Annotated in this window: 213 protein-coding genes, 3 pseudogenes and 1 riboswitch (1 of these 217 running past the window's edge); of the genes and pseudogenes, 100 read left to right on the plus strand and 116 right to left on the minus strand. The window is 54.2% G+C overall.

Features of this window, described 5'->3' with window-relative positions; all coding sequences use genetic code 11:
- Both Q3Y66_RS03810 and Q3Y66_RS03815 read left to right on the plus strand, forming a co-directional pair.
- On the plus strand, window positions 1-177 hold the 3' end of the coding sequence (locus tag Q3Y66_RS03810) for a hypothetical protein (protein WP_008959011.1). Its footprint begins 483 nt before the window's first position; the window shows 177 of its 660 coding nt (coding positions 484-660); the start codon falls outside the window, past its left edge; its stop codon occupies window positions 175-177.
- A 287-nt stretch (window positions 178-464) separates the two neighbouring features.
- Window positions 465-605, plus strand: coding sequence for a LysR family transcriptional regulator (locus Q3Y66_RS03815; RefSeq protein WP_008959010.1), 141 nt, complete (start codon window positions 465-467; stop codon window positions 603-605).
- Between the two features lie 264 nt (window positions 606-869).
- Here Q3Y66_RS03815 and Q3Y66_RS03820 read toward each other — a convergent pair whose 3' ends face one another.
- Together Q3Y66_RS03820 and Q3Y66_RS03825 are read right to left on the minus strand one after the other, a co-directional pair.
- Complete coding sequence (locus tag Q3Y66_RS03820; protein WP_008959009.1) at window positions 870-2,561, minus strand: hypothetical protein; 1,692 nt, start codon at window positions 2,559-2,561, stop codon at window positions 870-872.
- 142 nt (window positions 2,562-2,703) lie between these two features.
- On the minus strand, window positions 2,704-3,573 hold the full coding sequence (locus Q3Y66_RS03825) for a LysR family transcriptional regulator (protein WP_008959008.1): 870 nt from the start codon (window positions 3,571-3,573) through the stop codon (window positions 2,704-2,706).
- A gap of 89 nt (window positions 3,574-3,662) precedes the next feature.
- On the opposite strand from Q3Y66_RS03825, the gene Q3Y66_RS03830 reads away from it, so the two are divergent.
- Window positions 3,663-4,901 (plus strand): MFS transporter, encoded by a 1,239-nt coding sequence (locus tag Q3Y66_RS03830; protein ID WP_008959007.1) that lies wholly within the window; start codon window positions 3,663-3,665, stop codon window positions 4,899-4,901.
- Between the two features lie 107 nt (window positions 4,902-5,008).
- Here the strand turns inward: Q3Y66_RS03830 and Q3Y66_RS03835 are convergent, their stop codons facing one another.
- A complete protein-coding gene (locus Q3Y66_RS03835; RefSeq protein WP_139041582.1) occupies window positions 5,009-5,323 on the minus strand; it encodes a hypothetical protein in 315 nt (104 codons plus the stop codon).
- Between the two features lie 92 nt (window positions 5,324-5,415).
- Here Q3Y66_RS03835 and Q3Y66_RS03840 point away from each other — a divergent pair, with 92 nt between their 5' ends.
- Genes Q3Y66_RS03840 through Q3Y66_RS03855 form a run of 4 tightly spaced genes read left to right on the plus strand, consistent with a single transcriptional unit; the run spans window position 5,416 to window position 8,872 of the window.
- Entirely contained in the window at window positions 5,416-6,711 is a 1,296-nt protein-coding gene (locus Q3Y66_RS03840; RefSeq protein ID WP_008959006.1) for a diaminopimelate decarboxylase, read from the plus strand.
- 4 nt (window positions 6,712-6,715) lie between these two features.
- Window positions 6,716-7,057: a 4'-phosphopantetheinyl transferase superfamily protein gene (locus Q3Y66_RS03845; protein WP_161598810.1), complete on the plus strand. Its 342-nt coding sequence runs from the start codon at window positions 6,716-6,718 to the stop codon at window positions 7,055-7,057.
- A 15-nt stretch (window positions 7,058-7,072) separates the two neighbouring features.
- Window positions 7,073-7,438, plus strand: a complete 366-nt coding sequence (locus Q3Y66_RS03850; RefSeq protein WP_008959005.1) for a hotdog fold domain-containing protein — start codon at window positions 7,073-7,075, stop codon at window positions 7,436-7,438.
- Between the two features lie 3 nt (window positions 7,439-7,441).
- The gene (locus Q3Y66_RS03855; RefSeq protein ID WP_303319526.1) at window positions 7,442-8,872 is read left to right on the plus strand and encodes a class I adenylate-forming enzyme family protein; all 1,431 of its coding nucleotides are present in this window, start codon (window positions 7,442-7,444) and stop codon (window positions 8,870-8,872) included.
- Here the strand turns inward: Q3Y66_RS03855 and Q3Y66_RS03860 are convergent.
- Window positions 8,839-9,853, minus strand: a protein-coding gene (locus tag Q3Y66_RS03860) for an IS630 family transposase (RefSeq protein WP_303319527.1) whose coding sequence is annotated in 2 segments (ribosomal slippage) — window positions 8,839-9,456 and window positions 9,458-9,853 — 1,014 coding nt in all. Because the reading frame shifts where the segments join, the coding sequence is not laid out codon by codon here. The genes Q3Y66_RS03855 and Q3Y66_RS03860 overlap by 34 nt on opposite strands.
- A 138-nt stretch (window positions 9,854-9,991) precedes the next feature.
- On the opposite strand from Q3Y66_RS03860, the gene Q3Y66_RS03865 reads away from it, so the two are divergent.
- A complete protein-coding gene (locus Q3Y66_RS03865) occupies window positions 9,992-10,258 on the plus strand; it encodes a phosphopantetheine-binding protein (RefSeq protein WP_008957867.1) in 267 nt (88 codons plus the stop codon).
- A 326-nt stretch (window positions 10,259-10,584) separates the two neighbouring features.
- Window positions 10,585-11,535, plus strand: a complete 951-nt coding sequence (locus Q3Y66_RS03870; protein WP_008957866.1) for a DUF808 domain-containing protein — start codon at window positions 10,585-10,587, stop codon at window positions 11,533-11,535.
- A 90-nt stretch (window positions 11,536-11,625) separates the two neighbouring features.
- Here Q3Y66_RS03870 and Q3Y66_RS03875 read toward each other — a convergent pair whose 3' ends face one another.
- Window positions 11,626-12,798 (minus strand): MFS transporter, encoded by a 1,173-nt coding sequence (locus Q3Y66_RS03875; protein WP_008957865.1) that lies wholly within the window; start codon window positions 12,796-12,798, stop codon window positions 11,626-11,628.
- A gap of 16 nt (window positions 12,799-12,814) precedes the next feature.
- Here Q3Y66_RS03875 and Q3Y66_RS03880 point away from each other — a divergent pair, with 16 nt between their 5' ends.
- Window positions 12,815-13,387 (plus strand): Lrp/AsnC family transcriptional regulator, encoded by a 573-nt coding sequence (locus tag Q3Y66_RS03880; protein ID WP_303319528.1) that lies wholly within the window; start codon window positions 12,815-12,817, stop codon window positions 13,385-13,387.
- Between the two features lie 149 nt (window positions 13,388-13,536).
- On the opposite strand, the gene Q3Y66_RS03885 is transcribed toward Q3Y66_RS03880, so the two are convergent.
- The 4 genes from Q3Y66_RS03885 to Q3Y66_RS03900 all read right to left on the minus strand — a co-directional run bounded on the left by Q3Y66_RS03885 (window position 13,537) and on the right by Q3Y66_RS03900 (window position 17,103).
- Window positions 13,537-14,031: a hypothetical protein gene (locus tag Q3Y66_RS03885; RefSeq protein ID WP_008957863.1), complete on the minus strand. Its 495-nt coding sequence runs from the start codon at window positions 14,029-14,031 to the stop codon at window positions 13,537-13,539.
- Window positions 14,032-14,191: 160 nt separating this feature from the next.
- Window positions 14,192-15,094: a flagellar hook capping FlgD N-terminal domain-containing protein gene (locus tag Q3Y66_RS03890; RefSeq protein WP_083832239.1), complete on the minus strand. Its 903-nt coding sequence runs from the start codon at window positions 15,092-15,094 to the stop codon at window positions 14,192-14,194.
- A 456-nt stretch (window positions 15,095-15,550) separates the two neighbouring features.
- Window positions 15,551-16,141 (minus strand): TetR/AcrR family transcriptional regulator, encoded by a 591-nt coding sequence (locus Q3Y66_RS03895; protein ID WP_008957860.1) that lies wholly within the window; start codon window positions 16,139-16,141, stop codon window positions 15,551-15,553.
- Between the two features lie 74 nt (window positions 16,142-16,215).
- Window positions 16,216-17,103 (minus strand): AraC family transcriptional regulator, encoded by an 888-nt coding sequence (locus Q3Y66_RS03900; RefSeq protein ID WP_008957859.1) that lies wholly within the window; start codon window positions 17,101-17,103, stop codon window positions 16,216-16,218.
- A 227-nt stretch (window positions 17,104-17,330) separates the two neighbouring features.
- Here Q3Y66_RS03900 and Q3Y66_RS03905 point away from each other — a divergent pair, with 227 nt between their 5' ends.
- Both Q3Y66_RS03905 and Q3Y66_RS03910 read left to right on the plus strand, forming a co-directional pair.
- Window positions 17,331-17,726, plus strand: coding sequence for a VOC family protein (locus tag Q3Y66_RS03905; RefSeq protein WP_008957857.1), 396 nt, complete (start codon window positions 17,331-17,333; stop codon window positions 17,724-17,726).
- A gap of 2 nt (window positions 17,727-17,728) precedes the next feature.
- Window positions 17,729-18,739: a saccharopine dehydrogenase NADP-binding domain-containing protein gene (locus Q3Y66_RS03910; protein ID WP_035586747.1), complete on the plus strand. Its 1,011-nt coding sequence runs from the start codon at window positions 17,729-17,731 to the stop codon at window positions 18,737-18,739.
- A gap of 2 nt (window positions 18,740-18,741) precedes the next feature.
- Here the strand turns inward: Q3Y66_RS03910 and Q3Y66_RS03915 are convergent, their stop codons facing one another.
- A complete protein-coding gene (locus Q3Y66_RS03915) occupies window positions 18,742-19,347 on the minus strand; it encodes a TetR/AcrR family transcriptional regulator (RefSeq protein WP_008957855.1) in 606 nt (201 codons plus the stop codon).
- Window positions 19,348-19,488: 141 nt separating this feature from the next.
- On the opposite strand from Q3Y66_RS03915, the gene Q3Y66_RS03920 reads away from it, so the two are divergent.
- On the plus strand, window positions 19,489-20,232 hold the full coding sequence (locus Q3Y66_RS03920) for an SDR family NAD(P)-dependent oxidoreductase (RefSeq protein WP_008957854.1): 744 nt from the start codon (window positions 19,489-19,491) through the stop codon (window positions 20,230-20,232).
- A 129-nt stretch (window positions 20,233-20,361) separates the two neighbouring features.
- Here the strand turns inward: Q3Y66_RS03920 and Q3Y66_RS03925 are convergent, their stop codons facing one another.
- From Q3Y66_RS03925 to Q3Y66_RS03940, 4 genes are all read right to left on the minus strand, one after another.
- Window positions 20,362-21,090 (minus strand): SDR family NAD(P)-dependent oxidoreductase, encoded by a 729-nt coding sequence (locus tag Q3Y66_RS03925; RefSeq protein WP_008957853.1) that lies wholly within the window; start codon window positions 21,088-21,090, stop codon window positions 20,362-20,364.
- A complete protein-coding gene (locus Q3Y66_RS03930) occupies window positions 21,090-21,572 on the minus strand; it encodes a nuclear transport factor 2 family protein (RefSeq protein WP_008957852.1) in 483 nt (160 codons plus the stop codon). Before Q3Y66_RS03930 ends, Q3Y66_RS03925 begins: the two co-directional genes overlap by 1 nt.
- A gap of 65 nt (window positions 21,573-21,637) precedes the next feature.
- Window positions 21,638-22,039, minus strand: coding sequence for a VOC family protein (locus Q3Y66_RS03935; protein WP_008957851.1), 402 nt, complete (start codon window positions 22,037-22,039; stop codon window positions 21,638-21,640).
- Window positions 22,036-22,671, minus strand: coding sequence for a TetR/AcrR family transcriptional regulator (locus tag Q3Y66_RS03940; RefSeq protein ID WP_008957850.1), 636 nt, complete (start codon window positions 22,669-22,671; stop codon window positions 22,036-22,038). The genes Q3Y66_RS03935 and Q3Y66_RS03940 overlap by 4 nt, the downstream gene beginning before the upstream one ends.
- An 84-nt stretch (window positions 22,672-22,755) precedes the next feature.
- Here Q3Y66_RS03940 and Q3Y66_RS03945 point away from each other — a divergent pair, with 84 nt between their 5' ends.
- Window positions 22,756-23,502 carry an SDR family NAD(P)-dependent oxidoreductase gene (locus tag Q3Y66_RS03945; protein WP_008957849.1) on the plus strand — a complete coding sequence of 249 codons (747 nt, stop codon included), beginning with the start codon at window positions 22,756-22,758 and terminating at the stop codon, window positions 23,500-23,502.
- A gap of 193 nt (window positions 23,503-23,695) precedes the next feature.
- On the opposite strand, the gene Q3Y66_RS03950 is transcribed toward Q3Y66_RS03945, so the two are convergent.
- Complete coding sequence (locus tag Q3Y66_RS03950) at window positions 23,696-24,694, minus strand: DMT family transporter (protein ID WP_083832238.1); 999 nt, start codon at window positions 24,692-24,694, stop codon at window positions 23,696-23,698.
- A gap of 15 nt (window positions 24,695-24,709) precedes the next feature.
- Between Q3Y66_RS03950 and Q3Y66_RS03955 the strand changes: the two genes are divergently transcribed.
- On the plus strand, window positions 24,710-25,639 hold the full coding sequence (locus Q3Y66_RS03955; protein ID WP_008957847.1) for a LysR substrate-binding domain-containing protein: 930 nt from the start codon (window positions 24,710-24,712) through the stop codon (window positions 25,637-25,639).
- A gap of 189 nt (window positions 25,640-25,828) precedes the next feature.
- On the opposite strand, the gene Q3Y66_RS03960 is transcribed toward Q3Y66_RS03955, so the two are convergent.
- Window positions 25,829-27,061, minus strand: a complete 1,233-nt coding sequence (locus tag Q3Y66_RS03960) for an MFS transporter (protein WP_008957846.1) — start codon at window positions 27,059-27,061, stop codon at window positions 25,829-25,831.
- A gap of 26 nt (window positions 27,062-27,087) precedes the next feature.
- Here Q3Y66_RS03960 and Q3Y66_RS03965 point away from each other — a divergent pair, with 26 nt between their 5' ends.
- Window positions 27,088-28,155 (plus strand): AraC family transcriptional regulator, encoded by a 1,068-nt coding sequence (locus tag Q3Y66_RS03965; RefSeq protein ID WP_238528512.1) that lies wholly within the window; start codon window positions 27,088-27,090, stop codon window positions 28,153-28,155.
- A 158-nt stretch (window positions 28,156-28,313) separates the two neighbouring features.
- Here the strand turns inward: Q3Y66_RS03965 and Q3Y66_RS03970 are convergent, their stop codons facing one another.
- The gene (locus Q3Y66_RS03970) at window positions 28,314-28,688 is read right to left on the minus strand and encodes a GFA family protein (RefSeq protein ID WP_008957844.1); all 375 of its coding nucleotides are present in this window, start codon (window positions 28,686-28,688) and stop codon (window positions 28,314-28,316) included.
- A 253-nt stretch (window positions 28,689-28,941) separates the two neighbouring features.
- On the opposite strand from Q3Y66_RS03970, the pseudogene Q3Y66_RS03975 reads away from it, so the two are divergent.
- Window positions 28,942-29,037 (plus strand): annotated as a pseudogene (locus Q3Y66_RS03975) (AbiEi antitoxin N-terminal domain-containing protein); the annotation flags it as partial.
- A gap of 191 nt (window positions 29,038-29,228) precedes the next feature.
- Here Q3Y66_RS03975 and Q3Y66_RS03980 read toward each other — a convergent pair.
- Window positions 29,229-30,068 (minus strand): DMT family transporter, encoded by an 840-nt coding sequence (locus Q3Y66_RS03980; protein ID WP_008957843.1) that lies wholly within the window; start codon window positions 30,066-30,068, stop codon window positions 29,229-29,231.
- 99 nt (window positions 30,069-30,167) lie between these two features.
- Between Q3Y66_RS03980 and Q3Y66_RS03985 the strand changes: the two genes are divergently transcribed.
- The 6 genes from Q3Y66_RS03985 (at window position 30,168) to Q3Y66_RS04010 (ending at window position 34,851) form a co-directional block, all read left to right on the plus strand.
- Entirely contained in the window at window positions 30,168-31,082 is a 915-nt protein-coding gene (locus tag Q3Y66_RS03985) for a LysR family transcriptional regulator (protein WP_008957842.1), read from the plus strand.
- A 295-nt stretch (window positions 31,083-31,377) separates the two neighbouring features.
- The gene (locus Q3Y66_RS03990) at window positions 31,378-31,491 is read left to right on the plus strand and encodes a hypothetical protein (protein WP_008957841.1); all 114 of its coding nucleotides are present in this window, start codon (window positions 31,378-31,380) and stop codon (window positions 31,489-31,491) included.
- Complete coding sequence (locus tag Q3Y66_RS03995; RefSeq protein WP_008957840.1) at window positions 31,488-31,883, plus strand: PIN domain-containing protein; 396 nt, start codon at window positions 31,488-31,490, stop codon at window positions 31,881-31,883. Before Q3Y66_RS03990 ends, Q3Y66_RS03995 begins: the two co-directional genes overlap by 4 nt.
- 182 nt (window positions 31,884-32,065) lie before the next feature.
- The gene (locus Q3Y66_RS04000) at window positions 32,066-32,971 is read left to right on the plus strand and encodes a LysR family transcriptional regulator (protein WP_008957839.1); all 906 of its coding nucleotides are present in this window, start codon (window positions 32,066-32,068) and stop codon (window positions 32,969-32,971) included.
- A gap of 143 nt (window positions 32,972-33,114) precedes the next feature.
- Entirely contained in the window at window positions 33,115-34,275 is a 1,161-nt protein-coding gene (locus Q3Y66_RS04005) for an MFS transporter (protein ID WP_008957838.1), read from the plus strand.
- Window positions 34,276-34,557: 282 nt separating this feature from the next.
- Window positions 34,558-34,851, plus strand: a complete 294-nt coding sequence (locus Q3Y66_RS04010; protein WP_008957836.1) for a hypothetical protein — start codon at window positions 34,558-34,560, stop codon at window positions 34,849-34,851.
- A gap of 40 nt (window positions 34,852-34,891) precedes the next feature.
- On the opposite strand, the gene Q3Y66_RS04015 is transcribed toward Q3Y66_RS04010, so the two are convergent.
- Entirely contained in the window at window positions 34,892-35,266 is a 375-nt protein-coding gene (locus Q3Y66_RS04015; protein WP_008957835.1) for a GFA family protein, read from the minus strand.
- A 302-nt stretch (window positions 35,267-35,568) separates the two neighbouring features.
- Between Q3Y66_RS04015 and Q3Y66_RS04020 the strand changes: the two genes are divergently transcribed.
- Both Q3Y66_RS04020 and Q3Y66_RS04025 read left to right on the plus strand, forming a co-directional pair.
- On the plus strand, window positions 35,569-35,931 hold the full coding sequence (locus Q3Y66_RS04020) for a hypothetical protein (RefSeq protein WP_008957834.1): 363 nt from the start codon (window positions 35,569-35,571) through the stop codon (window positions 35,929-35,931).
- 11 nt (window positions 35,932-35,942) lie between these two features.
- Window positions 35,943-38,033, plus strand: a complete 2,091-nt coding sequence (locus tag Q3Y66_RS04025; protein ID WP_008957833.1) for a pyrroloquinoline quinone-dependent dehydrogenase — start codon at window positions 35,943-35,945, stop codon at window positions 38,031-38,033.
- 360 nt (window positions 38,034-38,393) lie between these two features.
- Here the strand turns inward: Q3Y66_RS04025 and Q3Y66_RS04030 are convergent, their stop codons facing one another.
- Window positions 38,394-39,320, minus strand: a complete 927-nt coding sequence (locus tag Q3Y66_RS04030; protein WP_008957832.1) for a helix-turn-helix domain-containing protein — start codon at window positions 39,318-39,320, stop codon at window positions 38,394-38,396.
- A 92-nt stretch (window positions 39,321-39,412) separates the two neighbouring features.
- Window positions 39,413-40,396 carry an NADPH:quinone reductase gene (locus tag Q3Y66_RS04035; protein WP_008957831.1) on the minus strand — a complete coding sequence of 328 codons (984 nt, stop codon included), beginning with the start codon at window positions 40,394-40,396 and terminating at the stop codon, window positions 39,413-39,415.
- Between the two features lie 153 nt (window positions 40,397-40,549).
- Here Q3Y66_RS04035 and Q3Y66_RS04040 point away from each other — a divergent pair, with 153 nt between their 5' ends.
- Window positions 40,550-40,906, plus strand: a complete 357-nt coding sequence (locus Q3Y66_RS04040; RefSeq protein ID WP_008957830.1) for a helix-turn-helix domain-containing protein — start codon at window positions 40,550-40,552, stop codon at window positions 40,904-40,906.
- 221 nt (window positions 40,907-41,127) lie between these two features.
- A complete protein-coding gene (locus tag Q3Y66_RS04045; RefSeq protein ID WP_008957829.1) occupies window positions 41,128-41,937 on the plus strand; it encodes a sulfite exporter TauE/SafE family protein in 810 nt (269 codons plus the stop codon).
- A gap of 115 nt (window positions 41,938-42,052) precedes the next feature.
- Here the strand turns inward: Q3Y66_RS04045 and Q3Y66_RS04050 are convergent, their stop codons facing one another.
- The gene (locus Q3Y66_RS04050; protein WP_368411721.1) at window positions 42,053-42,988 is read right to left on the minus strand and encodes a LysR family transcriptional regulator; all 936 of its coding nucleotides are present in this window, start codon (window positions 42,986-42,988) and stop codon (window positions 42,053-42,055) included.
- A gap of 102 nt (window positions 42,989-43,090) precedes the next feature.
- Here Q3Y66_RS04050 and Q3Y66_RS04055 point away from each other — a divergent pair, with 102 nt between their 5' ends.
- The gene (locus Q3Y66_RS04055) at window positions 43,091-44,119 is read left to right on the plus strand and encodes an NAD(P)-dependent alcohol dehydrogenase (RefSeq protein WP_139041546.1); all 1,029 of its coding nucleotides are present in this window, start codon (window positions 43,091-43,093) and stop codon (window positions 44,117-44,119) included.
- 383 nt (window positions 44,120-44,502) lie between these two features.
- Complete coding sequence (locus Q3Y66_RS04060; protein ID WP_238528508.1) at window positions 44,503-44,643, plus strand: hypothetical protein; 141 nt, start codon at window positions 44,503-44,505, stop codon at window positions 44,641-44,643.
- A 148-nt stretch (window positions 44,644-44,791) separates the two neighbouring features.
- Here Q3Y66_RS04060 and Q3Y66_RS04065 read toward each other — a convergent pair whose 3' ends face one another.
- Window positions 44,792-45,871, minus strand: a complete 1,080-nt coding sequence (locus tag Q3Y66_RS04065; protein WP_008957825.1) for an ATP-binding protein — start codon at window positions 45,869-45,871, stop codon at window positions 44,792-44,794.
- Window positions 45,868-46,602, minus strand: a complete 735-nt coding sequence (locus Q3Y66_RS04070; protein ID WP_008957824.1) for a response regulator — start codon at window positions 46,600-46,602, stop codon at window positions 45,868-45,870. Before Q3Y66_RS04070 ends, Q3Y66_RS04065 begins: the two co-directional genes overlap by 4 nt.
- Window positions 46,603-46,741: 139 nt before the next feature.
- Here Q3Y66_RS04070 and Q3Y66_RS04075 point away from each other — a divergent pair, with 139 nt between their 5' ends.
- Both Q3Y66_RS04075 and Q3Y66_RS04080 read left to right on the plus strand, forming a co-directional pair.
- Window positions 46,742-47,902: an efflux RND transporter periplasmic adaptor subunit gene (locus Q3Y66_RS04075; protein ID WP_008957823.1), complete on the plus strand. Its 1,161-nt coding sequence runs from the start codon at window positions 46,742-46,744 to the stop codon at window positions 47,900-47,902.
- Between the two features lie 18 nt (window positions 47,903-47,920).
- Window positions 47,921-51,067, plus strand: a complete 3,147-nt coding sequence (locus Q3Y66_RS04080; protein WP_008957822.1) for a multidrug efflux RND transporter permease subunit — start codon at window positions 47,921-47,923, stop codon at window positions 51,065-51,067.
- Between the two features lie 160 nt (window positions 51,068-51,227).
- On the opposite strand, the gene Q3Y66_RS04085 is transcribed toward Q3Y66_RS04080, so the two are convergent.
- Window positions 51,228-51,737: a hypothetical protein gene (locus tag Q3Y66_RS04085; protein ID WP_008957821.1), complete on the minus strand. Its 510-nt coding sequence runs from the start codon at window positions 51,735-51,737 to the stop codon at window positions 51,228-51,230.
- A 212-nt stretch (window positions 51,738-51,949) separates the two neighbouring features.
- Between Q3Y66_RS04085 and Q3Y66_RS04090 the strand changes: the two genes are divergently transcribed.
- Window positions 51,950-53,149 (plus strand): multidrug effflux MFS transporter, encoded by a 1,200-nt coding sequence (locus Q3Y66_RS04090; RefSeq protein WP_035586742.1) that lies wholly within the window; start codon window positions 51,950-51,952, stop codon window positions 53,147-53,149.
- A 33-nt stretch (window positions 53,150-53,182) separates the two neighbouring features.
- Here the strand turns inward: Q3Y66_RS04090 and Q3Y66_RS04095 are convergent, their stop codons facing one another.
- Genes Q3Y66_RS04095 through Q3Y66_RS04110 form a run of 4 tightly spaced genes read right to left on the minus strand, consistent with a single transcriptional unit; the run spans window position 53,183 to window position 57,111 of the window.
- Window positions 53,183-54,031 (minus strand): ABC transporter ATP-binding protein, encoded by an 849-nt coding sequence (locus tag Q3Y66_RS04095; protein ID WP_008957818.1) that lies wholly within the window; start codon window positions 54,029-54,031, stop codon window positions 53,183-53,185.
- Window positions 54,028-55,071 (minus strand): iron chelate uptake ABC transporter family permease subunit, encoded by a 1,044-nt coding sequence (locus Q3Y66_RS04100; RefSeq protein WP_008957817.1) that lies wholly within the window; start codon window positions 55,069-55,071, stop codon window positions 54,028-54,030. The genes Q3Y66_RS04095 and Q3Y66_RS04100 overlap by 4 nt, the downstream gene beginning before the upstream one ends.
- Window positions 55,068-56,159 (minus strand): iron ABC transporter permease, encoded by a 1,092-nt coding sequence (locus Q3Y66_RS04105; RefSeq protein WP_083832237.1) that lies wholly within the window; start codon window positions 56,157-56,159, stop codon window positions 55,068-55,070. The genes Q3Y66_RS04100 and Q3Y66_RS04105 overlap by 4 nt, the downstream gene beginning before the upstream one ends.
- Complete coding sequence (locus Q3Y66_RS04110) at window positions 56,116-57,111, minus strand: iron-siderophore ABC transporter substrate-binding protein (protein ID WP_008957815.1); 996 nt, start codon at window positions 57,109-57,111, stop codon at window positions 56,116-56,118. The genes Q3Y66_RS04105 and Q3Y66_RS04110 overlap by 44 nt, the downstream gene beginning before the upstream one ends.
- 307 nt (window positions 57,112-57,418) lie before the next feature.
- On the opposite strand from Q3Y66_RS04110, the gene Q3Y66_RS04115 reads away from it, so the two are divergent.
- Window positions 57,419-59,545: a TonB-dependent siderophore receptor gene (locus Q3Y66_RS04115; RefSeq protein WP_008957814.1), complete on the plus strand. Its 2,127-nt coding sequence runs from the start codon at window positions 57,419-57,421 to the stop codon at window positions 59,543-59,545.
- A 37-nt stretch (window positions 59,546-59,582) separates the two neighbouring features.
- Here the strand turns inward: Q3Y66_RS04115 and Q3Y66_RS04120 are convergent, their stop codons facing one another.
- From Q3Y66_RS04120 to Q3Y66_RS04140, 5 genes are all read right to left on the minus strand, one after another.
- Window positions 59,583-59,879, minus strand: a complete 297-nt coding sequence (locus Q3Y66_RS04120; protein ID WP_008957813.1) for a DUF1330 domain-containing protein — start codon at window positions 59,877-59,879, stop codon at window positions 59,583-59,585.
- A gap of 79 nt (window positions 59,880-59,958) precedes the next feature.
- Entirely contained in the window at window positions 59,959-60,504 is a 546-nt protein-coding gene (locus Q3Y66_RS04125; protein WP_008957812.1) for a hypothetical protein, read from the minus strand.
- Between the two features lie 80 nt (window positions 60,505-60,584).
- Entirely contained in the window at window positions 60,585-61,877 is a 1,293-nt protein-coding gene (locus Q3Y66_RS04130; RefSeq protein ID WP_008957811.1) for a sorbosone dehydrogenase family protein, read from the minus strand.
- Entirely contained in the window at window positions 61,874-62,302 is a 429-nt protein-coding gene (locus Q3Y66_RS04135; RefSeq protein WP_008957810.1) for a DUF2231 domain-containing protein, read from the minus strand. Before Q3Y66_RS04135 ends, Q3Y66_RS04130 begins: the two co-directional genes overlap by 4 nt.
- Window positions 62,303-62,539: 237 nt before the next feature.
- A complete protein-coding gene (locus Q3Y66_RS04140; RefSeq protein ID WP_035586739.1) occupies window positions 62,540-63,283 on the minus strand; it encodes an SDR family oxidoreductase in 744 nt (247 codons plus the stop codon).
- 170 nt (window positions 63,284-63,453) lie between these two features.
- Here Q3Y66_RS04140 and Q3Y66_RS04145 point away from each other — a divergent pair, with 170 nt between their 5' ends.
- Complete coding sequence (locus Q3Y66_RS04145) at window positions 63,454-64,386, plus strand: AraC family transcriptional regulator (protein WP_035586738.1); 933 nt, start codon at window positions 63,454-63,456, stop codon at window positions 64,384-64,386.
- Window positions 64,387-64,462: 76 nt separating this feature from the next.
- Here Q3Y66_RS04145 and Q3Y66_RS04150 read toward each other — a convergent pair whose 3' ends face one another.
- The 4 genes from Q3Y66_RS04150 to Q3Y66_RS04165 all read right to left on the minus strand — a co-directional run bounded on the left by Q3Y66_RS04150 (window position 64,463) and on the right by Q3Y66_RS04165 (window position 69,042).
- Window positions 64,463-66,538 carry an FUSC family protein gene (locus Q3Y66_RS04150; protein ID WP_008957807.1) on the minus strand — a complete coding sequence of 692 codons (2,076 nt, stop codon included), beginning with the start codon at window positions 66,536-66,538 and terminating at the stop codon, window positions 64,463-64,465.
- A 3-nt stretch (window positions 66,539-66,541) separates the two neighbouring features.
- Window positions 66,542-67,438, minus strand: coding sequence for an HlyD family secretion protein (locus tag Q3Y66_RS04155; protein ID WP_008957806.1), 897 nt, complete (start codon window positions 67,436-67,438; stop codon window positions 66,542-66,544).
- A 35-nt stretch (window positions 67,439-67,473) separates the two neighbouring features.
- Complete coding sequence (locus tag Q3Y66_RS04160) at window positions 67,474-67,692, minus strand: DUF1656 domain-containing protein (RefSeq protein WP_008957805.1); 219 nt, start codon at window positions 67,690-67,692, stop codon at window positions 67,474-67,476.
- Between the two features lie 183 nt (window positions 67,693-67,875).
- The gene (locus Q3Y66_RS04165; RefSeq protein ID WP_008957804.1) at window positions 67,876-69,042 is read right to left on the minus strand and encodes an MFS transporter; all 1,167 of its coding nucleotides are present in this window, start codon (window positions 69,040-69,042) and stop codon (window positions 67,876-67,878) included.
- 143 nt (window positions 69,043-69,185) lie between these two features.
- Between Q3Y66_RS04165 and Q3Y66_RS04170 the strand changes: the two genes are divergently transcribed.
- Window positions 69,186-70,040, plus strand: a complete 855-nt coding sequence (locus Q3Y66_RS04170; protein WP_008957803.1) for a helix-turn-helix transcriptional regulator — start codon at window positions 69,186-69,188, stop codon at window positions 70,038-70,040.
- A gap of 9 nt (window positions 70,041-70,049) precedes the next feature.
- Here the strand turns inward: Q3Y66_RS04170 and Q3Y66_RS04175 are convergent, their stop codons facing one another.
- Window positions 70,050-70,943, minus strand: coding sequence for a LysR family transcriptional regulator (locus Q3Y66_RS04175; RefSeq protein WP_008957802.1), 894 nt, complete (start codon window positions 70,941-70,943; stop codon window positions 70,050-70,052).
- A gap of 100 nt (window positions 70,944-71,043) precedes the next feature.
- Between Q3Y66_RS04175 and Q3Y66_RS04180 the strand changes: the two genes are divergently transcribed.
- The 3 genes from Q3Y66_RS04180 (at window position 71,044) to Q3Y66_RS04190 (ending at window position 72,713) form a co-directional block, all read left to right on the plus strand.
- Window positions 71,044-71,703 carry an NADPH-dependent F420 reductase gene (locus Q3Y66_RS04180; RefSeq protein ID WP_008957801.1) on the plus strand — a complete coding sequence of 220 codons (660 nt, stop codon included), beginning with the start codon at window positions 71,044-71,046 and terminating at the stop codon, window positions 71,701-71,703.
- A 385-nt stretch (window positions 71,704-72,088) separates the two neighbouring features.
- Window positions 72,089-72,355, plus strand: coding sequence for a LysE family transporter (locus tag Q3Y66_RS04185; RefSeq protein ID WP_008957800.1), 267 nt, complete (start codon window positions 72,089-72,091; stop codon window positions 72,353-72,355).
- Window positions 72,309-72,713 (plus strand): LysE family translocator, encoded by a 405-nt coding sequence (locus Q3Y66_RS04190; RefSeq protein ID WP_238528513.1) that lies wholly within the window; start codon window positions 72,309-72,311, stop codon window positions 72,711-72,713. Before Q3Y66_RS04185 ends, Q3Y66_RS04190 begins: the two co-directional genes overlap by 47 nt.
- Window positions 72,714-72,722: 9 nt before the next feature.
- Here Q3Y66_RS04190 and Q3Y66_RS04195 read toward each other — a convergent pair whose 3' ends face one another.
- Window positions 72,723-73,625 carry a LysR substrate-binding domain-containing protein gene (locus tag Q3Y66_RS04195; RefSeq protein WP_008957799.1) on the minus strand — a complete coding sequence of 301 codons (903 nt, stop codon included), beginning with the start codon at window positions 73,623-73,625 and terminating at the stop codon, window positions 72,723-72,725.
- A 200-nt stretch (window positions 73,626-73,825) separates the two neighbouring features.
- Between Q3Y66_RS04195 and Q3Y66_RS04200 the strand changes: the two genes are divergently transcribed.
- On the plus strand, window positions 73,826-74,404 hold the full coding sequence (locus Q3Y66_RS04200; protein ID WP_008957798.1) for an NAD(P)H-dependent oxidoreductase: 579 nt from the start codon (window positions 73,826-73,828) through the stop codon (window positions 74,402-74,404).
- A gap of 74 nt (window positions 74,405-74,478) precedes the next feature.
- On the opposite strand, the gene Q3Y66_RS04205 is transcribed toward Q3Y66_RS04200, so the two are convergent.
- The 6 genes from Q3Y66_RS04205 to Q3Y66_RS04230 all read right to left on the minus strand — a co-directional run bounded on the left by Q3Y66_RS04205 (window position 74,479) and on the right by Q3Y66_RS04230 (window position 80,622).
- Window positions 74,479-76,245 carry a S8/S53 family peptidase gene (locus Q3Y66_RS04205; RefSeq protein WP_008957796.1) on the minus strand — a complete coding sequence of 589 codons (1,767 nt, stop codon included), beginning with the start codon at window positions 76,243-76,245 and terminating at the stop codon, window positions 74,479-74,481.
- 99 nt (window positions 76,246-76,344) lie between these two features.
- Window positions 76,345-76,962, minus strand: coding sequence for a protein-methionine-sulfoxide reductase heme-binding subunit MsrQ (msrQ, locus tag Q3Y66_RS04210; RefSeq protein WP_008957795.1), 618 nt, complete (start codon window positions 76,960-76,962; stop codon window positions 76,345-76,347).
- Window positions 76,962-77,978, minus strand: coding sequence for a protein-methionine-sulfoxide reductase catalytic subunit MsrP (gene msrP / locus Q3Y66_RS04215; RefSeq protein WP_008957794.1), 1,017 nt, complete (start codon window positions 77,976-77,978; stop codon window positions 76,962-76,964). Before msrP ends, msrQ begins: the two co-directional genes overlap by 1 nt.
- A 71-nt stretch (window positions 77,979-78,049) precedes the next feature.
- Window positions 78,050-79,582: an ATP-binding protein gene (locus Q3Y66_RS04220; protein ID WP_008957793.1), complete on the minus strand. Its 1,533-nt coding sequence runs from the start codon at window positions 79,580-79,582 to the stop codon at window positions 78,050-78,052.
- Between the two features lie 17 nt (window positions 79,583-79,599).
- Window positions 79,600-80,301 (minus strand): response regulator transcription factor, encoded by a 702-nt coding sequence (locus tag Q3Y66_RS04225; protein ID WP_008957792.1) that lies wholly within the window; start codon window positions 80,299-80,301, stop codon window positions 79,600-79,602.
- Window positions 80,302-80,346: 45 nt separating this feature from the next.
- Window positions 80,347-80,622, minus strand: a complete 276-nt coding sequence (locus Q3Y66_RS04230; protein ID WP_008957791.1) for a hypothetical protein — start codon at window positions 80,620-80,622, stop codon at window positions 80,347-80,349.
- 212 nt (window positions 80,623-80,834) lie between these two features.
- On the opposite strand from Q3Y66_RS04230, the gene Q3Y66_RS04235 reads away from it, so the two are divergent.
- From Q3Y66_RS04235 to Q3Y66_RS04255, 5 genes are all read left to right on the plus strand, one after another.
- The gene (locus Q3Y66_RS04235) at window positions 80,835-81,806 is read left to right on the plus strand and encodes a DUF2157 domain-containing protein (RefSeq protein ID WP_008957790.1); all 972 of its coding nucleotides are present in this window, start codon (window positions 80,835-80,837) and stop codon (window positions 81,804-81,806) included.
- Window positions 81,803-82,903, plus strand: a complete 1,101-nt coding sequence (locus tag Q3Y66_RS04240) for a DUF4401 domain-containing protein (RefSeq protein ID WP_008957789.1) — start codon at window positions 81,803-81,805, stop codon at window positions 82,901-82,903. Before Q3Y66_RS04235 ends, Q3Y66_RS04240 begins: the two co-directional genes overlap by 4 nt.
- Window positions 82,887-83,420, plus strand: a complete 534-nt coding sequence (locus Q3Y66_RS04245) for a GDYXXLXY domain-containing protein (protein ID WP_008957788.1) — start codon at window positions 82,887-82,889, stop codon at window positions 83,418-83,420. Before Q3Y66_RS04240 ends, Q3Y66_RS04245 begins: the two co-directional genes overlap by 17 nt.
- Before the next feature lie 204 nt (window positions 83,421-83,624).
- On the plus strand, window positions 83,625-85,352 hold the full coding sequence (locus tag Q3Y66_RS04250) for a mechanosensitive ion channel family protein (RefSeq protein ID WP_008957787.1): 1,728 nt from the start codon (window positions 83,625-83,627) through the stop codon (window positions 85,350-85,352).
- 79 nt (window positions 85,353-85,431) lie between these two features.
- Window positions 85,432-86,187 (plus strand): S9 family peptidase, encoded by a 756-nt coding sequence (locus Q3Y66_RS04255; RefSeq protein ID WP_008957786.1) that lies wholly within the window; start codon window positions 85,432-85,434, stop codon window positions 86,185-86,187.
- 133 nt (window positions 86,188-86,320) lie between these two features.
- On the opposite strand, the gene Q3Y66_RS04260 is transcribed toward Q3Y66_RS04255, so the two are convergent.
- Together Q3Y66_RS04260 and Q3Y66_RS04265 are read right to left on the minus strand one after the other, a co-directional pair.
- The gene (locus Q3Y66_RS04260) at window positions 86,321-89,479 is read right to left on the minus strand and encodes an acyl-[ACP]--phospholipid O-acyltransferase (RefSeq protein WP_008957785.1); all 3,159 of its coding nucleotides are present in this window, start codon (window positions 89,477-89,479) and stop codon (window positions 86,321-86,323) included.
- Between the two features lie 105 nt (window positions 89,480-89,584).
- Window positions 89,585-90,520 carry a LysR substrate-binding domain-containing protein gene (locus Q3Y66_RS04265; protein WP_008957784.1) on the minus strand — a complete coding sequence of 312 codons (936 nt, stop codon included), beginning with the start codon at window positions 90,518-90,520 and terminating at the stop codon, window positions 89,585-89,587.
- A 97-nt stretch (window positions 90,521-90,617) separates the two neighbouring features.
- On the opposite strand from Q3Y66_RS04265, the gene Q3Y66_RS04270 reads away from it, so the two are divergent.
- Together Q3Y66_RS04270 and Q3Y66_RS04275 are read left to right on the plus strand one after the other, a co-directional pair.
- A complete protein-coding gene (locus Q3Y66_RS04270; protein WP_008957783.1) occupies window positions 90,618-91,511 on the plus strand; it encodes a DMT family transporter in 894 nt (297 codons plus the stop codon).
- A gap of 75 nt (window positions 91,512-91,586) precedes the next feature.
- Window positions 91,587-92,456 (plus strand): putative RNA methyltransferase, encoded by an 870-nt coding sequence (locus Q3Y66_RS04275; RefSeq protein WP_008957782.1) that lies wholly within the window; start codon window positions 91,587-91,589, stop codon window positions 92,454-92,456.
- A gap of 186 nt (window positions 92,457-92,642) precedes the next feature.
- Here the strand turns inward: Q3Y66_RS04275 and Q3Y66_RS04280 are convergent, their stop codons facing one another.
- The 5 genes from Q3Y66_RS04280 to Q3Y66_RS04300 form a co-directional block, all read right to left on the minus strand.
- Window positions 92,643-92,849, minus strand: a complete 207-nt coding sequence (locus tag Q3Y66_RS04280; protein ID WP_007111402.1) for a cold-shock protein — start codon at window positions 92,847-92,849, stop codon at window positions 92,643-92,645.
- Window positions 92,850-93,104: 255 nt separating this feature from the next.
- A complete protein-coding gene (locus Q3Y66_RS04285) occupies window positions 93,105-93,320 on the minus strand; it encodes a TIGR02450 family Trp-rich protein (protein ID WP_008957781.1) in 216 nt (71 codons plus the stop codon).
- A 65-nt stretch (window positions 93,321-93,385) separates the two neighbouring features.
- On the minus strand, window positions 93,386-93,874 hold the full coding sequence (locus Q3Y66_RS04290; protein ID WP_008957780.1) for a DUF6438 domain-containing protein: 489 nt from the start codon (window positions 93,872-93,874) through the stop codon (window positions 93,386-93,388).
- A gap of 317 nt (window positions 93,875-94,191) precedes the next feature.
- Entirely contained in the window at window positions 94,192-94,548 is a 357-nt protein-coding gene (locus Q3Y66_RS04295; RefSeq protein ID WP_008957779.1) for an Atu4866 domain-containing protein, read from the minus strand.
- Window positions 94,549-94,609: 61 nt separating this feature from the next.
- The gene (locus Q3Y66_RS04300; protein WP_008957778.1) at window positions 94,610-95,380 is read right to left on the minus strand and encodes an SDR family oxidoreductase; all 771 of its coding nucleotides are present in this window, start codon (window positions 95,378-95,380) and stop codon (window positions 94,610-94,612) included.
- Window positions 95,381-95,563: 183 nt separating this feature from the next.
- On the opposite strand from Q3Y66_RS04300, the gene Q3Y66_RS04305 reads away from it, so the two are divergent.
- Window positions 95,564-96,826, plus strand: a complete 1,263-nt coding sequence (locus tag Q3Y66_RS04305) for a dicarboxylate/amino acid:cation symporter (RefSeq protein WP_008957777.1) — start codon at window positions 95,564-95,566, stop codon at window positions 96,824-96,826.
- 44 nt (window positions 96,827-96,870) lie between these two features.
- Here Q3Y66_RS04305 and Q3Y66_RS04310 read toward each other — a convergent pair whose 3' ends face one another.
- From Q3Y66_RS04310 to Q3Y66_RS04335, 6 genes and pseudogenes are all read right to left on the minus strand, one after another.
- A complete protein-coding gene (locus tag Q3Y66_RS04310) occupies window positions 96,871-97,887 on the minus strand; it encodes a proline racemase family protein (protein WP_008957776.1) in 1,017 nt (338 codons plus the stop codon).
- 46 nt (window positions 97,888-97,933) lie between these two features.
- Window positions 97,934-99,214, minus strand: coding sequence for a TRAP transporter large permease (locus tag Q3Y66_RS04315; protein WP_008957775.1), 1,281 nt, complete (start codon window positions 99,212-99,214; stop codon window positions 97,934-97,936).
- Window positions 99,211-99,708: a TRAP transporter small permease gene (locus tag Q3Y66_RS04320; protein WP_008957774.1), complete on the minus strand. Its 498-nt coding sequence runs from the start codon at window positions 99,706-99,708 to the stop codon at window positions 99,211-99,213. The genes Q3Y66_RS04315 and Q3Y66_RS04320 overlap by 4 nt, the downstream gene beginning before the upstream one ends.
- Window positions 99,709-99,768: 60 nt before the next feature.
- Window positions 99,769-100,755: pseudogene (locus Q3Y66_RS04325) on the minus strand (TRAP transporter substrate-binding protein).
- 171 nt (window positions 100,756-100,926) lie between these two features.
- The gene (locus Q3Y66_RS04330; protein WP_303319532.1) at window positions 100,927-101,856 is read right to left on the minus strand and encodes a GlxA family transcriptional regulator; all 930 of its coding nucleotides are present in this window, start codon (window positions 101,854-101,856) and stop codon (window positions 100,927-100,929) included.
- Window positions 101,857-102,107: 251 nt separating this feature from the next.
- The gene (locus Q3Y66_RS04335) at window positions 102,108-102,281 is read right to left on the minus strand and encodes a YqaE/Pmp3 family membrane protein (RefSeq protein ID WP_035538925.1); all 174 of its coding nucleotides are present in this window, start codon (window positions 102,279-102,281) and stop codon (window positions 102,108-102,110) included.
- A gap of 153 nt (window positions 102,282-102,434) precedes the next feature.
- Between Q3Y66_RS04335 and Q3Y66_RS04340 the strand changes: the two genes are divergently transcribed.
- Window positions 102,435-104,501, plus strand: a complete 2,067-nt coding sequence (locus Q3Y66_RS04340) for a TonB-dependent receptor (RefSeq protein WP_008957769.1) — start codon at window positions 102,435-102,437, stop codon at window positions 104,499-104,501.
- An 81-nt stretch (window positions 104,502-104,582) separates the two neighbouring features.
- Here Q3Y66_RS04340 and Q3Y66_RS04345 read toward each other — a convergent pair whose 3' ends face one another.
- From Q3Y66_RS04345 to Q3Y66_RS04355, 3 genes are all read right to left on the minus strand, one after another.
- The gene (locus Q3Y66_RS04345; RefSeq protein ID WP_008957768.1) at window positions 104,583-107,144 is read right to left on the minus strand and encodes a glucose/quinate/shikimate family membrane-bound PQQ-dependent dehydrogenase; all 2,562 of its coding nucleotides are present in this window, start codon (window positions 107,142-107,144) and stop codon (window positions 104,583-104,585) included.
- Between the two features lie 269 nt (window positions 107,145-107,413).
- On the minus strand, window positions 107,414-108,418 hold the full coding sequence (locus Q3Y66_RS04350) for an NADP-dependent oxidoreductase (protein ID WP_008957767.1): 1,005 nt from the start codon (window positions 108,416-108,418) through the stop codon (window positions 107,414-107,416).
- A 281-nt stretch (window positions 108,419-108,699) separates the two neighbouring features.
- Window positions 108,700-109,080 carry a septal ring lytic transglycosylase RlpA family protein gene (locus tag Q3Y66_RS04355; protein ID WP_008957765.1) on the minus strand — a complete coding sequence of 127 codons (381 nt, stop codon included), beginning with the start codon at window positions 109,078-109,080 and terminating at the stop codon, window positions 108,700-108,702.
- A gap of 326 nt (window positions 109,081-109,406) precedes the next feature.
- Here Q3Y66_RS04355 and Q3Y66_RS04360 point away from each other — a divergent pair, with 326 nt between their 5' ends.
- Window positions 109,407-110,477 (plus strand): hypothetical protein, encoded by a 1,071-nt coding sequence (locus Q3Y66_RS04360; protein ID WP_008957764.1) that lies wholly within the window; start codon window positions 109,407-109,409, stop codon window positions 110,475-110,477.
- A 125-nt stretch (window positions 110,478-110,602) separates the two neighbouring features.
- Window positions 110,603-111,094, plus strand: a complete 492-nt coding sequence (locus Q3Y66_RS04365) for an NUDIX hydrolase (protein WP_008957763.1) — start codon at window positions 110,603-110,605, stop codon at window positions 111,092-111,094.
- A 2-nt stretch (window positions 111,095-111,096) separates the two neighbouring features.
- Here Q3Y66_RS04365 and Q3Y66_RS04370 read toward each other — a convergent pair whose 3' ends face one another.
- Window positions 111,097-111,975 (minus strand): DMT family transporter, encoded by an 879-nt coding sequence (locus Q3Y66_RS04370; RefSeq protein WP_008957762.1) that lies wholly within the window; start codon window positions 111,973-111,975, stop codon window positions 111,097-111,099.
- 101 nt (window positions 111,976-112,076) lie between these two features.
- Here Q3Y66_RS04370 and Q3Y66_RS04375 point away from each other — a divergent pair, with 101 nt between their 5' ends.
- Both Q3Y66_RS04375 and Q3Y66_RS04380 read left to right on the plus strand, forming a co-directional pair.
- Entirely contained in the window at window positions 112,077-112,940 is an 864-nt protein-coding gene (locus Q3Y66_RS04375) for a LysR substrate-binding domain-containing protein (RefSeq protein ID WP_008957761.1), read from the plus strand.
- A gap of 170 nt (window positions 112,941-113,110) precedes the next feature.
- A complete protein-coding gene (locus Q3Y66_RS04380; RefSeq protein ID WP_008957760.1) occupies window positions 113,111-113,668 on the plus strand; it encodes a cytochrome b in 558 nt (185 codons plus the stop codon).
- A 2-nt stretch (window positions 113,669-113,670) separates the two neighbouring features.
- On the opposite strand, the gene Q3Y66_RS04385 is transcribed toward Q3Y66_RS04380, so the two are convergent.
- Together Q3Y66_RS04385 and Q3Y66_RS04390 are read right to left on the minus strand one after the other, a co-directional pair.
- Window positions 113,671-115,479: a diguanylate cyclase gene (locus Q3Y66_RS04385; protein ID WP_008957759.1), complete on the minus strand. Its 1,809-nt coding sequence runs from the start codon at window positions 115,477-115,479 to the stop codon at window positions 113,671-113,673.
- Window positions 115,480-115,709: 230 nt separating this feature from the next.
- Window positions 115,710-116,576 carry a LysR family transcriptional regulator ArgP gene (locus Q3Y66_RS04390; RefSeq protein ID WP_008957758.1) on the minus strand — a complete coding sequence of 289 codons (867 nt, stop codon included), beginning with the start codon at window positions 116,574-116,576 and terminating at the stop codon, window positions 115,710-115,712.
- A 207-nt stretch (window positions 116,577-116,783) separates the two neighbouring features.
- Between Q3Y66_RS04390 and Q3Y66_RS04395 the strand changes: the two genes are divergently transcribed.
- The 5 genes from Q3Y66_RS04395 to Q3Y66_RS04415 all read left to right on the plus strand — a co-directional run bounded on the left by Q3Y66_RS04395 (window position 116,784) and on the right by Q3Y66_RS04415 (window position 123,585).
- Window positions 116,784-118,079, plus strand: a complete 1,296-nt coding sequence (locus Q3Y66_RS04395) for an imelysin family protein (RefSeq protein WP_008957757.1) — start codon at window positions 116,784-116,786, stop codon at window positions 118,077-118,079.
- 107 nt (window positions 118,080-118,186) lie between these two features.
- Entirely contained in the window at window positions 118,187-119,653 is a 1,467-nt protein-coding gene (locus Q3Y66_RS04400) for a di-heme oxidoredictase family protein (RefSeq protein ID WP_008957756.1), read from the plus strand.
- A 23-nt stretch (window positions 119,654-119,676) separates the two neighbouring features.
- Window positions 119,677-120,702, plus strand: coding sequence for an imelysin family protein (locus Q3Y66_RS04405; protein ID WP_008957755.1), 1,026 nt, complete (start codon window positions 119,677-119,679; stop codon window positions 120,700-120,702).
- A 3-nt stretch (window positions 120,703-120,705) separates the two neighbouring features.
- Window positions 120,706-121,794, plus strand: coding sequence for a DUF1513 domain-containing protein (locus tag Q3Y66_RS04410; protein WP_008957754.1), 1,089 nt, complete (start codon window positions 120,706-120,708; stop codon window positions 121,792-121,794).
- Between the two features lie 138 nt (window positions 121,795-121,932).
- Window positions 121,933-123,585 carry a multidrug ABC transporter permease/ATP-binding protein gene (locus Q3Y66_RS04415; protein ID WP_008957753.1) on the plus strand — a complete coding sequence of 551 codons (1,653 nt, stop codon included), beginning with the start codon at window positions 121,933-121,935 and terminating at the stop codon, window positions 123,583-123,585.
- 6 nt (window positions 123,586-123,591) lie between these two features.
- On the opposite strand, the gene fhuF is transcribed toward Q3Y66_RS04415, so the two are convergent.
- The 8 genes from fhuF to Q3Y66_RS04455 all read right to left on the minus strand — a co-directional run bounded on the left by fhuF (window position 123,592) and on the right by Q3Y66_RS04455 (window position 129,290).
- Window positions 123,592-124,380 carry a siderophore-iron reductase FhuF gene (gene fhuF / locus Q3Y66_RS04420; RefSeq protein WP_008957752.1) on the minus strand — a complete coding sequence of 263 codons (789 nt, stop codon included), beginning with the start codon at window positions 124,378-124,380 and terminating at the stop codon, window positions 123,592-123,594.
- 149 nt (window positions 124,381-124,529) lie between these two features.
- Window positions 124,530-125,297: an ABC transporter ATP-binding protein gene (locus tag Q3Y66_RS04425; protein WP_008957751.1), complete on the minus strand. Its 768-nt coding sequence runs from the start codon at window positions 125,295-125,297 to the stop codon at window positions 124,530-124,532.
- A 198-nt stretch (window positions 125,298-125,495) separates the two neighbouring features.
- Window positions 125,496-126,293, minus strand: coding sequence for an inositol monophosphatase family protein (locus Q3Y66_RS04430; RefSeq protein ID WP_008957750.1), 798 nt, complete (start codon window positions 126,291-126,293; stop codon window positions 125,496-125,498).
- 121 nt (window positions 126,294-126,414) lie between these two features.
- Window positions 126,415-127,044, minus strand: coding sequence for a PD-(D/E)XK nuclease domain-containing protein (locus tag Q3Y66_RS04435; RefSeq protein ID WP_008957749.1), 630 nt, complete (start codon window positions 127,042-127,044; stop codon window positions 126,415-126,417).
- A gap of 20 nt (window positions 127,045-127,064) precedes the next feature.
- Complete coding sequence (locus Q3Y66_RS04440) at window positions 127,065-127,406, minus strand: AAA family ATPase (RefSeq protein WP_008957748.1); 342 nt, start codon at window positions 127,404-127,406, stop codon at window positions 127,065-127,067.
- On the minus strand, window positions 127,306-127,539 hold the full coding sequence (locus Q3Y66_RS04445; protein ID WP_238528506.1) for a hypothetical protein: 234 nt from the start codon (window positions 127,537-127,539) through the stop codon (window positions 127,306-127,308). The genes Q3Y66_RS04440 and Q3Y66_RS04445 overlap by 101 nt, the downstream gene beginning before the upstream one ends.
- Before the next feature lie 178 nt (window positions 127,540-127,717).
- A complete protein-coding gene (locus Q3Y66_RS04450) occupies window positions 127,718-128,278 on the minus strand; it encodes a cytochrome b (RefSeq protein WP_238528504.1) in 561 nt (186 codons plus the stop codon).
- A gap of 55 nt (window positions 128,279-128,333) precedes the next feature.
- On the minus strand, window positions 128,334-129,290 hold the full coding sequence (locus Q3Y66_RS04455) for a siderophore-interacting protein (protein ID WP_008957745.1): 957 nt from the start codon (window positions 129,288-129,290) through the stop codon (window positions 128,334-128,336).
- Window positions 129,291-129,477: 187 nt separating this feature from the next.
- On the opposite strand from Q3Y66_RS04455, the gene fhuB reads away from it, so the two are divergent.
- Complete coding sequence (fhuB, locus tag Q3Y66_RS04460) at window positions 129,478-131,478, plus strand: Fe(3+)-hydroxamate ABC transporter permease FhuB (protein ID WP_008957744.1); 2,001 nt, start codon at window positions 129,478-129,480, stop codon at window positions 131,476-131,478.
- 166 nt (window positions 131,479-131,644) lie between these two features.
- The gene (locus Q3Y66_RS04465; RefSeq protein ID WP_008957743.1) at window positions 131,645-132,259 is read left to right on the plus strand and encodes a LysE/ArgO family amino acid transporter; all 615 of its coding nucleotides are present in this window, start codon (window positions 131,645-131,647) and stop codon (window positions 132,257-132,259) included.
- Window positions 132,260-132,287: 28 nt separating this feature from the next.
- Here Q3Y66_RS04465 and ltaE read toward each other — a convergent pair whose 3' ends face one another.
- Entirely contained in the window at window positions 132,288-133,295 is a 1,008-nt protein-coding gene (gene ltaE / locus Q3Y66_RS04470) for a low-specificity L-threonine aldolase (protein WP_008957742.1), read from the minus strand.
- Window positions 133,296-133,410: 115 nt separating this feature from the next.
- On the opposite strand from ltaE, the pseudogene Q3Y66_RS04475 reads away from it, so the two are divergent.
- The 5 genes and pseudogenes from Q3Y66_RS04475 to Q3Y66_RS04490 form a co-directional block, all read left to right on the plus strand.
- Window positions 133,411-134,343: pseudogene (locus Q3Y66_RS04475) on the plus strand (NAD(P)/FAD-dependent oxidoreductase); the annotation flags it as partial.
- 110 nt (window positions 134,344-134,453) lie between these two features.
- Window positions 134,454-134,633 (plus strand): hypothetical protein, encoded by a 180-nt coding sequence (locus Q3Y66_RS20920; RefSeq protein ID WP_337998521.1) that lies wholly within the window; start codon window positions 134,454-134,456, stop codon window positions 134,631-134,633.
- Between the two features lie 148 nt (window positions 134,634-134,781).
- Window positions 134,782-135,333 carry a spermidine N1-acetyltransferase gene (gene speG, locus Q3Y66_RS04480; RefSeq protein ID WP_008957741.1) on the plus strand — a complete coding sequence of 184 codons (552 nt, stop codon included), beginning with the start codon at window positions 134,782-134,784 and terminating at the stop codon, window positions 135,331-135,333.
- 1,081 nt (window positions 135,334-136,414) lie between these two features.
- Window positions 136,415-137,176, plus strand: coding sequence for a metallophosphoesterase (locus Q3Y66_RS04485; protein WP_008957738.1), 762 nt, complete (start codon window positions 136,415-136,417; stop codon window positions 137,174-137,176).
- Window positions 137,177-137,504: 328 nt separating this feature from the next.
- Window positions 137,505-138,995 carry a sodium:alanine symporter family protein gene (locus tag Q3Y66_RS04490; RefSeq protein ID WP_008957737.1) on the plus strand — a complete coding sequence of 497 codons (1,491 nt, stop codon included), beginning with the start codon at window positions 137,505-137,507 and terminating at the stop codon, window positions 138,993-138,995.
- 3 nt (window positions 138,996-138,998) lie between these two features.
- On the opposite strand, the gene Q3Y66_RS04495 is transcribed toward Q3Y66_RS04490, so the two are convergent.
- Window positions 138,999-140,387 carry a PLP-dependent aminotransferase family protein gene (locus Q3Y66_RS04495; protein WP_008957736.1) on the minus strand — a complete coding sequence of 463 codons (1,389 nt, stop codon included), beginning with the start codon at window positions 140,385-140,387 and terminating at the stop codon, window positions 138,999-139,001.
- A gap of 137 nt (window positions 140,388-140,524) precedes the next feature.
- On the opposite strand from Q3Y66_RS04495, the gene Q3Y66_RS04500 reads away from it, so the two are divergent.
- Window positions 140,525-141,685 (plus strand): MFS transporter, encoded by a 1,161-nt coding sequence (locus Q3Y66_RS04500; protein ID WP_008957735.1) that lies wholly within the window; start codon window positions 140,525-140,527, stop codon window positions 141,683-141,685.
- 16 nt (window positions 141,686-141,701) lie between these two features.
- Here the strand turns inward: Q3Y66_RS04500 and Q3Y66_RS04505 are convergent, their stop codons facing one another.
- Window positions 141,702-142,631 (minus strand): cation diffusion facilitator family transporter, encoded by a 930-nt coding sequence (locus Q3Y66_RS04505; RefSeq protein ID WP_035586759.1) that lies wholly within the window; start codon window positions 142,629-142,631, stop codon window positions 141,702-141,704.
- 209 nt (window positions 142,632-142,840) lie between these two features.
- Here Q3Y66_RS04505 and Q3Y66_RS04510 point away from each other — a divergent pair, with 209 nt between their 5' ends.
- On the plus strand, window positions 142,841-143,677 hold the full coding sequence (locus tag Q3Y66_RS04510; RefSeq protein ID WP_008957733.1) for an alpha/beta fold hydrolase: 837 nt from the start codon (window positions 142,841-142,843) through the stop codon (window positions 143,675-143,677).
- 109 nt (window positions 143,678-143,786) lie between these two features.
- Here Q3Y66_RS04510 and nirD read toward each other — a convergent pair whose 3' ends face one another.
- Genes nirD through Q3Y66_RS04525 form a run of 3 tightly spaced genes read right to left on the minus strand, consistent with a single transcriptional unit; the run spans window position 143,787 to window position 148,097 of the window.
- The gene (gene nirD, locus Q3Y66_RS04515; RefSeq protein ID WP_008957732.1) at window positions 143,787-144,188 is read right to left on the minus strand and encodes a nitrite reductase small subunit NirD; all 402 of its coding nucleotides are present in this window, start codon (window positions 144,186-144,188) and stop codon (window positions 143,787-143,789) included.
- 31 nt (window positions 144,189-144,219) lie between these two features.
- On the minus strand, window positions 144,220-146,742 hold the full coding sequence (gene nirB / locus Q3Y66_RS04520; protein ID WP_035586756.1) for a nitrite reductase large subunit NirB: 2,523 nt from the start codon (window positions 146,740-146,742) through the stop codon (window positions 144,220-144,222).
- Window positions 146,743-146,783: 41 nt separating this feature from the next.
- On the minus strand, window positions 146,784-148,097 hold the full coding sequence (locus Q3Y66_RS04525) for an NAD(P)/FAD-dependent oxidoreductase (protein WP_008957730.1): 1,314 nt from the start codon (window positions 148,095-148,097) through the stop codon (window positions 146,784-146,786).
- A 750-nt stretch (window positions 148,098-148,847) separates the two neighbouring features.
- On the opposite strand from Q3Y66_RS04525, the gene Q3Y66_RS04530 reads away from it, so the two are divergent.
- The 6 genes from Q3Y66_RS04530 (at window position 148,848) to arfA (ending at window position 156,291) form a co-directional block, all read left to right on the plus strand.
- Complete coding sequence (locus tag Q3Y66_RS04530; RefSeq protein WP_008957729.1) at window positions 148,848-151,589, plus strand: nitrate reductase; 2,742 nt, start codon at window positions 148,848-148,850, stop codon at window positions 151,587-151,589.
- The gene (cobA, locus tag Q3Y66_RS04535; RefSeq protein ID WP_008957728.1) at window positions 151,549-152,448 is read left to right on the plus strand and encodes a uroporphyrinogen-III C-methyltransferase; all 900 of its coding nucleotides are present in this window, start codon (window positions 151,549-151,551) and stop codon (window positions 152,446-152,448) included. The genes Q3Y66_RS04530 and cobA overlap by 41 nt, the downstream gene beginning before the upstream one ends.
- Before the next feature lie 77 nt (window positions 152,449-152,525).
- Entirely contained in the window at window positions 152,526-153,335 is an 810-nt protein-coding gene (locus tag Q3Y66_RS04540) for a formate/nitrite transporter family protein (protein WP_008957727.1), read from the plus strand.
- Between the two features lie 68 nt (window positions 153,336-153,403).
- A complete protein-coding gene (locus Q3Y66_RS04545; RefSeq protein WP_008957726.1) occupies window positions 153,404-155,119 on the plus strand; it encodes a bifunctional protein-serine/threonine kinase/phosphatase in 1,716 nt (571 codons plus the stop codon).
- Between the two features lie 102 nt (window positions 155,120-155,221).
- Complete coding sequence (dkgB, locus tag Q3Y66_RS04550; protein ID WP_008957725.1) at window positions 155,222-156,031, plus strand: 2,5-didehydrogluconate reductase DkgB; 810 nt, start codon at window positions 155,222-155,224, stop codon at window positions 156,029-156,031.
- Between the two features lie 110 nt (window positions 156,032-156,141).
- Window positions 156,142-156,291 carry an alternative ribosome rescue factor ArfA gene (gene arfA / locus Q3Y66_RS04555; protein ID WP_008957724.1) on the plus strand — a complete coding sequence of 50 codons (150 nt, stop codon included), beginning with the start codon at window positions 156,142-156,144 and terminating at the stop codon, window positions 156,289-156,291.
- 166 nt (window positions 156,292-156,457) lie between these two features.
- Here the strand turns inward: arfA and Q3Y66_RS04560 are convergent, their stop codons facing one another.
- The 8 genes from Q3Y66_RS04560 to Q3Y66_RS04595 form a co-directional block, all read right to left on the minus strand.
- On the minus strand, window positions 156,458-156,706 hold the full coding sequence (locus Q3Y66_RS04560; RefSeq protein ID WP_008957723.1) for a hypothetical protein: 249 nt from the start codon (window positions 156,704-156,706) through the stop codon (window positions 156,458-156,460).
- Between the two features lie 300 nt (window positions 156,707-157,006).
- On the minus strand, window positions 157,007-158,869 hold the full coding sequence (locus tag Q3Y66_RS04565; RefSeq protein WP_008957722.1) for an ABC transporter ATP-binding protein: 1,863 nt from the start codon (window positions 158,867-158,869) through the stop codon (window positions 157,007-157,009).
- Between the two features lie 144 nt (window positions 158,870-159,013).
- The gene (locus Q3Y66_RS04570; RefSeq protein ID WP_008957721.1) at window positions 159,014-160,621 is read right to left on the minus strand and encodes a gamma-glutamyltransferase family protein; all 1,608 of its coding nucleotides are present in this window, start codon (window positions 160,619-160,621) and stop codon (window positions 159,014-159,016) included.
- A gap of 46 nt (window positions 160,622-160,667) precedes the next feature.
- Entirely contained in the window at window positions 160,668-162,182 is a 1,515-nt protein-coding gene (locus Q3Y66_RS04575; RefSeq protein WP_008957720.1) for a tripartite tricarboxylate transporter permease, read from the minus strand.
- Between the two features lie 13 nt (window positions 162,183-162,195).
- On the minus strand, window positions 162,196-162,666 hold the full coding sequence (locus tag Q3Y66_RS04580) for a tripartite tricarboxylate transporter TctB family protein (RefSeq protein ID WP_008957719.1): 471 nt from the start codon (window positions 162,664-162,666) through the stop codon (window positions 162,196-162,198).
- A 67-nt stretch (window positions 162,667-162,733) separates the two neighbouring features.
- A complete protein-coding gene (locus Q3Y66_RS04585) occupies window positions 162,734-163,726 on the minus strand; it encodes a tripartite tricarboxylate transporter substrate binding protein (protein ID WP_193365455.1) in 993 nt (330 codons plus the stop codon).
- Window positions 163,727-163,867: 141 nt separating this feature from the next.
- On the minus strand, window positions 163,868-164,398 hold the full coding sequence (locus Q3Y66_RS04590) for a chromate transporter (protein WP_008957717.1): 531 nt from the start codon (window positions 164,396-164,398) through the stop codon (window positions 163,868-163,870).
- The gene (locus tag Q3Y66_RS04595) at window positions 164,395-164,964 is read right to left on the minus strand and encodes a chromate transporter (protein WP_008957716.1); all 570 of its coding nucleotides are present in this window, start codon (window positions 164,962-164,964) and stop codon (window positions 164,395-164,397) included. Before Q3Y66_RS04595 ends, Q3Y66_RS04590 begins: the two co-directional genes overlap by 4 nt.
- Window positions 164,965-165,143: 179 nt before the next feature.
- On the opposite strand from Q3Y66_RS04595, the gene Q3Y66_RS04600 reads away from it, so the two are divergent.
- Both Q3Y66_RS04600 and Q3Y66_RS04605 read left to right on the plus strand, forming a co-directional pair.
- The gene (locus Q3Y66_RS04600; protein WP_008957715.1) at window positions 165,144-165,830 is read left to right on the plus strand and encodes a GntR family transcriptional regulator; all 687 of its coding nucleotides are present in this window, start codon (window positions 165,144-165,146) and stop codon (window positions 165,828-165,830) included.
- Window positions 165,831-165,934: 104 nt separating this feature from the next.
- Complete coding sequence (locus Q3Y66_RS04605; protein WP_008957714.1) at window positions 165,935-166,489, plus strand: DUF1415 domain-containing protein; 555 nt, start codon at window positions 165,935-165,937, stop codon at window positions 166,487-166,489.
- Window positions 166,490-166,599: 110 nt separating this feature from the next.
- Here the strand turns inward: Q3Y66_RS04605 and Q3Y66_RS04610 are convergent, their stop codons facing one another.
- The 7 genes from Q3Y66_RS04610 to Q3Y66_RS04640 form a co-directional block, all read right to left on the minus strand.
- Window positions 166,600-168,264, minus strand: a complete 1,665-nt coding sequence (locus tag Q3Y66_RS04610; RefSeq protein WP_008957713.1) for a methyl-accepting chemotaxis protein — start codon at window positions 168,262-168,264, stop codon at window positions 166,600-166,602.
- A 240-nt stretch (window positions 168,265-168,504) separates the two neighbouring features.
- Window positions 168,505-168,999: a GNAT family N-acetyltransferase gene (locus Q3Y66_RS04615; RefSeq protein ID WP_008957712.1), complete on the minus strand. Its 495-nt coding sequence runs from the start codon at window positions 168,997-168,999 to the stop codon at window positions 168,505-168,507.
- Window positions 169,000-169,013: 14 nt separating this feature from the next.
- A complete protein-coding gene (locus Q3Y66_RS04620; protein ID WP_008957711.1) occupies window positions 169,014-170,006 on the minus strand; it encodes an LLM class flavin-dependent oxidoreductase in 993 nt (330 codons plus the stop codon).
- A 167-nt stretch (window positions 170,007-170,173) separates the two neighbouring features.
- Entirely contained in the window at window positions 170,174-170,860 is a 687-nt protein-coding gene (locus Q3Y66_RS04625) for an SDR family oxidoreductase (protein ID WP_008957710.1), read from the minus strand.
- 110 nt (window positions 170,861-170,970) lie between these two features.
- Window positions 170,971-172,254: a nitrate regulatory protein gene (locus Q3Y66_RS04630; RefSeq protein WP_008957709.1), complete on the minus strand. Its 1,284-nt coding sequence runs from the start codon at window positions 172,252-172,254 to the stop codon at window positions 170,971-170,973.
- Window positions 172,255-172,357: 103 nt separating this feature from the next.
- Window positions 172,358-173,710 (minus strand): MFS transporter, encoded by a 1,353-nt coding sequence (locus Q3Y66_RS04635; protein WP_008957708.1) that lies wholly within the window; start codon window positions 173,708-173,710, stop codon window positions 172,358-172,360.
- 372 nt (window positions 173,711-174,082) lie between these two features.
- On the minus strand, window positions 174,083-175,102 hold the full coding sequence (locus Q3Y66_RS04640; RefSeq protein ID WP_008957707.1) for a patatin-like phospholipase family protein: 1,020 nt from the start codon (window positions 175,100-175,102) through the stop codon (window positions 174,083-174,085).
- A 246-nt stretch (window positions 175,103-175,348) separates the two neighbouring features.
- On the opposite strand from Q3Y66_RS04640, the gene Q3Y66_RS04645 reads away from it, so the two are divergent.
- A complete protein-coding gene (locus Q3Y66_RS04645) occupies window positions 175,349-176,347 on the plus strand; it encodes a cache domain-containing protein (RefSeq protein ID WP_008957706.1) in 999 nt (332 codons plus the stop codon).
- Between the two features lie 25 nt (window positions 176,348-176,372).
- Here the strand turns inward: Q3Y66_RS04645 and Q3Y66_RS04650 are convergent, their stop codons facing one another.
- Both Q3Y66_RS04650 and Q3Y66_RS04655 read right to left on the minus strand, forming a co-directional pair.
- The gene (locus Q3Y66_RS04650) at window positions 176,373-177,500 is read right to left on the minus strand and encodes a CZB domain-containing protein (protein ID WP_008957705.1); all 1,128 of its coding nucleotides are present in this window, start codon (window positions 177,498-177,500) and stop codon (window positions 176,373-176,375) included.
- Between the two features lie 234 nt (window positions 177,501-177,734).
- A complete protein-coding gene (locus Q3Y66_RS04655) occupies window positions 177,735-178,457 on the minus strand; it encodes a murein L,D-transpeptidase catalytic domain family protein (protein WP_008957704.1) in 723 nt (240 codons plus the stop codon).
- Between the two features lie 105 nt (window positions 178,458-178,562).
- Here Q3Y66_RS04655 and Q3Y66_RS04660 point away from each other — a divergent pair, with 105 nt between their 5' ends.
- The gene (locus tag Q3Y66_RS04660; RefSeq protein ID WP_035586734.1) at window positions 178,563-180,203 is read left to right on the plus strand and encodes a murein L,D-transpeptidase; all 1,641 of its coding nucleotides are present in this window, start codon (window positions 178,563-178,565) and stop codon (window positions 180,201-180,203) included.
- 93 nt (window positions 180,204-180,296) lie between these two features.
- Here the strand turns inward: Q3Y66_RS04660 and Q3Y66_RS04665 are convergent, their stop codons facing one another.
- Entirely contained in the window at window positions 180,297-182,024 is a 1,728-nt protein-coding gene (locus tag Q3Y66_RS04665) for a peptidoglycan DD-metalloendopeptidase family protein (RefSeq protein ID WP_008957702.1), read from the minus strand.
- A gap of 436 nt (window positions 182,025-182,460) precedes the next feature.
- On the opposite strand from Q3Y66_RS04665, the gene Q3Y66_RS04670 reads away from it, so the two are divergent.
- Both Q3Y66_RS04670 and Q3Y66_RS04675 read left to right on the plus strand, forming a co-directional pair.
- Complete coding sequence (locus Q3Y66_RS04670) at window positions 182,461-183,384, plus strand: LysR family transcriptional regulator (RefSeq protein WP_008957701.1); 924 nt, start codon at window positions 182,461-182,463, stop codon at window positions 183,382-183,384.
- A 92-nt stretch (window positions 183,385-183,476) separates the two neighbouring features.
- Window positions 183,477-184,469, plus strand: coding sequence for a glutathione S-transferase family protein (locus Q3Y66_RS04675; RefSeq protein WP_008957700.1), 993 nt, complete (start codon window positions 183,477-183,479; stop codon window positions 184,467-184,469).
- A 93-nt stretch (window positions 184,470-184,562) separates the two neighbouring features.
- Here the strand turns inward: Q3Y66_RS04675 and Q3Y66_RS04680 are convergent, their stop codons facing one another.
- Together Q3Y66_RS04680 and Q3Y66_RS04685 are read right to left on the minus strand one after the other, a co-directional pair.
- Window positions 184,563-185,045, minus strand: a complete 483-nt coding sequence (locus Q3Y66_RS04680) for a PRC-barrel domain-containing protein (protein WP_035586732.1) — start codon at window positions 185,043-185,045, stop codon at window positions 184,563-184,565.
- Window positions 185,046-185,132: 87 nt separating this feature from the next.
- A complete protein-coding gene (locus Q3Y66_RS04685; RefSeq protein WP_008957698.1) occupies window positions 185,133-185,330 on the minus strand; it encodes a CsbD family protein in 198 nt (65 codons plus the stop codon).
- A 252-nt stretch (window positions 185,331-185,582) separates the two neighbouring features.
- Between Q3Y66_RS04685 and Q3Y66_RS04690 the strand changes: the two genes are divergently transcribed.
- From Q3Y66_RS04690 to nfi, 3 genes are all read left to right on the plus strand, one after another.
- Window positions 185,583-185,768: a hypothetical protein gene (locus Q3Y66_RS04690; RefSeq protein WP_008957697.1), complete on the plus strand. Its 186-nt coding sequence runs from the start codon at window positions 185,583-185,585 to the stop codon at window positions 185,766-185,768.
- A gap of 93 nt (window positions 185,769-185,861) precedes the next feature.
- Window positions 185,862-187,577 carry a DEAD/DEAH box helicase gene (locus Q3Y66_RS04695; RefSeq protein WP_008957696.1) on the plus strand — a complete coding sequence of 572 codons (1,716 nt, stop codon included), beginning with the start codon at window positions 185,862-185,864 and terminating at the stop codon, window positions 187,575-187,577.
- Window positions 187,578-187,720: 143 nt separating this feature from the next.
- On the plus strand, window positions 187,721-188,404 hold the full coding sequence (gene nfi / locus Q3Y66_RS04700) for a deoxyribonuclease V (protein WP_008957695.1): 684 nt from the start codon (window positions 187,721-187,723) through the stop codon (window positions 188,402-188,404).
- 6 nt (window positions 188,405-188,410) lie between these two features.
- Here the strand turns inward: nfi and Q3Y66_RS04705 are convergent, their stop codons facing one another.
- Window positions 188,411-189,127, minus strand: a complete 717-nt coding sequence (locus Q3Y66_RS04705; protein ID WP_008957694.1) for a glutamine amidotransferase — start codon at window positions 189,125-189,127, stop codon at window positions 188,411-188,413.
- Between the two features lie 136 nt (window positions 189,128-189,263).
- Here Q3Y66_RS04705 and tpx point away from each other — a divergent pair, with 136 nt between their 5' ends.
- Entirely contained in the window at window positions 189,264-189,764 is a 501-nt protein-coding gene (gene tpx / locus Q3Y66_RS04710) for a thiol peroxidase (protein ID WP_008957693.1), read from the plus strand.
- Here tpx and Q3Y66_RS04715 read toward each other — a convergent pair.
- Both Q3Y66_RS04715 and Q3Y66_RS04720 read right to left on the minus strand, forming a co-directional pair.
- Window positions 189,747-190,445, minus strand: a complete 699-nt coding sequence (locus Q3Y66_RS04715) for a gamma-glutamyl-gamma-aminobutyrate hydrolase family protein (protein WP_008957692.1) — start codon at window positions 190,443-190,445, stop codon at window positions 189,747-189,749. The genes tpx and Q3Y66_RS04715 overlap by 18 nt on opposite strands.
- Before the next feature lie 70 nt (window positions 190,446-190,515).
- Window positions 190,516-191,526, minus strand: a complete 1,011-nt coding sequence (locus Q3Y66_RS04720) for an amidoligase family protein (RefSeq protein WP_008957691.1) — start codon at window positions 191,524-191,526, stop codon at window positions 190,516-190,518.
- Between the two features lie 143 nt (window positions 191,527-191,669).
- On the opposite strand from Q3Y66_RS04720, the gene Q3Y66_RS04725 reads away from it, so the two are divergent.
- Window positions 191,670-194,174 carry a mechanosensitive ion channel family protein gene (locus tag Q3Y66_RS04725; protein WP_008957690.1) on the plus strand — a complete coding sequence of 835 codons (2,505 nt, stop codon included), beginning with the start codon at window positions 191,670-191,672 and terminating at the stop codon, window positions 194,172-194,174.
- On the opposite strand, the gene Q3Y66_RS04730 is transcribed toward Q3Y66_RS04725, so the two are convergent.
- Window positions 194,091-194,522 (minus strand): hypothetical protein, encoded by a 432-nt coding sequence (locus tag Q3Y66_RS04730; protein ID WP_008957689.1) that lies wholly within the window; start codon window positions 194,520-194,522, stop codon window positions 194,091-194,093. The two genes, Q3Y66_RS04725 and Q3Y66_RS04730, sit on opposite strands and share 84 nt — an antisense overlap.
- 39 nt (window positions 194,523-194,561) lie before the next feature.
- Window positions 194,562-195,572: a DnaJ domain-containing protein gene (locus Q3Y66_RS04735; protein WP_008957688.1), complete on the minus strand. Its 1,011-nt coding sequence runs from the start codon at window positions 195,570-195,572 to the stop codon at window positions 194,562-194,564.
- A 106-nt stretch (window positions 195,573-195,678) separates the two neighbouring features.
- Between Q3Y66_RS04735 and Q3Y66_RS04740 the strand changes: the two genes are divergently transcribed.
- Window positions 195,679-197,109, plus strand: coding sequence for a hypothetical protein (locus Q3Y66_RS04740; protein WP_008957687.1), 1,431 nt, complete (start codon window positions 195,679-195,681; stop codon window positions 197,107-197,109).
- Window positions 197,110-197,315: 206 nt separating this feature from the next.
- Window positions 197,316-198,005 carry a CBS domain-containing protein gene (locus tag Q3Y66_RS04745; RefSeq protein WP_008957686.1) on the plus strand — a complete coding sequence of 230 codons (690 nt, stop codon included), beginning with the start codon at window positions 197,316-197,318 and terminating at the stop codon, window positions 198,003-198,005.
- Between the two features lie 66 nt (window positions 198,006-198,071).
- Here the strand turns inward: Q3Y66_RS04745 and Q3Y66_RS04750 are convergent, their stop codons facing one another.
- From Q3Y66_RS04750 to Q3Y66_RS04785, 8 genes are all read right to left on the minus strand, one after another.
- Window positions 198,072-199,196, minus strand: a complete 1,125-nt coding sequence (locus tag Q3Y66_RS04750; protein WP_008957685.1) for an aminotransferase class V-fold PLP-dependent enzyme — start codon at window positions 199,194-199,196, stop codon at window positions 198,072-198,074.
- Between the two features lie 136 nt (window positions 199,197-199,332).
- Window positions 199,333-199,740 carry a cytidine deaminase gene (gene cdd, locus Q3Y66_RS04755; RefSeq protein WP_008957684.1) on the minus strand — a complete coding sequence of 136 codons (408 nt, stop codon included), beginning with the start codon at window positions 199,738-199,740 and terminating at the stop codon, window positions 199,333-199,335.
- A gap of 56 nt (window positions 199,741-199,796) precedes the next feature.
- Window positions 199,797-200,522, minus strand: a complete 726-nt coding sequence (deoD, locus tag Q3Y66_RS04760) for a purine-nucleoside phosphorylase (protein WP_008957683.1) — start codon at window positions 200,520-200,522, stop codon at window positions 199,797-199,799.
- 11 nt (window positions 200,523-200,533) lie between these two features.
- The gene (locus Q3Y66_RS04765; RefSeq protein WP_008957682.1) at window positions 200,534-201,778 is read right to left on the minus strand and encodes a phosphopentomutase; all 1,245 of its coding nucleotides are present in this window, start codon (window positions 201,776-201,778) and stop codon (window positions 200,534-200,536) included.
- A complete protein-coding gene (gene deoA, locus Q3Y66_RS04770) occupies window positions 201,775-203,130 on the minus strand; it encodes a thymidine phosphorylase (protein ID WP_008957681.1) in 1,356 nt (451 codons plus the stop codon). Before deoA ends, Q3Y66_RS04765 begins: the two co-directional genes overlap by 4 nt.
- Window positions 203,130-203,927 carry a deoxyribose-phosphate aldolase gene (gene deoC, locus Q3Y66_RS04775; RefSeq protein ID WP_008957680.1) on the minus strand — a complete coding sequence of 266 codons (798 nt, stop codon included), beginning with the start codon at window positions 203,925-203,927 and terminating at the stop codon, window positions 203,130-203,132. The genes deoA and deoC overlap by 1 nt, the downstream gene beginning before the upstream one ends.
- A gap of 110 nt (window positions 203,928-204,037) precedes the next feature.
- Window positions 204,038-205,321: a NupC/NupG family nucleoside CNT transporter gene (locus Q3Y66_RS04780; protein WP_008957679.1), complete on the minus strand. Its 1,284-nt coding sequence runs from the start codon at window positions 205,319-205,321 to the stop codon at window positions 204,038-204,040.
- 183 nt (window positions 205,322-205,504) lie between these two features.
- The gene (locus tag Q3Y66_RS04785; RefSeq protein ID WP_008957678.1) at window positions 205,505-206,356 is read right to left on the minus strand and encodes an outer membrane protein OmpK; all 852 of its coding nucleotides are present in this window, start codon (window positions 206,354-206,356) and stop codon (window positions 205,505-205,507) included.
- Between the two features lie 311 nt (window positions 206,357-206,667).
- Between Q3Y66_RS04785 and Q3Y66_RS04790 the strand changes: the two genes are divergently transcribed.
- The 11 genes from Q3Y66_RS04790 to Q3Y66_RS04840 all read left to right on the plus strand — a co-directional run bounded on the left by Q3Y66_RS04790 (window position 206,668) and on the right by Q3Y66_RS04840 (window position 217,038).
- Window positions 206,668-207,435 carry a DeoR/GlpR family DNA-binding transcription regulator gene (locus tag Q3Y66_RS04790; RefSeq protein WP_008957677.1) on the plus strand — a complete coding sequence of 256 codons (768 nt, stop codon included), beginning with the start codon at window positions 206,668-206,670 and terminating at the stop codon, window positions 207,433-207,435.
- 307 nt (window positions 207,436-207,742) lie between these two features.
- Window positions 207,743-208,768, plus strand: a complete 1,026-nt coding sequence (gene cyoA / locus Q3Y66_RS04795; RefSeq protein ID WP_008957676.1) for a ubiquinol oxidase subunit II — start codon at window positions 207,743-207,745, stop codon at window positions 208,766-208,768.
- 3 nt (window positions 208,769-208,771) lie between these two features.
- Window positions 208,772-210,814, plus strand: a complete 2,043-nt coding sequence (gene cyoB / locus Q3Y66_RS04800) for a cytochrome o ubiquinol oxidase subunit I (RefSeq protein WP_008957675.1) — start codon at window positions 208,772-208,774, stop codon at window positions 210,812-210,814.
- Window positions 210,814-211,425, plus strand: a complete 612-nt coding sequence (cyoC, locus tag Q3Y66_RS04805) for a cytochrome o ubiquinol oxidase subunit III (protein WP_008957674.1) — start codon at window positions 210,814-210,816, stop codon at window positions 211,423-211,425. The genes cyoB and cyoC overlap by 1 nt, the downstream gene beginning before the upstream one ends.
- Window position 211,426: 1 nt before the next feature.
- Window positions 211,427-211,756: a cytochrome o ubiquinol oxidase subunit IV gene (gene cyoD, locus Q3Y66_RS04810; protein WP_008957673.1), complete on the plus strand. Its 330-nt coding sequence runs from the start codon at window positions 211,427-211,429 to the stop codon at window positions 211,754-211,756.
- Entirely contained in the window at window positions 211,714-212,637 is a 924-nt protein-coding gene (gene cyoE / locus Q3Y66_RS04815) for a heme o synthase (RefSeq protein WP_008957672.1), read from the plus strand. Before cyoD ends, cyoE begins: the two co-directional genes overlap by 43 nt.
- Window positions 212,638-212,905: 268 nt before the next feature.
- On the plus strand, window positions 212,906-213,826 hold the full coding sequence (locus Q3Y66_RS04820) for an EamA family transporter (protein WP_008957671.1): 921 nt from the start codon (window positions 212,906-212,908) through the stop codon (window positions 213,824-213,826).
- A 76-nt stretch (window positions 213,827-213,902) separates the two neighbouring features.
- Window positions 213,903-214,412: a porin family protein gene (locus Q3Y66_RS04825; RefSeq protein ID WP_008957670.1), complete on the plus strand. Its 510-nt coding sequence runs from the start codon at window positions 213,903-213,905 to the stop codon at window positions 214,410-214,412.
- Window positions 214,413-214,637: 225 nt separating this feature from the next.
- Window positions 214,638-215,699, plus strand: coding sequence for an HlyD family secretion protein (locus Q3Y66_RS04830; protein WP_008957668.1), 1,062 nt, complete (start codon window positions 214,638-214,640; stop codon window positions 215,697-215,699).
- Window positions 215,689-216,714, plus strand: coding sequence for a DUF2955 domain-containing protein (locus Q3Y66_RS04835; RefSeq protein ID WP_008957667.1), 1,026 nt, complete (start codon window positions 215,689-215,691; stop codon window positions 216,712-216,714). The genes Q3Y66_RS04830 and Q3Y66_RS04835 overlap by 11 nt, the downstream gene beginning before the upstream one ends.
- A gap of 138 nt (window positions 216,715-216,852) precedes the next feature.
- Complete coding sequence (locus Q3Y66_RS04840; RefSeq protein WP_008957666.1) at window positions 216,853-217,038, plus strand: CsbD family protein; 186 nt, start codon at window positions 216,853-216,855, stop codon at window positions 217,036-217,038.
- A 59-nt stretch (window positions 217,039-217,097) separates the two neighbouring features.
- On the opposite strand, the gene Q3Y66_RS04845 is transcribed toward Q3Y66_RS04840, so the two are convergent.
- Window positions 217,098-218,564: a DASS family sodium-coupled anion symporter gene (locus Q3Y66_RS04845; protein WP_008957665.1), complete on the minus strand. Its 1,467-nt coding sequence runs from the start codon at window positions 218,562-218,564 to the stop codon at window positions 217,098-217,100.
- A 334-nt stretch (window positions 218,565-218,898) separates the two neighbouring features.
- Here Q3Y66_RS04845 and Q3Y66_RS04850 point away from each other — a divergent pair, with 334 nt between their 5' ends.
- Window positions 218,899-219,978, plus strand: coding sequence for an NAD(P)-dependent alcohol dehydrogenase (locus Q3Y66_RS04850; protein WP_008957664.1), 1,080 nt, complete (start codon window positions 218,899-218,901; stop codon window positions 219,976-219,978).
- A gap of 31 nt (window positions 219,979-220,009) precedes the next feature.
- Here Q3Y66_RS04850 and thiC read toward each other — a convergent pair whose 3' ends face one another.
- Both thiC and tenA read right to left on the minus strand, forming a co-directional pair.
- Complete coding sequence (gene thiC / locus Q3Y66_RS04855; RefSeq protein WP_008957663.1) at window positions 220,010-221,911, minus strand: phosphomethylpyrimidine synthase ThiC; 1,902 nt, start codon at window positions 221,909-221,911, stop codon at window positions 220,010-220,012.
- A gap of 27 nt (window positions 221,912-221,938) precedes the next feature.
- Window positions 221,939-222,622: a thiaminase II gene (tenA, locus tag Q3Y66_RS04860; RefSeq protein ID WP_008957662.1), complete on the minus strand. Its 684-nt coding sequence runs from the start codon at window positions 222,620-222,622 to the stop codon at window positions 221,939-221,941.
- Between the two features lie 79 nt (window positions 222,623-222,701).
- Window positions 222,702-222,860, minus strand: a riboswitch (TPP riboswitch).
- 187 nt (window positions 222,861-223,047) lie between these two features.
- Here tenA and Q3Y66_RS04865 point away from each other — a divergent pair.
- Window positions 223,048-223,758, plus strand: coding sequence for a hypothetical protein (locus Q3Y66_RS04865; protein ID WP_303319538.1), 711 nt, complete (start codon window positions 223,048-223,050; stop codon window positions 223,756-223,758).
- Here the strand turns inward: Q3Y66_RS04865 and Q3Y66_RS04870 are convergent.
- Complete coding sequence (locus Q3Y66_RS04870) at window positions 223,654-224,625, minus strand: IS30 family transposase (RefSeq protein WP_303319550.1); 972 nt, start codon at window positions 224,623-224,625, stop codon at window positions 223,654-223,656. The two genes, Q3Y66_RS04865 and Q3Y66_RS04870, sit on opposite strands and share 105 nt — an antisense overlap.
- 99 nt (window positions 224,626-224,724) lie before the next feature.
- Between Q3Y66_RS04870 and Q3Y66_RS20925 the strand changes: the two genes are divergently transcribed.
- Both Q3Y66_RS20925 and Q3Y66_RS04875 read left to right on the plus strand, forming a co-directional pair.
- Window positions 224,725-224,967, plus strand: coding sequence for an abortive infection family protein (locus Q3Y66_RS20925; RefSeq protein WP_368411724.1), 243 nt, complete (start codon window positions 224,725-224,727; stop codon window positions 224,965-224,967).
- A gap of 111 nt (window positions 224,968-225,078) precedes the next feature.
- Entirely contained in the window at window positions 225,079-226,212 is a 1,134-nt protein-coding gene (locus Q3Y66_RS04875; protein ID WP_008958285.1) for a hypothetical protein, read from the plus strand.
- Window positions 226,213-226,725: the final 513 nt, after the last annotated feature.

Consider the following 226,725-nt stretch of genomic DNA (forward strand, 5'->3'; position numbering starts at 1 on the left):
GAGCCGGATTGCTTGATTTTCGTTTCCTCGAAAGCGAAAAGACACTTGGCAAAGCACCTTGAAGTTGAGTCAAGAGGGGTGCCCCATCCAGCTTGCGCTTGGTGGTATAGGGCTTCGAAACATGAGACGGGCAAGGAGCGCTTTATTCATTATCTTTCAGAAAACCGAAGCCATTAGTCTTTTTTGTGGGCAGTAACCGGTTGGCTTCATGATTTTGAGTTGCTGGCCCACTGCTGCGGCATTTTCCGACAATTGCCTAACAGCCTCTGCTTGAGTCGCTCTAATAATATTTGCTCGGTTCCTTTATTGAGCTACAGGTCTCAGCGCGGTGATAGTAGTGTCGATGATTGCACCACCACGCTAATCCAGCGGATTGGCTGGAGTGGGATGGCTGATTTCGTGCCATAGGGCACTTTGAGCTCTTATTATCGAAGAGGGCTATTTTCGACAGCTATCCATTGCTAATGCAAGCGGCTCTCGCGGGGCACGATATCGCCTTGGGTTGGCGGCGCACAACACAACGCTTAATTGAAAATGGCGAACTGATCTGCCCGGTGGCTGAGAGCTTGCCCGAGCACAATGCCATCGCCCTCTACACGCACTAAGGCGCGCCCTAACGTCCAGGCAGCGAAGCGTTATTGGGCTAGCGTCGACTCAAGGATTCAGCTGTAGCGCTGTTCAATCTGGGGATGATGTCGACGGCGGACTATATGCGCGAGCAGCGACAGCTTCTAAAGTGCTCAGTGTGCTAGTCCCGATGCACTGTGAAGGTGAAATTATCGGTTGCTGCCAAATTCTCTATCAAATTCAGAGCCTTAAATATTTCTGAATTAGTTGTCGCCAACTTGGCATTGCTACTGTGTTTAAGGCTACATACCTAACTCTGGTCCATCGTAGTTCCGTTGTTTGCGGTGGCTTTTGTTAATAGCTTTCTGGCGTTCCTTGTCCGGCATGCTGTGGTAGTACTCACGTAGCTTTTTCTTTAATTCAAGCACGTAGGGTTCGTTCTCAATGGCGACCACATAAACATATTGGGGGAGATGGCCGGTTGAGCCGCTACCGAGGATGCTTAGTGCGTCCTCGAACGTATCGAATGTCTCGCCTATTTCAGACTGCGCATCACATAATCCAAAACTAAAAAAACTAGCCCAGTCCCAGCCACTGGTCCGAACATCGAGTGGAAGGTTGCATGCTTCAGGTGATTTTTGCATATCAAGTATGTGTTGTTGCAGAAGCTCCGCTGAACTTACGGTTGGTACGGGGCAAAATGGTGTGGTCGGAGACTCGTGATAGAACAGGTAGTAGCCAGCGCGTGGAAGTTTGGAAAGCTTTGGGAGCTGGCCCTTGGTACTACCCACATTAGCAATACCTTGTTTCGCTCTCTTGGCCTGCAATAGCACTGCTTTTCGACACCTCAAGCCACCCACGTTTAATGCAATGATCACACCGATATCGGCGCCAGTGCGGGTTTCTTCGGTTGTGTTAGCTAGCTGAAGAGTTCCTAGGTAAGAATAGGAAGATGGGTAACCGTAATCCTGAATTCGTTTGGCTGCCCATCCAGTAAGCCAGTTTTCAACATTGGCACTGAAGCGGCCATTTAGTATGTCCTCATGTGCTTTGGTATCAGCAAGAAGCTCAGCCATCTGCTGCTCACACTGCAACATAGCCCAGTAGATAGTCCAGAGCACATCGACGTTGAAGTTCAGAGGCGATGCAGCCTGTAAAGGAAGCAATTGCCACTGGTCTGCAGGGTGGGAGCAGGAAGCTATTTTCTCGGCGGAAGCGCTACACATACTAGTCATGGCAAGCTTGGCTGATGCCCTAACAATTTCGCTGAAGCCACCTGTGACGAGTAAGCCATTATGGCTACGATATACTGCATTAAGTATACCTTCTGCTTCTTGCTGCCAACCTACGTATGTATCCTTTGAGGGGCGTGCTTGGAAGACGAGCTTTGGGAGTAGTCTCGTAGCATCTGCGATGTAGCCCTTTTGTACTAACGCAGCAATGTTCTCGAAATACTCGGCAAAATCACCAGCTAGCCAACCTTCGCCGCCTGCGGCTGCCATCGGTGAAGCTGCAGCCTTTTGAAAATCAGTAAGAGCTTTATATTGGGAGCGATAGGACTTAAGTGCCGCACTCTGTTCGGACCGCTTGCTGCGTTCTACTTCTACCTTATGATTATGCGAATGAATGGCAGCAGCTCGCAGTGTTTGGGTCGAAGGAGCGTCGAACTTGCACGCTGCTTGGGCATGCTCCTTTTGAGCGTGTTTCCATTCGCGCCAATTGCGGAAAGTGCTCACTGGTGTGAATAAATAACCTAATCCACTCTTGCGTTTGGCGTTAAGGAAGCGCTTTCTGCATATTTCCATTTGAGAATAAGTAGGCTTGAGAGTGTCTTCGCGCTCTTGAGCCTCTTTACGTAAGGCCAAGCTATCAATTTCGCGGATTACTTGCTCAGTCGCCCGTATTTTTTGCTCAAGGTTCTGGGTGGCGCTACCAAGAAATGATGTGAGTCTATGGCTGGTGGCTTTAAGCATTTTGCGTTCTGGGGCGTCCATGGATGGTGTGCTCTGCTTATTGTTCAAAAAGTTAACTTGCGTGATTGCTAATAAGTATTAGTTGACAAAAGTGCTTTCAACATTAAAGCCAAGTGCCACCCAAATAGAGTTCATAAATCACCTCTGATATAACATGCTAAATTTATTCGGTACCATCCTGGCAGTTTGTACGCACATAGTTAAGAAGTTCAGTAACTGCTTGAGATGTCCTTAAATCGGTATGCATCAACCCCCACATATAAGTGCTTAATTCAGGGATAATGGGGCTTATTCTTTTAATTCCAGCTCCTTTTTTCTCAAGATAAGTTGGTAAAACTGCAGCATAATCATAATTGGATACCATGAAGAAATCCATAAGTATAGAGTTGCTTTTTAATAGTCTATTGTTTAATAAATTGTTTTTGTCAAACCATTCACTGAGCAGTGGATATTGCATTTCTGCATTAGGTGCAATCCAAGGGATGTCTTTCTCTAACCAATCCGTATGCTTACTTTCTTGTGAAACATATACAGCTTGATTAATTGAAAATATCTTTTTACCGATGAGTGTCTCATTAGGGCTAACCACCGGGCGAAAAGCTATATCAGCGTCTCGAGCCTCAAGGCTCATAAGTTCATTGCTTACAATAATGCTTATATTTAGCTCTTTATACTTACAATTAAAATCATGAATAATGTTTCCTAGTAAGCCATATAATAATGTATCTGTGGTGGTTACGGTTAAACTCCCAGAAAAACTTTCATTAGCGGAGTAGAGTTTGCGCTGGGCATAAAGAACTTGTTTCTCTATTTCTTTCGCGCTTCTAACTAACTCTAGACCAGCTAAGGTAGGTACATATGAGTTGTTTTCTCGATGAAATAGCTTTACACCACATTTTTTCTCAATCTCCGCTAAACGTCTATATATTGTTGGATAGCTAAAGCTCAGCTTAAGAGCTGATTTTTTCAATACCTTTTCTTCAGCGATTGCCAGTATAACCTTGAAGTCATCCCATTTAAGATTTTCAATCATGATAACCTCATTTTCATTAATGATAATTTACATATTAGACATGATGAGCTAATGTTTCAATAAATTCATCAAAAGAAACTAATGCAAATATGAGTGAAGTCAATAGAGTTGCTCCTGTTATATCTAAAAAACAGCAATTTAACGCTGTGTTTGTTGCCGCTTTATGCGTTATAACTGCTGGTAGTTATGCGACGTTATCAGGTCTGTTAACTTCACAGTTAATTAAAGAATTAGGGTGGACAACACTTAATACAACATTTGGCATCACCATAAATATGATTCTTTATGGTGCAACAGCACCATTTGCGATTCATCTCATGGAAAAATATGGGATCAAAAAAATTGTCATACTCAGCCTTAGTACCCTTTGTATAGGTGCATTGTTTTGCACGATAAATTCGAAAATTATTTTCAATCTTGCATGGGGTATTTTAGTTGGACTTGGGTGTGGCTCTCTTACGATGTCATTTGGTGCGCTATTTGCTCGTTCGTGGTTTAAGAAAACTGGGCTTCCGACTGGAATCTTGACGGCTTCGTCTGTTACTGGGCAATTTGTTTTACTACCTCTATGGGCTAAATTAGCAAATGAATTTAGCTGGCGAGCACCTTTGATTGGCTGCATTGCTCTTACATTAGTTACATTATTAATCATATATTTAGTTTTTAATGAAAAAATGTCTGCGATTAAAACAGTCACAGAGTACAACATTAAGCCAGATAGCACTTTTGCAGATGTATTTATTGATTTGAAAAAATTCATGAAAAATAAGAAGTTTTGGGTGATAGCGCTAGCATTTGGAATGTGTGGTGCCACTACAAATGGTCTTATGTGGAGTAGTTTTACTCCTGCAGCATCTTTAGAAGGAATATCAGTAGCCGACTCTTCTTATTTGCTATTGATAATAGGTCTGTTAAATATTCCAGGTACTATTGGAGCAGGATGGCTTTCAGATAAAATAAATAAACAGAAACTACTATCAGTTATTTTTATTTTACGAGGCGCTAGTTTGATTTGTCTGCCCTTTATATTATCACAACCAGTAGGTTGGGAACTGATAGTCTTTGCCGTCGTGTTTGGCGTATTTGATGTTGCAACTGTTCCTCCTGTCATTAATTTATGCAACCAAATATTTGGAGATCGAGGGCCTTTTGCTTTTAGCTGGATAAATGTGGCTCATCAAATAGGGGCTGGTCTGGTTGCTTTTTTAGGGGGGGTGATTGCATTTATGACTGGATCGTATTTTACACTGTGGTTTATTGCAGGAGGTATTTTTTTCACAGCCGCTATTATAGTTCTTACTCCTTATCATAGCGAAAAGGCAATATAGCCTTTGGAGGTAAAATGGAAAATGTAATATTCACTAGACCTGAAGCATGTCATGCTCAAGAGGTTAAGACACTTGTCGACGAAAATGAACAGTTAGATAGTAACAGCTTATATATATACCTTATATGGTGCTCTTTTTTTTTCGCAAAATTCTGCAATAGCAATAAAGGACAATAAAGTTATTTCATTTGTAACGGGGTTTAGAAAACCTGATGATCCCGAAACATATTTTTTATGGCAAACAGCTGCAAAGAAAAGGCATGGAGTAGCTAATCTTGGTTTAAATCTAATTTTATATGCGGTCGAAAAAGAAATAGAAAATGGAATTACAGCTATTGAGGCATCTGTAAACAAAAAAAATACACCCATAGTAATGTTAATGAAAACACTGAATAAAAGGATAGAAGGTGATTTGTCTACCACATCACTATTTTCCTCGGAACAACTTAGCCATGAGGGCATGCAACACCACGAAGAAACGTTAATGAGAATCGAAATCAACTAATGGAGGATTTATGTCTTCTTATTGGATTCCTGATGAAAATTGCATAAGTAATGTGGCTGATAAATTTGGAACGCCTACATACTTATACTCTGAAAAAGATATAATAAATAATATTCTTACTTTAAAAAGTAATTTAGGTGGTTGTGCTAAAATACTTTATTCTTTGAAGGCCAATCCAAATGTGCAAATAGTTAATATCATGAAAAAATATGATATTGGCAGTGAGGTTTCTTCTTATGGTGAGCTTGTTATTGCCAAAGAAGCTGGAATGTCTCCTGAGGATATAATTTTTGTAGGGCCAGGTAAGTCTGATGTTGAGCTGAGAGCATGCATAGAATTTAAAATACAGGCGATAGTTTGTGAATCTGAAAGTGAAATAATTAGAATTATTGAATTGTGTGATAATTGCTCTAATGGTCCGGTCAATATAATAGTAAGATTAAATCCATCGTTTAAAGGAGGTAGTGAAACACTGAAAATGTCAGGAAAGCCTCGTCAGTTTGGTGTAGATGATACTGAAGCTGCCAATTTAATTAAAAAATACAAATCTTATAGCTGTATTAATATTGTTGGTTTTCATGCATATATGGGTACTAGGATATTAAGTGAGTCTGATATTGTTAATAACACACTACGTAAGTTATCCTTATTTGATAAGCTAGCTGAAGAAAATAAGATTCAGCTTAGTATGGTTGATGTCGGAGGTGGATTTGGAGTTCCTTACTATGATGGTGAGAAAGAGTTAGATATTGAAGTTATAGGGAAAGAGTTGTCACAAGCATTTCATGTTTTCAAAAGACAACACCCAGGATGTGAGATAGTTATGGAGATCGGAAGATATTTAGTTGCTAACAGTGGAGTGCTAATAACTAAAGTCATTGATGTAAAAGAATCTAAGGGTGAAACTTTTGCAATCACTAATGGCGGTATGAATATCCATTTGCTAGCGTCAGGTCTTGGAAGTTTTTCAAAGAAAAATTTACCTTATTCTGTTTTTAAAAAAACACCAGTAAAGGAAAATAATGGACTCACTACCATTACTGGGCCTTTATGTACACCAACAGATATACTTATAAAAAAAACAAATATGTCAGAACCTAGCATTTCTGATCAAGTGATTGTGTATCAGTCAGGTGCATATGGCCCAACTGCATCTCCAGTTTATTTTCTTAGCCATGGTTATCCTGCAGAGGTAATGCATACTGGAAATGGCGTCAATTTAATAAGAGAACGTGATTGTATAGAAGATTCTTTAAAAAAGCAGTTTCTTAATAATAAGAGGCTATGTTCGAATGATAGGAATTGATGTCGTGTCAACTAAAGAAGTTGAAAGTATGTGTTTTAAACGATGGTTTGTTTTGTATGCTTATACTTATGAGGAATTCCTGAAAAGTGAAACATTTAGTCGTTCTAGAAAGATTGAATATCTTTCTTCGCGATTTTGTGCAAAAGAGGCTGTTTTTAAATGCTTGTGTTCTTATACAGGCGAAAAGCTTAAATTTAAACCTAAAAGCATTGAGGTTTTAAATAACGTAAATAATGTGCCAGTTGTTAAGTTGGACTTTCCCTACGATATTAGTTTTACAGGTGGTTTAACCGTATCAATTTCCCATAAGAAAAATATATGTGTGGCAATAGCATTAATAAAGTAGTTGTAAGGAGGTTTTATGGATAAAGAGTTTAGCTTGACTACTAGGGTTTCTTTTAAAGACATACATTATGATGGAAAAGTAGTAGCAGGGGCTCACGTGCTAGAGTTGTTTGGCGACGCTATAACTGGCCTGGCGTTAATGAATGACAATGACGAAGGTCTTTTATCAAAGTGGGAGAATGTTAATTTTTATCAAAAAGTAAACCCGGGAGACTTTCTAAAGGTTTACGCTAGAATAGTAAGCTCTAGCAGATTAAAAAGAAATGTTGAAGTAAATGCTTGGAGGGTAACCGGGTTAAAAGAATATAATGGTAATAATGATCTAGTTGCTGATGCGAAAGGTACCTTTGTTATACCTTTTGTCAAAGCGAAAGGAGTTTGATCTATGTCTACGTTAATAACATTCTTGAAGTTAGCTGTTGAAAAAAGTCCCGACAAAACAGCTATTGAGGATAAGGATGGTACTATAAGCTTTAGAGATCTAGACTCATACTCTGACAGTGCAGCTTTGTATTTTAGTGATTTTATTGTATCTCCAGGTGATAGAGTTGTTGTAAGAGGTGTTAACTCTATAAGCTATGTGATTGTTATATTAGGTTTATTGAAGGCTAGAGCAGGTTTTTGCCCTGTGTTCTCTAGCGCCCCACCTGACCAAGTAAATTATATTATTGACGACTCTCAAGCTACAGCTTTTATTGAAATATTAGAGAGTGAGGTTTTAGTTAATAATAAAGTAGTTTCTCACGGAAATCTCTTTTACTACCAATGTGATAGTGGTAACTTGTGTCAAAGTTATCCTCTTCCAGAAGACCTTGCGTGTCTAATATATACATCTGGGTCAACAGGTAAGCCCAAGGGTATAGCAACATTGCATAAACAATCATTTTTTGTAATTAATGCAATTTTAGAAAAGATTGATTACTATCCTAGTGATGTGGTTTTAACTTTATCTCCCTTCTCTTTTGATTATGGTTTGTATCAAGTATTTATCTGTTTTGCATCACAGTCAAAATTATTTTTGTCTTCAGAAAAAGATTCAGGCGTTTTTATTTTAAAAACTATTTCAAGCACAAACGCTAATGTGTTAGCGGCAGTTCCATCAATGATTGATAATATGGCTTTGTTGCTAAAAAAGGCAGATGGATTTAAATGTAGCTTGCGTACTATAACTTCAACTGGTGCGTCTGTAAACCAAAGTTCTATAGATATTATTCGTCAGGAGATGCCTGATGTTAGTTTTCAGTTGATGTATGGCCTTACTGAGTGTAAACGTGTTTCTATTGCACCTTTAGATGCGGATATTAGTAGACCTGGAACTTGTGGCCTGCCATTGAGTGGCTCTGAGGTGAAAATCGTTAACGAAGATGGAGTAGAATTAAAAGCAAATGAGATGGGGTATATTGTCGTTATCGGGCCACATTTAATGAGTGGTTACTGGGGAGCTAAAGAGCTTACTGAGAAAACTTTCAAAACAAAATTTGATGTGCTGAGAGAGTTGCATACTGGTGATTTAGGTTGGCTTGATGAAGAGGGTTACTTGTTTTGTGCTGGCAGAAATAAAGACATTTTTAAACAAGGTGGTTACAGAGTTTCTTGTGTAGAGGTTGAAGCGGCTGCCATGAGTGCTAGCTGCGTTGAGGCCGCAGCTCTTATACCACCCACAAAAAATAAAAAAAGTAAGCTATTTGTTCTCTCATCGGATAAGAATTTTGACTTAAAAGATTACTTAAGAACTAAAATTGAAGAATATAAAATTCCAAGTAAAGTGATTGTGTTAAGTACTTATACAAAAATAATCCGGTATTCGTTGCCGTAGCCTGACAACACCTTATGGACATAGTCTTTCAAGGACGAGAAGCTTTCATAAGCCGTCAACGGCAGCCACTCATACTTGACCTTGCGCCAAAGAATCTCGATGAGATTTAGCTCCGGCGAATAAGCAGATAGATAGACGAGGTACACACGGTGCGACATCCATTCCAACTCCTTATGTCGGAAAGCCTTTGAGCGATGGACACTGGCATTATCCAGCACCACGATGGCAAAAGCGTCCGGCGACTTCTGGGCAATCAGGCGGTCAAAAGCCTCAATGACCACCTCGGTGGTGATGGTCGTCATGGTCGAGTGGTAAATCAGCGAGCCCTGACGACTCAAGAAGCCCAGTACGTTCAGGCGCTGACTATGCGAGTAGCCCGGCATTTCCTGAGGATGGCCGATAGGGCTCCAGGCGTAAGGCAAGACGGAGGACAGGGCAAAGCCTGACTCATCGAAATAGTACAGTTCCGTCTCGCCCCGATCTTCCCAACGCTGAAGCTCAGCCAGCAGGCCTTGTGTATGGCGGAAGTCAGTCTCGTTACGCTGGCTTTTCAGGGATCGCCGGGTGCGCTTAAAGCTATACCCCAGATTTTTTTAATGCTCGCTTGAGCGTCATGGTACAGGCACCTTTTCCGGTTTCCTGCTGGAGTCGTGCCTGGACGGCCTTCAGCTGATGAGGTTGCTCTTGTACGAGTTCAAGTAACCGCTCCCGCTCCGCATCACTATAGATGGCGGGTCGCCCGGCGCGAGGCTTGTCCCGGAGCCCATCGAGGCCCTGTGCCTCCCAAGCATCGAACCAGAGCGAAACTGTTTCGCGGGTAACGGACAGAATCTTGCAGATCTGATCGATGGTATGACCTTGGTGACTCAGCACGATGGCATGAGCCCGACGACGCAAGGCGGGTTTCACGCCATAGGTATAGGTTGCCATCAATGTATGAAGGTCTGTGTCGGATAGGGAAGGCACAAAGCGGAATGTCATGCGCATCGTCCTGGATCAACGGGTCAGGTTTATAAGCATAGCGGAAAATATGTGTTTTGGTACTTAGATAGCATGCCGGTTAATCAAAACGGAAAAATTGACAAGGTCGAGTTGGAAAAATACTAAAGGAGGAATGTTATGTTTGATAAAGAATCCGCGAAGGAAGCTCTCAAAGAGGCGTTGGAAAATGTTCTTGGAGAGTCAGTTGGTAAACTAAATTTCGATATACGCATGTTTGAGGACTTACATATGGACTCAACAACCATGCTTGAGTCTCTGCTAGAATTAGAGGAAAAGCTTGGTTTTGATATTGATCCAGAAGAATTAGACATGGAAGATTTTTTAACTGTAAATGCCTATACTGAGTTTTTAGTTCAGGCGGTTAGAGAAAAAGAACAAGATTAAGTGTAGAGGTTTGCGAGGAGTAACTCTCCTCGCACCAATTATTCATATTTAATTTTTAATATGATGGACCATTTTAGGCTTAAATACCCGTGCCAACCGAGCGACATCACCATCGGTTTACCGGTGGCTGGGCCTGACCTTGCCCCTAGATTAGTAGCACTCGCTCAATGAGATACTCCACCTGATGCTGGCCTTTAAGCATGCTCAACAGGTCAGATAATTGAGGGTTAGACTGAAACAACACTGCCCTTGGTGCAAAAGAGGGCATCCGCCCCAGCCGCTATGTGATTTACTATCAGCAACTGTTATTCACGGAGGAAGCATCCATGGCCATAGGCGGCTTGATAGGATTACTGGACGACATTGCCGCACTGGCGAAGTTGTCCGCAGCATCACTGGACGATGTGAGTGCCGCCGCTGGGCGAGCGACGGCGAAGGCGGCCGGGGTGGTGGTGGATGATACGGCTGTGACGCCGCAATATTTGCAGGGGGTGGCAGCGGAGCGTGAACTGTCGCTTGTGAAGCAGATCGCGCTGGGGTCGATCCGCAACAAGCTGATTTTTATCCTGCCGGTGGCGCTGCTGCTGAATCACTTTTTGCCCGCGCTATTGCCGATCATCCTGATGATAGGCGGCACCTACCTGGCTTTTGAGGGCGCGGAGAAAGTCTGGCACAAGCTTTCCGGCAAGCATGACGAGGAAAAGCCAGCGGTAGAGCAGGGGCCGGAAGCCGAGAAAAAGATCGTGAGTGGCGCCATTCGTACCGACCTGATTTTGTCGGCTGAAATCATGGTGATCGCGCTGGCCACGGTCTCCCATCAAGGCTTCTGGTCACAGCTGGCGAGCCTGGTAGTGGTCGCGTTTTTCATCACCATTCTGGTGTATGGCGTGGTCGCGCTGTTGATCAGGATGGATGATATGGGCCTGAAGCTCGCCCAGCGGGATAGTACGAGCATGCAGACCCTGGGCCGTGGGCTGGTGACGGCCATGCCCAAGGTGCTAGCGACCATCTCGGTCGTGGGCACCGTCGCTATGCTCTGGGTGGGTGGGCATATCCTGATGGTCAATCTGGGTGCCGATGGCACGGGGTGGTTCAACGCGCCCTATGAGTGGGTACACCATATTGAGCTAGGCATTAGCGAGGCCACCGGTGCCTTGGGCGGCACGCTGGGCTGGAGCTTCAATACGCTGTGCTCTGCAGTGATTGGCTTTTTGGTGGGCTCGGTGGTGGTGGGGGTGTTGCACCTCATTCCCACCAAGAAGGCGCATGCCGAGTAGGTGCGCGCCGCGAGGTAAGTATCAGGCATCTAAATGCCCGCCATCAAGGCGGGCATTTTTGTGAGATAGGGGAGGGTATGTCCCGTGACCTTACTCTGCCACCGCCGCTGAATACTGCTGACCGGCGCTCGCCCAGGCAATAACGGCCAAGCCTAAAGCGATCAGCGAAAGGATGGCGCCCGCCCAGTTTGGAGAGGCCAAACCGAACCCGGCGGCAATCGTCGCGCCACCCACCCATGCGCCGATAGCATTACCCAGGTTGAACATACCGATGTTCACCGACGCTGCCATGGTGGGTGCGCCTGCTTGGCTGGCACGGTCCATCACCAGTTTCTGGATCGGGGATACGGTGGCGAAGCCAAAGGCGGCCATGAGGAAGACCGAGGCCGAGGCCACAACGCTGTTCCCAACGCCGAGCCAGAAGACGAAAAGTACCGCAGCCTGCGCGGCAAGGGTCACAAACAGCGTTCCGAAAAGTGAACGGTCAGCAAATCGACCGCCTATCCAGTTACCAACCGCCAGACCCAGTCCGAACAGAACCATCAGTTTTGCCACACCGGTGTCGGTAAATCCTGCCTCTTCGACCATCATCGGGGCGATGTAGGTAATAGAGGTAAAGAAAGCGGCAGGGCCGAAGACGGTAATGCCCATGGCGAGCAGCACCTGGGGGTCTGCGAAGGCACGTAGTTCACTCTTCAAGGCGATGGCCTTGCCCGCTTTGATGGGGGGCACTAGCAGCGCGATGCTGATGACGGTGATAAGACCGATCCCGGCGATCAACCAAAACACTAGCCGCCAGCTGTAGGCTTGCGCGAGCCAGGTGCCAGCAGGAACGCCGAATAGGTTGGCCATCGTTAGCCCCGAGAACATGAAAGCGATGGCACTTGCTTGACGGTCTTTCGCGACCAGCGAGGCGGCGATGATGGAGCCCATACCGAAGAAAGTGCCGTGGTTGAACGCCGTTAAAATACGGCCCGCCAGCGCGATGGGGAGCGTCGGCGCCACTGCCGTGATCACGTTACCTAGCGTGAAGATGAGAGCGAGGCTAATAAGCATCGTTTTACGTGGCACCTTGGCGCCTAGAATCGTCAGGATGGGCGCACCTACGAACACGCCTAATGCGTAGGTGGTGGCCATTAAACCTGACGTGGGTATATCGACGCCGAAATCCCTGGCGATCTGGGGAAGGATGCCAGCGACGACGAATTCCGTCATTCCGATACCGAATGCGCCAATCGCTAACGCGAAAAGTGCTAATGGCATAATAGTGTCTCCGTAAATGATATTTTCAATCGAATGTGGTTCGGTTATATTTATTTTATTGAAAATAATATTCGGAGGTAAAACGATAATGGTGCCGTCAGATAAAGAAACAGATGCTATTCGGCAGATAAAGCATCATCCGGCTGAACTTGATTCAATTGACCGAAAAATATTAGGCGCGCTCGCCGAAGATGCGTCGCGTAGCTACGCTGAACTCAGCAAAATCGTGCATCTATCCGCTCCCGCTGTGCATGACCGCGTAAAAAGACTTAAGCGTGATGGGGTCATCAAGGGCACCGTCGCCATACTGGACGGCTGCAAGCTTGGCCGAACGCTGCTGACTTTCCTGCTGGTTGATACCAGTAGCTACAGCGCCACGCGCAAACTACTGGCCTTTGCCGACAGACCCGAAGTAGAAGAGCTGCACACCGTGGCAGGAGATGGCTGTGTGTTCATTAAGGTACGTGCTGCTAACACTGAATCGCTTGAGGACTTCCTGATGGAGATTCAGAGCCTTGAAGGGGTCAGGTCTGTCCGCAGCTATATTGCACTTTCCACCTTCCTGGAAAGAGGCCCATCGCCAGATTAGGTAGCCCGCTCGATAGCATGATGGAAGGGGGACGGCGAGCCAGAAGAGTATCTTTGAGGTGGTGCCCTTGGCAGGACACTGATCTACCCCTCGCCTTGAACGATACAGCCGAGGGAGTCGGTAACCACGCAACTTAGAACTTATTTACCTTAGTTGTTCAGCCTATTTTGAAGCGCTTGTTGTTTGTAGAGCGCCCGCAGCTGCAACGGAATACCAAGAATGAGTGCAATCAACAGTACGCTTTGTACGCCGAGCAATAGCGGGTCATCCAGATTAGTCACGAGTGGATCTCCGACAGGTAGCCGCCTCAAACTTTCACTGACGGTGGGGATCATTAACATGAAAATGCTGATGCTCAGTAAAACAGTTTCGACATATTTGCCGAATCGCTTCGTTTTGGGCCACCTGGCGATACCATATCCCAATAAAACCACCCCGAGCGTGATGGTGGCAACGATCGAGCTTATGGGCTGATGCGCAATAGGATAGACCGTGAGCGCGCCTAGCAACATGAACCAGAAATAAGCGCGACCTGCCTTGGTGTTGGGGGCAACTCGACCATGTTTAACAAGCATATAGATAGCGAGAGGAATGGCCGGAAGGCTTCCCATAGTGTGTAACCAACCAAGAGGTGAAATGTCCATAAAGGGTTCCTTATGATAATTTAAAATACTCTATACCTATCTTCTAGTAGGTAGCGTGTAGTGGATAGTGTGTAGCAGGTAGTTAGTAAGACGCAGCTTTGCTGCGAGGTAGTGCGTGTTTCTGTTTTAGGAGAAGGTGCTGTTGGCCATCTTATTTATTTCATTGAGCAGCAAGCCCAGCAGGCAGCTCGTCTTGCTCCAGGCTGTTGTGTCTACTTGATATCCAATGCTCAGTTAGGCGGGAAGGCGATGACCGGCGTTTCGATTTGGCGCCTGTTCGTTTGGGTAGGGCGGGGTTGTAGAACGGAATCCACACGCCAATGGCCCAGGCGTGGCTCAAATTTATAGAGATACTCACCGGGTCAGGATAATAAACGTCATCCATGAAGGCTTCCCAAGCGAGCGCTTGATCGAGTGCTGCAGGCGCCTGAAGAGGGGGCGTATGTAGGTCGGTTTTTTCAGCCGCTAGGAAAATAACGTCAGCATCCCATTTGCCGCCCTTCAGAAACTGCTCAGCATATCTTTCCTCTAGAGGTGGTGTGGTGGCCTGAAGCCCAATAGTGTCGCAATTGAGCCAACTGGCATCAAAGATGCCGCTGCCTGGATGGGAATGGCACTGTCTCGGCGCTCTGCCCGTATCGTGATATATAGACAACCTTGAGAGGGTGACCAGTTGCGACACTGAGTCGAAGGAGCCTTTTGATTCAAGAAGCTGCTGGTGTTTTATCTGCTCGTTCAGGAAGGCGAGAAACTGTCCACTTTCCGCTGAGGGCGGGATTCTGTCGCTGCGTTCCTGTGTGCTATCAGTCTCTTGAAACGCAGCCAACTCCGATAGGGCGGAGGGCTGCGACACTGCGTTGGAGGAATCCACGGGCTTAAGAGCATCTTGGTGTTTTATCTGCGCAGCCAGCAGGGGGAAGAACGGCTCCTCTGATACTTTAATCCCTCTTTGCCCATGGGCGCTGGTTCTTGTTGTCCCCGTGTGGGAAGTTCTCATTGTTGCTACGGGTGAGCTGCTAATTGGGTACATCATGCGATCCACCTCCTGGCACTGATGAGACATGCTGCTAGCAAAACGGAAATCAGCAAGATAGCTACCGCGAGGGGCAGGCTTAAGCCGCTGCCGTATGGCATTTCCTTTGCTGGCAAGAGGAAAGTCGTATCGTTATATCCAGTCATAATCGTCATCTCGCTCCTATTGCTAAATTAATGGCTCGTTCGTGGTGTACCCATAGCCTCAACGAAGCGAAGTGCCATACCATCTAGTCCACGCTGTTCATTTCGTCATAGCGGCCGCTTCCGTCGACCCTCCTCTCTAGCTCATCCCCACAGTGGCGCCGAGAATGATTCGGATAGAATTCTTCGCATATTTTTCACATTAGCTTCCTACTAGAAGGTAGGGTTAAAGGACGAATTGAAGTTTCCCTGGATGCGATATATTGGGAGAACCCATCGGAGTGTGGTTAGTGATATTTACCTTCTAGTAGGTAGGCTAAGTCGATAAATGAAAACTGCCTTTTTACTTACCCTGATCATTGATAAGTCGTTCGATTAAGGGTTCGGTAACAACGCTAAATACTTTTTCGTCGCCGTAGACTCTTGCCGACAGCATGGCGCCATGCACGGCCGCCATGAAGCTTTCCGCTTCAGATTGCGCGGTCCCGGTAAGTAAAAAGGCATTTTGCATCGCCCCTTCCTCTATTACAGAGGCCAGCCACGTCGATAGCGTTCGGAAATGAGCCCTCACCTCAACCACAATCTCTGGAGGTAACACCGGGATTTGGCTCGCGAGTAATGCGCACACACAAAAGCTGCTCGTGGGATCGCCAATACACGCCGCCCAGTAGTTGATATAGGCGCGCAGTTGGTCTGCTGGGTCGGTATTATAGCTTTTCACTGTAGCCAACCCCGCTTTCGCCTCTTCACGATAAAGCTGCAATAGCGTTCGGACTAAATCGACTTTGCTGGGAAAATGATGGTGAATGCTTGCCTTTCGAATACCGACAACGTCGGCAATATCAGCATAACTGAAACCGTTATATCCGCCCGCAATGATCAAGGTGCGCGCGCAGCGGATGATTTCGTCAGAAGTGTTAGTCAGTTTAGTCATGCGCCAAACCTACCTTCTAGTAGGTTTGCTGTCAAGAAGCCCGACGTAAAATTGAGAGGATGTGGCGCGCTAAGTTACCTCGACTTCATCTGCTCAACAATCCGCGCAGCATCTTTCGCCGGAGGCCGGCCGAAAGTGCGGGCATATTCCCGGCCAAACTGCGTGGAGCTTTCGTATCCCACTTCGTGAGCTGCCTCCGTGACACTGTAACCAGTGGAAATCAGTAGTGTCCGAGCCTTAAGTAGCCGCACCTGCTTCTGATACTGCAAGGGGCTGAGCGCCGTCACGGCTTTGAAATGACGGTGGAACGCAGAGACGCTCATGGCTGCTTCCTTGGCCAGTGCCTCCATCCGTAAGGGCCGTGCATAGTCGTTACGAAGTCGCTGAATGACCTGGTGCACCCGTGCCAGGGCGGTGTCTGGTGTGGCGATGTCGCGCAGCATCCAGCCCATTGGCCCCTGAAGCACGCGATAAAGAATCTCGCGCTCGTAGGCGGGTGCAAGCGCCGCACTGTCGGCAGGCTGCTCCATCAAGCGCAACATGCGCACCCAGGCATCGAGCAGTTCCGGTGTCACGGCTGCCACGGAAAACCCCGTTGCATGCCCGGCGCTGCTGGCAGCATTGGGCAGTTCCGAGAGCAGGCCTGCCAGATGAGCAGCGTCTAGGGTTAGGCTCACCGCGAGGTAGGGTTCTCCCGAGTTGCTACTGCGTACAACCCCCGCTGCAGGCAGATCAACTGACATCACAAAATAGGTCGCGGGGTCGTAGTGCAGGGTGCGCCCGCCCACGGTCATGGATTTGCTGCCCTGCAGGATCAGGTTGACCATGGGGTCGTACACGGCGGCAAGCTCGTGTTCCAGAATGGTACCTTGCACCATCGCCACCCGGGGAATACCGGTTTCGGTACGTCGGTTATGTGCATGGGCAGCCAGACGGCGAAGTTCGTTGAGTTGTTCTTCCATGACGCTATTGAATGTCAAACCAGGAGCAGGGACAAGAGAAAAGCAGAAATAGGCAGGATTGCGGTAGGAACAGGCGGGCCGTTAGGTGAGCGGGTACCTATCATGGGAAGACTAAATCTCACAGGAGCGTCACATGAGCACTATCGTCATTACCGGAGGTAGCCAGGGGATCGGCGCAAGCACGGCACTGCGCTTACCGGTGGCTATGCCATCTAAAGGGGTGACCCATGCTTGATCATATTTTCCTCACGGTGAGCGATACCGAGCGCTCCATCGTTTTTTACGAGCGGGTGCTACCCCTTTTGGGAATTACCAACCGGCATGACTTTGACGGCCATGATGGCCCGCCTGGCCACCCTGATCTGAAGGGGTTCGGTGCCAAGGGACGTGTGTTTTTCTGGCTAAAGCAGGGAGAGGCGGCGCCCGGCGCGGTGCATGTGGGCTTCGTTGCAGCGTCCGAAGAGGAGGTCAATGCCGCCTATGCCGAAGCCTTGGCAGCGGGCGCCACAGCGATCCACCCGCCTGGGCCTCAGCTCCACTATGATCCCCGCTATTACGCCGCGCAGGTCAGGGATCTTGACGGCTACACCCTAGAGTTTGTCTACAAAAGCTGGCAGCACTGACCATGAAAACATTGATGATCTATGGCGCCGCCGGTTACACCGGTGGCATGGCGGCGGAGCACGCTGCATCCGCAGGTATTCACCTAGTTGTCGCAGGGCGTGCGAAGGATCGTGAGTCTCTGGACATATTGGCAGGGCGTTTAGGCGCTGATATTCGGCTCTTTTCGCTCGATGATCCGGAGGCAATCGCAAGGGGCCTTGAAGGCATCTTTGTTCTGCTCAACGCCGCCGGGCCTTTTATGAACACGGCCAAGCCGCTGATGTCGGCCGCCATTCGTGCTGGCGTGCACTACCTCGATTTCTCGGCCGAACTCGATACCTACCGGCAGGCGTTGGCGCTCGACGGGCAGGCGCGTGCTGCGGGTGTGATGCTGCTGCCGGGAAGCGGTGGTAGCGTCGCGATGCTGGGAAGCTTGGCGGGGCATGCCGTGGCGCGGGTCACCCATCCCCGCACGATCAGTATCGCCTTGCAGGTGGCGGGGGGAATGTCGAGAGGGTCGGTGACCAGCGCGAGCCAGAACATCACGACGGAGACGCTTCATCTGGTTGGCGGCGAACTCGTTGCACGCAGCCCAGAGGAGGTGCGTGATTTCGATTTTGGCGAGGGCCCGCTATCGTCGTTCCCTGTCACGCTGCCCGATCTCGTGACACTTCACCAGGCGACAGGCGTGCGTGATATCGAAACCTTCGTGCACGTGGCGGCGGGTGCGTTCCCCGATGGAGACGCCAACGAACTCCCAGCGGGGCCCAGTTCCGATGAGCGGGCGGCGAACCGCTACCATGCGGTTGTCGAAGTGACCGATATGGACGGTTCGGTGGCGCGCTCGGTGCTTGATACGGTGAACGGTTACACCTTCACGGCCATGGCGGCGGCAGAGGCAGCCCGGCGAGTACTTGCAGGTGAGGTGCAGCCTGGCTTCCAGACCCCTGCGGGCCTGTTCGGCAACGGCTTTGCCGAGAGCATCGCCGATACACGGATTATCGACGTTACGCCCAGCGAGGATGGGGATTGACGTTAGCTGGAAGCGAACTCAACGTCCAAAGCGCGCCCGGCGACCTCTGCGCACCCAACGAGCTTTTGCTGAGGCAGCCCAAGACAGGCATAGGAAGAGAGGCCGCGCAGCGTGAGTAGGACATAGTCGGTGATTTGGTCGACATCTCCCGAGCGGCAGGAGTTGGCGATGTAGCCATGAATGTCTCCGCTAATGGGTTTGGCCAGCGTGGCAGCCAACGCCGCGGCTTGCGGGTCGTCCGCCCGCATTGCCTCTGTCACCATGCACCCGCGCAACACCGGGTCGCGCGTGTAATGTTTCGCTGCGGCAACGAACAGGCCGGTAAGCGCCTCAGCGGGGGAAGCATCCGAGGAAAGGATCTTATCCAGCGGCAGCATTTGCTTCGCAATATAACTCTGCAAAGTACGCTCGAACAGTGCCAACTTGCTTCCGTAGGCGGCATAGAGACTTGGCGGCACGATATCCAGTGCCTGCGTAAGCTCTGCGATCCCGACCGCATCATATCCTCGTGCATGAAAGAGCGCCCGCGCGGTCTCGATACCTTGTTCACGGTCGAACGCAGGCCTGCGCGTGCGGGCGGTCTTGATTTTTATGGACTGATTGGCCATGGCAACGGCTACCTAAAATGAAGAGCAAAGCAAGAGTTCTGTTACCGATCGCTACGTTCTGCTATCGATCACTACATAGTACTTGCGCGCCGTTTTAATGCCAAATATAGTGACCACTATATTCAATCAGAGGGAATATCCATGCACTTCGAAAACAAAGTAGCTTTGGTGACAGGCGGCTCTTCAGGTATCGGCCTTGGCATCGCCACGCATCTCGCCCAGTTGGGTGCCCACGTCATCATCACCGGTCGCGACCCTGCGAAGCTGGCGCAAGCAGCTCAAAGTATTGGACCAAACGTCTCTTCTGTCGTTCTGGACGTCACGAATGTCGCGGAAATCGACGCGCTCTACGAAACTGTGCGGCGCGATCATGGTCGCCTCGATATTCTCGTGGCCAATGCAGGTAGCGGGCAGATCATTCCTCTTGGATCACTCACCGAAGAGTATGTCGACAGGACGTTCGATACCAACGTCAAGGGTGTCATTTTCACGGTGCAGTCGGCACTCCCGCTGATGACTTCCGGCGGCTCGATCGTGATCGTGGGCTCCACCTCGTCGATCAATCCCGCGCCTGGTCTAAGCGTCTACGGTGCATCGAAAGCCGCAGTGCGCACTCTTGTTCGAGCCTGGATCCAAGACATTAAAGGCTCCGGCGTTCGTATCAACGTGGTCAGTCCTGGCCCGGTTCACACGGAAAGCCTTGAGAACTTCTTCCCGCCAGAGCAGGCTGAAGCGGCTTTCGAATATATGAAGGGGCAGAGCATGGTCGGCCGGATCGGCACGCCGAAAGACATTGCGCATGCAGTCGCCTACCTCGCAAGCGACGAGGCGGCCTACACCAACGGCATAGAGTTATTCGTAGACGGCGGCGCCTCTCAAGTGTGACCGCATGGGCCAAGCCTTTTGCTATCGCCTCGATCTGCAGATGGATCAGCAGATCGGTGGCCCGTTCCTGAAGTGGCGATAGAAAGCTGACACGCTTATGTCTGCCAACGCTCTATCCGAATCGTGCAATTACCAGGGCTGGCGGCCGTGGCTTCCGAAGAAGCCACCGGTGGGGCCGTCATCGCCTATTAATGACATCCTAATCGCAGTCACTGCTCCTTCATCCGGCGTGAGCGCACCGACGTTGCCATTGAGGTCGGTCTGGACATTGCCGGGCTCGACCACGTTGACCTTGATGCCGAGCGGCTCAAGTTCCTTCGCGAATGCAACCGTGACGGCGCTCAACGCGACCTTCGACGTCGTGTAGTCCATGAAATTGACGCTAGAGTAAATGGACGTCGGATCGGTGATCAGGGCGAGCGAACCCACTCCGCTGCCCATCATGACGATCCGCGCTCCACCCGCCGCCTTGAGTAGCGGAAGGAACTTTTGCGTGACCCGGATCGGACCGTAGAGGTTCACCTCGAAAGTGGCCTTGATGTCCTCCATCCGGGCCTCGCTCGGCGGCAGTTTCGGGTCGATGATGATGCCCGCATTGTTCACGAGAACGTGCAGGGCGCTGGCTTCAAGCGCGACTGTATCCGCCGCGCGGTGAACGCTGCTTTCGTCGGCAACGTCAATATCGAGGAACCGGACGTCTAGTCCCTCATCGAGAAGGGTTTTGACCGCCGCTTCTCCACGGGTGCGGTCGCGCGCCCCCATCCAGACCGACATGCCTGCCTGCGCGAGCCCCCTGGCGATGGCTAAGCCGATGCCTTTGTTGGCACCGGTGACCAGGGCTTGCCGCTTTCCAGACATCACTTGGCCGCCTGTTCGACCGGGACGGCGACGTGGCGGCTGATGTCACCGAACAGGCGCGGGTCGACTTCGCGCGAAGCGTAACGCCATGCGCCGTCGTGAAGCTCGAACGTGTCAACATACCGGCCAGTCACGATCGGCTGCAGCGGAAAGCCGGGAAGTTCCTGGTGGACAGTGAAATAGCTGACCGTGCTGACGCTCGTGGCGCTCTTGATATCGATAAGAACGTTCGAGACGGAGTGCCAGGTCCGCGGGGTGTCGTCCACATGATACTGGAGATTCGTGCGGAGAAAATTCGCGATGTCGTCGCGACCTGTGACATAGGTATCGATGACCTTGAACTGGGCGTGCGCGAGCAGCTCGGCGTTCGCGTCGACCTTCCCGATATCCAGGTTGTGGACATAGGCGGCGAGCAGGCGGCGAACCTCGCTCTCTATCACTAGGCGGTCGAGAGCAGTAAGCGTGGTTTCGGGAGTGGTCATAGTCTTCCTTCACAGAGTTAAAGAGATTACGTATATAGCGTGGTTGTCCTCAAGAGGCTGAAGAGTCAACGCTCGGATGGCTGCTGACAGACGACCTCAACATTGACGCCATCGGGATCCAGGACATAGGCGGCGTAGTAGTGGTCGTGATAGTGGGTGCGAATGCCCGGTGCGCCGTTATCCTCCCCACCCGCTGCCAGCGCGGCGCGATAAAACGCATCGACAATGGACCATTTTGCTGCGGCGAAGGCGATATGGAGGCCTTCGCCCGGTAGTTCGTTGTCGTGTATCCATAGCCTTGGGTAGCCCTCCATCCCAAAACCGTGCCGTGTGCCGCCGCTGCGTGTGCGGTCTGGCCCTACGGTGATGATGCGGGTGAACCCCAGCGGGGCAAGCGCCTGTTCGTAGAAGCATCGCGATACTTCCGCATCACGTACGGCGAACTCGACATGGTCAAGAATACTCATGCGTTTTTGCTCTCATCAGGTGTGTGAAGAAAGGTCTCGAAGGCCTGGCCAGACAGTTCGGCTACGGCAAGCAGGCGAGCCCTGGAGCGGCCAGCGCGCGCGCCTGCTGAGAGACCTTGCAGTGTCGTCACGACGTAATCGGCTAGTTGTTGTGCCTGGTGCGGCTGACTTCTCTTGATGTAGCCCTCGATAAAGTCCGCCGCTGCATCGCCATAGGCGTTCGCCAGTTGGCGGGCCTGAGGATCATCGGCGCGCATGCCTTCAGCCACCATGCAGCCACGCTTGGCTTTCGACTTGGTGTAGAGCCGGACGGCTTGCCGCAGTAAATCATCGATTGCTGCTGATAAGGGCCGGTCGGGCGTCAGGATCTTGTCGGCCGGCAGGTTGGCTTCTGCCACGTAGATCGCCAGGCAGCGTTCGTACAGCCCCGCCTTGTTGCCATAGGCGGCGTAGAGGCTAGGCGGGTTGATGCCCAGTGCACGGGTGAGCTCGGCAACTCCTACCGCGTCGTAGCCGCGTTCGTGAAATAGATCTTTTGCAACGGCAACGCCCGCCTCTCTGTCGAAGGGGCGTCGAGGTGAGCGTTCTGCCACACGTTCGCCAGTACCTGTATTGGATGGTTTGCTTTTCATGTTGACGATACCGATTGACTCTTTGGTTTGTAGTGGTCACTATAGCATTGCTTTAGTGACTACTACAAACCGAAAGGTGATACTGTGAAACAAGATATGAACCGTAACGTTGCTGTTGTGACCGGTGGCAGTAGTGGTATCGGGTTTGCCATCGCCAAGCGCTTGATCGATGACGGAGCCGATGTCGTGATAACGGGAAGGCGGCAGGCGGTATTGGATGAGGCCGTACACAGGCTGGGCAGCAGCGCTACGGGGATAGTGGCTGATGTCGCCAGTGCTGCGAGCTTGGCGTCTTTCTATGAGTCTGTGAAAAACCGCTTCGGACGTATCGATACCCTGGTGGCCAATGCCGGTGGCGGTAGTCATGCACCGCTTGGGCAAATCACGGAGGAACAGATCGACCAGCAGTTCTCAACCAACGTTAAAGGCGTGGTGCTGACCGTCCAGGGAGCGATGGGATTAATGGGCTCCGGTGCCAGCATCGTGATCGTTGGTTCCTCGTCCTCAATAGACCCAGGGCCAACCATGAGCATTTACGGTGGCACCAAGGCAGCCGTGCGCAACATGGTGCGCAGTTGGGTGGCGGAACTGAAGGGAACGGGTATTCGCATCAATATCCTGAGCCCTGGGCCCACCAACACGGCTTCATTGCGCGAGGCATTCGGCGAGCACGCTGAGGAAGGCATGGCGTTTCTGACAGCTAAAAGCCCGCTGGGGCGTATCGGTGAACCCGAGGAGATTGCCTCGGTCGCGGCCTTTCTGGCCAGCGATGCCGCCAGCTATGTCAACGGGGTGGAGTTGTTTGCTGATGGTGGCGCTTCACAGACATAGTGAGGCACCAGCACCGTCGGATAGAGCCATACAGTTCCTTGCTATCCTTATCTGCCATTGACTGATCTATGAGCCGAATATAAACCATAATCGGCTCAAGATATGATTTGAATAACTGAGGTGGTAAGGGAATTTGTTGATGCTGGTTAAGCAACTACCGAAGGCTTTTCGGTAGTTCATCAAGAAATAGGCGTCAGACCCGCCGTTGCCGTAACACCATCACCCCCGCCATTAAGATCATGCCCATACCCAGCCACGTCATGGCATCGGGCACTTCGCTGAATAGCAGGTAGCCCCAAAGGCTGGCAAAGATGAGGTAGGCGTAATCAAAGGTGCCGATCAACGCCGAAGGGGCAATTTGATAAGCCCTTGCCACCCCGGTATTCACAATGATCAGCAGTAGGGCGTAGGCGCCCACGATCAATAACGCTTTGGCGTCTAGCGGTTGCCAACCGGCGAACAGGAATGGCGCGCGTTCAGCGAGTGTTTCTGTGCTGTTGATTGCTACCAGCACACTGAAGAGAGTGCCTGCTGCCAGGAAGGCTAGATTCAATCCCAGGGTGAGAAGTAAGGGGTGCTCCCGTTGGCAGTGGTGGCGAGTGACCAGCATGGCTAGCGCATAAAAGAGGGCGGCAAGCACGGGTAGAAGTGTGGCAGGTGTGAAGGTGTCGCCGCCAGGGCGCAACACTACCACCACGCCCAGGAAACCGCAGAGGATGCCCAGCCAGGCCTGGCGTGAAAGATGCTCGCCTGCACCAAAAGCAGCCAGCACGGCAATAAACAGCGGTGTGGTGTAAATGGCGACCGCTGCCACTGAGAGCGGAATCAGCGGCAGTGCTGCGTAGTAGGCGATCCACATCAGCAACAGAAGCAGGCTTCTTATCGCCACCCAGCGGCGTGACTTTACCCTGGGGCGAGGGCCTGGATGGCCAATGATCAATCCAAACAGTATCGGCAGCGATAGTGTTGAGGCGATGACATAGAGTTGCCATAGCGACATACTGGCGCTCAGATACTTAACCAGAGCGTCGGTCAACGCCAGGAGAAAGACAGCCCCCACGATAAGGCTTATGCCCTGTAGGATATTATCTTGTGGTTCAGCGGTGGCCTTCATTGCAGCATTCCAAGTATGAATTCCGCTCGAGAATGCCGCTGCCTTTAGCAGTGCTTCAAACGACTTCTGCGTCACCATGCATGAGCTCAGATTATGGATAACTTCATCAAGTCTCTTCCACCGCTGGCTTCGCTGCGCCCCTTTGAGGCAGCCGCCAGGCTCGAAAGCTTTTCGCGTGCGGCGGATGAGCTCCACCTGACCCAGGCGGCTATCAGCCGGCAGATCCGTGCGCTGGAGGAAGACCTTGGCGTGATGCTTTTCGAGCGCCGTCATCGCCGTGTGTTTCTTACCCGTGAAGGGCGTGAGTTTGGCCGTACGGTCTCCCAGGCGCTGGAAAGTATTGCTACGGGGGCTCAGGCGCTGCGCGGCGACCCAAATGATAAGCGCGTCTTGTTGTTCTGCCAGTTATGTGAAGCGTTCTATTGGCTGATGCCAAAGCTGGCTGACTTCAATCGTCGCTATCCTGACATTGAGATTCAGCTGGCGACGTCGACACGGCCGATTACCGAATTTAGTGGTAGCTTCGACATTGCGCTGCAAACCAACGGAAGGCCTAGCGGGAGCCATCGATTGGTGTTTACCGCCGAGGACGAGATATTTCCGGTCTGCAGCCCTGCTTACCTGAAAGGGGGCACTACGCCGTTGAGTCTCAACGCGTTGCTGAACCAGCGGCTACTGCATCATCACGCTGACCCGGCGGATTGGTTGGAGTGGGATGACTGGTTGCGTGCCATGGGGCACTTTGAACTCTCAGCAGCGGAGAGTGCTGTTTTCGATAGTTATCCGCTGCTACTGCAAGCGGCTGTCGCGGGGCACGGTATCGCCTTGGGATGGCGGCGCACGACGCAACGCTTAATTGAAAGTGGCGAACTGATCCGCCCGGTGGCAGAGAGCTTGCCCCAGCACGATGCCATCGCCCTATACACACGCCAAGGTGCACCGCAACGCGCAGGCAGCGAGGCGTTATTGGGCTGGCTGCGTGAGGTGTTGGGTGATGAGCAGATTGCTGAAACGGCAGGCTAGGCGCTAGATGAAGTGGCTGAACTGCGTATTGTATTGAAGGTAAGCGCTGATCCTTGCTTTCATTTCCGTATGCCCGCTTCACACATAAAACGAAAGGGCAGTCCAAGTGACTGCCCTCTCCTGCTTGATGGCGCTTGGGGTGGCCATCGACCGTGGCTGTTTTTCACGGCTGGCGAGAGTTTCCCTTCTTTACTGACAGGCCTCCGCGACGGCATCGCCATCGGTAGAGACAGTAGGCCGCGTTCTCACGCCGACGAGCACCAGGGCGGCAGCGGCCAGCAACAGCGTGCCGGCGGTTGCAAACACGCCCAGCACGCCGCTGATATCGAACATCACGCCACCGATGGCGGCCCCCAGGGCGATTGCCAGTTGTATCGAAGCGACGATGAGACCACCGCCGCTTTCGGCTTCGTCCGGCACGACACGGGTGATCCAGGTCGACCAGGCGACTGGCACGGCGCCGAAGGCTAAGCCCCACAGCGCCACCATGACGATATCGGTGCCCATTGAGAAACCGCCCAGTGTGGCCAGCAACCAGCCCAGCACCCCCATGATCAGCGGCATCAGCAGCAGCGTCAGGCGCAGGCTACGCTCCAGCAGGTAACCCGCGGCCAGCGTGCCTACGAAGTTAGCGACTCCGAACGCCAGCAGGGTCGAGGAGAGCTCGTTGATACCCATCTGGGATATGCCTTCGAGAAACGGACGTACATAGGTAAAGAAGGCGAAATGGCCGCAGAACACAAGCAGAAGGGCGACGATGCCGGCCGCCATGCCCGGCCGCTTGATGACGCTCACCAGCGTGCCGAGCGGCGTCGGGCGTCCGGGTGCCATCCGCGGCAGAGTGAAGTACTGCAGCACCAGCGTCAGCACCGAGAGTGCCGTCGTCAGCAGAAAAACATTGCGCCAGCCGATCATGTCGCCGAGATAGCTGCCCAACGCTGCGGCGCTGATAGTGGCAATGGGCACGCCAGCGAACAGCAACGACAGCGCGCGCGGCACGTCATGTTCCGACACCAGCCGCATGACTGTGGCGACAGAGAGCGCCCAGAACCCGCCCAGCGCTACCCCGAGTAGTACCCGCCCGACCAGCAACCAGGCTAGATGCGGCGCGAATGCGACGATCAGGTTAGCGGCGATCATCAGCACGGAGAACGCCAGCAGCACGTGGCGACGGTCGAGTCGCTGTGTGACGGAGGTCACCAGTAGGCCGGCAAGCAGCGCCACCACCGCGGTGACCGTGACAGCCTGTCCGGCCTGCCCTGCGCTGATCATCAGCGAATCTGCCATCGGCGTCAGCAGGCTGGCCGGCAGAAATTCAGCCATCACTAGGCTGAACACGCCCATCGTTAGCGAAAACACGGCGGTCCAGCGCGATGGGGTCTGCGACTCGTGTGTCGAGTGTTGAGATTCGTATGCCGTCATTTCGATACTTCCGATTAAGACTTGGGATGACGCGTAGGTTAAAGTATTACCTCAAGACCCTCTATCACTATGAGTACGGTATGTTTGATAAAACGTCCGAAAATTTCGCCACTGTCGGCTCTGAGATCAGCTCCAGCGAATGGATCAACGAATTGATGCTTGGCATGCGCTTGTCCGGGTTGAGCTATCGGCATGTTCAGGTAGCGCCGCCCTTTGGCATTCGTTTCGATACTGATGCCAACTGCGCGCAATTTCACTTTATTGCCCGGGGGGCCGTCATCCTGCGGCTCGGCGGTGAGGAGCAGATTCTGGAGACCGGCGATGCCATACTCCTGCCTCGCGGCGGCGAGCACTGCCTGCTTTCTTCGCCCGGTGTGATGAGTCGCGACATCGAACAGATCGACTCACTGCCGGTGTGTGATAACTTCAGTTGCGTCAACGAGTGCCCGGACACTGCTGATGTCGCTCCATCGGTGCGTCTATTCAGCGGCTGCATGCAGTTCGATCTCGGTGGTATGCAACCGCTGGTCTCGATGATGCCTGACGTCATGCATGTGGGGACGCTGCTGTCGCGCTATCCGGAGGTGTTGCCGATGCTGGAAGCGATGGCGCGCGAAGCGAGTCTCAAACGGGCCGGTTCTGCTGGCATTCTCTCCCGGTTGGCGGATGTGGTAGCCGCCAGCATCGTGCGAGGCTGGGTTGAGTGTGGCTGCGGTGATATCGGTGGCTGGGTCGAGGCGCTGCGCGATCCGCGTCTGGGCAAAGTCATCGCCGCTGTCCACCGCGAGCCTGGACGTGACTGGACAGTGGCCACCATGGCAGCGGAGGCGGGCAGCTCGCGCTCGGTGTTCGCCGACCGCTTCCGCAGCTCACTGGGTATCTCGCCGCTCGGCTATGTCACCCAACTGCGTATGCGCTTGGCCACGCGATGGATTGCCGAGCGGCAGCTATCCAATGATCAGATCGCCTGGCGCCTGGGCTACGGCTCTCAGGCCGCCTTTAGTCGCGCTTTCAAGCGGTCGACTGGGCAGACACCGGGAAGGTTGAAACACGGCCAAGCGCCCGGTTCAAGCGTGGCACGCCTAGGCCAGTAGTAGTTTTGGCGGGTGATCGTGGTGTCGCTCGACGGTCCATCAGCTCAACAGTTTGGTGGAGGATAAAGACATGTTGGCAGAAAATTTGGAAAACTGGGCTCAGCAAGAACGTCAGGAAGGCGAAAAGCTGGGTATTGAGAAAACAGCTCGTAATCTGCTCAAGCTTCCCGGTCCCGGTCATATCGCTCCATTGCAGGGAAAGGCGGCAGCCAATGTTCGCGGCGAATGTTCCAAAGTTCATACGTCGGTTTCAGTTGATTCGGAGCATCAAGGGCACCAAGGTGTATTTCGATTTCTTCCTCGCTTACCGCAAAAACCGACGAACCACATGTCGAACAGAAGTAACGCCCCTCATAACTGTGCGGTTTGCCTTCGATAATGACAGCTTGCTTGGGATAATCAGCAGCCGCATAGAAAAGCGCCCCATGATGCTTGCGACAATCCATACAGTGGCAAATACCTACCCGAAGCGGCTCGCCATTAGCCACGATTTTGATCTTACCGCAGAGACAGCCGCCTGTTAGTTGCACCATTGCCAATCTCCAGAAAATTCATATCTTCTGAATTCAAAGTAGGTGGCACTTTCGGTTTTGTCTTGCTGCCATCTCGTTGGTATTTCGTTTACAAGCAGGCGCGGATAGTAAGCTGGTAAATCGCCTTTCTGTGGTTCTTTAAAAAATAGATAATTTGTGAACCATGAGTACACATAAAGAAGAAATACTAAAGAGAGTGCTTGAGGCCATCCCTTCAGGGACCATGGTCGACACCGCATGACTCGAATACCACGGTGTCAGCCGTTTCCTTGCTCGCAAATACGTCGATAACGGCTGGCTGGAGCGCGTTAACCGCGGCGTCTTCAGCGTGTCTGGTACCTTGGGCTAGATGCGTACTTAGCGCCTCGAGGTTGCTTTTGCGTTTTTCCAAGCTAAGAGTTGTTGACGTCGATTAGGTCTGCTGTTTGAAGCGCTCAAAGTGGTGAGTTTGGGCAACGTATTAACGCCCACAAGTAGCAATCGTTGGTCAAGGTGAATAAAGCCACCGCATACGCGGGATTTGGCAGAGCTGAGTGATGTTTAACCACTCCCCGCCACAATCAACATCGTCGCTACAATAGACAATGCGATCCCTATCATACTGGTACCGCTAACTGCCTCCTTGCGAACTAGTGAGCCGAAAACGACCGGTATTAGCGGGTACATCGACACAATCACAATGCTGATAATGGTGAGTTGTCCTTGGCGTGATAGCGCATAGAGCGTAAGCCCTAGCGCGCTGATACCGCCCGCCATCGTTGCGAAAAGTGGAAAGCGGTTTTGTGCTGGCTTTGCGCGTTGGTAAAACGGCAGTAAACACAGGCCTCCGCTTAGCATGCATAGGGCGATGCCATACAGCGCCGCATAGTCGGGCACCAGCCCAAGAAAGTGCAATTGCAGAGCAAACCCCAAGCCTGCACCTAACCCGAAAAGTAGGCCCGTTTTGGTTATGCTGCTCATCTGCCCTTTAGTTATTCGACCTCCGCCCGCCGTTAACCAGATAGCGGGCAGGGCGAGCATAACGCCGAGCCATACCCAGGCGTTGGGCCGCTCGCCAAGAAATACCAAAGAGAGCCCAAGGGCGATCGTCACCATCGAGACAGCGCTAACAGGCACTACGATAGCAAAGGGAGCCTGCGATAAGCCTTTATAAAGGAGCAACGCGCCCAGAGCCGAGCCAAGGCCAGCGACCGCGCCCCATCTCCAGGCATCTGGCTCCCATGTGAAAAAGAGCAGCGCACCTGCAAGGCTGATAAGCGCCCCGCCCAAATGGGTGTAAAAACCAATATTAAGCGGCGGATAAAAACGGGCGAGCAAGCCATTGATAAAGTGTGTACTGCCGAGCAACAGCATGGCGCTTAGTGCCAGAATGATGGACATGGGATTTCCAGGTCAGGATGATAAATGAAAGGCCACCATAGAAGGCGCTAGTGCGCGGCTGGAAACTCGGTTCGCTCATGGTCGTTATGAGGGGGAGTGATGATAAGAGGTGCCGATATATCTATTGCTCAGCTGCGTGTGCTGCTTGCGGTAGCGGAAGAGCAATCCTATACCCGCGCGGCGGCGCGTCTTGGTGTTAGCCAATCTGGCGTAAGTCACTCAATGAAGGCATTGGAAAAGCTGGCGGGTGGCCCGCTCATCACAAAAGCGGCGGAAAGGTGGGATATGACTGCTTTAGGCGAGTTAGCGCTTACTAGTGCCAGAAAGGTTGTGGGAGAGCTTGAGGTATTGAGCCAGCAAGTGGCCCAGTTCCATAATAAAGTGGATGAAACGCTGAAAATAGGCGTTATTCCAAGTGTGCTAACGGGCTGGTTATCGCCATACCTTTCTAGCTTAACGAGCCGCTATCCTGATGCCATTAGCCTTGTGCTTGAAGGCATGGAAGAAGAGATAAAGGAATGGGTGGAAGGCGGTGTGGTTGATATGGGCATAACCACCGATGTGACGCAGCTTAATCTCACCTACTGGTGTGAGCACTTCGATTGGCAGCTATTAAAGAAGGATGAAATCGTTGCCGTTCTACCCGAGAACTATCCACTCAGCAAACAAGCTAGCGTTACGGTAGCGGAGCTTGCCGATCATCCGCTGATTATGTCGTCAGGGGGTTGTGAGGCGCTTATTCAGCAGATATTTGCTCACTCGTTGGAGGAGATAGATACCTTTCAGGTCGATTTCTGGGTACGCGATACGCGGACGCTGTTACAGATGGTTGCTGGCGATGTCGGTGTTAGCCTAGTGCCCACACTGGCCTTGAAAAGTAAGCCAACGCCCGGCGTGGTAATGCGTCCTTTATCGCCGAGGCGGGACCGGAACTTGATTGCGTTTTGGCCAAAAAAACAGCCTCTTGGCCAAATAGGTCAGCAATTGCTGAGTGAGTATTCTCCACGGGATTAGTTATGCAGGCATCGCTTTGCGGTTTCAAAGTATCCTCAAAGTACACGTTATTCCTGAAAACAACGTTTAAATGCCTGCTTTTTGCATTCAATATACTATTTTGAATGCAATGGAAGCGTAGTTGCGCATACCACATGCAATAGGAGTTTGGGCTATGGGCATGATGACTGTCAGGATCATTCCTGACGAAGTGCACAATGCACTGAAAGCGCGCGCCAAGTGAAACCACCGCAGCGCCGAGGCTGAGGTGCGGGCTATCCTGGAAGTGGCCACACGGCCAGGAAATCGTCTCAAAATGGGCGATGCCCTGGCTGATTTGGGTCGCAAGGTCGGAGTGACCCATGAAGACGTTGCGGTCTTTGAAAAGGTGCGTGACAAGACACCGGCTGAACCGATGAGGTTTGAATGATCGTACTGGGTACCCATGTCATTTTAGAGGCAATGAAACCCGAAACTAATCCGGCCGTCAGAGCTTGGCTTAATGAGCAGTCGGCTGAAACGTTATACCTGTCTAGTGTCACACTTGCAGCGTTGTTATTTGGTATTGCGGCGCTGCCCAACGGGAAGCGCGAGGACATGTTGAACGAGGCCTTGGGCGGTCTTACTGAGCTGTTCAGAGGGCGGATTTTGTCTTTCGACGCTGACGCCGCTCACAAGTATGCCGAGCTGGCTGTGACGGCTAGAACCGCCGGGCGGGGTTTTCCTGTGCCGGATGGCTACATTGCCGTATCACAAGGCTATCAAGTCGCCTCTCGAGATATGGCTTCCAATGTTGAGGTCATTAATCCCTGGGAAACCTAACGGTTCCCTAGGAGTTTGAAATCGATGCTTATCAAAGAGTTGGCCGCTCGTTTTAACAATGTCCCGTAGACCGGATGCTGGGATGATAGTTTTCAGTAGAAGTAGAGGTTTAAAGCGTCCCTTGTTACTGGGAAAAACCCTATATTACGAAGCAGCCGCGGTGCTGAACGGGAATATATCGCATGAAAAACCTAGATGATCTTGAAGCTTTTGTACGTGTGGTCGACAGTGGTGATTTTTCAAGTGCGGCTCGCTCCCTAAATCTTACTGCTGGTGCTATTAGTAAACAGATAAAAAGACTTGAAGGTTCTCTGGGAGTTACTTTGTTTGACCGCAGTACCAGGCGAATACGTGTTACAGAAGAGGGGCTGAAAATTTATGAATGCATTAAAAGGGGGCTAGGCAGTATTCATGAAGCTTTTAATATTGCTGAGCAAGGTCGTGAATATCTCACTGGCAATATTGCGATCAGTAGTCCTTCTACTTTTAATGACCATTTTCTGATAGAGGCTATTGGAGAATTTAAAAAATATCACCCTAGTATTAGTTTTTATTTAGACAGCTCCAATAGAATGGTAGACCTATATTCTGATGGCATAGATATCGCAATCCGATCAGGCCAGCTCTCAGATTCACAGTTAGTTGCAAGAAGGGCCTTTGAGCAAAACCGCATTTTGGTTTGCTCTCCAGATTATCTGAAAAAAATTACTTTACCTTCAAATGCGCAGGACATTTATATGCTTAATAGCCTAGTTTTTGGCTATCCTGGCTTTAATTCAACATACTGGACGTTAGAAAATATCAATAATGGCGAAGTGCACAAGGTCCCTATAAAAAAAGAAATGGTTTCAGATGATGGCAGGGCGTTGCTGAATTGGGCTCTTCAAGGGCATGGTGTCGCTTTGCGAGAATCATGGGGCATAAAAAAATATCTCATCTCAGGGGAGCTGGTTAATATACTTCCAGAATGGCAAGAACCCGCCACCCCCATTCAAGTTGTCCGCACTATGCGTAATCCTGTACCAATGCGTGTCTCCATGTTTTCCAATTTTCTTATAGAGTTCTGCCAGGATAAATTGAAGGCATAGCTAACGGATTTTTAAATTCAGGATTTCAAAGATCACATTTAATGTGACAGACGTTCACAAGTGTTGTTCCAAGTAACGTATAGCCCGGTGTGAAATGGTCATGCATTATTGCCCCGTAAATTTCTATTCTCGGGGAGCAAGATATGCCGCTTGCATTATTGGCGTTGGCTATTAGTGCTTTTGCTATAGGCACAACAGAATTCGTCACCACAGGATTGCTGCAAGATGTTGCCAGTGACCTAAACGTCACTATTCCACAAGCTGGGTATTTAACTTCTGGCTACGCGATGGGGGTTGTTGTAAGTGCTCCAATATTAACTATTTTGCTATCGCGATTTAATCGAAAACACACATTATTGTTTCTCATCTTATTGTTCATCATTGGCAGTGTTGTGTCTGCTTTGGCTGCGAACTTTCAGCAATTACTGGTTGGCCGAGTGCTCTCTGCATTTTGCCATGGCGCATTCTTCGGAATCGGTGCAGTCGTAGCGACCACAGTGGCTGCTCCTAACAAAAAAGCGAGTGCCATGGCGTTAATGTTTACTGGTCTGACGCTCGCAAATGTAATCGGTGTTCCTTTGGGTACATATTTTGGTCAACACTTCGGCTGGCGAGCAGCCTTTTGGGTGATAGCAGCACTGGGGGGTGTCGGATTCATCGGTTTGTTGGCGTTGGTGCCAAAACAGGTAACCGAACGCAGCAATATTCTAAATGAAATTGCCGTTTTTAGGCGGCCTCAAGTCTGGCTGGCATTGCTTGTCACTGCAATTGGCTTCAGTGGATTGCTGGCTTCTTTCGCCTACATCTCGCCCATGATGACTGAAATTGCCGGTTTTGCTCCAGAAACACTCGCTTGGATACTATCCATCTATGGTATTGGGTTGGTCGTAGGCAACTTAGTAGCGGCAAGGTTTGCTGACAAAGCGTTGGCTCCTACCATTTTAACGCTGTTGGCATTATTAGTACTTACGCTTTTGTTGTTCACCTATACCATTCACATTAAGCCGCTGGCTTTAATCAACGTATTCCTTTTGGGTGCTATTGGTTTCGGTACGATACCTCCGCTACAGATGTATGTCATGGAGAAAGCAACAGGTGCGCCAGCGCTAGCTTCTGCTGCGAATATTTCGGCATTCAACTTGGGTGCTGCAGGTGGCGTCTGGTTGGGGGGCGCAGCTATTGAGGCAGGGTATGGCTTGGTTTCTCCGAACTGGATTGGAGCAATCACGACAGGTGCTGGTTTGTTAGTAGCGATTTACGCAGTGCGTCAAAAACGTAACTTGGTTCTGGGAACCGGTTGTTAATTTTCTCTCAGCGATTAACTTTCGACTGACGAATTACACAACGCACTAATAGCGCGAGCCAAGCAGGACCACTGCAGCGCTGAGTCTGAGGTACTTATCCTGGAAGAGGTGCCATGGCTAAAAACGCACCTCAAGATAGGGGATGCCCTGATGTGTTTGGGCCGCAAGGTTGGGTTGAACAATGAAGGCGTCGCGTTCTTTAAACTGGCTCAAGGCAAGACACCGGCTGAACTGATGAGGTTCGATTAATCGTACCTGGATACCAATGTCGTTGCCTAGGCGATGAAATCTGAATCTGATCTGGCCGTTAGAGATTGGCTTAAACGCCACTTGCAGCGGCTCGGGGCTGAGGTCGACCTCAATCAGCTCAACAGTTTGGTGGAGGATAAAGACATGTTGGCAGAAAATTTGGAAAACTGGGCTCAGCAAGAACGTCAGGAAGGCGAAAAGCTGGGTATTGAGAAAACAGCTCGTAATCTGCTCAAGCTGGGGGTGCTTAGTGACGAGCAAATTGCTGAAGTGACCGGCTTGGCGTTAGAGGATGTGGTTAAGTTGCGTATTGAAGGTAAGCGCTGATCGATTGCCTTCTGACCTAAGCGGCAGCCCTTAAACCTGCTCAATCTTGCCGATCCCGGTCATATCGCTCTATGGCAGGGAAAGTCGGCAGCCAGTGTTCGCGGCGAATGTTCCAAAGCTCATACGTCGGTTTCAGTTGATTCGGAGCATCAAGGGCACCAAGGTGTATTTCGATTTCTTCCTCGCTTACCGAAAAAACCGACGAACCGCATGTCGAACAGAAGTAACGCCCCTGATAACTCTGCGGCTCACCTTCGATAATGACAGCTTGCTTGGGATAATCAGCAGCCGCATAGAAAAGCGCCCCATGATGCTTGCGACAATCCATACAGTGGCAAATACCTACCCGAAGCGGCTCGCCATTAGCCACGATTCTGATCTTACCGCAGAGACAGCCACCTGTTAGTTGAGCCATTGCCAATCTCCAGAAGATTCATACCTCCTGAATTCAAAGTAGGTGGCACTTTTGGTTTTGTCTTGCTGCCATCTTGTTGGTATTTAATGGCCGTCAATTTAATGGCCGTAAACTGACATAAATCGAGAATGACAGGCTTTAACACATAAGTTAATCAAGTGATCCTTTACAGGGTAGAGAATCTCTACTTGGATTAAGGAGGACGGCGCTTCATTTTATAAAGGCATTTTGTAAAGGCATTGTTAGTGGGTTTGCCAAGCGCTCTTGATAGCAATAAACCACGATCAACGGAGGTATCTGGTTTGGCTACCGATAAAGCATCTCGGGGTGTGGGCGGTTGGTTTCTGCTCGTGTTCGCCATCATTCTGGTCATCCTCGGCCTGATTCTTGCAGCCGGCGGGCTCTGGCTGGTGACGCTGGGAGGCTCCTGGTATTACCTCATTGCCGGTCTGGGGCTGATCATTTCGGGTGGCTTAATGGCCAGGGATTTGCTCACGGGAGTCTGGGTCTATTTCTTGGTTCTGTTAGGCACGCTGATTTGGGCCTTATGGGAGGTTGGCTTGTCGCCATGGGAGCTGCTGCCCCGGGTATTCGGTTACATCGTCCTGGGTGTCATCGTCTTGGCGCTCCTGCCCACTCTCAAACGCCGCCAGGCCACTATATGAGGAGCGCTGCCATGTTCACGTCACTGCGAGTGCTGGCCTATGTCGTCAGCCTGTCACTGGCGACGCATGCCGTTGCCCAGAATGCCGAGGGTGAAACCGAAGCCCCTGAGGAGCCCACCTCAAGCGAGGTTCAGACACCGACCTTCTCGGCGACGCCGCAGCCCAGCGATGACCCAGCGCCCGGCGATTGGGCCGCCTGGGGGCGAGAGAGCGGCGCCTCACGTCATTCGCCGCTGGATGAAATCACGCCCGACAATGTCAGCCAGTTGGAGGTTGCCTGGACCTATCGCACTGGCGATATGCCGGAAGAAGGGGAGGGCAAATACGCGCCCGAAACTACACCGCTCAAGGTTGGCGACAATCTGTATCTCTGCTCGGCCATGAACGTCATGGTCTCCCTTGATGCACGGACCGGCGAGGAGCAGTGGCGCCATGATCCCCAGGTCGATCCAGGTGCCATTCCCTATAGCGCCAGCTGCCGCGGCGTGACCTATTACGAAGTTCCGGATGCCGCCGATGACCAGCTCTGCGCAACCCGCATTATTGAGGGGACGTTGGACGCCCGATTGATTGCCGTCGATGCGCAAACGGGCGAGCTGTGCCAGGAGTTTGGTGACGGCGGTACGGTAGATCTATGGGCAGGCATCGGCGAGAAGGTGCCCGGTTGGTACTCCGTCACCGCGCCACCGGTCGTCGTCCAGGGCGTCCTGGTGACCGGTGCCCAGGTCAAGGACGGACAAGCGGAGGATGCGCCATCTGGCGTGATTCGCGGCTACGATGCCGTTACCGGCGAACTGGAGTGGGCCTGGGACATGGGCAAGCCCAATCTGGATGGGCTGCCACCCGAGGGCGAGACCTATACCCGAGGCACACCCAACATGTGGACCACTGCTTCCTCCGATGAGGCGTTGGGTTACGTCTACCTGCCGATGGGCAACTCCTCGGTCGATTACTGGGGCGGGAACCGCAGCGAGGAAGAAAATGAATTCTCGACCTCGCTCGTCGCCATCGACGTCAACACCGGCGAACCGGTCTGGCACTTCCAGACCGTCCATTACGATGTCTGGGATTATGACCTCGGTTCGCAACCGACCCTGGTCGATTTCCCACGAGATGACGGCAGCACGGTGCCGGCGATCATTCTGCCCTCCAAACAGGGCGATATTTACGTTCTCAACCGTGAAACCGGCGAATCGCTATTTCCCGTGGAAGAGGTCGAGACGCCCACTGGCGGTGTTGAGCCAGATAACCTCTCGCCCACACAACCTAGTTCAGGTTATCACTCCCTCGCTTTCCCGAACCTAGAAGAGAAGGATATGTGGGGGATGACGCCCATTGACCAGTTGTGGTGTCGTATTCAATTCCGCCGAGCCTCCTATAAAGGCATGTACACGCCGCCGACCGTGGGTCAGCGCTTCATTCAGTACCCCGGATACAATGGCGGCAACGACTGGGGCAGTACAGCGGTGGACGCCGAGCGCGGCATCATCATTGCCAATTACAATGACATTCCCAACTTCAACCGTCTCGTCCCCCGTGAAGAAGCCGAGGAACGTAATCTTCGACCCATCTATGCAGGAGGTGACAACACCGATAGCGAGTCGGATGGGCCCGCCGAAGGTGCCGGCGATCCACAAGTAGGTGCGCCTTATGCAATCGACGTCAATGCTGGCTGGCGAGCGCCGGTTACCGGCATGCCCTGTACCGCGCCTCCTTATGGCGGCATTCGCGCCATCGATCTCGCGAGCGGTGAAACGCTCTGGGATGAGCCATTGGGCACGGCACGCAAGAATGGCCCCTTCGGGATACCTTCATATATGCCTTTCAAGATCGGCACACCCAACAACGGTGGCCCTCTGCTGACGGCCAGCGGTCTGATATTCATCGCTGCCGCCACCGATGATCTGATTCGCGCTATCGACACGGAAACCGGTGAGGTGCTTTGGAACGATGTACTGCCGGCCGGTGGGCAGGCCAACCCCATAACCTATGAGGCGAATGGTCGCCAATATGTAGTCATCGGGGCCGGCGGGCATCACTTCATGGAAACACCGATAGGCGATTATGTAATCGCCTATGCGCTACCGGAAGACGGGAACTAAGATCGCTGTCTTGGCTGAGCCAGTATTCGACTGGCTCAGCTACCAGCCTGTGAGGATGAATATGGGAAGGGCTGACAAGAAAGACAAGCGTCCTAACAAGCCCTCTGAATGCCCATGAGCCGAATATAAACCTTAATCGGCTCATAAAATGATCCGAATAGATGGTGCAATCAGCTCATTTATATTTGGGAATAGCTCCACTGGCCGTCTTTTTAACCGAGTAACTGTGCACCTGCTTCATCGCCGTCCCGTTCATTTGAGTCATTTAAGGCCCATGAGGGTTTTTGTGGGCCTTTAAATGCTCACTGTGGGTCAGGCTGGGCGAGGCCGTGACTATCTAACGTCTGTACCAACTACTTTTTACGCTTCCTGCTGACGATTAGCCGCCCGAACAAAAGCGCTGGGAGATTGGCCGAGCACCTTGCGAAACATGCTGGAGAAAGCGGCAGGGCTGTCGTAGCCGAGTTCCAGCGCGGTTCGGGTAACAGAGTTGCCGGAGAGCAGCCTGGGAATCGCCGCCATTAGGCAGGCCTGCTGGCGCCATACGCCAAAGGAGAGCCCGGTCTGCTGACGGAACAGACGATTGAAGGTGCGTTGACTGCAATGCAACTGCCGGGCCCACTCTTCGGGAAGAGTGTGAATGCTCGGTTGGCCGAGAAACGCCCTGCACAGGCTAGCGAGTGGAAGGTCATGGGGCTGGGGCGCAAACAGTGGCAGGGCCTGAGCCTGTTCCAGTTCGCATAGGAGTAGTTGAGCCAGGGCTCCGTCGCGGCCTTTTTCATCATAGAGTGCGGGAATGTGGGCGGAAGCCAGCAGTAAATGATGCAGGAGAGGCGTCACGACCAGCACCTCACAGCTGCTCGAAGTGCGTGGCGCGACGTGGGGTTCGATATACAGGCTTCGGGTGCTCACCCCGTTCATGCGCACTTGGTGCCGCTTGCCCGCAGGTAGCCAGACGCCGCTATAGGGCGGCACCATCCAGGTGCCGTCATCCGTGTTCACCTCCATCACGCCGGTCATGCCATAGAGAAACTGGGCACGGCGATGGGTATGAAAGTCCAGAAGGGTGCCGGGGCGGTAATCAGTGCCGATGGCCACCACGGGCCGTGCTACATGATCCACATCTGAAAGAGGCGTATTGAGCATTAGCGTTAACCTGGCTGAAACGCGGTGATGGTCTGTGCTGCTTTCCTGTCCACATGGCGCCACCACCAACGGCAGACCGTGCAATGGCACGGTGGGCTCATGGCTTGGTATCCGCTTGGCGTCGTGATGGATCGGGCGCATTCTTGATCGCATTCATACTAGGGCGTACCTGTTACTGCTGACGGTAGTGCTGGTGGTGATAGTCGTCATGCGTGATTTCAAGTAATCTCAGCTCACATGTGTACAAGAACCTTGCCTATAACGCTGGACGATTCCAATGCCTCGTGAGCATCCGCTACGTTCCGCAAAGGCATGTTTAAACCAATTTTTGGCGAGTAGTATCCGGCCTCAAGGCACGAGTTGATATCCGCTATAGCAGCTTGTTTCAACTCATCGGGTACATTGTAGATATACACGAAACGGAAGACACAGCCATGCATCATGGCCTTCAATAATGGAATGGAAAGCTCATCCATCGCATTGGCGGTTGCATAGGCGCTTATAACCCCTCCTTGGGACAAACAGGCCAAGTTGATGTCAAGATTGGGCTTCAAAGCGACATCGACAATATGGTCAACGCCGAGTCCTTCTGTGGCTTCTAAAACAATACTCGCAACATCTGCCGACTTTCGGTCGATCACTAGATCTGCGCCATTTTCTTCGGCTACGGTGGCTTGTTCAGTGCTCATCACCGTTGTTGAAACCCATGCGCCGGCCCACTTTGCCAATAGAATTGCTGCTGTTCCGACCACTCCGGCTCCGCCATGAATCAGCACTCGTCGGCCTTTAAGACTGCCATCAGAAAACAGGCAGCGGTGAGCTGTTAGCGCCGGAATCCCAAGCGAAGCACCTACTTCAAATGAGGTCGTATCCGGCAAGTGAACCGCCTGACGCGCAGGAACCACAACGAACTCTGCTGCCGTGCCTGTCGCTCGACCGTATTGTGCTTCGTATACCCAAACCCGCTCGCCGAGCCTATCCGGTGGCACGTTCGCGCCAACGGCATCAATAACCCCTGCGCCATCTTGATGGGGAATGATGCGCGGATAAGGCATTTCTGCGGAGAAACCAGTTCGCGCCTTGACATCGGTTGGGTTGAGTCCGGAAACATGAATGCGGACGCGCACCTCGTCTGACCCTGGTTCTGGTGTCGGCAATTCACCGACTTTCAGCACATCACGAGCGCTGCCTTGGGCTTCATAGTAAGCTGCTTTCATCAGGGTGCTCCATCAAGCTTTTCAGGTAAAAGGGTGCAGCACAGCACTAGCCGCTGCGGAAGAGATATTCTAGATACTAGGGGTGAAATTGAAAAGTAGGCACTGATTTGATATATAGGGATATATTTTATACTAATGGCGGGTGTATAACGGATGAAGAAGCAAGAAGCTCGTGAGTATCGGTGCACTGTTGAAGCGACCGTTGCTGTTGCTGGCGGCAAATGGAAACCGCTGATCATTTACTATCTACTCAGCGGAACCAAACGATTCGGAGAGCTTCGCAAGCTTATCGGTGGCGTCACGCAACGGTCGTTGACATTGCAACTTCGAGAGCTTGAATCGCACGGTATTATCTCTCGAGAAGTGTTTGCCGAAGTTCCCCCACGTGTCGAATATTCGCTTACCGAGCTTGGGCTGACTCTGGCCCCTGTGCTCAACGCCATGAAAGAGTGGGGAGATAGCTATCTCTCTTGGCAAGACACCAACAGCAATAATACTCATATTAACTAACAGCCTCTTTTAAGCTTGGTAATTGATATGGTCAATCTGTGCTCCTTAATCAGTGCCGATGGCCACCACGGGCCGTGCGACATGATCCACATCTGAAAGAGGCGTATTGAGCATTAGCGTTAACCTGGCTGAAACGCGTTGATGGTTGTCCGAATGACGAATGTCGGCCAAGCCTCGCCAGCATATAGTGCCTGCTGTTTCGTTTCATCAGGAGAGTGCCGGTGTATAGCGTATTGCTTCTTTGTGGCGGGGTGGCGGGAGTGACCACCGTATTGTTCGGTTTCGGTGGCGGGTTCGTGGTGGTTCCCTTGCTGTATACCCTGCTGATTGCCGTCCATGGGTCGGATAGTGGTATTGGCCAAGCGGCCATGCATATCGCGGTGGCTACCTCGACGGCGTTGATGATATTTGCTGCTTCCCTGTCCACGTGGCGCCACCACCAACGGCAGACTGTGCCATGGCACTTGGTGCGTCCGCTGGTGGGCTATATCGCCGTGGGCGCTGTGCTGGGCGCAGCGGCGGCCGTGTCGTTAAGTGGCGAGTGGGTGCGCTGGGCGTTCATTGGTTATTTAGCCCTCACGATTGCGGATGCCATTTTGCGGCCCGGTTTTCTGCATCAGTCAGGGAGTGATGTGCGTCCTATGGGGCGTGGAGTAACGGCGATGACGGGGACATTGATTGGTGCGGTGGCCGCCCTGCTGGGCGTTGGCGGCAGCGTGATGACCGTACCGCTTATGCGTCGGAGAGGCGCGAGCATGACGGCAGGCACTGCCATGGCCAATCCGTTGTCGTTGCCCATGGCGGTGAGTGGCACCGCGACGTATGTGTTGCTGTCGGCAAATCACCCAGCGTTGGGGGACTGGTATGCCGGTTATGTGGATCTGCGCGCCTTGTTGGTACTCGCAGTGGGCTCATGGCTCGGTATTCGCCTAGCGTCGACCTGGATCGGGCGCATCCCTGACCGTATTCATGCCAGGGTGTACTTGCTATTGCTGACCATGGTGCTGGTGGTGATGGTCGTCATGCATTAACACCGGACATAGTCCAGAGATGAGTGAAGGTGGGGCGCTGCATCACGTGCGCTTCGAAGTAAATGTAGGTATTTCCTCACAGGTATTTCCACCATGACGCATGCTTGCGCCTCCTTTATAGAGGTTGTGAGTGTGGTGGCTGGCTCATAGGCCCTGTCATGAAGTCGACGAAGGCTCTCAACGCGCTGGACATGTGCTCGCGATGAGGATAGTAGAGATAGAACCCTGGGATCGATGGCATCCATGAGGACAGGACTCGCACCAACTCACCGCTGTCAAAATGGGCTTGCAGGTGATTCTCGGGCAAATAGGCGAGTCCGGTGCCTTCCAGAACCGCCGTGGCAATCAGGCTGGTGTCATTGATGGTCAATACGTGGCGCACCTGTAGATCGAAACATCTATCGTCCTCCTGAAAAGTCCAAGCGTACAAGGCATTCGAGGCGCTCCAGCGGTAGTTGATGCAGACGTGGTCGTGAAGATCGGCCGGCACTTCCGGTGGCGGGCGCCGAGCAAAGTAGCTTGGTGAACCCACTACGGCCATATCAAGGGCCAGCGTCAGTTGTCTGGCGACCATATCCTGTTGCAAGCGCTCGCCCGAGCGAATACCCGCGTCGAAGCCTTGCGAGACGATATCGGTCAGTGTGTCATCGATGACGAGATCTACATTGATATCAGGATAGTGCTCCAGGAAGGCATGAAGTTGTGGCATTAGCACCAGCTGTGCTGCGATGCGGGGCAAATTGATCCTGATCGTGCCTTGCGGTGAGGCCTGAAACGCTGCCGACTCATGAACGGCCTGCCGGATGTCCATGATGGCTGGCTCCACACGCTGTAGTAGACGTTCACCCGCCTGAGTGAGCGATACGCTACGGGTGGTTCGACTCAAGACTCGTACGCCCAGACGCGTCTCCAGCGAGCGGATGGTGTGACTCACTGCCGATGGCGACATTCCCAGGCGTAACGCAGCACGACGGAAACTCTGCGATCTGGCCACCTCCATGAACGCGATGAGCTCGGCAATCTCCTTTCCATTCATATTGATGTCTCTCATTCATCACTACGTGTTGATTGGTGCGTATTATAGTACACGCGCCGTCGTGGGATAGTTCCGACACGCTGTCGACATCCGTCGGCACGACTCGATGGAGCTAACATGATGAAAGAGATAAGGCGTTGGGAGATGGACGCGATCGGTCGTGGAAGACTGAAAATGGCCACCCGCGAGAAGCCGCGTCCCGCGGCGGGGGAGGTGCTGGTCAGGGTGGCAGCCGTCTCGCTCAACTACCGCGACAAGATGGTAATCGAAAGCGGCAGAGGACTGTCGTTGACTTACCCCTTCACTCCCGGTTCCGACATGGCTGGCACCATCGTCGAACTGGGGGAGCAAGTGGATGGGTTTGACGAAGGAGATCGTGTCATCTCCGTGTTCACGCCTGACTGGATCGATGGACGTCGACCTGGTAACGCGCGAACACCGGCTTACCGCACCTTGGGAGGTTTCTATCCCGGTGTGCTGAGCGAATACGTTGCCATTCCTGCCGCATGGGTGGTTCATGCGCCGCGCTCTCTGAATGATCTCCAGGCAAGTACATTGCCCTGCGCTGGACTCACCGCCTGGTTCGCGCTCGTCGAGAGATCCGGTGTCAAAGCTGGCGATCGGGTGCTGATTCCGGGGACAGGCGGGGTGGCGCTATTCGGTTTGCTCATTGCGAAGATGAGCGGGGCAGAGGTGATCGTTGCCACCCAACCGTCTAAAGGCGAGCGAGTGCTGGCGCTGGGTGCTGATCACTGGGTGGATCGTTCCCGCGACGACTGGATGGAAGCCGTGTACGCGCTGACTGACAATGAGGGCGTGGATCACGTGCTCGACGTGGTCGGTGGCGATAATCTCGGCGTTTCAGTCCAACTGGCCGCCGTCGGTGGGCACGTATGCCAGATCGGGGCGTTGGCAGGATTCGATATCGCATCCCCGGCCATGCCTTTGATGCTAAAGGACGTCACGATTCACGGTATTGGCACAGGCAGTCGACGAGCGCTGGAACGCTTCGTGCGGGCGGTAGATCAAGCTCGGCTTGAGCCGGTCATTGATGCACGTTATTCCCTCGCCGAGCTGCCTCAGGCACTGGATCATCTGGATCAAAGGCCATTTGGCAAGATCGTGATCGACGTGCATGACGATTGAGATCAGTGCGGTGGAGCGCTGGTCTATGAAGCCGATGCGATCATGTGGTTCGAATGACGAATGTCGGCCAAACCTCGCCAAGATATAGTGCCTTCTGTTTCGCTTCATCAGGATTGTGTCGGTGTATAGCCTATTGCTTCTTTGTGGAGGAGTGGCAGAAGTAACCACCGCGTTGTTCGGTTTCGGTTGTGGGTTTGTAGAAGTTGCTTTACTGCTTCCCTGTCGGCATGGAGCATCACTAACGACAGATCGTGCAATGGTACCTAGTGCGTCCGCTGGGCGTTGTCGGCAGCGTGATGACCACACAGCTTATGCAACGTATGTGTGACTAACGGAAAATCACCCATGGGGACTGGTATGCCGGTTATGTGGATCTGCGCGCCTTGCTGTTACTCGCAGTGGGCTCATGGCTCGGTATTCGCCTGGCGTCGACCTGGATTGGGCGCATTCCTGACCGTATTCATGCCAGGGTGTACCTGCTATTGCTGACCATGGTGCTGGTGGTGATGGTTTTTGTGCGTTGAGCGTTGCTTGCTTGGGAGATGCCTGTTTTGTAGAGCGGCTCTTTATGGGGTGCAGGGTTGAAAGACGTAAAGTTGATTCATTCAGCAATCACGCGCTATGTGATCACGCGCTATGTGATCACGTACTATGTGATCACGTACTATGTCATCACGCCATATGTGATGGAGTAGGCCAGCGCAACTCAAAACAAGAGCCACCCTCATCAGAGGGGTAACATCTGGCCTCGCCACGGTGGGCTCTCGCAATCGCCGCGACTACCGCCAATCCGAGCCCACTTCCTCGCTTGTCTCCTGGCATACCATTTTCGGCGTCCCGCGCATGGCGGAATGCCGTGAAAATATGAGCGGCATCTTCCTGCGGTATGCCTGGGCCAGCATCGCTAACACGCAAAACACACCAGCCGTCGTTCTGGCGCGTTTGGATGATGAGTGTCCCTGGGGATGCATGCTGGCGAGCGTTTTCCAGCAACGCAAGCAATGCCTGACGTATACGGAAGGGGTCGCAATACGCAGTGCCAGACTGCAGATCAAGGGTTGGATAATGTTTTGATGCATTTAGGGCATGCTTACAAAACTCAACGACGGATTCAATTTCAGCAGAAAGATCACATTCCTTGATCTCAAGATTCAGATGACCGCTTTCGGCCAAGCTCACGGCGCGAAGGTCTTCAATCAGTTGTGCCATGCCGTCGATTTGGGTAAGGAGACTTTGAAACTGGGGTTGTTCAGGAGGGAAGACGCCTTCTGCCAAGCCTTGCAGACGTCCGCGTAAAATAGTGACCGGCGTACGCAGCTCATGGGCAATAGCGGCATTCCAGAACGTCATTTCCTTGGACATACGCTGTAATTGGTCTGCTAGCGCATTGAAGTCGTTGGCTAACACGGCGGCCTCGCCTAAAGAGCGATCACCCGTTGTGGCGCGTGCGTCCAGGTCGCCTTGCGCGACGCGACGCATGCTTTCTGTGACGGAGTTTAGGGGTACCAGAATGCGACGTGCCAAGTGAACGCCCACTATCACGGCGAACGCCAGCCCAACCAACGTTGTGCTAACGAGCCAAGCCCACTCTAGCCCCGACGGGAACATGTTGGGTTCGTTAATCGACCCCTGCCAAAAATGGAAGGTAATGAAATAGAACACATAAGAGGTCACCACGACTAACAGTGTGATGCCAAACGCCATCGCTGCCATTGTTAACGCGATGGTGCGGCTTAGCCCAATGAGCTTCATTCTGTTCCCCATAGCCGGTACCCAACGCCGCGTATGCCAACGGGTATGCCTCTCACATCGACATCTTCCAGTTTTTTACGCAGCTTGCTGATATGGCTGTCGACAGTGCGCTCAAGCGCCTCGCCCTCGGGTAGGCAGGCGGCCAACAACTCTGCGCGGGTGCAAACTTTTTTGGGCGCGCGTGCAAGGTGCGTCAACAATCTGAATTCAGTGAGCGTTAACGCAAGGCTGTGCGAGTCTCCTCCTACCTGAACAAAGGCTTCGTGTTGTTCAAGGTCGATCTCAAAGGGCGGCACCCGGAGGACACGGGGTTGGTGGCTTGCATCAGCCATGGTGCGTCTTAACACTGCCTGAATGCGTGCGACGACCTCGGCAGGGTTAAACGGCTTGACGACGTAGTCGTCGGCACCAAAACGTAAACCCATGAGTTTATCGATATCCTGATCCATCGCGGTCAACATGATGACGGGTGTCTTACCACGGTGGCGAACCTCTGACAGCACCTGCCAGCCATCCATTTTAGGCATCTTTACATCAAGTAAGACGAGATCGGGTTTCATCGACATATGCATGTCCAATGCTTTGCGTCCATCTTCTGCGTAGATGGTTCGGAGCCCCGCCCGTTTCAGATAAGCCTGCAGAATATCAGCGATCTCAGGCTCGTCTTCGGCGATGAGAACCAGTGCTTGCTGGCCAGAATAAGAACTTGGCGACTGATGAGTCGTGGACATGAAAGCGCCTAATGAAACATTAATTGTGTTCTCCATCATATCTACACATACCGTCGACGTTAATACCACGCTACAGCGATATAGTCCCCTTCAATTTTATGGCTAGGCAAATGTTTGCCTATGTCTGAAGGGACGATACATGACGATCCGACATATCTATCGAAATGGTGGCTTCTGTGCCTTGCTGCTAATCGTGCTAACTGCTTGCGGTTCAGTTGAGCAAGAAGTAGCGCCGCCTCCTGCTCGAGTGACGGTTGTTACCTTGGAACCCGTTAAATTGGAGCTGACTGAAGACTTGTCGGCCCGGGTCGTTCCTTTTCAAATGGCGGAAATTCATCCGCAGGTCAGCGGGATTGTTCAACGTCGCCTGTTCGAACAGGGAACCGACGTGAGTGCGGGGCAGCCATTATTCGAAATCAACCCAGCGCCGTTTCGAGCGGAAGTAGAAACAGCAGAAGCCGCTTTGCAGAAAGCCGAATCCGAACTCGCTCATGCCCGTGCGCAGTCAGCCCGGTTGGAGCCGCTTGTCCGGGCACAGTCGGTGAGCCGTCAGGCCTACGATGACACCGTCTCCAAAAGTCAGCAGGCCGCTGCTGATGTGGCCCAAGCGCGTGCCACGCTGTCGCGCCGCCGCCTTGACCTGGAATTCTCCACGGTGGTGTCCCCCATTGCAGGCCGAATTGATCAGGCGTTGGTAACGGAGGGAGCGCTGGTGGCCAGCAGCGATAGCACGCCCATGGCCCGTGTTCAGCAGATCGATAAGGTCTATGTCGACGTTCGGCGCTCGGCTTCCGCGCTCGAATCGCTTCAAGATGCGATGGCGGCGCAACCCTCCCTCGACAATGGCTTACCGGTCACCATCCTGGGCAGCAACGGTACACCCTACGATGTCACCGGACGCATTCTTTTTTCGGGAATCAATGTGGACACCAGCACGGGTGACCTTTTGCTGCGAGTTCTCGTAGACAATCCCCATCGACGCCTGCTGCCCGGCATGTTTGTGCGTGCCCGCGTGCCGTATGCACGCTATGACGATGCGTTGACGGTACCGCAACAGTCTGTGGTACGCATTGGCGGTAAGCCCTACGTTTGGTTGATTGGTGCTGACGACAAGGCGGTGATGGTTTCAGTGGAGCTTGGTGAATTGGCGAACGGCAATTATCGGGTGCAAACAGGAGTGACAGAGGGGCAGAAAGTCGTCGTCGAGGGTATAGAGCGACTGACTGATGGTATCGACGTCAGCGCGACTGATTGGAAGATGCCTATGCCACTCAACGCCTCAGCGGCATCCTCTCACTAAGTTTCAGGAGTATCCGCAATGCCCCAGTTCTTCATCCAGCGCCCAGTCTTCGCGTGGGTGGTCGCGCTGTTTATCATCCTGTCGGGTGTGATCGCCATCCCTAAGCTGCCGGTCGCTCACTACCCTTCGGTAGCGCCGCCTTCGGTGACCATCACCGCGACGTATCCCGGCGCCACGCCGCAGACCATGAACGACGCCGTGCTCAGCCTCATTGAACGAGAGCTCTCCAGCGTCAAGAACCTGCTGTACTTCGAATCGACCGCCGATGCTTCGGGGTCGGCCTCTGTCACCGCCACCTTCAAGCCTGGGACAAACCCGGAACTGGCACAGGTGGATGTGCAGAATCGGCTCAAGGCCGTCGAACCCCGGTTACCCCAGGCGGTTCGTCAGGATGGGCTGAGCGTAGAGTCAGCGTCATCCAGTTTTCTGATGATTGTGGGCCTGAATTCCGATGATGGGCGCTTTGATGAGATCGCCCTGAACGACTATATGGCGCGCAATATCGTGGAGGAGCTACGCCGCATTGATGGCGTCGGGCGTGTGCAGCTGTTCGGCGCTGAGCAGGCAATGCGCATCTGGATAGACCCTGCAAAGCTGATTTCTTTCGGCTTGTCAGTGAATGATCTCTCGACTGCGATCACAGAGCAGAACGCACCGATTGTGCCGGGCAGCATCGGCGCGTCTCCCTCCGTGCCAGGACAAAAAGTCACCTCGCTATTGACCGCGCAGGGGCAATTGAGCACGCCGGAAGCGTTCGCCGCTATCGTACTTCGCGCTAATGTCGACGGCTCAAAAGTGGTGTTGGGCGATGTGGCGCGCGTCGAGTTGGGCGCCCAATCCTACGGCTTCTCCAATCGTGAGAATGGCCAGCCAGCGACGGCGGCTGCCATACAACTGGCACCCGGTGCCAATGCGGTGCGCACGGCGGAAGGCGTGCAGGCGCGTTTGGCTGAGTTAAACCAGGCGCTGCCTGCGGGCATGAGCTCATCGATCCCCTTTAATACGGCCCCGTTCGTTAAGGTGTCTATCAAGAAGGTCATCCATGCCCTCATCGAGGCGATGGTACTTGTCTTCCTGGTGATGTTGCTGTTTCTACAGAACATCCGTTACACGCTGATTCCCGCACTGGTCGCGCCGATTGCACTGTTGGGAACCTTCACGGTGATGCTGCTGGCAGGTTTCTCAATCAACGTGCTGACGATGTTCGGCATGGTGTTGGCGATTGGCATCATCGTCGATGACGCTATCGTGGTGGTCGAGAATGTTGAGCGCATCATGGCCAAAGAGGGATTGTCGCCAAAGGACGCCACCATCAAGGCGATGAAGGAAATCACTGGCGCGGTGGTGGGGATCACCTTGGTATTGACGGTGGTGTTTATCCCGATGGCTTTCTCGAGTGGCTCGGTCGGGGTGATCTACCAGCAATTCGCGCTGGCGATGGTGGTCTCGATTCTGTTCTCGGCGTTTCTGGCGCTGTCGCTGACGCCAGCGCTATGCGCCACCCTTCTCAAACCCATTAAGCCGGGGCACCACGACAAAGGCGGTTTCTTCGGCTGGTTTAACCGGGCGCTTACCCGTATGACCGCCCGTTACGAATCGCGCGTTGGGAGGCTAGTCGCCCGCAGCGGTCGGGTCATGGTGGTGTTTGTGGTCATCGCGGGTGTGCTGCTGCTCGCCTTCCGCCAGTTGCCTTCGGCTTTTCTGCCGGAAGAGGATCAAGGCTATTTTATGACCAGTATCCAGTTGCCCGCTAATGCGACCACCGAGCGTACCTTGGATGTGGTCAAGGCGTATGAGGAGTACGTCATGGCGCGCCCTGCCGTAGACGGCAATATGTCTATTTTGGGCTTCGGATTCTCGGGATCCGGCGCGAATACGGCACTGACGTTCACCACGCTAAAGGATTGGGGGCAGCGCGACGGTGCCACGGCGGCGAGTGAAGTGGAAGGGGTTCAGGAAGCCATGAGTCAACTGAACGAAGGGACGGTAATGAGTATGTTACCGCCGGCCATTGATGAATTGGGCACCAAGTCCGGCTTTACGATGTTCTTGCAGGATCAACGCAATCAGGGGCCGGCCGCCCTTAAGGCTGCCGAGACGACGCTGCTAGAACTGGCGGCGCAGAGCAAGGTGGTCAGCGACGTCTATTCCGACGGCCTGCCAGCAGGTGCGAGCATTCGTCTTGATATTGATCGTCAAAAGGCCGAAGCGCTCGGGGTGTCGTTCGCCAATATTAGCGACATCCTGTCGACCGCAATGGGGTCGTCTTACATCAACGATTTCCCGAATGAGGGCCGGATGCAGCAGGTGATTATGCAAGCGGATGCGTCGGCACGCATGCAGGTCGACGACGTGCTCAAGCTGCATGTGCGAAATAGCAGGGGTGGCATGGTGTCCCTGTCAGAGGTGGTGACTCCGGTGTGGGACGAAACACCGCTACAAATGGTGCGCTACCTGGGCTATCCCGCCACCAGCATTTCCGGCAGTGCGGCGAAGGGGGCTTCCACTGGTGACGCCATGGCTGAAATGGAGCGTCTGGCGCAGCAACTTCCGCCCGGTTTCGCCGTGGCCTGGACGGGGCAGTCCCTTCAGGAACGCCAGTCGGCAGCCCAGGCGCCAATGCTGGTGGCGCTATCCATCCTGGCGGTGTTCCTGGTGTTAGCCGCGCTCTACGAGAGCTGGACGATTCCGCTGTCGGTCATCCTGGTTGTGCCGCTGGGGTTGCTGGGTGCGGTGGCCGCCATGTTGCTGCGTGACCTGCCGAACGATGTTTTCTTCAAAGTCGGTATGGTCACCGTGATCGGACTGTCGGCGAAAAACGCGATCCTGATCGTTGAGTTCGCAAAACAGTTGCGTGAGCAAGGTAAAGGGCTGATGGAGGCCGCGGTGGAAGCCGCCAGCCTGCGCCTGCGCCCGATTCTGATGACCTCACTCGCTTTCGGCTTGGGAGTGGTGCCATTGATGGTTGCGTTTGGCGCCAGTGCCAAAACCCAGCATGCGATAGGCACGGGCGTTTTCGGCGGCATGGTTAGCGGAACGCTTCTGGTGATTCTCTTCGTCCCGGTGTTCTTCGTTTTCGTGATAGGTCTTCAGGAGCGCGTTAGTGGCTGGCGTACGGCTCGTCGCCCCTCATCATTACAACCCGATAACGATATAGCGCATTAATGCCATGCGATGACTGATGCTGCCAACTTTGAGCATCGGCCTGACTGCTTCCTCGATTGTAATTATGGGGGCAGCAGGTGCCAGTAGAGGAGGGGCTGCAGGCTCTTTGGAAGCCACCGGCTACCTGACCCGTCCATCGAACAGTTGATCAACAGTCGCCTTAGCGCCACAGCCCTGTAAGTGGCCCGCCTACCGGGGAATCCTTGGGTAATGTCACGGCAGCGACTCGCGATTGTGCTGCTGCAAACTGTGCGGGGTCGCCGCGCTCTATTTCCGGCTCTTGCCCTGGTGGGTAGGCGCCTACCATGCAGAAATCATCGTTCGCCTCCAGGCTGGCATGCCCAACGCCCGCTGGCAGCACTAGCACATCGCCTGCGTAAAGCATCAGTTCCTGGCCGTTAGGGCCTCCCAGCCGTGCCCGGGCCTGCCCGCGGAAGATGCCCAGTGCTTCATGGGCAGTGGAGTGAAAGTGGTCAAAGTCATACAGGTGGTAGCGCCACGCCGGCGGCCAGCCGTGGCGTTTGAACATGGCTTCGAACGACTCGGCCCGTTCCTCGGCATTGCTGAGGTCGAGAACTTGACGATAAACCAGCACCGGCAGCGGCGAGTTGGGGTAGCCGGTCGTTTCATCGCTGTCGAGATGGAGTCGTTCGGGCTGGGGGATCGGCATCCTGGTCTCCTCGTTGGGGGGTGTGTTTTTAGAATAGCTTTGAGCACACTCTTTTGCATAGCCGAGCTAACCGATAACGGGCTGGCTGCGTGTTTAGTCGATTACCGCCAAGCAGCGTATCCCTCGTTTTCTGTTCGATTGCCTTGATAGCATCAGTCGGTATCATATCCTTGATGTTGTCCATCATTACGTCCTTATTACCGCGAGCTTCTATGACCCAATCTAAAACGCCCTTCATTGTGGTACTGAGCTTGGCATTGACCATGATGCTGGGCCCGTTTTCCATGGACACGTACCTGCCGGCTTTTCCGGTTATCGGCGAATCGCTGGGGGTTTCTCAGCAGGCGGTATCGTTGAGTGTTTCGGTGTATGTATTCGCGATGGCGTTGGGGCAGTTAATCGGCGGTGCGCTTTCAGACCGCTTCGGGCGCCAGCGTGTTTTGATGAGCGGGCTGGCGATTTTTGCGCTTTCAAGCGTTGTTATTGGTGTGGCGGATTCTTTAAACATGCTACTCGGCGGGCGGGCCGTTCAAGCCCTTGGTGCCGGTTTTACTCTGGTATCTGTACCGGCGCTGGTACGCGACCGAGTGGCGGGCCGCGACGCCGCGAAACTGTTTTCGATGATGGGCTTTATCATGGTGCTGGCACCTGGCATTGCTCCGAGCGTAGGCAGCGCGATTCTGGCGCTGGGTTCCTGGCACACTATCTTTTTCGCCTTGGCGGTATACGCGTTATTGCTGGTGCCGTTGTTGGTGCGGGTGATCTTTACCGGTACGGGCAAGGTGTCTCGAGCGAAAAGCCCTAAGATGAGCCTGCTGGCGCGTTACAAACTGGTACTGTCGACCAAGCCGGCCCTGCCGTTCATCGTTTGGCAGGCCGCTTCTTTTTCTACCCTGATGATGTTCATCACCTATGCGTCATTTATCTATCAGGGGCATTTCGGCCAGTCGCCTTCGGCCTTTTCGATGCTGTTTGCGGCGAATATCGTCGCTATGCTTATCTTCAATATTCTCAATCGGGCGATGCTTTCCAGGCTGTCTTCGCTGCGTATCCTGCAGTTGGCAACGGGCTGTCAGGCAGTTGGCGTAGTATTGCTGGTGATGGCTGCCTTTATGGATTGGCCGATGTATGCCTTCCTGCCCCCCATGATGCTGACCATCGGCTCGATAGGGGCGATCTCGCCGAATATTCAGGCCTGTTTTTTGGAGTTTTTTCCCACCAGTGGCGGGACGGCCGCAGCGCTTCTGGGCGCAGCCCAGTTCGGTGTCGCCGGGCTGCTGAGCGCATTGTCCGCCATGGTGCCGCATACGCTTGAAACGGTCATTCTGGCCATGGCCGCCTGTGGCTCAGTAGCGTATCTGATGCTTGCCCGCTCTATCATCAAAGGGCGTGCCGCTGTCGAGGCGCTCTAGGTCAGACGGCGCGCTCTTGCTAAAAGCCTTGTGTTAACCAAAACATGGGGCTTTTTTAGTTCGTGAACATGTGTCGTTGGCGGTGTGGTGCCCGCTATGTCGCCCGAGCGGTATCATCATCGGTTTGCCGGTGACGGGGTCTTCGATCACCCGGCTCTCCAGGCCAAATACCTCCCGGACCATCTGCTCGGTCAGAATCTTTTCTGGTGGGCCTACTGCGTACACCTGGCCGTTAGCCATGGCGACCAGTTGGTCGGCGTAGCGGGCGGCCAGGTTGAGTTCGTGGAGCACCATGACGATGGTGGTGCCGCGCTGTCGGTTTAGGTCGGTGAGAAGATCCAGCACGTCGACCTGATGATTGATATCCAGAAAGGTGGTGGGCTCATCCAGCAGCAACACCTTGGTTTGCTGGGCCAGCGCCATGGCGATCCACACCCGCTGGCGCTGCCCGCCGGAAAGCTCGTCCACGTGGCGTTCGGCCAGCTCGCTCATATGGGTGGCGGCCAGGGCGTCGGCGACGGCAGTCTCATCGGCCGCGCTCCAGCGTTTGAATAGCCCCTGGTGCGGGTGGCGGCCTCGGCTGACCAGCTCGAGCACGCTAATGCCTTCCGGGGCGATGGGCGATTGCGGCAGAAACCCAAGTTGCTGCGCCAGACGGCGGGTGGGTAGCTGGTGGATGTCGTTACCCTCCAGCAGCACACTGCCCTGCGTGGGTGTCAGTAATCGTGAAAGCACGCGCAAAAGCGTCGATTTTCCACAGGCGTTGGCACCCACAATGGCGGTGGTCTGACCTGTGGGTACGGTCAGGCTAACGTCATGCAGAATGGTGCGTTCCCCATAGTCTGCCACCAGGCCTTGGGCGAGTAGTGAGCAAGCGCTCATAGGGAGCCTCGGGTTTTGTTGTCGCGAAGTATTAAGTAGAGAAGATAAGGCGCACCTAATACGCCAGTCACGATGCCGACCGGATAGCGGGCGGGCAGCAGGAACTGTCCGGCGTAATCCCCGAGCAGCACCAACAGAGCACCTACCAGAGCGGCGGGCACCAGCAGCGAGCCATTGCGGCCCATCAGCCGCGCCGCAATGGGGCCGGAAAGGAACGCTACAAAGGCCACCGGGCCGGAAACGGCGGTGGCAAACGCCACCAGTGCCACCGCGGTGATGATCACGATCACCCGCGATACCGCTAAGCGAACCCCCAGCCCGGCAGCAAGGTCGTCACCCATGCGCAGGGTTTCAAGATCGCGGCGGCGGCTTAGCAATAGTCCGCCGAACAGGAGCAGGGCAACCAACAGCGGCAGCGCTTGATCCAACTGCGCGCCGTTGACGCTACCGGTGAGCCAGCGCAGGGCTTCTTGCAGTGTCCAGCTGGGTGCGCGCATCAGCAGATAGGCGGTTACGCTTTGCAGCATCGCGGCCAATCCGATACCAATCAGAATCAACCGCCCGCCGGTCACGCCCTGTCGCCAGGAGAGCGTGTAGATCAACAGCGCCACGCCCAGCCCTGCAGCAATCGCCACCATTGAAACCGCCGGGCCGCTCAGCGATAGCACCACGATGGCAAACACGGCGCCGGTACTGGCGCCGGTGCTGATGCCAATGATGTCCGGGCTTGCCAGCGGGTTGCGCAGCATGGTCTGAAAGGCGATGCCGCCCAGGCCAAAGCAGGCGCCTACCAACACTGAAACGACAGCCCTGGGCAGGCGCAGCTCACGCACGGTGAAACCAGCGCCAGGCACTTCCGCACCGCCAAGTATGCGTAGCACCGTGGTTAGCGGGGTGAAGGACTGTCCCAGCATCAGGGTTAATAGCACGCCTGCTAAAAGACAGGCAACAAGCACCGCCATGATGCGTGCGCGGTGCCTGGCGTTCGTCCGGCGGATGTGTCGGAAGTGGCTGATGGCGTTGAGGGGCGGCTGGCTCATAGCGAGCCTACCTTGCGGTTGCGCACGATCCAGATAAACACCGGCGCACCGATAAAGGCGGTCACAATGCCAACGTCCAGCTCCGATGGGTGGGCCACCAGCCGCCCGGCCACGTCTGAAAACGTCAGTAGTACTGCACCACCCAAAGCAGAGAAGGGCAGCAGCCAGCGGTAATCGCCGCCCGCAAGCAGGCGGCAGGCGTGGGGTACCACCAGTCCTACAAAACCAATCGGGCCACACACGGCGGTAATCGAACCGCATAGCAGTACCGCGGCTATCGCTGATATAGCCCGCGCCACGGCCACCTTTTCACCCAACCCGGCGGCGGTTTCATCGCCCAATGCCAGCATATTGAGTTTGCGCGCGGCAAGCAGGGTAATCACAAATCCCGTTGTCAGAAAAGGCAATATGGGCAGAAGCTGGCCATAAGTTGCGCCGCCCACGCCGCCAACTAACCAGGATTGCACCAGCCCACCGATATCGCCACGCGGCAACACTACGGCGGTCGTCAGCGAGCTAAGTGCCGCGGTGATGGCGGCCCCTGCCAGTGCCAGCCTGAGCGGCGTGGCACCGCCCTGGCCGAGGCTGGCAATCGCGTAAACCGCACAGGCTGCGATACCGGCGCCAGCAATGGCTGTCCAGATGTAGCTGGTCGTCTCATCGATACCGAACCAGGCAATGCCAATCACCACCGCCAGCGCCGCTCCGGCGTTGACGCCCAGAAGGCCGGGGTCGGCCAGTGGGTTACGGGTCAGGCCCTGCATGACTCCACCAGAAACGCCTAGCGCGGCTCCCGCCAGCATGGCAAGTAACGTGCGTGGCAGGCGGCTGGCCACGGCGGCATCGCCCATGGTTTCTACTTGGCCGCTCAGCGCGGCGACGATTTCCGACCAGCCTACTTCTCGGGCGCCAAACGCGACAGAGAGCGTGGCGGCAAGGCCGAGCAGAACAAGCAGCGCTACGCCACCGGACAACCGTTGGGCAGCATTGCGTTTGATGCGAAGAGCGACAGCGCGATTAACGCTTGAGCCAGACGCCGGGACGCTACTGCTGTGACTTGCGTGCGGCTTCTGAGAGCAGGTCTGCATAATCGTCCAATAGCCATGAAATCGACATGGGGGTCGGGTTGGCCGCCGTGCCCAGCGGCGTGTTGCCGAGCATGACAATGGCGCCGTTTTCTACTACTGGCAGGCGGGAGGTGAGCGGGTGCGCGTTGAGCTGATCGATCAGCGGCTGACCACCGTAAGTGACGAGAATATCCACGTCGTTGAACTCGTCGATCAGTTCAGAGCTGATTTCGCCAGCGAATTTACCGGGGGTGGAGTTCTGTTTGACGACTTCAGGCGAGACTAGCCCGAGGTCGTGAAAAAACCGCACCCGTGCGTCGTTGTCGGTGTAGAACGAAATGCGCCCCAGGTTGGTGGGGTCAAGGTGGGTTACGAACATGGCTGTCTTGCCCGATAGCTCTGGGTGGTTGTCGGCGGTGTCGGCAATCTGTGCCTCGATTTGCTCCATGAGCGCCTGGCCTTCCTCCGCCATGCCTAGCCCTGCGCTGTTCAGTTGAATCATATCCCGCCAGTCGGTTGCCCAGGGGCCTTGGGGGTAGGCCACCACCGGGGCAATCTGGCTCAAGGTCGTGTAGTCCGCCTGGCTCAACCCTGAGTAGGCCGCCAGAATCACATCGGGCTGGCTGGCAGCCACGGCTTCAAAATCAATCCCATCGCCTTCATCGAACAGGGGCGGGGGCGCGCTACCCAGCTCTTCAAGCCGGGCTTCCACCCAGGGCAGCAGCCCGTTGCCGTTGTCGTCGCCAAAGTTGGCAGCGGCAAAGCCGACCGGTATCACGCCAAGCGCCAGCGGCACTTCGTGATTGGCCCAGGCCACGGTCGCTACCCGTTCGGGCTTCTCAGAAAGCACGGTTGTGCCCAGAGCATGTTCGATTTCAAGGGGATATTGCTGCGCGCCAACGGGAGCAGCGCCAAGGCTGCACGCAGTGAGAAGGACCACACAGGCGGCCAGACGTTGATGGAGCGATGCCATCGCTTCCTCCGAAAGCTTGAGTCTTTGAAATAGCTCTTTGCTAAAGCCCTTTGCTAAAGCCCTTTGAAACCGATCTTTGCAATAGCGTGATATCCGAGAGGTAAGTTCGCGGTGTCAGTGGGCTTGGCAAGTGGCTCCAATAACGTATGGCGTGTTGCCAGTGTGGTCGCTATTTTTAAAACAAATGATTATGATTGACATTAGCACTATTGACTCGGTGATGCTAGCTTCGGATACTCTCCCGGCTTTTCAAAAGAAAACTATAAGGCGAGCAGGGCCGGTTTAATTATTTCAAGGGATCTTCAACATGACTGATAGCAAAGGCACCGTCCGGCTTAACTCAAGCCGCTTGCGGTGGCAGCAGACCACGACAGCCATTCTGTGCGGCACGACGCTGGTCACACTTCCCATGATTGGGAACGCACAGGAAACCGGCGATGGCAGTGACGATAGTGAGGGATATCGCCTCGCTCCCATTATCGTCAACGCCCAGGCCTACGCTGATGATGATGCCAATTCAATCGTTGCCCAAGAGCTGTGGGTAGGCGGTAAGGTGGCCACCAGTATTCTCGATACGCCGGCCTCTGTGTCAGTCATCACTGAGAAGGAGATCGAGCAGCGCAACGCCTCAACCACAGAGGAAGTGCTGCAATATACGCCAGGCGTTCTCACCGATTATTACGGCACCGATGACCGTAATGACTATTTCCAAATCCGGGGGTTTCAGGCCACCACCTACCGTGACGGGCTGACGCTAGGCTCAATGCGGGGTGTACGTGAGGAGCCTTACGCCTATGAGCGCGTCGAGGTGTTGCGTGGGGCCAACTCCACTCTATTCGGTCCCGCGGATCCAGGCGGTTCGGTCAACTTTGTAAGCAAGCGGCCACGGTTTGAGCGTTTTGGAGAGGGCTATCTCTCCTACGGTTCATTTGACGCAAAAGAGGCCGGTGTTGACGTAGGTGACACGCTGAACGCTGACGAGACCGTGGCCTACCGGTTTACCGGCACCATCCGAGACAGCGACCGCGAATACGATCACTCCAAAGACAATAATGGTTTCTTGATGGGCGGCCTGACCTGGGAGCCAACGGATGCCACATCAGCGAGCGTTATCTTCGATTACCTGAAGCGCGACGACACCCCTAATAGCGGTGGTTATCCGCTTGACCGGGAGTACGATCGCAGCGAGTTCTTTGGTGAGCCAGGCTTTAATTATCACGATGTCGAGCGTACCAGCCTTACCGGACAGCTCACCCATGATTTCAATAACGGCCTGACGTTGCGGGGTAACCTGCGTTACAGCGACCTGACCGACGACTTCGGCTACGTCTACATCACTGACTCGGCAGCGCGAGTTGGAAGCGTGGTGGATCGCGACTACTTTGGTACCGACAACGAAGCACAGGAGCTAATCGGCAACGCTATCCTGCAATACGACGCCCGCTTTGATCAGGTCGATAGCAGCACGCTCGTGGGTGTCGAGTATCGCGATGCCTCAACCGAAGACAGTTCGTTTTACGGGGATGCGACCTCCATTGATATCGCCAATCCTGTCTTTAGCGGTGCTCCGAGTAGCCTGAACGTCTATAGCAGCAACAAGCAGGACTTCACCACTGAGTCGGTCTTCCTGACCCAGAACTTGTCCTTTTATGATCGATTCATCGTGACCGCGGGTGCGCGCAACGATGGTTTGGATATCTCCAGTACCAACATGGCTGGCGTCACCGAGTCCGCCGACTATTCGGAAAACTCCGTTCGTGGCGCGCTGACCTATCGCGTCACCGACGAAGTTTCCGCTTATGTCAGCATGGTGGAGTCTGTCGCACCGCCCTCAGTTGGTGTCGAGCCCGAGCGGGGCGAGCAGTATGAGATTGGCGCGAAATACGCTCCATTCGGTACCAATGCGCTGTTTTCGGCGTCCATTTATGACCTGACCAGAGATGATGTCACTATCTCGGTGGTACAGGACAATGGCGTTATCGAGCGGGAAACCGTGGGTGAGTCCCGCGTGCGGGGTATTGATATTGAGGCCAAGGCTGAATTGACCGATAGCCTTAGCCTAGCGGGTGGTTACTCCTATATGGAGTCGGAAGTGGTGCGCGACAGCAATGCAGCCAGAGAAGGGAACGAGTTTACTGCGGCACCCAAACATACGGCGTCGTTGTGGGGCTACTATACCTTGCCACGCCAGGACATGAGTGTTGGCCTTGGCGCCCGTTATGTCGGCTCCTACTACTTTGACGCCGCCAATACGTCCAAGAGCAGTGCGGCCACGCTCTTCGATGCAGCCTTCAGCTACCAGCTCACCCAAGATGCCGACCTGGCCGTCAATGTCAGCAACTTGCTCGATGAGCAGCACGTGGTCGGTTCCAGCACGGCTGATTACTATAATCCGGGGCGCGAAATCAGCGCTAAAGTGAGCTATCGCTGGTGATGTACTTCCCCCGCTTTTAAAGGCGGGGGGAGGCGCTTTACGCTTCTTGAACACCGTCAACGATAAAGACGCGGTAGTCGGCGCCCTGGAAGCGGTGCTTGCGAGCTTCCTGGTAGGCGGGGCTTTCATACCAGGCGCGGGCGGCAGCCATATCGGGGAAGCGCAGAATCACGGCCCCTTCCATGGCGCTGCCTTCCAGCACTTCAAAATCACCGTAGAAGGCGAGCGGCTGCGGGTCGTGGCCTTCACGAGCGGCTTTCGCCTTCTCGCCGTAGCGCTCCATCTCCTGAGCATCGTGGGTGTGTTCGCGGGTCAGTACGACATAAGCGGGCATTCAGTTCTCCTGATGTCATCGTTAATCAATCCGCTAGAGCATATCACCGCCTAACAGCGGAGCCACATTAGAAAGATCGTTATTCAGCTTTACTGGAAATATCGGCTGTCAGGGGCGGCACTGGTTCAGGCGCTGACGCTATCAACGCCACGGGCTCCAGTTGGTCGTTTTCCAGCGTTGCCAGGATTATCTCGTAACAGTCGTCGATATGGCTGTTGCCCAAATACTTCATGGTGGCGAAGCTGATCCCGCCCGCAATGGCGCTGCCCAGGAATGGTACATACTTAGACGCACTTTTTGCCGATATCCTGCCAGTCATCCTTTTGAACGTCATCATGAGTAGTTTACGGGTGATGTATTTGCCCGCCATCTTGCTGCCGGTCGTTGAAATGGAGTTCATGACAAATAGCCGGGTCTCTGTATCCAGGCTCTCGATCTGTTCAGGCGATAAGCCAAATTTTTCGTTAATCTTGGGAATTAACCGCAGCAATATGGCGACATCCGAGCCGATGTTCACGCCTGGGATGGGAATGATGGCGGTGCCCGCGGAAAGGCCCGAGCTCTTCGTAACCATCGAGCGGCACGATTGCTTGATGGCCTCGAGCTCTTCAAGTGACTCGATCATATAAGGTCCTTTTTAGATCAAACGGAAAAGGCGGCAGCCCAAGCGGCTGCCGCCTTGCTCACGCTGTTGATTTAAGCGTCTTATTCGTCACCTTCATAGGTAACACGCCAAACGGCGTTCGTCAGGTCATCGGCGATGATAAGGGCGCCTTCGGGGTCGATGGTGACGCCGACCGGGCGACCGCGGGTTTGACCATCTTCAGTCAGAAAACCGGAGACGAAATCAATGGGGTCGCCAGAAGGGCTGCCATCGCTGAAGGGCACAAAGACGACCTTATAGCCAACGGGGTCGGCGCGATTCCAACTGCCGTGCTCGCCGATAAACACACCTTCAGCGAACTCATCGCCCATTTCGGGTATGGAGAAGGCGAGGCCAAGCGGCGCTACGTGCGAACCCAGGCTGTAGTCGGGCACCACGGCTGACTCCACTTTTTCAGGCGCTTGTGGACGGACGCGCGGGTCGACATGCTGCCCCCAATAGCTATAGGGCCAGCCATAGAAGCTGCCTTCCTGCACGGTGGTGAGGTAGTCAGGAACGAGGTTGGGGCCAAGCTCATCACGCTCGTTGACCACGGCCCATAGCTGATCAGTCTCTGGTTGAATGGTCAGCGCGGTGGGGTTGCGTAGGCCCGTGGCATAAGGCCGATGCATGCCCGTTTCGGTATCAATTTCCCACACCTCGGCGCGGTTAACCTCCGCTGCCATGCCGCGTTCGGTGATATTGCTGTTGGAGCCAATACCCACGTACAAGAATTCACCGTCGGCGCTAGCGGTCATCGCTTTCGTCCAGTGGTGATTGATCTCAGCGGGTAGCTTGGTAAGCTCCTCCGGCGGGCCGCTGGCCTCGGTTTGGCCTTCCTCGTAGTCAAAGCGAACGACCGCATCCTGGTTGGCCACATAGAGATTGTTATCAACTAACGCCAGCCCGTAGGGCGCGTTGAGGTCTTCGGCAAACACCGACTGCTCGTAGTTGCCATCGCCATTTTCATCGCGCAGCAGGGTTAAGCGATTGCCGCTCTCAACAGTGGTGGTGCCCTGGCTTTTGATATATCCGGCAATGAAATCTTTCGGCTTCAACTGAGGCGCGTTGCCGCCGCTCCCTTCGGCCACCAGAATATCGCCGTTGGGTAGCACCAACGTTTGGCGCGGTATCTGAAGATCCGTCGCAATGGCGGTAATGGTGTAGCCGTCGGGAACGGTGGGTGACTGGCCCCCCCATTCAGCGGGCTCGGGAATTGTCATGTCGGGCAAAAGCCCGCGTTGCGGTTCAGCTAGGTCAGGGTTTGGGCCGTACTGTTGTGCGTCTTGGGCGCTGGCGCTACCTGCCACCAAAAGCACCGAGAGAGGTGCAGCGTAGAGGCTGGGAAGCTTCATGATTTATCTCCGGTGCCTAGGCGAGAAAAACCGACCCACGTGGCTGTGCCGGCCAATAAAACAACAACGATGGAGAGGGCAAAGCCAGCAGGCATCATGGCCCAGGCATCCCGCGCATGCGCCAGCGCATTAACAAAGGCCAGTATCCCGGTCAGCAGTAGTAGCGCTGGGTAAATCATGAGCGCCAGGCCGCGGTGCGAAGCGCGAAAGAAGCCAATAATGGCACATAAAAATGCAAGCCCTGTGAATACAAGCCCACCCACGTTTAACCAGGAAGCAAAGGTAGCCCATTGAATATGGTAGGTCGTTGAGTAGGCGTAATCACTTAGCGTGGCGCCCAAAAAGAGAGGGATAGTGCCAGCAAGCAGTGTGGCGTGAAGCGGATTCAGCCCGCTTCGATAAGTGCGATTGTCAGTGGCTGTCACGGCAAACTCCTTATGCTGTTCAAGCTAATTAATTTACCTAGATTGACCGACGCTAAACGCCAAGCCATCCCAGGCAACGACATCATGTTCGTCAGGGGGGAGTATAGTTGACGATCAAAAACTTGCCCAAAGCGAAGCGGGCAGGTGGTTAGCCGCACGTGATGCTCATGAATGCTTACCATAAGAACTCTTTAATGCTGCCACCAGACCGCTTTTTGTGAGGAGATGCGGGGGAAGTCACATCTTACTGAGCATCTCCACCGCTTGATCGAAGTGTCCATCCCGCTCTGCCCAGCGCAGGAACTTCACTTTCTCCACCAGAATTTCCTTGGGTGTCGGTTGTTGGCTAAACAGCGTCATGACTTCTTCGATGTAGTCATTGAGCGGCATATAGCCTTCCCGGGTCGACTGGCCTGGCGTCAGCTCTGTCTGTACGGCGGGAGGCGCAAGCTCGATGAGCTCGACCTTACCCTTGAGCTGTTCGCGCAGGGAGATTGTGTAGGAGTGGATAGCTGCCTTGGTGGCGTTATAGGTGGGCGTACCGCTTAACGGTACAAACGCTAACCCGGATGAGACGTTCACGATTGCCGCGTCTGGCTGGCTTACCAGATGGTCAGTTAGGGCGTTCGTTAGCCGGATTGGCCCGAGCAGATTGGCAGTGACCGTCTGCTCGGCATCGCTCAAATCGCGGGTGCAGGACACGTCTTCGCGCCGCATAATGCCCGCATTGTTGATCAGTACATTGAGGTTGGGGTGCTCAGCGACGACCCGCTCTGCAAAGGCGGTAATGGCTTTTGGATCCTCGACATCGACGACCATCGCGTACATGTTTTGCTGACCAGTAATGGTCTCTTCCAGCGTTTCCATGCGCCGACCGGCGACGATGACGGTGTTGCCAAGAGCATTGAAGCGTAAGGCAAGTTCACGGCCAATCCCGGAGCCGCCACCGGTGATAAGCATAGTATTTCCTGATGTTTTCATGGTTTCACTCTCCGTCTATTTGTAGGACTCGATGCCACTAATGTTTTAACAATTCGGTGGCGGCGGGGCTTGCCAACACCTGCGCAAAACTTGCCTGATCCTGCAGGTGTGGAGAAACACCTTATCGGCCATGCTAAATTTGAGTCGAGAGGCTGGCTTGAGGAAAGCAGATGAACTCACTTATACAAGCGGTTCAGACATATGCCACGCAACATGCTAATAGCGATGGTTTGGTGTTATCCCGTGTGCCGGGGCTTAGTATGATGTGTGTAGAAACCCCCGCTGGTGACTTGCAATCGATATATAAACCGCTGGTTTGCCTAGTGTTACAAGGGGCAAAGCGGATGATGGTCGGGCGCCAGAATAGAGTGGTAACTGCGGGGGAGTCCGCGATCGTGAGCGCGGATATGCCTGTCGTCGGGCGGATAGTCCAGGCGAATCCGAGCGAGCCCTATCTGGCGGTCGCGGTCGAACTGGACATGGTTATCTTGCGCGAACTTGCCGCTCACTTAGGGACGCCGCGGCCACAGCGGCCATCTGAGATGCAGACACTATTTGCTGAAGATACCGAAGCCGAGGTGATTGACTGCGTATCACGGCTGATGAAGCTGCTGGATCGCCCTGACTCAGCACCGCTTCTACGCCCGGGTATCATGCAGGAGTTGCACTATTGGCTGCTATCGGGCCCTCATGGCATCGCTTTGCGGGGTATTGCCGACCCTGATAGCTACGCGAGCCGTCTTGCCGCTGCCATTGACATCTTGAGAGCCGAGTACACATCGCGCGTGCCGGTGGAGCAATTGGCGACAAAGGCAGGCATGAGCCTCACCTCGTTTCATAAGCACTTCAAACACATGACGTCGCTTACGCCGGGGCAGTACCAGCAACGGCTGCGCTTGATCGAAGCGCGCCGCCTAATGCTCCATGAAGGGTGTTCCGCGAGCCATGCTGCCTTCGAGGTGGGGTACGAAAGTGTTTCTCAGTTCACTCGCGAATACGGTCGCCTTTTCCAGCTGCCGCCAAAGCGTGATGCGCTGCGCTTTCAAAAATCCAGCGAGGCTGCCAGCAGTCATGCAGTGGCGTCGCAACGACTAGGTGCCTGAGCCTTCTGCAGGCACGTCAGTGCCAAGCTGCGCGTGTTTATCGATTGGATTGTGGCGTTGATGGCGCAGCACGCACCTACGGTTGATCGACGGGGAATAGACGTTTGAGAGGTGAGCGGGGACGCGTTGGCTGATTCGCCATGATGCGCGCCAGGCGCTCCAGGGCCAGTTCGAGCCGCTCAATCAAGCCCTCCAACAATACCCGGCGGTCGGCGGGTACGTCGCCGTAAGCCTTTATCGCCTCATCCAACTGCTGGCCTGCTTCACGAATTCCTTGGGGTGGCCGCCCGTTGGCGCTCGCTTCAAACCCCTCTGCCAGCGTGCGCAACAGGTGGTGGTGGGCGTCGCGAATGAACGGGTGCGGGGCGTCATCCAGCCGATCACGTAGACGCAGCGTGGCGGTGCCCAAGTCGAGCCCGGTCAAACCAAGAATAAACAGGTGGCGCTGGTCTTCTGGCAGCATGTCGTCGTGCTGGGCCAACTGCAGCAGGCGGTCTGCCATGTGACCGCTGAAACGGGTCTCGGCGTCGCGAATCGAGCGTCGTCCAAGCTCGTGTATATCCCGGGATATGGCCTTGATCAGACGCCGCCGCCTGAGCCTTGCGCCGAGGCCTGGCAGCAGCCGAAAGCCCATGACCACAGCGCTCAGCCCGATCACCACCGCCACCACCCGGTTGGCGAAACTGTCGAACGAGAAGTCCATGCCGTTGCCGGGCATGGTGAGCAGAATGTTGAAAATGGTAAATGCCAGGCAGTAACCCATGGTCGCCGGGTTGGTGGCGCCCAGCAGGCCTAGGAACAGCGGCGTGCCAAACAGCATGGCCAGCATCGGAAAGCCATTGGCCTGTGAGAGCAACACATGGCCGAACAGAAAGGCGCTGGGGATTGCCGCCAGCATGCCTTTGTAGAACATCATAGTGATCGCCAGGGGATTGTCACGGCTGGCGAAGAAGGCGGAGAAGAGCGTGCCCAGCATCATCGCGATCATGGCGCTTTGCCAAGCAGTGACAATCCAGAAGGTTGCCAGCAACGAAAATAGCAGCCCCGAGCGTAGGGCGTTGATACTGGCGGCGAGGTGGTCACGGTGCCAGGCCAGTGGCGACGAACGAAGCTTGTGGCTCGCCGGTGAGGCTATCGCCTCGCGGGCGTCGAGCATGATCATGGCGTGACCGATGGATTCACGTAGCCCCAACCGGAGACGACGATCGAGAGGGGCTAAGCTGGCCTCTTCCTCACTTTCATGAACCCGATGACGTAACGCCTGAAGGGCTTTTCTGGCCTCAACGACTCCTTTGACGTGCTCAGCATCGCGAAAGCCTTTTGCGACCTCGCCCGCGAGTTCGATACTTTGTTGAGCGAGCCGGTCGGCGTGGTCGTGCATCAATTGATGAAGCGCCTGCAGGTTGGCGAAAAAGCGCAATGTGCGTCGTGTCAGAACATGGGTGGCACGCACTCGTCCGGGACCCACCGGGCCTTCAAAACGGGCGGCCTGGCTATCTGTTTCAAGCAGCGTTAACGGCCCGAGACTGCTGCGCAGGGCCTTCTGCATGGCTGGAATATCGTCACTGGCTTCTAAGCGCAGGGCAGCATGCTCGAAGGCTTCATTGATGACGCTGTCAGCCTGGGTGGCAAGGTGGGTGCCTACATGGGAAGGCCAAAGCAGTGAGCTGACCAGCATGGCGCACACTGCGCCAAGCCCCAGTTCTGAAAGGCGTGCCACGGCGATGTCGAAGATGCCAGCCGGGGTGCTGCCACTGGAGATCACCACGATCAGCATCGCGGTCACGGCGGCCATCAGGCAACCATAGGTGTAGTTGTTACGCCACAGCGAACCGACATAAGTGCACAGCATGATCCAGCCGGTCAGCACGATAAGCGCAGGTATTCTGGCCTGGGCAAAGAGTGCCATGATCGTGATACCCGCCACTGCGCCGATAAAAGTACCGACAAGCTGGCAGATGCCTTTTTCGACCACCATGCCACTCATGGGTCGGATCTGGAGAAATGCTGCCGAGATCAGTGCCCAGTAAGGGCGCTCCAGGTCGAACAGCAGCGCGATGTAAAGCGCGAGCATCATGGCCAGGGTCGTCTTGATGGCGAATTTGACCGCCGTGGCGTTGGGTGTCAGGTAAGTACTAAGAAACGGTGACATGGGTCACTCGGGCTGTTGGGTCGAGAGTTCGTCGGTAGACTCGGCTGGCTCGACGCGTACCGTGGCCGTCATGCCAACGCTCAGCAGCGTGTCATTGGGCACCTCGTCTAGTGCGATGCGCACCGGTATACGCTGCGCCAGTCGCACCCAGCTAAAGGTGGGCTCCACCTGCGGTAGCAATTGCTGGTTGAGGGTCGTGTTGCTATCGGCAATGCCGCGGCCAATACCGACGACGCGTCCTTCCAGGTGTGTATCGCCATTCATCAGCACGACCTCGACCGGCGCGCCAACCTGGATAGAGGGCATTTTAGTCTCTTCAAAGTAGCCCACGACATAGAAAGAGTTTTCGGCAATCAGCGCCATGACCGGGGAGCCGCGATTGACGTAAGTCCCCGTGCTGAGTTGCACATTGAGTATGTGGCCACTGACGGGAGCACTTATCTGGGTGCGCGCCAAATCAAGCTGGGCGCTGGCCAGTTTCGCTTGGGCCTGTTGCAAATCGGCTTCGGCAATCCGCGAGTTGATCTGGGCGATCTGCTGGTTCTCTGCGCTAATCGCTCGATTGTTGCTCAACTGGTTGCGACGGCTCTCTTCGGCACGGCTTAGTTCCAGCGTTGCCTGGCGATGATCGACCGTGGCCTGGGCGCTATTCGCCGCTGCCTGGTAACGCGTGTCATCGATCTCAAACAGCGTATCGCCCTGGGTTACATGGTCGGTGTCAGCGACATTTAGGCTGCGCACCCAGCCGGAGACATCCGGTGCAATAGTGACGACCTCGGCGTGAACGCGAGCGTCGCGGGTCCATGGGGTATAGAGATAGTACCGCCATAGCCAGGCACCGGCGGCGATGGCAATGGCAACGATGATCAAGGTGAGCAAAATACGAAGCGAAGGGCGCATCAACGGTTCTCTCAAGGGCTGTCACAAGGACTGTATTAAAGGCGTTCAAGCAAGACGGTAAACAGGAAGGTGGTCGCCGCCATTAAGATGACAAAAAGCGAGATATCGAACCAGGCTTCATACCAGAGTGCGTACTCGCCAACCATCCAGTGCAGCAGTGAGCGAATGACCAGTGTGCCGATAAAAGCAATCAGCGCGTAGATCAGCAGTGGACTGAGATAGATGCCGCCAACGGCAATTTCTTGAAGACCCATAACATCCTTACGTGGCCTGGAAGTAACGAAAATGGGAAGGTGGGTTGGTATATCTGACAACGAGTCAGATGCTTAATTGCCACCTGCAAATAAGCCAGCCATCAGTATAGAGAGTGAAAGTACCTCTTGTCCCATAATCGCTAAGCGGCGTAAAGAGTACCCCTTGACGTGCTACGAATAGAGCTAGCGCTTAGTGTGCATGACGATGATTAGCTGTGTTGCCGCACCTACAGCGGCGATAACCCCCGCGCCAATGGCTAATGTCGAAACGGGAAGGTGGAAAGTCAGCAAAACGCCCCCGAACGACGCGCCTATCGCACTGCCTAAATAGAGCGATGATTCATTGAGTGCGACCGCCAAGTTACCGTCGCCGTGGGCTTGGCGTGCACGAACGAGTTCATTGTTTTGTGGCACTTGCAGCGCCCAGCCCACAGCACCCCAAAGCGCAATAGGCAGTAACGTCAGCAGTGGGTGAACCGACGCCGTGAAAGGCAGAGCAATGAGCGCCAAAAAGAGCAGCGACATAATCGCCAGGGTAATCACAGGGCCGATAAACCTGTCCACCAGAGGCCCAATCAGAAAACTGCCCACGACGCCGCCAATCCCCCACACCCATAAATAGCTGGTAATCGACTGAACAGCGCCTGACTCGGTGGCCGCCATAAACGGGGCGATAAAGGTATACATGCCCAAACTGGCAATGGCGCCCAATAAGGAAACCGCCAGTATGGCCATGGCATGAGGGCTTCGTAAAATAGCGAGTTTGCGAACAAGTGAAAGCGTTGGTGCGGATGGAAGCGCAGGTAGTTTTACCTGTAGCCCCGCGTAGGCGATTAACCCAAGTGCTGAAATAAGCCACATCGCTGACTCCCAGCCGAAACGCTCTGCCAGCAACAGACTAATAGGCACCCCCAGTACCGTGCCGCTCGCCATACCACCCATAATGATGGCAATCGCTTTACCGCGGTGGGCCTCAGCCGTTATGGCGGCTGAGGCAGCAATTCCCATGGCAAGGTAAACCCCTGCGCCAAAGCCAGCGACCGCCCGCCATATCGTGAGTGATACAAAACTGGTGGCGAGGGCGCTGGCGATATTAGCCACAATAAAAACGGCTAACGCCAGTAGTAATCCCAGGCGTTGGTGCTTGCCAGGTAGTAGCGCAACGACGACAGGCGAGCCTAAGCCATAGGCTAAGGTGAATGCCGTGACTAACTGAGCAGCCGTGGCCGCAGAGACATTAAAGGCGTCTTCGATCAGGGGAATTAGCCCCGCAGTGACATAAGAGGCCATCCCAAGTGCAAACGCACCCAGTGCCACGAGATATACCGATAAACGAGATTGGTCAGCCATAACGCACTCCAGGCATAAGCATTAGAAAAGAATCCGCCAGCGCTGTTTTGCCAGCGAAGGGCTATTCTGGAGAGGCTTTAAAGGGGGTACAATTTAACTGTTTATGCTATTACTAAAACTGATAAGTTATTCAAGGTAATAAAATGACCGCTCCACGGACGCTGACTCGAACGCGGGAAGACTTGGCTGAGTTTCTACGCATGCACCGAGAGAAAATCGCACCAGAAGAGGTGGGACTTCCTCGTGGCCGCCGAAGGCGTACGCCGGGGTTAAGGCGTGAAGAAGTCGCCGCTTTAGCAGGCGTGGGGCTGACTTGGTATACTTGGTTGGAGCAGGGTCGCGAGATCGGCGTATCGGCCACTTTTCTGGACAATCTATCCAAAGCGCTCAAGCTGGATGCGGCTGAGCGCCGACATCTATTCTTGCTTACCCATCAGCGCTTACCCTCTGAGCTAGGCAAAACCTGGTGCAGCGTGCCGCCGCTGGTTCAAACATTAATGGACGACCTGCCTACACGACCTGCGTATATCCTGAACTTGCGCTGGGATGTGTTAGCGTGGAACAGTGCGGCCAATAAGTTGTTCAACTTTTCTTGCCATGCGCCAGAGCGCCGCAACATGCTGTGGTTGTTATTTACCGACCCTGCCATGCGTCAGCGCTTGTCACCCTGGGAAGCGCAGGTTAGCCAAATGCTATCCAGCTTTCGGCGCGACTTTGCCCGCGCGGCGCAAGACCCCACCATCGATGAGCTTGTCGAAGAGTTAACCAAGGTATCGCCTGAGTTTAAGCAGTTGTGGAAAATCCAAGAGGTCAACGCTCCTTGCCAGGGAGTACGTCATCTTCACCTTGAGGAGTTGGGCGAGGTAGCGTTCGAGCACACGACGTTAACCGTTGATGAAGAGCGCCATCTACGGTTGGTTTATTATGCCGTAAAGGAGGCGGATCCTCAGGTCGCTGCTTTTACCCGCTGGGTGAGTGGCGACAAAGGCGCGAGATAACGGTGGGATTTAAACGAACGTGGTCACAACGTCGTCTATGAAATAGCGTAGCTTCGGCGTCATGTGCTGATCGGCGGCGTAGAGTAGGTGCATTGGTCTTGATGGCCCATCATAGTCTGGCAAAATGCGCACCAGCCGCCCGGCGGATAACGTCTCCGCCAATGCGGCTTCGTAGCCCAATGTAATGCCGAATCCTTCTAGTGCTGCGCGAAGCAGTCCTTTCCAGTCGTTGACTTGTAGTCGCCCGTTCACGGAAGCGTCGAAGGTGCAGTTGTCGCGACTGAAGCACCACTTCCTGCCCAAGGTGCCGAACCAATAGGCGAATCCCAGACATTCATGCTCAACCAGATCCGCAGGCGTCTCCGGCTCTCCATGCTTCGCTAAGTAGGTAGGCGAGGCGCAGGCGATGAGCTGATAGGGGGCAAGCTGACGCGCCACCAGTGTGGTGCTGTCGCTGATGGGCCCGAGGCGAATGACGGCTTCGTAACCTTCCTCGATAGGATCGACCAGACGGTCCGACAAAGTGAGGTCGACCTCCACCTCTGGGTACTTACGAAGGTAGCGGGTAACAAGAGGTACCAGGCTTTGACTGCCAAATGTGACGGGTGCGTTGATTCTGAGGCGGCCCCGTGGAACGGCCCGGACCTGTTCCGTCAGCGCTTCGGCCGCCTCGACTTCCGCAAGGATAGCCTGACATCGTTCGTGATAGAGATGCCCGATCTCGGTCAGGCTCTGTTTGCGCGTGGTGCGGTGCAATAGCCGCGACCCAACGCGCTGCTCCAGGGCCATGATGTGTTTGGAAACCATCTGCGACGATAGGCCGAATTCTGCGGCGGCGGCCGTGAAAGAGCCAAGATCGGCAACCCTCACAAAAATAGCCATGCTCGTTAACCGATCCAGCATTATCAACTCTCAGTGGATTATTAAGTCAATAAAGATCTGTTTATCACGTTTGAGTAACGCAATAAAGTACTGCTTATCTTAAAACGGTCGGGAGAAAGACATGCGGATTGGAGTTATTGGTGCGGGCTTTATCGGACAAGCCTTTGCACGCCAGGCGATTACGGCAGGCCATGACGTCATGATCAGTAACTCGCGGGGGCCGCAGACACTCAGCAGCATTCCGCCGAAAATTGGCGCACAGATTGGCACCCTGCATGAAGCCATAGGCTTCGGCGAAATTATACTGATCGCCATTCCTTTTCATCAATATGCCACTCTTCCGGTTGAGCCACTGCGTGACAAGATAGTGCTGGACGCCAATAACTACTATCCAGATCGAGATGGATCGATCCTCGAACTGGATGAGCGCAGGGCGACGACAAGTGGACTGCTGATGCAGCATTTGACAGGTTCCTGTCTCGTGAAGGCATTCAACGCGATTCTGGCCTCCGATCTGGAGAAGGGCGGGCAGACGCTGCCTTCGGGAAACCGGCGCGCCCTACCGATAGCGGGGGACGACGATGCGGCTAAGGAAAGCGTCGCAAGGTTGGTGAGACAGTTCGGCTTCGACGTTGTCGATGCTGGGTCGCTGGCGGAAAGCTGGCGTTTTGAGCGCGCCAAACCAGCTTACTGTATACCTTTTGATCGGCAGGGGTTGCGTCAGGCGCTTGATGAGGCTCAACGCGACACTGATATGCCGGAAGGATCATGGCGTCGATAAAAGGCAAATAAAGAGAAAATTGGCTTTATAATGAAATCCAAAGATTGGAGGTGAAAATTTCATGGCTTAGGTTTGTGGTTCAACATAGCTAGGTAATGCTTTGACCAGCATACCTTTTGGGCGTGTAAGAACACCTTCTCCGCCGCCCGCGCGCTCTATTAGCGGGTGGCTTGGTCTAAGATGCTCATAAGGGAAGCGATTCTGAGGCGTCAGCCTTTAATGAGTGGGTGTTGAGCTGATATATACTGAAAGCTGCCAGAAACTCCATCTATAGTTCCGCTTTTATAAAGCTAAAGAAGTGAATGACCATAGCGATTTAATGGCAGTATTATGTTTTCTACACCATGCTTAATCTATCGCATACTAAATAAAATCTGAAGGTTTTATGGAATTGGTGGGGTTTATTGCAGTGGTGCTTCTGGCTTATCTAATTCCAGGGCCAGATTTTTTGTTAGTGAGCCGCTATGCCGTGCAGCATAAACAACTAGGTTTCACCGCTGCTCTGGGTGCCCAGAGTGGGCTTTGCTTGCATATGTTAATGGCAGCTATGGGGCTTTCAGCTATCGCTGCGCAATCTGCAGAATTATTTTTTAATAATACGCTGGATAGGTGCCGCATATCTGTTATGGCTAGGTATTACCGTCCTGCGTAAAAGCGAACAACCTCAAATTGCACAAGACAAGCTTCAATGGGAAGATGCTTGCACAGGCCATCGCCGAGCCTTCGTTAGTGGTTTTCTGACTAATGTGTTTAACCCCAAGGCCATTGTCTTTTTTCTTAGCGTGTTACCTCAGTTTATGGATCCAACCGCTGATGTCGTGCGTCAGATTTTGATCCTCGGTGTACTCGATGTGATTATTGGTGTTATTTGGTGGTGGGGCGTTGTCTGGCTAATGCAGCGAGTCGCAGAGACATTGCGCAAGCCAAATATTCGCCAATGGTGGGATCGAGTGACAGGGGGATTAATGCTCGGTGCAGGAGCTCTTTTGGCACGCAATGGAGTAGGGTAGGCTCGCCCTTTATCCTTGCAAATACTTCCCTGGTAACCGTTCGGCCAGATACTCCATAAATAAGCGAGTGCGCTGAGAAAGCGTGGCTTGTCGGTAGTAAACGGCGTTGACCGCTTGAGTCTGCAGCTCGGTGTGGTCGGGCAATACGTCGATCAGTGACCCCTTCTGGCGGGGAGCGATGGTCATAAAGTCGGCCAGGCAAACAATGCCTTCTCCGGCGATGGCCAGCTCTATTAGCGTGCTGCCACTGGAGGCCGACAGGGTAGGTGTGATGTGTAAACGCTTGCCGTCGGCGCCGGTGAGCGGCCACTGATTAAGGTGTTCTAATTGACTAAAACCCATCAGGCTGTGTTGCGTTAATTCATCAATATTTTGCGGAGCACCGTGGCGTTCAATATAGGTGGGGCTGGCGAGAAGTCGCAGCGGACTATGGCCCAGCAGGCGGGCGTGAAGGGATGAGTCTTCCAAATCGCCGATGCGAATGGCTAAATCGACCCGCTGTTCCAGCAGGTCGACAAACCGGTCGTGGGTATCCAGTTCCAACGTAATATCGGGGTAGCGGGCGCGGAACTCGCCAATCACCGGCACAATCACGAACTGCATAAAACTAGGAGCGGCGTTGACCCGGAGCCTGCCTTGAGGCTGGTTGTGGCGATCCAGCATGGCTTCTTCGGCTTCTTCCACGGCGGCCAGAATACGGCGGCAGTGGTTCAGAAATGTTTCGCCCTCTTCCGTCAGTTCCAAACGACGCGTGGTGCGACGCAGTAGTGTGGCACCGAGTTTCTGCTCTAGACGATTGAGTGAGCGGCTCACCCCGGAAACAGTGATGCCCAGCCGTTCGGCGGCGCCGGTGATTGAGCCGCTATCCACTACTGTCACAAAGGCTTGCTGCTCTTCAAGGGTGCTTTTCATGACGTCCGTCTCATAAAGTGTTTTTCACAGCGTTCTCAAATGCCTTAATGGTCAGTGATGAGCATTGTTGATTTTAAATCAAAAGTGTCTTGCCGCAGCATCGCTTCTTTTTTTCGCCATAACTCCCACAATACGCGCCATTAACATCATGTCTACTTTCGTTAGCGATGATGGTGAACCTCTTTGGGAGAAATTGCTAAATGAAGATCCTGCTGATTAATGGTGGTAAAGCCTTTGCACACTCTGGCGGTGAGCTCAACAATACGCTACACGGCGTGGCGGTGAGTACGCTGACGGAGATGGGCTACGAAATTCGTGAGACGGTCATTGATCAAGGCTACGATCTTGAAACCGAGGTGCAAAACTATCTATGGGCAGACACGATCGTGTACCAGATGCCTGGCTGGTGGATGGGCGCGCCCTGGATCGTGAAGCGTTACATTGATGAAGTGTTCACCGAGGGTCACGGTTCGCTTTACGCCAGTGATGGCCGCAGCCGCCAAGACCCAACCAAGCAGTATGGCAGCGGTGGTTTGCTACAGGGCCGTCGTTATATGTTGTCGCTGACCTGGAACGCCCCCTTGGAAGCGTTCGAAGAGCCGGATAATTTCTTTGAAGGGCGTGGCGTGGATGGTGTTTATTTCCCGTTCCATAAATCTCAGGAATTTATCGGTCTAGAGTCGCTGCCGACGTTTATTGCCAACGATGTGATGAAAGTACCGCAGGTAGACCGCAACCAAGCCGATTACCGCGACCATCTGCGTAAAGTGCTTGGCTAAAGTCACTAGCTTAAGCCCGTGTTCAGGAAGCGCCCACCTCGTTAGGTGGGCGTTTTCGTCTGCTTGTGGTGAACTTAGCGATCCCGGCTCAGGCTTTGCACGGTCAGATCCAGCGCCTTGTACATATCCAAGCGGGCGGAAAGACCGATATCCGGATGATTCAGTTCATTGGCTCGTTCGGAGGGCAATATAGGGGCGGTCAGGTCATCTGCGTCCGTCGGCTCGAAATCGTACTCTTCACCGATGGTCATGGCGCTACGCCGCAGCAGCATACGTAGTTGCGCGGGCGTAAGCTCGGGGTCAATCGACATCATAGCCGCCAACAGGCCCGCCACCAGTGGCGTCGCATAGGAAGTGCCGCAGTGGGCCTCGCCTTGTTCATCTTCTACCGCGGTTGACCCTCGAACGCAGGCGGCGGCCATAATGTCCACGCGCATATCGATATTCGAGGCGTTACGTTTCACCACGTAGCGGGGATCAGCGATCTGTACATCTTCATCGCTGCGCTGATGGCCACCCACCACGAACAGCTGGTCGGTCACAAAAGAGGAGGGCAGACGATACTCGTCACTTCCCGAAAAGGAGGACGCGTTGCCCGCTGAATTGACGACCACTACATCGGGGTGCTCCTCGCGTAGCCATAGGAAGAACTCTTCAAGCAGTTCCTCGTAACCGCTCATTGCGATACCCGAACGCACCAGCGAATCGACTTCCTTCCCGTTAATGTCGATTGCTCCGACACGGTGGATGCCCCAGCTCCAGTTGAGCACGCGCACACCGTCTTCGACCAGGTTTACTGAGGCGGCAACATTGGCGGTGATGCCCGCATCTGAATTGCGATCCACAATCACATCGAAGCCTGGGCCGACATCGTCGAGCCCACGTAGAAAGCCACTGTTGCCACCTTCATTCCAGGCCGCCGCAAACACACCGGCGACCGTTGTGCCATGCCCGTCGGGCTTGGCGGCATCGCGGGCATAAACGCAGGTCCTTTGTGAGTCGGCGCGACATTCACCCAGGTAATCCGCAAAATCGGGTGTGTCGAAATCGACCTCTCGCTCGATAACGCCAATACGGATTGGCTGTGTCTCGATATCACCGCCCGTGTGCAGGCGTCGTTGGTAATAATTCACGGCATCCAGAAAGCGGTTAGACGCCCACTCCTGATCATCCGCATCGGGCGGCCTGCTTGTCTCGCTCTCGATGCTTTCCTCTGCCCCCGACTCTTCGGTCACCACGGCATCCACACTGACTTCGTTACCCAGCCTGAGCACCAGTGCGTCGCGCTCATCCAGGTTATTGGCGGGCAAGCGCAGCTGGTAGGTGTTGAGTGGCGGAATCATGCCGACTACTTCGGCGTCATACTTTTCTGCCAGGCGCTGAGCCTCTGCAGCACCGTTGTGACTCTCTTCAATAATCAGGCTGATCAGGTCCACATAGGTGGTGATGCCATCCATGTTCTTGGCCACTTCTTGATCGGTGGCCGCTACCACATTGCTGCCCTTAAGGCTGACCCAGACTGGGTTGCTGGTCTGTTCATGCTGTTCAAGCCACAACGGGCCGCTTTGCGACTCAGCGCTATTGATGCTTATACGTAGCCGGTCGCCATCGCGTTCGAGTGCTTCTGCTGGGAGTGGTGTGCCGTTCAGCGACACTTGAAAGCCGGCGTCATCGAGACCGCTGATCTGGAGGCAAAACGCTTGAACATCCAACTGGAGTAGATCGCCGCAGCGCTGAAGTTGTTCGACGCGTAAAGGTTGTTCAGCCGACGCGGCAGTCGTTATTACCATTAGCACCAATGCCGACAACCGCCGGAAGGTGCTTAAATACGTTACTGCCATTATCACTACTCCAAACGATACGATTAATTGCACGCAGCATAAACGCATTAACTGAACGGAACATGAATCCATTCTGTGCTAGCGAGTAACGTTTACGTTTTAGCGGCTAAACCGGTAACGAATTTTAGGTAGCGTACGAGCGACAGAGGGAAGGCGGGTGACCATCACCAGCGCCGCAATAGCGGCATACATCGCCCACTCCTGCATATCGGCGCGTACTACCCAGAAGAAGTGCAGCAGTACCAGACCCAAAATGGCGTAGGAAAACTTGTGTAGCGGTTTCCAGCGTTTGCCTAAGCGCTTCATCGCCCAGCGGTTGGACGTAGCGCCCAGTACGGCAAGGCCGATCAGCGCGATCATGCCGACAATAATGTAGGGGAGTTTGACGATTTCGCTGCCTAGCAGCGTCCAGTTAAGCCCCAGAATAAACAGCGCGTAGCTGAGCATATGCAGGGTGGCGTAGGCGAGTGTCCAGAGACCGAGCTGGCGCCGGATCAGCGCAAAGCCTTTCCAGCGGGTAAGCTTGGTAAGTGGGGTAAGGCTAAGGGTGAGCAGCAACATCCACAGCCCGCCGATACCGATATTCAGCAGTAGGTAGCGTCCAGGCTCGGGGCCGGCAGCGTTAGTCGCTACCTGCCAACTCCAGAACAGCAGCGGTGCTAGCGCGGCCAGAAACACGCCCACGCGCCATGCTAACCATATACGTGGGCTGGCCATTAGTAATTTTCCTTCAAGTTCATACCCGCATAGAGCTCGGCGACTTCGTCGGCATAACCATTAAACATTAGGGTATCGATGGTGTTGGGGTTGAAGAGGCTGTTGGGCAAACGACGCTCGGTGGCTTGGCTCCAGCGAGGATGGTCAACCTCGGGGTTAACGTTGGCGTAAAAGCCGTACTCATCAGCGGCGATCTTCTGCCAGGAATTCACCGGCTGCTCTTCTACCAGCGATATCCGCACAATCGACTTGATGCTCTTGAAGCCGTATTTCCACGGCACGACCAGCCGCAGAGGGGCGCCGTTTTGGTTGGGCAGTTCCCGGCCGTACATGCCCATGGCCAGTAGCGTTAGCGGGTTCATGGCTTCATCCAGGCGTAAGCCTTCCACGTAGGGCCAATCAATGATCGAAAACGAGGAGCGCTGCCCGCGCATTTGCTCAGGATCGACGAGGGTTTCAAAGCGTACGTATTTGGCTTTGCTGGTAGGGTCGGCGCGTTTGATGATTTCGGCCAGTGGAATACCCAGCCAGGGAATTACCATCGACCACGCCTCCACGCAACGCAGGCGGTAAATACGCTCTTCAAACTGTGACGGTTTGGCGAAGTCCTCTAGGGCAAAGCGACCGCCGTTGTTAACTTCGCCATCGACCACCACGCTCCAAGGTTCCGTCTTCAGACTGCCCGCATGGCGGGCAGGGTCGCCCTTGTCGGTGCCGAATTCGAAAAAATTGTTGTAGCCGCTGGCATCATCAAAGGGGGCGATCTTGTCTTTTTTGGGGTCGCTGGGCGTAATCGCTTCCCACTGAGTCTCGCTGATTTTTTCCTTCAACCACGCTGGCGCATTGCCATCAGGAACATCCGAATAATCGGCATTAGCTTGAGCGTGGCCGGAAAGGGCCAGCCCCGCACCCAAGCCCGCCATACCCCCCATGAAGCGTCGGCGGGAGAGGTAAATAGATTCCGGCGTGACATCGGATTCGTGTAAGTCACTCGGTTTGGCAATCTTTATTAGCATGGGGTGTCTCCACTAGCGATGGATAAGGTGTGTGTTACTACTGTGACCAGTTTGTACAAGATTTATCACAGTTAACTCTCCAAATTATTACGTTTTTTAAACGTCGGCTCAGTGGGGGTGTATACCGGCAAGCGTATGCAGAAGGACGCTCCCCCAGGGGCGCGGTTTTCCACACGGATATCACCTCCCTGAAGGGTCATGATTCTGCGCGCAATTGCCAGCCCGAGCCCTGCATGGCCAGAGCCGCTCGAGGCTTCACCTCGATAGAAGGGATCAAAAATATGCGGCAGATCCTGTTCTGCAATGCCCGGGCCACTGTCTTGCACGTAAACCTCCGGTTTGCCGCCCGTCTGACCAACCACGACGTCAATACGGCCGCCAGGGGGACTGTAGGTAATGGCGTTGCTGATCAGGTTGTCCAACACTCGTTCGGTCATGGCGAGGTCGGCATAGGCAGTGGGCAGTGCCGGATCGCCGCTTAGGCTTAGCGTTAACTGACTCTCCTGCGCGGCTTGACCGTGCTTCTGAACCACATCGTGCACCAGCTCTGCGAGTGGGAAGGGTTCCGGCACCGGCTGTTTTTCCCTCGCCTCAAGCGCAGCAAGCTCGAAGAGCTCATCCACCAAACGGCTTAAGTTGCGACCCTCTTTGAGGGCGATATCGAGAAAGCGATCCTGCTCCTGGGGGCTGAGTCGGTCGCGTCTTAATTTGAGGCTTTCGATATAGCCTTGCATGGAAGCCAGCGGCGTTCTCAGGTCATGGGATACCTGGGCAACCAAGCGGCGACGCTGGGCGTCCTTTTCCTTCAACTGTTCAATCTGATAGGCAATCCGGTTGGCCATATCGTCGAAGGATGCCCCTAGGTAATCGATTTCGTCGCGTACCACGGGCCGCTTGTCGCGCCATCTTGTCGTGTTTAAACCAGCGCTGGGCGAGTTCTGATTCATATTGCTGTTTTCAAATTCTGCTACCAGCCGCGTCAACGATCTCAATCGGCGGGTTAGTAGGTGGAAAATAGTCAGTCCCGCAACCATTGCTACCACCAGGCTAACCAGCAACGCCCAGGCGCTCATTGCGAGTATTTTGCCGCCACGGGCCATGGTTTCCGCCGCATCGTATTCCTCACCCCGCAACACCACATAAAGATACCCTTCCGGCTTATTGGCGGAGGGCACCGGGGTAACGGAAAAGACTTTCTGCCGATCATGGCTGCGAGGGTCATCGCCGAGTAGCGGGTAAAGGCTCATGTCATCCATTAGCCTGCTGATGGGCGCCAGGGAGACCTGATTGCGTTTGATTTTCGCCGGGTCTGCCGAATAGGAGAGGATAGTGCCATCGAGATCCAGCAGGTAGATTTCGATGCTGGGGTTGATGGCCATGTAGAGGGCGAAAAGTTCTTCCATGGCGCTACGGTCAAGTTCACCGTCGCGGACTAGGTTCCTGTCAGACACTAAGTTCTGTGCCAGATCCTGATGCAGTGCCTGATTGACTGACGCACTGTATTCACGCAGCGAATACAGGCTAATAAAGGTGTACAGCAGGCCGACGGCCAGCAACAGCAAAAACAGGCCGAGGGCGAGCCGGGTGTAGAGTGTTTTCAGCATGGTTTTTTCAGCATGTTTTATTCGCGGAAGCGATACCCCACCCCCCAAACCGTCTGGATAAATGTCGGGTGAGCGGGGTCCGTTTCGATCTTGCCGCGCAGCCGGTTGATGTGGGTATTGACGGTGTGCTCGTAGCCTTCGTGGCTGTAGCCCCACACAGCGTCGAGTAGTTGAACACGACTAAATACCCGCCCGGGATGGTTGGCAAAGTGCCAGAGCAGATCAAACTCCCGCGCGGTGAGTTCGACGGCTTGCTCGTGTATAAACACCCGCCGCCGAACGGGATCAATACGTAGTCCATCGGTGATTAACGCTTCACTGCAGGTTTCCGCGACGGGCGTGGATGCCATGGCATCCACGCGTCGGAATAAGGCCTTCACCCTGGCAGAGAGTTCGGCCACGCTAAAGGGCTTGGTGAGGTAATCATCTGCCCCGATTTCCAGGCCCAGTACACGATCCAATTCAGTACTTTTAGCCGTGAGCATCAGTACCGGAACGTAGCCTGGGCCAGCGCGGATTTCGCGGCAAACTGACAGCCCATCGATGCCAGGTAACATCAGATCAAGAACCACCAGGTCGATTCCCCCTTCACGAAAACGTGCAAGCCCGGTATCACCCCGCTCATAAAGAACGGGGTTCATGCCGAGTTCGGCGACGTGTATACGGAGGAGCTCACCAATACCCGGGTTATCCTCGATAATCAGTACGTTTCGTGTCATAGGCGCCTGGCATTTAAATGCCCTAGATAAGTGTGTAGCCGAGGCTTACATGCCTTCGCTTTCCATGTCCTCTTCCATTTCCATATCGCCCTCGGACATGCTGTCATCTTGCATATCACTGTCTATGGAATCGCCCATGGAATCGCTCATGGCGTCACCCATTGAGTCGGCCATATCGTCCGAATTCATGTCGCTATTTTCCATCGACTCATGCATGTTGTCTTCCATCATGCCCTCGTCAGACATTTTCTCATCGGCATGGCTGGTCGTTGCTATCAGGCTGAGTAGACAGATGGCAGCGAAGGTAGTGAACTTGTTCATCGTGAGTTCCCCAGGGTTTTAAGTCTGCCATGCTGGCAGGCTTAAAATCATTTTCGATACTCACCATCACAGTAGAATCACGCAGTGTTAAAGAGTGTATCGCGCAAATCTCACAAAAGTGTCACGGGCGGCCAAATCATAGTGCGATAACAACACCAACTCCTCTATTTCCAAAGCTGGTTACAACAAGTTAGTTTCAATAAGGAGTCCCCATGGCATCTACCCGCCGTGAACTGACATCACTGATAGAGCAGGGCGTGATACCACCTGGACAGGTGACACGCGCGCTGCAAGCCTCTGGGCTGTACCCATCAAATCGTGCCTGGGCCGGGTTTGTTGATCGATTGCTACTGTGGCTAGGCGGGCTGGCGCTGGCCTTCGCGGTGCTGTTTTTTATTGCCTACAACTGGGCCGAAATGGGTCGTTGGCTGCGCTTTGGTATGGTGCAGGCAGCGATGGCGCTGGCGGTAGGTCTCGCCATTTGGCCCAAGGCCAGCCCGATGGTGCAGCGTGTGGCGCTAACGTCGGCCATTTTATTGGTTGGCGTGCTGTTGTCGCTGTTCGGGCAGGTGTACCAGACCGGTGCCGACCCGTGGCAGCTATTTTTTACCTGGGCAGTGCTGACGCTGCCCTGGGTCTGGGTGGCGCGTTACGAGCTGCTGTGGGTGCTGTGGCTGGGGTTAATGAATCTGGCTATCGGGCTCTATTTCCGCACCTGGGGCGGGCCGTTTGGCGTTTTGGCCAGTAGCGATGCCGCACTTTGGGGGCTGTTTGGGGTTAACACCCTGGTATTAATCATCTGGGAGTGGGGTGCTTGTTACCGGGGCTGGCCACGTCAGTGGGCACCACGCTTGCTCGCGGTGGGCAGTGGGGCGCCCATGACGCTGTTAGTGGTGACGTTGATCGCCGATGTCGGACTCGTATGGTCGCCAGTGCTAGCGATTTATCCGCTCTGGCTGGCGGCGCTGTATAGCATTTACCGCTATTGGCGGCCTGAGCTGTTTATGATCGCGGGCGGCTGTATCTCGGCGTTAACGGTGACCACGCTGTTACTTGCGAGGCTGTTGCTCTGGGAAGGTGATTGGCAGGAGGGCAGTCTGCTGCTGATCACCATAGCGGTACTGGCGATGGGCGCCGGGGCCGTGATATGGCTGAAGCGACTACATCGGGAGCTTGCCGAGTGACGAACAACGTTAATGATTTAAGCGTTAGGCTCAGTCAAGCGGGTATTCCGTTAAACCACCCCACTTCCCCAGCGCAGCTGCAAACGCCTTGGTTCGTGCGGGCATTGCAGGCCTTTTCAGGCTGGTTGGCGGCGCTGTTTCTGCTCGGCTTTATCGCCATGGGCGTGGTGTTCGTGGTGGAGAGCCCCGGGGCGTCAATGGGCTTGGGTCTTGCGATGATTGGTACGGCTTATGGGCTGTTTCGCCGGGCTCGCAGCGATGTACTGGAACACTTGGCGCTGGCCATTAGCTTGGCTGGGCAACTGCTGGTCGCCTGGGCATTGGTGGAGTGGTGGGAAGCCTCCTTTTACTCGCCTTGGGCGCTGCTGGGGTGGTCTCTCTTTGGCTTGCAGTGCGTGCTGGCGCTGATAATGCCAAGCCAAGTGCATCGTAGCTTTTCTGCCTTTGTCGCTAGCTTGGCCCTCTATATGGCCTTGGCAACAAGTGCTATGGCGGTGGTGACGAGCGGGCTTGTGCTGCTCGCGATCACGCTGCTTTGGCTGAATGAGTTTCGGTGGCCTGGGCGTTTTAAGGATGTGCAAGCGTGGGGGTACGGCTTGCTGTTGGGCCTGTTGGTCATTCAATGGCTGGCTCATAGCGGGCAAGCGTTACCGCTTCTAAATGACATGACGGATAGCGCTTGGGCGGGGTTAACGCCGTGGTTAAGTGTTGCATTGTTAGCGCTGGCGTTGCTGCTGGTTTTTCTTAGCTTGTTTCAGCGCTTTTCTTCATCCAGGGGGCGCTGGGCGGCCTACCCTTGCGCGGCCGCACTGCTCATCGTGTCATTTTATGTGCCGAGTGTCGGGCAGGGCGTGGTGGTGATGTCATTAGGCTTTGCCATTGGTCATCGTGTGCTGGTGGGCGCTGGTGTGCTGTCGCTACTGTTGGGGATTGGCAGTTATTACTACTGGCTGGAGTCCACGCTGTTGCTGAAGTCACTCACGCTATTGGTAATAGGAGGACTGCTACTGTTATTGCGCTGGGCGTTACGCCAGTGGTTAAGCACACCGGTTGCCACGCCAGACGATGGGAGTTTAGACCATGATGCTGAGCGTTAAGTGGTACCGGGCTCTTGTCATTGCGACTACATTGCTGATCCTGACAGTGGTGAACGGGTCAATCTGGCAGAAAGAGCGCCACTTAGCAGAAGGCGAAGTCGTTTATCTGGAGCTGGCGCCAGTCGACCCGCGCTCGTTAATGCAGGGCGACTACATGGCCCTCAACTTTGCACTTAGCAACGATATTCAGCGCGCGCTGCAAAGCCACCATGGCAGCGACACTCCAAAAGCGCATGATGGCTACGCTATCGTGCGCTTGGACGAACAGCGCATTGGCCATTTTCAGCGATTGGCAGACGGCGAGGGCACGCTGGGTAACGACGAACGGCAACTACAGTATCGGCTGCGCAATGGTCAGGTGCGCTTGGCCACCGATGCATTCTTTTTTCAGGAAGGCGATGCTGAACACTATGAGACTGCTCATTACGGCCAGTTTCGTGTGAATACCAAGGGCGAGCCATTGCTGGTTGCTTTGCATGATGATGAGCTGGATCGACTGGGTGAAATAGCTAAGTAATGACTAGCCAGCAAGGCTTTTTGCTTGTTCTTAATGGCTTGCTCTAGTAGCCGGGTGACCATGCTACGCCTTGCACCATGCAGAAAGGTAGGCTGTAATTCGTCCTCCCGCTGACAAGGATGGCCCTGTGATGCAGGTTGGGCTGGCTAGTCATTAGCCTGTCGGCGGTCGGCAACGTGGCCCACCTACTTCACTAAGGTATTTATGAAAGTAAAAAGCTCGTGGTTCGCATGGTGTTTGTTGGTGGTAGCACTAACTTTTTCCAGCCTATGCGCAGCGCAAACTCAAGGAGGAGAGAGCGAGAGCAGTCGATGGTTTACCGTCGACGCCTTGAACTCGGGGCTCGGCGAGCCGCCCGAAGAAGCGAATCGGGTGACGCCCCGTGAGTCAATCAGGAGTTTCCTGGAGCTGACGGATCAAGAGGAGTATGAAGCCGCTGCCCATATACTCAATCTTGCCGAATTCTCGGAAGCAGAGCAGCCAGAGCAGGGGCGTGAACTGGCCCGGCAATTGGCCGAGATTTTCCAACGTGGTGAATGGCTGACTGTTTCTGATCTGCCGGGGCGGGAAGACGCTGTTATTGAAGACTCTTCGGGCCAAAACCCGCGTGTCGGTGAGGCGCGCCGCAATATCGAAGTCTCCTCTATGCAGGCCAGTGGAGAAACTTACGATATTCGTCTAGGTAGGTATCGGGTCGGTGATCAAGAGCCCGTCTGGCTGATCATGCCCATTAGCGTGTCATATATTCCGGTGCTGTATGAGCAGTACGGTCCGTCAATGCTGGAAGGCTACATCCCAGAGCGCTTCCAGGCGTCGTTTGGCCTTTTGCGGATTTGGGAATGGATCGCCATTCCGCTCTTTTTGCTGTTCGTCGGCATGGTGGGGTGGGGCGTTCATCATCTGATAGGGGTGATGTCGAAATGGCTGCCTTCGGGCGTGTCGAGCATTTTTGCCAGCCAGATTGGCATGCCCGCAGCGCTGATTGTGATGTCATTGGTCACCCAGGTACTGCTGGATTATGTCGTGTCATTTTCGGCGGTCGCCACGACGACCTTTCGAGTGCTGTTAATCAGTATTCTTGCCTGGGGAGCTGGCACGATTGCGTTGCGCTTGGTAGATACGATTATGCTGCGTTTAACGCGGCGATTAGTGGGCGAAATTGATGACACGAAACCTCGAGACGAGCGCAGGCTGCTAACCTCTCTCTACGCGCTGCGCCGTATTATTATTCTGATCACCGTGACCGGTGTATCGATTTATATACTGGGACAGATTCAGCTCTTTGAATCCCTCGGCCTTTCTATTCTGGCCTCTGCCAGTGTGTTAGCGGTACTGGTGGGTGTCGCGGGTCAAACGGTGCTGGGTAATATCCTGTCGTCGTTTCAGCTGTCGTTTGCCAAGCCTATTCGTATTGGCGATCTGGTGATTTTTGAAGGCCAGTGGTGTTATGTAGAAGGCATTTTTTACACCTTTATTCGCTTAAGGTCATGGGACGAGCGGCGTTTGATTGTGCCCGTCACCTATTTTACGTCTAAGCCTTTCGATAATTTGTCGGTGAAGAGCACCAAGATGTATCGGACGCTAGAGCTGACACTCCACCTCAGTGCCGATATAGGGTTGTTAAGAGATAAATTCCTCGAAGTAGCCAAAGAGGAAAATAGTGTTATCGAACACCATAAATTGCTGTGTTACGTGACCGCTCAAACAGGAACGGCACAAACTGTCACCTGTTACCTTATGACGTCAGACCCGCTAGCGGGCTGGACGGCAGAAATGAATGTGCGAGAGAAGCTATTGGCGTATATCCGAGATAACCATCCAGAGTGGTGGCCACGTGAAATTGTGGTGATTAGTCACAACGATATTGCTCGTGGGGCGCAAGGAAAAAGCTCGGGGGGAGTGGATAGTGTTGAGGTAAAACCATCTGAATAAAGGGTGTTTGTGCAGCGGCAGATGAGGCTTTCGCGCAGATGATAAATAGACCGCCTAAGAAGTCAGGGATTGTTTTTAGATGCCTTTAGATATCGTGCAGCGTTTGATACCCGGCTGGGGCGTTACTTATGGCCCACCGGGCGATGGCCCTTTTCCAGCCCTCATGTTGCTGCATGGTTCTGAAGGCGCATGGGCGGGGTGGAGCCATCGTGACGCGATGCTATTCGCAGCCCATGGCTTCTTGGCGTTCCCTTATGGTTACTCAAGCGGCGGTAATGCATGGAACGCGGGGCATATTATCGATTACCCACTGGATCGCAGCGTGGAGGCATTTAAAGCCCTACGAGAACTCCAGTTCGTTGATAAGCGGGTAGGGCTGTATGGCATCTCACGCGGCGCCGAGCATGCGTTATTGCTCGCCTCCCTAATGGCAAGAGATAAGATCGAAGGCGCACCTGATGCTATCGCCGCCCACAGCCCACCAGATGTTGTGTGCGGGGCCTTTGATGCACGTAATTTTCGCGATGGAGGGGATCCAGGCTGGCAAGCCTGGGATGTCAGTAAACGCGCCTGGACATGGCGTAATAGTCACGAAGACTTACTGCCGACCACGCCGATCGAAATCGAACGCTACCCTGGGCCGCTGCTGCTTTCCCATGGCACCAAAGACCGAATGTGGTCGGTGGAGATGACCAAGCGCCTGGAAGAACGCCTGCACGAGCATGGCCGTTCCCCAGAAGTGCACTACTACGAAGGTGAAGATCATATACCGAGTAGCTCAGGGCAGAATAAGCATCACGAGTTGCTCCTGGGTTTCTTTTCAAAACACCTGTAAGTCACCGTTCATTATTTTCCCATTCAAAAAGCCCATCTCTGTAGTTAAGAGGCGTAACTGTGATGATGGCTGCCTTTGGGCTTTAAGCAAAGATCCTACTCATTGACAGGGTACAGTGACTATCGAAGATAAATCACTGAGTGCTGTCATAACGCTCTACAAGTGTTAAAAAACCGTCTTCGTCAATGAACCCTTTGTCCCCTGTGATATACCAGCGTTGGCCATCCATTTCGTGGATAGCCTGGGCGGTGCGCTGTGGTTCGTTGAGGTAGCCTTGCATTATCTGGGGGCCGCTAATTAACACCATGCCTGCTTCCCCGGTAGGAAGTTCCTCAAAGCTTTCTGGCTTGACGATTTTAAAACTGGTGCCGGGCAGCGGCATACCCACGGTACCTGGTTTGCTGCCGCGCTGTACCTGCTGGTAATTAACGCCCAGAGCGTCGGGTAGATTCACGGAGGCCACGGGGGCAACTTCGGTAGCGCCGTAGCCTTCATAAACGGGCTTGTGAAACTTCAGCTCAAAACGGGCGCGCGCATCCTCGTCGAGCTTTTCGGCTCCGGTAACTACCACCCGTAGGCTTTCTAGCATCATCGGATGCACGGCTGAATTGCTGACAAACATCGATAGGAAGCTGGACATGCTGAACAAGAGGGTGGCTTTGTGCTTGGCAACGGCGCCAGCAATGCCGGGAGCATCGGCGGGGTTGGCATGGCAGATCAGCGGCAACCCTTCGATTAACGGCAGCAACTGGGTCACCGTGAAGCCAAAGACGTGAAACAGTGGCAGCGACCCCATAACTACATCGTCGCTCTGGGTATTGAGCACATCAGAGGTCTGTTTGATATTGGCCATCAGATTGCGATGGCTCAACATTACGCCCTTGGGAGAGCCGTCGCTGCCACTTGTGAACACGATGGCAGCGGTGGCATCAGCATCGTGACTATGGCAGAAACCATGCTGTATCAGCCATGTCGGTAATAAGCGAACGGCTAGCCAGGTACCCAAGCGCTCGGTGGTGCCAATGTCGCTTTGCAGGTGCTCCAGATAGATCACCTGCTTTCCGGTTAGTAATTGGCTGATGTTTAGCCCGCTCTTTTCTAGTTTCTTCACAAACCGTTGTGAGGTGAAGACGACTGCAATTTCCGCCTGGGAAAGCGCAGACGCGAGCACTTCCTGGGGGGCGGTGTAGTTGAGGTTCACCACCGTTTTACCGGCCAGCAGTGTGGCCATGTTGGCAATGCCGCCGGTGCTGCTGGTAGGAAGCAGCAGGCCGACGTTTTGGCCGGGATTGAGTTTGCGAAGACGTTTCGCCAGTAACAGACTGGCGCTTAACGCCTGGCTGCCATTAAGCGGGCTGCCCAGGGTATCCGCCAAGGCAAGGTCGCTAGGCCGACGTTTGACGGTCTGAATCCAGGCGTTGGGTAGCGTCGGCAGTTCGTCCATGGCTCGCTGCCAGGAGCGCGTTGCCTGTTCAAAAATACGCCGTTTAAGCACATCGGCAGGGGTATCTTTGGGTAGCGGCTTGCCAAACGCGACGATCACCGAACGGTGCAATGGTGCGTTACGCATCTCTTTTAATTTGCTGGAGGAGCGGGAGAACTGGCTGCCCCATAGGCCACGCAGGTAGAACGGTACGATTTTGACGTCTGGATTTGCCATGTCACAGGCGCGCTCGTAACCACGACGGAATTCGCCCAGTTGACCAGTGCGGCTGATGGCCCCTTCAGGAAACAGACACACCACTTCTCCCGCATTGAGCTGTGAGGCCACATCGGCGAGCGCTTGTTCGGCACCGCTGCCGCGCTCGATGGGAATACAGCCTAGGGCTTTGAAGAACCAGCGGAGGTACCAGCGCTGGTAAACCGATTTCAGCATCACAAAGCGCACTGGGCGAGGGCTGGCGATCTGCACCATGGCCCAGTCCACCCAGCTGATATGATTGCCCAGTAGCAGTACGCCACCCTGGGCGGGCAGGTTCTGCAAGCCATGCACGTCTACGCGATAGCGGCGGGTCAGCAGGAAGCTCAACAAAAAGCGCACCAGACTTTGGGGCAGTTTGAAGATCGTATAACCGCCGCCCAACATCGCCACGCTAGCGATCAGTAACAGCAGATAGTGGCTATCCACACCCGCCAGCGCGAACAGTGCCGTGAGTACCAAAAAGCCCAGCATGGCGATGTTCTGGATCCAATTGTTGGCGGCCAGTACGGTGCCTAATTCCTTGTCGGCAGCGTGAAACTGAATCAGTGCATTGAGGGGGACGATAAACAGACCGCCCATGATGCCAATAAAAACAAAATTCACTGCCTGGCTAGCGGGCGTGGTTAACAGCGGCAGGCACCATAAGCCGACGGCCACGCCGATAGCGCCCACGGGGATTAAGCCGGTTTCAATACGGTTGTGAGATAACTTGCTGGCCAACAGTGAGCCCAGCGCAATGCCGATACCGCTGGCGGCTAGAATGCCTTGTAGCACCAGTGTGTTATCGACGTTGAGGGCATCCTTGGCGTAGGCGGGGAAGGCCGCGAGTAGCACTTGGCCCACTGACCAAAAGGTGGCAAGGCCGATAATGGAGAGCCTGAGGACTGGCTGGCGGGCGATAATCCCCAGGTTATCTTTAAGCGCCGTACCCTTGAGGTAGCGTTGCCAGGTTAGCGGCGTATCGGAGCGGGTGGTTTCATCCAATGGCAGGCGATACAGCGTGATGACTTGGATAGCGCTATTGAGCACTAATAGCCAACCCAGCGGGGCTATTTGGCGTAACAGCTGCGCTGGCGTTTGCTTATCAGACGAGACCCAGGTTTCAAATAGCGCCGTAAAAACCACTGTTCCTGCCAGGATGGCAGCAATGGTGATGGCCTGAATGAGTCCGTTGGCTTCCGCTAGGCGAGGTTTGCCGAACAAGCCTTTTACCAAGCCATATTTGGCCGGAGAGTAGAACGCCGACTGGATGGCGAGAAGTAGCGTCATGGCAAACGCCAACCAAAACCAACCCTGATAGTAAGCAGCGGTAATGCCCAGCGATACCGCTACAGCGATCCAGGCAGAGACCCGTAGAATACGCACTTTGGGGTAGCTATCGGCTACGTGGCCAGCCGGACTGAACAGCAAAATGAACGGCAGTAGAATCAGCCCATTCACCAGCGCGGTGAGTACTACCTGAGTTTCGCCATCGTAACTTTTGAAAATCGTGTTCTGGATCACGATTTTGTGACCCAGATCCACAAAGGCATTGAGAAAGATAGCGATCAGGTAGGGCCAGGCGCCTGTTACGCGCAGCAGTCGATGCATGAGGTGTCGCCTTGTCATTGCTTGAAAGTCGTGCGGTGCCAGCAGTATACCGCCAATACGCGTATCGGCTTGCGTGAGTTGCTACCCGCTTAGTAAGCCGTCTGGCTACAGCGGATCGTCACGAAAGTGAGCGGCTTCTTGCGCTAGCCACTCGACAAAGCGTGCCACCGCCGCTGGCATTTCACCCTCATCAGGTAGAAGCAGGTCATAGGCGAACGGAGAAGCGAGTGGATACTGCTCCGCAAAAGGGCGTGCCAGAACACCGCTCGCCAGCCGGTCAGCCACCAGCGGGTAGCTGGCGAGTACTACACCTTGCCCGGCAATGGCCTGATCGAGCGCCAGGCTATAAAGCGAATAATGGCGTTGATTGGGCGTCTTCTTTATGGCTACTCCGGCGCTTTTAAACCAATCGCTCCAGCTTGGAATGGGGTGGCCTGCGTGACTGCACCACTCCACGGTGAGCAGCGTCTGTGCCAGCAAATCGTTGGGGGTCTGTATGCTTGCCTGCGCTAATAGGGAGGGCGAGCAAACTGGAAACAGCGTGTCTTCAAACAGCCGCAGGCTGGTGACACCGGGCCAAGGGCCCTGGCCGTAGCGCAGTGATAAGCGCGCCCTGTTGGACAACCATAGCGGTGGCGTTAAGCGCGCCTCGGCATCTAGCGAGATTTCTATTTCCCGTTCATTAACTTCAAAGTGAGGTAAGCGGGGGAGTAGCCAGAGTTGTAGGAATGAGGGCGGTGCGCTAAGAAGCAATCGAAAAATCTCTTCTGAGTGCTCGGTGACGTTCTGGACGCCGCTGGCGATACGCGAAAGGCCAGCCTGCACATCTTCAGCCAGCATCCGGCCGGCGTCAGTGACATAAACGCCATTGGCGTATCTTTCAAATAGCACTACCCCTAAGTGAGCTTCCAACTGTTTAACTTGTCGACTAACCGCGCCAGGTGTAACCCCTAAGCGATAAGCGGCAGCTTTGAAGCTATTTTCTCGCGCGGCCTCAGTAAATGCGCGTAATGCATTAAGCGGCAGCCTTTCAATTTTCATAGCATGAGCTTTCCTAGGCCTAGGTATATCAAGTAATCGTTTGTAGGCAGTAGCGCTTCCTGATGCAATAGGCGTCTTGATCTTACCGGAGTGCACAATGAATCATCAAAGGATAGCTGAGCGAAAGCCCGTGGACACCACGGCAGCTTCGCTAATGCTGCTGTTTTGTTTGATATTGGGTTTTCAGCAGGTGGCGATTAAAGGGGTGGCTGAGGATATCTCACCCATCGTGCAGATCGCACTGCGCTCCGCTATCGCAGGTTGCTTGGTGGGATTGCTCGCCTACTGTCGGGGCATACACTGGAAGGAGATCAGGCGCCATTGGGGCCCCGGTGTGCTGGTTGGCCTTGGGTTTGCCGCCGAGTTTGCTTTTGTCGCTTGGGGGTTAACGTACACACTGGCCTCGCATATGTCGGTCTTTCTCTATACAGCGCCCATCTTTGCAGCGCTTGGATTGCACCTTTGGGTTCCCGGTGAGCAGCTCTCCACCCGCCAATGGTGGGGCGTTGGCTTGGCTTTTGTAGGCATGGTCATAGCGATGGCACCAAGCGGCACTTACGGCATCGATATTATCATTGGTGACGCGCTAGGCTTGCTCGCAGGACTCTCGTGGGCTGCCACTACTATCGTCATCCGCAGGACATCGCTTTCTGAAGCACCAGCAGAGCTCACCCTTAGTTATCAATTAAGCATAACGGCGCTGTTATTACTGCCGTTCGCGGCTCTTTCGGGGCAATTGTTGAGCGCGAAGTTTACTTCCATAGCTGTCGCTAGCCTTGGCTTTCAGGCACTGATTATCTCATTTGCGGCTCTGATGCTGTGGTTCACGTTGCTGCGCCGTTATCGTGCGTCGCAGTTGGGCGTGTTCTCTTTTCTAGGCCCGCTTTTTGGCGTCCTTTTTGGTACCCTATTGCTCAACGAGCCGCTCAGTATCAATTTTCTATTGGGGGGTGGTGTTATTCTAGTTGGCATTATCCTGGTGACGCGCTGATTCGTGCGTTGATCACGGCTGTCTTCTCTCCTTTTTTGATTGGCAGTGAACTTCCCTTATGAAGCTGAGCGTCTTATGAGTACCGCCCCTTTTCATGCACTGGCATGCCCGCTGGATGGTGAACCGCTTCGGCTTTCGGACAATGTATGGCGTTGTGCGGCTGGGCACAGCTTTGATATTGCCAAGCAGGGGTACGTTAACCTTCTGCCTGTGCAGCAGAAGCGCTCCCATGACCCCGGCGATAGTAAAAACATGGTGGCAGCCCGGCAGCGCTTTTTAAACGCGGGCCACTACCAGCCCATTGCAGATGCGGTCAGTAACGCCGTACTGCGACATGTTGAGGAGCCGCATACGTCAGGCACCTCGCCGCTAAGTTGTTTAGACGCAGGCTGTGGGGAGGGCTATTACCTGCGTCAACTGGCCCGCGCCGCACCAGCCCAGGCATCACTGGCGCTGATGGGGTTAGATATCTCGAAATGGGCAGTGCTCGCCGCGGCGAAGCAGGATAATAAGCAGACGCCGACAAGTCGTTGGGTGGTGGGTAGCAACGCACACTTACCCGTAGAGGCGGGAACACTAAATAGCGTTCTGTGTATGTTTGGCTTTCCTGTATATAGCGAATTTTCCAGGGTGTTAAAAGCCGGTGGAGTGCTGCTCCAAGTTGAGGCGGGGCCAGATCATCTGCGAGAGCTACGGGAAATTATCTATCCCGCATTAAAGCCTGAGCGTTCAAATGAGGGGGGAGTGCCGGAAGGTTTTGTCTACCAAAGCAGCGACAACGTGCGTTACACGCTAACGCTAAAGGGAGCTGAGGAGATCGCCGATTTATTGGCGATGACACCGCATCTTTATCGGGCCAGTGCGGAAGGGCGTGCGCGGGCAGCGGCGCTGGAGACATTAGTCACTACGGTGGATGTGCGAGTAGTACAGTGGCTTCGAGTTTAGCCGTTACTTAAAGCAGAGGCTGTTGATGCTCTGTCGTACTTCTCACATTAGCGTACTTGTCACATTAGCGTATTTGTCACGTTAACAGTGCCCAAACGCAACAAGGCCCGCATAAGCGGGCCTTGTCGTTCGAACCTCGGAAGGTTCGAGCAAATTCTAAAGCGCTATCTCTTGAGAGACTTAGGCTTAGGAAATTTGCTTGATGTTTGAAGCCTGAAGGCCTTTCTTACCCTGGGTAACGTCAAAAGAAACGTTAGCGCCTTCTTGCAGGGTTTTGAAGCCGTCTGCTTGAATTTCAGAGAAATGGGCAAACAGGTCATCGCCGCCGTCAGAAGGAGCAATGAAACCGAAGCCTTTAGTATCGTTAAACCACTTAACTGTGCCAGTAGACATAGTAAAAATCCTTTCGCGCAATGCGCTTTGTAAAGTTCCTGGTATCACCCAGATTAATAGCGGATAAAACAAGGAATACAATTACAGTCTTGCCGAAAGATTTTGTACACGTCTATCTCGTACATTTCTAAATCTTTTTCGTACACTTCTGAAACCATGCTTGCTTGCTAACCAACTGGCGCTACAGTGTCATGAAATGTAGCTCGTGTCAAACCCTTTGCTGATTATCTTACCTTTGCGCTCACTAAACAGCCTCTATTGCCAGCCCACTTTCCACACGCTGTCATCTTTTAAGCTTTGCCAAGGCACAATGAGCTCGCGATGAGAGTACACAGCCTCAATCACGACCTCTACTACGTTCTCTTCTTCATCGCGCAGCAGCTGGGTAACTATAAAGTGCTTCTCTTTATTGCTTGGCTGGGCAGCCGTCCATTTGCTGTGATGTAGCTTGCTCGGATTGATCGTATGCATTGACGTTCCTTGGCAAAGATATCGCGTGTTAGCTGCCATCAGTGATTATGCACTGACTATTGCACTTACTGTTGTACCCAGTTTTCAATGCCAAGCTCTGCATTGAGGCTTCTTAGGGTCTCGGTGCGTTCGCGACCGTTTTCAGAGTGACAGCCAGTATCGTGTTCAAGCACCGCTTGGGCGCCATCCTGGTTAACCCAGGTCACTGTATAGTTAGGCAGGTCGGTGGCACGGGGTTCGCAATCACGGGTTTGCTGCGTTGTTCCCATGTCGGGTTGCATTGCAGCTAGTCGCTCTTGCAGCGAACGAAAAACAGTCGCGTTGCCTGCCTGAGTGCGCTCACCTTCCACGGCCGTGTGGCGTTCACCTGTGTAGCGGGTCGTACCATCCGCCTCAACCGCAACGCGATAGACAGGGCAGGTGCCGTAGCAAGGGCCTACTTCATAACGGATTTCAGCCAGGCTGTTTTCGCTGGTCGTGGCGGAATGCTGCGCGCAGCCCGCTGTCATTAGCGCCAATGTGGATACCGTTAAACAGGTGAGAGAAAAACGCATGCGAAAACTCCTTTTCTTGTAAAGATAATCTGACTTGATACGTTAGTTGCAAAGGGCTTCATTAGTGCCAGCAATACCTCAATGCTTGAATTAGGGTTTGTACGAAAAGTCGGCGAGCGCAGGCAGTTTTCGTACAAAGCCTAGAGCATTTGGCTTTGCAGTGTATGTTAACGCCATCCGTTTCCATAAAGTAATCGCTAAATTAACAAACATGCACAAGGCTGTGCATGTTTGATGCGTCTGAGCTACATAAAAACCACCGGGATAAAAAGCCACCGGGCTTTCATCATCGATGAAAGCCGGGCGGCTTTGACAGATTACTCTTGGCGATATAGCACCATGCCGCCGTGATAGAGCACGTCATTGATGAATTCTCCATCAGCGGTGAAGCCGGTGTCATCCCAGTATTCGATGTAGTTATCCGTTACCCGGTAGCGGCCCTGGTAAGCGCTTTCGCGTTCGCCCCGTGCCTCGTCGTAACGATTGTTGGGTAAAAGCTCATGTCGAATTCGGCCATCTTCGGTTACCCACATACCAACATAGGGATGGTCTGCCATGTCGGTTTCTCCTGTGTCATGGGATGTTTGCGCCGTTGTCAGTGCTGGCATAATAGTGATAATGCCAGCGACGACCAGGGCGCGTTTCCAGTAAATGGGAAGCTTGGTGTCTTGCATGTGAAATCACTCTTTCTAGGCACCGCACCCGGTAAGTCGCTCGGGTGTGACGTATGCGGTGTTATAGGCTAGCGGTGGGGCGCACGACGATGTCGCTGGTATCGACATCGTCCGGTTGATTAATCGCATGGGCGATCGCTGAGGCAATGGCGTCGGGTTTAAGTGCAATCTGTCGATAAGTCACCATGGCTTCAGCCGCCTCGGGATCCGTAATGGTATTCACCAGTTCGGATTCAACGACGCCGGGGTAAACACAGGTAACGCGGATTTTATCGGTTTCTTGGCGTAACCCATCGGAAATAGCGCGAACCGCGTATTTAGTGGCGCAGTAGACCGCCGCCGTTGGAACGACCGTGAATCCGCCTATAGAAGTAACGTTGATGACCTGGCCGCTCTCTTGTGCTTGCAGTGTAGGCAGAGTGGCGGCGATGCCATTGAGGACGCCACGAATGTTGACGTCGATCATTTGGTTCCACTCATCGACTTTGAGCGATGCCAATGGCGAGAGCGGCATAATTCCAGCGTTATTGACGATGACATCGATGCGGCCATGCAACGTAAGAGCGTAATCTGCGAAGGCCTGCATATCTTCCAGGCTGGTTACATCCAACGCCCGATAGTCGACTATGCCACCCTCGGTGCGAATGGACTCGGACAGAGCTTTCAAGCGATCGCCCCGGCGTGCGCCGACCACGAGGCGGTGGCCTTGACCCGCTAGCCAGCGAGCGGTGGCTTCACCGATACCGCTGCTAGCACCGGTCAGTAAGACAACTTTTGAAGGATGAGTCGTTGATGATTGGCTAGTGATTGAAGGGTTAGTTGCCGTCGTCATTTAATGATCCTCTCGTTTATTTACTACCGGGAGCAGATTAACGAGCGGCAGCAAAAGCCAATAGAGGCGATCCTATTGCATGCTTGCCTAATCCTATGACATGCAGATAAAGGCAGGCTGAGAGGGCTGTGCCAAACTACCATGATAGCAACCTAAGTTTTCAATCGACCCGTAGGGATTTAAATGACACGTATATGGAAGGCCTATTGTCAGGCGTCGCTGATTTTACGCGTCACCATCGCACTGGTGCTGGGCGTTGTGGTCGGGCTGGTGGGCGGTGAGCCGGTAGCGGTTTGGTTAGCCCCGTTAGGCGATTTGCTGCTTCGGCTGCTCACTTTTCTGATCGTTCCGATTGTGCTGTTTACGCTAATGGTCGGGGTGAATCAGTCACGGGAAGGCAGTGCAGGACGTATTGGCGGCAAGGTATTTGGTTACTATTTAGCGTCATCAGCATTAGCGATCATGGTGGGTTTAACCATCGCTACCCTGTTTAACCCAGGTAGCGGAATGAGGCTGGACGAGCAGGCTAGTTTCTCGGTGCCCGACAACCCAGGTGTGGTCGATACGCTACTTAATATTGTGCCCAATAACATCATTGGTGCGTTTGCCGATCTCAACATGCTGGGCATTATTTTCACAGCACTCGTGTTTGGCATCGCCTTGCTGAAAATGCGTCAGTCGGAAAGTCAGCATGCCATTGGCGAGCGGTTATACGGGGTGATTGAAGCGTTAAACGAGGTCACTTTAAAAGTGATGTCGGGGGTACTGCACTATGTGCCCATCGGCGTGTTTGCGATTGTCGCTGAAACGGTGAGCCAGCAGGGGTTGGAGACGTTGCTATCGTTGGGCGATATGGTGGTGGTGCTGTATATCGCACTGGCCGCTCATTTGCTGATTTATTGCGGCATCATGCGGCTGTTTGGTGTGAAGTTACGTACTTTCTTTCGTGAGGCCCGCACGCCGATGGCGACGGCGTTTGCGACCCAAAGTAGCTCGGGAACATTACCACTCACCATTAATGCGGCCCACCGGTTAGGGATTTCCAAAAGTATCTATGGCTTCAGTCTGCCATTAGGCGCTACGTTAAATATGGATGGCGCGGCGATTCGTATCGCCATTTCGGCGGTCTTTGCGGCCAATGTGATTGGTGCGCCGCTGGATTTCATTAGCATGGTGCAGATAGTGCTGATTGGTACGTTGGTGTCGGTGGGTACCGCAGGCGTGCCAGGCGCGGGTATCATTATGATCGCCACGGTGTTTGCTCAAGTGGGGCTGCCAATAGAGACGGTTGCGCTGCTCACCGCCATTGATGCATTGGTAGGTATGGGGGCTACGGCGCTTAACGTGACAGGCGATTTAGTGGGTACCTCCGTTATTGCCCGCAGCGAAGGCGAAGAGTTGCAGGAGGAGTCCGGAGAGAACGAGGCGTTAGAAGCAAGAGGGTAGTGCGCTTATCTCCCCCCTGAGAAAGACTCAGGGGGGAGATTGCGTTAGCGAATCATAAAGCCGCGACCTACAGGATCTCTCTCATCAATCAGCCATTTGGCATAACCGATCAGCTCTGCAGTGCCTTGCACGCTTGGTCGAATGGCAGAGTAACCACCAATTTCGGTCTTGCCCAATATTTTGCCAGTGAACCGGCCGCTTCCCAGCAGGCCTTCCGAGTAAATTTCCTTGTTCTCTTCCAGTTCATTTCGTGCGTGAAACATGGCCATCATGGCGCTGGTTCCAGTGCCGCCAGGCGAGCGATCCAGCTTGCCGCCTGAGAACACATGGACGTTGCGGTAGAGTGAATCTGGTTGCGTTCCCTCATGCCAGAATGTAACGAAATTCAGACCATTGATGTGAGCATGGACGGGGTGACGAATCGACATGCGTTTATTCAGTTCTGCCTTGACCGCCTCTCCCGCCATTGAAAAATAACTGCCATTTTCGGGGCAAATGGGTTGCTTGTCAGATGGAATACGAATGATAGCGAAGAAGTTGCCACCAAATACCAGGTCAGCCTTTAGTGTACCCAGCCCTGGAACGTCAACTGGAATGTCCTGTTCCATCACGAAGGCGGGCACATTTTCAAAGCGAGTCCAATGCACTTTGTCGGCATCGGCTTTGACCTCCGATACGACAGTGCCAGCGGTAGTTTCAAAACGGATGCGTGTCATGCCGTCTTCTTGTACTGGTGGCGCCAAGCGGTGAGAAACCATCGCCATTGAAAGGGCTATGGTGCCGTGACCACACATATCGACGAACTGTTCGCCATCCATCCAAAGCATGCCAGCGTCATGATGCTCATCGGAAGGTGGGGTTAGAAAAACACCAAACATGTGCTGGTGACCGCGGGGCTCACGCATCAGGCTCGTGCGGACATGGTCGTGATGCTCTTTCAAATAAGCGCGTTTGGATAGAATGTTGCTGCCATAAGGGTAAGGGATACCAGCATGCACAATGCAGGTTGGCTCGCCTTCCGTATGGGTATAGATAACATCAAGGAACTGTTGATTTTTCATGGTTGCTTCTTCCTGTGGGCTGTGCGGTTGGGTTATTAGTATTGGGTTAAAGGCCAAACCAGCGGGGTACGCTCATGACCATGCCAGCAGGCCAGACAATCACGGCGACTAGCACCGCCAGCATCACGCCAATGAACGGCAGGTTGGCGTAGGTAATGCGGATGACATCGACTCGGGAAATTACGCTCGTAATAAATAAAGCGGCTCCTACCGGTAGAGTCTGCTGGCCAATACCCCAGCAAAGGATGACCACCATGGCGAACTGGAGAGGATCTATGCCGAGCAGCTGAACACTGGGCAGAAACAGCGGCACCACTATGAACATCATTGCGATGCCATCAAGAAAGGTGCCAGCAATGATCAGTACGAGGCTCAAAATCAGCAAGAAGCCGATGGGGCCCATATCCAGGGCTGCGATTGGCCCGAGAACTAGCTGTCCAAGGCTTTGGTAGGTGAAGGTATAGCCGAGTGTATGTGCCGCAGCCGTTACAAACATGACCGCACCGGTTAACACGGCACTCTCGACCAGGGCACGATACAGCGCGCGTAGTGAAAGCGAGCGATAAAGCACCATGCCAGCGAAAATGCCATAAGCGACTGCCACGGCGGAGGCTTCTGTCGGTGTGAAAATGCCACCGAGGATGCCACCGAGGATGATGACTGGCATCAGCAGGGCCGGGAATGCACTGGCCAAGCTGCTCCCCAGCTGTCTGAGCGAAAATGCAGCTTCGATAGGGTATTGGCGCTTCACTGATATCCACCACGCCATCAAAATGAGTCCTATGGCGATGAATAGCCCTGAGACCAGACCGGCCGCAAATAACGCACCTGTTGAAAGCCCCATATAAGCGCTCAGTAACACCATGGGAACGCTGGGAGGAATGATGATGCCAATCGTGGAAGAGGAAGCGGTCACGGCGGCTGTAAAGGGCGCTGAATAGCCTCGCTTAACCATTTGGGGAATCATTACGCCGCCAACGGCAGCCGTATCTGACATGGAGGTGCCGCTCATGCCTGCAAAGAACATGGAGGTCAAAATATTGACCGCCGCCAGCCCACCTCGTATAGCTCCCACCATGGAGCGAGCCAGATCTACGAGTCGAGCTGAAATACCGCTGTGGTTCATTATCTGTCCCGCTAGAATGAACAGAGGGACGGCCAATAGCGGAAAGGACTCGGTCCCTCTATATAAGCGCTGTACCAGTACGAGCATATCCACACCGGCAAAAGCGAGTACACCGATAGAGACAAGTGTCAAAGCGAAGGCGATTGGCATGGCCAGCCCAATCAGGGTCAGGAGTGCAAGTAGTATGATGAGTAGAATCATAGCTCTGGCTCCTCCAGGGCGGCTCTTCGCGCAGCTTCATAGGGCGGTATCTTTGCTTGGGCGGCAACGACACACTGGCGAAGTAGTTCTAGCAACATGCCTGCGCCTGAGATAGGCACAGCGGAATAGAAAAGCCACTGAGGTGCCCCTAGCATGAGCGTTGTGCGGTTTGAAAAGGTGAGTGTTTGTTCCAAGCCCCATACGATCATGATGACGCAGACCAACCCGATAAGTGCCTGGTTAATAAAAAAAAGTATCCATTGGCCGCGGTAGGGAAGTAAGGCTGCGATAACATCAATACGTAGATGTGCGCCTTGCCTGAGTGCTAGATAACCGCAGAAAAAGGTAACGTAGACCAGCAGACCCACTAAAACTTCGGCGCTCCACGATAGCGAGGCATTAAGAATGTAGCGCGCAGCCACTGCCGCTATTGCCAGGAGAGTAATGGCAGCCAACAGCAGTGCCGCGACCGCTTCAAAAAAACGATCAAGCATGGTAGTGCTCCCAGGAGTAGCGACGGGCAGGAAGTGCCCGCCGGGAAGTGTGCTCTGCCGTTAGGGGAGGTCGGCGATTCGTTGCACCATGTCGCGTGCCTCTTGCGACAGTCCTTCGGTAAAGGACTCCCATAGAGGTTGCGAGGCTGCAATAAAGGCGTCAGTGTCTACATCGTTAACTTCCATGCCGTTCTCTTTTACAAGCTCCACGACGCTCTGATCTGCTTGTTCTCCAAAGTTAACCGTTGCCTCGAAGGCTTGTTCGCCGCCCTCGAGAAGAGCTCGCTGAACGCTGGAATCAAGGTCCTGAAAACGTGACTCGTTCATCAGCAGGAAGCCGACGGTGTAAACATGCCCAGAGAGTGAGAGCTAATCTTGTACTTCGTAAAAGCGACTGGCCTCTACTTCGACGAGAGGGTTTTCTTGACCATCGAAGACGCCGGTCTGAAGGGCAGAGTAAAGTTCTGGATAAGGCAGTGGAGAAGCGTTAGCGCCATAGGCATTAAACATTTCGACGCGCTGACGGCTGCCTGGGGTACGAATTCTTAATCCGTCAAGATCTTCGGGTTTTTCGATGGCATGTCTATTGTTGGTAATATGACGAAAACCTCCTTCATAAAAACCGATAACACGGTAGCCCTGCTGTTGAAGCTTGTCTTTTAATTCTTTACCGATTTCACCGTTCAGGGTATTGCTTACGTGCTCTCGGTCTCTAAATAGATAGGGAAGTGAAAGAATCCCCATGTCTTCATCAATGGTAGTAATCGGCGTTTCAATAGTGGCGATATCCAATAAACGTGTATCTATTGCTTCGATATTGCTGACTTGATCGCCTAGTGAGCCGGAGTGAAAACGTTTGATGTCTACATTGTTATTGGTTGCTTCTGCCACATGTTCAGCGAGGGCATTCAACCCCGCCATCTGAATACCTTGCTGGCTACCAATGGTCGCCGCTCGAAGTTCTAGTTCGGCAGCAGCAACATGGCCTGCTAGGCCGAGCCCTAAGGCGAAAGAAGCGATGTATCGTACGGGGAGAAGTGCTTTCATGGTGACGCTCTGGAGGTTGTTTTTGCGGGAGTCATGTCACGGATCTTTAAGATCACGTGTGTCTAGAGTAGGTCCGCGCTACCATGATTTATAGAATGAAAAAGACAATAAATTGAATTTTTTGGACAAAACTCGCACGTGGTAGCTGCTTGAAAGTCACGTTTGAAAGCGTTATTGAAGAGCCTTAACCGTTTTTTCCTGACGTCTTGATTGGCCAGGGCTGCACGCGAAATGCGCATGAAAGTCTCGTGCGAGATGTGCTGCATCGGAGAAACCGCAATCAGCGGCAATATCGGCAATTGAGCTGTCGGTATGATGGAGCAGCCAGTCTGCATAGCGTAGCCGCATGATTTTAAAGTAGCGCATTGGTGTGATACCCAATTCTTGACGAAAGAGTCGATCAAGCTGCCTGGGGCTTAAATTGATGCGTTTGGCCAAGTCACACGTATTTAGACGGGTATTCAGTGATTGCTCCATCGTTAGTACGGCTACCCGGACTCGCTCATCACGAATTTCATGGATGGCTTCAAAAAAGTGAGTTTGTGGAGAGTTGGAGGTACGCATTCCGTTTAAAACCATGTGACGGATAGCCTGCTGGGCCTTTTCGGAGCCGCATGTGCGATGGATCAGATGCAAGGCCATGTCCGTGGCGCCTGACGAGCCCGCACAAGTAATTACCCTTGCGGATTCCAGGAATATTCGATCGGGAGTAGCGTCGATTTTGGGAAACTGTTGGCGAAAATCATTGATTACGTTCCAGTGCACACACACACGTTGACCTCTCAGCAGGCCAGCACGGGCGATGGCAAACGTGCCAGTGCATACATCGACAAGTTTCACTCCTTTTCGGTGCGCTTCCTTGAGGTATTGACTGAGTGCTTGATCTTCATGTGGATTGAGGTAGTTGTTACCCCCACAAACGGCAATATGAGTGAATTCACTCGGTTCACGATATGGCGTTTGTGGGTGAGCCTCCAAGCCGCAGCTGGAGGTGACTGGGCCAGGCCCCATGATCTGCCAGCTACAGTGGATTTGTCGACTTCGGCCACCTTTGTCGGCAGCCAGACGCAATGAATCGATGAAGCCTGCAAAGGCATTCATGGTAAACAGAGGGAGTAGGATAAATCCGACGCGCAGAGGCGGTTGATGGCCTAATGGCATAGGGACGAGGCTCTTGATGGTGAACAGGGACGACTCCTTAAAGTATGCCCTGAGCTGGTCTATAGTGCTATGTACAGTCTGTGCACATGATAATGTACATATTAATAATCGGTGGAGAGCCCGTTAAAGCTAAGCGGGCGCCCATTACAAGGGCGCCCGCTTAGTTCAAATCATCTACAGCTTTACTATTATCAGTGCTTCAATATCACATAAAACGCATGAATGATGCCCGGAATGAAGCCAAATAGCGTTAGGATAATGTTCAGCCAGAAATGCCCTTTAAAACCGACCTCAAAAAATACGCCGAGTGGGGGAAGTATAACGGCAAAAATCATCTTAATCGGATCAGTCGCTGTAAACGCCATGAAGCCTCCTTTGCTTTCAGGGGTGTAACTTGTACAAGTGTAGGCACTGTCGGAAGTTTTATCCAGGCCTTGGTGAATAAGCTGAGACTGACCCAATAGAAAATCGTTCATTTACACTTTCAATTTCCACTAACACTATCTGGGAGGGACCCCATGCCCAACATAACATTAAAAGTCACCACCGCGTCTTTAGGGGTGTTGAGTTGCTTTGTAGCAAGTCAAAGCTTGGCTCAAGAGAGCCCAACGAATAACACTAACCTGGCCACCGTAGAGGTAACCGCGCCCCGTTTGGCGCGTGAGCTATATGATACGCCTGCGGCGGTTTCCACCATTGACCGCGAAGCCATTGCGCAAGGCCAGCAGCGCGCGCGATTGGATGAGTCGCTGGTGCGCGTGCCAGGGGTGTTCCTGCAGAACCGCGATAACTTCGCCCAGGGCCAGCGCATTTCCATCCGCGGTTTTGGTGCTCGCGCGCCGTTTGGCGTGCGCGGTATTACCGTGATGGTCGATGGTATTCCCTACACGCTGCCAGACGGTCAGGCGCAGTTAGATGCCATTGACCTGGACAGCGCTGAGCGTATTGAAGTCATCCGTGGGCCTTCTTCGGTGCTTTATGGCAATGCGGCGGGCGGGGTGATTGATATCACCACAGCGGATGGGCGCGATAACCCTGGTTCAAGCGTGCGTACCGAGGTGGGGAGCGATGGCTACCGTAAGGCGGTCGTGCAAACCGGTGGCGCCCAAGGGGATTGGTCGCACCATGTGAGCTTTTCAGCGCTTAATGTCGATGGCTATCGAGAGCAGAGCTCCACGGAAAAGTACCTGCTGAATGCCAAACTCCGCCGCGAGTTAGGCAGCGACCGTGCGTTAACCGCGATTATCAATTTGCTCGATAACCCCCGCTCTGAAGATCCTGGTGCTTTAAACGCTAGAGAAGTAGCCGCAGGGCGTGATCAAGCCGCGCCTAACTCGCTCGCCCTAGACGCTGGGCAGAATGTCGATCAACAGCTCCTCGGCTTACAGTACGAAGATTTGTCCGCAGGCCCTGGCGAGTTCTACTTAAAAGGCTTTATTTCCCAGCGCGATTTTGAGCAGCAGTTGCCTTACGTGGGTGACAGTCGCATCGGCTACCAGCGTGATTACCTGGGCGCGAGCGCCGAGTATCACCATGAGGTCAGCCTGGGCAGCTTACCGCTGAGCTATATCACCGGTGTGGATGTGGCTCGCCAAGACGACGAACGCTTTAGAAACGATGTCAATCCGCAGGGTGTTGTTGGTGAGCAGCTGGCGGAAGAGACCCAAACGGCAACCTCGGCTGGGGTGTTTGCTCAAGGTGATTTGGCTTTAACCGAGCAGGTCACGCTTTCGCTGGGTGCGCGCTTTGATCGGGTGGAGTTGGAAGTGGATGATCGCTATCAAAGCGATGGTGATCAAAGCGGCGAGCAAACCTTTAATGAGTGGAGCGGCTCGGCGGGGCTGAGCTACCGCTATCGCCCACAGCATCAGGCGTATATCAACACCGGCACCGCCTTTGAAACCCCAACGTTCTCAGAGTTTGCAAACCCAGCGGGCGGCGGTTTTAACCCGGCGGTTGAGCCACAAAAAGCGTGGAACCGCGAGGTGGGGTTGCGTGGCTATGTGGAGCCACTCGCAATGGACTATGACTTGGCACTGTTTTCAGTACGCGTGCGCGATGAGCTAGTCCCTTACGAAGAGGAAAATGGAGGGCGCACGCTCTACCAGAACGCGGGTGATACTGATCGTGACGGCATCGAACTGGCGCTCGGTTGGCAGTTAGCCGACCAGTGGCGGTTGGATAGTGCTCTGACGCTGGCGCGCTATGAGTTTGATCAATTTGCCACACCAACGGAAAGCTTTGGTGGCAACCGTATCCCCGGCTTACCTGAACAGACCTGGGTCAATCAGCTAACCTGGGAAGGAATTGATGAGCGCTTTGCGACCCTTGAAACCCAATACGTGGGTGACTTGGTGGCTGACAATGCCAATGAAGCCGAAGTCGATAGCTACTGGCTGGTCAATCTGCGGGTGGGAGATGGCTGGCAGTTGGGCAGCGATACGCAGCTAAATGCCTATGTGGGCGTGCGCAACCTATTGGATGAAGAGCATTATTCCAATGTGCGCTTGAACGGCACCTTTGGCCGCTTTTACGAGCCTGCGCCAGGACGCAGTGTTTATGGCGGGTTAGAAGTACGTTTCTAAACGCTACATGAAGAAAATAAAAACGGGCGGCCCATCATTTGGGTCGCCCGTTCTCGTTGGTGAGTCTACTAGGTCGATCGGTTACTCAGGCAGCGCGTAGCCAATCACATAGTCACCCATTTTGGTGCCAAAGGTGCCGTGCCCCCCCGCCGTGACGACCACGTACTGGCGACCATCTTCGCCGGTGTAGGTCATGGGTGTGGCTTGGCCACCTGCCGGTAGGCGCGCTTTATACACTTCCTCGCCAGTGGTGATGTCGTAGCCGCGCAGGTACTGATCTAGGGTGCCGCTCAAGAACGATACACCGCCCGCGGTGGTGAGCGGGCCGCCGAGCGCCGGAACGCCGACATTCAAACCAATCGGCAGATCGAACGGCATGCTGTCGCGTGTCGTGCCATTACGGTGCTTCCATACCACTTCTGCGCTTTGTAGATCGATACCGGCCACATCGCCCCAGGAAGGCGCTTGGCAGGGCAGCCCTAGCACGGAAAGCAGTGGGCCAAGCTCAACGGCATAGGGGGCGCCTGCATTAGGCTGCAAACCCTGCTCGCTAGCCGAGCCTTGTCCTTCTTCTACCTCTTCGCGAGGTATCAGCGTGGAAACAAATGCCAAGTATTTGGCACCAGTGAATAGCGCTTGGCGTTCAGGGTCAACGGCGACCCCACCCCAGTTCATGACCCCGACATTACCCGGATAAACAATACTGCCTTCCAGCGAAGGCGGCGTGTACTGTCCTTCATAACGCAACGAGTTGAACTGAATGCGGCACATCATTTGGTCAAACGGTGAGGCGCCCCACATATCGCGCTCGGTGAGCGGGGGAGGGAGCAGGTTTAGCGCTGAGCGTGGCTGTGTTTCCGCCGTCCAGTCGCCTTCAACGGCGCCTTGCGGAGCAGGTATCTCTTCGATGGGCACAATCGGCTCACCGGTTTCGCGGTTCAAGACGTAAAGACTGCCTTGCTTGGTTGGCTGAATCACCGCGGGCTGGGTACCTTCATCGGTGGCAAGGTCAATCAGCACCGGCTGCGCGGGTGTGTCCATATCCCACAGGTCGTGATGAACGAACTGGTAAACCCATTCAACTTGGCCATCTTCCAGGTTAAGTGCCACTAAACCTGCGCTATAGGTTTCATCGTTCTCAGTGCGGTCGGCGCCATACTGATCTGGTGTGGCGTTACCCATGGGCAGGTAAACCATGCCGAGTTCTTCATCTACGCTGATCGGCGCCCATACGTTAGGCGAGTTACGTGTGTAGGTTTCGCCATCCGCTAATGGTTCGGTGTCATCGGGGTTACCGCTATCCCAGTTCCACACCAACTCGCCGGTGTGCACGTCGAAGGCACGGATGACACCAGAAGGCTCATCAGTGGAGCTGTTGTCGGTAACGTGCCCGCCAAGAATAACCAGGTTTTCCGTTACTGTCGCAGGCGATGTGGAGTAGTAACCACCAGGGTCGAAGTCGCCAATATTGTTGGTCAAGTCGACTTCACCATTGTCGCCAAAGTTGGCGCATCGCTCACCGGTATCGGCATTCAGCGCAATTAAACGCGCATCTGCGGTAGGCAGGTAAAGCCTGCGTGGGCACATGACGTCGGTTTCGCTGAGCATGGGCTGCGTATCACTCTCATCTTCAACGCTAAACAGCAGTGACAAGAAAGAGAGGTCGAGGCTGAAAATATCACTGTTATCGAAGATGTCGAAAGAGAGCGCTGTGTCGCTGTTCGGTGCATCGTTGTTGCTAGCCGCGGTGTCTGTGGGCGCGCTGTTATCCGCTGATCCGTTGGCGTCTGGGGCCGCGGAGTAGTTAGCCGCATCATAGTAGGCGAGGCCGCGGCAGGTCATATGGGCCCAGAGCGAGAAATCCTCGGCACCCAGCGTGCTCACCTCTGGGTCAAACTCCCACAATGTTTCCCCTGTTTCAGGGGAGAGCGCCATCGCGCGGCTGTGCGAGGTACAAATATATAGACTGTCGTTTACTTTAAGCGGGGTGTTTTGATTGGTGATTTCGGACGGCGCGCTGGGCCCTGCCACATCACCGGTTTGAATGCGCCATACCTCTTCCAGTTCGCCGATGTTGTCAGGCGTAATCTGTTCAAGTGAGGAGTAGTGAGTGCCCGCATTGGTGCCGCCATAGGCAGGCCAGTCGTCTCCCGCTACTTGCGCGGGGTTAACGGCGTTGGCCTCTTCGCTGGCGTTGGAAATCGTCCCTTCGGTTCTGCCTGGGTCGCTTAACTGACTAGCAATAGCCACCAGAATGGCAGCAACAATGCTACCTACCAATGCCAAGCTGCCGCCTCGTGAATGTAACGGTTTACGCCACCAGGGAAGCAGTAAAATAATCCCGATTAGGCAGAGGATCGCAACGCGTGGCACCAACTGCCACCAGTCTAAGCCGACTTCCCATAACGCCCATACAAGCGTCGCAAACAAGATAAGCGCATACAGCCAGAGCGCTGCGCCCCGGCGCATTGCCAGTAAAACACCGCTGGCGATAACGCCTATGCCGGTAATTAAGTAATAAGCACTGCCGCCTACACTAAGCAGCTTGCCGCCGCCAATGGCCAAGGCAAGTCCCGCCGCCACTAGCAAAAGGCCAAGCAGTAATAGCGGCCATCTGCTGTGCGTACGTGAGTGTTCATCCATGAGGTAACCCCTATTTAACAACGAGTTAATGCCGCTTAGCAGTGGCTGCTAAGCGGCGATTCAGCAGTGTGCCCTAACCCATCAGCAAAGCCGATGGGTTAAAACACATCTCAATAGCTAATCGATTTTAATAATCAATTCGCTTTTGGTCTAATGATTTCTGGTAGGTAAGCATAAACAGTGATAAATAAAAAAGCCGCACTATCAACGTAGCGCGGCTTTCGGGGTGTGGGATAGGTAACTCCAGCAAGTTTAATCTAGCGCAACGATTAGCTGCCTAGTTTGACCAGCATCTTACCGGTATTGCCGCCTTCAAATAACGCCAAGAAAGCCTCTGGCATATTCTCTAAACCCTCTTTCACGGTTTCTTTATAAGCCAGTTTTCCAGCGGCGACTTGCGGGGCCACTTCGTTTAGGAAGTAGGGATAGCTTGACCAGTGATCCGCCACGATAAAGCCCTGCATTTTGGCTTTACGGATGACCAGTTGCGAAAGGTTGCTGGGGCCTGGAGTGGGCTCTGCGGCGTTGTAATCGTCGATCATACCGCACACTGCGATTCTGGCGCCTTCATTTAACTGGCTGAGGGCAGCTTCCAGGCAAATGCCACCCACATTTTCATAATACACATCAATACCGTTGGGGCTTGCGAGCTTAATGGCGTCGCTTAGTTCATGCGCATTGCGATCGCGATAGCTGACCGGTTCGACACCCAGTGATTCAAGCCAAGCGAGCTTATGAGCAGCACCCGCAATGCCCACTACATGACATCCTTTTGCTTTGGCTAACTGAACCGCCAACGAACCAACCGCACCGCTGGCCGCACTGACCAGAACGTTATCGCCCGGTTTGCACTCTGCAATCAAATTAAGACCGGTCCAGGCGGTCATGCCCGGCATGCCTAACACACCCAGGTAAGCCTGTTCAGGAACATCAAGGTCGGGTAATGGCGTCACCCCTTGGGCAGGCAGTTGGGCAATATCACGCCAGCCGCCCATGTGGCTGACGTTGTCACCTACTTTTAAGCTTGGATCATTGGACTCGATCACTTCACCAATGGCACCGCCTTCCATGGGTTTGCCGAGTTCAAAGGGGTCTACATAAGTGCGAACGCCATTCATGCGGCCCCGCATATAAGGATCCACAGAGAGCCAGCGATTACGAATTCGCACTTCTCCGTCGGCTAGCTCAGGCAGCGTTTGCGTCTCCAGTTTAAACAGAGAGCGATCGGGTAGGCCCTGGGGGTAATCAGTAAGCGTATAAAACTGTGACTGCATAAATGCCTCCTGCGAATAAATGGCGCCTTGAGCTATCTGTTTCAGCTACGCGCGTTGAACTCCTTGCAGCATAGAGACCATTAGCTTGCTTGCAAGTTCGCCATGCATGAGAAATCGGTAGGCGATAAAGCACCCCAAAAGAAACAGGGCGACCATTGCTGGTCGCCCTGTATGTATAGAGTGGCACTATTTATGAGTGGCACTATTTTAACGTTGACTGGTTTACTGTCGCATTAATTAGGCTAAGGGGTATCACACACCAACCAAGAATGTGTTATCCGTTAATCCAACAGCGTTACCATAACCGGTGCTGTACCGCGGCGTAGCATGCCAAGCTTCACTGCCGCGCGTTTGGATAAATCAATAATGCGCCCTTTAACGAAGGGGCCGCGGTCATTGATCAATACTTCTACCTCTTGCCCCGTGTCCGGGCGCGTCACCAACACCTTCGTGCCAAACGGCAAACTCGGGTGGGCGGCTGTCAGTGCCTGCTGGTCAAAGGGCTCTCCACTGGCTGTGGTGGCTCCTTGAAAGCGGTCACTGTAAAAGGAGGCGACGCCTTCCTGTGTATCTGTTTCGTGTGCGAAAGCACTATTGGCAGCGCTACCAGCTACTACCGCTGCCAAACAAATCGTTCGGATCAGTCGTTTTTGGGCTCCCATAGGAGTACCTCAGTTTTGCGTATTACGGATCCCGCATTCTTTGATGAGGTGCCGAGTAGGCCTTGCGATAGTACCCTTGTCGTTGCGGGTCAGCAAGCTTTGAGAAGATCGACGCAATTAGGTTCATTTTCAAGATTTTTTTAATCGCAGTGTTCGTGCCCTTGAGTTTCAGTGACTTATCAACGCAAGGGTTAAGTTAGTAAAAAATCAGATTTGTGCAATGCAGTATTTTTTATCAAACGCTCACTTTATTTCGCTAAGCATCTTATAATCACGTTTGCTTAATTTATTAATGATTGTCATTACAACTTAACAAGGGAACGTTCATGGCTAAATCGGCTTCGCTAGCGTTTGTGTTGGTGGCGTTGGGCGGCGCTGCCGTCGGTTTTCTGGCTGCTCAGGTTATTCCCTTGCAACTGCAAACTGCTGAGGATAAGCCCGCCAAGAGGCTCATGCTTGCAGAGCCTTTACGCGGGGAAATAACCTTGGCGAGCGAACTTAACGGGAACGATGGCAGCCGCTTTGTGCGCTATGCAATCTCGCTAGAAGAAGATGAAATCGTTGAAATCGCTCTTGATGGTGCCTTGGAAGGCGTTGTGGCCCTTTACGATGATCAGCTTCAGCTACTCGATAATGCACCCGTTGTGCGCCACCGTATCGAAGAAAGCGGTGACTATGTCGTGGTGGTAAGCGGGGCCGATGCCTATAGCTATGGCCCATTTACCATTGATAGCCGCAGCGTAGAGCTCACCGATGCCGACACGGTAATAATAGGCGAATCATTTGACAGCTGGTTGCAGGGCGATGCCGATGAAATAGCGCTAAACATAGAAGAGGCGGGTCTTTACCAGCTTGAAATGCGCTCTGATGATTTTGACCCCTATTTAGCCATAGAAGGACCCAACGGCTATACCCGTGAAGATGATGACAGCGCCGGTGATTTAGACGCCCGGATTGCCGATTTCTTTGAGCCCGGTGAATACACGTTGACCGCGCGCAGTGCTTATGACGATGGTAATGGGGTTTATACCCTTTTAGTGGCGCCTCACGAACTACCGGGCGATGGCGAGCTGCGCAACGATGGGTCACTCACTGCCGAAGGATCGCTAAGTGGTTGGTACAGCGGTGAACCACTGATCTATCAGTTGGAGCTGGCAGAGAGCTCGTTGGTTACCATAGAAATGCGCTCCGCTGATTTCGATACGTTGATTGAAATTAGTGGACAAGGCGTTGCAGCCAGCGACGACGACGGCGCAGGGGGCACCGATTCCCGTCTTCAAGAGCAATTGCTGCCTGGTACTTATACGGTAAGCGCAAGCGGTTTTAGCGCTACCGGTAGTGGTTTGTTCGAATTAAATATTGAAATGGAACCGACGGAAATTCCTCCTCAACTTTAATTACTACCTCACTTATCCCGGTAAATTTATTTAAACCAGCTAGGCTGAAAAGGCATTGCCAAAAGCACGCATTGTGTCTGCTTTAGCACTGTTTACTGTCATTCAATAATAGGCATGGATCGCTTATGAACCAACAAATCAAAACACGCCGTTCAGCACATTTAATGGTGGTTGACCCGCAAGGTCAGCTACTGCTTTTTCGCCATCATGATGAGCATCAAGCGCCTTTTTGGACCACTGTAGGCGGCGAATTGCTTGAGGGAGAGGATTACCCCAGCACGGCAATGCGCGAGCTGAAGGAAAAAACGGGGTTGACCTGCCCACTCGGCCCGCTATTGCGCGAACGAGATAATATTGACGCCGTGGGAGGCTCTCCGCCAGCCCGCTGGCTTGAACGCTACTTTCTGGTGCGCTGCCCGCCAATGGCTGAAATTACCACTGCCCATTGGAGCGATGAAGAACCTTCTACTATTCAGGCCAGTCACTGGTGGGCTCGGGAAGAGATGCGCGAGGCCGACCCCGCGCTTTTTAAACCCAGGTGGATACCTGAATTGCTGGATGACATTCTATCTAGCGAGCCAGCGATTAAAGTAGCCGAGGTGAATCTGTTTAAGTAAGCCTAGCGGCCAGCTTTAAGGCAGCCAACCACCACCAGCACTGCCGCTGTGGGTAAGCGCCAGTCGAGCACACTCATGCCTGCTAGAACCAGTAGCAGGGCGGCCAGAATCGGCACGCCATACGCTAAGCTGCCCACTAGGCTGGTGTGCCCCCAGCGCAGTGCTTTGTCCCAAGCCACCATGGCCACGCCGTAAGGGCCTAACCCCAGTGCAATGCCTGCTAGCAACGCTTCCCCGCTGGGTAAAGGGAGTTGTCCTTCAAGTAGCAGGCTAGCGGCCACGGCAATAGCACAAGCGATCAGCAGCAGTCGTGGCAGTAGCGGTGTCAACGCCACTGGGGCTGCCTGGCTGAGCCATGAATAAAACGCCCAACAGCAGGCAGCCAGCAGTGCTAATGCGTAGCCAGTGGTAGCGCCCCCTAATCCGCCGCTGATGGCTTGAGGAACCAGCAGTAACGCTGCGCCTGAAAACGCAATCAGCGCACCGACAACGCCTGCGATGCGCAGACGGCCAAAGCGGCTCCACTGACTAAGCAGCACAAAGAGCACGGGCCAGGTATAAGTAATCAGCGCCGCTTCAGCGGCGGGCGCTAGCCGCATACCTATAAAGTAAGTACTCACCGCGCCAAAAATAAGTAACGGAATGCCCACCCAGACACTTAACTGCCAAACCGCGCCGCTGGCAGCAACATTAACCCGGCGGCTCAGCGGCAGCGTTGCCATCGCCCCCGCAAGCAGTGTTACGGCGGTTAGCTGTAAAGGCGGTGTCGACTTGGCAAACTCTGACAGCAGCGGCGCGGCGCTCCAAAGCATCACGGCCACCAGTGCCGCACCAACACTGTACCAACGTGGAAAAAGGGCGGGGGAGTGAGCGCGATGCATCGGAAGTCTCCTTGATTTGAGCATGTGCCGAGCAGCATACTCATCATCAATGCATCACAATATCGATCTTTTATGATCATTTTAATCAAGAACGGTGATATATGCGCGCGCCCACCTTAGACCTAACCCTGCTTCGTACCCTGGTGGCAATTTCGGATACCGGCAGTGTGACCGCCGCCGCCAAACGCTTGGCTTACACGCAGTCTACGGTGAGTATGCAGCTGCAGAGGCTGGAGGCGCAGTTATCGCTAACACTGCACGAGCGGGAAGGGCGGCGAATACGCTTTACATCAGAAGGCGAGCGCCTACTTAATCATGCTCGGCGGCTGCTGGCGCTTAATGATGAAGCATGGAGTGATATGCAGGCGCGCCAAGTTACCGGTGACCTCACGTTAGGCATACCGGAAGATTACGCCTCGCTGCTGCCCTCGGTGTTTGCTTACTTTAATCAGCTCTATCCGGCGGTGGGACTCAAGGTGATCTGCGGTACCAGCGCCCATCTCGTAGAGCAGGTAAAAGCCAAAGAGCTTGATCTGGCACTGGTGACACGTCAACGCAACTCGCCAGGGGGCGATGTGATCCGTCGAGAGCCTTTGCTGTGGGCCGTTGGAATGTACCAGCAGCCGCTGCTAAGTGATCCACTGCCGTTAGCGCTTTATTCGCCGGGGGCTGACGTGTTTCGTGAAGTCGCCGAGCAGGCGCTGCAGTCGGCAGGGCGCAGTTGGCGTGTTGCCTATACCAGCCAATCAATGGCCGGGCTGGCGCCGATTGTGACCGCGGGGCTCGCGATAGTGGTGGTGACGCGCAGCATGCTGACGCCGGCGCTAAGGCCACTGGATGAGAGCAGTGGCCTGCCTGCGCTGCCAATGATCGAGCTGGCGCTTCACCGCGCACCCCACCGGCCCTCAGAGCCAGCGCGGCGCTTGGGTGAGTTAATACGTGAGCAATTAGCCGTGCCTGACTAGGCTATATAAACACCGATCGTAGCGATTCAACCGTTCCCAGCAGGCAGTAGAGGAAAAGCATTGGGTAAAAGTAACACTTAACGTTGAGGGCAGCGAAGTGCTTTAATCAGCGAAAGGGAACGTTACTGACTAGACTAAAAAGCAAATAAATTTGCTGTTAGGAGCACTACATGCACGAACTGGATCGTTATATCTACCCGCACCGGGTGCTGCACTGGCTAGTGGCGGGTGCCGTGTTACTCTCGTTGGCTAGCGGTTTGACGCTAGGCTTTCTGGGGTTTGAGCGCACCGTTGCGTTGGTAGGCAATACGCTCACGAACTTGCTGTATACCAGTCATAAAACACTCGGCGTGTTGATATTACTGCTGATGACGCTGCGTATTATCACCCGACTGGCATTCGTAGTGCCTGACCACGAGCCCCCGTTAAATGCATTCGAGCGTATCGTCAGCACCAGCGTGCACCATCTACTCTACTTAGCGCTTATTATTATGCCGCTATTGGGCTGGGCCGCCACTGCTAGCGGCGGCTTTCCAGTAGAGTTTTTCCACTGGCATTTGCCCGGTTTACTTGCTGAGCGTGAGCAGCTCTCTGAACAACTTTTCATGTGGCATGGGCGGTTAGGCTGGATCATTTTAGGCTTAGTGGTATTACACGTTGCTGGCGCAATATTCCATTGGAAAATCAAGCGTGACAACGTTATGAAGCGCATGAGCCTGTTTGACTAGAATTAAGAACTCGCCGAGCCGTAGCGATAGTAAGCGGCGGCTTGGCTTGATTTAACTGCATACATATTGCTATCAGCTTCACTCAGCAAGCTTTCAAGCGTGGCATCCTCTGCGCCGTGACAGGTGCTTACCCCAATACTGACGCTAACACTGACTTGCTCACCGCCGGGAAGGTTGATCGGCGAACAGATGGCTTGGTCAATACGCGCCAGAATAGGCGCTAACGTATCGCCGGTGCCTATATTCTCCATGATAATAATGAACTCATCGCCTCCATACCGGGCACAGTGATCATTGGTGCGCGCTAAGTGGACGATGCGTTTGGCTATTTGCTGTAAAACAAAGTCGCCTGCTTCATGGCCATAATTATCATTAATAGGCTTAAAGCGATCCAGGTCGAGCATTAATAGCGCCAAACGATGACCATGCTGACGATTACGCTGTAGCGCACCTTCGGCAGAACGCATCAGTCCATGGCGATTCAGCAGGCTAGTGAGTACATCATGATTGGCCAAATGCTCCAATGCTTTGGTGCGGGCAGCGACTCTTCGTTCCAATAGGGTTTCCTGTTTCTTGAGTGCTGCCAACATCGCGCTTTGAGTTCTCTCTTTTTGCCGTTTAAGTTTATTGAAGCGCGATGCTAAGGCAAACGAGAGCAATAACATTTCCAGCGCTGAGCCAATTTGAATACCGTGCAGAGTAATAAAGTTGGCTGGAAGTAGGCTCAGGTTACGCAGCGCAAAGACACCCGTACCTAGTAAAAATAGTGACCAAGCAAATACAAACAGCCGAGCACTGGGTACGCGTTGTAAACTACAGTAGCTGCCGCATAGCAGAAGCAGTAAAGCTGCCATAAAGCCCGTCACATCCATGAGGTGAAGTGCCGAGGGAGTGGGTAATAACAGTGTGGCAATCACTGTCAACCAGCAGTAACTGCGAAAGGTACTCAATACGTTGTGCCAGCGGGGACAATAGATCTTCGTGTTAAGAAAACTTTGCGCAAACAGTGTGGCCATGGTGGAAGCGAAGGTAAAACCGAGTGCCACGAGACGAGCCGTGTTGTCACCCAGAAAGCTCCAAAACATCAGTGTGCCGATGCCGTTAAAGGTCAGAATAGCGAGAGCAAAGCCGCCGACAAAGAGCGAATAGTGAAGAAAAACCCGTTCCTTTAAGCCAAAAAATAGCAATAAGTTATATAAACCCATTGCCAGCAGCATGCCGAAGTAGGTAGCCAGCCAAAAATTATGGCGATCGTTTTGGGTATAAAACGCCTCGGGCGTTATTAGCTTGTAGTTGAGCATTTTGCTGCCTGAGGCAGCCACATGGGTATACAGAGTTACTTGCTCATGGGCAGCAAGCTCCAGTGAAAAAACCGCCTGACGATGGGCTAGGGCGCGCTGTTCAACCGGGACTGCACTACCGCTGCGCTGCGCCTCAATGCCTTGTTGGCGCAGTGTGTAAAGTGTGACGTAATCCAAGAATGGGTACTCAAACTGTACCATCCAGCGCTGGGTTTCCGGCGAGTCATTACGCACTTGTGTTCTAAGCCACACATCATGACGGGTATAGCCGAAGTTTAAATTTTCTTCGTGATGGGAGTGCTTAAAATTAGGCGGGTGAGAGAGTAAGTTATTAAGCGTGATTGATTTATCAGTTGCATGCCAAAATTCACTGTAAGGAGCAAGCGAGTAGCTCGCCTGGTTTGGCGCTGCTGATAAGAGGGTATTTGCATGTGCCCAAGGTATCCAACATCCAGCCAACAGCAACAGTAGGCCGATATAAACACCTGCCTTTAAACGTCGAACATGCATATCACATCGCTTTTTTTAGTTTTTATTCCGCTCTTTGTTCCCTGGGTTCCCTTACCCATACCAGGGGCCGCCCATCGTTATATTATAGCGCTTAGGTAAACGTGCAATTTACTCGCCGTTTGGCACTAATGCAGCAGGAGAAAATATCATCACCAAATTTTTCTGTGCTGTTTGATGGGCACTTTCAGTGTAGACAAGTTTGTAAAATTAACTGTTTAAAACTTCCATACTTAATAAAAGATATGACCTAAATGTTGGGTAAGTCGTTGAATTAATTCTCCGCTGTGACGCCAAAAATGCCAGTAGAGCGGCACCGATAAAGAGTGGCCTGGCGCCACGCTGACCAGTTGACCACTTTGCATTAATTCTCTCGTCTGTAATTGCGGCATCATGCCATAGCCAATCCCTGCCGCGGCTAAACGAACAAAGCCCTCCGAAGAGGGGCAGAGGTGATAAGGAAAGTGGCTGTGGAAACCAAACAGCGCCATAAACCGATGCTGCAACTGATCGTGGGGGCCGAAAACGATGGCTGGTGCACGCTGAAAGTTCTCTGTTGTCGGGCCATCTGAAAAATAGCGCTCAACGTAAGCGGGTGTCGCCAACGGGTGATAGCGCATTTCTCCCAGCGCTACGCAACGCGCACCCGCAATCGGTTGCGGTGTGGCGCATAGGCAGGCCGCTACATCTCCATCGCGCAACCGCTTGAGTCCGACATCTTGATCTTCAATCACAAGGTCCAGTAACACGCCTTCTTGTTGACAAATAGTGGCAACAGCCTCGGCCCACCAGGTGACTAGGCTGTCCGCATTAATCGCAATACGCAGGCGCGGCGCCTGATCATCTAAGGTGGGTAGTGAGCCACGCAGGTCACGCTCTAATAGCTGTACCTGCTGGTAGTGGGTTAACAGCCGCTGGCCAGCAGGGGTTGGAGCTAAATGCGGGTGCCGAACCAACACTGGCTGACCAAGGCGAATTTCTAGTGCTTTTATACGTTGGGACACGGCAGATTGTGACAGTCCCAATTCATCCCCCGCGCGCTCAAAGCCGCCGCACTCCACCACGGTCGCCAAAGCATGAAGTAATTTGTAATCGAGCATGACGGTTTCCCACGGTAGCACTAAGTGACATAAGGCAAAAAATGGCGATAAAACGGTGTAGCGCTTTTTATTTAGATTCAAATAGGATTGAATCTCATAAGCTAATGAATTACATTTCAGGCAGGGCTAGAGCATCAGAATCCTCACGGGTTGCCTAGCACTTTATGTGAGTAGTTTCTGTAATGCCACAGCCTAAAGGACACCGTAATGCCCGCCATCATGCTCCGTCGCCCTCTTGCTGGCATCGTTGCGCTTAGCGCGCTGATGCCTTTTGCCCCAGTTGCTATCGACACCGCTGCTGCCGACACCGTTAGCGCTGACGCCGTGGTTAATCACTACGCCGATTTGGCGCATGCCAATTACGCCGATGCACTGAAGGCTGCCCAAGCATTGAACGAGCGTATCGACGAATTGCTCGCCAATCCCACGGCTGAAACACTGAGCGCAGCCAAGCAAGCCTGGCTGCAGGCGCGGGTGCCTTATCAGCAGAGCGAAGTGTTTCGTTTCGGTAATGCGGTGGTGGACGACTGGGAAGGGCAGCTCAACGCCTGGCCTCTGGACGAAGGCATGATCGATTATGTCGAAGGCGACGACTACCAGCATGAACTGGGTAACGAGGGCGCCACCGCCAATATTATTGCCAACGAGCAAATCACTGTCGGCGGCGAAACTCTGGACGTTAGCGATATTACCCCGGAACTCCTTGCTGACCTGAACGAAATAGGCGGCTCGGAGGCCAACGTCGCCAGCGGCTATCACGCCATCGAGTTTCTGCTCTGGGGGCAGGATCTGCATGGCTTTGAGGCAGGCAACGGCGAACGACCGGTAAGCGATTACCAAATCGGCGACGAGTGCACTCATGGCTACTGCGATCGCCGCGGTAGCTACCTGGATGCGGTGTCCGACCTGCTCGTTGACGACCTTGAGTGGATGGTGGCCCAGTGGGCGCCGGAAACTGAGGGTAACTACCGCCAGGAGTTGCTTGCCGAAAGCGATCAGGAGGGCCTGCGCCGTATGCTGTTCGGCATGGGTTCGCTCTCTCTGGGCGAGCTGGCGGGTGAGCGATTAAAGGTCGCCCTTGAAGCCAACTCTTTTGAGGATGAGCACGACTGCTTCAGCGATAATACCCACAACTCCCACTACTACAACGGCCAGGGTATCCAGAATATCTACACCGGCAGCTATCAGCGCCTTGATGGCAGTGTGGTAGAGGGACCTTCGCTGCAAGACCTGTTATCTCAGCAAAATGCTGAGCTGGCCGATACACTCCATGAGCAGCTAGAAGCCACGATGGCGCGGCTTGATGCTATCAAGGAGGCGGCTGAAGCGGAAAGCTCGCCGATGGCCTTCGATATGATGATCGCCCCGGGTAACGAGCGGGGCAGTGAACTGATCAACGAGGCGATCCTTACCCTAGTGGCGCAAACAGGGTCTATCGAACAGGCCGCAGGCGATCTGGGCGTGGCCTCCCTGCAGCCTGATGATGCCGGTCACCGGTTCTAGGCTGGACTAGCGTCTACCATGAGCCGCCGATAGTGTTGCTATCGAGCGGCTCTGTTGGTTTTTGTCGAATGGCTCGTATTCAGTATCATCCCTCGCAAGGTATCACCATGTACCGCTTACTCCGGTTTATTGTCTTAGCCAAGTGGGTGCCCAGCACATTAGCCCACAGCAGTTTATTACTGTTCTTGCTGGCCACGCCCCTGCAGGGAGCCGAATCACTTATCCAGGATTACCCCATTCAGTTGCCGCCTATACAGACCTCGCCCATGAGTGGCGGCGATGGCTCGGTAGAGCAGTTTGACCATAACGCCTATTCATTGCCGCTGAGTAATATGTCGATGACCAAGCGGCTGGATTTCAGCGTTGGCAACAGCTTCTTTCGCAACCCTTGGGTGGCGGCGCCCGCCAGCACCGAGGCCCGGGATGGCCTGGGGCCACTGCTCAATACCAATAGCTGCCAGGGTTGCCACCTTAAAGATGGTCGGGGGCACCCACCCTCGGGCGACGAAAACCCCATCGCGCTGTTTTTGCGCCTCTCGCTACCCGCTAGCCAAGCGGATCCAGAAACACTGGAACAGCGGGGGGCACTTCCGGTACCTAACTACGGTTTGCAGCTACAAACCGCTGCGATTAGTGGTGCTAAGCCCGAAGCCAAACTAGTGATTGAGTATCGCCCTCGGGAAGTGAGCTTCACCGATGGCTCCAGCGTCACCTTGCAAGAGCCGATCTACTCGATTGCCGAGCCCGCCTACGGAGAGCTGCCCGAGTTGCTGCAAACCTCACCGCGGCTGGCGCCGCCCATGATCGGCTTGGGCCTGCTTGAAGCGATCCCCGAAGTCGACCTGCTGGCGGCTGCCGACCCTGACGACACCGATGGTGACGGTATTTCCGGTCGTGCCAACCGCGTGTGGGATGCGCGCAGTGGCACTACGGTTATGGGGCGCTTTGGCTGGAAAGCGGGCGAGCCCAGCATCGAGCAACAAGGCCTGCACGCTTTCGCTGGGGATATGGGGTTGACCTCCAGCTTGGTGCCACATACCGATTGTATGGAGAGCCAGGGTTGCGATGCTTTTCCCAACGGTGGCACGCCTGAAGTCAGCGATGACGTGGCCGACTTCGTTACCTTTTACGCCTCTAGCCTTGCGGTACCGATGCGCCGCGATATGGATGATCCAGCAGTGAAGCAGGGCGCTGAGAGATTTAACGCGCTGGGCTGCGCGAGCTGCCATACGCCGCGCCATCGCACCGACGCGAACGCCGCCCGTCCAGCGCTGGCTGGACAGGAAATATGGCCCTATAGTGATCTGCTGCTTCATGACCTGGGGGACGCCCTGGCCGATCACCGCAGCGAGTTCCAGGCCGATGGCCGCGAATGGCGCACGCCGCCCCTATGGGGTATCGGCTTGGCGCAAACGGTGAACCCTCGGGCTGGCTTTCTCCACGATGGTCGCGCTCGTACCCTGGAAGAGGCAATACTTTGGCACGGTGGCGAGGCAGAAAGCGCTACCCAGGGCTATCGTGCATTGCCCACCGACCAGCGAGCGGAACTTATCCGTTTTCTTGAGTCTCTGTAAGTTTTTGTTGTTAAGGAGTTAATGTGATCGTTTCCCTTCGCCGACTGAGTTTGTTGGCCTGTACATTACTGGCCGCGCCGCTCTCCTTTGGCACGGACACTCCCACGCCCCGGGAAATGTGGCATGGCGCGGTGGAATTGCAGTATGCCGAATTGAACACTGCCTCTGAGCGTTTGGAAACCACTGCCGCGCGCTTTTGTCAGGGCTCTGATGAGGCGCTCAGGCTGCGCCTGGAAAATGACTGGCTGAGCGCCTATCAAGCCTGGCAGGCGGTGCGCTTTATCCAGTTTGGTCCCATTGAGCAGAACAGCCGAGGCTGGCAGCTGCAGTTCTGGCCGGATCGTAAAAATCTGGTGGGCAGTAAGGTGCGCGGCTGGCTGGAGGCAGCCAAAGCCCCGGATGCTCAGGATATCGCCAGTGACAGCGTGGCGGTCCAAGGCTTTCCCGCCCTTGAATACTTGCTTTATGACGACGCCATGGACGCACAGGTCCTGAGCGCCCCTGGAGCCTGCTCGCTGATGCAGGCCATCACCACGCATCTTGCGGATACCACGAGCGCGCTGCATCGCGACTGGCAGGCCTTTGGCGAGCACTATCTTAATACTGCCGACTACACGGAGGCCACGCTGGCGAGCGCCATCCAAGCCCTTGAAATACTCGAAGATAAACGGCTCGGTGAGCCCATGGGCCTCAAAGGCGCACCTGCCAACGGCTACTTAGCCGAAACGTGGCGTAGCGGACAAACGGTTCGTTTGGTAGAGAGTAGCCTGGAAGGCCTGCGTACCGGCTTTTTGCCGGGCCTTACCGCGCTGTTGCGCGAGGCCGGTGCGCTGCCGCTTGCCGAGGCGTTTCGTGATCAGTTGGATAAGACACTCGTTCAGGCCAGCGAGCTGCCGCCGGGCTTGGTGCCTTCCCTTGAAGACGAAGAGGCGTTTCGTGGTCTGCAGTCGCTCTACCTCGACATCAGCCAGCTACGCCATCTGCTGGGTAACGAGATTGCTGGTGAGCTGGGGTTGGTGCGCGGCTTTAACTCTAGCGATGGGGATTGAACTATGCATAGACGACAGGTACTCAAAGTCGGGTTGGGCAGCTTCGCCATGGCGCTGACCCCGCTGAGCTGGGCGCTGCCCGCACGAGAGGAAGCCGCTTGGTTGTTTAGCGCGGTGGATGACCCCAGCGGTGCGCATTGCATCGCCGGGGTAGCGCTGGATGGTCAGACCCGCTTTATGATCGAAGTGCCCGAGCGCTGCCACGGCGGCTGTTTACGGCCCGATTCCCGCCAGGCGGTATTGTTTGCACGCCGTCCTGGTACACGGATGCATGTGATCGATGGCGACAGCCGTCAGTTAGCTCACACCATTGCAGCCGGTGAGGGCCACCACTTCTATGGTCATGGCGTGTTCGATCTAAGCGGACGCTACCTTTATGTCACCGCCAATCGTTTGGAGGATAGTGAGGGGCTCGTACGCGTTTACGATGCCGCCAACGACTACACCCATGTGCGCGATATGCCGCTGGACGGTATTGGCCCCCATGAGCTTAGATTGATGCCGGATGGTGACACCCTGGTGATCGGTTTGGGGGGCATTCAGACGCACCCTGACTACGGTCGGGTAAAGCTTAACCTAGACACCATGGCACCGGCGCTGATTCTGCTGGATCGCCACAGCGGTGATGTCCTGGCCCGTCACAAACCTTCCCATCACCAGCTAAGCTGCCGTCATCTTGATGTGGCGGCGGACGGCACGGTGATCGCCGGTTATCAGTTCGAAGGCCCCGAGTGGGAAACCCACCCACTGATCTGCCGACTGGATGCCCAGGGACACTTTTCTGAACTGTCGCTGGCCGATGAAGTCACCGCCAGTCTGAAGCACTACACTGCCAGCGTGGCGTTTAGCCGTGTGTCTGGCAATGTTCTGGTGACTGCCCCTCGCGGAAACCGGGTGCTGCTGCTGGATGCCGCGCAAGGCAAACTTGTTGCCAGCTTCGCATTATCCGACGCCGCTGGCGCCCGGTGCGATGGCAACGGCGGCTTTCTGGTTTCCTCCGGCCAAGGCGGGCTCTACCGTGTTACGCCTGACTTAGCGATGCCCGAGCTTCTCGCCAGCCTGGAACTGCGCTGGGATAACCATCTGACATGATTTTCAGAAAAGCGGCTTGGGATAGCATTCCGCACCAGTGACCGGTTGCCACATAATCCTCCAATGTTAATGACTCCTTCTTGGTGAGCGGCGCTGCTGTTAGACTTCAGCGCTCTTTACAGGAAGGCAAGGAGTCCCATGGAACTGCTGCGCTTAGTATTTCATCACTACCGCTGGCCTTTTTTAGGCGCCATTGCTTTGAGCCTATTGAGCGCTGGCTTAGGGGTCGGGGTGATTGCTTTTATCAACCAGCGGCTTATTGAGGTAGGCAGCATGGCGGCGCTGCCGCAATTTCTAGGCCTGCTGGCGGTGCTGCTGGCAGTCACGCTAAGTACGCAATTGGCGCTGACGGTACTGGGGCACCACTTTGTGTTTGACCTGCGCTCGCGACTGGTGAAGCGGATTCTCGACACCGATATTGAGCGCTTGGAGCAGCTGGGCAACGCCACCTTGCTTGCTAGCCTGTCCAGCGATGTGCGCAACATCACCATTGGTTTTGTGCGCCTTCCGGAGCTGATTCAGGGCGTGGTGCTTACACTTGCCTCGGTGGCCTATTTGGCCTGGCTCTCGCCGCAAATGGTGGTGATTACCGTTGTGTGGATCGCGTTCACCATGGGCGTGGGCTGGGTGCTGGTGTCGCGGGTGTATCGCCACTTTCGCCTGGTGCGTGAAAGTGAAGACAGTCTCTATAAAGATTTCCAGGCGGCCATTGAAGGGCGCAAAGAGCTGGCGCTGAACCGCGACCGTGCTCGGCGCTTTTATGATGAGCGTTATACCGCCAATGCCCGCGACTACCGTCACCACATTATCCGCGCTGATACCTACCACTTAAGCGCTAACAACTGGTCTAACATTATGATGTTGGGCGCCATCGGGGTGGTGTTTTTCCTCTCTAATGGATTGGGCTGGGCGAGTACCACGGTGGCTTCCACCTTTGCGTTGACGCTGCTGTTTCTGCGTACGCCGCTGATTCAGGCGGTGGGCGCTTGGCCAACGCTGATCAGTGCCCAAGTGGCTTTTGATAAATTGAGCAGTCTGGAGCTAGCCGAGTACCAATCAAGCTTTGCCGTCGACGATACGCTGGCTGATTGGCAGCGTCTGGAGCTGGAGGAAGTCACTTATCACTACCCGGACACTGCCCAGGGCGAGGGCTTCCAGGTGGGGCCTCTCAATATGACCCTTGCGCGCGGTGAGCAGGTGTTTTTGATCGGCGGCAACGGCAGCGGTAAGTCGACCCTGGCAAGGCTACTCTCTGGGTTATACCGCCCCCAAAGCGGCACCATTAAGATTGATGGGCAGGTGGTCACTGCTGCTCAGTGGGAAGCGTTCCGTGCTCGCTTTGCCAGCGTGTTTACCGATTTCCATCAGTTTGATCAGACCATGGGCCCTGAAGGGCTACCTGCTGACCCGCAGGTCGTTGATACTTGGCTTGAGAGACTGCAGATGCAGCACAAACTGCAGTGGGAGGGTGATCGCGTTATCAACACGCAGCTCTCACAAGGGCAGCGTAAGCGCCTGGCACTTCTGCTGGCGATTGCCGAAAAGCGCGATATCTTGCTCCTCGACGAGTGGGCGGCGGATCAAGACCCGCAGTTCCGACGGCTGTTCTACCGCGAGCTATTACCGCACTTAAAAGCGATGGGTAAAACCGTGTTCGCCATCAGCCATGACGACAGTTACTTTGTGCATGCTGACCGCTTGCTGGAAATGTCAAAGGGGCAATTAAGCGAGCTGAAGGGCGAAGAGCGCGCGAGAGCAAGCGAGGATGCGGTAACGCAAATTAATCTGTAAAGACGATCATTTAGCGACTTGCTTGGCATGCTTGCGCGCTTGTAGGTCGCAACCTTCTAGTGGACAGTTGCCGCAGGTATCGAACTCGTCCAGTAAATAGCGCAGGCAGCAGAGCTTGCGCACCCGCTTAACTTCCTCGCTACCCTTGGGCGTAAAGTGCCGCACTGGCTGAAACAGCGGGTTACGTTTGCCGTTGGGTAGGTTGCGCGCTTCCAGCAACGCCTTGGCGGCCTCAAACGCCTGCCGATTAGCAAGCGGATGCTCGCCTAGTGCGTTGACGTAAAAGTCCAGGTAGCCACCGGCATTGCTCCAGAACACCCGCTGTGCAGCGCCGGAGATAGCTGCTAATTGCTCAATCAACGGTGCCCAGTGCTGCTCAATCAGGGTAGCAAAACGCTCAAACGGATCTTGAGTGGATATCGGCGTACCTTCGTGGGGCAACCACAGCCGAGAGGTGGCACCCTTATCGTTAAAGATAACCTGCATGTCGTCCAGCCCCACCGGCAGGTCACGGTTAAGCAGCAGGTTGGCTGTGAGTGTGGGAACGGTTAGTGCGCTTAAGTGCCATTTCGACCAGATCGATACCACTGCCCGCTGGTCTCCGCCTGGGTATTGTTCAGCGAAGCGGGAGAGGTCCTCTTTGAGCCAACCGGCATCCCGCCAACGAGCTGTTTTGAACGCTTCCAGCGGTGGCGTTCCACCTATTAACGGCGGCGTAAAGTTCGCCAACGGCTCGGTGTAGCAGGCGGCCAATGAAGGCTCGAACAGTTGCGGCTGACGCAGAGCAGAGGGCATCGCGAGGCTCCATCACAGGGATTTAGCGCAGGGTTTTGAAACAGCACACAGGGGAAATACGGTATCCAGCTTAATCGATAATGCGTATCAGTTGAAGCGTTTGGTTGCGAATGAGTGCTTTTAAAAGCCTTTGGCCTCGGAGAATAACGTTATTGAGCCACGGCGATATTGTGCTCTCCGTTGGGATGCTTCATGACCTGCATCGGTAGGCCATAAATCGCCTCTAAGGTGCTGCAGCTCATCAAATCACCTGGGCTGCCATGGGCCAGTAAGCGACCGCTGTGCAGTGCCATCAGTTCGTCACAGTAGCGCGAAGCCATGTTGATATCGTGCAGTACAATAATCACCCCAAGGTTTAGCTCATCGCACAGCTTACGGATTAGCGCCAGTACTTCGATTTGGTGGGCGATATCCAGCGCCGCTAGCGGCTCGTCCAGCAGCAGGAATCGGCTGCCCTGGGCGAGTAGCATCGCCAACCATACCCTTTGACGTTCACCACCAGAGAGTGTGTCGACCAAGCGGTCGGCAAAGGCCTCTGTGTGGGTCAGGGCAATGGCGCGATCAATGGCATCTTTGTCTTTCTGGGTGTGGCGGCCCAGCAACCCGTGCCATGGGTAGCGGCCAAAGGCGACTAGCTCGCGTCCGGTAAGATTTTCTGCACTCGGTAAATGCTGGGGCAGGTAAGCCACCTGACGGGCGAACTCACGATTTCCCCAGTCACTCAGTGGGCGCTGATCAAAGTGAATTTCCCCCTGGCTTACCGGCTGTTGCTGGGCCATGAGCTTGATCAGCGTCGACTTGCCCGAGCCGTTATGGCCAATCAGGCCGTAAACCTTGCCCTCATGAAAGCTGTGATCAATGGGATTTAGAATCTGCTTACCATTGATTTCAAAGGTGGCACCTTTGACCTCGAACATGAATGACTCCTGGCGATAGGGTTGATGATAATGCCTCCATTCTAGTGCTAATGGTTCTCATTTTTAACAAAAAAATGAAAAGATTTACGTGATAGAGGGCAAACGCGCTTGGGGAAAGCAGGCAAGGGGTAGGCCTCAGGCGGTTAGCCTCTGCTTGATTGGCTAACCGATGCGATTAGAGATGATGCTGATCGTTCATCAGCAAGACGCTAAACACGCTAGCAGTTGGCTATGTTGTTCGGGGTGTGCCGCAAGTAAACTGTTCCATTGAGCAGGGTTCGGCTCGCCAGTGAGATCCGTGACGGTGTAGCCAGCCTCTCGGGCAATCACAATACCGGCGGCGATATCCCAAAAGTCCAGCTTAGCGCCTTGAGACCAAAACGCATCAAACCGGCCCAGGCTGGTGTAGGCGATCTCCAACGCCGCTGAGCCCGGGCTGCGGATACCCGCCACCTGGGGCATTAGCACGTCGAGTTGATTTATGGCCGTCGTGCAGTCGCCTTTAGCGTGGTAGGGCAGGCAGGTGCTTACCAGCATCTCGTTCAGTGGGCGCGGTTCAGGCGTCGTGAGCGGCGTGTCGTTGAGGAAGACGCCGGAGCCAAGGCTGGCCCAAAGCATTTCATCAAGCAGCGGTTGATAGACAACGCCGATGATCAGCTCATCGCGTTTAGTAACTGCGATGGAGACCGAGAAGTGAGGCACCCCATGCAGAAAGTTGCTGGTGCCATCGAGAGGGTCAATGATGACGGTATAGTCACTATCGGTGGGCGTAAGCCCGCTCTCTTCACCTAGGAAAGCGATATCGGGAAAAGCGCTGTTGATACAGTCGATAATGATGTTCTCGGCGGCTGTATCGTAGTAGCTGACAAAGTCTGACGCCCCCTTTTGCTCAAAGGCAATTCTTCCCTTTAGCGAATATCCCTCGCGTAATAGCGCACCCGCCTCGTATGCCGCCTGCTTCACCGTTTCGAGTAGGTCATTACTGCTATCGAGCATTGTATTTCCCCTGGGCATTCATCGTGTATTAGTGAATGGCAAAACTGTATTCATTCAATGTAACTAGCCATTCATGACGCGGAGATGACAGTGGCGGATAGATTGGTAGCTAAGCCAAGGTCTACGCCACAATCAGGCGCTCAACGCTGGAAAACTCCACGCCGATCAGGTGTATCGGTTTGCCAGAGGCGTGGTGCTTATCGGCATAGCCTTTGTGTTTGATCTGCTCTAGTGCTCTACCTTCCGGCAGTTGCTCGACCACCTTGAACTCGAACAGATAGATAAGCCCGCCAACATCCACGCTCATATCCACCCTGCTGTGGTGGCTGGCGTCTCCCACTGCCACGCCCAGCTCTAAGGCCACGAAGTGGCTGCAAAAGACGCTGGCATAATGCCCTTCGTATTTGGCGATTGGCTGGTTTTTGAGATCGTTGCGGTACCAGTCGTGAGGGAGCCCCGCGTGTAGCGCCATAAGATGCGCTTCTAATCCGCCGAGATCGTGCTGGTTTAAATGACGAAACAGCATTCGGCGCTCACGTGGGGCGTTCTCGACCCCCAGTGAAGGCAGCAGCGCATGGTCGAGGCTGGTTTCATCTTCGCGATTAGGAAAGCCGAGTAGAGACTCTTCCTCCTTCTGAATGGTCAAGTAGCCGGTTTGAAACAGCAGGCCTTCGGTGCTGATCTGGTCAACATCAAACTGGCTGAGCAGTTCATACTCGGTTTCCCAATGACCCAGTGAGGGGGTGGGCATCCCGCATTGCTTGAGAAGATCTACCAAAAATGCGGGCGTGGCGGGCTCAAGCCAGTAAGGGTCAACTCTCGCTCCTGAAACAACAGTAATACATCGAAGGGGTTATAGACAGACGTTGTCTCACCGCCACCCCAGCGGTAGCCGTTATACCACTGTTTGATTTCCTGATGATCTAACCCAGAAAGTTCAGGTTTAAATACGGTATCGATGTCGTTATTGGTATAGCCACAAAGGGTCGTATAGTCGGACGACAGTGTGATATCACGAAGGTTGTTTAGTCCCGAAAACAGGCTGACCTTGCTGAATTTGGAAACGCCAGTAAGCAGCACGAATTGCAAGTGCTGGTCGGCGTCTTTGAGCACGCTCCAGTACTAAGATGTTATCCAGAATCGGCTTGTCGTACTCATCAATCAGAATGACCACTATATCCAGTAAGAGACTTTTTCCGAAGCGACGCCGCCGTGAGAGAAAATAGTATTTATTCTGGTTAACCAAACGTTCAATGTGCGAAGTTTTACCGACGTAGAAATAGTGGCCCTCGCGGATATCTGAGAACGTCTAAATCCCGACGGGCAACTTGCGGCGGTGTGCATCTGGCACGGCGGCCTCCAGCAAACAATGCATCGATAATCAACAGTCTATCATGCCTATTGCAAATGCCGACCTAGACTCTTCACCTGCCACTTGACCCCACCATACGAGCCAGTACCCGGTCTTTGAGCCAGAAACGGTGAATCAGCGCCATCATGATGTGGCCGATGACTAATCCACATAACAGCCACGAAAGCGGGCCGTGAAGGAGCTCGGCGGGGGCGACCATCCAGGTGATGTCGCGTTCCGCTTCGGGTAGCAGCTCAATGCCATAAAAGCGTAGCGCTCCACCGCGGCCGATCTGGCGCAAAATAGCGAAAGCGGGCAGCCACAGCAGCAGCCCATAAAAGGTGATATGGACGAAGCGCGCCAAGCGCCCACCTAGCCCTGGCGTGTGGGGCGGGCGTTGTTTGCGATTTATCCATGCCCAGCCAAGGCGAGCCAGCGTCACGATCAGAATCATAAAACCTAGCGAGCCGTGAGGCCCGATGCTCGCCAAGAACAGCGTGATAGCGTTTTCGCCCATTCCTCTCCAGGCCAGCAACACGGTAAATTGCAGCGTGACCAGCGCGGCGGTCAACCAGTGAAGTGTACGGCTGACCCGCCCATAGCCGTTGGGGCTGTCTCGCCAGCCAATAGGCATTTGAGCTGGCTTGCTTGTGAGATCACTGTTTAACGCCGTGTTGTTTGCCGTTCCTTTAACCATTGGCCTTGCCCTGGCGCCAGTAGCCCATGCTGGTAACGTACTGCTTGGGTAGCCCGCACTCGTTGACCAAATAGCGACGCAGCTTCATGGCGACCTTGGTTTCAGCGGCGATCCAAGCATAGAAGGGCGCGCTGTCGTCCAGGGTAGCGGGTTCCCAGAGTGGGGCGTTCTCATCCTGGTCTAGTTCATCCTGATTTAGATCATCACTACTGCCATTGTCTGCGGTCGAATGGTTACCTCCCAGTGCAACAATCTCTTGCTGTAAATCGATATCACGCAGTGCCCTTATTAGCAGTTCACCGTGTTGGCAGCCAGGTTCGGCATCACGTGCCAGCCAGCGCAGTTTGGCGGCCTGGGGCAGCGGCTGAACGTCGTCGCCACGAGGCACTTCGAACAGCGCTTCGACCTTGGGTTTGAGCGGCAAATCATCAAGGGTTTCTAGAATGCCAGCAGCAGCGGGTAGGGCGGTTTCATCGGCGATGATCAGGATACGGCGCACACCTTGGGGCGGCTTCCACTCGTAGCCCAGCTTTGGGCCTTCCGCACTGGCGTCGGGGGCTGTCATGGCTAGCCGGTCACCAGGGCGGGCGTGCATTGCCCAGCGCGAGGCGGGGCCATTGTCGCCGTGGAGTACAAATTCAACGTCCACCTCGACTTGCTCTGGACGCAGGGCACGGATGGTGTAAGTACGCGCGGAGGGGCGCTGGGCATCCGGCAGTGCGCGGTAGGCGCCGTACCAGTCGTGCTCTTCCAGCCTGGCGATTTCAAACAATGGGTCCAGAGTACCGCCTCCTTCCGGAAAAAACAGTTTGACGCGCTGATCCGGTGCGTAGGTCGCCATTTGGCTGACTTCTGGGCCAGTGAAAGTGAACCTAACTAATGAGGCGCTGACTTGGGTGCGTCGGGCGAGGGTGATATCAAAAAGCCGGTAGCTCGGTTTGGCTGCCATAGTGATGTTTCCTTTATATAAGGAGTCAATTGTAGTGCTAATCGTTATCATTTAGAATCGTTGTTAGTTATTCAATCGCTAATTTCCATAAACTCGTTTGCATAAATAGTAAGGCTACGAAAATGACGCTGCTGCCTATCACGTCTCTTTTGGCGAACTGTCCGGTTATCACAAAAGGGTGTTCGCTATGCTAGGCGCCGCGCAATTTGCCCAGCGAATGGGGGGAATGTCGCCTGCTAAAGCCTGCCTATTGCTTAGCCTGCCGATGGTGGTGCTGTTTTGGGTGGGCCTCGAGGGCCAAGGCGGTTTCGCGCTGGGTCTGCAGGCATTAGTGGCCCCCTCTTTTGAGAATGTTGACGAGCTGCTGCTTTACTACGCTTGGTGGCCGCGCTTCTCTATCGCCCTGCTCGCCGGGGGCGGCCTGGGGTTGGCAGGCGTGCTCATGCAGCAGGTGCTGCGTAACCCGCTGGCTTCGCCCACCACCCTAGGGGTGGCATCGGGCGCTAACCTGGCGCTGATGACTGCCACCTTGCTGGCGCCGGGGCTGCTTGTCGCCGGGCGCGAGTGGGTCGCCTTATTGGGCGGGGCGCTGGCGGTTGGGCTAGTTTTCCTACTCTCGTGGCGGCGTGGGTTAGCGCCAATTGTGGTCGTGCTAGCGGGGTTGGTGGTCAATCTGTACTTGGGGGCGCTGTCTACGGCGCTGCTACTGTTTAACCACGAGGCGCTCTCGGGGTTGCTGATTTGGGGTGCCGGTTCGCTGGCGCAAAACGGCTGGGACGGCGTTGCAATCCTCTGGCCTCGGCTGGCGATTAGCTGCGTGGCCGCGTGGTTTTTGCTGCGCCCCTTGGCGGTGCTGGAGCTGGATGATGCCAGTGCCAAGAGCCTCGGTGTATCGCTTGCCTATCTACGTTTTGGGGGCATGGGACTGGCGGTGTTTATTACCGGCAGCATCGTTAGCGTGGTGGGCATTATTGGTTTTATCGGTTTAGCGGCACCCAATATTGTACGTATGGCTGGCGCGCGCCGGTTAGGGCCACGGTTACTCTGGTCGACGCTATTGGGGGCCGTACTGTTGGCAACAACGGATCTGTTGTTACAGCAGTTCTCTGGCATGGCAGCAACGTTGATTCCCACCGGGGCGATTACCGGTGCCTTAGGTGCGCCACTATTAATGTGGCTAATTCCGCGTTTAAAACTACAGGGCGATCGGCCACCGAAAAGCGCGGGTGTCTTCATGCACCGGCATCCTGCACCCTCGCGGTTAGCCGTTGGCTTACTGCTCGCGCTGCTCGCCGCAACAGTGGTGGGTCTACTATTTGGCCAGGGGGTGGACGGGTGGTATTGGCTTGCGCCTAATAACTGGGACGTGATGCAGTGGCGCCTGCCCCGCGTAATGGCAGCCGCGGCCAGCGGCTTGATGTTGGCCATTGCAGGTACGATTCTCCAACGCCTATCTGCCAACCCTATGGCCAGCCCTGAAGTGTTGGGTATCAGCGGTGGCTGTGCTATTGCGCTGATTCTCGGCATTTTCTTACTGCCCGCACCCACCAATATGATGCTGATTGGCGTAGGCACGCTAGGGGCGTTTGCAACGCTATTGGTACTGGTTGGAATCAACCGCAAGAGTGGCTTTCTCCCTGAGCGTTTGCTGCTCACCGGGGTGGCGATCAGTGCGCTGTTTGATGCGGTTCGCAGCGTAATGCTGGCAGGTGGCGATCCTCGTGGCCAGCAGGTGATTGCTTGGCTGGCGGGATCCACCTACTACGTGGATATCACCAATGCGGTGGTGGTAGGGGGCATTGCCGCCGTGCTGGCGCTGATCACGCTACCCTTCACCCGCTGGCTGGATATCTTGCCCTTAGGCGCGCCGACGGCCAAGGCGCTTGGGGTAACCCTCAACCGCGCCCGTTTGGCGTTGCTGCTACTGGTGGCCCTGCTAACCGCCTGCGCTACCCTGGTGGTAGGGCCGCTTTCGTTTATCGGCCTGCTGGCGCCGCATATGGCGCGCTTGGTGGGTTTCTCCCGAGCGGGACAGCATCTGCTGGGAGCTGCATTGATCGGCATGCTGTTGATGGTGTTGGCCGATTGGGTAGGACGTCAGATTATTTTCCCCTACGAGATACCGGCGGGCTTGGTCGCTTCACTGATTGGCGGCGCCTACTTTATGTGGGGGCTGCGGCGGCTTTAATTCTCTATAAGAAACCCTCTATAAGTAAAACTGATACCCCATTAGCAGGATGATTATTAGTTATTCAATTTGTCCGTTAATTTAGCGCCATGTTTTAAGGGTGCAATGTTGTAAGAGTGCAATGTTTCATTAACGCGACACTTATTCTGATAATGGGAATTGGGCAATGTGGGAAAGCTACTTCACCGGGCTGCTGGTATGCGGCGGTATTATCATGGCGATTGGGGCGCAGAACGCCTACATTCTAGGGCTGGCCATTCGTCGTGAGTACCACTGGTGGTCGGCGGGGCTATGCATGAGCGCGGATATTATCCTGCTCACGGCGGGTATGTTTGGGGTGAGTGCTTTTCTGCTGACCATGCCCAGTGCGCTGGAGACAATGCGCTGGGTGGGGGTGGTGTTTTTAAGCTGGTTGGCGGCCCAAGCGTTATTTAGAGCCGTCAGTGGACGGCAAGGATTGAGCGCCGCAGCGGGCAAAGCGCCCAGCTTAACGGAAGTGATTTTCGCGACCCTTGCCGTCACCGTGCTCAACCCCCAGGTGTATCTGGATACGCTGCTGTTGATACCCGCCATTGGCGCTCAGCAGGAGAGCTCCGGTGTTTTTGTGGCGGGGGCATCTACCGCTTCCATCCTCTGGTTTAGTCTGCTGGCCTGGGGTGGCGCTGCACTTTCACCTTGGCTGTCAAAGCCTATCGCTTGGCGCATTATCGATGGTCTGATTGGGCTAATGATGGCAGGTATCGCCGTTCATCTTGCTCTGGGAGCATCCTCACTTAGCTAAACCGCTTAGTGAGCAAGTTAGTTAGCAATTAGTGACGGCTGAAATAGGCCTCCATCACCGCTACTACTTTATCAATATCGGCATCATTGATATCGCGATGGACCACAAAACGGGTGGCGTACAGTAACTCAATTAATATGCCGTGCTCTTTTAGCCACGCGGACAGCGGCTGGACATGGGCGTCGGGAAAACGTGCAAATACCATATTGGTGGCTTGCGAGGTGATCTCTACCCCTGGCAGCTTCTCCAACCCTTCCGCCAATCGAGCGGCACGGCGGTGATCTTCTCTTAGATCGGTAACGTGGTGATCCAGGGCGTACTGACAGGCCGCAGCGATAATGCCCACTTGACGCATACCACCGCCAACCATTTTGCGTAAACGGCGAGCCTTATCAATCAGCGCTTGAGAACCCACCAACGCCGATCCCATCGGTGTCCCTAGGCCTTTTGAAAAACAAAGGGAAACGCTATCGAAGGGCAGACAAAGCTGTTTAAGCGATGTATCGGTAGCGATGGCGGCATTAAATAGACGTGCGCCGTCTAAGTGTGTTGCCAGCCCGCGTTCGCGAGCAAGATCGGTCGCTTTTAGCACATAGTCTGCCGGGAGTACCTTGCCGCCAATCGTGTTTTCCAACGCCAACAGTTTACTGCGGGCAAAGTGAAAATCGTCGGCTTTAATCGCGGCGCTTATTTTTTCCAAAGGTAGCGAGCCATCAGCGGCATTCTCAATGGGCTGGGGTTGGATGCTCCCCAAGACCGCCGCGCCACCACCTTCATAGCGATAAGTGTGGGCTGACTGCCCAACAATGTACTCATCACCGCGTTCACAGTGAGCCATTAGCGCCACTAGGTTGCTTTGTGTGCCGCTAGGAAATAGCAGCGCGGCTTCCTTGCCTGCCTGCTCGGCCAGGTTGGCTTGAAACGCATTCACCGTTGGGTCATCGCCCCACACATCATCACCTACCGGCGCTGCCATCATGGCTTCCAGCATGGCGGGAGTGGGGCGGGTCACCGTATCACTGCGTAAATCAATCATGCAGATCTCCTTTTTTGTGTAAGCGCAACAACTTAGATTAAATTTTTTGAGCAAGTTTATAAGAACCATCTATGGTTAACAGCATACTGCAAGTCTCTCCAGCATAGGCAACCCGATGGATCTAAAAAGTGGCTACCCCTTTTGGGCTGTAAAAAACGGCCTGCTGAAAGCGTATCCCCCGCTTGCTCGCGATCACCAATGCGATATTGTCGTCATCGGTGGTGGTATTACGGGGGCGTTAATTGCGGACGAGTTAAGCCGCCATGGTCATTATGTCGTGGTGCTTGAACGGCGTGATATTGGCTGGGGCAGTTCCGCCGCCAGCACTGCTTTATTGCAATATGAAATTGATACCCATATGACGGAGCTCGCGAAGCTTTATGGAGAAGCGAATGCTGTGCTCGCTTACCGTGCCTGTGCTGAGGCGATTAGAGAGCTCGAAACGTTAGCGGCAGGGTTGGGTGATGTGGATTTTGCGCGTCAACAAAGCCTTTATTATGCCAGTGATGAAGAGGATGTTGCGTCACTCAAAGAAGAGCTAGCGCTGCGCCAAAAGCATGGTTTCGACGCCTCTTGGCTTGAGCGCGACACTATTTTAGCCGATTACGGTTTTGCAGCACCGGGCGCTATTCTTACCCAATTGGCCGCCAGTATTGACCCCTACCGAATGGCTTATCAGCTGTTTGCCAGGGTGGTTGAGCGTGGTGGTGAGGTATATGACCGAACACAAATGGAGACGATGACGCCGGATGACCAGGGTGTCACGCTGACACTGACCAATGGCTCCAACCTGCGCTGCCAGCACGTGGTGTTGGCGGCCGGCTATGAATCGCAAGCCTGGTTGCCAGAAAGCGTGGCGATCAACCGCAGTAGCTACGCGCTAATCACCGACCCGCTATCACCAGAGGCACTTGGTAAGTTATGCCACACCATGGTGTGGGAGTCAGCGCGGCCCTATCTCTATTTACGTACGACCAGCGATGGCCGCTTGCTCGTAGGGGGCGACGATGATGATGAAGATATCCCCAGGCGGCGCGATGCCCGGGTTGAAGAGAAAGCCCAAGGGTTGGCGCGCAAAGTAGAGGCGCTATGGCCTAAGCTGGATATTATAACCCAACGTTCTCTTGGGCTGGCACGTTTGCTGAAACCAAGGATGGGCTGCCTTTTTTCGGCCCCCATGATGCCCATGGGCCACGCGTACATTTCGCCATGGCTTACGGCGGCAATGGCATCAGCTATAGCATGATCGGTGCAAAACTACTTCGCGCGCTTATCGAAGGAGAGGAGCATCCGTTGGCAGAGCTATTTTCATTCAAGCGGATAGCTACAACCACCTGACCATCAAAAACCACCTAATCGTCACAAAACATCTAATCATCACAAAACACCTAAGCACTCAAAACGGAGTTCATGGCGCCCTTAAAATTTAGCAGCGAGCCAAGGAGAAACGGGTATTCTTATGGGATACCCACCAGAGTAGAGGACAATGAGCCACACACTATTTTTAAGGGCACTGGAGCGCAATGATTTGCGCTTTGTCCACGAGCTCAATAATAACCAGAGCATCATGTCGTACTGGTTTGAGGAACCTTACGAGTCATTTGATGAGTTGGAAGAGCTATATAACAAGCACATCCATGACAATGCCGAACGGCGCTTTGTCGCGGAAAATAGCCATGGTAACGCGATTGGTTTGGTGGAGCTGATTGAGATCGACTACATCCACCGCAGCGCTGAGTTTCAAATCATCATTGCTCCCGATCATCAGGGCAAAGGGTTTGCTCGTTCGTTGATCCACCAAGCGTTGCACTACTCGTTCACGATCTTAAACCTGCACAAGGTGTATCTCATTGTGGCGGTGGAAAACGTCAAAGCGATCCATCTTTACGAGGAGAGCGGTTTTATTGAGGAAGGGCACCTAGTGCAGGAGTTCTTTATCAATGGCAAATATAGGGATGTGAAGCGTATGTATATCCTGCAGGACGCCTATCTCGACCAGCTAGATAGCGTCGATGCGCCTGAATCTAACTGGCTATAAAGCGTTCCAGCAAAACGCCTCGTTGATACGAGGCGTTTGGATAGTATTAACTACCTATTTCTTTAGCCTAAGTAGGCCTTGATCGCGTCAAACGCCGCACGCTGCTGCCGTGCGCGGTGTGCCCATACTTCCATAATATCGGCATCCCTTGTCTGTCCTTGATTCACTGAGTGTTGCATAGCTCCGCTCCTTTTTCAGATTTCAGAGGTTAAGTGAAAGCCTTTTTCATAGTTTTTTTATACACGAATTGATTTGTGCGACGCAGCATTTTAGTTCTGGGTATGATAATAAGTGCTTTTGCGGGCTTCGGATAGTCCAAGTGATGTAGGTAATTTGCCATTTTGTGTAAGCATCTGCTTACAATTAGTCTACTGATACCGCTATCCATTTGAATGAAAAAGTTTTTCATAGCCATAAAAAAGCCGGGAATTAACCCGGCTTCGGTGATTATTTTTTAGTCTTAAATGACAAAAGCAGCTGAATTAACCTAAATAGGCTTTCAGCGCTTCGGCTGCGGCACGATGCCACTGGGCATTCAAGCTCCAGAACTCCAGAACTTCATTATCGCGTGCAGGGGAGGGTATTAGAAACATCATAGTGTGGTCCTCCTAGTGGGACTACATCAAGAGTATAGCTGTTTTTTGCTGCGATGCAGCAAAAAAGTTGTTAAAAATACCCTTGGGCATTGAGGAGCAGGCTTAAAATAAAACATGTTATTGTTAATAAACGACTAAAAATAACCATAGTATTTGATAATGACTTATCTCTCTTCCGCCTCGGTTGTACACCATGACAGCATGATAAATGCTCCAGATGGGCGACTATTTACACGTGCCTGGCAACCAGCCAGTGCCGCGTCCCTTGAGCAAAGCCCTATCGTGCTGCTGCACGACTCACTAGGTTGCGTTGAACTATGGCGTAGCTTTCCTGCTGCGCTGTGTGCAGCCACACAGCATTGGAGCAGGTGACATGTCTCAGCTTATTTATTCATGGTGATAAGGACGAGTATGGCTCGCACCGTCAGCCGGTTTGTTGAATGTCGTTCACGCTAGCTACCGTGATGAAAGCCACAAGGAGCCTTATGCGCCTGCGTATTTTGTCTGATCTACACTTGGAGTTTTTCGACGGCAACCGCGCACTGCCAGCAGTGGACGCCGACGTGGTGATTCTAGCTGGCGATATCCATCGCGAGACCGAAGGGCTTGCCTGGGCGCGTCACCGCTTCCCGGACAGGCCCATTATTTATGTACCTGGCAACCATGAATTTTACGGAACGTGCATGCCGCAGCTGCGTGAAGAGTTGGCGCGCGAAGCCGAGCGCCTCAATATCGAGCTTTTGGATAATCGCGCGGTAACCCTCGACGGCGTGCGCTTTTACGGCACAACACTGTGGACGGACTTCGCGCTCTATGCCAATGACCCGACCCAAAACCCTGCCCATACTGAGTCAAAAGCACTGCGTTATATGCCCGATTTCAAAATCGTCCAAGCCTCTCCCGGCATAACGTTCACCCCGCTGGCGAGCCGCCAGCTACATGCTGAAGCGCTAGCATGGCTTGAAAGCCAACTGGCCCAACCGTTTGACGGCCCCAAGGTGGTGATCAGCCATCATGCACCGCTGCATGAGTGTATTCCTGGCCAATACCTAGGCGACGCGTTATCCCCCGCGTTTGCCTCCAACCTACCGCACCTAATGGGCAAGATGAATGTGTGGGTGCATGGGCATGTTCATGAACCAGTAGATATTTTGCGCAACGGTACGCGCGTTATCGCCAACCCCGGTGGTTATCCTTATGAGTTCACGCCTGAGTTGTTTAAGCCAGATTTTGTGATTGATGTATGAAAAATGTTTTATTTCATTGGGTTGTGCTTATCAGATGGCTATTTTGGCACCCAGAAAAGCTGCTAAGTACCTATAAAAAAGTAATCCGGTATTCGCTGCCGTAACATGAAGATCGTCAGCGGCTTGAAGCGCAGCACGCTGCGTTGAACACGCTAAGCGGCCTGCGGGCCGCTTTTTTATGCGCGTTTTTTGGGGCTGCTACAAAAACTGGCTAGAATCGGGGGGTGGCGTCGTGTTTTCGGCGGCCATTTCAACACCTCGGGCTAGGGTACTTCCTGGATTTTCTGGGAACCCGGGTGTGAACAAACGCTAACTGGAGAGCATTCCCATGGAGACCCTCGAATTACTCATTGCCCCGCTGCGCGATGGTCTCTATACCATCATGATGCCTGTCAGTAACTTTATCTGGAGCTACATTCTTGTCTATCTACTGCTAGGCGCTGGCCTGCTGTTTACCATCATGACCAAAGGTATGCAGTTTCGTTTGTTTAGGCACATGGCGTATGTGACATTCACTGCCCGCGGAGCTGGGGATGGTATCAGTGGCTTTCAGGCCTTTGCGACGTCGATGGCGGCGCGGGTCGGTACCGGTAATCTAGCCGGTGTGGCTCTGGCGCTCTGGATTGGCGGGCCGGGGGCGATTTTCTGGATGTGGGTGACCGCGCTGCTGGGTTTTGCCACCGCGTTTATCGAGTCGACCTTGGCCCAGGTCTATAAGCATCGCAACGAGGATGGCGTATTCCGCGGTGGGCCAGCTTACTATATCGAACGCTGCCTGGGGTGGCGCTGGTTAGGCGCGCTGTTCGCAGTGTTTCTGATTATTGCGTATGGCTTGGCGTTTAATGCGGCGCAATCCAATACCATCGCGCAAGGGATGAATGGCGCTTTTGGCATTCCCAATTGGCTGACGGGCGTAGTGATTGCCATCTTGGCAGGCTTTGTCATTTATGGCGGCCTCAAGTCGGTAGCGCGTACCGCTGAGAAAATTGTGCCAGCAATGGCGATTGCTTATCTGCTCGTGGCGCTATGGATACTGTTCACTAACCTTTCTGCCGTGCCCGATATGCTCTCGCTGATTGTGATGAGTGCTTTTGGGTTGGGCCCAGCGGTGGGTGGCGCGGCTGGCTATGCGATCAAAGCGGCAATGGAAAACGGTGTCAAGCGTGGCCTGTTTTCTAATGAAGCGGGCATGGGTTCCACCCCAAATGCGGCGGCCCAGGCGACCGTCAAGCACCCGGCGGCCCAAGGCTTAGTACAATCTTTCGGTGTATTCGTCGATACCATCGTGATTTGTAGCTGCACAGCAGTAGTGATTTTGCTTTCAGGCGTTTATGAGCGGCTGATGTCGGAGTCGCCGGGCGATAGTATTGAAGGTATTCAACTGACCCAGGATGCCATGGTGGATCATCTAGGCGGGTTTGGTGAGATATTCATCGCGCTGGCGATTCTGTTTTTTGCCTTTACCTCAATCTTGGCCAACTTCTCGTTCTCAGCGGTGAATATCGAATTCCTGTTCCGCCGTCACGCCGCAAAAGCGGTGAGTGTGTTCAAGGTGATTGTGATCGTTATGGTGCTGCTCGGGTCGGTGGCTGAGCTGAGTGTCGTCTGGGACTTTGCCGATCTTGCGATGGGGCTGATGGCGACTACCAACCTGTTTGCGATACTAATCATGGGGCCAATTGCCGTCGCCGTGCTGAAAGACTATGAGCGCCAGCGCCGCGAGGGTATTAAAGAACCGATATTTGACCCTGCCATACTGAAGCGCCCAGAGCTTGTGGATGCGGATGTATGGCCAGTGAAAGAGGTCAAGGAAGGGTAGGGTTCAACGGACTACTTCAATAAACGCCTTCGCCCTGGGATCCTGCATATAGGCAACGTTTAGCCGGAGCCAGGGGGTTGGTTGATGATCCGCAAAGAATAGATGTCCTGGTGACAGCATTACCTCGCACCGGTCAGCCAGCTCAGACAGCGCCTCTGGCGTGATGGCGGCCGGTGGCTTGGCCCACACAAACATCCCCCCTGTCGGTTCGGTATAAACCTCCCAGTTTGCCTTTTTGAGAATACCTAGCGCCAACGCCATTTGATTGGCGAGCTTGGTGCGCAGCCGCTCGGTCAGCTTTCGATAGCTGCCGTTCTGCAGCATGGTAGTGACCACTTGCTCCGCAAAGCGCGACGAAGAAATGCTGGTCAGCATCTTAATATCGACCAAGCGCTGCACCAGAGAGGGTGGGGAGGCGATAAAGCCTACCCGCAGCGAAGAGGAGAGGCTTTTTGAAAAGCTGCCAAGATAGAACACTCGATTCAAACCGTCCAAGGCCGCTAGGCGAGTCGTCGGTGCGTGCTGAAAATCCGCGTAGATATCGTCTTCGATAATCTGAAAATCGTGCTGCTCGGCGAGCTGCAGCACCCGGTGAGCCACCGCTGGGGTGAGGGTGCTGCCGGTGGGGTTATGAAACACGCTGTTAATATAAAAAAGCTTGGGTTGGTATTGCGCCAGTAACGCCTCCAGGCGCTCGATATCTGGCCCATCTGCCAATCGCGGTACGCCAATCACGCGGATGTGCTGCAGGTGCAGTAGGCCGAACAGGTTGTAATAACCCGGTGATTCCACGAACACCACATCGCCCGGTTCAAGCAGCATTCTTACCAGCAAATCCAGCGAGTGGCTGCCACCGCCGGTCATCACAATCTGCTCGGCATTAGCGGTAATCGATAGGGGGCGCAGGCGTTCCTGGATCAAGCCGCGCAATTCCTCTGGCCCCTGGGGCGTGCTGTACTCGAAAATTCCCGAGCGGCTTTTACGCGCGACCTGGCGGATGGCGTGGGTCAGGTCGTCGCCCTCGCGCCAATCACTGGGCAGCCAGCCGCAGCCCAGCTTGAGCGTGTGCTCGTTGGCACTGAAAAGCCCCCACAGGCCATTGGTGACCTCTTCCAATCTGCTCGTAGCTGCTGGTTGCGATACCAGTGCTGCTGCGCTATCCGCCACATAAAAACCTGACCCAGGCCGTGAGCGCACCAAACCGGCAGCCACCAAGCGCTCGTAGGCGTCAATCACCGCGTTACGGCTAATGTGATGGGTCGCGGCTAAGCGGCGAATAGAGGGTAAACGGCGGCCACCACCGGCACCGTGCGCTGCAATCCAGGTGCGAATACCGGCTTCAATCTGCTGTGCAATGGGCGTGGGGGCGTCGCGGTTAACCTTAAGCTTCATAGCTGACCCTGTGGCTCACAACTGTTCTTGAAAAGGGCGGAACAGTGTCTTGAAAGTGGTGGTTAAGTGTACCTTACCGGTAATCGGCAAGCGTGGGAGCTTAGTGGTTCAAATACTGGCTTATTTAGGATGACGCTATGAACCGCGCTTTAAATCGAACCATCGCCCAGCGTAGCGCTGTTGGCCTGGCCTTTGCGCTGTGCATGATTACCACAGCAGTTAATTTACAGGCGCCACTCTACGATGCACTGGCGGCGCGCGATGGCTTGGGGGTAGGGGCAACCACGCTCGCCTTTGCTTGCTATGTGGCGGGTGTCTTACCGGTACTGCTGGGCTTAAACGGCTTGGCAGATCGGGTGGGGCGCAAGCCATTAATCATTGCCGCGCTACTGTTAAGCCTGTTGGCGACGGCGATGATCTTGATAGCTCCCAACCTGGTGGCACTGGGGATTGCCCGCTTCCTGTTGGGCATCAGCATGGGATTAACGTCGGCAGTGGCGCCTGCGTATATGCAACTGCTAGTGAATAGGGATGATAATCGCGTCGCCACCAACGTCGTGACGGCCAGCACCTCGCTTGGGTTTGGCCTGGGAGCAGCGGTCACCAGCCTGTTTCTTTTTCATACCCCCAGTGTGTCGCCGCCCAGCCTATGGATTTACCTGGTCGCCGCGGCGCTGGCACTAGTGGTGGTCACTACATTGGAGGATAGCCCGCCGAGTGCCACCAAGCGCTCGCTACTGCGTCTGCCCAGCTACCCTCGGGGCGCTTTTGCCTTTGGATTGGCTATTTTGCTGGCCTGGGCGACGGTGGGGTTAGTGATTGCGATACTCCCTTCCGCCCTGCAGCGACACGGTTTAGCCACCTGGAGCGGCTTCGCCACGTTCGGTATTTGCAGCTGCGGGGTGCTGTTTCAGCCTTGGGCAAGAAGGTTCACACCACGAAGCGCGACGCTACTGGGGCTGGCGATTTTACCGATGGCCTATGCGCTAATCGTCTGGGGAGCCGTTCAAGGCTACCTAGCAGCGGTGCTGCTGGGCACGGTGGCTGCCAGCAGCGCCTGCTATGGGTTTATCTACCTGGGTGGGTTGAGTGGCGTGTTGGCAGCGGCCGATGCCTCCGCGCCTCAGGCCAGCGCAGGCTATTTTTTGATGGCGTATATTGGCTTCAGCCTCCCGGTGATCACGACCGGAGTGCTCATTGATGCAGTGGGGCATACCCTGGCGCTAACGCTGTTTGGTTTTGCGCTATTAGGCGGTGTGATCACGGCGTTCGCTTTGCTGCGCAGAGCGCTCACGTGATCGACGACCACTTAAGCTACCCTTTTTCGACCAACAGCCCGCAAGAGGGCGCGGCCCAGCGGGTGTTGGCGGTAAACACCACATCACACACCACCAGCGAATAGTAACGGCGCACTTCTTCATCGACCCGTGCGCGCAGCGCATCTTGATGAACGATGGTCAGATTGGGTTCCTCTGGCAATACCACATGCACCATCACATACAGCAGGCGGCCAGGGCTAACCATACGCACGCGTACCTCTTGCGTGTCAGTGCCCGCCAGGGCATTCGCAACGGCGCGGCGGACGGGGGCTGCGATGGCCTCTTCCGGGGTCTTGTTAAGCAGTTCCTGCAGCGCTTGGGAAGCCATGCGCACCGGCACGCCCAAACACAGTACCACCACCGCAATCACCAATACCGCATCCACGTAGGGCAGAATGGCCTGCCAGCCCAGATGTTCAAACAGCATCACCAGACAAAACGCCGCAAGTACGGCGGCAGAAATGACGCTGTTGACCAACCAATTGAGTTTGTCTGCCGCCACCAGAGGGCTACTCACATGGCGCTGGCTGCGGTGCATCACCCAGGCAGTAAGCGAGCAGGCCGCAGTGGCAAAAAGGGCGTAGATAACGGCAAGCCCAGCGGCAATGTCACGACCGCCTGTTAGTAGCGCAGCGACAGCATCCACTAGCGCAAAAATGGAAACGCCTAAAATCAGCAGCCCTTTGCAAAGATTGACCAGCGACTCGAAGTAGCTATAGCCAAAAGGGTAGGATTCGCTGTCCGGGCGGCTGGCAAGCTTGCTGACTTTAATGGTTACGAGGGCAACGCTGAAATAGATCAGATTAAATAGCCCATCCAGCAGGATCGCTTGGGAGTTAGAGGCCAGCGTGGCCACGATGCCTGCACAGCCAATGAGCAGCGCCATAAAAGCGGAGAAGGCCAAGGTACTCGATTCTGTCTTCACGAACGTTTCTGCTCCAGAGTGCACACCGTATAAATAGCCGCTAAGCATAGCAATTTTGTTAGCAACTTATCGACGGCGCCGTGCCGATGTCTTCCGTCCTGTTTTCTGACCAGACTGCCCAACGCCTTCTTTTGGACAGCACCGCTAGTTCTACTAACCTTAGAGCACATTTGATTGATTCACGTTAAGCCAAACAGGAGGGTGAGACGATGCCAATGCTGAGCGTAGGAACGGAGCAGGGCACGCCGGTAGAGCTTTATTACGAAGTACGTGGGGCAGGTAAGCCCGTGGTACTCATTCATGGCTGGCCACTCAGTGGCCGTTCATGGGAAAAACAGGTGCCAGCGCTCGTTGAGGCGGGCTATAAAGTTGTGACCTATGACCGCCGGGGATTTGGCTGGTCGACGCAGGCCGATGGCGGCTACGACTACGATACGCTCGCATCAGACCTTAAAAAGCTGATCGACAAGCTGGATCTACACGATGCCACTCTAGTGGGCTTTTCCATGGGCGGCGGCGAAGTGGCCCGCTACCTCTCAAGCTACGGCACTGGCCGGGTGAGTAAAGCCGTGTTTGCCGCTGCTGTGCCGCCTTACCTGTATAAAGCTGACGACAATCCCGAAGGTGGCCTGGACGATGCGACGATCAATCAGTTCCTAGAGGGAGTAAAAGGCGACCGCATCGCCTTCCTGGAAGAGTTTACCAAGAACTTCTTTGCTGCCGGTGAGCGCAGCGATTTAATCAGCGAACCGAATCGCCAGTACCATCGTGATATTGCCGCCTTTGCATCACCCCAAGCGACCTACGACTGCATCAAAGCCTTCAGCTACACCGATTTCCGCAAAGACTTGCCTAAGATCGATATTCCCACGCTAGTGCTGCACGGTGATGCAGACGGCATCGTGCCCTTTGAGGTAAGCGGCAAGCGGACCCAGGAGCTACTGCCCAACGCGAAGACGGAAGTGATCAAGGGTGGCCCGCATGGCCTGAATGCCACGCACCCAGATGCGTTTAATCAGGCGCTGATTCAGTTTATGAATGATTAGGGGTTGGATGAATAAGCATCTGGATGAATAACGTTTGAGAGTTACCGCCTGCTAACGACAACGCCGCCCTGAAGGCGGCGTTGTCGTTTTATCGGGCTAAATAACCCCTTTACCCCTCAACCCACACCTCATTACCTTTAAATTCGATCTTCCAGGTGCGCAGTTTGACGCTTTCATCCTCCAGACACTGGCCATCTTCAAGACGGAAGTGCTGCTTGTAGATAGGCGAGGCGACTACTGGGGCGCCTTTAAGGTCGCCGACAATGCCTCGGGCGATTACGTTGGCGTTCGAGAAAGGGTCATGATGATCGAGAGCATAGAGTTCATCGCTCTGCCCTCGCAGCCCGGGCAAGTAGAAAATAGCGACCTGGGCGGGACCGTCGGCGGTTTCCAGCCAAGCGGCGACGCCGGAGAACGCGACTAGCTCGGCTTTGGTGCAGGCTTTTTGCCATGCCTTACTGTTTGGAACATCCGCCATATCCATCTCTTTTTTCAGTGCCGTTGCGGTCATGGGTTGCCTCATCTATAGCTATTCAAAAGCGTCAGTGAGAAGTAGTCTGGGCTGGCCGTGGCTGGCCGCGCTCGGAGGTCATAATGATTGACGGATCCGGGCGGTCGTCGTTGACGAAACTGCGGAAACGCTTGAGCTTTTCCGGGTCGCTAATGGCGTCTGCCCATTCGCACTGGTAAGTATCCACCACGGTTTGCATCTGACGCTCTAGCTCGTCGTTGATACCCAGACTGTCTTCGAGAATCACCTCTTTGAGATACTCCAGACCGCCGTCGAGATTTTCACGCCATACCGAGGTGCGCTGCAGCCGGTCAGCGGTGCGCACGTAAAACATCAAGAAGCGATCAATGGTGCGGTAGAGCTGCTCATCGTCGAGATCCGTGGCGAACAGTTCGGCGTGGCGGGGGCGCATGCCGCCGTTACCGCACACGTAGAGGTTCCAGCCGTTTTCGGTGGCAATAATGCCAATGTCTTTGCTCTGGGCCTCGGCACACTCGCGGGTGCAGCCGGAAACGCCGAATTTGATCTTGTGAGGGGAACGCAGGCCTTTGTATCGGTTCTCCAGTTGGATCGCCATGCCAACGCTGTCCTGCACGCCGTAGCGGCACCAAGTGCTGCCCACACAAGATTTCACCGTGCGCAACGATTTACCATAGGCGTGACCAGTCTCGAAGCCTGCGGCAATCAGCTCGCTCCAGATATCCGGCAGGTCTTCCAGCCGCGCGCCGAACAAGTCGATACGCTGGCCGCCGGTCACCTTGGAGTAGAGGCTATATTTGTTGGCCACTTCGCCCAGGGCGATCAGTTTATCGGGCGTAATCTCACCACCAGCCACACGCGGCACCACCGAGTAGGTGCCGTTCTTCTGCATGTTGGCCATGAAGGTGTCGTTGGTATCCTGCAACGGGATATGCGCCGCATCGGTGATCGGCTCGTTAAAGCAGGAGGCCAGAATGGACGCCACGGCGGGTTTGCAAATGTCGCAGCCCAGGCGGTGGGTGTCGGCGTTGCCGTGTTTTTCAATCAAGTCGGTGAAGGTTTTAATGCCCTCGACACGAACGATATCGTAAAGCCCCTGGCGGGTATGGGCGAAGTGCTCGCAAATCGATTTATCGACTTCAACGCCGCGGGCTTCCAGCTCATGATCCACCACACTTTTAAGCAGTGCGGTGCAGCCGCCGCAGCCGGTGCTGGCCTTGGTGGCGCCTTTGACGCCACCAAGATCAACCGCGCCGTCGTCAATGGTGGCGCAAATATCGCCCTTGGTGACGTTATGGCATGAGCAGATAGTGGCGGTTTCCGGCAGTGCAGCGGGGCCGAGCGTGGGCGCGGCGCCGCTGCTTTGCGGCAGAATCAGCGAGGCGGGTTCATCGGGTAGCTCAATGCCGTTGGAGTAGTACTGCAACAGCGTGTCGTAAACGCCGTTGTCGCCCACCAGCATGGCGCCCAGTAGTTTTTTACCATCGCTGGAGACTACCAGCTTGCGGTACTCCTGCTTGATGGGATCCAGGTAGCGAAACATCCGCGCGCCGGGGTTCTGGTTACCGTGAGCATCGCCAATCGAGCCCACATCCACGCCCAGCAGCTTGAGCTTGGTGCTCATGTCGGCGCCACCAAACTGGATATCGCCTTCGGTTAGCGTCGACAGCGCCGTTTTGGCCATCTGGTAGCCCGGCGCTACCAGGCCAAAAATGCTCTGGTTCCATAGTGCGACTTCGCCAATCGCGAGAATAGCCGGGTCGTTGGTCAGGCACTGATTATCCACCACGATGCCACCGCGTTCGCCAATCTCCAGGCCGCAGTCGCGAGCTAGCTGGTCGCGGGGGCGGATGCCCGCCGAGAACACAATCAGGTCAGTTTCCAACACCTTGTCGTCCTGGAAGACCATGCGGTGACGGCTCGCCTCGCCATCTTCTATACGCTGGGTGGCGCGCTCGGTGAGTACTTGTACGCCCAGCGCTTCGATTTTTTCGCGCAGCAGCTCGCCGCCTTCGTTATCAACCTGCATGGGCATCAGGCGTGAAGCGAATTCCACCACCGCCGTATCAAGATTCAAACCGCGTAGGGCGTTCGCCGCTTCCAAACCGAGCAGGCCGCCGCCCACCACTACGCCGGTAGTCGCGTTTTCGGCGGCGGCTTGGATCGCGTCTAAATCGTCCAGGGTGCGGTACACCAGGCAGCCATCGCGGTCATTACCAGGAATCGGCGGCACAAAGGGGAAGGAGCCGGTGGCCAGCACCAGGCGGTCATACGGGTAACGGCCTTGGTCGGTGACCACTTCTTGCGCGTTGCGGTCGATCTCGATCACGGCCTCGCCAGAGCGTAGTTCTACGCCGCTTACGTCGTAGTAATCCGCTTCGCAAAGCGCCAGCGAATCGGCATCACGGCCGCTGAAGTATTCAGATAGATGTACTCGGTCGTAGGCGCGGTGGCGCTCTTCGCCAAACACGGTGACTTTGTAGCGCTCAAGGGCGCCGTTATCGACGAGCTGCTCGACCAAGTGATGGCCGACCATGCCGTTGCCGATAATGATGAGCTGTTCAGGAGTAGTCATGTTCTGAGTAACGTCGTTAGTAACATTATTAGTAACCATCGTTATGCCGCCTCTGAAGTAGGAAGATGAGAAGTGTCAGAATCGCCTTGGGCTGCCTGTAGGGCGCTAACGTCGGCGGCGCCAAAAAGCAGCGCCTGACGGCAGTTATTCAGATCGCTCCCGGCTAGCGCTTGCTCGAAGTACCAAGGGCCTTGGCTGGTGTCGCCGTAAAGCACCGCGCCCTCTATCTGGCCGTCACGCAGCAGCAGGCGGCGGTAGTCGCCGCGCTCAATATCGTGGTAGCTCAGCACTTCGTGCTCGGCGCTGGCCTCGGTGGGGCCAAAGGCGTAGAGCGCCACGCCGCTGATTTTGAGTTTGGTGGCGCTGGGGGCATCCGTGTAGCCAAGGGTAGGCGTGCCACCTAGCCGGGCGGCGAGTACTTCCACCTGACGCCAGATCGGTTCCACCAAGCCATAAGTAGTGCCATCAAATTGGCAGCACTCGCCCAGCGCTGAGATAGCCGGGTCGCTAGTGGTGAGAAATTCATCCACCACGATAGCGCGCTCGGTGGTCAGACCTGCTTGGTGGCCAAGTGCTGCGTTAGGCGTAATGCCAGCCGCGATAATGACGCTCGTGGCAGCCAGTTGGCGGCCATCATCAAGATGAATCTTGCTGACCTGTCCATGGGCGTCGCCTTCTAGCCGCGCTAACTGGGCGCCGGTAATAACCTTCAAGCCGCGCTGGGCCAGTTCGTTTTCAAGCAGGTGTGAGGCGGTCGTATCCAGCTGGCGGTTCATTAGCCGTTCGCTGCGCTGGAGCACGCTGACGCTGATATCGTTGCCGCGCTTACGCAGTCCTTCGGCAGCTTCTAGGCCTAGCAGGCCGCCGCCAATCACGACTGCCTCACCACCACGTTGAGCGATGTCGGTCAGCGCATCAGCATCTTGCAAGTCACGAAAACCGTGCACGCCCGCAAGCTCAATCCCAGGTACATCGGGCATCGCTGGGCGCGAGCCGGTAGCAAGCACTAGGTGGTCGTAAGGCAGTGTGCGGCCGGTGTGGGTGACCACGGTTCGGCGGTCGCGATGAAGGGCGTCGACTTTTTCGCCAAGAATCAGCGTGACACCCTGGTCCTCGTACCACTGAGTATCACGCAGAGTAAGTGCGTCCTGAGTCATCTCGCCGGCCAGCAGTGGCGAGAGCAGAATACGGTTATAAGCGGGAGTTGGCTCAGCGCCAATCACCGTGATGTGCTGAGGACGCGTGGGTAGTTTCACCAACGCCTCAATCAGGCGGTGGCTGGCCATGCCGTTGCCAATAATCACCAGGTGGTCATTGAGATGATCATTGTGTGAGCACCGGGAAGTGGTTTCCATGGGTGGCTCCTCTGTGTCTTTGTGGCTTCTTGAGCACCAAACAAAAAACGCCCCTAACGCACCTTCCTTTCCACAATGTGGAGAAAGAGGGAGCATCAGGGGCGTCGTTGCCCGATAGCGTTGTTTAAAATCTATGCTTTAAACGCGCGGCAACCGCCATTGGCTGCCAGCTGATTAAAAACCTTACCGTGTATAAAGCAAGGAACTAGCCAACTGGCCATTAATCACCATTTATCCAAGCACGTCAGTTGTTTAGGAAATGATGGTAGGGGAACAGTCGCATCGCTGTTAGAGCAGGCTGCACAGCGATGGTGCGAAAAGGGAGGCGGTGTGCACTCTCACACGCCATTTAGCGTGACCACCGTGCCAAAAGGAGCGTTGCGTGAAGACCTTTTGTTTTTTTAACTATTTGTTTTTCAGTAGTTAATTTTCAATAGGCCGGTTGTCGGCTTGGCTCTTGCAGCTATCAAGGCAATAAGTGAGTTAACAAGGAATAAGCGCTCATTGTTTGGCGATGGCAGCGAACAATTCCAAAGCCGTTAGAAAAACAACTAGCCGTTAGAAAATGTGTAGCTGTTAGTAAGTCTTCAATTGTTTGAAGAGACTACTGCAAAGAGTACTGCACCGAAGAAGGTGCGCTGTGGCAACGACGTCCAGCCCTCTTCTCTAAATGCGTTTATAGAGCGCATTAGAGAACGGGACTGGGCGTTTTTTTATGCTTGGCGCGAATGAGGAATCCGAGGAGTAGCTATGACTCAGGCCAAAACCACATGCCCCTACTGCGGCGTCGGCTGTGGCGTGACGGCGACCATTGAAGCGGGCACGCTGAGCGCTGTCGAGGGCGACCGTGAGCACCCTGCGAATTATGGTCGGCTGTGTGTCAAAGGTTCTGCGCTGCATGAGACGTTGGGTGAGCAGGGCCGCCTGACTCACCCACGTGTAGATGGCGTTGAGGTTGCCTGGGAGTCCGCACTGAACACCACCGCTGAGCGTTTAAACGCCCTGCGGGCCGAGCATGGCAATCATAGCGTAGCGGCGTACCTGTCGGGGCAGCTCTTAACTGAAGATTACTATGTGGCCAATAAGCTGTTTAAAGGCTTTTTGGGCACGCCTCATTTAGATACCAACTCGCGACTGTGCATGGCCTCCGCGGTGGCTGGCTATAAGCGTGCTTTCGGTGCGGATGCGGTGCCGTGCAACTACGAAGACTTGGAAGAGGCGGAGTTGGTCGTGTTGGTGGGTTCCAACTTGGCCTGGAACCATCCGGTGCTTTACCAACGCATTAAAGTCGCTAAAGAGCGCAACCCTCTGATGCGCTTGGTCGTCATCGACCCGCGCGTGACCGATAGCTGTGAAATCGCTGACCTCTACCTGGGGATTAAGCCGGGCAGCGATGCTTACCTATTTAATGGTCTGCTGGCGTGGATGGCAAAGCGTCGCAAGCTCGATACCCTCTATCTTGAGCGTCACACCGAAGGCGTTGAAAAGGCCTTAGCGGCAGCTCAACAAACCGCTGGGTCGGTGGCGGAAGTAGCGGCTGCCTGTGATGTCGACCCCGAGCGTCTGGAAACCTTCTACTACTGGTTTGCCAGCCAACTGCATGTGGTCACGCTCTATTCCCAGGGCGTTAACCAATCCGCTAGCGGCACCGATAAATGCAATGCGATTATTAACTGCCACCTGGCGGGCGGAAAAATCGGTTTGCCGGGGGCAGGGCCGTTCTCGATTACCGGCCAACCCAATGCCATGGGCGGGCGCGAAGTAGGTGGGCTGGCAAACCAGCTAGCTGCGCATATGGATTACCACACCCCCGGCGCCATTGATCTGGTCAGCCGTTTCTGGGCGACCGATAATCTCACGCCCATTCTGCCGGAAGAGCCGGGTTATAAAGCGGTGGAACTGTTTGAAGCCATTGAGCGAGGCGAGATAAAAGCGCTCTGGGTGATGGCCACCAATCCCGCGATTAGCCTGCCCGATGCCGCGCGGGTGCGCGCTGCGCTGGAAAAATGCCCGCTGGTGATTGTCTCTGAGTGTGCCGCCCATACTGATTTGCTGCCTTATGCAGATATCGTGCTGCCAGCCTCGGGCTGGTCGGAAAAAGATGGCACCGTGACTAACTCCGAGCGGCGCATCTCCCGCCAGCGGGGCATGCTGCCACCCCCAGGTGAAGCCCGCCACGACTGGTGGATAATGTGTGAGGTGGCGAATCGTCTGGGGTTTGCCGAGGCGTTTAACTATGCGCATCCCTGGGAGATTTTCGACGAGCACGCTCGTCTCTCTGGGTTTGAAAACGGGCTTGAAAACGGAGTTGATAACAGCACAGTGCCCGGCAGCCCGCAGCGGTTGTTTGATATATCAGGTTTGGTGGGCCTGGGCCGGGATGGTTACGACGCCTTAGCACCGATTCAATGGCCGGTCACAAAGGCCGCCCCCCATGGCACGGCACGGCTGTTTGAGGATGGCAAATTTGCCACCGCGAATGGTCGCGCCAAGCTGCTGGCGATCACGCCCCAAGGGCCTGAACAGGCGCTGAGTACCGCTTACCCACTGCGTCTGAACACCGGCCGGATTCGTGATCAGTGGCACACCATGACCCGCACCGCTCGCTCACCGCGGTTAATGAATCACCGCGCCGAACCCTTTATGGATGTGCACCCAGAGGATGCCCACACCGCCGGTGTTATGGATCAAGGGCTGGCAGTGTTAACCGCCGCGAAAGGCGAATTTCGCGCTCGGGTGCGGGTCTCCAATGCCCAACGCCGCGGTGAGGTTTTCGTACCCATCCACTGGACTGACTGCTTTACCCAGCAGGCCAGAAGCAGCGCGCTGATCGACAGCATTACCGACCCGCTCTCTGGGCAGCCTGAATCTAAGCACGGCGCCGTGGCGCTGGCGCCTCTGGCTACTGATTGGCAGGCCACTCTACTGGTCGCCGGAGGGGCAACGGAATCAACACCTTGGTGCACCAGTGCCTATTGGACACGTATTCCCATGCGCGGCTGCCAGCGCTGGCAACTTGCCCATACGCAGTCGGTTAACGATTGGTTGGCGCAGTTGAAAGAGTGGCTGCCTGGGGAAGTGGCGGTGGTCAGCCAAGACCCCACTAACGCACGTCTGCGTGCCGCCTGCGTGGAAAACGGTCAGTTGCGCTGGTGGCTGATGGTTGGCCCGCCCAACGAGTTGCCAGGGTTAGCGTGGCTGGAAGCGCGTTTTAACGAGGCGGCGCTGAGCGATACCCACCGCCGCCGCCTATTAGCCGGCTGTGACGACGGCGCTGCGGATACCGGCCCGGTGGTATGCAGTTGCCACCAAGTAGGCCAAACCACCATCGTCAATGCTATCCGCGAGGGCGACACCAGCGTAGAAGCGTTGGGCGCCAGACTCGCTTGCGGCACCCAGTGCGGTAGCTGTATTCCCGAATTGAAATCACTGATTGAAGAGGAGCGGCCCAATGCCCGCACTAAGCAACCCCTTGCTACAGAAGTGGTTTAACGCCTTTATGCGGTTATCGCACCGCGCGTTAACGCCGTTGGTTCAGCATGCTGCTGACATACGTTTGCCACTGCGTGGCGAGTGCCGCGCCGGGCAGGTTTACTTGGTCGGCGCGGGCAGCGGCGATGCAGAGCTGTTAACCCTCAAGGCTGCACGCTTACTTATGCAGGCAGACGCCGTGGTGTATGACCGCTTGGTAGGGGATGACGTTCTGGCACTGATTCCTAGCAGCAGCGAGCGCTACTACGTTGGCAAAGCCCGCGGCCATCACAGCGTACCGCAAGCGGAAATCGGTGGGCTGATGGTAAAACTCGCCCGTGAAGGGAAATCGGTAGTGCGGCTTAAGGGCGGCGACCCGGCTGTGTTTGCGCGCATGGGCGAGGAGCTGGATGCCCTGGCCGCCGCCCAGGTGGCTGCCACTATTGTGCCGGGAATTACCGCGGCCTCTGCCGCCGCGGCCTGCATGGGTATCCCGCTCACCGATCGTGGCCATGCGCAGCAACTGCGCTTTGTTACCGCCCAGCTATGCCGCGAAGACGGCACGCCGGACTGGCAAGCACTGGCGCGCAAAGATGAAACCCTGGTGTTTTACATGGGGCTTTCCAAAGTGAATGCAATTTGCCACGGCCTACGCCAAGCAGGCCTGCCGGATGAGTGGCCGATCATGCTGGTGGCCAACGCCAGCCAGAGTGAACAGCAGTCGCTGGTGGGCTCGCTGGCGGATATGCCCGAAAAACTCGCCGCAACTCCCTTACCGTCACCCTGTTTGATTGTGGTGGGCAGTGTGGTGCAAAGAGTCGCCACGACGCCCGCTGCCCTAGCCACCAATTTTTGCTCTGCACCGCAAACCACGCCTTAACGGCAGGGTTTGCTGTGCGCGTTTTATGCTGCTAACCCTTCTGTCCCTTAAAACCCACAACAAAGGAAAAGCTCTCTATGTCCTACTTATTGCCTGCTGAATTTGCTACCAAGATGGTCGATGCTGGCGAAGCCAAGCTTCACATGTCTACCCGTGATGCACTGATTCGCGCTTTTATGGCGGGGGCTATTTTGGCCATCGCGGCGGTGTTTGCGGTGACCGTAGCGGTGCAAACCGGCTACCCGATTATCGGCGCCATCCTGTTTCCGGTGGGCTTCTCGATACTCTATCTAATGGGCTTTGATCTGTTGACCGGGGTGTTTGTGTTAACGCCGCTGGCGTGGCTGGATAAACGGCCTGGGGTGACGATTAATCGTATTCTCAAGCACTGGGGCATTGTGTTTATCGGTAATTTTGGTGGGGCATTAACGGTTGCCTTTCTCATGGCGATTGTGTTCACCTACGGCTTTAGCACCGAACCCAGCGAAGTGGGGCGGGTCATTGGTGAAGTGGGCGAAGGACGCACCGTGGGTTATAAAGAGTATGGCGCTGGCGGCATGGCGACGATTTTTATCCGCGGCATACTGTGCAACTGGATGGTTTCGCTGGGGGTAGTGGGCGCGATGATCTCAACCACGGTGAGCGGTAAGGTGATTGCCATGTGGATGCCGATCATGCTGTTCTTCGGTATGGGCTTTGAACACTCGGTGGTCAACATGTTTCTGTTCCCCTCCGGGCTGATGATGGGCGGTAACTTCTCGATTATGGATTACCTGATCTGGAATGAAATTCCGGTAGTGCTGGGTAACTTGATCGGTGGTTTGGCGTTAACTGGCCTGACGCTCTACACCACCCACGTGCGTACCGCGCCGCAAAAAGCCCTATGATCTGATAGGCAGCAGTTTGTCACTTATCCAAGCCTTCGCTCCGGCGGAGGCTTTTTAGGGGAAGCATAATGGCAGCGCTGACCATTTCGCTCGGCCAGCACTCTGATAAAGGGCGCAAGCCAAGCAATCAGGATTTTTACGGCGCTTATCTACCCAGCGACCCCCAGCGCGCCACCAAAGGCATTGCGATCGCGTTAGCGGATGGGATCAGCAGCAGCGAAGTGAGCCGGGAAGCGAGTGAAGCGGCGGTGGGTGGGTTTTTAACAGACTACTACGCCACCCCGGCTACCTGGGCGGTTAAAACCTCCGCCCAGAGGGTGCTGCAGGCCACCAATGCGTGGCTTTACGCCCAAACCCGGCAGAGCCAGTACCGCTACAACCTGGATCGTGGCTATGTGTGTACCCTGAGCGCGATGGTGATTAAATCCACCACTGCGCACCTGTTTCACGTTGGCGATAGCCGCATCTATCAGCTCGCCGGCAAGACGCTGGAGCCACTGACCGAGGATCATCGCTTTTGGGCATCCCGGGAAGTCAGTCATTTAAGCCGCGCCATGGGGGCCAGCCAGCACCTGGAGTTGGATTATTCCTCGGTAACGCTGAGTGTGGGCGATGTGTTTGTACTCACTACCGACGGTGTTTATGAGTGGCTAACCGGCACCGAAATGGCCGCGCTGATTCACGCCCACTGGGGCGATCTCGACGCGGCTGCTGAGGCGCTAATCTCTGCCGCTATCGATAATGGCAGCGACGACAACCTCACCGTGCAAATTGTGCGCATTGATACGCTGCCTGAGCGCCACGCTAATGAACTCTACGCGGCGCTTAGCACCCTGCCGTCACCGTCTGAATTGCGTGCAGGAAGCGAGCTGGACGGCTACCGCGTTGTGCGTCAACTGCATGCCAGCAGTCGCAGCCATGTCTACCTGGCGGAAGAGGTAGCGAGTGGCGAGAAGGTGGCACTAAAAACCCTCTCAACCGAGCTAAGCCAAGACTCGGCGAGTATTGAGCGGTTTGTGCGCGAAGAGTGGATTGCACGGCGCATCGATAATCAGCACGTGCTTAAAGCCCCCACCCAAGAGCACCCTCGCCGCTACCTTTACACCGTGCTGGCGTATATCGAAGGGCAAACCCTGACCCAGTGGATGCGCGACCACCCCAACGCTGAATTAGCCAGCGTTCGTCCCATCGTCGAGCAGATTGCCAAGGGGCTGCGCGCCTTTCATCGTCTGGAAATGCTGCATCAGGATTTACGCCCTGATAACGTCATGATCGATAGCCACGGAACGGTGAAGCTGATCGATTTTGGCGCTGCCAAGGTGGCGGGTCTTGCCGAAGAGGTCAATGCGACTAGCGACGACATTCTAGGCACTGCCCAGTACACCGCGCCGGAGTATTTTCTGGGTGAAGGTGGCACACCCCGTTCGGATCAGTACTCACTGGCAGTGATTACCTATCAGATGCTAACCGGTACGCTGCCCTATGGCACCGAGGTGGCCAAAACCCGCACTCGGGCAGCGCAACATAAGCTTGCCTACCAATCGGCGCTTAGCGAGAACCGTGAACTGCCCGCTTGGGTAGATGAGGTGCTCAAAAAGGCACTACATCCCACTCCCCACAAACGTTTTACGGCACTTTCGGAGTTTATTTTCGAGCTACGCTCGCCAAGCCAAGAAGTGCTGAAACGTGCCCAATTACCGCTGCTGGAGCGCGACCCGGTGCTGTTCTGGAAGGGCGTTTCACTAGTATTGGCGCTAGTGGTTATCGCGCTGTTATTGCGGTGATGGCGCGGTCTCTGATCAGGAAACAACAAACAGTGGGGTTGAAGTGGGGAGGCTGTCATCCCATGTTAGTTAACACGCTATCAATAGAAAAGGACGTTAATGATGCAGATTGTGATACCCAACCCCGGTTTTGGTACTTTTCGCCTGGAAGGCGATACGCTCAAGCAGAGTATCCACACAGCGCTTGAGGTCGGGTATCGGCACATCGACACGGCACAGTTTTATGGCAATGAAAAAGGGGTAGGGGAGGCGATTCGCGCCAGCAGCGTGCCACGCAGCGATATTTTCCTAACCACCAAGGTGTGGTTCGACAACCTTGAGCCTGCAACGCTTAAAGCCAGCGTGGACGAAAGCCTGCAGAAATTAGGCACCGATTACGTTGACCTGCTGCTGATCCACTGGCCGTCCCCAGAGGATGAAGTGCCGATGGTCGATTACCTGACGGCGCTTAAAGAGGTCAAAGCCGAGGGGAAAGCGCGCAATATCGGCATTTCCAACTTTACCATCGCACAGGTGGATGAAGCGGTCAGCATTTTGGGTAAAGGTGAAATTCTCACCAACCAGATCGAGGTTCATCCTTTCTTACAGAACCGTAAACTGGTCGATCACTGCAAGCAGCATGACATTCAGATTACTGCCTTTATGCCCCTGGCCGTGGGCAAAGTAATGGATGACCCGACCCTTAAGCAGATCGCCGACGCACATAACGTTACGCCCGCTCAAATTGCCCTTGCTTGGGTAAAACAGCGCAATATGATTACGATTCCTTCATCGACCAAGGCGCGAAATATTCAAAGCAACATTGCCGCCTTTGACTTAGTCTTGAGCGACAGCGAGATGACGGAAATCGCCAAGTTGGATCGTAAAGAGCGTATCGCCAACCCTGAAATAGCGCCGCTCTGGGATGAGTAAGAGGAATGAATAACCAGAACTTGAAACGCTAAACGATGAACTTCAATTAATAGTATGTGTCGTAGTAGTTGCCTGCCCAGGCAGGCATCTTTAAAAGAATGGAGAAAACGATGAAACAGCGCAAGATAAAAGACAACGCTTTAAAAGCGCAGCTGCGAACGCCGATGTTTAAAATGCAGCAGCAAACCCCGAAAAAAGGTAAAGGGAGCTACTCCCGGAAAGGACGCAATTCTCTGGGAGGGCATCGCCAAGCCGCCTAACCCGGCGTTTTGGCGATGCTCTCCCCAGGCATCTCTGCACAGTATTCCCCATACTGTGCAATATCCCATCAGCTTGGCCGATCCAATGGATCGGCTTTTTTATTGCGCGCCAGGCGTGGCACGCCACTGAAAACGCCCCGGCCACTTCCTGTGACCGGGGCGTTGGCTATGCCAGCCTACTCCCACAGTGTGGACATTTTTCGTAGGCGTCGCGGGTTTCAGCCTGATGGCGTTGGTTGCGCTGACTTGGTTCCTCTACACCATGAATGGATACCAGCTGGCCCTGCTCCCAGCGTAAACCGATATCTTTTAACAGGTGCGGGTCATGAAAGCGCGGGTCTTCGTAAAAGCGCCGCTGGGTACGATAGTGGGTGAAAGCGCTGAGTAGTTTGCGGGTAATGGTTGCGATTGCCATGGGGTCGGTCTCCTGGGTTAGGAGGCCGGGCAACATCGCGATCAGGGAGTCTCAAAGGTAACGATAAAACAACATGGCCGCGACACTTGCCGCGGCCAATTTCCTCTCTACATCTCTGGCGCGCGACAATAATAAGCTGATATCGCATTATTAATAATGCGATGCAGCTTATTCATTCGTGTCGCGGGGATTTGCCAGCGCATGAGAAGGTCTCTGAGAAAATATCGTTAAATAATGAAGCTGCTCTTTAAAGACAGCTCTTATCTTTTAACCGATGGTTATATGAGCGTCAACTGTTTATCAGCGGTATCCTGCCGCCTGTAACTTAAACAGCTTTGCGTATCGTCCATCAGTTTCCAGCAACGCTTCATGGGTGCCACGTTCAATAATATGCCCTTGGTCGATCACTAAAATGAGATCAGCACTGCGTACTGTGGAGAAGCGGTGCGAGATCAGTATCGCCATCTTGTCGCGGCTATGTTCGCGAAAACGGGTAAATATTTCGGCTTCTGCGGCGGCATCCATGGCGGCAGTGGGTTCATCCAGGACTAAAATATCTGCGTTCTCTCGCATATAGGCCCTTGAGAGGGCGATTTTCTGCCACTGGCCGCCGGAGAGCTCTTGGCCATTTTTAAACCAGCGGCCCAGTTGGGTTTTGTAGCCATTCCCCATGCGTGTAATAAACTCATCCGCCATGCCGTGACGTGCGGCTTGCTGCCAGCGCTGTTCATTGTCAAAGGCATGGGTATCGCCAACGCCAAGGTTCTCACCCACCTGTAGCTGATAGCGCACGAAGTCCTGAAAGATGACGCCGGTACGCTCATACAGCGCTTGAGCGCTCCAGTCACGTAGGTCGCTACCGTCTAATAGAATGCGGCCTTGAGTAGGTTGGTAGAGTCGCGTCAAAAGTTTGATCAGCGTGGTCTTGCCAGAGCCGTTTTCACCCACCAACGCCAAGCTCTGCCCAGGGGAGAGGTGCAGCGAAATATCGTGTAGAACTGGATCTTGCAGAACAGAGTCGCCGCCAGGATAAGAGAAACTGACATTCTCAAAGCGCAGCCCATCCCCAGGCCGTGCTCCTTGTGTGAGCGTGCCATTTTCGGCCTCAACCGGTTGCTCCAGGTACTCATAAAGATTGGATAGATAAAGGTTATCTTCGTACATGCCGCTAATGGCGGTAAGGCTAGCGGAGAGCGCCGCTTGGCCTTGCTTGAAAACCATTAAATACATGGTCATTTGACCCAACGTCAGTGCCCCGGCAATGGTTTCAATCACCACCCAGCCGTAGGCAGCGTAAAACGTTAAGGTGCCGAGCAAGCCGAGCAGAAATCCCCAGCTTTCCCGGCGAAGGGTTAAACGACGATCTTCTGCAAACAGCTGGGTGAAAATATCGCGGTAGCGTTTAAGAAACAGCCCTTCAAGACCAAACAGTTTGACCTCTTTAATGCTGTCTTCCCGTGCAAGTACCGTCTCTAAATAAATCTGCATACGGGTTTGCGGTGAACGCCAGCGGAACAACCGAAAAGCATCGCCCGAGAATTTGGCCTCGGATACAAATACCGGCAGCGCACCAGCTACCAGGATCAGCAATGCCCAAGGAGAGAACTGCACCAGCAGTACCCCAAAACTACCCAGGGAGATCGCATTTTGCAGCAACCCAAAGGTTTTGTTTACCAGCGCAAGTGGGCGCGTAGACGCTTCACGCCGCGCCCGGGTGAGCTGGTCATAAAGTTCTGAATCCTCAAACTGGCTAAGTGACAGCTGGCCAGCTTTCTCGAGAATCATCACATTGACCTTCTGCCCTAACAGCGCTCTTAACAGCGACTGCTGGGCCGAAAGCCCGCGCTGAGCTAGGGCAATCAGCGCAATAATAACGGCTTCAATCCCCACCAGCTTGAGTACCGGAGCAATGGACACTAGCAGGTTGGGGTCAGTGGCAGCTTGATGAGCGTCCATGGCACTTACCACGCCATCCACAATCAATTGGCCTACCCAGGCCGCCACAGCGGGAAGCACACCAGCGACTAACGTGCACAGTGCTAAGCCCAGCATCATCCAGCGGGACGTTTCCCACACCAAGCCAAGCGCGCGGCGGCTGTATCGAAACACGCCAAAAAAACCGCTTAACGGTGAGGAGGAGGTAGATTCAGAAGGTGGTGACATAGTTAGACTGGCAAAACACCGAGTAAAAAAGGAGTGCCATGATGCGGTGGTTAAGCGTGGATAGCCAGCTCAACCGCCGGTTGCCTTCAACGGCAACGCGGCGGAGAGGGAATTACCTGTATAGATGCTTATCAGGGCGGCGATTTACCAGGGCAGCACGGCCCCGTCGGTGCGAGGCTCGGTGCCGCCTTGCAATACGCCCGTTTTAGGGTCGCGCAGAATGATTTGCCCACGGCCAAAGCTGATGGAATCGGCAACTTTGACGATGTCGTGCCCCCGGCGTGCCAGCGCAAGCGCTAAATGATTAGGAAAATCGGCTTCGACTTCGATGGTTTTGCCTTTGGTCCACTTCCAGCGGGGCATATCGAGGGCCGCTTGGGGGTTAAGCTGATCTTCTAGCATCGCCGTTACCACCTGCACATGACCTTGCGGCTGCATATAGCCGCCCATCACGCCAAACGGCCCAACGGCTTGATTATCTTTGGTGATAAAGCCGGGGATGATGGTGTGATAGGTGCGTTTGCCGGGCGCCAGAGCATTAGGGTGCTGCGGGTCGAGAGAGAATGACCAGCCACGGTTTTGCAGGCTGATGCCAGTGCCGGGAACGACCATGCCCGAGCCAAAGCCTTTAAAGTTACTTTGAATCAGTGACACCATATTGCCATCGCTGTCAGCCGTTGCCAGATACACCGTGCCGCCCTGAATCGGGTTGCCGTGTACTGGGTCAACTGCCTGTTCACCAATCAGTGCAGCACGGGACTTCAAATAATCGTCGGCCAGCATCTGATCAATGGTGGGGCGCATAGCATCAAGGTCAGTAACATGTGCGAAGCCATCGACATAGGCTAGTTTGGTGGCTTCAATGCGACGGTGCAGCGTTTCCACCGGATCGCGTCCTTCTTCGCCTAAGTGCTCAAGCATACCCAGCGCTTGCAACACGATCATGCCGCTGCCGTTAGGAGGGATTTCCCAAATATCATGGCCTTTATAGCGCACACTAATCGGGTCGACCCACTCCGGTCGGTAAGCCGCCAGATCTTCTTTGCGTAACAAGCCGCCGTGTTCGCGGGAAAAGGCGTCGATAGCCTCGGCCAGTTCGCCCTCATAAAATGCCTTGGCGTGGGTGTCGGCAATCGCTTTTAGGCTTTTAGCATGGCCTTCCGAGCGCCACAGTTCACCCGCTTCCGGTGCTCGACCTTCGGGGGCAAACGTATCAAACCAAGGTTTGAAAGAAGCCTCGCTATAGGCTGAATAGTTGGTGAAGGCGTCCTTCCACATTTGATGGATAACGGGAGACACAGGGAAGCCTTCTTCTGCCAGCGCAATGGCAGGGGCTAGCAACGCTGCAAACGGCAACTTGCCAAAGCGCTCAGACAGTGCCGCCCACGCAGCAGGAGCGCCGGGTACCGTAACAGGCAGCATGCCGTGGTTTGGCACGGTGTCATGGCCGAGTGCTTTCAGCGCTTCAATGGTCGCCGCTTGCGGGGCGGGGCCACTGGCGTTGAGGCCATGTAGTTTGCCGTCGACCCAGACAATAGCAAAGGCGTCGCTTCCTATCCCATTCGACGTGGGTTCCACTACCGTTAATGCAGCAGCGGCGGCAATCGCGGCATCAATCGCATTGCCCCCTTGCTGCAGTATGCTAATACCCACCTGCGCCGCTAACGGCTGAGAAGTAGCGACCATGCCACGTTTACCGAACGTTGCCATCCGGCGCGAGGCGCTGGGGTAGAAAAGTGCATCTTGTTGCATACCAGTTTCCTTTTAAGCAGTGCTGTTGATCTAAATTATTTGAATATCAAATGTTTTCGCGCAGAGCGGCATTCTTTAAGCGCTGGATCTTACGATCCTGATAGAGCGAAAACAGAATGGATGCGACGGCTAACGCTAAGAAAAGCGCAGAGAGTGGTCGGGTCAAAAAGGTCGTCCAGCTTTCATTAAGCTCAAGGGCGCGGAATAGCTGGCGTTCAAGATTGTCGCCGAGCACCACACCCAGTATTAGCGGCGTCAGCGGTACTTCCGCTTTCCAAAGCAGGTAGCCAATGACCCCGAAGATAAACAGCACCCAAATATCAAATAGATTGTTATTCAGGGCGTAAGCGCCAATGGCACACAACATCAACACAACGGGAACGAGGATCTGTTGAGGGATCAGCGATATCTTGGCGAACCAGCGCACTAGCAGCAGGTTGCAAAGCACCATGACGACTGCGCCAATTAGCAGGCTGGCATAAATAGCGCCAACCAATACCGGGTTTTGCTCAAACATCATGGGGCCCGGCGTAATACCGTGGAGAATCAGTACGCCCATCATGATCGCCATGGGCAAATCGCCCGGTATCCCTAGTGCAAGCGTTGGCACGAATGCACCACCTGCGACCGCGCTATTGGAGGCTTCAGAAGCCACAATGCCGCTGGGGGTACCGGTGCCAAACTCTTCCGGATGGCGAGAAAATTTCTTGGCTTGGTCGTAACTCAAAAAGTTAGCGACGGTGCCGCCCGTGCCAGGAAGTGCGCCCACCAAGCTGCCAATTAAAGAAGAGCGCAGCGTGTTCAGCTTTTGCCCCGTCATATCTTTGAGTATTTGGCCGTAGGGAATCGTGACATTGGTATCGATTTTCTTGGCTTCGCTTTTCTCGTCCTTAAGCTTCTCGATATTGCCAAGCAGCTGGGAGAAAGCAAATATGCCGATCATCACGGGGAGAATTTCAAACCCAGAACCCATCGCTGGCAGGCCAAAGTCAAAGCGCAGATTACTGTTGCGGTCATAACCAACGGTTGTGATTAAGAGCCCCAAAGCCGCAGCCATCAGGCCTTTGAGTAGAGCGCCGCTGGAAAGCCCTGCCACAAGCGTCAGCGCGAAAACGATCAACGCAGTGATTTCCCAAGGGCGGAAATTCATGCTGAAGCTGGCAATTAGCGGGCCGAAGAATACCAGTACCGCCACGCTGATGAGGGTGCCTAAAAAGGATGAAGCGACGCCAATGCCCAGGGCACGGCCAGGTTCGCCTTTCTGTGCCATCGGGTAGCCGTCATAAACGGTAGTAATAGAAGAGGGTGTACCGGGTATGCCCAGCATAACGCCAGACACAATGCCGCCTGAGTAACCCCCTACAAACACACCGACCATCAATGAAACGCCGCTTACCGGGTCCATCGCAAACGTGAACGGGAAGACCACTAAAATGGCCATGGTGACAGTAAAACCAGGAATACTACCGCCCACAATCCCAAACAGTACGCCAATAATGATCAGGCCCAAGACCGATGGCGTGCCGACCTCAGCGAGCGCTTGGAGGAAAAAGTTCGTCATTATTGTCTCCAGGTTAAGGCAGCCAAACATTCAGGCCATAGCGGAAAACGACAAATATCACGATAGCCAAGGTGAAGCTGAGGGTGAGATTGATCATCCATTTACGTCGCGTATTGATCCCCATCAGCAGCGCAAGAGAGGCGACCAGAAAGCCGATGGTCGCCGCGATATAACCCACCACTGGAAGTAGCGCGGCATAAAGCCCAAACAGTAGAAACAGAGCGAGTATGGTGCGTCGGCTTTGAAACCACTCACCAATGAGCTGCTTCGCGCCAGCCCGCTCAGGCACTTTTACCAATAAGGAACGCACCAGAATGAGCAGTGAAAAAACGCCGATCACTACCAATAAAATGCGTGGGAACAGCGCTGACCCATACGGCTGCCAGCTGGTGGGCGGGGCAATGCTGCCTGATTCCACCCACATGACGGCCACAATCAAGAGCAGCGCCAGCGCCAAGGCGCGGTCTTTCGTTAGCGTTAGCATTAGCGATGCCTCCAGCAACCCTAGCCCACGTACAAACGAGGGCTAGGGAATGCATTCTTAGTCGTTCTTAGTTCTGGAAATCGATGTTTTCGGCAGCCGCACTTAGCGCCGCTTCGTTCTCATCCAAGAACGCTTGATAATCATCGCCTGCTAGAAATCTCACTACCGAGCCAAACTCATTTTCGATACGGCTCTGTACTTCTTCGTTTTCCAGGGCTTGTTCATAAGCGTTAGCGATGGTGTCGAGGACTTCCTGAGGCGTTCCTTTAGGCGCAAAAATGCCGCGGCTGGTGGAGTGGTCCATCTCAATGCCTTGCTCGCGCAGGGTGGCGACATCCGGCATGCTTTCAAGACGTTCTGGATGAGCGATGCCTAGGGCGCGGAAGGTGCCGTCTTCAAAAAATGCACCGCCTGATGGCAAATTAAACATCGCGAAGTCGACTTCTTCCGCCATCAGCGCCGATACCTGTTCGCCCGTATCGGGGTAGCCGACTAAGCGCACATCGGCCATATCGATGCCCGTTTCCTGGAAAAACTGTGCCCAGAAAAAGTGGTCAGTAGAGCTAGGAATCATACTGAAGCGCACTTGGCCTGGGTTTTCACTCACATAGTCAGCAATTTCATCGGCGCTCTGCACAGGGTGATTGGCATGTGCGGTGGGAATATTGATGGTTTGGGTGAGTAGTGCGATGGGCTCGAAGGCATCAAACGAGTAATCGACGGTGCCTGCTAACTTAGAAAGCGCGATGGTGTCGTGGCTGCCAAGCAGGGTGTAGCCATCGGGGTCAGCGTCTTTCACATTGCGAGAACCCAGGGTCGCCCCTGCGCCTGCCATATTGACGGGAACGATGGATTCACCCAACGTCTTTTCAGCCTCTTGGGAGATGAGCCGGAAAAGAATATCGGTTGCTCCGCCCGGGCCGTAAGGGATGATCAAGCGGATATCCTGTTCCGGATAATCAGCCTGGGCGGTGGAGGCGATTGCCATGCTAGACGCAAGTCCGATGGCGGCGAGGGTAGTACTTAGAGTCGTACTTAGAGTAAATGTTGAACGCGTCATTCTTTTACACCTTTATAGATTGAGTTTGGTGTTGTGGGATGCCGCTCCAACTGCAGCGGCGTGGTGAGCGCGTGGTCCCGTTATCGGGTTCTTGTTGTCACCACACAATCGTCTATTGACGAGATCGTGTGTCAGTGAGTGTTAGCCGAGAAACAGCCCTCCATAAACCAAGGCGCCCATGACGACAAAGGCGGGGTGCGTTTTGAAGCGCATCAGTGCAATAGCCGCGACTACCCCAATGATAAGAGTGTGAATTGTGCCGCTACTGTTGAGGCTTTCGAGCAGGAACCCCAGGGTTAGCCAAGCCATCATCATGGCAATAACGGGGCGAACCCACTGGCTCATGCGCTTAACCCTTGGTGAATCACGATGACGGTACAGCAGCCCCAGTGCGCCGAGCATTAATAGCAACGTTGGAATAACCGTGGCGGCCACCGCGATGAAGGCCCCGCCAATACCGGCGACTTCATAACCCACGTAGCCCGCCATTTTGGTGGCGATAGGGCTGGGCAGGGCGTTGCCTAGGGCTAATGTTTCAGCAAAGGTTTGCGCGGTCATCCAGTCATAACGGCCAACCACCTCAGCCTCGATCAGAGGGATAATCGCCGGGCCACCGCCGTAGCCAATAATGTTCGGGATAAAAAAAGCTAAAAAGAGCTCCCAATAGATCATGCTGGCCCCTCCGCTTTTTTCTTACCGGCAGGGCGCAGTAGGGCGGCAGCGAGAATAGCGCCAATCACCCAGCCGGGATGAACGCCAAGCCAGTAGATCAAGCCAGCGGCAACAATGGCCATGGCGATACTAACCAGCCAGCCAAGGGCCGCTTGTGATTTATCAAAAAAGTCCCAGGTGAGTTGTGCCATCATCACCATCACCACCGGCACTACTGCTTGGCCCATACCGCGAATCCATGCCACATCGCGATATCGGCTAAAAATGCCTAACATGACAATCATTGCCACAATCATTGGCAAGATAATGGCAATCACGGCAGCAATACAGCCGGTCACACCGCCCACGCGATAGCCAATGTAGCCTGGCATTTTGGTGGCAATAGGGCCGGGTAAGGTATTGCCGATCGCCAGCACGTCGGCAAACTCTTCATCGGTCAGCCAATGATGGCGAGTGACAACTTCGGCGCGCACCAGAGGAATCATGGCCGGGCCGCCACCGAAACCAAAAATGCCGACGCGGAAAAAAGCCCAGAACAGTTGCCAGGAGGTGCCGCGTGATTTCATGGACGCGTTTCCCGTAAAGCTAATGGGGTGATCAGAAGCATACCCAGACCTTATTTATCGTTTGTAGGTTAAAAAATCGATTATCTTGTCTAATATAGAATATAGGTAGTGCCCGATCCGACGTCAACCGTGAAAAATTGAATGGACAGCGGGAACTGAGATGAATAAAGGATATCGTCATGAATAATTCTTTACCCAAGGTAGCAACGCCAGTAGGTCCAGCAGGTACTGCATCAAGTCGTGTATTTGATAATTTACGTAAGGATCTCGTCGGTGGACGCTTTGTAGCGGGTGAAAAACTCGCCATCAATGCGCTCAAAGAGCATTACCAAGTTGGCTTGAGCCCTCTGCGGGAAGCGCTCAATAAATTGGCGGCTTATGGATTATTAATTCAGGAAAATCAACGCGGTTTTCGTGTGCCGAAGCTTTCACGGGATGAGCTGGACGATATCGCCCAGATGCGCTTGGAAATGGAGGGCATGGCATTAGTGCGGGCGATTGCTAACGGTGATTCGCTCTGGGAGGCTGACTTATTAGCCGCGGCGCACCGCCTGAAGCGCGCCGATATCACCCTGGATAAAGGCGAGGAGTGGGAGCGTCTGCATACGCAATTTCATCGTACGTTAGTCGCCCCCTGTGGCTCTGTTTGGTTATTGCGTTTTATTGAACAGTTGCATGATCAGTTTGACCGCTACCGCCGCCTGGGGCCGAAAATGCCGACGATTCGTCAAGAGTTGGATGAGCAGCATCATCAACTCGTGGAGCTGGCATTACAGCGTGATGCTAAAGCGGCGCGTGAACTAATGGATGATCATATTCATAAATCTTATGAAGTTGCCCTGAAACGCTATCAAGAGCACGCCTAGCAGGAGAAACTGCCCCGGTAGCGACGACACCGCGTGTCTGCAGTGTGTAAACTGCTGTCCATATAACGTCAGTCGTCGCCGTCCAGATGAGTAAAGAGAGTGCTATGCACACAGATAACCAAATAGTCGCGCAAACGCTGAACTGGGTGCGCACCTTTATTGTGGCGCATGACATTTGCCCGTTTGCGCAGCGGGAGTTGGAGCGTGAAACGATTCGTGTGGAAGTGGTGCGCTCTAAAAAAATTGAAGTGGCGCTTGAGGAGCTGATGGTGGAAGTGCAGTGGTTGGATGAGCACCCCGAAACAGAAACCACGCTGCTGGTGTTCCCGACGCTGTTTAAAAGCTTTGATCACTACTTGGATTTTGTGGAGCTTGCAGAAAGTATCCTGGTCGACCAGGGCTATGAAGGTGTTTATCAGTTAGCCACTTTTCATCCAGATTATTGCTTTGACGGTGCCGAACCCGATGATGCCTCTAATTATTCCAACCGCTCTCCCTACGCCATGGTGCATCTGCTACGCGAAGAGAGCGTTGAAAAGGCGATCGAGTTTTATGGCGACACCGACGCTATTCCCGAACGCAATATTGCCAAGTTAACGGCGATGGGCAGCGACACTGCAGAGCAGCAGCTGCAACGCTGTTTTGACGTTAATGGCTAAACGAGTGAATCACTAGCTGATGTTGGCCCCTGCTTTTTTTGGCCGCATACAATTGGAGAACGGGAAGAACAATGGCAAAAGGGCCAGCCAAGCTGGCCCATAAGAAGGAATTAAAACTCTTCCCAATTAGGTGTGGCGTTGGGCAATTGTCTAGCTGAATAAGCGTTAGACGCTGCAAGCGCCTGCGGTGATGAAGTGACAGTAGGGGTTTCCGAACCACCCTGCGCTACGCGTTTAAGTTTGAAGGCTATGACTAACTCGGCCAAACGAGTAGCTTCATCCTGGAGTGAAGCTGACGCGGTGCTGGTCTCTTCAACCAGCGATACATTTTCCTGGGTGGCGGAGTCCATTTGGGATACCGCTGTACTGACTTGGCTAATACCCGACTCCTGCTCCTTTGCGGCTAGAGCAAGCTCTTGCATCATTTCCGTCACTTTACGAATAGCTTCGTTGATCTCCGCCATATCATGACCATTTTTCGCTGCTTGCTCCGCACCGACGACAATACGCTGTGAGATATCTTCAATCATGGTGCGTATCTCTTTCGAAGAAGTGGACGTCTTGGTGGCTAATGAGCGAACTTCGCTGGCTACCACCGCAAACCCCCTGCCGTGCTCGCCAGCCCGGGCAGCTTCTACCGACGCGTTCAACGCCAGGATATTGGTTTGAAAGGCGATCGAGTCAATCACCTGAACAATGTCGTGTACTTTGTGTGAGGTTTGTTCAAGTTCGCGCATTAGCAGGCTGGTGCGCTCAGATGCCTGCTTACCGCTATTTGCCTGTCGGGCTGCATCCTGGGTCAGTTGTTGTGCTTGGCCAGCAGTGTCAGCGTTTTGCCGCACAATCGATGAGATTTCATCCATACTCGCGGCGGTTTGCTGCAAAGCGGCGGCTTGTTGTTCCGTACATGAGGCGAGGTCTTGGCTGCCGCTAGCAATTTGTTTTGAGCTAGAGGCGACGGCTTCGCTACTTTGATTGAGCGTGCCGATCATCTCTTCCAGCCGCTCTTGCATATCCTCCATGGCACTATAAAGGCGGCCGATCTCGTTACGCCCGAGGGCATCGATATGGCTGGTCAAATCCCCCTTGGCAATGTTTTCGCAAATGCTGACTGCTCGCTGCAGGGGGGTGATGATGAGCCTATTAATCATTATTTGTACAGCGATATAGAGCACAATCGCGATTAAAATAAGAACGCCCACGGTAATACCAAAAATGACGCTGTCACGCTGTGCTTCCGAGTGAACTTGGTTGCCTCTGCTCAATGCATAATCATTAAAATTACTGATTGCAGTGCTAAAGCCAGAGAACTTCTGATTAATGGGATCACGGTATTCGTCCAGTGCCTCATAACGCTCGTTGACTAAATAAACTCTTAATGTGTCAGTGACAATAAGGTTGTAACTATCGACAATTGCATCAATGAGTGGGCGACGTTCAGAATCGATGGAGAGTTTAAGGCGAGTGAGTTCTGCAATACGTCGGTCGGATTTCTCCAAACTCTCCAGCGCATCTCCCAGCGCCCGCTCAGCGTAGTTTTTGTTGCCATCGCGGTAGTGCTGTGACATGCGCTCTAGCCTGACCCGCACTTCCATTAGATTGGTTTCTGCACGGTTAGCAGCACTCGCTTGTTGAGCGCTGATTTCATTCATTTCTGCCAGCAGCTGTGCACCTTCGCGTTCTGCCATGGCACCCATGCTACCCAAAATGATCAGCATGGCTAAAAGCACAATCAGTGCGCCAGCAATCACTCTCTTAACTGATATGTTTTGCATTGATACTCCTCCTAATAACCCCCGCACCTGAATTGGTGCATAGGGGAGTTTTAGAAAGTATCAATTTTCCATTAAAGCAGCCGTTTGATTAAGTTAGCTTTAGTTTATTACATTAATAAATACTGAATTACCATAAAGACGTATAGTTAAATTTTTTTTAACTAATTTGTGAGTTCTGTAGTAAAGAATTCTGTGATAAAGAGCTCTTTGGTAAAGAGCTCTTTGGTAAATGGATGACTGTTAAAGCGTCTTATGCATCACATACGTATCAACGAAACCCAGGCGCGCATGGCGGTAGGCGTTAGGAACGGTACCCACAATACTAAACCCCAGCTTCTGCCATAACGCGACGGCCACCTCATTGGTGGCCACCACGGCATTGTACTGCATGGCTAGAAACCCCAGCTTCCTGGCCTGCGCCTGTGAATCCTCACACATGGCGCGTGCTACCCCTTTTCCGCGTGCGGCGGGCGTCACCATATAACCACAGTTACAGATGTGGTCGCCGGGGCCTGCCGCGTTGGCTTTTAGGTAGTAAGCACCCAGTATATGACCGTGTTCATCTTTAACGACCACGCTGGTTTTAGGCGTGCTGCACCATAGCTCTCGGGCAGCTTCAAAGCTGATGTCGGGGTCAATGGCATAAGTCTCTTGCGCCACGACAATCGCCTTGAAAGTAGGCCAAAAGCTGGTGAAATCTTCGTCCGACATGGGGGCGAAATGTAATGTAGACACAGTAGTGCCGCCGTTCAGCGGGCGACCTCAGCCACAATCTCGTAGCTGCGCAGCCGATCGGCATGGTTATAAAAATCGCTGTTAATCATTAATTCATCAGCACCGGTACGTGCTTGGAACTCTTCAAGTTCGGCTTTGACCGTCTCTGGGCCGCCAATAATCGCCGCCCCTAAAAACTGGCTGACTTGGGCTTGCTCAACCGGTGACCAGTCTAGTTGCTCCACGGGCGGCTGCGACTGGGTTGGCTTGCCACGAATAAGGTTAAGAAATTTCTGCTGCGCGGTGGTGGCCAAGTAGTGGGCCATCGCATCGCTTTCCGCTGCCATCACGGGCAGGCCGACCATCGCATGGGGCTTATCCAAGTGTTCGGAAGGGCGGAAATTGTCGCGATATAAGCGCAGTGCCTCAAATAAATAGCCTGGCGCAAACTGAGCAGCAAACGCAAAAGGCAAGCCCAGCTTAGCTGCCAATTGTGCGCTGTAGCCGCTAGAACCCAGTAGCCAGATAGGCACATGAGTGCCTTGACCAGGGACGGCTTTCACCCGTTGCTGGGGCTCTGCATCGCCTAGATAACGGCGCAATTCGTTCAGCAATTGCGGGAAGTCGTCTACGCCGGCATGAGCGTTGCGCCGCATGGCTTGCATCGTCGCACCGTCTGAGCCGGGTGCGCGGCCTAGCCCCAAATCTATACGATCAGGATAGAGCGTTTCCAGCGTGCCGAACTGCTCGGCAATCACCAGCGGCGGGTGGTTCGGTAGCATAATGCCGCCGCTACCCACGCGTATGGTGGAGGTTTGCCCAGCAATATGACCGATCAGCACCGCGGTGGCAGCGCTGGCGATACCGGCAATATTGTGGTGCTCTGCTAGCCAGTAACGGGTGTAGCCTAGCCGCTCGGTTAACTGTGCCAGCGAGACGCTGTCTTGAAAGGTCTCAGCGGCGCTGCCGCCCTGGCGGATAGGGGCCAGATCAAGAACGGAAAGCGCCGTGGAAGCGAGTTGGCTCATGGGTCACCTGCAAGTTAATTCGTGGGCGCATTGAGTGAAAATTACTTAGCGCGCTTGGTAATTACACGTTATGCGGTCAGTGAACATAAATTGCAAGGTCTGAGCCATGTCGATGTGACGTGTGCCGGTATGGACTGGATGAGAGCGAAGTGCCGGTACGGTCACGCTTACTCAAGCGGCGGGGTGGGGCGAATAAGAATTTCATTAACGTCCACATGGGCAGGCTGCGCAAGCGCATAAACCACGGCATTGGCGATATCACGATCTTCTAATGCATGCTCTGGTGGTTCATTAAAGAATGGCGTGTCGACCATGCCTGGCTCAATCAACGTCACGCGCATACCGGTGCCGCGTAGCTCTTCACGCAGGTTATAGCCAATCCCCGTGACCGCCCATTTCGTAGCGCTATACATTGAGCCTGGGATGGTCGTGCGGCCTGCCGCTGAACCGGTTAATAACACATGGCCTTTGCTACGCTTTAAGGCGGGTAAGCAAGCTTGAATGGTGAGCCCAACGCCATAAATATTGGTAAGAATCATCTCACGCCATGCGTCGTGATCCGCACCGCTAAACCCGCCTGGAGAGCCGCCGCGACCGGCGTTGGCAAAGATCGCGTCCAAGCGGCCAAAGGTTTCCAGTGCATGCTCAACCATCGCCTGTTGCTGCTCAAAATTAGTCACGTCCAACTCACAGGTCAGTACGTTTTCTGGCCCCAGTTCTTGAGCCAGAGCGGTGAGTTTTTCGCTAGAACGGGCGGCCAACACCAGTTTGTAGCCTTCGCGAGAGGCTGCTCGGGCGGTAGCCGCGCCAATACCGCTGGATGCGCCGGTAATCAATAACACGCCTTTATGCATGGGTTGCACTCCTTGCTCGTTTAACTAAGTAAGACTTTAGCATGGCTAAGGGAGTGGCATCCTGCAAACATACCTACCTAACCATTGCGGTACGGCTCTACTACTTAACGTTAGCGGGCGTGCCCATCTTCTTTGCGTTTTAGCATTGCAGAGAGATCCAGAATAGCTTGGGCCATATCCGCCATGCTTTTGCTTTGATCCATAGAGGTTTTACGCAGAAACCGGTAGGCCTCTTCTTCGCTCATCTCTTGATGAGCCATAATAAGCCCCTTCGCACGTTCAATCAGTTTGCGTTCACGCAGCGCTTTACGGGTGTTTTCAAGCTCATCGCTAAGCCCTTGTAACCGGCTGGCCTGTGCCTGGGTGAGTTCAATCAGCGAGCGCCCTAGCGGTGAGGTTAGCGCGTTGGCTGTCAGGTCGCCTAATGGTTGCGCACCCGCCAGCGTTAGTAAGTGTGCGCAGGGGGCAGGCGTAGGACGACAGGGCCCTGCTTTGGCTTTTTCCAATCCATCTTCGGCCTGAGCGATTTTGCGGTGACAAAACACACTCAGCTGAGTGATCAATGCATCCTCAACTGTTTTCATCGAGTCGATACGTAGCGTAGTTAGTTCGTACCAGGTTTCACCCAGTGAATCAGATGTGTCTTTGGGTGGTGTTTGTGATGCCGAATGACGCTGGCAGGCGATGTCGCGTAAATGGCAAATACCGGCCAGGGTGCGAGGTGAAAGCTCCTTTTGCCATGACTGCTGCACCTCAGGCGTAGCAAACTCTACAAACGTGTCAAAGCAGCGCTGCTGGTCAGTCACTAGCTGATTCAATAAAGCGCGGTGCGCTTCATCGAAGTGGCCATGGGTAAAGCCGAATGCGCCACAGGCTCGCTCTTGGCCAGCTAATTCTTTGCCCTGCATTAAGTGAAAAATGGCAACCAGATGGCGAGTGATATCAGGGTCGATAGAGGAGTCAGCGGCTTCAAATACAATCGCTAGCAGCCCACTGGTCAGTTGATTAAAGGCCTGAGTGGCTGCATCAGGCGAGATGGCAAAGGTGTCGATAGCCAGACGGAGTTCATCAAGCTCATCAAGGGCATACCAAACGGCGGCAATCCGGCGTAGTAAGCGAGCGGCTGCCTGGGGGCGAGCCTCTTGGCTGAGCGCTTCCAGCCGCTGGCGCATTAAGGTTTCCGCCTGCTGGCTGTGTTGGCGGTAAGTATCGCGGCGGGTTTTGAAACGCTGGCCTTGAGAGGCTAGATAGATCGTTGACGCTCCTCGTTCACGTTGGAGCATATGAATAAAGCGGCTAATGTCACCGACAATATCGGCGGTGGTGGCAAGGTGAGTAAGGTTGTCGATATCGCAACGGAGGGCGGTTAAGAGCAGTTGCTGCGCTGAAGACATAGAATTTTCCTTAACGGCTCGCCGCCTAAATGTAAACACTCCCATATCGCTACCTAACTGGATAAGGGCGTATGGGAGCGTACTTGAGTGTATTGGAAAGCGCTTAACGTAGCGAGAGAGCGCCTGCTCCAACGTCGTCACCAACTGCATCGCGGTAAGCTTTGGCCTCTTCAGCTTCGGTGGCGTCGCTAAAGCGTACCAGCAAAACACAGGATGCCAGTACCAACACCGTTATTCCGAGGTAGAACAGGCCTTGCTGATAGCTCAGGCTTTCGCTGCGGAACAGGAAGGCAGCGCCGACCGCGCCCACGTTGCCGCCAGCACCGACTATGCCCGCAACAGCCCCCAGGGCTTTTTTATTGATGAACGGGACGACCCCATAAGTGGCGCCTTCGGCCATCTGCACAAACAGGCTAAACACCAGCATGATACCAATCGCTAGGCTGAGTACATGCATTTGCGAGAACGCTACCAGCGCAATCCCTTCGCAAATCAAGGCAATAAACAGCCAGCGTACACGCCCCTTTAGGCCGCCTTGCTTGGCGAATAAATCAGAAAAGACACCGCCCAGAGTACGGGCAAAAATATTCATCAGGCCGAATAAGCCAGCGATCAGGCCCGCCGTGGCTAAAGTGAGGTCAAATTTATCAAAAAAGTAGATAGCGGCAATATTATTAATCGTAAGCTCTACGCCAAAGCATAGGCCATACACAACAAACAACGCCCATACCCGAATATCTTTGGCGGCGGCTAAAAAGCTATGTTTTGCGCCGTTTTCACCGGTCGCCTCAGGCAGCTCGCCAGTTGCGCGCAGGTCACTGAAGTTACCGTTGGGTGCATCTTGAGTAAAGAACCAATAACCGATCCCGGTAAAGAACATCACAACGCCGGGTACCATCATCGCTAAGCGCCAGCCAAAGGCTTCGTTGACGCCCAGCATCAGCATGCCTGAGAAGATCAGCGGCATCAGAATTTGTGTAGTACCGCCGCCTAAATTACCCCAGCCAGCGCTGGTAGCGTTGGCGGTGCCAACCACATTGGGGGCAAACATCATTGAGGTGTGGTATTGGGTAATAACGAAGGAGGCGCCAATGGCCCCAATGGCTAAGCGCGCTAATAGAAAGGTTTCAAAACTATCGGCTAAGCCAATACCCATCACCGGAATAGCACCTAACATTAGTAAGCCGGTATAGGTTTTACGCGGCCCAATACGGTCACACAGTACGCCAATGGCTAGACGCACAATGACGGTGATCGCCACCGACGCAATAATAGTATTGCCGATTTGTGTTTGGGTCAGCGAAAGGTCTTCACGAACAATCGCCATGAGAGGGGCGATGCCGAACCAGCCGAAGAAGCAGATATGAAACGCAAACCATGAAAAGTGGAAAGCGCGCATTTGAGGGGTCGAAAAGTTAAGCAGCCGAATGCGGTTGGCTTTGTTGCGTATGTCCATGGGATGGCCTCACGGGGCATAAAGCGAGTTGATCACTACGCTAAACGCGAAAATTAGCGCTTTGCGTCAGCAATTGACGAGAACATGCCTTCTCCATTGAAGGTCAGGCTCGACGCACTCGTACCCAGTTGGGCCTGGTCCACGCCTACCACCACTACTGAAAATATGCAGGTAGTTTGCCAGTTGAATGTTTGTTGTTAAAAATCATAATCTTAATTTGTTTTTGTTGTTTTGTTAGCACATGGGCAAAGTGAATATGCTTCATGAGTGGGCATGCAGTCTTTTTTTTGCGGCATCTTGGTGCTTAAAAGGGCCTCGGTCGAGCGGGTAAATATCGGCGCTCTTCGCTTAGCCCGTTATTCATGTAGGCCGCTATTCATGTAAATAGACAGCATCTACATCGAGCGTGGAGTATTCGCCAATGGCATCGAAATGTTCACCTAGCCAGCGTTCGGCGGCGTCCTGGCCCTGTTCAAAAAGGTGGCAGAGAAAAGGCCACTCGGAATTGGATTTACTCGACACAGAGAGTCCTTCAAGCGCCAGCTCACCGCTGATACGATGAAAAAGCGCCTGCTGGTAGCAATTTTCAATTCCCTGCTCATCAAGCGCATGCTTAAGCAGCGCGATCATGCGAATCTCTTTAATCAGTGCTGAATTAAACGTGATCTCGTTGAGACGGTTCATAATAGCTGACGCAGAGGTGGGTACATCATTGCGGCTAATGGGGTTGATTTGAATCAGCAGAATATCCCGTGCGCTGCACTCTTCCATGAGTGGGAACAGTGCCGGATTGCCCATATAGCCGCCATCCCAATACGCTTCGCCGTCAATCTCTACGGCTTGGAAGATAAACGGCAAGCAGGCGGAGGCCATCACGGCGTCCACACTCATCTCTTCTCGGCGAAACACGCGCTGCTTTCCTGTGCGCACGTTGGTAGCCGCCACAAACAGCTTTAGCTGTTCGCATTTTCGAACCCGTTCAAAATCAATATGCTCAGCCACGATATCGCGTAACGGGTTAATGTTGAGCGGATTGAGCTGATAGGGCGAGGCCACGCGGCTTAACAGATCCATAGCAATAAAGCCGGGTGAGTGATCCAGGCTCCAATTGCCGGTCAATATATCCAGGGGCGTACGACGGATTGGGCTTGTCATACCCGCTCGACTGACGGCTTTCCAAAAGTCGTACAGTGCCTGGCGAGCCGTCTCTTTATCACCGCGTGTTAATGCATCGGCCATGACGACACCGTTCATGGCCCCGGCGCTAGTGCCGCTGATCCCTTCAATTTCAATGCGTTCATCCGCTAATAGGCGATCAATCACGCCCCAGGTATACGCCCCGTGAGCGCCACCACCTTGTAATGCGAGGTCTAGCTTTTTGACCTGTGCCATATGCTTTTTCCCATTGCGACTGGTGTGATGTGTGGTTGCAGTAAGACCAGCATGGCATAGGCAGTTAGAGAAAATGCAAGGCTATTTAACGGGGAATGCAAAAGGTAATACCAAATTATGATTGGTCTAAACGATAGAGTGTGGTCGACTGCATGCGATAAGTTTAATAAACAACAGTTACGTTAACGTAAACTGTTTCTATAAATATATGAATTATAAAAAAACATTACATGGGGGTTGTCGAGCATGGCGCAAAAAAATAAAGCACGCTTTAGCATGAGTCTGCAGGCGAAAATGGTCGCTTTAGTGTTACTTCCCATGCTGATTTTGGCCTTGGTGCTGTCCGCGTTGGAAGTGCGCAGCTCGATAACGAGTATGCAAGAAACGCTCGATAAGCAGCGTGATGTGTTGGTCAGTGAGCGTGAAACGACGGTGCGCTACTTAGTTGAGTCCGCCCGTAATGCGGTCTCACACCTCGTTGGCCATGCTGAGCTCAGCCAGTCAGAGGCACAAGAGCAGGCACAAGAGATACTGCAGAATTTTCGCTACGGTAATGCCAACTATGTTTTTGCCTTTGATTTTGACGGCACGGCACGAGCGATGGCCGCTGCGCCAGAGCGGGTGGGCACCAATATGGTGGGGCTGGTCGATAGTGAAGGCAACGCCTTTGTGGAAGACCTAATTGAACGTGCCCGTTCGGGGGACGCAAGCTTTTACGACTATCAGTGGATTAACCCCGCCACCGGTGACATTGAGCCAAAGCACTCCATGGCGATTGCTATCCCTGAGTGGGATTGGATGATCGGCACCGGGATCTACCTAAGCGATATTGATGTGGGATTGGCGCAGGTAGAGGCGCTGGCGTGGCAGGAGTTTCGTCATGACTTGATCGCCAAGGGCGTTGTAGCGCTGGTGTTATTGCTAGGCGTGGTGGTGTTGGCAACCTGGCTGGTCAAGCGGGCGCTGAGCCCGGTGAAGCGTGCCGCCGCTGCGATGCATGACGTTGCCACGGGCGAGGCGGATTTAACCCAGCGCCTCCGGGTGGAGCGCAATGACGAAATTGGCGATTTGGCCCAGCAATTTAACGCCTTTGTCGAGCGGATGCAGATCACCCTTCAAGACGTACATCGCACGACCCAGAGTGTGCTGCTTGCGTCACAGAATATTGATCAAGGCACCAACGAGTTAGCCACGCGCACAGAACAGTCGGCGCTGCTCATCCGTAGCAGCCGATGCTTTTTTTAGCATCTGTGAAGTCATCGTCTGTGCGTTAAGGCGCACCTGCTAACGGTGAGTGATGACTGGTTGAGTAGGGCGCCTCAAATATGGCGTGTTCCATGAGATTGTCCAGCTGTAGGGCTAGCTGTTGGCTGGCTTCTTCCATGACGCCTAAAGCAGCTAATTGACCATTGCGGTCGCCTAGGCGAGCAAACTTAAGCGCTTCAGCACCGCTTTCATGCATGCGTCTGTGCGGCGCTGTTAATGCTCGATAAGCCTCCGTGCGGGCATAGCGTTGGTAGCCCTCACCTTGCTGGTGCCAGCGCCCTAAGCGGCATTGATGATGATCTTCTAGTGGGGTGTCGGTGTTGGCAGATAATAACTGCTTATAGAGACGACATTTCCATACCGCATGGTCAAGCTTGGCGGAGTGTAAAAACGCAGCGGTAGCACTGTGATGTATCACCTTGTGCATATGCTGCGTTTGATCCGTTAACCGATGCAATGCGTGCTTAGCTGTCTGTGCCTTTTGGGCCGTGTCTTCGTCGGCTTGGCGTTTTTTCACCACTGCTTGCGAGTGCGTTCTTACCTGGCTATTGACTTGCTCCATTAGCAGGCTGAGCTGATGGCTTAGTTGCTGCATATTAAGCGCTAAGCGATGAACGTCGTCTGCAATGGCGGCTATTCCTGGTGACTGTTGGCTAGCAGAACCAGCACTCCCCAGACCTTGGCGATGGGCCGTTTCGAGTGCTGTGCTAACCGCTAAGGCTTGTGCGTGCCCCGCATTGCGAGCAAGCGCTACTTGCAGTTGGCTCAGAGCGTGTAGGGTTTTAGCTAATACTAGCGGCGAGGCGGGGAGCGCTTCGGCATATTCAGGATCGTGATAACGCTGATCAAGGGTGTCGATGGCATGCTCGGCAGCCGCAATCAGGTTAAACGTTTCCGTTAGGGTGGCGCGTTCCCCGGCAAGCTGGTCGGCATACTCTTGAAGGCCGTTATTGAGCGAGGCCAGCATATCCGCCCCTCTCGCTTGCAGCATGCCGATGGATTGCGACGGTTTCATTAGGCTTAACAGTCGGCTGCTGGGAGAAGGGGTGGCGGCGTCGAGTTGAGTGCGTAAGTCGGCGACCTCCTGTTCCAGGCGGCGAATTTTTTGAAAAGGATGCATAAAGGTGAACATGGCAGAGACACCTACGGCAGATAGCAATGTTTTGTGTTAATTTGTCACAAATTATTGCAGAGGGTTCCCCTGTCCGCTTGATTTAGCTGCTTTAAATGATGAAATTCAGCTGCCAATGACCTGCGAGAATGAGATTGTTAACGTCCCTATTATTAAAAGACTGAAGAGCGAACAGGTTAGATAGCTAAAAGACTGGGTAGTTAGAAAACTGGATAGTTAAAAGACTGGGTAGCATCAGCGACGGGCAAGTTGAGCGACGTCGGCTGTGCAGCCTAGAAACGCTGAGGTGGCAAGCCACTCGGCATCAGGATAATAAGCAAATACATATTGGTCTTCTTTCAGGCTATCAATCAGTGGGTAAGTAACGTCTTCACGTACTGCGGGGCAACCATGACTGCGTCCTAATCTCCCCGTTTGGGTAATGAACGCATCGCTCACATAGTCAGCGCCGTGGATCACAATGGCGCGCTCGAAAGCTAGGTCGTTGACGTTAGGTTCAAGGCCTTCCAGGCGCAGCGAATAGCCGTTGCGCCCGTAATAGCTATTCATGGTACGAAACAGGCCAATGCTGGATTGGTGGCTATCAGGCGTGTTGGAAAATGTCTCGGCCTGGGCATCGCCAGACCCTTGGCCATGAGAAACCAGCTCCTCAAAGAGCAATTCATGCTGACGTAAATCAAATACCCATAGGCGTGGTTCGGTAGACGGCAGCGAGTAGTCAATGACTGCAAGGCGCTCGGCAGTGGGATCGGCACAATTGAGTGCCTGAGCGGCCAAACGCAATGCCTCGGGCGTTGCCTGGGGGGCGAGTTGCAATAACTGGTGATGTAAAGGCAGTACGCCCCGTGGTGGTGTAGATTCAACCTGGGCAAAGAAACTGGCGGCGTGTAGCGGTAATGTGAATAATGTAAAAGGTAGAGAAAATAATAACGTGGCAACATTTAAACGAAGAGCCATAAGAGTCGATCCTACCAGCAATATCAGTCAATATGAAAATTAGCCGACTAATATAAAAAACAGGGTCGGCGATGTGGAAGGCTATAGTAACGCAAGGAGAGGGTGATGAACGAGAGACAGCCACTAAGACGATGGGCGATAGGGAGCGCTCTGTGTCTAACGCTTACCTACGTCCCTTTAGGCATCAGCCCTGTGTATGCGGATTCGGCCTCAGATCCATTGCAGCAGGCGATAGCTCAACAATTAAGCTCGGCAGACGCGCGTCAACTTCCTATTACTGAGTTTTATCAACTAAGTGATGGTCAGCCCGCGTGGCAGGCAGCGGGTGCGGTTGAGTCACTGGTCGAGGCGCTAAACAGTTTGGAAAACGATGGCTTGGTGCCGGAAGATTATCACGCTGATACGTTGCTTAGTGAGTTTCAGCGCAGTCAGTCGGGTGATGATGTCGCACAGGCCTCGTTTGATATCAAAGCCACTCACTCGCTGTTGCTGGCGCTGGACCATTTAGAGCGCGGTAAGGTGAATTCGCGAGACGTAGAGCCACAGTGGGACGCACCGCGGCCAGAAAGCGACTACTCGCTGCTACGTGTTGTACATGCCGTTGAAGATCGTGCGCTGGATAATGCCACCGCGCTGGCCAGGCCTTCGTCAGGTGAATATCAGCAATTGCGTGACGCCTTAAAGCAGCATTACCAGTTGGCAAACCTGGGCAGCGCGCCCTACTTAGCCGCCAGGGAGGAGTCACTTCGGCCGGGGGATGAAGCCGACGATGTTATTGTGCTGCGCCACCGTTTGGCACTCTGGGGTGAAACGGACTTGATGGTGGCTGACAGCAGCGCTTATCCGCTAATCGATGTGCAAGCAGCGTCTAATCAGCGCGTGTTTGATGCGCCACTTGAATCCGCTGTGAAGCGTTTTCAGCGCCGCCATTTACTACAGGAAGATGGTGTGGTGGGTGAACAGACCCGGCTTGCGTTAAATACGCCGGTGTCGGCGCGAATCGACCAACTGCGGGTCAATTTAGAACGCGCGCGGTGGATCCGTCCCATGCAGTCTGCCGAGCCGCGAGTGTGGGTCGATATAGCCGGTTACCGAATGCACTATGTGCGCCCTAACGGCGAGCACTGGGATGCCCGGGTGGTCGTCGGCTCGCCGAGCCGTGAAACGCCGATCATCCACTCTACTATCAGCCATTTAACGATTAATCCATCCTGGACCATCCCGCCGACAATCATGCGTGAGGATGTACTGCCTCGCGTGCGAGCGGATATCAATTACTTGGCGCGCCAAAATATTCGGGTGATTAGTCCTTCCGGCGAGCCGCTGGTGGCAGAAGAGATCGATTGGCAGCGCCCTGGCGGCGTGATGTTGCGCCAAGTGGCAGGCTCGGGTAACCCGCTTGGTCGTGTCGTGGTGCGGTTTCCTAACAATGACATGATCTATTTGCACGATACCCCCGCACGCGGGCTATTTCAGCGTAACCAGCGCGCACTCAGCTCAGGCTGTGTGCGGGTCGAGGGTGTGGCTGAACTGGCGCAGATGCTGCTTCAAGATACCGGCAGCCGTTACCAATTTAGCACCCTGTTAAATGGCGGGAGTGATCGCAATGTGAACCTGACTCAGCGCATCCCCATTGCCCTGCACTATTTGACCGCCTGGCCAAATGCACAAGGGGAAGTGGAGTTTAGGCCCGATATCTATCGTCGTGATGCAACACTACTAGCAGCGTTGCAGCGTCCTGTTTAAGTGTTCCAATGCTAGTGACACAATGCAAAACACCGCCGAAGGGCGGTGTTTTGCGTTTAAGCATATTCAATTCAGCATCAATGAATACCGAGGTTAGTCGTCATTTTCCTGCTGAAAGGTAGCTACGCTAACCGGACCTGTCTCACCGCTTTCTAAGGTGGCCAGGATCGGAGCTGCTTGGCTCTGGAACGCAATCAGCGTATCGCCGCTTAAACTGGTATTTTCGGGCAGGGCGACGGTCATCGCATTGACCGGTGAGTTGTTGACGATGACTTCATAATGCAGGTGAGGGCCAGTGCTGCGGCCAGTGTTGCCTGATAACGCTATGCGCTCGCCCATTGTTACACGCTCACCCTGGCTAACCAGTGGGCGGGAAAGGTGTAGGTAGCGGGTACGATAACCGTTGTCATGACGAACGACGATATAACGACCTGCCGCATGGTGGTTACTCACGCGCTCAACGACACCATTGGCAGGCGCTGTTACAGGCGTGCCAATTGGCATAGCAAAGTCAGTACCATTATGCGGACTAATGCGGCCAGTTACCGGGTGCTTACGCCGTGGATTGTAGTTCGAGCTTAAGCGGTAGCTGCCTTCAAAAGGATGGCGTGAGAACGCAGGGTCTAGGCTGCTGCCCTCAGGCGTATAGAAGTTATCGTCGGTAGCGTTACGTACAACGGTAAGGTCCATGCGCTCGCCATTGTATTGAACCGCCAGCACTCGCGAATCAAGCGTTTCCCCGTCGATCATGTCTGATTCCACCAGTACCTGGAAACGGTCGCCACGGCGGCTATCCCGCCGAAAATCGAGCTTCTTCTCAAGTAGCTTGGTCAGTTCCGTCACCGCGCCACTGTTTAAGCCAGTTGCCTGGGCTGACCGCGCGAAACTACCGCTGACGCTACCGGCATAAAGGCGTTGAACAGGTTCACCTTGCCGCTCAATAGTGGTGATAGCGAAGTGGTTTGCATCACGCTCCAATAAAATACCGTCACGGGTATTTTTCATCATGCGTAAGGAAAGTAAACGCCCATCTTCGTCTAGCTGGTAATCAAAGCTGTGTCCGGCGCGCCAGTTGATTAGCATGCGTTGATCGGGCAAATCCTCAAGCAGGGCCAACACTTCGCTGTACCCAAGGCCTAATTCATTTTGTGCCAGCAAAGCGAACGTTTCGCCAGATTCAACAATATGCGTTTCCCACTCAGGAACAAACGGCTCTTCAGCTGCCAGTTCTAGATCCAGAAATGAGATGTCACCAAATAGCTCAGTACCGTAATCCTCATAAGAAGTGGCATCGGCAATTTCAACTGATGAAGCGTCGTCTGCATCCAGCATGCCGCTAGAGAGGGTGCCCAGCACAATTGCCATATGCAAAGCGCCGTCATTAAGCCCTGTGCCACTTAGCGTTGCGATATCAAGAGCTGGTGCATCCAGGGCTGCGGCATTAAGTACCGTTACTTCGTCGCCCAAGGCGGCTTGTCCGGCCATATCTGCTTGTGCACTGGAGATGACATTCATATCGAGATCTACGATCTCGGTAGCGGTTAATTCGCTGAGAGGAATATTGTCGCGGGTGGCGTCGAGGGCGCGTGAAGCGCGATCGATCGCATCTGCTACCGGCGTGCGTTCTTGACGCAGGGAAGGAACCCCCGGAGCAGAATCGCTAGGAAGCGGAACCAGCACGCTTTCAAGCGGTGTGTGTGATTGATTTAGATCTTGGTATGTCGTCAGTAACTTCTGTGTGCCCAGCACAGTGACCATAGTGGCCACAGGTAACAGTAATAATTTGTGCGTGCGGGGCAGCGAATAAAGGATTCGCAACATGGGTAAATGGACCGCCGAGTTCGTGATTAAAAGCAACAGTTAAGCGCATAAACCCAGGAACCATACCCCATGAGGGCAAGGGTGAATAGACTGTATGTCTATACATAAAATTTAATTAAAAAGAATTATGGCAAGAATAGACAAAGATTACTATTTATAAACACCGTTTGCTAACAAATGTAACTGAAAAAGCAGGCTAACTACATACTCTGTACCAATCATAGACGAAAACTGATTTTTCTAAAGCATAAATATAGCAAATGTCTAAAATTTATATAGCATTCCAGTGTTCAAACTTCTCAATACCCATTACTTAAGAGGAGTAACAGGCTTTTTATACACATAGGCGGCATTGAAGACTGTTTCCTGGCATTCTAGTCATGTTTTTTCGAATAATAAGCGCATTGTTCCGCTGTATTGCGTTGAGGAAATCGAAATGTCCCGGGTAACACTTTCACAATGGCAAATGTTGGCTGCCGTGGTTGACCATGGTGGCTTCGCGCGAGCGGCAGAAGCCGTACATAAAAGCCCTTCTACGCTCAACCATGCCGTGCATAAATTAGAAGAGCAGCTAGGCGTTCAGGTGCTGGAACCCATTGGCCGCCAAGTACGCTTAACTGAAGCGGGTGAGCTGTTGCTTCGTCGTGCGCGCCAGTTAATCGAAAGCGCAGCCTCGCTTGAAGATGTGGCTACCAGGTTAGCCGCCGGCTTAGAAGCAGAAATCGTGGTGGCCATTGATCAGGTATTTCCAACGGGTGCTCAAGCCAAGGCGCTCGAGCGCTTTTCTGAAACGTATCCTCAGGTGCGTGTTCAGTTGCACGAAAGTGTGCTCAATGGGGGCATTGAAATGCTCTACGATGGCCGCGCAGACTTGGTGGTCTCCGGCATTGAGGCGCAAGGTTTTTTAGGCGAGCCGCTGGTAACGGTTCGCTTTGTGGCGGTTGCGCATCCTCAACATGCCCTGCATCAGTTGGGCCGCTCGTTGGATCTGCGAGACCTGGCTCAACACCGCCAGTTGGTAGTGCGCGACTCAGCGCTGCGTCAATCAACCAACGCGGGCTGGTTGAAAGCGGAGCAGCGATGGACCGTTACTCATCTCAATACATCGCTTGATATGCTGCGGCGTGGACTGGGATTTGCTTGGATGCCAGAAACACGTATTGGTGAGGAGTTAAAAAACGGCCAATTAAAGGTATTGCCGTTACCTGCCGGCGGTATTCGTGAAGTACCTATTCAGTTGATTTTCCGCGACCGAGACCGGGCAGGGCCTGCGGCTCATGCGATGGCCGCTGCATTAAAACAGGCAGTGATTAGCGAGTGTGCCCAGCATGATTCGACTCACTCGAACGAAAAGGCGTAAAACATCCGCTTGAGCATCCTTGAGGCGGGGGTATGCTGAAAAAAGCGTAAGGCATCTAGCCAAGCACCCGAAAGACTTTCAGGAGACGCCCCATGGGACTGCTCGTTAATGGTAAATGGCAAGACCAGTGGTATGACACCAAAAAACACGGTGGCGAGTTTGTACGTGAATCCGCCCAACTACGCGACTGGGTGGGCGCCGAGCCCGAAACAGATGGCGACCGCTATCCTGCAGAAAAAGATCGCTACCATTTATATGTATCGCTTGCGTGCCCTTGGGCGCATCGAACACTGATCATGCGCAAACTGAAAGGGTTGGAGTCGCTGATAGGCACCTCTCATGTCAGCCCACTAATGCTCGACCAAGGCTGGACCTACCGCCAGGATGAAGGCGCTAGTGGTGACCCGATTAACAAGGTGGACTTCCATCATCAGCTTTACACCAAAACCGATCCGCACTATACCGGCCGCGTCACGGTGCCCGTGCTATGGGACAAGCAGCGTAGTGCCATTGTGAATAATGAGTCTGCCGATCTGCTGCGTATGTTTAATGGTGCGTTTGATGAACTGACCGGCAACGACTTGGATTTTTACCCGGAAGACCTACGCAGCGTGATCGATGACGTTAACGCTGATGTTTATGACCACATTAATAATGGGGTTTATAAATCGGGCTTTGCTACTGAGCAGGCGGTATACGAAAAACACGTGAAAGCGCTTTTTGACGCCTTGGAACGTATGGAGGCGCGTTTAGCAGAGCAGCGATACTTGGCAGGTGAATGGTTGACCGAAGCCGATATTCGCCTGTTTACCACGTTGATACGTTTCGATGCGGTTTATTACGGCCATTTCAAATGCAATTTGAAGCGTATTGAAGACTATCCCAATCTTTCCAATTACGTGAGAGAAATCTATCAGTGGCCCGGTGTGGCGGAGACCGTCAATATGGATCACATTAAACGCCACTACTATTATAGCCACGACACGATTAACCCGACGCGGATTGTGCCAGCAGGCCCGCTGCTCGATTTTGAGCGTGCTCATGACCGGGAGCGTTTGCCGGGGCAGGGCGTACGACGTAAATAGTCCACCACAAACAATTCGCATCAAAAAGGGCCGCCTAATTAGGCGGCCCTTTAAACTTCGCTATTCAGTCAATCTAACGATAGGGTCTAACCATTACTCGTCAGCATCTACTGCTTCACGGGTACGCTGCCAAGCACTTTCAGCACCTTCTTGGGTTGTTTGCCAAGCATCACGGGCGTTGGCTTTGGTCTGCTCCCACCAATCGTTGTCATAAGCGGGGAAGGCTTCGACTTCTTCCTGGCTAGCTTCGACCATAATGCGATGCTCGGTATCACCGTCTTCTTCCGTATCGGTTTCCAGCGTGAAGTAATCGGTATCTACCACGATTTCACGCCCGCCTAGTCCAAGCACGGAACCACTTTCGATAACAATGGCACTGATGCGCATCTCTTCATCGAACAAGATGTCGTCAACGTCACCGATTTCCTCACCAGAACCGCCGGCGAAATAGACCTCTGCATCAAGAATGTCATCGGCAGAATACATGCCTTGAGGCTCATTTTGCGCGTGAGCACTCATAGCAAAGCTTCCTAGTAGGGCAGTGCCAATCGCTGTTGTGAGGATTGTCTTACGCATAGCATCTCTCCATGTGGCTACGATAAATAATCAATAAAAATGTTTACTGAAAACTTTTCTGTAAATATAGGTAATGCAAATACAGGTTTACTGCTTATCAGCCCAGTCGTCTGCTTGACGCTCTGCTTCTTCACGCTCAAGACCATACTTCTGCTGAAGCTTGCCAACTAGCTGATCTTTCTTACCGCCAATCTGATCCAGTTCATCATCGGTAAACTCACCCCAGCTAGATCGAGCCTTGCCCTTCATTTCTGTCCATTTGCCTTCAATCTGATCCCAGTTCATTGCATCGCTCCTTGAGGGTAGTGAACTTGATTAGGTACTTCCTAGGTTAGACCATATCTGTATGATCGCAAGTCCCTGATTCAGTATGGTGTAAGTTAAAAGTGCTGGTCAGAAGCAAAATGCGATGTTAGGATGCGCGCTCCTCGCATGTGCTGACCCCTCCATCACGACGGTGAGCGTTTACTTGCATAGTTATTAATGAGTAGTGATTAATAGTTATCAGCAGTATCGCTTGCGGGAACATCTCGCCAATTGCTAGATGTTCATTGCTGTGTAGATGGCGCGCCTCCAGTATTTCACCACACGGGTGAAATCGGCGCAGAAGGTCGCCACAACGGTTGGCCCGCGAATGCGGTGTTTGCCAACCGGATGCTAGGTGCGACCGGCGTCTCCGACTCCATTGATGGCTATGACCGCTACGGCGGTGCCTGTTTTTGATAACGACCACATTTATGTCGTTATGCGCTAACAGAGTCAGGGACGCTTATGATGTTTTTTGCCGGTACTTACCGGCCTACCAAGGTGTGATTAATGACCTCGACTTCTGTCGCCTCGCCGAGCTTCGGCGACCTGGCTCTTTTGCCTGCCGTTCTTTCTGCTGTTGAATCACAGGGCTATTTAGTTCCCTCGCCGATTCAAGCGCAAACCATCCCTGCGCTGCTTGAAGGCCGCGATATGCTGGGCCAAGCACAAACCGGCACCGGCAAAACTGCAGCGTTTGCATTACCGTTACTGTCACGTTTAGAACTGACTCGCCGCGAGCCGCAAGTGTTGGTAATGGCGCCCACTCGCGAATTGGCCCAGCAAGTAGCTGCCTCGTTTAGTAAGTATGGTCAAAACCTGAAAGGTCTCGAAGTGGCGACCCTATGTGGTGGCCAAGAGTACCGTGAACAGCTGGGCGCCCTTAAGCGTGGCGCGCAAGTGGTTGTCGGTACCCCAGGCCGGATTATCGACCACCTGGATCGCGGTAGCCTGAAGCTTGATGGCCTGTCCGCTCTAGTGCTGGACGAAGCTGATGAAATGCTGCGCATGGGCTTTATCGACGACGTAAAACGCGTGGTTGCCGATACCCCGAAAGATGCTCAGCGTGTGTTCTTCTCGGCCACCCTCCCGGCTGAAATTGAGCGCATCGTTAACCGTTACTTAGTTAATCCGGTTAAAGTCGCGATTGAGTCAGGTACGACCACTGGCGAAAACATCGAACAGCGCATTGTGCGCGTTGATGGTGGCGCTAAGCTTGAAGCCGTTGCGCGTATTCTTGAAGTCGAGCCGGTCGATGGGGCCATCGTCTTTGTGCGTACTCGTGCCGCTTGTACCACGCTAGTTGAGCAATTGACGGCCCGTGGTGTTAACGCCGCTGGCCTGTCCGGTGATCTGGACCAGAGCCTGCGTGAGCGTACCATTACGCGCTTGAAGCGTGGCAAAGTCGACGTGCTGATCGCCACCGACGTAGCCGCCCGTGGTCTTGACGTATCGCGTATTACGCACGTTATTAACTACGATCTGCCGCAAGATGCAGAAGCCTACACGCACCGTATTGGTCGTACGGGCCGTGCAGGTCGTAGCGGTATCGCGATTACCTTTGCTGGCTTCCGTGAAGCGCGCAAAGTGGGTTGGATGGAGCAGGCAACCGGCCAGAAAATGACCGAAATGCCGCTGCCAGACGAAGCCGCTATTCGCGCTCATCGCGATGAAGTCTTCCATGAGCGCGTGATTGCCTCCTTGACGAAAGGCGCCGAAGAGCAGCGTGCTCTGATTGAGCGTCTGATCGAAGAAGGCCATGACCCGATCGAGCTAACGTGTGCGTTTGCCGCGATGGCGCGTGCTGATGAGCCGCCGATTGGTCGCCTACAGGCACCGCGTAAAGAGAAGCCCTCGCGTGATGGCGCTCCTGCCGGTAAGCCGGGTGCCCGTCGTGAACGCACTAGCGGCCCGACCGAAGGTATGACGCGCTACCGCGTCTCCGTAGGTCATAAAGATGGCGTGAAGCCGGGTCAGTTAGTCGGCGCTCTTGCCAACGAAGGCGGCATTGAAGGCGCGCGTATCGGTCGTATCGATATCCGCAACGCGTTCTCTGTCGTCGAACTGCCGAGCGGCTTGCCCTCGACGATTCTGACCAAAATGGCACGTGCCCGTGTGGCCGGTCGTCCGTTGGAAATCAGCGAAGACAGCGCCCCGGCAGAACGCGCTCCGCGCCGCCGTCGTGACGAAGGCGATGCACCGGTTCGTCGTCGCGAACGCGCCTAAGTTTTCGACGTAAGGATTAATCAGCTGCCGCCAAGCGGCAACTGAGAAAATCTCAAACGCCCCCGCTCCTTTACTGGTGCGGGGGCGTTTTTTTGCTACCTTACTCTTCATTCATTGGATTGTTTATTGTCAGGGAGGATGACATGTCTGCACCGCTACACGAATGGAATTTAGCACCTAGGGAAGCGAGGGCGTTACAGACACAGTTGGCGAAGGGGTTGGAAATATCCGACCGCTTGACCTCTGTGAAGCATATAGCGGGAGTGGATATCGGTTTTGAAGATGGCGGCGAAACAACCCGGGCAGCCGTAGTGTTGCTGGAGTGGGACCCTGCTACCGCGCCCAATTTAAACGTGGTGGAACAAGTGGTTCATCGTGAGCCCACCCGCATGCCGTATATTCCTGGCCTACTCTCGTTTCGTGAAATTCCGGCGGCGCTGGGGGCGTTTGAAAAGCTCAGCGTGTTGCCTGAACTGGTCATGGTCGACGGGCAGGGGATTGCCCATCCACGGCGCTTAGGTGTGGCGGCGCATTTAGGGCTGTGGCTGGATTTACCCACTATTGGGATTGCCAAATCACGCCTATATGGCAAACACGCTGAGGTGGGCGAGCAGCGCGGAGACTGGGTGCCGCTTTACGCGGGGCAAGAAACTATTGGGGCCGTGCTGCGCTCTCGTGCCAAGGTAAAACCGGTGTATGTGTCACCAGGGCATCGTATCACCCTGGAAACGTCGCTTACCTGGGTGATGCGCTGTTTAGGGCGTACCAAACTGCCTGAACCGACACGGCTTGCCGATCGCTTAGCGTCGCGACGAGATCAGCGTTAGTCGGGGCTATACAAACGCGAGGAAGCGCGTGAGCAGGCTGGCTGCGTCTGATGCGTCAGTCACCTCCGCTGACAGGCTTGCAGGGTTCTCACCCTGGTCGCGCAAGACGGCGCGTTGACGCTCTATATAGGCGCGCATGACGGGCACGCTGAACTCGGGGTGGAACTGTACGCTCCATTGGCGCGGGCCATAGCGCAGCGCTTGATGGGCGTCGTGGCTATTGTGGGCCAGCACAGTGCAGCCGTGAGGCGCCTGCATGACCGACTGCGCATGGGAAAGGTGCGCCGCAAAACTTTCCGGTAATTGGCTAAATAACGGGTCTTGTTGGCCGGCCAGCGTCAGCCGCACTGTATGCGTGCCCGACTCGCGGCCCGCTGGGTGGTAATCGCTGACACCGCCAAAAGCGGCGGCCATGAGTTGATGACCATAGCAAACGCCCAGCATGGGCGTATCGTTTGCCAACGCCTCTTGCAGCCATGGTTTAAGTGCTTCGCTCCAGGGCTCTGCATCGCTAACCATGCTATGCGAGCCAGTGATCAGTATGCCTGCCAAGGTGTCTAGAGCGGGTGGGGTAGGGTTGCGTCGCGCGTCCCACACCTGTACCTCTAAATGCGCAGGTAGGGCAGTACTAAGCTGCTTTTCAAATAGCGTTTCAAAGTCGCCGTGCTGGTCGACGACTTCTGGATAAGCATCGCCGGTTTTAACGATTAATACACAGGCCATATCACTCCCTCGGTACGATGAAACGCAAATGTTAAACAAAGGTCTTTCAGGAAGAGCACAAAGGCATGATGATAGCCTACCATGGCCTCTTGGATGGTAAGAATTCATTCGTTATTAACGACATAAGGAAACGACAATGCAACAAATTACCCGTGCGGGCGAGCCGCTGGATGTGGCTGGCACACTGCCTGCTAAAGATCAGGCAGCACCGGAAATGACGCTGACCAACACTGAGCTGCAAGACGTTACGCTTGCGACCTATGCGGGCAAGCGTAAGGTGCTTAATATTATTCCCAGTGTGGATACGCCTACCTGCGCGATGTCGACGCGTCGCTTTAACGAACTGGCCTCTAACCTTGCTGACACCGTGGTATTGGTAGTTTCGGCTGATTTACCCTTCGCTGCCAAACGCTTCTGCGGTGCAGAAGGACTGGATAATGTTGAAACGCTGTCTACTTTCCGCCACCCAGAGTTTCGTGAAGACTGGGGCGTCGCGTTGTGTAATAACTCGATGGAGGGGCTGTGTGCCCGTGCGGTAGTGGTGCTGGATGCCGATAATCGCGTGCTACACAGTGAGTTGGTAAGCGAGCTGAAAAACGAACCAGATTACGACGCAGCGTTAGCCGTCTTGAGCTGACAGCAGGCGTTTTCTAGCATGACGTCGTGAAGCCGTCACCAGCGCGCGAATCAAGCGCTGCTGGGGGCGGTTGAAAATCAGCCATTCGGGGTGCCACTGCACGCCAATCAAAAACTCATGTTCACGTGACTCGATGCCCTGTACCAAGCCGTCCCGGTCGCGGGCGACAATCTCTATCCCTTTGCCTGCGCCATAAACAGCTTGGTGATGCAGGCTGTTAACCCGGCACCACGTCACGCCGAGCAATCGGTGTAGTTTACTCGCGCCGACAATATCGACGGTTTTGCGCGGCAGTACCGTACGGCGTCGTTTTAGCCCTTCATGCGTGGTGTAAATATCCGGGTCTAGAGTGCCACCTAGGTGGACGTTGATTAATTGTGCCCCCCGGCAAATGCCCAGCACGGGCGTATGCAGCGGAATAAACCGTTCAAGCAGCGCAAGCTCCAATTCATCCCGTGCCGGGTCGAGACGTACATCCAGCTGCACTTCGCCACCGTAAAGGTGGGCCTGAATATCATCACCGCCACCAATGATTAATCCATCTAAATGGTCAGGCTGGGGGCGTGAAGGCGATAACCGCAGCGGTTTGCCGCCATGGCGCCAGACGGCGAACCAATCAAACCACCATGCTAAGTGGCTTTTGCGGTCAGAGGTGGTTATTCCGATAAGCGGCCGAGACATGCAGGTGGTTACTCACTGTGGCAAGAAATAAAGTTGAAAAATGTGAAGTCGAAAATGAGACATTAAAAAATTAGCGCTCACGACGCAGCCAACGGCCCAGTTTCTCTTTTACGCGGGTCAGCATCGGTCGGTTATGTTCGGCAATATACTCAGCGCAGCGAGCGAGCAGCACCTCCGAGTTAGCGGCAAGTTTCTCAACTTCCACCCAGCGGTTCCACTCCATTGCCGAGCCCCAACCCGGTTGGGAAAGTTGGGCGTTGGGTAAGCGATAGTGAAAAGTGGGGCGTGGTTTCGTGAGTTGAGCATGCAGCAACTCATGGCCATGGTCAGGGCGCAGATAAGCAAACAGCGGCAACATATCCAGCTCACGGTTGCGCGTTGGATTATGATGCAGGTAGTCGTCAATCAAGGTATCCAGATCAGGTGAGTAGCGGCTATCCAGGACCTTTAGCGCGTATGCTTTGTGAAAGGGGTTGGCATGGGGCAGCACCTCGCGGGTAATATCGACTTTAATTTCATCGCGCAGCCATCCGGCAAGTAATAAATACGCGCGCAGCATGGCAAGCAAATAGTCGGCATCAAAGCGCTCTACTTCAGGGTTTAGATGCAACCCGAACCCATACATCAAGCTAGCATCGGTGCCCTTGGCGCCGTGCTCTCTCAGTGCTTCAAACAGCGCGTCTAAATCTTCAAGTTCATTCCAGGGCACTGGTGGGCAAACAATTTCGGTAGGCACTAGGCCAGTGACCATATCACCAATCAGTTCGCGGGTTTTTTGATGGAACTGGATTCGTCGTTGGTGCTGGTGGCGCGCCCACTCGCTGTCTTGAGCGTGAGGGTCTTCAAGTAGGGCTTTGTCAGGGTGAGCGTACTGAGTGTCGAGTTCAATGCCAAATTCGCCCCAGCGGGTATTCTCTACTAGTAGCCGATGAGGGCTTACCACGTTAAGCTCCCCGCCAAACAGTTCACGTACGATCATCGCCGTGTCTCGGGGTGGCAGGCCAGCAAATTCAATTTCGACGCCAACCTGCCGGATATTCCCATGACTGTTTAAGCGGTTAGGTGGAGCTTGTAGCGTCATCTCGGCATCCTTGAGGTGAACGTTTAAGCATCCAGCCTATCATAGTCACGCGTTGAGGCTGAGTGCATTCCTAAGGGCTATAAACTAAAGCGGCGGTAAACGGTAAGCAGGACGCCATTCAGATTAATATTCAGGAGTAAGGCGTGCGACAGCACTGGTTAATTAGCGCGGTAATAGGCGTTGTCTTGTTTGTATTGGCGAGCCTAGTACTGACGAGCATGGCAATCACTCAGGCCCAGGCGCAAGTGGTGTCGATACCCGGTTTGGGGGGTGGCTCTGAGGAACAGGAAGTTGAGGTCAGCGGCGAAGAGTTCCAGGCCTCGTTAACTGATGTCATCACCATGCTTGAAAACGAGGAGCGGCGCACTGAGCTGCTCACGTCGCTGCGCGAGCTGCAGGTAACCGCAGATGCTGCCACCGAAGACGAGGGCGTGGTGCGCCAAGGGTTGCTGGGTGCCCTGGCCGATACGCTAAGCGACCTTGGCGATCAGGCGCAGGCAGGCGACTCGCCGGTTGACCAATGGGCGCGCCAGCTGGTTCAGGGGGCGGACGACTTACGCGCCCTGAACGACGATGCCGACCAAGGCGAAGCCATTCGTGCGGTTGCTGAAGGAGCTGTACTGGCCCTGGTTTGGATCGGGCTGCTGGTGGTAATGATTGCCTTCGGGCGCATGGTCGCTACCCGTCGAGAGTGGCCGCTAGATCTGCCACGGGACCCCAAAGCCTGGCTAATGGCGGTGCACTTCTTGCGCCGTATGCTGCCCTGGGCGTTGGCGTTTGCGATTACGCTCGGCATTGGCCAAGTATTACCTGATAGCCCTGGGCGGACGCTGGTGCTGGTGGTGGCCTATATCTGCCTATGCGGGCGGGCGCTGTCGGTGGTGTTTGAAACGGTCATCGCCTTCTTTAGCCGCGGCCATCGGTTTACGGCGGTTCAACTGCTTCAGCAGCATGCCCTGCGCGGTATGTTTGTGATTGGCGCGTTGATTGCGCTTGGCGATGCGGTTAATTCCACCCGTCTGGTCGAACTGCTGGGCAGCGAACTATCGAGCTTGGTCTCGGTGCTTTCCAACATGCTGGCGGCGCTGCTTTCAGCACGGTTTATTCTTAAATTCAAACGCCCCGTGCGTCATTTGATTTGCAACCGACCGTTCAAACAACGCCGTGACGCCAGCACTGCGGTTGAGATGATCCGCTCGCTGGGCGGGCTATGGCACATTCCCGCGCTACTCCTGGTCAGTGGTTCGCTGCTGGCGATTTTTATTACCGTTGGCGATGTCGGCACTGCGCTGGCGCGCTCAATTATCTCTGCCAGCCTGCTGGTCCTTACGCTGGTAGTGACCGGGCTGCTGCGCCGCCAAGCGGAGCGGATGGGCAAGCGCCGTCACCGTCATCGTCAAAGCCAATATCGCAAACGCTTAGAGCGTTTCGGCTTTGTTCTCGCCCATATTTTTGCATGGATGGTATTTGCCGAGCTCTCGATGCAAGTATGGGGCGGTTCATTCTTTGGCTTGGGCCAGCAAGCAGTCGCTAGTGCCCGCATTGGGCAAGCGCTGGTCAGTCTTGGCGCCACGGTGCTGTTGGCGTGGCTGGTGTGGATTTTTGCCGACACCGCCATTCAACGGGCGCTTACCTCGTCGGCGCGCTCACGCGGACGGCGGGTCAACCAGGCCCGGGCGCAAACCATCACGCCGATGATTCGCAACGTCATCTTTGTAACTATTTTGATTATTGCCGTCATCGCCGGGCTGGCGAACCTGGGTGTCAACGTGACACCGCTGTTAGCCGGTGCTGGTGTGATTGGTCTGGCGATAGGTTTTGGTGCCCAAACATTAGTGCAGGATTTAATCACCGGCATCTTTATTTTGATCGAAGATTCGCTGGCGGTAGATGACTTTGTGCAGATCAATAACCACATGGGCACGGTCGAGGGGCTGACGCTGCGCACGGTTCGCCTTCGCGACTTGGACGGGATCGTGCATATCATTACCTTTAGCCGCATTGAGTCGATTCATAATATGTCTCGGCAGTTCGGCATTGCGCTGATGCGTATCCGTATTCCGTTTGATATGAAAATCGACGATGCCATTACGCTGATGCAGGAAACCGCGCAGGAGCTGCGCCGTGACCCGATGATGCGTCACTACATCTGGTCACCACTGGAGATGCAGGGGGTTCAGGGGTTTGAAGATGGCTGCCCCATCCTGCGTATGCGTTTTCGCACCGCGCCAGAAATGCAGTGGGATGTTTCGCGGGCGTTTAACTTGCTGCTCAAACAGCGCATGGAAGCTCAAGAGATTGACCTGGGTGTGCCGCGGCTCAGCATCAGTATGGAATCGCGCTCAGAAGACCGCATGGAGGCGACTGCGGGCACGTCGTTTTCGCTGGACAATGGTGCACCAGAAAGTGAGCAGGGTGAGTCAGACGCTGAGCAAGAAAGCGAAACAAACACAGACGATCATAAGAAACCCGCACCACCGAAGCCGGCACCCCGCCCAACCAAGGCAGAAATACGGCGCGATGAGCAGGCGCGCAAGCACGATGAAACGCCTAATCGCGCCGCGTCACACCGGCAAAAGCCCCCAGCACAAGGCAAGCCCCAGGCCGATACCTATGCCAGTACCGGCGGAGAACACGGCGATGAGTAACCACGGCCCGCGTAAGCGGCGCCAACGGTTATACAAAGAGACCGCGTGGTTAACGCGGTCAACCAGTTCGTCGTGACGCGAGATTGCATGATCGGGAGGCAGCGAAAAGTCATTCGCCACATCGCCTTGCCAGTGGGCGCCGTGGCTGAGCCCCAGGCGTGCGCGTAACTTGCCAATATCGCTCACGGTGTCGTGCAGCGTATCGTAGGCTTCGCGGCGCTCAGCAACGCTAAATATCGCCTCGGCATCTTGGCGTAGCGCGCTATGCTGGCAACTCGCCACAGCGTGTTGGATCGCTTGTTCATTAGCCTCGGGAGGGATCGCGAGGCGCTGGTACAAATCGCGCATAGGGGGCTATGGTTTCTCTTAGGCTAGCGTTGCATGGTCTCAATAAGTTTGCATCAAATAATCATAGGCGTTTTTGATACGTTGAAAGCGTGCGGAGGCCAATGCTACCTGTTGTTCGCTTTCTGAATAATAGCGGTCTGGGTGGTGTAATTGTGCCATACGCCGATAAGCGTGCCGAACCTCTATGCGTGTAGCGCCGGGGTTTAGTCCCAGAATGGAAAGCGCCCGTGTGGTGCGGTCGGGAGGCGGTGGTGAAGCGCGCTGCTGGCGTGAGTGGTTATTGCGTCGCTCCTCCTGGTAAGAGCTGCGTTGCTGTTGCGAGTCTTGCTGTCGTGAGCGTTGTTGTTCCCGTTCGGCTTGCTCGCGCTGGCGCTCCTGTTCCTGCTGACGCTGCTGTGCTTGTTCCCGCGCCTGGCGGGCTTCCTCTTGGCGCCGCTGCTTTTCTTGCTGTTTTTGCTGCTTCTGATGATGGCGTTGCTCTTTCTCTCGCTGCTGCTGTTCCGCTCGCGCATTGGCCTCTTGTTGCTGCTGTTCCGCCGCTGCGGCATCGCGTGCTTTGCGGGCATGGTAATCTGGGTCGTGGGTTTGCCAATAAGTATCACGACTGGGATCTTCTGGGCTGGTCAGCGGTGTGCCCGTCAATTCCTTAAACAGGGTGTTTAAGGTGGTGGGGGCAACGCTTAGTAAGTCCGCTAAAAAGCGTAAAATATAGTGGTTGGCAAGCGACAACTCGCCATCATCGGTGGCAACCGTAATCGCTTGGTGAATAACGCTTAGGCTACGTTCTTTACCGCACTCTTTGCGCACGACTTCGGCGGCTAACTGGATCGCTTGCAAGTCTTGGCTATGGGCAATACTCATGACCGGGCCCAGCTCATGCCCGTGGCGAAACTGTGCGGTTACCTGGGCCAGGCGACGACGGCGCTGACCTTCAGAAACGTGTTGGCGGTGCACCAGCACCCAAGCCAACAACAGCAGGGCTGCCGTATCCACTTGGCTGCGGCTCTTTAATAACAGCAGCTCAAAGGGTGAAAAACGGGCAATGGACATTTCCTAGCTCCACAGATGAAGAGACGGCAGTGATCTTGTACAGCGCCATGATTATTTTAGCCATGGTATATCATCACGTTAGGCAAAGGAGTAGGAGATTGGTGGGTTGATCAACGTTGATCGTAAAAACAGCTTTCAGCTGCGTCTTACTCGGCGGCTCAAGGAAGAGACTTCGCATAACCTCGACGTCTATCTTTTTGTGCCTGGCGAACTGGGGTTAAGTACTCAGCTTATCTCAGAGGAGGCTTTTTATCATGCCGCCATTCATGTATCGCGCACTTACTACAGTGACGAATACCTACTGCCGCTGGTGCATAGCCGGTTGGCCAGTCGTAATCGTCTGGGGAGTGACTCATACCGGTTGAGTTTGAGCTTATACGCCTACCAATACGTGGAAGCGATGGAGCGCACCACGCAAGCGATGTTAGTAAGCGCCAATAAGTTACGTCATACCCGCCAACAACAGCGGGAAGAGACCAGTGAGGAGCAAGAAAGTGCGGTTGCCTTACGTGACCAACTGCATGAAATGATCGACTTGAGTGACGGCATTCTCAAGCGCCTGCGACGCAATCAGCCGGACGATGAAAGCTTCAAAAGATACTTCGCCAATATTGATAACTACCTCTCCTGGTTTACCGAACAGCAGTTACTGGCGTTAGTAGCGCATATGCCCCGGGGTGGTGAGTTTACTGAGATTCGTCGACGCTTTATCAGCGTGTGCCACCGGGAGGGCGAACATCGCCGCGAACAGCAGTATAACGCCGAACGAGTAATGGCGGACCCGACACGCATGTCGAACAAAATGCGCCTACTGCGTCGTTTGATTGAACATCCGATTACCCTGAAGCAAGAAGCATTGGAGCTCGGCGGCGGTGAACAGAAAGCGGTCAAAGCCCTGGCCACGGCGGTGGTAATGGGGTTTGTGACGTTAGGCGTGCTGCAGTTACGCAGCGCACTAGGGGATCTTTCGGCGTTATTTGTATTAGCCATGGCGCTGCTCTACGCCATGCGTGAAGTGTTTAAAGATGATTTGCGCAACACCCTATGGCGCTTGCTGCGTAAAGGCCGACCTAAATGGCGCCGTCAGTATTTAGACCCCACGCGCAATGCTGTGGTGGGTCGCCAACTGGAGTGGTTTGACTACAAGCGCTTTGCTTCTCTGAAAAGCGATATTCAACAGATGCGTCGCCGCACGGTGGCTCAGCGCGAGGAAATGATTCTTCACTACCGCTCGAGTTCAAGGATGTCGCCCACGCGCTTTTTAAGTGGTTATGAGCACACCCGCGAAACGCTCACTCTGGATATCTCCATGCTCACGCGGTTAATGAGTAAAGGGAAGCATCACATCTACCGGCTTAAAGATGGCCAGGCGGTGCGAGAAAGCGTGGAGCGTCGTCATCTTTTCAATCTGGTGATTCGAGAGACGGGCAGTGAAGACACACCTTATCTCGCCCGCTGGAAAGTGGTGGTAAGCCGCTCGGGCATTGTCGATATTGAAAAAGTAGCAGAGAGCAGCGTGGTGCAGGAGACCAAATAAGCGAGAGAAAACTAACAAAGCGCCCTATAAACTGCGCTAGATCAAAACAGTATCAGGCAACGCTTTTAAATAGCTATACAGCATAGGCAAATGGCCACCAGCGAACTAGGCTCAAAGAACGGGCACTGCGGCTCAGTTTAAAAGAATCAACTACAAGGAGCTGTTTTAAAAGCCCGTCTCAAGGGCTGGGTACAAGGAGGATGACCATGCAAGCTATCGATATTATGACACCCAAAGTGGTGAGTGTAGGGCCTGACGCTGAAGTGAGCGAAATCGCTCGCCTGTTGCTCCATCACCGTATTAGTGCGGTACCTGTGGTTGATGCCGAGCATAGAGTGATAGGTATTGTCAGCGAAGGGGATCTAATGCGCCGGGTAGAAGATGACGATGGCCACGGCCGTTCATGGTGGTTAACGTTGTTTGCTGGCGGTAAGAGTGCTAGTGACTATGTGAAATCGCATGGTCGTAAAGCGCATGAGGTGATGACCCCCAATCCAATGACCGTTGAAGAGAACACGCCGCTACATACGATTGCTCGCTTGTTAGAAAAGCACCGTATCAAGCGCGTGCCTGTGGTACGTGATGGCAAATTGGTCGGCATTGTTAGCCGTGCTAACTTACTCCAAGGGATGGCCAATGCAGCGGTGGCGCCGACGCAGTCGCCCATGGATGATCGAAAAATTCGCGAGGCTATTCTTAAAGAGGTTGAGGACAATACCGGCGTTCAAACCGAAGGCATTAGCGTGATTGTGGATGGTGGTGTTGTCGAAGTTTGGGGGCTGGTTGAATCCCTAGAACAAAAGCAGGCAGTGACGGTCGCTGCAGAAAACATTCCTGGGGTAATGAAGGTCGAGAATCATCTGGGCTTAATGCCGCGCGGAGTGGGGTATATATAAATGGTGACCTAGTTCGCCTCTGCGTCCACACCAATGCCCGCTATGTTAATAGCGGGCATTTTCAGCTTATACGACTGCCTTGATTGCCTTTTCAAGGCTATCCACGCTGCGCTCGGTGTGGTGCAGCTTATCTAAACCAAACAGGCCAATGCGGAAGGTATGGAAATTATCACCTTCATCGCACATCAGCGGTACGCCGCCTGCTACCTGCACACCCGCCTGGGCAAGTTTGCCGACAAGTCCGCTATCCTCGCTGTAGCAGACCACTACACCCGGCGCCTCAAAGCCCTCCGCAGCAACGCTGACAAAGCCGTGGCGTTTAAGCATGGCACGGACTTCCCGGCCAATCGCTTGCTGCTCTTCTTTTACCTTGGCAAAGCCGTAAGCGCGGGTCTCCCGCATGATATCCCGCAGCTGCCGTAGGGCATCCGTGGGCATGGTGGCGTGGTAGGCATGCCCGCCGTTTTCATAGGCTTGCATGATGCTGTGCCACTTGCCCAGGTCGCAGGCAAAGCTGTTACTTTGGGTCTCGCTCAAGCGCTGCGTGGCGCGCTCTGAGAGCATGACCATGGCGCAACAGGGCGAACCGCTCCAGCCTTTTTGCGGCGCACTCACCACCACGTCAATGCCGAGCGCCTGCATATCCACCCACAGCGTGCCAGCGGCAATGGCGTCTAGCACAAACAGGCCGCCTACCTCGTGAGTCGCTTTGGCTAATGCTTGAATGTAGTCATCCGGAAGCAGCAGGCCAGCTGAGGTTTCCACCTGAGGGGCAAATACGACAGCAGGTTGTTCGCTACGAATCTGAGCGACGGCTTCATCAATGGGCACCGGTTGGAAAGGCGAGCGCGGGTCATCAGGATTGAGCCGCCGCGCTTTAAGCACCGTGTGCTGATTGGTTAAACGACCCATCTCGATAATCTGTGTCCAGCGGTAGCTGAACCAGCCGTTGCGGATCACCAGGGTTTTCTGATCAACGGCAAACTGACGTGCCACCGCTTCCATACCAAAGGTGCCGCTGCCGGGCACAATCACCGCTGCGTGGGCGTTATAAACCTCTTTCAGCGTGGCGGAAATATCGCGCATCACAGTTTGAAACTGTTGCGACATATGGTTCAGCGAGCGGTCAGTGTAAACCACTGAGTACTCAAGCAAGCCGTCTGGGTCGACGTTGGGCAGTAAACCAGCCATGGCGTTCTCCTAAATAGGTGCTGTGCTCGATGCGGCACATTGCGTCGTAAGCAAAAAGTTGTTTCTAAGAGTACGAGCAATAAATGCACAAAACCAGCCCGCGATGGAGCTGGTTTTGAAAGCCAAGCGGGCTGACCTAGCGCGGTGGCAGTTGCTCTGGCCCAAAGGCGTCGGGCAGCAGCGTTTCCATGGTGTAGGTTTTCATCAATTCACCGCTGCCGGAAAGTACCTTGATCTGCGTCTCTGGCGTCGCGAATTCGCGAATCCGCTGACGGCAGTCGCCGCAGGGTGTGCAAAGGTGATCACCAGGGCCCATCACGTAGACCGTCGCCAGCTGGCGATGCCCGGCAGTGATCATGGCGGAAATGGCCGAGGCTTCGGCGCATAAGCCTTTGTAGTGCGCCACTTCCACGTTAGTACCCGCAAACTGATGACCGTCAGGAGTTACCATGACTGACGCCACCGGGTGTGCGGAATAGGGCACATAGGCGTTAGCCCGCGCGCTTAACAACGTTTGAACGATCTCTTCTGCAACCTGTTCCATCATTTTTCCTTTTGGCCGCTTCAACGTGCTCTTTTCAAAGTTCTCTTTTCAACGTTCTAGGCGCGGGCTGCGTCATCGCGAAGGACTGTGTCTAACGCAATCAGCATCATGTCGTCGAACGTGGTTTGACGATCGGCGCTGGAGAGCGAGTCGCCTTTCAGGATGTGATCCGACACGGTGCAAATAGTCATGGCGCGGGCGCCGAACTCGGCGGCGACGCCGTAAAGGCCAGCGGCTTCCATCTCGACGCCGACAATGCCGTAACGCTTGAGCATTTCGGCCATTTCGGTTTGCGGGTTGTAGAACAGATCCGCTGAGAAGATGTTGCCCACTTTGACCGGCACGTTCTTGGCCTTGGCGGCAGCGACGGCGTGCTGGGTCAGTTCAAAGTCGGCAATCGCGGCGAAGTCGTGGTCGTTAAAGCGCATGCGATTGACCTTGGAGTCGGTGCTGGCACCCATGCCGATGACGACATCGCGCACGTTGACGTCGTCGCGCACCGCGCCGCAGGAGCCCACGCGAATCAGCGATTTAACGCCGTAATCGGTGATCAGCTCTTTGGCGTAGATGGAGACCGACGGAATACCCATGCCGTGGCCCATCACGGAGATCTCGCGGCCTTTGTAGGTGCCGGTGTAGCCGAACATATTGCGCACATCGTTCACCTGACGAACGTTCTCCAGGTAGGTATCGGCGATGTATTTGGCGCGCAGCGGGTCGCCAGGCATCAGAACGGTATCAGCGAAATCGCCGGGGGCAGCGTTAATATGGGGAGTTGCCATCAAATATCTCCTTAAGCGGCTTCAGGAAGAAAACTTGTGCCATCGGCCATGGCCGGTAGCAGGAAAAAGTCGGCCAGGGTTTGGCCAATATCGGCAAAGGTGCCGCGCTCTCCCAGCGGGCCGGGGGTAAAGCCGGGGCCGTGTACCAGAATGGGGATGTACTCACGGGTGTGCTCGGTGCCGTGCCAGCTGGGGTCGCAGCCGTGATCGGCGGTGAGAATCAGTAGATCATCTTCGCTTAGCGAAGCCAGCAGCTTAGGCAGCTTGGCGTCGAAATCTTCCAGGGCGGCGGCGTAGCCCGGTACATCGCGGCGGTGGCCATAGACCGAGTCAAAATCGACAAAGTTGGTCATGATCATGGCGCGCTCGCCTTCGTCGCGCTGGCTGGTACGCTCGATCTCGTTGAGTGTGGCGTCCATCAGCGCGTCGTGGCCGCTGGCTTTTACCTTGTGGGTAATGCCGCAGTGGGCGTAGATATCGGCAATTTTACCAATCGAGACCACTTCGCCACCGGCATCATCGAGCTTTTGCAGCACAGTGGGCGAGGGCGGCTCAACGCTGTAGTCGCGACGGTTGCCGGTGCGGGCGAAGGTGTTGCTGTCTTCGCCGATAAACGGACGCGCAATGACGCGGCCGATATTGTAAGGCTCCAGCAGCTCACGGACGGTTTCGCACAGCTTATAAAGCCGTTCCAAGCCGAAATGCTCTTCGTGAGCGGCGATCTGAAACACCGAATCCGCCGAGGTGTAAACGATGGGTTTGCCGGTGGCTATGTGCTCTTCACCCAGGCGCGCGATGATCTCGGTACCCGAGGCGTGGCAGTTGCCAATCACCCCAGTGAGGTCGGCTTCCTGAACGATGGCATCGAGCAGCTCAAGAGGGAAACTGTCGGTTTTATCCAGAAAGTAGCCCCACTCAAAGCGCACCGGGACACCGGCAATTTCCCAGTGGCCGGAGGGGGTATCTTTGCCGCTTGAAATCTCTTTGGCGTGGGCGTAAGCACCCTCCAAACTTTCCGGCAGCGTGACGCCTTCAGCAACGCTGCCTGTGGCATCGCGGTGGGCGTGAAACAGCCCCAGCTTGGCCATGTTGGGCAGCTTGAGTGGCCCTGAACGATTGGCGTTATCCGCTTCGCCACGGGCGCAGGCGGCGGCGATATGGCCCAGGGTGTCGGAGCCTTCATCGCCGAAGGTCGCGGCGTCCGGGGCGGCGCCAATCCCAAATGAATCGAGTACCAGTAATATCGCGCGGCTCATGAGGCTTCTCCACGGAAGGTGTCTTGCAGCAGGGTGTCGGCGCTGGCAGCGCCTTCGCCAATCGTAAACGCCGCGCGCAACTGTTCGGCGGCTCGTTCAGCGGCGGCGTCACTGCGGGCGTGTACCATGGCAATGGGGCGCTGGCTATCCACGCTCTCGCCGATTTCGACGATAGCCGTAAAGCCGACGCTGTGATCGACGCTGGCGTCGTTACGCAGGCGGCCACCGCCCAGTTCCACCACGCTCATGCCGACGGCACGGGTATCGATACGTTGGACGGTACCTGCTTGCTCGGCATAGACGGGTTTGATGACGTCGGCTTTAGGAAGGTAATGCTCTGAGCGCTCCATAAAGTCGCTGGGGCCGCCAAGTTCACGCACCATCTGGGCAAACACTTCAGCGGCCGCGCCGGAGGTCAGCGCCTTCTCTAGCTGAGTCAGTGCGTCCTCACGGGAGCCCGCGAGCTTACCGGCGATCAGCATCTCGACTGCCAATTCACGGGTGACTTGCATCACGCGGCTGTTGGAGCGGTCACCGCGCAGTAGGGCCAGCGTCTCGACGATTTCAACGGCGTTACCAGCGCAGGGCGCTAGCGGCTGGCTCATATCGGTGAGCAGGGCCGTGGTGGGCGTGCCCGCCTGGGTGGCCACATTGGCGATGCTTTTGGCCAACTCGCGGGATTTTTCCGGGGTGGGCATAAAGGCACCGCTGCCGACTTTAACGTCCATCACCAGCGCATCCAGCCCTGAGGCCAGCTTCTTACCCAGAATAGAGGCGGTAATCAGCGGAATCGATTCCACGGTGGCGGTCACGTCACGCACGCCGTAGATGCGCTTATCAGCGGGGGCAAGGTCGCCGGTCTGGCCGATAATCGCCACACCGGTGGATTTCACCACCTCGCGGAAGCGTGCTGGCGCGGGATAGGGGTCGTAACCGGGGATCGATTCGAGCTTGTCCAGCGTACCGCCGGTGTGACCCAGGCCGCGTCCAGAAATCATCGGTACAAAGGCACCGCAGGCGGCGACCCAAGGGCCGAGCACCAGCGATACCAAGTCACCCACGCCGCCAGTAGAGTGCTTATCGACAATCGGGCCGGGCAGGTTTAGATCGCTCCACTGCATCACATGACCGGAGTCGCGGGTGGCGGTGGTCAGCGCGACCACTTCTTCACGGCTCATGCCGTTCAAAAACACCGCCATGGTGAAGGCGCCAATTTGGGCATCGCTGATGCGGTCATCGGCAATGCCCTGTACAAACGCTTTGATCTCTTCCGCAGGCAGCGGCTGGTTATCTCGCTTAAGGCGAATCAGCTCCTGGGGCAGCAACGCGTATTGGGTTGCATTGACAGACATTAGTAACCTCCTTGGCCTTGGGGTGCCGCGCTGGTGCTGCCGGTCAACGTATCCAACAGATTGCCCAGCAGGCTAGAGGCACCAAAACGGAAGTGCGCGGGCGTTACCCAACCGGGGCCCATGATCTCGTTGGCAAGGGCCAAGTATTCCGCCGCGTCTTCGGCGGTTTTAACGCCACCCGCCGCCTTAAAGCCAACGTCTTTGCCACTGGCCTTGATAGCGTTGAGCATAATCTCAGCGGCTTCCAGTGTAGCGTTAACGGCGACTTTGCCGGTCGACGTTTTAATGAAATCAGCGCCGCCTTCAATGGCGAGTTCGCTGGCGCGTTTGATCAGCGCAGGGTCTTTGAGTTCGCCTGACTCAATGATCACTTTGAGCAGCGCTTGGCCAGCGCAGGCGGCTTTGCACATTTCAACTAGCTCGAGGCCAGTCTCTTCATCGCCCGCCATCAGGGTGCGGTAGGGGAATACGACATCGACTTCATGAGCACCAGAGGCAACGGCATCGCGCGTTTCGCGGGCAGCGCCCATGATGTCGTCGCCGCCGTTGGGGAAATTGGTGACCGTGGCGATCTTCACTTGGTCATTAAGGGTATGAGCGGTCAATGCACGCTGGGCCGTGACAATAAACTGGGGAAAGACACATACCGTAGCAGGGGTGCCAAAGGGCGTTTTTACTTGCTGACAGAGTGCTTCAATGGTGCTGTCAGTGTCGCTATCGTTCAGGCTCGTCAGATCCATGAGGGTAAGTGCTTGGCGGGCGGCTTGGACAATATGGGGGGAGGCTGTCGCAGTCATGGAATTCTCACAAATCAGTAAAAGATAAAAACGGGCACTGCGGATAAAACCGCAGCGCCCGATGCATTAAGTAGCCGTCATTGCGCTCATCATTCAAGCAGTGGCAAGCGCTATGTAGACGCGCCACTCAGCGCGATGAAGAAGCCAGCGATAGAGGCCGACATCAAGTTGGATAGTGTACCGGCCAATACGGCTTTGACACCAAAGCGGGCAATCTCTTTGCGGCGAGTCGGTGCAATGCTGCCCAAACCACCCAGCAGAATCGCAATGGAGGAGAGGTTAGCAAAGCCACACAGCGCGAAAGAGAGGATCGCCATGGTGTGCGGTGTCATCATCTGACCCGTGGCAGCCACCACCTGTTCCCCATCAATGTAGGGCGCAAGGTTGATGTAGGCGACGAATTCGTTGACCACTAATTTTTGGCCAATGAATGAGCCTGCCAGGGTCGCTTCTTCCCAGGGTACACCTAACAGGAAGGCAAGCGGGGCGAACAGCCAGCCCAAGATCAGTTCCAAGCTCAGTGAGTCAAAGCCCACCCAGCCGCCAACGCCGCCTAAAATGCCGTTGATCAACGCAATCAGCGCGATAAAGGCGAGTAGCATGGCGCCCACGTTGGCAGCCAGCATTAAACCCGAAGTGGCCCCCGATGCCGCCGCGTCCAGGACGTTGGCAGGCTTATCTTCCTGAGCGTCAATCTCTTCTTCTACCTTGGTAACGCTATCGCTGTCGGTGACATCTTGGGTTTCCGGCATGATCAGCTTAGCGAACAACAGCCCGCCCGGTGCCGCCATAAAGGAGGCCGCCACCAGGTACTCCATGGGAATACCCAGCGCTGCATAACCCGCCAACACCGAACCCGCTACCGAGGCCAAGCCACCACACATCACCGCAAACAGCTGTGAAGGCGTCATCCGGGCGATAAACGGGCGTACTACCAGCGGCGCTTCGGTCTGGCCGACGAAAATATTTGCCGTTGCAGAAAGCGATTCAGTGCGTGAAGTGCCTAATGCTTTCTGTAGTGCGCCACCCAGAATGCGAATCACCCACTGCATAATGCCGATGTAATAGAGCACGGCGATTAGCGAGGAGAAGAAGATAATGACGGGGAGTACTTTGATTGCAAATACAAAGCCGACATTATCCACATCGGCTAAGCCGCCGAACAGAAAGCCGATACCGTCGTTGGCATACACCAAAATTTGGCTAACGCCGGAGGAGATGGCCTGTAGTACCGCTTGGCCAAACGGCACATAAAGTACAAAGGCACCAATCCCCGCTTGGATCGCAAAGGCGCCGAGCACGGTACGTAACCGGATAGATTTACGGTCGTAGGAGAATATCAGGGCAATGGCCACCAGGGTGACCATACCCACCAAGCTCATAAGGAGTGTCATAGGGGGATCCTTCGAGTCCTGGAACCTCTGATTAACTATTACGCTTGCCTATACGGCGTTAAAAATCGCCTCGTGCGCGAGTCCGATCAAAATGATCATTACTGCTCTTAAACTCCGCCTTTTCGTTGATTTTTGCCTTGTCTAGCCTGCGCTCATTACGTTAATCAGAGGCTCCTAAAGCGGTTATAGTAAGTTGAGCTTGACGGAGTAGATCATCGCATTCTGGTAATTATTGGGCGTGCCCAACTTGTTATCAGAGTAGCGGTACTGAATACCGGTGGTGATCAAGTCGCTTGGATGCCACCACAGGCTCAGTGCACCGTTGGTGCCCACACTGCCTGCTTTCGCCTCTGGAGGCTGGTAGTTTTGGGTCAAGTACTCGTCGTCACGTCCAAACGTTTGCTCGTGCCAGTTGGTGACACTGAAATTTTGGTTGAGCGCCGCGAAATCATAACCCGCGACCCAGCCGGCCATAAAGCCGTTCATCCCGCTATAGCTGTTACTTTGCACCCGCGCGGCACCAATAAACGGTTTAAACCACAGGCCATTGTCGAAGGTGGTGCGGTAGCCTAAACCCAGAACCTGATCCTGCTCACGGCTCTCAAAGCCGTAATCACGGAAGTCGTAAAGGTGGGCATAAATCGACAGCGGGCTATCGCCCAGATAAATGTGCGAGGTTATTTTACCCGCGGTGCGGAAGTTGTCTTTGCCACCACTGGATTCATCGAATTGATCGTTGGTGGGGTTCTCGAAATCAAAGAAGCCATAGAATTCGCCCCAGCTAAAGCCAGCGCCGCCTTCTATTTCGAGAAACATAAAGTCGCTTTTCGCCGCGTTAGAGGCGGTGCGTGCTTCGGTGCCGTTCGACCAATCGAGATAGTTGACCGAGACATTGGCAAACGACCACAGCCGGTCAAGCGGGTGGGGCTGAGCGTCGTCTGCAAATGCTGGAGTGACTAGGGCGGTACTTGTCAGTAAAGCGCCAGCACTAAGGGTGACAAGCGATGAAGAGCGAGTGTGTTTTCGAGCAGTCATTTAAGCCTCAACGGGGGTTGTCGCGGAGCCATTTGAGTGTGGCTATCCGTGGTTATAGTCGTGCGGGCTGGCGTTAATGTTAAAATTATAACATTTAGTGTTATTTTTCTAACGTTGATTTGCAAGTGTTGTCACATCAACGCTATTTAAATGTCATAAAGTTATCGTAAGCATCACGAATAGCATTAATGGGCGTTGTCACAGTGGAAATTCCGTCGCTGCTCGCTCAGCATAGAAACGAAACAAGAGGCAACATGAAGGCTTATGTTGCGCTAAGCACAACAAGAGGGGTTGATAAGGAGATGCCCACCATGAATGGCCGCAGCGCTCAGCGCCTTGCAAAACTTCAGGAAGCGCTAGCCAGTGGCGGCACTCTTCATCTGCGCGATGCCGCAGAGCTGTGCGATGTGTCAGAAATGACCATCCGGCGCGATCTCACCACCCAGCCAACTGCGATGAGCCTGTTGGGCGGGCGCTTGGTGATGGCGAATTACCCCGGTGTCACACCGATTTATGACTTAACCGAGCAGCAGGCTAGCCACTACCAGGCGAAGTATCGGCTCTGCCAGCGAGTACTCGCCTTTATTGAAGAGGGCGATACGCTGTTTATTGACTGTGGCTCGACGCTGATTCCGTTGCTGAGTCAGTTAAGTCATTTTCGTGAACTGACGGTGGTGACCTATGCACTCAACGTCGCCAATGCCGTTGCCGCCTTGCCTAACGTACGCCTTGTACTACTGGGCGGGCTGTTTTATGCCGCTTCACAATCATTTGGCAGCGACAATATGGCCGCCGCCATTGAACGATTGGGCATCAATAAAGCATTGATTTCCGCGGCGGGCGTGGATTTGGAGCGCGGCGTAAGCTGTTTCCACTTTCACGAAGTAGCGCCTAAACAGGCCGCCATTGCTACAGCGATGCAGCGCTTGCTGGTAGTGGATGCCAGCAAGTTTGGCGTGGTACGACCGGCTTATTTCGCAGCCCTAGATGATTTTGATGTGGTTGTTACCGACGAAGAGGGCGCGCCGCAACTGCTAGAGGGGCATGGTCGCGATGTGCCCGTGGTAACCGTAGCGTAGAATTTTTCGCTTCTCTATACCCGTCAATAGCTTGGGTGCGGCAATGCGCCACTTCTTTCATGATCTCGATCAATAGAAAATACTTTCGTCTTACTTGCTGTCGCTTTTAAAGCTTAGGCGAGCAAGACCCGCCGCTATTCCCACTTGGCGGCGCATATTCTTCCCGGAGCAGTGGCGCTCAGTGCACTACGCATGTTCTTGTGCTCGTATGAGCATGTTTTGGGAAGAGTATGGGGTGATAGTTAGCCTGCTATATAGCTTGCTATATAGAGGCTAGTGTTTATTGAACATTTCACGAGATCACACCATGCAACGACGCTCACTATGGCGCAGGCGAGGCACTTTGGTGCTCCTTGCGCTGTGTCTGTTTCTAGCAGGCTGTAGTTCGGCCTTGTTAGACCCGAAAGGCCAAGTTGGCGCTGAGCAGCGCACGCTGATTCTGACCTCCTTTGGCTTGATGTTGATTGTAGTTATTCCGGTGATTGCCATGACGCTGCTGTTTGGCTGGCGCTATCGGCGCAGCAATAGCGTGGCGAAATATCTCCCCGATTGGGCGCACTCTAACGCGATTGAAGCAGTGATCTGGATCGTGCCCTGCGCGATTATCGCGGTGCTTGCGCTGTTGACCTGGAAAACCTCCCATAGCCTTGACCCGCACAAACCACTGGAAAGCGACGTAGCGCCGATTGAAATTCAGGCGGTGGCGTTGGACTGGAAGTGGCTGTTTATCTATCCGGAGCAGGGCGTGGCTAGCGTCAATGAAGTGGCCTTCCCGGTGGATACCCCAATACGTTTTCGGGTCAGTTCCGGCTCAGTGATGAATGCCTTTTTCATTCCCCATCTTGGCAGCCAGATCTACGCCATGGCGGGCATGGATAACGATGTTCATCTGATTGCCGATGAAATGGGCAGCTACCCAGGTCGCTCTACCAACTACAGCGGCGCGGGCTTCTCGGGCATGACGTTTGAAGCCAAGGTGACCACCCCCGGCGAGTTTGATGCCTGGGTTGAAACCGTGCGCGATGCCTCCGAAACGCTGACCTACCCCGAAGGCTACGAAGCACTGGCGGAACCTAGTGAATCGCACCCAGTGGAGTACTTCTCGGCTATTTCGCCAGCGCTGTACGAAAGCATTTTGAGCAGCTTCCACACGGGCGGTGAGCACGATATGGGCAGCGATCACCAGACGAGCAGCGACCATGCTGATTCTTCTGATGGCGATAACACGCCTAACACCCATCAAGCGGCCGACTCTGGCCAGGACACCAACAACCATGCTAGTCAGGATCATGCCATGCGCGCGAATCCTTCTAGTGTTGAAGCGGGAGGTTAAGCCGTGTTTGGAAAACTCAGTTTAGAGTCAATTCCCTACCACGAACCGATCATTATGGTCGTCGCGGCCGTTATGGCCATTGGGGGGATCGCGCTGGTAGGCGCGTTAACGTATTACCGTAAATGGAGCTGGCTGTGGAACGAGTGGTTTACTTCCGTTGACCACAAAAAGCTCGGCATTATGTATTTCATCGTCGCCTTGGTCATGCTACTGCGTGGCTTCTCGGATGCGATTATGATGCGTACCCAGCAGGCGATGGCCGCCGGGGGTGCCGCGGGCTATTTACCGCCCGAACACTACGATCAGATCTTTACCGCCCACGGCGTGATCATGATTTTCTTTGTCGCTATGCCCATGGTCATCGGCCTGATGAACCTGGTGGTGCCCCTGCAAATAGGCGCCCGCGACGTCGCTTTTCCTTTCCTGAATAACCTGAGCTTCTGGCTGTTTGCCGTGGCGGCGATATTGGTCAATATCTCGCTGGTGGTAGGGGAGTTTGCTAAAACAGGTTGGCTTGCCTACGCGCCCTTATCGGGGATCGAGTTTAGTCCCGGGGTGGGGGTCGATTACTGGATATGGGCATTACAGATATCCGGGATAGGCACGACGCTCACCGGCATTAACTTCTTCGTGACCATTTTAAAAATGCGCACCAAAGGCATGACCATGTTCCGCATGCCGATCTTCACCTGGACATCGCTGTGCGCCAACGTGCTGATCATCGCCTCATTCCCTATTTTGACCGCCACCATTGCGCTGCTGACGCTGGATCGCTACTTAGGCATGCACTTCTTCACCAATGATTTTGGCGGCAACATGATGATGTACGTCAACCTCATTTGGGCGTGGGGCCATCCGGAAGTTTATATTCTGATTCTGCCTGCCTTTGGTGTGTTCTCGGAAGTTATTTCGACGTTTGCCCGTAAGCGGCTATTTGGTTACATGACCATGGTATGGGCGACCATCGCCATCACCTTGTTGTCGTTTGTTGTCTGGTTGCACCACTTCTTCACCATGGGGGCGGGTGCTAACGTCAATGCCTTCTTCGGCATTATGACGATGATCATCGCCATTCCTACCGGGGTGAAAGTCTTCAACTGGCTGTTCACGATGTTCCGCGGTAGTTTGGAACTGACGTCGCCGGTACTCTGGACGCTGGGCTTTATTATTACCTTTACGCTGGGCGGTATGACCGGTGTCATGCTGGCAGTGCCAGCCGCTAACTTTGTGCTGCATAACAGCTTGTTTGTTATCGCTCACTTCCACAACGTCATTATCGGCGGTGTCGTGTTCGGCATGATGGCGGGCCTTACCTTCTGGTTCCCCAAAGCGTTTGGCTTCACGTTGAGCGAAAAATGGGGCAAGCGTGCATTCTGGTGCTGGTTTATCGGCTTCTATGTCGCCTTTATGCCGCTTTACGTGTTGGCCTTCTTTGGTGCCGTGCGCCGCATGCAGTCCTACGCTAATCCTGAATGGCAGCCGTGGATGATTCTGGCCTGGGTAGGCGCGGTGATCATCATGATGGGTATTGCCTGTACCATCATCCAGTTCTGGGTGAGCATCCGCGATCGCAAACTGAATGCTGATGTGACCGGTGACCCGTGGGATGGCCGTACCTTGGAGTGGTCAACCTCTTCACCAGCGCCGTTCTACAATTTCGCGCGCTTACCGGAAGTAGGGGATATCGACAGCTTCTGGTCCCAGAAACAGCGCAGTAACGAGGAGCTGGAAGAAGCGCCTTACACCGATATTCATATGCCGCGCAACACCGTCGCTGGCCCTGTTATCAGCTTGTTTGCGTTGGTTATCGGTTTTGCGTTGGTGTGGCATATCTGGTGGCTGGCAGGCGTAGGCGCCATCGGTGTCTTTGTTAGCTTTATGGCGCGGGTGTTTAACGACGATGTGGATTACTACGTACCTGCCGCTGAAGTTGAGCGAATCGAACGTGAGCATCAGCAACGCGTTAAAAACTCCGATCCCTACAAGCCGTCTGCCGAGATTGAAGGACGCGAAGGTAAGCAACGCTACGTGGAGGTGAAAGCGTAATGGCAACGGACACGTTACATCACGAAGGATCGGTCGTGCATCATGAGCATCACGATGCGGCGGGCACCAAACTGTTTGGTTTTTGGGTCTACTTAATGAGCGATTTGGTGATCTTCGGATCGCTTTTCGCCACCTACGCCGTGTTGATGAAGGGCACGGCGGCAGGCCCAACGGCTGCCGATATCTTTGAACTGCCGTTTGTACTGGTCGAGACGTTCCTGCTGTTGTTCAGTAGTTTTACTTTTGGCATGGGCGTACTGGCGATGAATGCCGAACGACTGGGTCAGGTGAAAGCATGGCTGGTCATTACGTTCTTGCTGGGCGCGGCGTTTGTGGGCATGGAAATCTACGAATTCCAGCACCTGATTCATGAAGGCTACGGCCCGGACAAGAGTGCCTTTCTGTCGGCGTTCTTTACGCTGGTGGGCACCCACGGCCTGCACGTCACCTTTGGTTTAATCTGGATTTTGGTCATGCTGGTTCAGCTCTCTACCAAAGGCTTGAACGACATGACCCGGCCGAGGATTTTGTGCCTAAGTCTGTTCTGGCATTTCCTTGATATCGTCTGGATCTGTGTCTTCTCATTCGTCTATCTGATGGGAGTGCTGTGAGATGAGTCATTCTCCGACTAGCCCCACTAATAACCATGGCAGCGTAAAGTCTTATGTGACAGGACTGGTTTTGTCGCTGATACTGACCATTATCCCCTTTGGGGTGGTAATGAGTGGCGCGCTTAGTGTGCTGGCCACTGTCATCGTAGTGGCCGTGACCGCTGTGTTGCAGATATTGGTGCAACTGGTCATGTTCATGCATATGAATACCAAAGCCGACGAAGGCTGGAACGTGATGTCCTTCGTCTTCACACTGACGATTCTCGTCTTAGTGGTAGGAGGCTCGCTGTGGATCATGCAGCATCTGCATCTCAACATGATGATCGGCTGACCACGGCACCTAGCCGTTGGCGGGATCTGCTTGAACTGACCAAACCCGGCATTATCGGGGGTAACCTGATTGCCACCCTGGGCGGCTATTTCCTGGCCGCGCAGGGGCAGTTTGAGTGGCTCAGCTTTGTCTCGGTCATGGTGGGGATTGCATTAATCATCGCGTCTGGCTGTGCGTGTAATAACGTCATCGACCGCGATATTGATGCACTGATGGCGCGTACGCGCCATCGCCCACTGGTACGGGGCAGCATCTCCATTACCCAGGCACTGGGCGTTTCGGCGCTGTTGGGGGTCTCGGGGGTGGTGTGCTTGGCGCTGGGCACTAATGGGTTAACCGTAGCCTTGGCCGTGATTGGGTGGGGCGTGTATGTGGGGCTGTATAGCCTTTATATGAAGCGCCGCTCCGAATACGGCACCTTGGTTGGTAGCCTTTCAGGGGCTATGCCACCGGTGGTGGGCTACTGCGCAGTCACGGGGCAGTTCGACAGCGGCGCCATTATGTTGCTGGTGATTTTCTGCCTGTGGCAGATGCCGCACTCTTACGCCATTGCGATCTTCCGCTATGCCGATTATCGCCGCGCCTCGATTCCAGTACTGCCGGTGGTGCGCGGGGTCAAAATGGCTAAGCACCATATTCTGGGCTACATCGTGGCGTTTATTCCCGCCTCGCTGGCGCTGGGGTTGGCTAGTCAAGCGGGTGCCGGATATCTGTGTGTAGCACTGACCATGGGCGGCTACTGGCTCTACTTGGCAGTGCGTGGCTATCGGTTAGACGACGATGTCCGCTGGGCCAAAAAGGTGTTTGGGGTCTCCATTCTCACCATCACCGCGATGAGCTTAGTCATGGTGCTGGAAGCGATGGTGCCCATGCTGGTGTAGTGTAACGGTCGTTAGAGGCCAACTGTGTTGATCAAAACGCCCCGAGCGGCCATCTGCTCGGGGCGTTTTGCTGTCCTTGTACAGCCAAGACAGGATAAGGGAAGAAAAGCCTTAGACTTTCGTATAAAATGCTGCAATGCAGAAAGCGGCGTACGCTTTTCGTTAGCCTGCTTTTTACCGCCAGGTATGCTTCACTGGCCCTGGTTGCCCTTGGTCTTTTCTCCCTTAACGAGAGTCTTTTACTCCCTTAACGAGCTATTACGTCCTTATGTCAGCGCCCACACTGCCCAAGCTATTGCCGCGCCATCTGGCGATTCTATTGATGATGACCGTGGCCACCATGTTCGCCGCCAACCACGTCTCCGCACGGCTGGCATTTGATAATGGCACGGGGTTGCTGCTAGCCGTTTTAACCCGTTCGGGCGTTGCCTGCTTAATTTTGGTGGCGCTGGTCATCGTGCAACGCAAGCGCCTATGGTTACCCGCTGGCTCATGGCCATGGCAACTGACCGTGGGGCTGCTGATTGCGGTACAAAGCGTCAGCCTCTATTCAGCGGTGGCAAGGCTACCGGTGGTGATTGCGCTGCTGCTGGTGAATACCTTCCCCATTCAACTGGCGTTATTGAGCTGGGCACTGGGCGGCCCGCGGCCAACCCTGCGTAGCTGCCTGATCATGGGCACTATTTTAATTGGCTTGCTGGTAGTGCTGGATATTCCTTCCTGGCTCGCCAGTGCTGATGGCATGGGGCCCGGATGGATTGCGGGCATTGGCTTTGGTCTTATGGCCGCGTTTGTATTTGCCTGCGCGCTATGGGTGACCGAACACCGCTTGGCCGGTGTAGGCAGTACGCTGCGTAGCCTGCTGACCATGCAAACGGTGTTTATTGTCATGATTATTGGCGGCATCGCCGGTGTCGTACCAGGGGGCATGAGCCTGCCGGATAACAGTGCCGGGTGGCTGGGGCTTTCGCTGTTAGGGCTGTTGTATGGTTCGGCGTTTTCCACGCTGTTTATTTTTGTGCCGCGACTCGATATGGCCCGCAATGCACCGGTCATGAATATCGAGCCGGTTGCTTCCTTGATACTGGGTTATTTTGTGCTGGATCAAATGCTTAGCCCCGGCCAGCTAGTGGGTGGCGCGGTAGTAGTGGGCGGTATTATTGTGCTTAGCTTATCCAAAGGAAGGTAATGTTTGCGTTTTTCAGGGTAATGAACCACAATCAAACGGAGTAAGGAAACGCTGTTTTTTAACTGAGGTACAACCTATGAAGATGTCCCTATTATCACTTACATCGGCGGCACTCCTGGTTGGCGCAGGCGCCTTTGCAGCTTCTGCACAAGCCCAGCAATCCTTCACCTACCCACAAGGATATGTTGGTGGTGATGCGATGTTTTGGAATTTGGATCCAGAACAAGGTTCCTCCCGTGACGCCGTTGGCCTACGCCTACGCGGTGGCGCCCAATTTAACGACTACTTCGCCCTTGAAGGCCATTTAGGCACGGGTGGTTCAGATGGCGACGCCGATTTAGACCATTTGGCTGGCGCCTATGCGAAGGGGATTTTCCCGGTAGCACCCGAAGTAAGGCTATATGGTTTAGCGGGTTTCACGGAAGTAGAGCTTGATAGTAATCGGGAAAGCGGCTTTTCCTATGGCGGCGGTGCGGAAATGGATGTAGCCCCCAATTTATCGGTGGGCGCAGATTACATGCGCTATCTGGATAAGTCTGACTACACCTTCGATGCGGCTAGCGTTGGTTTACGCTACCGGTTTTAACGGCTAGTCAAAAAAGCGAAGCGCAACTCGCAGCCCCATGGTCTTCACGCCATGGGGCTTTTTGCTTTTATAAACCAGCAGTGAAGCGGGTAGCCAGCAGATCAACATTGTTAGCCAGCTAATTGATTGTTAGACTAAAGTCTCCCACGTCATTTCCCATAAGAAACGCACCCGTTAAGTGGTGCTAACCAGGCCTTCTCCTGGTGGCTAACAAGTGAGCTCTGCATGACCCCTGATCAAACATTTGCCCGCTGGGTGAAGGTGGCGGTTGCTGCCTTTGTACTGCTATTTATCTACTTTCTGCTTGCTGATAGCTTTATGCCCATGACGCCAGAGGCGAGGGTGATGCGGCCGGTAACGCGGATTGCGTCCGAACTCAGCGGCCCGGTAAGCGATGTCTTGGTGAGCAATCATCAGCACGTGGAAAAGGGCGATGTGTTGTTTCAGATAGACCCGGCGCCGTTTCGGTTAGCGGTTGAGCAGGCGCAGCTTAATCGTGAGCAATCCGAACGGGAGAATGCTCGCCTGGAAGCGGAGCTAACCTCCGCGCAGGCAGAACTGGCCTCCGCTGAAGCCACGGCTGCCGAGCGGCGGGGCGAGCTTCGCCGAGCGGAAACACTAATGGCGCGGCAAAGCGTATCGCGCCAACAGTATGAACAGCAGGTGGCCGCTGAGCGCACCGCTCAAGCCAGCGTGGCGGCGGCCAGGGCGAAAATCGTTAGCTTGGAGGTCCAACTGGGCGATTCAGGTGAGACCAACCTGCGTTTGCGCCAAGCCGACAACGCGCTCTCTCAGGCCCAGTTGGACCTTGCCCATACCCAAGTGCGCGCGGCACAAGCGGGGAGTGTGACCAACCTGCAGCTGGACGTAGGTGACTACGTTCAGACTGGCCAGCCCGCGTTAGCCGTGGTGGCGGATGAGATAGATATCATTGCCGATTTCCGTGAAAAGAGCCTGCGCCATGTGGCACCCGGCGATACGGCGCGAGTAGTGTTTGATGCTTGGCCGGGGCAGGTGTTTGATGCACAGGTGCTCGCCATGGATGCCGGTGTACGCGAAGGGCAACTGGCTGCCGATGGCCAACTGGCCGATATCCCCACCACCGACCGCTGGGTACGCGATGCCCAGCGCATGCGTGTGCACATCGCGCTAACAGAACCGGTTGCCAACGCTCTCGCCAGCGGCGCACGTGCCACGGTGCAGCTTCAACCCGGTGACGCGGCCCTAGCCAAGCCTTTTGTATGGCTGCAGTCACACCTGATCAGCTGGCTTCACTATGTTTATTGAGTCTAGGCTAACCCAGAACGGGTTGCGGCAGTGCCTTCGCGTGGCGGGCGGCGGTGCGCTGGGCTTTGTGATCAGCCAGCTAATGGGTTGGAACTATGGGGTGTTTTTCACCGTTTTCCCGATGTTTCTGCTCGGCATGGTGCCTATTCTCAATGGCCATATCATTCGCCAGTTTTTAGCCAACGTATCGCTCAATGTGCTTGAGGTGAGCCTGGTGGTCGGGCTGCTCAAGCATATGCCGGTGGTGATGACGTTGGTGGTGCTGGCGATGTTTCTGTTTCGCTTTAACCTGATGGCGAAAGGGCCGCTGTTTCTGTTTGGCGCTAACGGCGTGCTGACGCTCAGCATTCTGCTCCACTTCGCCAGTTACCCGAGTGTGGATTTGAGCGACCTATTGGCCTGCAATCTTGTTGCCAGCGGTTTGGCAGTGTTTATCGCCATGCTGATGCATACGCTTTTTCCTGATGTTGAACCGCGTAAGCCACCACCGGGGGCTACCAAGCCAGCCTCGCAGATACGCCATGAAACCTTGATTGGCGCATTGACCGCCACGCTCTCTTTTGTGGTGTTTCAGGTGTTTGACTTGCAGGGGTCGCTTTCCGCGCAGATGGCTACCATCTTGGTACTGTTTGCGCTGGGGTATTCCGGTGCGAAGGTCTCCGCCGCCAAGCGTGCCGTGGGCACGCTGCTGGGCTGTAATCTAGCGCTATTGATGCAGCTGCTGCTTTATACCCAGAGCCACCACTTTCTACTGGTGATGCTGCTCTACTGGCTGGGATTAATGCTATTTGCGCGAGAACATATCATTGAAGGCGCCGGGTCGGGGATCGGTTTTGGCGGGCTAACCACCTTGGGGATTCTGTTTGGACAATCGCTAGGCCCGCAGCAAGATTTGATCTATAGCGCGCTTTACCGCTTCTCCTCCATGAGCGTCGCACTGACACTCACCCTGCTCGTCATGGCCTGTCTGCATTTTTTATTGAATCGCTGGGAGCCAACCCGCTTAACCACATAAACCTGCCATAAATCATAAATAAAGTAGCGCAACTTTTTTAATAAAGGCTAATCTGATGAGGTGTCGATGTGTGATTGACGTGCCGTGTGCACCTTCACATACGATGCTTTCCCTACTAACGGATTAGAGGTGTTTGTCATGACAACGGGTACAGAAGATAAAGCAAAAGGCGCAGGCAACAAAGCAGCCGGTAAAGCCAAAGAAGCCGCAGGCAAAGCGACTGACAGTCACAAAACAGAAGCTAAAGGTAAAGCCCAGCAGGCGAAAGGTGAAATGCAAAAAGGCAAAGGCGACGCCAAGGATAGCCAAAAGAAAAAGCGCTAATAACGTAACTCTGATACCAACAGGGGGCCTCGGCCCCCTGTTGGCGTTTATTGCAACCCTCAGTAGTGACCCAATAGCTTCCACCACAATCCGCCCACTAGTACCCAAATCGCTAGATTAACCACGCTCATGATGAAGCCAGCTTTCCACCACTCGCCTAGCGTTAGGTAACCTGAGCCGAAAATTACCGGTGAGGTGCCTGTGGCGTAGTGCGTCAGCGTCATCATTATGGAAGAGGTAGCGGCCATGATGAGAACAAAAGGCATGGGCGGGGCGCCAAGGCTCAATCCAACGGTAAGGAAGGCAGCCATCATAGCGGTGATATGGGCGGTGGTGCTGGCAAAAAAGTAGTGGGTATAAAGGAAGGTCAGGACTAGTAAAGTGGACGCTCCCATCCAGCCGATGCCCATCATGGTGATCCAGTCTTGCATATTGGTGGAAAACCAATCGATCAAGCCCGTCTGGTTGAGCTGGGTCGCCATCATAATGAGGGCGCCGAACCAGAGCAGGGTATCCCAAGCGTTCTTTTCTGCCAGTACATCATCCCAGTTCAATACCCCGGTTAGCAGCAATATAGAGAGCCCAATAAAAGCCGACGTAGTGGTGTTGAGAGTGACAGATTCCCCGAGGAATAGAGCGGGAATATCCGCCCATAGCAGTAATAGCACCAGAAAGACAAACAGCATGATGCCTTCGTTTCGACTTAATTTTCCCAACTCGGTAAGTTTATCCCGTGCCATTTTTGTGGCGTTAGGAGTCTCCTTGATTTCAGGCGGGTAAAGCCAGTAAAGAGCCAATGGCATACAAAGAATGGCCACTAGGCCGGGCAACAGCATAGCGATCGCCCAAGTCATCCAACTCAGTTGAATTTCTGCCCCGGTAGCAATTGAAATGAGCTGTACAGTTAAGGGGTTGGGCGCCGTAGCGGTAACAAACATCGCTGAGGTAATAGGGTTGCTGTGGTAATTCACCAGGGCAAGGTATTTACCGATCTTATTAGAAGTGCCTTCTTCAGGGCGTGAGTCAAAACCTTTAGCAATAGAGCGCATGATGGGGTGCATGATACCGCCGCCGCGAGCGGTATTGCTGGGAGTAACCGGTGCAATGCAAAGCTCTGAAAACGCCAAACTATAGCCGATCCCCAAGGTTTTCTTGCCGAAGATGGAAATAAAATAGTAGCCGATGCGTGCGCCAAGGCCCGTTTTAATTAGCCCGCGAGAAATCATGATTGAAATAGCGATAAGCCAGATCAAAGAGTTCGAGTAACTGCTCAGGGCATCGTTAATAGCCGTTCCTGGGTTATCACTGGTCACACCGCTCGCCGCCACAATGGAAATGGCAATGATGGAGATGGCGCCGATGGGCATGGCTTTACCGATAATCGCGGCGATCGTCCCCACAAAAATGGCTAACATCAGCCAAGCATCAGAGGTGAGACCTTCCGGCAAGGGAACAGCCAGCCATATCAGTAGGGTCATGGCCACCGCAGTAACGGTTGGCCAAGGCTTAAAGGGCAGCTTGGTCATAATGAAAACCTACAAAGAGAATTACAAAAAGAGAGTTACCAAGAGAGATGTACAAAGAGGTAGCTGTATTAGCAGCCTGTACAAAGCAGCGCAGCGCTCTAGGTAATGCTTAAGTCTATGCTTCCCAGCACACTCTCTTCTTGCGCCACGTCAATGGCAACTCAGTTGTAAGCATTAGGCATCTTGAGGAAATAATGGCGACTGGCTAATAAAAGGCGAACAGCCGGTTTTAACTATGATTACTGTGAGCAGCTTGATATAGCGCAATAAAGCGCATCCTCAGCTATAGCTTAATGGTGAAGTGTCATGACTCCCTTCACTGAGGAAGCGCCCCATGCCTACCATGATGAAAGCGGCTATCTTCGTTGAACCCGGCCGCATCGAAATCGACGACAAACCCATTCCCGAGATCGGCCCCAACGATGCGCTAATGCGTGTGACCACCACCACGATCTGCGGGACCGATGTGCATATCCTGAAAGGTGAGTACCCGGTGGAGCGCGGCCTAACCATCGGCCATGAACCCGTGGGCATTATCGAAAAACTGGGGGCCAACGTTAAAGGCTATAAAGAAGGCCAACGGGTCATTGCTGGCGCCATCTGCCCCAGCTTTACCTCCTACGCCTGCCAGGATGATTGCTGCTCACAAGATGGCGGCCACCACGGCCACGGTTATAAACCGATGGGCGGCTGGCGCTTTGGTAACACTATCGATGGTGCCCAGGCCGAGTACCTGCTGGTGCCGGATGCCCAGGCCAACCTCTCGCCAGTACCGGACGGCCTAACCGACGAACAGGTGCTGATGTGCCCGGACATTATGTCCACCGGCTTTGCCGGTGCCGAAGCCGCCGGTATCAAAATCGGCGATACGGTGGCGATATTCGCCCAAGGGCCGATTGGCCTGTGCGCTACCGCCGGTGCGCGGCTGCGTGGGGCCGGGATGATCATTGCGGTAGACGGGGTTGATGAGCGTTTGGCCATGGCCAAGCAGATGGGCGCGGACGTAACGCTGGATTTCCGCAAGGTGGATGTGGTCGAGGAAATTCTCAAGCTCACCGGCGGGCGCGGCGTCGATTCCGCGATTGAAGCGCTTGGCCTGCAACAGACCTTTGAATCCGCCCTGCGGGTGCTAAAACCCGGCGGAACGCTCTCCAGCCTGGGTGTTTACTCCCAAGACCTGACGATTCCGCTGGGTGCTTTCTGTGCGGGCCTGGGTGACCACAAGATCGTTACCTCACTTTGCCCTGGCGGCAAAGAGCGTATGCGCAGGCTGATGAGCATCATTGCCGCCGGACGGTTGGATCTTGGCCCCATGGTGACCCACCGTTACGCGCTGGATAATATCGTCGAAGCCTACGACCTGTTCTCCCACCAGCGCGACGGCGTATTAAAAGTGGCCCTCAAGGTTTCCTGAGGGCCACAGGCAGCGTGCGATACCGCTTGTTTTATACCTCCTGATACAGCGCGCTGCCTTCCCGACGGAACTTCTCCGCCTGCTCCTGCATTCCGCGTTTCACCGCTTCGGCATCGCCTTCAGCGGCGTTTTCCGGCGTGCGGTCGCGGTAGGTGTCACGCACTTCCTGGCTGATTTTCATGGAGCAGAACTTTGGCCCGCACATGGAGCAGAAGTGCGCCACCTTGGCGGAGTCCTTCGGTAGGGTTTCGTCGTGGTACTCCCGTGCGGTGTCCGGGTCTAGGCCCAGGTTGAACTGGTCCTCCCAACGGAACTCGAAGCGCGCCTTGGAGAGGGCATTATCGCGACGCTGCGCCGCCGGGTGGCCCTTGGCCAAATCCGCTGCGTGGGCGGCAATCTTGTAGGTGATAATACCGGTTTTGACGTCGTCCTTGTTGGGCAGGCCCAAATGCTCTTTCGGCGTCACGTAGCAGAGCATGGCGCAGCCAAACCAACCGATCATCGCCGCCCCAATGCCGGAGGTAATGTGGTCGTAGCCGGGGGCGATATCCGTCACCAGCGGCCCAAGCGTGTAGAAGGGCGCTTCATCGCAGTACTCCAGCTGCTTATCCATGTTCTCTTTTACCAAGTGCATGGGCACATGGCCGGGGCCTTCAATCATCACCTGTACATCGTGCTTCCAGGCAATGTGGGTCAGCTCGCCCAGGGTTTTTAGCTCCGCCATTTGCGCTTCATCGTTGGCATCGGCAATGGAGCCGGGGCGCAGGCCGTCGCCCAGCGAGAACGCCACATCGTACTGCTTGCAGATCTCGCAGATCTCCTCGAAGTGGGTGTACAGGAAGCTCTCCTGATGGTGATACAAGCACCACTTCGCCATGATGGAACCGCCACGGCTTACAATGCCGGTGACGCGGTTGGCGGTGAGCGGCACGTAGCGCAGCAGCACCCCCGCGTGAATGGTGAAGTAGTCCACGCCCTGTTCGGCCTGCTCGATCAGCGTATCGCGGAAGATCTCCCAGGTGAGGTCTTCGGCAACACCATTGACCTTCTCCAGCGCCTGATAGATAGGCACCGTGCCAATCGGCACCGGCGAGTTGCGGATGATCCACTCGCGGGTTTCATGGATATTCTGGCCGGTGGAGAGATCCATGATGGTGTCCGCGCCCCAGCGGATGCCCCAGGTCATCTTATCCACCTCCTCTTCAATGGAAGAGGTGACTGCCGAGTTGCCCAGGTTGCCGTTAATCTTGACCAGGAAGTTACGGCCAATAATCATCGGCTCGCTTTCCGGGTGGTTGATATTATTGGGAATAATCGCCCGCCCGCGGGCGACTTCATCACGCACGAATTCAGGGGTAATCTCATCCGGCAAGCTGGCACCAAAGCTTTGGCCGGGGTGCTGGTGGCCCAGAATCCGCTCTACCTCAGCGGTACCTAACGTTTGGCGACGCTGGTTTTCCCGTAGCGCGATAAACTCCATTTCCGGGGTAATAATCCCTTGGCGGGCGTAGTGCAGTTGAGTCACGTTCTTGCCTGCTTTAGCCCGGCGTGGTGTGCGGGTTAAATCAAAGCGCAGCTGGGCAAGCGTCGGGTCGTTGGCGCGACGGTTACCGTAATCCGACGTTGGCCCCGCTAGAAATTCGGTGTCGTCCCGCGCTTCAATCCAAGCGCGGCGCAGGGCAGGCAGGCCTTGGCGTAGATCAACCTGCGCATTGGGGTCGGTATAAGGGCCGGAGGTGTCGTACACCAGCAGCGGCGGGTTCTCTTCGTCAATGCTGCTGGTTTTGGTCGGCGACAGGGTGATTTCCCGAAACGGCACGCGAATATCCGGCTGCGAGCCTTCGATATACACCTTCCGCGAGCCGGGCAGCGGCTGAATGGCGGCGGCATCGACCTGGGCGGTTTCGGCTAGAAAATGGCTTGTTTTGCTCATGGGTAGGTTCCTTTTAGTTGTTAGTCATTAATGTGTGAGGTCTTCGTCTATCAGCTCTAGGCCCATCTGCCAGAAGTCGATTTCCAGGCGTGTGGCATTGCGGAAGATTTTGCTCAGTTCGGCAAAGCGGGCGGGAGTAACGTCGGCAAGGCGAGCATTGAGCCATTCAAGCTCCGCCTGCATGGCGGCCTGAAACTCGTCGCCTTCGTACATGGCGATCCAGGCATCAAAGGGGTTTTGTACACCGCGCAGGGTAGAAGGTTGGGCGTTCAGCCAGTTGGCGATTTCGCCATAGCCCACCAGGCAGGGGGCCAGCGCCACGTGCAAATCGAGCAAATCGCCGCGGTTGCCGGTATCTAACACATAGCGAGTGTAAGCCAGCGTTGCGCGGGCTTCGGGGAGTTCGGCAAGCTCTTGCTCACTGATTCCCCACTCCTGGCAAAAGCCCACATGCAGGCCCAGCTCCACATCCACAATAGCTTTCAAGCCTTCATGGGCTTGGCGCAAATCCGCCAGGGTGGGGCTTTTATAGGCAGCCAGCGCATAGGCGCGGGCGAAGTGAATCAAAAACAGGTAATCCTGCTTTAAGTAGTGGCGAAACGACGCTTCAGGTAGCGTGGCGTTGCCCAACTGACGCACGAAATCGTGCTCGATATAGGCGCGCCAATCATCGTGACAAGCGTTGGTAAGATCGGTAAAGGAGTAGCCCATGATGCCTCCGGTAGTAATGATCCGGAGGGGAGGCGAAAAAGATCAAGGAAATGGCACGGAAGGGTGGCGTAAAGGTGCGCCGCGGCCATCGCTTGATCCCTACGCCGGTACCCGCGCCGCAACTCAAGTGAGCAGCAGCGCATTAGCCGGATCAGGTTCAGCGGGACCAGCGCTCGGTAGCCAAAAGCTCACCCTGCGCCATCTCAGCCGGATTTCACCGGCACCCCGTCAAGCTGTTCGTGGGTGGAGTTTAGGAGGTAAGTGGGGGGAGATGCAAGGAGGGTAATCTTAAGTGCCGAATTAGGCTTTGCTTGGAAGTAAGGTTATGGGGTAGGGTTAATATGTTTGCTGTATATGCGCCGTTATGTACATTGAGATCATGCAGCGGGGCCTAGAACCACTGTTAGTTCCATGGAGACCCCAGATTGAGCGGCAATATTCCAAATTCTGTAATAGGGGCTGTGGCTTCGGTAATTGCAAGCTATTACTACAGCCACTCAAAGCTAGAAACGCTATTTATGGAAAGTGGCGCTCCCGGCGATGCGCCCGAAGGGAATTGTGAAAGGAAATGTAGTGATTGGCTAAAACGTTGTAATAATTATCCCGAAGTTGATGCTCTTGATGTGCTTGGCAGGATTATTCAGGGCTACATGGACCAAGAAGCGCCGTCATCATTGTTTTACGATTCGCCTCCGAGAATTGAAGAGGGGCAGGCGCGGATTAAAGCGGCTTTGGCGCAAAACCAGCTTTCGTACCGACTGAATGGCTACATTACTCAAGCTGGGTCAACGCCGATATCTAAAACATTAGAAGACTATCTGAAGTCAGGCAATTTTTCGTCTATTGAAAAAGAATTTGAGAGAGCGGTAGAGCATATTCAAACTGACCCATACTCATCAGTCACTGCTGCCTGCTCGATTATTGAATCGGCCTTAAAGTTTTACATAGAGCGTTTCAGTTTGGCGGCACCAAATAAATTGAACGTTATGCCATTGTGGGCAGTGGGGCGGCCTCAAGTTCCAAGTGCAACACTATTGAAGAGTGCTCGGGCCGGCGACGGATTTCTTGAGCACCTCGGCGTAGACTTCCAGTGGCGAGCGCCAATCCAGTGTCTTGCGCGGCCGTGTATTGAGTGAGTCGGCGATCTCGTCGAGTTCTTCCTGGCTGTAGACCGACAGATCCGTGCCCTTTGGCAAGTACTGTCTCAACAGCCCGTTGGTGTTCTCATTGGAACCCCGCTGCCATGGGCTATGCGGGTCGGCAAAGTAGATCGCTGTCCCCGTCTTCTGAGTGATCTCGGCATGTTTCACCATCTCTTTGCCCTGGTCATAGGTCATGGACAGGCGCAGGGTGCGCGGCACCTCATTGAGCTTGTCGCTGAAGCCGACAGCCGCCGCTGTGGCCGTGGTGCCATCCACTTTCGCCAGAATCACTAAACGCGTCGTGCGCTCCACCAATGTACCAACGGCAGAGCGATTGTTAGCGCCCATGATGAGATCCCCTTCCCAGTGGCCGGGCATCAGGCGATCTTCGATTTCAGGCGGCCGCAGATGGATGCTCACCAAGTCTGGAATCTGTTGTCGCCTATCCTTGCCACGGCTGCGAGGGCGTCGTTTACCTTTACCCTGGCGCAAACAGGCAATCAGCTCTTTCTTGAGCGAGCCGCGCGGCATGAGATAGAGCGCATTGTAGATGGCTTCGTGCGAGACGTGGCGGTCAGTATTATCAGGAAACATACGCTTTAGTGTGCGGGCTATTTGCTCTGGTGACCAGTACTTGCGCAGCAGGTAGACCACCAGTTCGAACAGCTCACCGTCGAGAGGAAGCTTCAAGCTACGGCGAGGCCGACAGCGGGTCAGTCGGGCGCGATGTCCAGCGAGGCTGGCGTCATACGCTCTGTTAGGGCTAACAGTATGACGCACCAGTTCTCGTGAAATAGTACTGGGCGAACGCCCTAACTGACGGGCGATAGCGCGAATCGAGTGGTTAGCCCGCATCAGCATGATGGCGGCTCGGTCTTCGGCAGAAAGATGGCGATAACAGTGAGTCATGGCAATACCCTACCTGATAGGTTAGGTGTTGCACTTGGTCATTGAGACCGCCTGGTTCAGCCTCACCTAAGTTTGAATGCTGATGCCACGCTGGCCGCAGATCAGCATAAAGTGCTGAAGGGGATTTCCTCAATCATTGATGGTGTAGGTGCTTTTAGGTCACACATAGGTTCAGCTCATGGGCGTGGCTCCAGTCCTCCAAATATCGTGGTTGCTGAGGCTCGGCTTGTTGTTAATGTTGCGCATACATTGGTGGTTTTCATTATGGAGGTGCTACATGCCAAGAAAGCCTAACAAATGCTGGTACGGCAACGCCCACTATATTACACCTCCGGCTCCATTCCATGCGCGCACATGCTGAAAGCGTTATCCATTAGGGATATTTAACCTACAAGAAGGTATGAGATGGAAAACGACTCTTTAAGTAATGTGGTGAAAAACATCGATGGTATCGTTAGAGAACTGAATGAAGCTGTTGGCCATTTAGCCTCGCTTCTGAAAGGGCATAAAATTACAGCTAAAACTCAAGAGCAATTCCAGACTTTTGGTGCGCGTTACAATGATTACTTGAAAAAACTGGAATCAAACGCTAGTTTTGATCAAGTTAACAGCTCAGCTTCTGCTATCCAAACATATGCAGCGGCAATCGTTCAGGGTTTGGCTAAGTCTTCTGTAGGGAATAATGACGAAATAAAAAGTGTCATTAATAAAGTCTCAAATTTGTCAAAAAGGCTTAAAGAAAATTTAGAAGATAGAGAGGTTGTTTTTGATAGCGAAATTCATATGGGGGAAAAGAAAAGAGTACAGTCGCCTCACGCTGGTGCCGAGCTGGCAAGTTCTTCTGAAGAATTTAAAAAGCATATTGAATCTTTAAAAAGTGAGTTAAGCCTCGCAGAAGAACGCCACCTTAAAAGAGAGTCCTTATTGTCAGCTAAGCTTGAAGAGCTTGAGCAGAAATTAGACACGTTAGAAAGTGATGTAAAAAAACGCATTGAATCTGTTGACTCCCTTTATTCAGAGGCGCAATTGAACCTTGAAGAAAAACAGAATAGTGTAGACAATTTGCTTGGAACTATTTCCGAAGGCGTTATTGCAAGAGATTATGATTCTAGTGCAATAGAAGAGAAGAAGATGGCGGATTGGTTACGTTTTTCTTCATTAGGGTGCATGGCCGTTATCGCTGTAATAATCGGCTTTTCACTTTATGAAACCACTATAGAATCATTTGATTGGGAGAATGCCTCGTTTCGATTGGTATTCACTATTCTTTTGTCCGCTCCAGCAGCATATTTAGCACGAGAGTCTGCTAAGCATAGGCAGCAGCAATATACTCATCTGCAGACGTCACTAGACCTAAAAGCTATCAGCCCTTACTTGGCTTCGTTACCTATTGAAGAGCAGCATAGACTAAAGTCGGAAATTGCAAATAGGCTGTTTGTTCCAAGGGATTCTACAACGGTTGGCGCAGACCTCTATCCTATTAACAGCCATGAAATATTAATTAAACTGTTGGAAAAATTGGATTTTAAGTCTCGTTAAAAGGTCAGGAAATCCAGTTAAAAGAATAGTTAAAAAGCCAGCTAGAAGGTTCGTCTACTCACCACTCTGCTGTTTTTCAGTGGCTCTTGTGACAGCGTTGGGGCTTTAGAAAAACCGCTGATGCCTAATTTTCAGTAGGATGAGTAAAGACGGCGAGGAATGGTCAGCATACTGCTCTTCAAGCCTTATAACCACGTTCAGAGGATCATGGTGAATATTAATTTTAATTTACCGGGATCAGCTGCAGCCAGGCTCCTTTGAACAAGCATTGCATTGTCTGATTGAGCACAAGCAGGACTTATCGGTTTTCCATCCCAAATACTGCAAGAATGCGCCAGCTGGCTGGCCTATGATCCGGCCATCTTGCTAAAAATTACCCTGTTTCCTTTCTTATAAGGCCGGACTCAAAAGTGTAGCGTTACTCAATGAGGGCCAACGTCTAGCCGAAAGGCGATAGAGATAGCTTGAAATCGAGTATTTATATTCCCCCTGTTAGTTTTTCTCTTAAGCAAG

This window comes from Halomonas sp. HAL1, assembly GCF_030544485.1.
Classification (GTDB): Bacteria; Pseudomonadota; Gammaproteobacteria; order Pseudomonadales; family Halomonadaceae; genus Vreelandella; species Vreelandella arctica.

Coding starts and splice junctions, on each gene's coding strand:
- Q3Y66_RS03815 (WP_008959010.1), top strand. CDS start 465: ATGCAAGCGGCTCTCGCGGGGCACGATATCGCCTTGGGTTGGCGGCGC.
- Q3Y66_RS03820 (WP_008959009.1), bottom strand. CDS start 2,561: ATGGACGCCCCAGAACGCAAAATGCTTAAAGCCACCAGCCATAGACTC.
- Q3Y66_RS03825 (WP_008959008.1), bottom strand. CDS start 3,573: ATGATTGAAAATCTTAAATGGGATGACTTCAAGGTTATACTGGCAATC.
- Q3Y66_RS03830 (WP_008959007.1), top strand. CDS start 3,663: ATGAGTGAAGTCAATAGAGTTGCTCCTGTTATATCTAAAAAACAGCAA.
- Q3Y66_RS03840 (WP_008959006.1), top strand. CDS start 5,416: ATGTCTTCTTATTGGATTCCTGATGAAAATTGCATAAGTAATGTGGCT.
- Q3Y66_RS03850 (WP_008959005.1), top strand. CDS start 7,073: ATGGATAAAGAGTTTAGCTTGACTACTAGGGTTTCTTTTAAAGACATA.
- Q3Y66_RS03855 (WP_303319526.1), top strand. CDS start 7,442: ATGTCTACGTTAATAACATTCTTGAAGTTAGCTGTTGAAAAAAGTCCC.
- Q3Y66_RS03865 (WP_008957867.1), top strand. CDS start 9,992: ATGTTTGATAAAGAATCCGCGAAGGAAGCTCTCAAAGAGGCGTTGGAA.
- Q3Y66_RS03870 (WP_008957866.1), top strand. CDS start 10,585: ATGGCCATAGGCGGCTTGATAGGATTACTGGACGACATTGCCGCACTG.
- Q3Y66_RS03875 (WP_008957865.1), bottom strand. CDS start 12,798: ATGCCATTAGCACTTTTCGCGTTAGCGATTGGCGCATTCGGTATCGGA.
- Q3Y66_RS03880 (WP_303319528.1), top strand. CDS start 12,815: ATGATATTTTCAATCGAATGTGGTTCGGTTATATTTATTTTATTGAAA.
- Q3Y66_RS03885 (WP_008957863.1), bottom strand. CDS start 14,031: ATGGACATTTCACCTCTTGGTTGGTTACACACTATGGGAAGCCTTCCG.
- Q3Y66_RS03890 (WP_083832239.1), bottom strand. CDS start 15,094: ATGTCTCATCAGTGCCAGGAGGTGGATCGCATGATGTACCCAATTAGC.
- Q3Y66_RS03895 (WP_008957860.1), bottom strand. CDS start 16,141: ATGACTAAACTGACTAACACTTCTGACGAAATCATCCGCTGCGCGCGC.
- Q3Y66_RS03900 (WP_008957859.1), bottom strand. CDS start 17,103: ATGGAAGAACAACTCAACGAACTTCGCCGTCTGGCTGCCCATGCACAT.
- Q3Y66_RS03905 (WP_008957857.1), top strand. CDS start 17,331: ATGCTTGATCATATTTTCCTCACGGTGAGCGATACCGAGCGCTCCATC.
- Q3Y66_RS03910 (WP_035586747.1), top strand. CDS start 17,729: ATGAAAACATTGATGATCTATGGCGCCGCCGGTTACACCGGTGGCATG.
- Q3Y66_RS03915 (WP_008957855.1), bottom strand. CDS start 19,347: ATGGCCAATCAGTCCATAAAAATCAAGACCGCCCGCACGCGCAGGCCT.
- Q3Y66_RS03920 (WP_008957854.1), top strand. CDS start 19,489: ATGCACTTCGAAAACAAAGTAGCTTTGGTGACAGGCGGCTCTTCAGGT.
- Q3Y66_RS03925 (WP_008957853.1), bottom strand. CDS start 21,090: ATGTCTGGAAAGCGGCAAGCCCTGGTCACCGGTGCCAACAAAGGCATC.
- Q3Y66_RS03930 (WP_008957852.1), bottom strand. CDS start 21,572: ATGACCACTCCCGAAACCACGCTTACTGCTCTCGACCGCCTAGTGATA.
- Q3Y66_RS03935 (WP_008957851.1), bottom strand. CDS start 22,039: ATGAGTATTCTTGACCATGTCGAGTTCGCCGTACGTGATGCGGAAGTA.
- Q3Y66_RS03940 (WP_008957850.1), bottom strand. CDS start 22,671: ATGAAAAGCAAACCATCCAATACAGGTACTGGCGAACGTGTGGCAGAA.
- Q3Y66_RS03950 (WP_083832238.1), bottom strand. CDS start 24,694: ATGGTGACGCAGAAGTCGTTTGAAGCACTGCTAAAGGCAGCGGCATTC.
- Q3Y66_RS03955 (WP_008957847.1), top strand. CDS start 24,710: ATGGATAACTTCATCAAGTCTCTTCCACCGCTGGCTTCGCTGCGCCCC.
- Q3Y66_RS03960 (WP_008957846.1), bottom strand. CDS start 27,061: ATGACGGCATACGAATCTCAACACTCGACACACGAGTCGCAGACCCCA.
- Q3Y66_RS03965 (WP_238528512.1), top strand. CDS start 27,088: ATGACGCGTAGGTTAAAGTATTACCTCAAGACCCTCTATCACTATGAG.
- Q3Y66_RS03970 (WP_008957844.1), bottom strand. CDS start 28,688: ATGGTGCAACTAACAGGCGGCTGTCTCTGCGGTAAGATCAAAATCGTG.
- Q3Y66_RS03980 (WP_008957843.1), bottom strand. CDS start 30,068: ATGTCCATCATTCTGGCACTAAGCGCCATGCTGTTGCTCGGCAGTACA.
- Q3Y66_RS03985 (WP_008957842.1), top strand. CDS start 30,168: ATGATAAGAGGTGCCGATATATCTATTGCTCAGCTGCGTGTGCTGCTT.
- Q3Y66_RS03990 (WP_008957841.1), top strand. CDS start 31,378: ATGGGCGATGCCCTGGCTGATTTGGGTCGCAAGGTCGGAGTGACCCAT.
- Q3Y66_RS03995 (WP_008957840.1), top strand. CDS start 31,488: ATGATCGTACTGGGTACCCATGTCATTTTAGAGGCAATGAAACCCGAA.
- Q3Y66_RS04000 (WP_008957839.1), top strand. CDS start 32,066: ATGAAAAACCTAGATGATCTTGAAGCTTTTGTACGTGTGGTCGACAGT.
- Q3Y66_RS04005 (WP_008957838.1), top strand. CDS start 33,115: ATGCCGCTTGCATTATTGGCGTTGGCTATTAGTGCTTTTGCTATAGGC.
- Q3Y66_RS04010 (WP_008957836.1), top strand. CDS start 34,558: ATGAAATCTGAATCTGATCTGGCCGTTAGAGATTGGCTTAAACGCCAC.
- Q3Y66_RS04015 (WP_008957835.1), bottom strand. CDS start 35,266: ATGGCTCAACTAACAGGTGGCTGTCTCTGCGGTAAGATCAGAATCGTG.
- Q3Y66_RS04025 (WP_008957833.1), top strand. CDS start 35,943: ATGTTCACGTCACTGCGAGTGCTGGCCTATGTCGTCAGCCTGTCACTG.
- Q3Y66_RS04030 (WP_008957832.1), bottom strand. CDS start 39,320: ATGCGCCCGATCCATCACGACGCCAAGCGGATACCAAGCCATGAGCCC.
- Q3Y66_RS04035 (WP_008957831.1), bottom strand. CDS start 40,396: ATGAAAGCAGCTTACTATGAAGCCCAAGGCAGCGCTCGTGATGTGCTG.
- Q3Y66_RS04040 (WP_008957830.1), top strand. CDS start 40,550: ATGAAGAAGCAAGAAGCTCGTGAGTATCGGTGCACTGTTGAAGCGACC.
- Q3Y66_RS04050 (WP_368411721.1), bottom strand. CDS start 42,988: ATGAGAGACATCAATATGAATGGAAAGGAGATTGCCGAGCTCATCGCG.
- Q3Y66_RS04055 (WP_139041546.1), top strand. CDS start 43,091: ATGATGAAAGAGATAAGGCGTTGGGAGATGGACGCGATCGGTCGTGGA.
- Q3Y66_RS04065 (WP_008957825.1), bottom strand. CDS start 45,871: ATGAAGCTCATTGGGCTAAGCCGCACCATCGCGTTAACAATGGCAGCG.
- Q3Y66_RS04070 (WP_008957824.1), bottom strand. CDS start 46,602: ATGTCCACGACTCATCAGTCGCCAAGTTCTTATTCTGGCCAGCAAGCA.
- Q3Y66_RS04075 (WP_008957823.1), top strand. CDS start 46,742: ATGACGATCCGACATATCTATCGAAATGGTGGCTTCTGTGCCTTGCTG.
- Q3Y66_RS04080 (WP_008957822.1), top strand. CDS start 47,921: ATGCCCCAGTTCTTCATCCAGCGCCCAGTCTTCGCGTGGGTGGTCGCG.
- Q3Y66_RS04085 (WP_008957821.1), bottom strand. CDS start 51,737: ATGCCGATCCCCCAGCCCGAACGACTCCATCTCGACAGCGATGAAACG.
- Q3Y66_RS04090 (WP_035586742.1), top strand. CDS start 51,950: ATGACCCAATCTAAAACGCCCTTCATTGTGGTACTGAGCTTGGCATTG.
- Q3Y66_RS04095 (WP_008957818.1), bottom strand. CDS start 54,031: ATGAGCGCTTGCTCACTACTCGCCCAAGGCCTGGTGGCAGACTATGGG.
- Q3Y66_RS04100 (WP_008957817.1), bottom strand. CDS start 55,071: ATGAGCCAGCCGCCCCTCAACGCCATCAGCCACTTCCGACACATCCGC.
- Q3Y66_RS04105 (WP_083832237.1), bottom strand. CDS start 56,159: ATGCAGACCTGCTCTCAGAAGCCGCACGCAAGTCACAGCAGTAGCGTC.
- Q3Y66_RS04110 (WP_008957815.1), bottom strand. CDS start 57,111: ATGGCATCGCTCCATCAACGTCTGGCCGCCTGTGTGGTCCTTCTCACT.
- Q3Y66_RS04115 (WP_008957814.1), top strand. CDS start 57,419: ATGACTGATAGCAAAGGCACCGTCCGGCTTAACTCAAGCCGCTTGCGG.
- Q3Y66_RS04120 (WP_008957813.1), bottom strand. CDS start 59,879: ATGCCCGCTTATGTCGTACTGACCCGCGAACACACCCACGATGCTCAG.
- Q3Y66_RS04125 (WP_008957812.1), bottom strand. CDS start 60,504: ATGATCGAGTCACTTGAAGAGCTCGAGGCCATCAAGCAATCGTGCCGC.
- Q3Y66_RS04130 (WP_008957811.1), bottom strand. CDS start 61,877: ATGAAGCTTCCCAGCCTCTACGCTGCACCTCTCTCGGTGCTTTTGGTG.
- Q3Y66_RS04140 (WP_035586739.1), bottom strand. CDS start 63,283: ATGAAAACATCAGGAAATACTATGCTTATCACCGGTGGCGGCTCCGGG.
- Q3Y66_RS04145 (WP_035586738.1), top strand. CDS start 63,454: ATGAACTCACTTATACAAGCGGTTCAGACATATGCCACGCAACATGCT.
- Q3Y66_RS04150 (WP_008957807.1), bottom strand. CDS start 66,538: ATGTCACCGTTTCTTAGTACTTACCTGACACCCAACGCCACGGCGGTC.
- Q3Y66_RS04155 (WP_008957806.1), bottom strand. CDS start 67,438: ATGCGCCCTTCGCTTCGTATTTTGCTCACCTTGATCATCGTTGCCATT.
- Q3Y66_RS04160 (WP_008957805.1), bottom strand. CDS start 67,692: ATGGGTCTTCAAGAAATTGCCGTTGGCGGCATCTATCTCAGTCCACTG.
- Q3Y66_RS04165 (WP_008957804.1), bottom strand. CDS start 69,042: ATGGCTGACCAATCTCGTTTATCGGTATATCTCGTGGCACTGGGTGCG.
- Q3Y66_RS04170 (WP_008957803.1), top strand. CDS start 69,186: ATGACCGCTCCACGGACGCTGACTCGAACGCGGGAAGACTTGGCTGAG.
- Q3Y66_RS04175 (WP_008957802.1), bottom strand. CDS start 70,943: ATGCTGGATCGGTTAACGAGCATGGCTATTTTTGTGAGGGTTGCCGAT.
- Q3Y66_RS04180 (WP_008957801.1), top strand. CDS start 71,044: ATGCGGATTGGAGTTATTGGTGCGGGCTTTATCGGACAAGCCTTTGCA.
- Q3Y66_RS04185 (WP_008957800.1), top strand. CDS start 72,089: ATGGAATTGGTGGGGTTTATTGCAGTGGTGCTTCTGGCTTATCTAATT.
- Q3Y66_RS04195 (WP_008957799.1), bottom strand. CDS start 73,625: ATGAAAAGCACCCTTGAAGAGCAGCAAGCCTTTGTGACAGTAGTGGAT.
- Q3Y66_RS04200 (WP_008957798.1), top strand. CDS start 73,826: ATGAAGATCCTGCTGATTAATGGTGGTAAAGCCTTTGCACACTCTGGC.
- Q3Y66_RS04205 (WP_008957796.1), bottom strand. CDS start 76,245: ATGGCAGTAACGTATTTAAGCACCTTCCGGCGGTTGTCGGCATTGGTG.
- msrQ (WP_008957795.1), bottom strand. CDS start 76,962: ATGGCCAGCCCACGTATATGGTTAGCATGGCGCGTGGGCGTGTTTCTG.
- msrP (WP_008957794.1), bottom strand. CDS start 77,978: ATGCTAATAAAGATTGCCAAACCGAGTGACTTACACGAATCCGATGTC.
- Q3Y66_RS04220 (WP_008957793.1), bottom strand. CDS start 79,582: ATGCTGAAAACACTCTACACCCGGCTCGCCCTCGGCCTGTTTTTGCTG.
- Q3Y66_RS04225 (WP_008957792.1), bottom strand. CDS start 80,301: ATGACACGAAACGTACTGATTATCGAGGATAACCCGGGTATTGGTGAG.
- Q3Y66_RS04230 (WP_008957791.1), bottom strand. CDS start 80,622: ATGAACAAGTTCACTACCTTCGCTGCCATCTGTCTACTCAGCCTGATA.
- Q3Y66_RS04235 (WP_008957790.1), top strand. CDS start 80,835: ATGGCATCTACCCGCCGTGAACTGACATCACTGATAGAGCAGGGCGTG.
- Q3Y66_RS04245 (WP_008957788.1), top strand. CDS start 82,887: ATGATGCTGAGCGTTAAGTGGTACCGGGCTCTTGTCATTGCGACTACA.
- Q3Y66_RS04250 (WP_008957787.1), top strand. CDS start 83,625: ATGAAAGTAAAAAGCTCGTGGTTCGCATGGTGTTTGTTGGTGGTAGCA.
- Q3Y66_RS04255 (WP_008957786.1), top strand. CDS start 85,432: ATGCCTTTAGATATCGTGCAGCGTTTGATACCCGGCTGGGGCGTTACT.
- Q3Y66_RS04260 (WP_008957785.1), bottom strand. CDS start 89,479: ATGCATCGACTGCTGCGCGTAACAGGCGCCTGGCCCTACCTGATCGCT.
- Q3Y66_RS04265 (WP_008957784.1), bottom strand. CDS start 90,520: ATGAAAATTGAAAGGCTGCCGCTTAATGCATTACGCGCATTTACTGAG.
- Q3Y66_RS04270 (WP_008957783.1), top strand. CDS start 90,618: ATGAATCATCAAAGGATAGCTGAGCGAAAGCCCGTGGACACCACGGCA.
- Q3Y66_RS04275 (WP_008957782.1), top strand. CDS start 91,587: ATGAGTACCGCCCCTTTTCATGCACTGGCATGCCCGCTGGATGGTGAA.
- Q3Y66_RS04280 (WP_007111402.1), bottom strand. CDS start 92,849: ATGTCTACTGGCACAGTTAAGTGGTTTAACGATACTAAAGGCTTCGGT.
- Q3Y66_RS04285 (WP_008957781.1), bottom strand. CDS start 93,320: ATGCATACGATCAATCCGAGCAAGCTACATCACAGCAAATGGACGGCT.
- Q3Y66_RS04290 (WP_008957780.1), bottom strand. CDS start 93,874: ATGCGTTTTTCTCTCACCTGTTTAACGGTATCCACATTGGCGCTAATG.
- Q3Y66_RS04295 (WP_008957779.1), bottom strand. CDS start 94,548: ATGCAAGACACCAAGCTTCCCATTTACTGGAAACGCGCCCTGGTCGTC.
- Q3Y66_RS04300 (WP_008957778.1), bottom strand. CDS start 95,380: ATGACGACGGCAACTAACCCTTCAATCACTAGCCAATCATCAACGACT.
- Q3Y66_RS04305 (WP_008957777.1), top strand. CDS start 95,564: ATGACACGTATATGGAAGGCCTATTGTCAGGCGTCGCTGATTTTACGC.
- Q3Y66_RS04310 (WP_008957776.1), bottom strand. CDS start 97,887: ATGAAAAATCAACAGTTCCTTGATGTTATCTATACCCATACGGAAGGC.
- Q3Y66_RS04315 (WP_008957775.1), bottom strand. CDS start 99,214: ATGATTCTACTCATCATACTACTTGCACTCCTGACCCTGATTGGGCTG.
- Q3Y66_RS04320 (WP_008957774.1), bottom strand. CDS start 99,708: ATGCTTGATCGTTTTTTTGAAGCGGTCGCGGCACTGCTGTTGGCTGCC.
- Q3Y66_RS04330 (WP_303319532.1), bottom strand. CDS start 101,856: ATGAATGCCTTTGCAGGCTTCATCGATTCATTGCGTCTGGCTGCCGAC.
- Q3Y66_RS04335 (WP_035538925.1), bottom strand. CDS start 102,281: ATGGCGTTTACAGCGACTGATCCGATTAAGATGATTTTTGCCGTTATA.
- Q3Y66_RS04340 (WP_008957769.1), top strand. CDS start 102,435: ATGCCCAACATAACATTAAAAGTCACCACCGCGTCTTTAGGGGTGTTG.
- Q3Y66_RS04345 (WP_008957768.1), bottom strand. CDS start 107,144: ATGGATGAACACTCACGTACGCACAGCAGATGGCCGCTATTACTGCTT.
- Q3Y66_RS04350 (WP_008957767.1), bottom strand. CDS start 108,418: ATGCAGTCACAGTTTTATACGCTTACTGATTACCCCCAGGGCCTACCC.
- Q3Y66_RS04355 (WP_008957765.1), bottom strand. CDS start 109,080: ATGGGAGCCCAAAAACGACTGATCCGAACGATTTGTTTGGCAGCGGTA.
- Q3Y66_RS04360 (WP_008957764.1), top strand. CDS start 109,407: ATGGCTAAATCGGCTTCGCTAGCGTTTGTGTTGGTGGCGTTGGGCGGC.
- Q3Y66_RS04365 (WP_008957763.1), top strand. CDS start 110,603: ATGAACCAACAAATCAAAACACGCCGTTCAGCACATTTAATGGTGGTT.
- Q3Y66_RS04370 (WP_008957762.1), bottom strand. CDS start 111,975: ATGCATCGCGCTCACTCCCCCGCCCTTTTTCCACGTTGGTACAGTGTT.
- Q3Y66_RS04375 (WP_008957761.1), top strand. CDS start 112,077: ATGCGCGCGCCCACCTTAGACCTAACCCTGCTTCGTACCCTGGTGGCA.
- Q3Y66_RS04380 (WP_008957760.1), top strand. CDS start 113,111: ATGCACGAACTGGATCGTTATATCTACCCGCACCGGGTGCTGCACTGG.
- Q3Y66_RS04385 (WP_008957759.1), bottom strand. CDS start 115,479: ATGCATGTTCGACGTTTAAAGGCAGGTGTTTATATCGGCCTACTGTTG.
- Q3Y66_RS04390 (WP_008957758.1), bottom strand. CDS start 116,576: ATGCTCGATTACAAATTACTTCATGCTTTGGCGACCGTGGTGGAGTGC.
- Q3Y66_RS04395 (WP_008957757.1), top strand. CDS start 116,784: ATGCCCGCCATCATGCTCCGTCGCCCTCTTGCTGGCATCGTTGCGCTT.
- Q3Y66_RS04400 (WP_008957756.1), top strand. CDS start 118,187: ATGTACCGCTTACTCCGGTTTATTGTCTTAGCCAAGTGGGTGCCCAGC.
- Q3Y66_RS04410 (WP_008957754.1), top strand. CDS start 120,706: ATGCATAGACGACAGGTACTCAAAGTCGGGTTGGGCAGCTTCGCCATG.
- Q3Y66_RS04415 (WP_008957753.1), top strand. CDS start 121,933: ATGGAACTGCTGCGCTTAGTATTTCATCACTACCGCTGGCCTTTTTTA.
- fhuF (WP_008957752.1), bottom strand. CDS start 124,380: ATGCCCTCTGCTCTGCGTCAGCCGCAACTGTTCGAGCCTTCATTGGCC.
- Q3Y66_RS04425 (WP_008957751.1), bottom strand. CDS start 125,297: ATGTTCGAGGTCAAAGGTGCCACCTTTGAAATCAATGGTAAGCAGATT.
- Q3Y66_RS04430 (WP_008957750.1), bottom strand. CDS start 126,293: ATGCTCGATAGCAGTAATGACCTACTCGAAACGGTGAAGCAGGCGGCA.
- Q3Y66_RS04435 (WP_008957749.1), bottom strand. CDS start 127,044: ATGCCCACCCCCTCACTGGGTCATTGGGAAACCGAGTATGAACTGCTC.
- Q3Y66_RS04450 (WP_238528504.1), bottom strand. CDS start 128,278: ATGCCTATTGGCTGGCGAGACAGCCCCAACGGCTATGGGCGGGTCAGC.
- Q3Y66_RS04455 (WP_008957745.1), bottom strand. CDS start 129,290: ATGGCAGCCAAACCGAGCTACCGGCTTTTTGATATCACCCTCGCCCGA.
- fhuB (WP_008957744.1), top strand. CDS start 129,478: ATGCTAGGCGCCGCGCAATTTGCCCAGCGAATGGGGGGAATGTCGCCT.
- Q3Y66_RS04465 (WP_008957743.1), top strand. CDS start 131,645: ATGTGGGAAAGCTACTTCACCGGGCTGCTGGTATGCGGCGGTATTATC.
- ltaE (WP_008957742.1), bottom strand. CDS start 133,295: ATGATTGATTTACGCAGTGATACGGTGACCCGCCCCACTCCCGCCATG.
- speG (WP_008957741.1), top strand. CDS start 134,782: ATGAGCCACACACTATTTTTAAGGGCACTGGAGCGCAATGATTTGCGC.
- Q3Y66_RS04485 (WP_008957738.1), top strand. CDS start 136,415: ATGCGCCTGCGTATTTTGTCTGATCTACACTTGGAGTTTTTCGACGGC.
- Q3Y66_RS04490 (WP_008957737.1), top strand. CDS start 137,505: ATGGAGACCCTCGAATTACTCATTGCCCCGCTGCGCGATGGTCTCTAT.
- Q3Y66_RS04495 (WP_008957736.1), bottom strand. CDS start 140,387: ATGAAGCTTAAGGTTAACCGCGACGCCCCCACGCCCATTGCACAGCAG.
- Q3Y66_RS04500 (WP_008957735.1), top strand. CDS start 140,525: ATGAACCGCGCTTTAAATCGAACCATCGCCCAGCGTAGCGCTGTTGGC.
- Q3Y66_RS04510 (WP_008957733.1), top strand. CDS start 142,841: ATGCCAATGCTGAGCGTAGGAACGGAGCAGGGCACGCCGGTAGAGCTT.
- nirD (WP_008957732.1), bottom strand. CDS start 144,188: ATGACCGCAACGGCACTGAAAAAAGAGATGGATATGGCGGATGTTCCA.
- nirB (WP_035586756.1), bottom strand. CDS start 146,742: ATGACTACTCCTGAACAGCTCATCATTATCGGCAACGGCATGGTCGGC.
- Q3Y66_RS04525 (WP_008957730.1), bottom strand. CDS start 148,097: ATGGAAACCACTTCCCGGTGCTCACACAATGATCATCTCAATGACCAC.
- Q3Y66_RS04530 (WP_008957729.1), top strand. CDS start 148,848: ATGACTCAGGCCAAAACCACATGCCCCTACTGCGGCGTCGGCTGTGGC.
- cobA (WP_008957728.1), top strand. CDS start 151,549: ATGCCCGCACTAAGCAACCCCTTGCTACAGAAGTGGTTTAACGCCTTT.
- Q3Y66_RS04540 (WP_008957727.1), top strand. CDS start 152,526: ATGTCCTACTTATTGCCTGCTGAATTTGCTACCAAGATGGTCGATGCT.
- Q3Y66_RS04545 (WP_008957726.1), top strand. CDS start 153,404: ATGGCAGCGCTGACCATTTCGCTCGGCCAGCACTCTGATAAAGGGCGC.
- dkgB (WP_008957725.1), top strand. CDS start 155,222: ATGCAGATTGTGATACCCAACCCCGGTTTTGGTACTTTTCGCCTGGAA.
- arfA (WP_008957724.1), top strand. CDS start 156,142: ATGAAACAGCGCAAGATAAAAGACAACGCTTTAAAAGCGCAGCTGCGA.
- Q3Y66_RS04560 (WP_008957723.1), bottom strand. CDS start 156,706: ATGGCAATCGCAACCATTACCCGCAAACTACTCAGCGCTTTCACCCAC.
- Q3Y66_RS04565 (WP_008957722.1), bottom strand. CDS start 158,869: ATGTCACCACCTTCTGAATCTACCTCCTCCTCACCGTTAAGCGGTTTT.
- Q3Y66_RS04570 (WP_008957721.1), bottom strand. CDS start 160,621: ATGCAACAAGATGCACTTTTCTACCCCAGCGCCTCGCGCCGGATGGCA.
- Q3Y66_RS04575 (WP_008957720.1), bottom strand. CDS start 162,182: ATGACGAACTTTTTCCTCCAAGCGCTCGCTGAGGTCGGCACGCCATCG.
- Q3Y66_RS04580 (WP_008957719.1), bottom strand. CDS start 162,666: ATGCTAACGCTAACGAAAGACCGCGCCTTGGCGCTGGCGCTGCTCTTG.
- Q3Y66_RS04585 (WP_193365455.1), bottom strand. CDS start 163,726: ATGACGCGTTCAACATTTACTCTAAGTACGACTCTAAGTACTACCCTC.
- Q3Y66_RS04590 (WP_008957717.1), bottom strand. CDS start 164,398: ATGATCTATTGGGAGCTCTTTTTAGCTTTTTTTATCCCGAACATTATT.
- Q3Y66_RS04595 (WP_008957716.1), bottom strand. CDS start 164,964: ATGAAATCACGCGGCACCTCCTGGCAACTGTTCTGGGCTTTTTTCCGC.
- Q3Y66_RS04600 (WP_008957715.1), top strand. CDS start 165,144: ATGAATAATTCTTTACCCAAGGTAGCAACGCCAGTAGGTCCAGCAGGT.
- Q3Y66_RS04605 (WP_008957714.1), top strand. CDS start 165,935: ATGCACACAGATAACCAAATAGTCGCGCAAACGCTGAACTGGGTGCGC.
- Q3Y66_RS04610 (WP_008957713.1), bottom strand. CDS start 168,264: ATGCAAAACATATCAGTTAAGAGAGTGATTGCTGGCGCACTGATTGTG.
- Q3Y66_RS04620 (WP_008957711.1), bottom strand. CDS start 170,006: ATGAGCCAACTCGCTTCCACGGCGCTTTCCGTTCTTGATCTGGCCCCT.
- Q3Y66_RS04625 (WP_008957710.1), bottom strand. CDS start 170,860: ATGCATAAAGGCGTGTTATTGATTACCGGCGCATCCAGCGGTATTGGC.
- Q3Y66_RS04630 (WP_008957709.1), bottom strand. CDS start 172,254: ATGTCTTCAGCGCAGCAACTGCTCTTAACCGCCCTCCGTTGCGATATC.
- Q3Y66_RS04635 (WP_008957708.1), bottom strand. CDS start 173,710: ATGGACATACGCAACAAAGCCAACCGCATTCGGCTGCTTAACTTTTCG.
- Q3Y66_RS04640 (WP_008957707.1), bottom strand. CDS start 175,102: ATGGCACAGGTCAAAAAGCTAGACCTCGCATTACAAGGTGGTGGCGCT.
- Q3Y66_RS04645 (WP_008957706.1), top strand. CDS start 175,349: ATGGCGCAAAAAAATAAAGCACGCTTTAGCATGAGTCTGCAGGCGAAA.
- Q3Y66_RS04650 (WP_008957705.1), bottom strand. CDS start 177,500: ATGTTCACCTTTATGCATCCTTTTCAAAAAATTCGCCGCCTGGAACAG.
- Q3Y66_RS04655 (WP_008957704.1), bottom strand. CDS start 178,457: ATGGCTCTTCGTTTAAATGTTGCCACGTTATTATTTTCTCTACCTTTT.
- Q3Y66_RS04660 (WP_035586734.1), top strand. CDS start 178,563: ATGAACGAGAGACAGCCACTAAGACGATGGGCGATAGGGAGCGCTCTG.
- Q3Y66_RS04665 (WP_008957702.1), bottom strand. CDS start 182,024: ATGTTGCGAATCCTTTATTCGCTGCCCCGCACGCACAAATTATTACTG.
- Q3Y66_RS04670 (WP_008957701.1), top strand. CDS start 182,461: ATGTCCCGGGTAACACTTTCACAATGGCAAATGTTGGCTGCCGTGGTT.
- Q3Y66_RS04675 (WP_008957700.1), top strand. CDS start 183,477: ATGGGACTGCTCGTTAATGGTAAATGGCAAGACCAGTGGTATGACACC.
- Q3Y66_RS04680 (WP_035586732.1), bottom strand. CDS start 185,045: ATGCGTAAGACAATCCTCACAACAGCGATTGGCACTGCCCTACTAGGA.
- Q3Y66_RS04685 (WP_008957698.1), bottom strand. CDS start 185,330: ATGAACTGGGATCAGATTGAAGGCAAATGGACAGAAATGAAGGGCAAG.
- Q3Y66_RS04695 (WP_008957696.1), top strand. CDS start 185,862: ATGACCTCGACTTCTGTCGCCTCGCCGAGCTTCGGCGACCTGGCTCTT.
- nfi (WP_008957695.1), top strand. CDS start 187,721: ATGTCTGCACCGCTACACGAATGGAATTTAGCACCTAGGGAAGCGAGG.
- Q3Y66_RS04705 (WP_008957694.1), bottom strand. CDS start 189,127: ATGGCCTGTGTATTAATCGTTAAAACCGGCGATGCTTATCCAGAAGTC.
- tpx (WP_008957693.1), top strand. CDS start 189,264: ATGCAACAAATTACCCGTGCGGGCGAGCCGCTGGATGTGGCTGGCACA.
- Q3Y66_RS04715 (WP_008957692.1), bottom strand. CDS start 190,445: ATGTCTCGGCCGCTTATCGGAATAACCACCTCTGACCGCAAAAGCCAC.
- Q3Y66_RS04720 (WP_008957691.1), bottom strand. CDS start 191,526: ATGACGCTACAAGCTCCACCTAACCGCTTAAACAGTCATGGGAATATC.
- Q3Y66_RS04730 (WP_008957689.1), bottom strand. CDS start 194,522: ATGCGCGATTTGTACCAGCGCCTCGCGATCCCTCCCGAGGCTAATGAA.
- Q3Y66_RS04735 (WP_008957688.1), bottom strand. CDS start 195,572: ATGTCCATTGCCCGTTTTTCACCCTTTGAGCTGCTGTTATTAAAGAGC.
- Q3Y66_RS04745 (WP_008957686.1), top strand. CDS start 197,316: ATGCAAGCTATCGATATTATGACACCCAAAGTGGTGAGTGTAGGGCCT.
- Q3Y66_RS04750 (WP_008957685.1), bottom strand. CDS start 199,196: ATGGCTGGTTTACTGCCCAACGTCGACCCAGACGGCTTGCTTGAGTAC.
- cdd (WP_008957684.1), bottom strand. CDS start 199,740: ATGGAACAGGTTGCAGAAGAGATCGTTCAAACGTTGTTAAGCGCGCGG.
- deoD (WP_008957683.1), bottom strand. CDS start 200,522: ATGGCAACTCCCCATATTAACGCTGCCCCCGGCGATTTCGCTGATACC.
- Q3Y66_RS04765 (WP_008957682.1), bottom strand. CDS start 201,778: ATGAGCCGCGCGATATTACTGGTACTCGATTCATTTGGGATTGGCGCC.
- deoA (WP_008957681.1), bottom strand. CDS start 203,130: ATGTCTGTCAATGCAACCCAATACGCGTTGCTGCCCCAGGAGCTGATT.
- deoC (WP_008957680.1), bottom strand. CDS start 203,927: ATGACTGCGACAGCCTCCCCCCATATTGTCCAAGCCGCCCGCCAAGCA.
- Q3Y66_RS04780 (WP_008957679.1), bottom strand. CDS start 205,321: ATGACACTCCTTATGAGCTTGGTGGGTATGGTCACCCTGGTGGCCATT.
- Q3Y66_RS04785 (WP_008957678.1), bottom strand. CDS start 206,356: ATGACTGCTCGAAAACACACTCGCTCTTCATCGCTTGTCACCCTTAGT.
- Q3Y66_RS04790 (WP_008957677.1), top strand. CDS start 206,668: ATGAATGGCCGCAGCGCTCAGCGCCTTGCAAAACTTCAGGAAGCGCTA.
- cyoA (WP_008957676.1), top strand. CDS start 207,743: ATGCAACGACGCTCACTATGGCGCAGGCGAGGCACTTTGGTGCTCCTT.
- cyoC (WP_008957674.1), top strand. CDS start 210,814: ATGGCAACGGACACGTTACATCACGAAGGATCGGTCGTGCATCATGAG.
- cyoD (WP_008957673.1), top strand. CDS start 211,427: ATGAGTCATTCTCCGACTAGCCCCACTAATAACCATGGCAGCGTAAAG.
- Q3Y66_RS04820 (WP_008957671.1), top strand. CDS start 212,906: ATGTCAGCGCCCACACTGCCCAAGCTATTGCCGCGCCATCTGGCGATT.
- Q3Y66_RS04825 (WP_008957670.1), top strand. CDS start 213,903: ATGAAGATGTCCCTATTATCACTTACATCGGCGGCACTCCTGGTTGGC.
- Q3Y66_RS04830 (WP_008957668.1), top strand. CDS start 214,638: ATGACCCCTGATCAAACATTTGCCCGCTGGGTGAAGGTGGCGGTTGCT.
- Q3Y66_RS04835 (WP_008957667.1), top strand. CDS start 215,689: ATGTTTATTGAGTCTAGGCTAACCCAGAACGGGTTGCGGCAGTGCCTT.
- Q3Y66_RS04840 (WP_008957666.1), top strand. CDS start 216,853: ATGACAACGGGTACAGAAGATAAAGCAAAAGGCGCAGGCAACAAAGCA.
- Q3Y66_RS04845 (WP_008957665.1), bottom strand. CDS start 218,564: ATGACCAAGCTGCCCTTTAAGCCTTGGCCAACCGTTACTGCGGTGGCC.
- Q3Y66_RS04850 (WP_008957664.1), top strand. CDS start 218,899: ATGCCTACCATGATGAAAGCGGCTATCTTCGTTGAACCCGGCCGCATC.
- thiC (WP_008957663.1), bottom strand. CDS start 221,911: ATGAGCAAAACAAGCCATTTTCTAGCCGAAACCGCCCAGGTCGATGCC.
- tenA (WP_008957662.1), bottom strand. CDS start 222,622: ATGGGCTACTCCTTTACCGATCTTACCAACGCTTGTCACGATGATTGG.
- Q3Y66_RS04870 (WP_303319550.1), bottom strand. CDS start 224,625: ATGCTGATGCGGGCTAACCACTCGATTCGCGCTATCGCCCGTCAGTTA.
- Q3Y66_RS04875 (WP_008958285.1), top strand. CDS start 225,079: ATGGAAAACGACTCTTTAAGTAATGTGGTGAAAAACATCGATGGTATC.